This is a genomic window from Kitasatospora sp. NA04385, from assembly GCF_013364235.1.
Classification (GTDB): domain Bacteria; phylum Actinomycetota; class Actinomycetes; order Streptomycetales; family Streptomycetaceae; genus Kitasatospora.
Genome location: NZ_CP054919.1, coordinates 1,836,177 through 2,062,437, shown reverse-complemented (window position 1 = coordinate 2,062,437; position 226,261 = coordinate 1,836,177). Strand labels below are relative to the sequence as shown.

Genomic DNA, 226,261 nt, shown 5'->3' with positions numbered 1-226,261 from the left:
GCAGGTCCGCGGTGCGGACCCGGCCGCCGGACGCCTCGGCGGTGTGCCCGCGCAGCTCGTCGGCGCTGCGCGGGACGGCGGCGAAGGCCCGCAGCGAGGCTTCCAGGGCGGCCTCGTCCAGGTCGGCGTCCCGGTGCCGGCCGCGCAGCTCGGTCAGCCACCGGCGGCGCCAGGCCGCCGCGAGGTGCCCGTAGTCGGCACCGGCCACCAGGTGCAGGGTGCCGCGCATCAGCGTCGACTTGACCACCGTGCCGTCCAGCAGCGCGGCCTCCAGCTCCCGGTGCCCGAAGCCGGGCAGCCGGGCCCACAGCGCCAGGTGCGGGGAGGGCGAGTACTGGGCCTGCAGGGCGGTCAGCCGGGCCACCGCGGCGGCGGCGGTCGGCCGCTCGGCGCGGTGCAGCAGCTGGCGGCCGAAGTAGGAGACGGTCAGCTCGCGGTCGGAGAGGGTGCGGACGGCGGGCATCGCCTGGCCTCCTGGGCGGTCGTGCGGGCGGGGGTGCGGGCGGGAGTGCGGGACGGCTCCCGGGCGGTTCGCGGGGCGGGCCGCGGGCGGTTCCCGGGCGGTTCGCGGGGTGGCCCAACCTAACAGCCCGTCAGGACGGCGGAGGGTCCGTGAAGGGTCGGCGCGGGGGGACCGGGAGGGGCGCGGAGGGGACTAGACTCGGTGGCGCGAACCCGGAAGCCGTGGTCCGAGCCCTGGTGGTGGCTCGGGCCGCACGTGTTTCAGCCCTCTCCCAGGACCCCGGAGGCCCCGCCTTGAGCGACCAGCCGTACGCGCACCTGCACGTCCACACCGAGTACTCGATGCTGGACGGCGCCGCCCGGCTGAAGCAGCTCTTCAAGGAGGTCGAGCGGCTCGGGCAGACCCACGTCGCGATGACCGACCACGGCAACATGTACGGCGCCGCCGAGTTCCACAAGCAGGCCACCGCGGCCGGCATCACCCCGGTGATCGGCATCGAGGCGTACGTCGCCCCGGACTCCCGGTCCAACACCAAGCGCGTCCTGTGGGGCCAGCCGCACCAGAAGAAGGACGACGTCTCGGCGTCCGGCGCGTACACCCACAAGACCATCTGGGCCCGGAACAAGGAGGGCCTGCACAACCTCTTCAAGCTGACCTCGCGCTCCTACGCGGAGGGCTGGCTGGTGAAGTGGCCCCGGATGGACAAGGAGATCATCGCCGAGCACGCGGCCGGCCTGATGGCCACCACCGGCTGCCCCTCCGGCGAGGTGCAGACCAGGCTGCGGCTGGGCCAGTTCGACGAGGCGGTCCGGTCGGCCGCCGAGTACCAGGAGATCTTCGGCAAGGAGAACTACTTCCTGGAGCTGATGGACCACGGCCTGGACATCGAGAAGCGGGTCCGCGACGGCCTGATCGAGATCAGCCGGAAGCTGAACATCCCGCCGGTGGTCACCAACGACTCGCACTACACCACCGAGGGCGACGCGGGCGCCCACGACCTGCTGCTGTGCGTGCAGACCGGCAAGAACCTCTCCGACCCGGACCGCTTCCGGTTCGACGGCACCGGCTACTACATCAAGTCGGCCGCCGAGATGTACGGCCTGGACTCCTCGGACATCTGGCAGGAGGGCTGCCGCAACAGCCAGCTGCTGGTCGCCCAGCGGGTCGACACCGAGGGCATGTTCACGTTCAAGAACCTGATGCCCCGCTTCCCGATCCCGGAGGGCTTCGAGTCCGAGGCGGACTTCTTCAAGTCCAAGGTCTGGGAGGGCATGGACTGGCGCTTCCCGAACGGCTACGACGAGGAGCACAAGAAGCTCGCCGAGTACGAGATGGACACCATCATCCAGATGGGGTTCCCGGCGTACTTCCTCGTGGTCGCCGACTTCATCATGTGGGCCAAGAGCCAGGGCATCGCGGTCGGCCCCGGCCGCGGTTCCGCGGCCGGCTCGCTGGTCGCCTACGCGATGGGCATCACCGACCTCGACCCGATCCCGCACGGCCTGATCTTCGAGCGCTTCCTCAACCCCGAGCGCATCTCCATGCCCGACGTCGACATCGACTTCGACGAGCGCCGGCGCGGCGACGTGATCCGCTACGTGACCGAGAAGTGGGGCGCCGACAAGGTCGCCATGATCGTCACGTACGGCACCATCAAGGCGAAGGCCGCCATCAAGGACTCCTCCCGGGTCCTGGGCTACCCGTACGCGATGGGCGACCGGATCACCAAGGCGATGCCGCCGGACGTGATGGGCAAGGGCATCCCGCTGTCCGGCATCACCGACTCCTCGCACCCCCGCTACGGCGAGGCGGGCGAGATCCGCGGCCTATACGAGAACGACCCCGACGTCCGCAAGGTGATCGACACCGCGCGCGGCATCGAGGGCCTGATCCGGCAGCCCGGCGTGCACGCGGCCGGCGTGATCATGTCCGCCGAGCCGCTGACCGACCACATCCCGGTCTGGACCCGGCACACCGACGGCGTCACCATCACCCAGTTCGACTACCCCACCTGCGAGGGCCTCGGGCTCCTCAAGATGGACTTCCTCGGACTGCGCAACCTGACGATCATGGACGACGCCGTCAAGGCGATCGAGAAGAACAAGGGCGTCAAGATCGAGCTGCTGGAACTGCCGCTCGACGACAAGCCCGCCTACGAACTGCTCGCCCGCGGCGACACGCTCGGCGTCTTCCAGCTCGACGGCGGCCCGATGCGCTCGCTGCTGCGCCTGATGAAGCCCGACAACTTCGAGGACATCTCCGCCGTCCTGGCGCTGTACCGACCCGGCCCGATGGGCGTCAACTCGCACACCAACTACGCGCTGCGCAAGAACGGCCAGCAGGAGATCACCCCGATCCACCCGGAGCTGGAGAAGCCCCTGGAGGAGATCCTCAAGCCGACCTACGGCCTGATCGTCTACCAGGAGCAGGTGCAGAAGGCCGCGCAGATCCTGGCCGGCTACTCGCTCGGCCAGGCCGACCTGCTGCGCCGCGCGATGGGCAAGAAGAAGAAGGAGATCCTGGAGGCCGAGTTCGTCCCGTTCCAGAAGGGCTGCCGGGAGCGCGGCTACTCGGACGCGGCGATCCAGGCGGTGTGGGACGTCCTCGTCCCGTTCTCCGGCTACGCCTTCAACAAGGCGCACACCGCCGGCTACGGGCTGGTCTCGTACTGGACGGCCTACCTGAAGGCCAACTACCCGGCCGAGTACATGTCGGCGCTGCTCACCTCGGTCAAGGACGACAAGGACAAGTCCGCGGTCTACCTCAACGAGTGCCGCAAGATGGGCATCCAGGTGCTCCCGCCGGACGTCAACGAGTCCGACGCCGACTTCACCCCGCACGGCAGCGAGACCGTCCGGTTCGGCCTGACCGCGATCCGCAACGTCGGCGGGCCGGTGGTGGAGTCGATGATCCGCACCCGCAAGGCCAAGGGGAAGTACGCCTCCTTCCCGGACTTCCTGGAGAAGGTCGAGTCGGTGGTGTGCAACAAGCGCACCGTCGAATCGCTGATCAAGGCCGGCTCCTTCGACTCGCTCGGGCACACCCGCAAGGGCCTGACCGCCCAGTTCGAGCCGATGATCGACAACGTGGTCGGCATCAAGCGCAAGGAGGCGGAGGGCCAGTTCGACCTGTTCGGCGGCGACTCGGTCTCCGACGAGCCGTCCTTCGGGCTGGACGTGGTGTTCTCCGAGGAGGAGTGGGACAAGTCCTTCCTGCTCACCCAGGAGCGCGAGATGCTCGGCCTCTACGTCTCCTCGCACCCGCTGAACGGCATCGAGCACGTCCTCGCCGACAAGGCGGACTGCGCGGTCGCCGACCTCGCCGAGCGGCCCGACGGCACCATCGTGACCATCGGCGGCATCATCTCCGGCCTCCAGCGCAAGATGACCAAGCAGGGCAACGCCTGGGCGATCGCCACCGTCGAGGACCTGGCCGGCTCGATCGACTGCATGTTCTTCCCCGCCAGCTACCAGCTGGTCTCCTCCCAACTGGTCGAGGACGCCGTGGTGTTCGTCCGCGGCAAGCTCGACAAGCGGGAGGACGTGCCGCGGCTGATGGGCATGGAGCTGTCGGTGCCCGACCTGAGCAACGTCGGGGCGCAGCTGCCGATCGTGATCACCGTGCCGGAGAACAAGCTCACCCCGCCGATCGTCACCCGGCTCGGCGAGGTGCTGGGCAGCCACCGGGGCAGCACCGAGGTGCACGTCCACCTGCGCGGCCGGACCAGGACGGTGGTGCTGCGCCTCGACCGGCACCGGGTGAAGTCCGACCCGGCGCTGTTCGGCGACCTCAAGCAGCTGCTCGGGCCGAGCTGCCTGGCCAGCTGACGGCCCGTCCGGCCCGTCCGGCTTCGCCTTGCGGGACGGCCCGGCCCCGGCGGAGTGTGGTCTCCGCCGGGGCCGGGCCGGTCGTTCCGGGCCGTCGGGTCAGCTCTCCTTGACCACCACGGTCTTGGCCGCCTTGTCGTGGAAGCACTGCTGGAGCGGCTTGTCCCACAGCTGGGACAGGACGTTGACCAGCATGAACAGCCCGCCCAGGTAGGGCACCAGGAACGGGCCGCCGTAGACGCCCGCCCTGGTCCACAGCTCGTTGTCGGTCGGGCGGCCGCCGTGCGCCGCGCTGACCACGCGCAGCCGCATGGCCTTCTTGCCCACGGTCTGGCCCTGCTGGGTCAGCAGCATGGCGCCCTCGTAGGCCACGAAGACCGCCGCGGCCAGCACGTAGTACAGGAAGTCGCCCATCGTGACGATGCCTATCACCACGAACGGCACCAGGAGGACCGCCGCGTCGATCAGGCGGGCCAGGAAGCGGTCCAGCGGCGCGGCCAGCACCCGGGTGCCCGGGGCGGGCTGGACGCCGGGCGGCGGGGTCGGGCCCAGCCAGGCGGGGAGCCCGCCCTGCGGGTACTGGCCGTGATCGTAGCCGGGAGGTGTGCTGCTGCTCATGCGTGCGACTCCAGCTCAAATGTGGGAAATCCTGGAGTCGTTGTACCGGTTCCGGGTGAATTCGGGAACGGCCGTCGGGTGATCGTTACTCAGCGCCAGCGGTAACGGTGCCGCAGCGAGTCCACCACCAGCTGGAACCGGGCCCGGTCCAGCGCGCAGGCCTCCCGGCGCATCCCGCCGTCGCGCACCCGGAACACCCGGTCCAGCGCCACCCAGGAGTCCCGGCCGCTGCGGTCCCACGGGCCGGCGCCCAGCGGCACCCAGTCCCGGTCGTCGTCGTGGCCCTTGCTGGACAGCATCACCGTCAGCAGCGAACCGCCCGCCTCCCGGGCCACCACCAGCACCGGCCGGTCCTTGCCCCGGCCGTCGTTCTCCTCGTACGGCACCCACGTCCAGACGATCTCGCCCGGGTCCGGGTCGCCGTCGTGGTCCGGCGCGTACTCGGTGCGCACCGGGCCGACGCCCTCGGCCCGGACCTCCACCGTGGCGTCCGGGCCGAACCGGCCCGGCTGCTCCTGCTGCTCGTTCAACTGATGCATGGCGGCAGGCTACCGACCGCCCCGGCCCGGCGGGAGGCCGGAGGGGAGATCGGGTGCGCGGAGCTCAGGCGGAGCGCAGTTCGGCCGGGACCGCCGCGTGCAGGGCCGCCGTGAAGGCCGCCACCGCCGGGTGGGCGGCGCCGCCCGAGCGGAACGCGGTGCGGGTGCGCCGGTACAGCGGCAGCCGGGTCAGCGTGACGCCCGGCGGGCACCGGTCGACGCCCAACTGCGGGACCAGCGCCACCCCCTGCCCCACCGCGACCAGGGCCAGCTGCGCCGCGAAGTCGTCCACCCGGTGGCGCACCCGCGGGCTGAACCCGGCGGACTGGCACACCCGCTGGACCATCGCGTGGCAGAGCGTGCCGACCGGGGAGGTGATCCACGGGCTGTCCCGGTGCCCGGCCAGGGGGCCGCCGGAGCGGGCCGCCAGGTACAGCGGCTCGGCGAACACCGGGCCGGTCAGCGCGATCCCGTCCTCCGGCTCGCCCGGCACCAGGTCGTACTCGTGCACCAGCGCCACGTCCAACTCGCCCGCGCGCAGCGCCCCGGCCACCGCCGCCGGGTCCACCTCGCTCACCATCGGCTCCAACTCCGGGTGCCGGGAGGCCAGTTCGGCCAGCGCAGCCGGTACCAGGGCGCGCACCGCGGACGGGTAGGCGCCGATCCGCAGCGGCCCGGCCGGCCCGGTCCGGGCGTGCGCCAGCTCGGCGTCCGCCCGCTCCAGCAGCTCCAGCACCGCCTCGGTGTGCCGCACCAGGTTCCGCCCCGCCGGGGTCAGCGCCACCCGCCGCCCGGTCCGCTCCAGCAGCGGCACCCCCGCCTCCCGCTCCAGCACCGACAGCTGCTGGGACACCGCCGAAGGGCTGAACGACAACGCCTCGGCGACCGCCGCGATCGTCCCCTGGTGGGCCAGTTCGCGCAGCAACCGCAGCCTTCGCACATCGAGCATCGGACCAGCTTACGAGAGGCATCGGAAACGTGAACTGGACCTGCACGGTCGCCGCCCGGCAGGCTTCCCGCATGGAACTCCACGGCATCCACGTCCCGCTGGTCACGCCCTTCACCGCCGACGGCGCCCTCGCCCTCGACGCCCTGGAACGGCTCGCCCGCGACAGCCTGGAGGCCGGTGCGGCCGGCCTGGTCGCGCTCGGCACCACCGGCGAGCCCGGCTCGCTCACCGACGCCGAACAGGACGCGGTGGTCGAGGTCTGCCGCCGGGCCGCCGACGCGTACGGCGCGGTGCTCACCGTCGGCGCCGGGCACGGCGGCACCGCCCGCACCGCCGCGGCGCTGGCCGCGCTGGACGGCCGGGCCGACGCCGCGCTGGTCGCCGTCCCCGCCTTCGTCCGCCCCGGCGAGGCCGGCGTCCTGGCCCACTTCCGGGCCCTCGCCGAGCACGCCCCGCTGCCGCTGGTGATCTACCACATCCCCTACCGCACCGGGCAGCCGCTGGGCGCCGCCGCCCTGCTGGACCTGCTCGCGCTGCCCGGCGTGGCCGGGGTCAAGTACGCGCCCGGCGGCATCGACGAGGAGACCGTCGCACTGCTGGCCGCCGGACCGCGCGGCGTCCTGGCCGGTGACGACCTGTTCCTCTCCCCGCTGCTCGCGCTCGGCGCCGACGGCGGCATCCCGGCCTCCGCGCACCTGGAGACCGCCCGCTTCGTCGCCCTGCACCGGGCCTGGCAGGACGGCGACGCCGCACTCGCCCGCAAGCTCGGCGCCGAACTCGTCGAGGTCTCCCGGGCCGCCTTCGCCGGCCCGAACCCGACCGCGCTCAAGGCGCTGCTGCACCGCGCCGGGCGCATCCCGACCCCCGCGGTGCGGCTGCCGCTGCTCGCGCACGCCTGAGCGGCGGCCGGTCGCACGCAGGATTTCCGGTGGGAAGGGGCCTGCGCAGGAGGGATTTCCGCCTCGGACGGCAAGCGTTCACGCTTTGGGACGACCCCACCGAAACCCGCTCTGACAAGGCATGATGGGCCGGGACAACCGGCACAACCGGTAGCAGGAGGAGAGACGGATGAGGATCGGCATCGTAGGTGCCACCGGTCAGGTCGGCGGCGTGGTCCGCGAGATCCTGGCGCAGCGCGCTGACTTGACCGGCGGACTGGGCCCGGTGGAGCAGCTGCGGCTGTTCGCCTCGGCCCGCTCGGCGGGGCGCGCCCTGCCCTGGAAGGACACCGAGGTCACCGTCGAGGACGCCGCCACGGCCGACTACAGCGGTCTGGACATCGTGATCTTCTCGGCGGGCGGCGCCACCTCCAAGGCGCTCGCCCCCAAGGTCGCCGCCGCCGGAGCCGTCGTCATCGACAACTCCTCCGCCTGGCGCCGCGACCCCGAGGTCCCGCTGGTCGTCGCCGAGGTCAACCCCGACGCGATCGCCGACCGCCCCAAGGGCATCATTGCCAACCCGAACTGCACCACCATGGCCGCGATGCCCGTGCTGCGCCCGCTGCACGAGGAGTCCGAGCTGGTCGCCCTGGTGGTCTCCACCTACCAGGCGGTCTCCGGCTCCGGCCTGGCCGGCGTCTCCGAACTGCACGAACAGGCCCGCAAGGTCGTCGACGGGGCCACCGCCCTCGTCCACGACGGCGCGGCCGTCGAGTACCCGGCGCCCGGCGTCTACCAGCGCCCGATCGCGTTCAACGTCGTCCCGCTCGCCGGGTCGATCGTCGACGACGGCAGCAACGAGACCGACGAGGAGCAGAAGCTCCGCCACGAGAGCCGCAAGATCCTCGGCATCCCCGAGCTGAAGGTCTCCGGCACCTGCGTGCGCGTCCCGGTCTTCACCGGCCACTCGCTCCAGGTCAACGCCCGCTTCGCCCGCCCGCTCGCCCCCGAGCGCGCCGTCGAGCTGCTGACCGGCGCCCCCGGCGTGGTGCTGACCGACATCCCGACCCCGCTGCAGGCCGCCGGTCAGGACCCGAGCTACGTCGGCCGGATCCGCGCCGACGAGACCGTCGAGCACGGCCTGTCGCTGTTCCTGTCCAACGACAACCTGCGCAAGGGCGCGGCGCTCAACGCCGTGCAGATCGCCGAGCTGGTCGCGGACGAGCTGCGCGGCTGACCCGCGCGCCGACGGGCCCCGGGCGGACCGCCCGGGGCCCGTCGTGCTGCTGCGGGGCCGATGCGCGGGCGCTAGCCGTTGTCGCGCAGCGCGCCGATCGAGTCGACGTACTTGATCAGCAGCCGGGCGAACTCCAGCCGCTCGCGCTCCGGCCAGTCCCGGGTGATCCGCTCGAAGGCGGAGCGCTGGTGCGCGCGGAAGCGGGCCAGCACCAGGTGGCCCTCGTCGGTGAGTTCGAGGATCGTGCGGCGGCCGTCCCGCTGCGAGGCGGCCCGGCGCAGGTAGCCGGCCGCGATGCAGTCGGAGACCATCCGGCTGGCCACCGACGGGTCCACGGCGAGCCGCTCGGCGACCACGCCCACGGTGACCTCCTGGCCGTCGTGCTCCGGGCCGTCCAGCACCACGTTGAGCACCAGCGTCCGGGTCATGTCCTTGCGGGACACCTGCTGCTCGACGCTCAGGGCCGCGGTCCGGCGCAGCCGGGAGAAGGCCGGGCCGACGTCGTCGAGCAGGCCGGACGGCTGCCGCGGGTCGTCGGTCGGGGTCTCCATGCCGCACATCCTAGGGGAGCCGGGCGGCGCCGCCCGGGGGCGCTCACTGGCCCGGGTGCGCGCCCGCTCCGTCGACCTCCACCGGCAGCGGCGGCGACAGCGCGGACGTCGTCCACTTGTCGCCCGGCGCGTACCACTGGTACGTCCCCGACGTCCGGGCCGGCACGCTCAGCGCCAGCGTGCCGGTGGCGTCCGCGGTGGTGGCGGCCAGGGTGGTCCAGGTGTCGCCGCCGGCCGGGCGGAACTGCAGGTAGGCGACGGCGCCCTGCTGCGGGATCTCGCTGTTGTCGTCCCAGTCGGCCCGCTGCAGCCGGGCCCGGACGGTGACCGCCCCGCCGGCGGCCGCGCGGGCGGGGGCGGCGGCCAGGTCGAGCCGGGCGGTGCGCTTGAGGGAGAAGCCCGCGGCGTTCTTCGAGAGGTAGCGGTCGCCGTCGTTGGCCCGGATCCGCAGGTCGACGAACCAGCTGCCGGCCTGGTCGTCGAAGAGCGCCCGGGCGGTGGCCGCGACGGTCGCCTCGCCGCGGCAGCGGGCCGTCGTCCCGTCCGGGCCGAGCGGCGTGCAGACCATCCGGCCGACCTTCAGCGCGGCGTAGTTGGGCCCCCACAGGCCGACCGGGTCGACCGAGCGGATGCCCGAGTCGTCGCGCGCGGTCACCTCGACCGTCACCGTGCGCGTCTCGGCCGCGCCCAGCTCGACCGTCCGGCCGCCGTCCACCGAGACGGACAGCAGCTCGGTGTCCCCGCTGGAGGACTCCGGGGCGGTCGCGGGCACCAGCACCACGGCGAGCGCGCCGACCGCCGCCACCGCACCCGCCACCACCGCTCTTCTCCGCACGGTGACCCAGTATCCAGGGTCGGACGCCCGGAGCGCGGCGCGGTTCGGCGGGCGAACGGCGGGTAAAGGTGTGCCCAACGGTCGCCGGGCCGCCGGGCGGAGCCCCACCGCCCGGGCCGGGCCGAGGAGGAGGTGCCGGAGATGGACCGCTGCGTCGTCCTGGTCGATGCGGGCTACCTGCTGGGCGCGGCCGCCAGCCTGCTCGCCGGGGAGCCCGGCCGCTCCCGGATCACCGTCGACCACCAGGTGCTGATCGGCGCGCTGCGCGAGCGCGCCGAGGCCGAGACCGGCCTGCCGCTGCTGCGGATCTACTGGTTCGACGCGGCCGTCGACCGCCGCCCCGCCCCCGAGCACCGAAGACTGCGGGTGCTGCCCCGGGTCACCGTCCGGCTGGGCGCGCTCACCCGGGCCGAGGGCCGCTGGGTGCAGAAGGGCGTGGACGCGGCGATGCACGCCGAACTCAGCGAACTCGCCCGCAACCACGCCTGCGCCGACGTGGTGCTGGTCACCGGCGACGGGGACCTGCTGCCCGGCGTCGCCTCCGCCAAGGAGCACGGCGTCGCCGTCCACCTGTGGGCGCTGCAGGCCGCCGACGGCGACTTCAACCAGTCCGAGGAACTGGTCGGCGAGGCCGACGAGCGCCGGGTGCTCGACCGGCAGTGGATCGAACGCTGGGCCCGCCCGAAGGAGGCCCACCCCGAACCCGCCCCCGCCCCGCGGGCGCTGCCGCCCGTCGCGCTGCCCCCGGTCGCGGTGCTGCCCGCCCCCGGGCTGCCCGCCGCGCCCGCCCGCCCCCGTCCCGTCCCGCTGGTGCCCGCGCCCGCGGCCGCCGCCGCCGCCCGCAGCGCCCCGCTGCGGGTCATCCCCACCCCAGGACCTGGCCGGCCGCGCCGCCACCGGCCCGCCCGCCGCCGCCCCCCCCCGTCACCGCCGGTCCGGTGCTGCGCTGGTCCTCCGACCGCGGCTGGGTCGACCGCGCCGACACCGCCACCGCCGCCGACGCCCTGCCCACCCTGGACCGGCTCACCACCTCCGCCCAGCGCTGGGCCGACCGCGAGGAGGACATCACCAGCGTCGGCGGCGACCCGCAGGAGGTCGGCCAGGTCTTCGCCCGCCGCTGGCTCGACCGCCTCGCCGCCGCCGAGCACCCCGAGCTGCTGTGGACCGACCACCCGCGCATCCCGCACCGCCTGGACGGCGAACTGCTCCGCTACGCCGCCCGGTTCGGTCTGCTCGCGCACAAGGAGGACCAGATCGACGAACAGGACAGGTACGCGATCCGCGAGGGCTTCTGGAAGGAACTCGCGGCCCGCGTCCCCGACGCCCGGCAGCCCCCGGAGGCACTGCGGGACAGCTGACGCCCCGGCCGACTCCCGTACCCCGCGTGTCCGGAACGCCCTTTACGGCGCGTAGAGTCTTCCGTCGTGAGCAAGGCACCGCAGAGCTGCTGCACGGTCAGCGGCCTGGTCAAGACCTACCGGACCGGCGGCAGCGAGGTCAGGGCCAACGACGGCATCGACCTCGCCGTCCACCGCGGCGAGGTCTTCGGCCTGCTCGGCCCCAACGGCGCCGGCAAGTCCACCCTGGTGCGCCAGCTCACCGGCCTGCTCCGCCCCGACGCCGGGTCCGTCGACCTGCTCGGCCACGACGTCGTCCGGCACCCCGAACGGGCCGCCCGGCTGCTCGGCTACCTCGGCCAGGAGTCCACCGCGCTCGACGAGCTCACCGTCGCGCTGGCCGCCGAGACCACCGGACGGCTGCGCGGCCTCTCCCGGGCCGCCGCCCGCGCCCAGACCGCCGACGTCGTCACCGAACTCGGCCTCGAAGCGCTCGCCCACCGCCCGCTCGCCAAGCTCTCCGGCGGGCAGCGCCGGCTCGCCTGCTTCGCCGCCGTCCTGGTCGGCGAGCGCCCGCTGCTGGTCCTGGACGAGCCGACCACCGGCATGGACCCGGTCGCCCGCCGCGCCGTCTGGAGCGCCGTCGACCGCCGCCGCGCCGAGCACGGCACCACCGTGCTGCTGGTCACCCACAACGTCATCGAGGCCGAGACCGTCCTCGACCGGGTCGCCGTGATCGACGCCGGCAAGGTCATCGCCTGCGACACCCCCGGCGGCCTGAAGGCCCTGGTCGACGGCCACGTCCGGCTCGACCTGGTCTGGCGCACCGACGCCCCGCTCGCCGTCCCCGCCGTGGCCGCGCTCGCCGACCGCGCCGAACGCACCGGGCGCCGCTGGACCCTGCGCACCACCCCCGACGAGGCCCGCGAACTGGTCGCCGCCGTCACCACCGGCCCCGCCCTCGCCGCGCTCGACGACTTCACCCTCGCCACCCCCACCCTGGAGGACGCCTACCTCCGCCTCGGCGGCCGCACCGGAGGACTCGCCCGATGACCCTGCTGGACGCCCCCGCCGTCGCCACCGCGCCCGCGCCGCTCGCCCCCGCCGCCCGGCTGCTGCCCGCGCTGGCCGCGGTCTACCGCGCCCAGCTGGCCCGGGCCAAGGTCTCCCGCATCCCGCTGCTGTTCGTCGCCACCTTCCAGTCCGTCGGCATCCTGGTCATGATGCGCGGCGTCGTCGACCCCGGCGACAACCCCTCCGCGCACGCCGTGGTGGCCGGCTCCGCCGTCCTGGTCGTCGCCTTCGTCGCGCTCAACCTGCTCGCCCAGTACTTCGGCAGGCTGCGCGCCACCGGCGGCCTCGACCACTACGCGACCCTGCCCGTGCCGCCCGCCTCGGTGGTGCTCGGCACCGCCGCCGCGTACGCCTCCTTCACCGTGCCGGGCGTCTTCGTCACCGCGGGCATCGGCAGCTGGATGTTCGAACTGCCGGTCGCCCGGATGTGGATCCTGCTCGCCGTCATCCCGCTCTCCGGCGCCGCCCTGGCCGGGCTCGGCGCCGCGCTCGGGCTGCTCGCCCCCCGCCAGGAACTCGCCACCCTGGCCGGCCAGCTCGGGATGTCCGCCGCCCTGCTGCTGGGCGTGCTGCCCGCCTCCCGGCTCCCCGAGCCGGTCCAGTGGCTGCGCGACCTGCTCCCCTCCAGCTACGGCGTCGACGCCTTCGCGCTCACCTTCGCCCCGCACCCCGACTGGGCCCGGATCACGCTCGACCTCGGCGTCTGCGCCGCCGTCGGCCTGGTCTCGCTCACCCTCGCCACCTGGGCCTACCGGCGCGCCGCGCGGTGACCCCGGCGGGTTCGTGCCGGAGCCGTTGCCCGGCAGAGATCGACAGCCTTCCGGTCGTCCGTGAAACGATGGGACCGTGACCGTACCGAACACACCTGCGGGCAGCACGCCCGGGCCGGACCCCTACCCGCCGGTCTTCCCGCCGCCGCAGCCGCCCGCCCGCGCCCAGCGGCCGCCGCTCGGCCCCGAACTGCGGATCGGAGCGGTCATCACCGGCGCCGGGGTGGTCCTCGGCGCCGTCCTCGGGCTGCTCTGGCTCTGGCTCGCGCCGCGGGTCGGCTACGCCGTCCAGGACAACCACATCCTGTACCGGGACCCGGAGGGCGAGGAGCTGATCGGCTCGGTCGGCGTCTTCTCGCTGCTCGGCCTCGGCTTCGGGCTGCTCACCTCGCTGGGCGCCTTCCTGTGGACCAGGGCCCGCAGCGGCGGCATCGCCGTCGCCGTCGGCCTGGCCGCGGGCGGCCTGCTCGGCTCGGTCATCGCCTGGCAGCTCGGCATCCACCTGGGCGCCACCAGCGACCTGCGGGCCCACGCGCGCGCCGTCGGCGACGGCGGCACCTTCGACGGCCCGCTCGAACTCACCGCGAAGGGGGCGCTGATGGTCTGGCCGATGACGGCCATGATCGTGCTGCTGTTCCTCTCCGCGACCTTCGGCAAGCGCGAGCCCGACCGGCCCCCGTACTGGGCCACCCCGGGGCCGGTGCAGGCGCCGGGGCAGGAGCCGGGGCAGCAGGGGCCGTCGCTGCAGAAGCCGGTCTCCCCGGAGCCGGAGCAGCAGGGGCAGCAGCAGCCGGGGCAGCAGGAGCCGGAGCCGGTGCAGCTCCGCAAGCCGGTGCAGGAGCCCCCGGCCGCCGAGTAGCGCGCCGCGCCGCCGCCCTCAGTCCTTGGCGATGGGCGCCGTGAGCGCGGCCGTGAGGCGGACCAGGTCGGCCGGGGCGAGTTCGACCTCGGTGCCGCGCTTGCCGGCCGAGACGAAGACGGTCGGGTGGTCGAGGGCACCGGAGTCGACGACGGTGCGCAGCTTCCGGCGCTGGCCGAGCGGGGAGATGCCGCCGACCACGTAGCCGGTGGAGCGCTCGGCGGCGGCCGGGTCGGCCATCACGGCGCGCTTGGTGCCGAGCGCGGCGGCGAGCGCCTTCAGGTCGAGCCGGCCGGAGACCGGGACGACGGCGACGGCGAGCGCGCCGTCGGCCTCGGCGAGCAGCGTCTTGAAGACCCGGCCGGGGGAGACGCCCATCGCCTCGGCGGCCTCGGTGCCGTAGGAGGCGGCGGCCGGGTCGTGGGCGTACTCGTGCAGGGTGAACGGGACGCCGGCGGTGTCCAGCGCGACGGTGGCGGGGGTGCCGCCGGCGGTCTTCTTCCTGGCCAAGGGGGTGGTCCTCCGTGCTCCCGGGGCGCGGCCCCCGGTGCGGTTGTCGGGCGCGGTCCTCAGTTGGGGCTGAACGCCTGGCGGGTGAGGTCGACGGCGGGCAGCGAGGGCAGTTTCGCGAGGACCGCGCTCTCGTGGCGGAGCAGGGCCAGCTCGCGGGTGAGCCGCTGCGCGGTGTCGGGGCAGGCGAGGAGCTCCTGCTTGACCTTGGTGGGCAGCGAGGTGGCGGCGGCGACCAGGTAGGAGAGCACCTGCGGGTCGTCGGGGAGCTCGGGCTCGCCGCTGATCGAGGCCTCGCGGGCCCCGGCCAGGCGCTTCTGGTAGGTGCGGAAGGCGCGCTCGACGCCCGCGGCCAGCGCGCCGGAGCCCTCGCCGGACTCCTCGGGCAGCACGGAGACCTCGCCGACCAGGTAGGGGCCGGTGGCGTCCAGGGCGCGCAGCCGGAACCGGGTGGTGCCGGTGACGAGCAGTTCGTAGCGGCCCTCGGGCTGGTCCCGGACGGAGGCGATGTCGGCGACGCAGCCGACCGGGTAGAGCGCCTCCAGCGGGTCGCCGCCGGGCGTCCCGATGCCGTCCAACGGGCCTGCCGGTTCGTCGAGTTCGCGGACGGGCGCGGTCTCCCGGCCGTCCTTGACGGCGACCACGCCGAAGCGGCGCGGCTCGTCCTCGGGCAGCTTCTGCAGGTCGGCGACCAGGTGGCGGTAGCGCTCCTCGAAGACGTGCAGGGGCATCACCAGGCCCGGGTACAGGACCGTGTTGAGCGGGAAGAGCGGGAGCCGATCAGTCACGGCGGACAGCGTAGTTGGCCGCGGGCCGCCGCCGCGCCGCGGTCGTCCGCCGCCGGGGGCGTCAGCCGCGCTGGAGCAGCCTGGTGACGCCCGCCACGGTGGTGGTGGCGAGCACCCAGCCGGTCAGCACCAGGGCGGTGGCGACCCACTGGCCGGGGCGGTCCGGGTTCCAGCCGTTCTGGCCCAGGTCGACCAGCGGGAGGACCTTGCCGGCCGCGTACAGGGCCGGGTTCCAGAGCACCTTCTCGTCGGCCTTGACCGGCGCGGGCTCGTGCGCGGCGAAGTACGCGGTGCCCAGCGCCCAGGCCAGCACCAGCCAGGCGGCGGCCCGGCCGGGGCGGTAGCCGTAGCCGATGGCGGCGTCCTGGAGGTGGCCCCAGATCCGGCCGGGCAGCGGCAGGGTGCGTCGGCGGCGGCGCTGCTTGGCGTACAGGACGGTGCGGGCGTCCTCGTCGGCGCCGTCGCGGCGCAGGGCGGCGGCGAGCTGCTCGTACGCCTCGGGGCGGAACTCCGGGCCGGAGTCGACCCAGGCGATCCGGCGCTCCAGCGGGAAGGGGCGGGCGGGGCGCAGCGACTCGTAGGTGAAGCCGGTGAGCGAGACGTGGTGCGCGGTGGGCCAGGCGGAGGGGGCGTCGACCAGGTTGCCGATCCGGGCCCGGTTGAGGCTGACGGCGCCGGTGGGCGGGGTGTCGCAGGTGAAGCGCAGTTCGGGGGTCTGGATCCGGCTGAGCGCCAGTTCCTCGTCCTCACCGAGGTGGAACTCGGCGGCGGTGATCAGGACGGCGTTGTCGAACCGGCCGTCGGAGAGCCGGATCCTGCCCCAGGAGCGGAAGGGGGTGTGGGTGGTGGCCGCGTAGGCGCCGGTGAAGGTGGACTCGCCGTAGCCGGAGCCGTAGACGCTGCGCGAGCCGGTCCAGTTGGCGTCCTCGGAGCCGGACAGGTACAGGGTGTGGCCGACGGTCATCCGGGCCGCGTTGACCGCGTTCGGGTTGTGGGCGCCGACGGCCCGCAGCGTGCCGCCGCGCAGCGAGAGCCGCCCGCCGATCCGGGCCGAGCGCAGGCTGAGCTCGCCGAGCAGGTCGAGGCGTTCGGCCTCGCAGTCCTGGTTGATCGCGATCCCGTCGGCGGAGACCGCCCGCCCGTACGCGTCGGGGCCGACGGCGGACTGGTTGAGCAGCAGGTCGGTGCCGATCCGGGCGTCGGTGAGCCGGATGCCGTCGGGTATGCCGCAGCGGGCCAGGTGGACGTCGCCCTCGCTGGCCAGCCGGGAGGCCTCCAGCCGGGGCAGGGCGCAGGAGACGATCCGCAGGGTGCCGGCGGTGGCCTCGGAGAGCAGCAGCTTGCGTTCGAAGCGGCAGAGCTGGAACTCGACGTAGCAGCCGATCCGGCCGCCGGCCAGGGTGAACTCGCCGGTGATCCGGGCGCCGGTGAGCTTGAGCGCGGTGACCTTGCCGGGCGCGGCCTCGGGGCCGTGCAGCAGCAGCCGGGCGATCACCTCGGCCCGGACGGTGCGCTCCGGGCCCCAGTCCTCGGCGGTGAACGGGTCGTCCGGGCCGTGCCCCCCGTCCCCCTCGGGGCGGACGGCGTGCCCGGCGGGGGCGGGGAGCAGCAGCTCGACGGGGCCGTCCCCGGCCCGCAGGTCGTACACCTCGCCGTGCCGGAAGGCGTCCCACAGGCCGCGCTCGGTGTCGGTCCAGTCGTCCGGTGCCTGCTCCACCGCGCCCCCCGATGATCTTGGCTTCGTCCCACCTTTCGTATCACGGACTGAAATGCCGGGCTGTGGGTTTTCGCCACTCCTTACACTTGGCCCTGTGATCTCTCGAATCGACCTCCGCGGCTCCTCCACGGACCCGCGAGACGTGCTGCCCCGTGCCGAGTTCGACGTCGAAGCCGCCCTGGAGAAGGTCCGGCCGATCGCGGAGGACGTCCGCCATCGCGGGGTCGCGGCGCTGATCGAGATCACCGAGCGCTTCGACGGCGTCCGGCTGGAGTCCACCCGCGTCCCGGCCGGGCAGATCGCCGAGGCCCTGGAGCAGCTGGACCCGAAGGTCCGCGCCGCGCTGGAGGAGTCGATCCGCCGGGCCCGCGCCGTCCACTCCGACCAGCGCCGGGTCGGCCGCACCACGCAGGTGGTGCCCGGCGGCACCGTCACCCAGCGCTGGGTGCCGGTCGACCGGGTCGGCCTGTACGTGCCCGGCGGCCTCGCGGTCTACCCGTCCTCCGTGGTGATGAACGTGGTGCCCGCCCAGGAGGCCGGGGTGGCCGGCATCGCCGTCACCTCGCCCCCGCAGAAGGCCTTCGGCGGCCGGGTCCACCCGACCATCCTGGCCGCCTGCGCGCTGCTCGGCGTCGACGAGGTGTACGCGGTCGGCGGCGCCCAGGCGGTGGCGATGTTCGCGCTCGGCACCGAGGAGTGCGCGCCGGTCAACCTGGTCACCGGCCCCGGCAACATCTACGTCGCCGCCGCCAAGCGCCTGTTCGCGGGCCGGATCGGCATCGACTCGGAGGCCGGTCCGACCGAGATCATGGTCCTCGCCGACGACACCGCGGACGCCGCGGAGGTCGCCGCCGACCTGATCAGCCAGGCCGAGCACGGCCCGACCTCCGGCTCGGTGCTGGTCACCGCCTCGCCCCTGCTGGCCGACGCGGTGGAGGCCGAGCTCAAGACCCAGGTCGCCCGGACCAAGCACTCCGAGCGGGTGGCCGAGGCGCTCGGCGGCCCGCAGTCCGGCATCATCCTGGTCGACGACCTGGAGCAGGGCCTCGCGGTGGTCAACGCCTACGCCGCCGAGCACCTGGAGATCCAGACCGCCGACCCGCACGCCGTCTCCGAGCGGGTCCGCAACGCGGGCGCGATCTTCCTGGGCCGCTTCACCCCGGTCTCGCTGGGCGACTACGCGGCCGGCTCCAACCACGTGCTGCCCACCGGCGGCTGCGCCTGCCACTCCTCCGGCCTGTCCGTGCAGACCTTCCTGCGCGGCGTCCAGGTCGTCGAGTACGACCGCGAGGCGCTGGCCGGCATCGCCGCGCACGTGGTCAACCTGTCCGAGGCCGAGGACCTGCCCGGTCACGGCGACGCCGTCAAGGCCCGTTTCATCGGAGATGAACAGAATTGGCACAGCGACTGGACGGTACCCGGCGCGTGACGAAGATCGACGACCTCCCCGTCCGCGACGAGCTGCGCGGCCAGTCCCCGTACGGCGCACCGCAGTTGGACGTGCCCGTCCAGCTCAACACCAACGAGAACCCGTACCCGCTGCCCGAGCCGCTGGTGGCCCGGATCGCCGAGCGGGTCGCCGAGGCCGCCCGCCACCTCAACCGCTACCCGGACCGGGACGCGGTCGAGCTGCGCACCGGCCTGGCGGCGTACCTGAGCGACACCACCGGCTTCGCCGTCGCCAAGGAGCAGGTGTGGGCCGCCAACGGCTCCAACGAGGTGCTCCAGCAACTGCTGCAGACCTTCGGCGGGCCCGGCCGCACCGCGATCGGCTTCGAGCCCTCGTACTCGATGCACGCCCTGATCGCCCGCGGCACCGGCACCGGCTGGGTCTCCGGCCCGCGCAACGCCGACTTCACCATCGACCTGGACGCGGCCCGCACGGCGATCGCCGAGATCCGCCCCGACGTGGTGTTCGTCTGCTCGCCCAACAACCCGACCGGCACCGCCGTCGCGGCCGAGACCGTGCTCGCCCTGTACGAGGCCGCCCAGGCCGCCGGGCCCAGCATGGTGGTGGTCGACGAGGCGTACGTCGAGTTCTCGCACCGCGCCTCGCTGCTGCCGCTGCTGGAGGGCCGCCCGAACCTGGTGGTCAGCCGCACCATGTCCAAGGCCTTCGGCGCGGCCGGACTGCGGCTGGGCTACCTCGCCGCCGACCCGGCCGTGGTCGACGCGGTGCAGCTGGTCCGGCTGCCCTACCACCTGTCGGCCGTCACCCAGGCCACCGCGCTGGCCTGCCTGGAGCACACCGACACCCTGCTCGGCTACGTCGACCGGCTCAAGTCCGAGCGCGACCGGGTGGTCACCGCCCTGCGCGGGCTGGGCCTCGACGTCACCGACTCCGACGCCAACTTCATCCAGTTCGGCCGCTTCGCCGACACCCACGCGGTGTGGCAGGCGATCCTCGACCAGGGCGTGCTGATCCGCGACAACGGCGTTCCCGGCTGGCTGCGCGTCACCGCCGGCACCCCCGCCGAGAACGACGCGTTCCTGAGCGCCGTCTCGCTTGCAACCAAGGAGCTGTAACCCGCATGTCCCGCATCGGCCGCGTCGAACGCACCACCAAGGAGACCTCCGTCCTGGTCGAGATCGACCTCGACGGAACCGGCAAGACGGACGTCTCCACCGGCGTCGGGTTCTACGACCACATGCTCGACCAGCTCGGCCGCCACGGCCTCTTCGACCTCACCGTCAAGACCGAGGGCGACCTGCACATCGACACCCACCACACCATCGAGGACACCGCCCTCGCGCTCGGCGCCGCCTTCAAGCAGGCGCTCGGCGACAAGGTCGGCATCTACCGGTTCGGCAACTGCACCGTCCCGCTGGACGAGTCGCTGGCCCAGGTCACCGTCGACCTCTCCGGCCGCCCGTACCTGGTGCACACCGAGCCCGAGAACATGGCCCCGATGATCGGCTCGTACGACACCACGATGACCCGGCACATCCTGGAGTCCTTCGTCGCGCAGGCCCAGATCGCCCTGCACGTGCACGTGCCGTACGGCCGCAACGCCCACCACATCGTCGAGTGCCAGTTCAAGGCGCTCGCCCGGGCGCTGCGCTACGCCTCCGAGCGCGACCCGCGCGCCGAGGGCATCCTGCCGTCCACCAAGGGCGCGCTCTGATGGCGACGGTCCTGATCTTCCTCGGGATCTTCTTCGCGACCGGCGTCTGGTCGTTCTGGAAGCAGGAGAAGCCCAAGAGCGTCGTCCTCGTCCTCGGCTTCGCCTCGGTCATGTGCCTGGCCGCCGGCATCCTGCGCTTCTAGGAGACCCCACCGATGTCCAAGAACGTCGTGGTGCTGGACTACGGCTCCGGCAACCTGCGCTCCGCCCAGCGCGCCGTCGAGCGCACCGGCGCCACCGTCACCGTCACCTCGGACTTCCAGCAGGCGCTGGACGCCGACGGGCTGCTGGTGCCCGGCGTCGGCGCCTTCGAGGCCTGCATGCGCGGCCTGAAGGCCGTCCGCGGCGAGCAGGTCATCGGGCGCCGGCTGGCCGGCGGCCGCCCGGTGCTCGGCATCTGCGTCGGCATGCAGATCCTGTTCGAGAAGGGCGTCGAGCACGGCGTCGAGACCGCCGGGTGCGACGAGTGGCCCGGCACCGTCGAGCCGCTGGACGCCCCGATCGTCCCGCACATGGGCTGGAACACCGTGGACGCCCCCGAGGGCACCCGGATGTTCGCCGGGATGGACCCCGACACCCGGTTCTACTTCGTGCACTCCTACGGCGTGCGGCACTGGGTGCTGGAGACCCACTCCGAGAAGATCCGCGCCCCCAAGGTGATCTGGGCCACCCACGGGCAGCCCTTCGTCGCCGCCGTGGAGAACGGCCCGCTGTGGGCCACCCAGTTCCACCCCGAGAAGTCCGGCGACGCCGGCGCCGCCCTGCTGGCCAACTGGGTCGACACCCTCTGACGTCCCTCCGAAGACTGAGAGTCCTTCAGAACATGACCAACCGCCTCGAACTGCTGCCCGCCGTCGACGTCCGCGACGGCCAGGCGGTCCGCCTGGTCAAGGGCGCCTCCGGCACCGAGACCTCCTTCGGCGAGCCGCTCGCCGCCGCCCTCGCCTGGCAGAACGCCGGCGCCGAGTGGCTGCACCTGGTCGACCTCGACGCCGCCTTCGGCACCGGCAGCAACCGCGAGCTGCTCCGCGAGGTCACCGGCCGCCTCGACATCAAGGTCGAGCTGTCCGGCGGCATCCGCGACGACGAGTCGCTCGCCGCCGCGCTGGCCACCGGCTGCACCCGGGTCAACCTCGGCACCGCCGCCCTGGAGGCCCCCGAGTGGGTCGCCAAGGTCATCGCCGAGCACGGCGACAAGATCGCCGTGGGCCTCGACGTGGTCGGCACCACCCTGCGCGGCCGCGGCTGGACCCGCGACGGCGGCCAGCTCTACGACGTGCTGGCCCGCCTCGACTCCGAGGGCTGCGCCCGCTACGTGGTCACCGACGTCAACCGCGACGGCACCCTGACCGGCCCCAACCTCCAGCTGCTGCGCGAGGTCTGCGCCGCCACCGACAAGCCCGTCGTCGCCTCCGGCGGCGTGTCGTCCCTCGACGACCTGCGTGCCATCGCCACCCTGGTGCCGGAGGGCGTCGAGGGCTCGATCGTGGGGAAGGCGCTCTACGAGCAGAAGTTCACCCTTGAGGAAGCCCTGGAGGCTGTGTCCCGATGACCGACGAAACCCCGGCCACCACCACCGCCCGCCCGTCCGGACGTTCCCCCTACGCGGACCAGTACGGATTCTCCCGGGCGGTGGTGGCCGGGGACTTCGTCCTGGTCGCGGGCTGCACCGCCTACGACGACGTCGACGCCGTCGTCGAGGGCGACCCGTACGAGCAGGCGCTGGCCGCCTTCCGGACGGCCCTCGACGCGCTCGACGGCTACGGACTCACCGCCGCCGACGTGGTCCGCACCCGGATGTACCTCACCCACGTCCGGGACTGCGACGAGGTCGGCCGCGCGCACAAGGAGATCTTCGACGCGGTCCGCCCGGTCACCACCATGGTGGTCGTCCAGGGCCTGACCGACTCCCGGATGATGGTCGAGGTCGAGGTCGAGGCCCACCGGCCCGGCCTGGCCCGTACTTTGGAAGGCACCCCGCAGTGACACTCGCAGTACGCGTCATCCCCTGCCTGGACGTGGACGCCGGACGCGTCGTCAAGGGCGTCAACTTCCAGAACCTGCGCGACGCCGGGGACCCGGTCGAGCTCGCCAAGCTCTACGACGCCCAGGGCGCCGACGAGCTGACCTTCCTCGACATCACCGCCTCCTCCGGCTCCCGGGAGACCACCTACGACGTGGTCCGCCGCACCGCCGAGCAGGTCTTCATCCCGCTCACCGTGGGCGGCGGCGTCCGCGCCGTCGAGGACGTCGACAAGCTGCTGCGGGCCGGCGCCGACAAGGTCGGCGTCAACACCGCGGCGATCGCCCGCCCGGAGCTCGTCCGCGAGATCGCGCAGCGCTTCGGCCGCCAGGTCCTCGTCCTGTCGGTCGACGCCCGGCGCTGCCCCGAGGGCACCGAGACCGCCTCCGGCTTCGAGGTCACCACCCACGGCGGCCGCCGCGGCACCGGCCTCGACGCGATCGAGTGGGCGGTGCGCGCCGCCGAACTCGGCGCCGGCGAGATCCTGCTCAACTCGATGGACGCCGACGGTACCAAGGACGGCTACGACCTGGAGATGATCCGGGCCGCCCGCAAGGCCGTCTCCATCCCGGTCATCGCCTCCGGCGGCGCCGGCAAGCTCGCCGACTTCGCCCCCGCGGTCGACGCCGGGGCCGACGCCGTCCTCGCCGCCAGCGTCTTCCACTTCGGCGACCTGACCATCGGCCAGGTCAAGGACGAACTCCGGGCCACCGGGCACCCCGTCCGCTGACGGGCTCCCGCCCGACCCCGCCGGTGCGGCCCCGCCGCTACCGGCGGGGCTCCGGCTCCAGCAGCGCGAACTGCGCGCCGAACGGGTCCGCCAGCACCGCGATCCGGCCCACCGACGGCACCCGCTCCGGCGGCACCACCACGCTCCCGCCCAGCCGCCGCACCTCGTCGGTCGCCAGCAGCGCGTCCGCCACCGCGAAGTGCACCAGCCAGCCCACGTCCACCCGCGGGTGCACCCCCGCGACCCCGCCGAACTCCTCCCCGCCGTCCGCCGGACGCAGCACCGTGTACTCCGTCCCCGGCAGCTGCGAGTCCCGGCTCCGCCAGTCGAACAGGCCCCGGTAGAACCGCAGCGCCCCCGGCGCGTCCGAGGTGCGCAGCTCGGCCCAGCACAGCGCGCCCGGGCCGCCCACCGCCTCCAGCCCCGCCGTCCCGCCCGCCTGCCACACCGCGAACCGGCCGCCCGCCGGATCGGTCAGCTGCGCGAACCGGCCCTGCCCCGGCACCTCGGTGGGCCCGACCCGGACGGTGCCGCCCGAGCGCCCCGCCGCCGCCGCGACGCCCGCCGCGTCCGCCGCGCCGAAGTACACCGTCCAGGCGGGCAGCGCCTCCGTCTCCGTCAGCGGGCCGACCCCCGCCACCGTCCGGCCCGCGCGGCGGAACAGGCCGTAGCCGTTCGGACCGGACGGGTCCAGCTCCCAGCCGAACAGCGAGCCGTAGAACAGCCCGGACTCGGCGAGGTCCGGACTGCCCAGGCCGATCCAGTTCGGCGAACCGGGGCGGAAGTCGCTGCTCACCATGCTCGTGCGCTCCTGGGTGCGGGGGAGGGGGTGCGGGTACGGGTGCGGGGGAGGGGCCTGTCGGCCAGGCTGGCACATCCACCGGCCGCACCGGCCGGACCGACGCGCCGTCAGGCCCCCGGCAGCGGCAGCACGTGCGTCAGCGTCTCCACCGCCTCCGGCACGCCCTCCGCCGCCACCGCGGCCCGCGCGCCGCGCCCGTACAGGAACAGCACCAGCTCGCCCGGCTCCCCGTGCACCGTCACCACCGGCGCGCCCCGCCGCCGCACCAGCGCCTCCCGGCCGTCCGGGTGCACCAGCCGCAACGAGACCGGCGCCTTCGCGTCACCGAACCGCGCCACCGCGGGCACCCGCCGCCACAGCGCCTCCGCCAGCTCCGCCCCCACCGGCTCCGGCTCGAACGGCACCGCCCGCCGGACGTCCTCCGCGTGCACGAAGAACTCCACCAGGTTCGCCGCCCCGTCCACCCCCGGCAGGTTGAACGGCGACCACGCCGGCGGCCCCGACCGGAACGACTTCACCAGCCCCTCGTACCCCCGCGCCGCCACCTTCCCCTGCACCCGCTCCGTCCACCCCGCCAGCGCCCCCACCCTGATCCCCGCCGCCGCGTCCGGCCGCCCCTCCCGCACCACCAGGTGCGCCGCCAGGTCCCGCGTCACCCACCCCTCGCACAACGTCGGCCCCTCCGGCCCCGCCGCCGCCAACAACCGACTCAACCGGGCCCGTTCACCCTGCACAAGACTCACCATGCGCCCAGCGTACGGGGTCAGCGCAGCGGGCCGGTCAGCTTGCGGTCGCGCTGCTGGTTGCTGACGGTCACGGTGCAGCTGGCGTCGCGGTAACCCTGTTGGTAGTACTTCGTCAGCGGGACGATCGGGCTGTTGTTGTACAGGTCCAGGCCGCCCTGCTGCTTCTGCACCCCCCGGAGCGAAGGGGCGCAGAGCTCCAGCAGGGCCTTGTTGATCGAACGGTCGTCGGCCAGGCCGTCGGGCATCACGACGTTGGCTGTGGTCTCGGCGTCGTGCGGCTGGTCGCACGGGACGACGGTGCTGTCCTTCACCTCGCTCATCCACGGCATCAGCAGGCAGGTGCCCGGCGGGTAGAACGGGTACGGGTACGTCTTCGACGGGCTGGGGCTCGGGGTCGGGCTGGGGGAGGGGCTCGGCGGGGGCGGCGCGGCGGCCGGCCGCTTCGGCTCGGGCCACAGCAGCACCGCCGCCACGACGGCGAGCGCGGCCACCAGGCCCGCCAGGAATGCCTTCTGTCGTCCACTCATGCCAACCCCCTTGATCCAAGAACATTCTGATGGCACAACAGCTGCCACGTCAGTCCTTTTCGGACATTCGTTTGCTCATCCTTTGCATGCTGATCAGTAGGATGACCGGCCTGTCAGAGGGATGTCAGCGGGAAACAGGAGAAGGGCAACTGTCATGGGGGACAGCGGGTTTCGAGTCGAGCCCAGTGCGCTCGACCGGTACTCGTCGCTGCTGGCCGAGCAGGCCGAGCAGTTGGGCCGGATCGCGGAGGCGACTGCCGCGATCACCATCTCGTCGGACGCGTTCGGGCACCTGCCGAACGCCCAGCACCTGGCGTCCGCGTACCAGGAGCACGCCGTCGCCAGCCGGGAGAACGTCGGGCTGATCGGCAGTGCGGTGGACGGCAGTTCGCAGGGGCTGGCGGGGGTGTCGCGGAACTACACCGACCACGAGGACCACGTGGTCGGCACCATGGGGGGCGGTAGGTGATGGCCAACACCACGAGGAGCGGTTCGCGCGGCGGCGGCAGCGGCGGTTCGCGGAGCGGGGGTTCGGCGGGCAGGCCGACGGTGAGCGACCCGCGGGAGGCCCTCGCCCGGCCGCGGCAGCCGGAGCCGGCCCCGGCGCCCCGGCCGGACCGGGGGGCAGCGGTCCGGCGCCGACGGTGGGCGCCCGGAGGAGATCCGGCCGGGCGCGAACCGGCCGGGGCCGGGCCGCAGCCGGCCGCCGGGCAGCAGGCGCCGCACCCGGCTCCGGAGCCGCAGCCGGCCCGGTCGGGGGCCGAGCAGCAGCCGGCGGAGGACGGGGGCGACGCGGCGGCGGAGCCGGAGGGCGCGGACCGGACGACGTGGTTCGGCGGGATGCTCGGCGGGGCGCGGGAGGCGGCGCAGAACGCCGCCACCAACGCGGCCGGGAACTTCGGGGGCCGGGCCGGCGACTGGGCCGCGGACCGGGTGTTCGGGTCCGCCGAGGAGCCGGCCCCGCTGCTCGCGGGGGTGGTCGGGAGCGCGCAGGAGGGCCTGCGGCCGACGACGGCGGACCAGCCGGACGGGCTGGACGGGCTGGACGACGGGGTCACCGCCCGGCCGGGATCGGGCGCGGAGGGGTGGAGCACCCTGCCCGCGTACGTGCAGCCGGGGTCGGGCGGCCTCCCGGGGGCGGTGACCGGCGGCCGGGGCGCCCAGCCCGGGTACGTGCCGTCGGGGGTCGGTCCGGCTGCGGACGCGGGGAGCGAGGCGTACGCGTGGGCCCGGGCGCAGGTCCGGGAGCAGATGCAGCAGTTGGAGGAGGCGCAGCACAAGTCGCGGGGCGGCCTGAGCGGGGCGCTCGACGACCTGGTGGTGCAGGCACTGGAGGCGTCCGGGCTGCTGGACATGCTGGAGAAGGTCACCGGCAAGCTGGACGAGCTGAACGGCGCCACGATGGAGTGGCAGGCCCAGGCGAGCGCGGTGCGCGCGGTGGCGGCCGAGCTGCGCTCGGGCGTGGTGCCGGTCGCGGAGAGCTGGTCGGGGTCGGCGAGCGACGCGTTCGGCGGTCACATGGGCGAGGTCGCGGACGCGCTCGACCAGACCGCCGAGGAGATGATGCAGACCGCGCGGATCATCAACTCGGCGGCGCAGGAGTGCGCGACGGCCGAGGGCATGGTGATCGACATCATCACCGAGGCGATCGAGTCGCTGATCGTGTCGCTGGCCGCGGAGGCGGTGCTCTCGGTGGTCACCTTCGGCGCGGCCGCGCTGGTCGGCGCGCTGATCGACGAGGCGGAGATCGGTGTCTTCGTGGCCCGGGTGGCCCGGGTGTCCACCAAGCTGGCGAAGGCGCTGGAGGAACTGCTCAAGGCCCTGCAGGAGATGGGCCGGGCGGTGAAGGCGACCCGGAAGCTCGGCGACATCGCCAAGGTGATGGAGCGGATGAAGAAGGTCGAGAGCTCCTTCAACAAGCTCCGGGAGCTGGGGGAGGGCGAGAGCCGGATCGCCGATCTCGCCAACAAGGCCGTCCAGAAGGGCGTCGAGAAGGGCACCCAGAAGGCCGAGTCCTGGTCCCAGGGCCAGGTCGAGGACTGGATGGGCATGGACGGGGGCGACCGGGACGGCGTCCAGGTCGGCGACGGCACGCTCAAGGGCAACCTCAAGGCGGCCGGGCAGACGGCGGTCGGGGTGGCCAAGGACGCCTGGCACAGCGACGCCAACCAGGACGCGATCAAGGGGGAGTTCCTGAACGACGTCGGCCCGGACCAGGAGCCGGCCCCCTACCGGGTGGACCGCTCGCGGATCCAGACCGCGTTCGGCTGAGCCGCGCCGCGCCGCCGGTCCCCACCCCCGGGTGGGGACCGGCCGGCGGGCGGTCAGCGGCCCCCGGCCACCAGGCGGAAGGCGTCGAGGTCCTCGTCGCTGTCGAAGGCCAGCGCGATCCAGGAGCCGTCCGCGAACAGCAGGTCCTGCCGCCGGGCCCAGACGTCGTTCGGGGTGTCCGGGCGCAGCCACCAGCTGCCGGCGGGCAGTTCGATCAGCGGGGTGGTCCGGTACTCGGAGAGGGACTGGCCCGAGGTCCAGCGGCTGAGGACCAGCAGCCGGCGGTCGGTGACCAGCATGGTGAACAGGGCGTGGTCGGCCTTGAGCTTCTCGCCGGCGGTGGTGCGCACGGCCCGCCACAGCAGCCAGGCGGTGGAGCCCTCGGGGCCGTGCCAGGACCCGCCGTGCAGCGGGCGGCGGACCGCCCGGTAGGCACGCCGGGTCAGCGAGAGGCCGTAGGGGCGGCGCCCGTAACGGCTCGGTCCGAAGACCTCGACCACCCAGCGCGGCAGGAAGTACAGCCACAGGCCGCGCCAGATCGATCTGAAGAAGTTCATCGTCCAGACGAGAGGGGCGAAACCGGCCGCGCGAACGGTGTCGCGGTCCCACCAGAGCGGCAGTAGACGGTCCAGTTCCACCGCCCACGTGCCGATCATCGGCTCGCCCGGATAAAGGTACTGACCTGCGGTTCTCTGGAGCTGGTAATTCCCGTACGCGACCGCCGGAAGCGGTTGTCGGTGATATGCGCTCATTCGACCGTTCCCCCCATTTCCCCGTGCACTTCGGATTTCGGCGGGGATCAAACTACCGGGTGGGAGAAGTGATTTCGACCGGGTTCCGGGAGACGGTCCGGCGGCCCGGTCGGGCCTGCGAGAATGGGGCCATGTCGATCACTCCCGCCGCCCCCGGCAGCACCGCACTGGACCCGGCGGTCGCCGCCCGACTCAAGCGCACCCCGGACGGCCTGCTGCCCGCCGTCGCCCAGCAGTACGACACCGGCGAGGTGCTGATGCTCGGCTGGATGGACGACGAGGCGCTGCACCGCACCCTGACCACCGGCCGCTGCACGTACTGGAGCCGCAGCCGGGCCGAGTACTGGGTGAAGGGCGACACCTCGGGCCACGTCCAGCACGTCAAGCAGGTCGCCCTGGACTGCGACGGGGACACCCTGCTGGTCAAGGTCGACCAGGTCGGCGCCGCCTGCCACACCGGCGACCGGACCTGCTTCGACGCCGACGTGCTGCCGCTCGCCCAGTAGCCTGTCCCCCGATCGTCACTCCGCCCGTCCGCTCCTCTCATCCGATCGGTGCCCCATGGAACTTGAGGCTTTCCGCACGCTCGCCGCTGACACCCGGGTCATTCCCGTCACCCGCCGGCTCCTGGCGGACGGCCTCACCCCGATCGGCGTGTACCGCAGCCTCGCCGCCGAACGGCCCGGCACCTTCCTGCTGGAGTCCGCCGAGCAGGGGCGCAGCTGGGCCAGGTACTCGTTCGTCGGGGTGCGCTCCGGCGCGGTCCTGACCGTCGGCGAGGACGGCGGCGCCCGCTGGCTCGGCGAGCCGCCCGTGGGCATCCCCACCAGCGGCGACCCGCTGGAGGTGCTGCGCGCCACCCTCACCGCCCTGCACACCCCCCGGCACCCGGACGACGGCCTCCCGCCGCTCACCGGCGGCCTGGTCGGCTACCTCGGCTACGACATGGTGCGCCGGCTGGAGAAGCTCCCGAACCTCACCCCGGACGACCTGCGGCTCCCCGAGCTGACCCTGCTGCTCGCCACCGACCTGGCCGTCCTCGACCACGCCGACGGCACCGTGCTGCTGATCGCCAACGCGGTCAACCACAACGACCTGGCCACCGGCGTCGACGAGGCGCACGCGGACGCCGTCGCCCGGCTCGACGCGATGGAGGCCGACCTGCGCCGCCCCGTCGACCCCGGGCTGGCCACGTACACCCCGACCGCGGTCGACGCGCGCTCGCCGTTCGGCGGCGAGCCGTACCGCAAGGCCGTCGAGGTGGTGAAGGAGCGGATCCGGGCCGGCGAGGCCTTCCAGGTCGTCCCCTCGCAGCGCTTCGAGGCGCCCTGCGCGGCCTCCGCGCTCGACGTCTACCGCGTCCTGCGCACCACCAACCCCAGCCCCTACATGTACCTGTTCCGCTTCCCCGGCCCGGACGGCGGCGCGGAGGGCGGCTTCGACGTGGTCGGCTCCAGCCCCGAGGCGCTGGTCAAGGTGGCCGGCGGCGAGGCCATGCTGCACCCCATCGCCGGCACCCGGCACCGCGGCGCCACCCCGCACGAGGACGCCGAGCTGGCCGCCGAGCTGCTCGCCGACCCCAAGGAGCGGGCCGAGCACCTGATGCTGGTCGACCTCGGCCGCAACGACCTCGGCCGGGTCTGCGCGCCCGGCTCGGTCGAGGTGGTGGAGTTCATGACCATCGAGCGCTACAGCCACGTCATGCACATCGTCTCCACCGTCACCGGCGAGGTCGCCGAGGGCCGCAGCGCGCTCGACGTGCTCACCGCCTGCTTCCCGGCCGGCACCCTCTCCGGCGCGCCCAAGCCGCGCGCCATGCAGATCATCGAGGAGCTCGAACCCACCCGCCGCGGCCTGTACGGCGGCTGCGTCGGGTACCTGGACTTCGCGGGCGACTCCGACACCGCCATCGCCATCCGCACCGCGGTCATCCGCGACCGCACGGCGTACGTCCAGGCCGGTGCGGGCGTGGTGGCCGACTCCGACCCGCACGCGGAGGACACCGAGTGCCGCAACAAGGCGGCCGCGGTCCTCCGCGCGGTCGCCGCCGCGAACACGCTGCGCTGAGGCCCCGGGGCCGGTCCGGTCGGCCTTGCAACGGCCGAGCAGCTCCAGCCGTTCGGCGCTGGGGGTGCCGGGGTCGGCGCGGTAGACGACGAGGAGCTGCCGGGCGTCGGGGCGCAGCAGCTTCTCGTAGCGCAGGTCCAGCGCGCCGACGACCGGGTGCCGGAACCGGGTGCGGCCGACGGTGCGGCGGCGGACCTCCCGCCGGGCCCACAGGGTGCGGAAGCGCTCGCTGGCGGCGGTGAGTTCGTCGATGGTCTCCAGGAGCCCGGGGTCGGTGTCGTCGAGGGCGAGGGCGGCGCGCAGCCCGGAGACGGCCTTGGCGGTCATGTCGTCCCACTGCGGGTACAGGCGGCGCATCCCCGGTTCGAGGAAGGCGGCGCGCAGCGGGTCGGCGCCGACGGCGAAGAACGGGCAGAGGGCGGTGGCGAGGCGGTTCGCGGCCACGACGCGCCCCGAGGCGGCCTGGGCGTAGGCGGGCGTGGCCGGCCAGCTGTCCAGCAGCGCCTGCAGGTCCGCGTCCGGCGGGGCGGCCCCGGGGCGGCGGCGGGCGGCGGGCGCGGCGGGGCGGGCCAGCCGGTGCAGGTAGGCCGCGGCCTCCCCGTCCAGCCGCAGCGCGGCGGCCAGGCCGTGCAGGACCTGGTCGGAGGGGTGGCGGTTGCGGCCCTGCTCCAGGCGCAGGTAGTACTCCGGGCTGATGCCCGCGAGCTGGGCGACCTCCTCGCGGCGCAGGCCGGCGACCCGGCGCCGTTCCCCCGGCGGCAGCCCGACCCGCTCCGGGGTGAGCCGGGCGCGCCGGGAGCGCAGGAAGTCGCCGAGGGTGTCCGGCATCGGGTTCATGCCCCGACGCTAGCGGGCCACCAGGCCGAGCCGCAGGAGGCTTTCGGCGGTGGCGACCACGGCGTCCTCGTTGCCGCGCGGGGCCCAGCCGAGCTCGGTGCGCGCCTTGCTGTTGTCGGCCCGCCGCACCACGCCCAGCTGCGGCGCCAGCTCCCGCAGCCCCGGGTTGACGACGGCCAGCGCGCGGAGCAGCCAGGCCGGCGCGGTGCGGGTGGGGGCACCGGCCGCGGCGTCGCCGAGGCGGGCGCGCAGGACGGCCGCGATCCGGTGGAAGGAGACGGGTTCGCCGGCCAGGGCGAGGTAGCGCTGCCCGGCCGCCCCGGGCGCGGTCATCGCCCGGACGTGCAGGTCGGCCACGTCGCGCACGTCCACGGTGTTGGTCCAGACGGGCGGCGCGGCCCGCAGGGCGCCGCCGAGCATCGCGTGGACGATCCGGATCGAGCTGGAGTAGTCCGGCCCCAGGACCGGTCCGAAGATCCCGACCGGGTTGACCACCGTCAGCTCCGGGCCCCGCCCCTCGGCGGCGAACTCCCACGCGGCCCGCTCGGCGAGGGTCTTGGACTTGACGTAGGGGGTGACGCCCGGCCCGTCGAGGTCCGTCCAGTCGGCCTCCGTGAAGACCCGCCCCCGGGCCGGGTGGCCGTACCCGACGGCGCCGAACGACGAGGTGAGCACCACCCGGCGCACCCCGGCGTCCCGCGCCGCCCGCAGCACCCGCAGCGCGCCGTCCCGCGCGGGGACGATCAGGTCGTCCTCGTGCCGGGGGGCGGCGGCGGGGAACGGCGAGGCCAGGTGCAGGACGTAGTCGGCGCCGACCGCGGCCGCGGCCCAGCCCTCGTCCCGGGTCAGGTCCGCCTCGACGTACGAGAGCGCCGTCGGACCGGGGACCCCGGCCACCGCGAGCATGGACTCGACGTCGCCGCGCCGGGCCGCGGACCGGACCGTGGTGGTCACCGAGTGGCCCGAGGCCAGCAGCCGGGCGACGGTGTGCGCGCCGAGGAAACCGGTTCCACCGGTGACGAGTACGTGTGCCATGCCCCCACCCTCGCCCCCGGGCGCCGCCGGTGCCAGGCCCCGCCGACCCTGGTACCCGCAGGGACAGGCGGCGCGGCCGCCGGGGCGTCCGGAGGGGTGGTGCCGGTGCCGGGGGTGAGGTCGGGGACACTGGGGGAGTGAGTGAGACGTCTGCTTCGCCTTCCGGTGCTCCCCCCGCTTCGAGATCCCGCGGCACGTTGGGGCTGATGCTGCTGCTGACCGCGGTCGGGGCCGCGCTGGTGCTGACCGCGGCGGGCCGGACCTGGGTGCAGGGGGTGGCGCTCGGGATGGGCGGCAGCCGGGTCCCGGTGAGCGCCAGCGGGAGCAGGCTGACCGCGCTGCCGACCGGCACGGCGCTGGTGGCGATGGCGGCGGCCCTCGCGGTGTTCGCGGTGCGCGGCCGGACGCGGGTGCTGGTGGGGGCGCTGACGGTGCTGGCGGGGGCGGGGGCCGTCGCGGGCGCGGTGATCGGGTACACCGACACCGCGGGCCTGCACGCCGTCGCGGCGGGGCAGCTCGCGCTGAGCAGCGGCCGGGCCGCGGAGGTCAGCCGGACGGCCTGGCCGTGGGTGGCGCTGGCGGGCGGGGTGCTGCTGGCGGCGGCGGGTGCGCTGACGGCGCGCTTCGGCAGCGGCTGGCCGGCCATGGGCTCGCGGTACGAGGCGCCGACCCGGAAGGCCCCGGCGCGGGCGGACAGCCCGTCCGACCTGTGGAAGGCGCTGGACCGGGGCGAGGACCCGACCGGCTGAGTGTGCGCGGGACCACGGCCGCCCCGGCTTGGGGCTGCCGTGTTCGGCCCGGCACAATGGGAGGCGTCAACCCGTCGAGCGCCGCCCAGGACCGCCCGACCGGGCCCCGGAGAAACAAGGAGCACCAACAAGATGGCTGCAGCAGCGCACGGCCACACCCCCGCCGCGTGGACCGGCGTGGTCATTGCTTTCGTCGGCTTCTGCGTGTCCGGCGTGGCGATGATCATTCCGAACGTCGTGCTGGTCATCGCGGGCCTCGCCGTGGTTCTGATCGGCGGCGTGGTCGGCAAGGCCATGTCGATGGCGGGCATGGGCAAGCAGCCCAGCAAGAACTTCGCCCCGGCCACCACCGAGGAGCGCACCGCGGTCGCCGCGGGCTGACCCCGGCGCGCGACGCGCCGAACCGGACGGCGGGCCGCCGCGGCCCGCCGTCCGGCGTTTTCCGGGCCGGGGCCGCCCGGCGGAGCCCCGCGGGCGTCTCGGGCCGGGCGGCCCGCCCGGGCGGGGCACAATCGTCCCCGTGAACGCTCCCGCCGCCCGCCGCCGGCCGTCCCGTCCCCCGCCGGCGGGGGGTCGGCGGCGCGCCGGCTGCTGCGCCCGCTGGCCGCGCTGACCGCGGTGGCGCTGCCGACGGCCTTCGTCGCCCTGGTGGACCCGAACGAGCCCGGCCACTACCCGGCCTGCCCGGTGCTGCGGGCGACCGGCTGGTGGTGCCCGGGGTGCGGCGGGCTGCGCTGCGTGCACGCGCTGGCCAGGGGGGACGTGCTCACGGCGGCGCACGACAACCTGCTGGTGGTGGTGCTGGCGCTGGGCCTGGCGGTGCTCTGGCTGGGCTGGGCGGCGGGGGCGGTGCGCGGCCGGCCGGTCCGGCGGCCGCGGCTGACGGCCGGGCGGACGCGGGTGCTGCTCCTGGTGGTGCTGCTGTTCGCGGTGGTGCGGAACCTGCCGGTCGGTGTCGGGCTGGCCCCGCCGGGGGTGTGAACGGGGCGCACGGGCGGCTCGCCGGGCGGTCCGCTGGGCGAGACGCGCGCCGGTGGATGCGGAGTGCGCCCCCCTCGCCCGATACCATCGAACTGCCGGGGTCGCGCTCGACGCTCCCGGCCTCACCACCGAAACACGATGGGGGCGCACGCGTGACTGTGCTCGACGAGATCATCGACGGGGTCCGGCAGGACCTCGCCGAGCGACAGGCCCGGGTCTCCCTGGACGAGCTCAAGCAGCTCGCCGCCAAGGCGCCCGAGGCGAAGGACGGCGTGGCCGCGCTGCGCGGCGACGGCGTCCGGGTGATCTGCGAGGTCAAGCGCTCCAGCCCCTCCAAGGGCGCGCTGGCGGCGATCGCCGACCCGGCCGCGCTGGCGGTCGACTACGCGGCCGGCGGCGCCGCCGCGATCAGCGTGCTCACCGAGCAGCGCCGCTTCGGCGGCTCGCTGGCCGACCTGGACGCGGTGCGCGCGGCCGTGCCCACCCCGGTCCTGCGCAAGGACTTCATCGTCACCGCCTACCAGCTGTGGGAGGCCCGCGCGCACGGCGCGGACCTGGCGCTGCTGATCGTCGCCGCGCTGGAGCAGCCGGCCCTGGTCTCGCTGATCGAGCGGGCCGAGTCGATCGGCCTGACCCCGCTGGTCGAGGTGCACGACGAGGAGGAGATCGCCCGCGCGGTGGACGCCGGCGCGCGGATCATCGGCGTCAACGCCCGCAACCTGAAGACCCTCGAGGTCGACCGGAACACCTTCGGCAACGTCGCGGACGCCATCCCGGCGCACATCGTGAAGGTCGCCGAGTCCGGGGTGCGCGGCCCGCACGACCTGATCACCTACGCCAACCAGGGCGCCGACGCGGTGCTGGTCGGCGAGTCCCTGGTCACCGGCCGGGACCCGAAGGCCGCGGTCGCCGACCTGGTCGCCGCCGGGGCGCACCCGGCGCTGCGCAACAACGGGCGGGGCTGACCTCCGCCGTGTCGATCGCCTCCCGTCTCGCCCCCGGCTGCCGCCCGCGCGGCTGCCGCGCGCCCGCGCGCCGGGCGCTGGGGCGGCGGGTGCGCTACGTGATCGGCTGCGAGCCCGGACAGGTCCCCGGACGCCGATGGCGCGGCCCCCGCGGCTAGTTCCTCCGCCAGGAGGACCAGGGTCCCCGACCGGGGGCCCGGCACCCGCCGCAGGGTCCACTTCCACGCCGTCAATCCTTCACCCGAGGACGGATCATGTCCGAGCACTACCTTCCGGGCGCCCAGGTGCCCGACGCACGCGGTTACTTCGGCGCCTACGGCGGCCGCTTCATCCCGGAGGCGCTGGTCGCCGCCGTGGAGCAGGTCGCCGAGGAGTACGAGAAGGCCAAGAACGACCCGGCGTTCGCCGCCGAGCTGGACGCCCTGCTCAAGGACTACACCGGTCGGCCGAGCCCGCTGACCGACGTCCGCCGCTTCTCCGCCGAGGCGGGCGGGGCGCGCATCCTGCTCAAGCGCGAGGACCTCAACCACACCGGCTCGCACAAGATCAACAACGTGCTGGGCCAGGCGCTGCTGACCCGCCGGATGGGCAAGACCCGGATCATCGCCGAGACCGGCGCCGGCCAGCACGGCGTGGCCACCGCCACCGCCTGCGCACTGTTCGGCTTCGACTGCACCATCTACATGGGCGAGGTCGACACCCGGCGCCAGGCGCTGAACGTCGCCCGGATGCGGATGCTGGGCGCCGAGGTGATCCCGGTGACCTCCGGCAGCCGCACCCTGAAGGACGCCATCAACGAGGCGTTCCGCGACTGGGTCGCCAACGTGGACTCCACCCACTACCTGTTCGGCACGGTGGCCGGACCGCACCCGTTCCCGATGATGGTGCGCGACTTCCACCGCGTCATCGGCGTCGAGGCCCGGCAGCAGGTGCTGGACCGCACCGGGAGGCTCCCGGACGCGGTGGTGGCCTGCGTCGGCGGCGGCTCCAACGCGATGGGCATCTTCCACGAGTTCATCCCGGACGCGGACGTCCGGCTGGTCGGCTGCGAGGCGGCCGGCGAGGGCGCCGAGACCCCCAAGCACGCCGCCACCCTGACCAAGGGCGACCCGGGTGTGCTGCACGGCTCGCGCACCTACGTGCTCCAGGACGAGGACGGGCAGACCATCGAGTCGCACTCGATCTCGGCCGGCCTGGACTACCCGGGCGTCGGCCCGGAGCACGCCTGGCTGAAGGACACCGGACGGGCCGAGTACCGCCCGGTGACCGACGCGCAGGCGATGGAGGCGCTGCGGCTGCTGTCCCGCACCGAGGGCATCATCCCGGCCATCGAGTCCGCGCACGCCCTGGCCGGCGCGCTCGAACTCGGCCGCGAGCTCGGCCCGGAGGCGACGATCCTGGTCTCGCTCTCCGGCCGCGGCGACAAGGACATGCACACCGCTGCCGAGTACTTCGGCCTCTACGACGCCGAAGGGACCAACTGACCATGGCCGACAGCAAGCTCACCACCGCGCTGGCCGCCGCGAAGGCCGAGGGCCGGGCGGCCCTGATCGGCTACCTGCCGGCCGGCTTCCCGACCGTGGACGGCGGCACCGCCGCGATCAAGGCGCTGATCGAGGGCGGCTGCGACGCCGTCGAGGTCGGCCTGCCGCACTCGGACCCGGTGCTGGACGGCGCGGTCATCCAGACCGCCGACGACATCGCGCTGCGCGGCGGCGTGAAGATCAAGGACGTGCTGGGCACCGTCGCCGAGGTCGCCGCGGCCCACCCGGCCGTGCCGGTCCTGGTGATGACGTACTGGAACCCGGTGGACCGCTACGGCGCGGCCCGGTTCGCGGCCGACCTGGCGGCGGCCGGCGGCGCGGGCTGCATCCTGCCGGACCTGCCGGTGGAGGAGTCCGAGGAGTGGCGCAAGGCCGCCGCCGAGCACGGTCTGGACACCGTGTTCGTGGTCGCCCCGTCCTCCACCGGCCCGCGGCTGGCCGAGGTCACCGCGGCCGGCTCCGGCTTCGTGTACGCGGCCGCCGTGATGGGTGTCACCGGCACCCGGGCGGCCGTCGGCAACCTGGCCGAGGACCTGGTGGCCCGCACCCGCGCCACCACCGCGCTGCCGGTCTGCGTCGGCCTGGGCGTCTCCAACGCCGACCAGGCCGCCGAGGTCGCCGCCTTCGCGGACGGCGTGATCGTCGGCTCGGCATTCGTCCAGCGCCTGCTGGACGCCGAGCGCACCGAGGACGGCGTGGCCGCGGTCCGCGCGCTCGCGGGCGAGCTGGCCGAGGGCGTCCGCCGCAGGTAGCGGCACCGGTTCGAGGGCCGTCCGGGGAGCAACTTCCGCTCCCCGGGCGGCCCTTCGCGTCGGCGGGGGAGGGCGCCGAGCGGGCCCGGAGCGGAGGGCCTACTCCGGCAGGGTGAAAAACCGGCGGGCGCGGGTGCTCCCCGGCGGGGCGGCGCCGTTGAACCCTCCGGCGGGTCGTCGGCGAAAGGGCATCCGGATGGCACGGGTTCACCGGGCGGTGCTGCTGCGGGCGCTGGCGGCCGGTCTGGCGCTGGCCGCCGCGCTGGTCGGAAGCGGCGGTGTGGAACGGGAGTTGGCCCGCCGGGGGGCCGAGCGGGCGGTGCTGTGCCAGCAGCCGGACGCGGGCTGCGAGGCACCGGGACGATGATCCGGAAAATCGGACGTATGACCGTTTAGGGTCACTCATACGGCTTAACTCGTGAATGTGGAGGAACCACCCGCCATCCCCTACGGTTCATCAGCAGGAAACGGTGGAGCGCGTCCGAGGGGGAACTGATGGCCAGTCAGCAGGCCGACCGGGGCCGGGTGAGCGGGGTCCGCCGGGCGGTGGACGGCGCGGCGGCCGAGTGGTTCGGGCTGGCGGTGCGGCTGGGCCTGGCGGTGGTGTGGGGCTGGGCGGGCCTGGCCAAGGTCTCCGACCCGGCGGAGGCGGCGCAGGCGGTGCGGGCCTACGAGATCCTGCCCGAGTCGCTGGTGAAGCCGGTCGGCTGGGGCCTGCCGTTCCTGGAGCTGGCGCTGGCGCTGCTGCTGGTGCTCGGCCTCGGGACCAGGATCGTCGCGATCGTCTCGGCCGCGCTGCTGCTGGTGTTCATCGCCGGCATCTCCTCCGCGTGGGCGCGCGGCATCTCGATCGACTGCGGCTGCTTCGGCGGCGGCGGCGCGGTGGACGAGTCGCAGACCGAGTACCTGCAGGAGATCCTGCGCGACTCCGGGTTCCTGCTGCTGTCGGCGTGGCTGGTCTACCGCCCCCGCACCAGGCTCTCGCTGGACGCCTGGCTGGCCGCCTGACCCCGCCGCGCCCCCGCACCCGGCCCGATCCGCCCTTCCGCGGACCCCGACGACCCCGACCCCTGGACTGGCAAGAGCACCCCATGAGCGAGAAGAACCGAGAAGGCAAGCGCAACGCCCGGGACAAGATGATGGAGGCCCGGGCCGCCGAGGAGGCCAAGGCGCGGCGGACCAAGAAGCTGGCGGTCGGCGGCGTGGTGGTCGCGGTGATCGCCGCCGCCGTGGTGATCGGCGTGGTGGTGCAGAACCAGCGCTCCAAGCCGGAGACGCCCACCGCCGCCCCGGCCGGCACCGTCGGCGACAAGAACCTGGTCGTCCCGGTCGGCTCGGCCGACGCCCCGTCCACGCTGACGGTCTACGAGGACCCGCGCTGCCCGGCCTGCGGCAGCTTCGAGCGGAGCTTCTCGCCGACCGTCGACCAGCTGGAGGACGCCGGCAAGATCGTCGTCCACTACCACCTCGTCTCGTTCATCGACCGCTCGCTGGGCGGCAACGGCTCCAAGTACGGCGCCAACGCGCTGGGCTGCGCGCAGGACGCCGGGCACTTCCGCGACTACCACGACGTGCTCTACCGCAACCAGCCGGAGGAGACCGAGGACTCCTTCGGCAGCAAGCAGACCCTGATCGACCTGGCCAAGCAGGTCCCGGGCCTGGACACCCCGGAGTTCCGGGCCTGCGTCAACGACAACACGTTCGGCGGCTGGGTCTCCGCGGTGCAGCAGGACTTCGACAAGTCCAGCTTCAAGTCCACCCCGACGGTGCTGCTGAACGGCGAGGCGGTCTACCCGAAGAAGGGCGACGAGCAGATCAGCCCGGAGAACCTGGTCAAGTGGGTCGACGCGGCCAACCAGGGCAAGCAGCTCGGCACCCCCGGCTCGCACGGACAGAGCCCGGCGCCCAGCTCGACCGCCGGTGAGTCCGACAACCCGCCCTCGCCCTGACCGGCGGCCGCCGCGTGACGCTACCGTGACCCGCTCCGGTGCCGGTGTGACCGGTGGGACACGGTAGCGTCGAGAGTGCCATGGATCTCGCATACATTCCGAGCCCGTCGCGGGGCGTCCTCAACCTGGGGCCCGTCCCGCTGCGCGCCTACGCCTTTTGCATCATCATCGGTGTCGTCGTGGCCGTGTGGCTCGGCAGCAGGCGCTGGGTCGCCCGCGGCGGCGGCCGGCACACGGTCGGTGACATCGCGGTCTGGGCGGTGCCGTTCGGCCTGGTCGGCGGTCGGCTCTACCACGTCATCACCGACAACCAGCTGTACTTCGGCGAGGGCAAGCACCCGATCGACGCGCTGAAGATCTGGGAGGGCGGCCTCGGCATCTGGGGCGCCATCGCCCTCGGCGCGGTCGGCGCCTGGATCGGCGCCCGCCGCCGCGGCGTCCCGCTGCCCGCCTACGCCGACGCGATCGCCCCCGGCATCGTGCTCGCCCAGGCCTGCGGCCGCTGGGGCAACTGGTTCAACCAGGAGCTGTACGGCCGGCCGACCACCCTGCCCTGGGGCCTGAAGATCGACAAGACGCTGGCGGACGGCACCGTCGTCCAGGGCGTCTACCACCCGACCTTCCTGTACGAGTCGATCTGGTGCGTGCTGGTCGCGGTCCTGGTGATCTGGGCCGACAGGCGCTTCACCCTCGGCCACGGCCGGGCGTTCTGGCTGTACGTGGCGGCCTACACCTTCGGCCGGTTCTGGACCGAGTGGCTGCGGATCGACGAGGCGCACCGCTTCTTCGGCCTGCGCCTGAACGACTGGACCGCGATCCTGGTCTTCCTCGGCGCGATCGCCGCCTTCGTGCTCTCCGCCAGGCTCCGCCCGGGCCGCGAGGACCCGGACTCGATCGACCCGCAGGCCACCGAGGAGCGCGCCGCGGCCGCCGCCGCGGCGGCCGAGGCCGAGCAGCCGCAGGGCGACGCCCCGGCCGTGGCGGACTCCGGCGCCGCGGCGGACTCCGGGCAAGCCGGGGCCCGGGCGAGCGCCGAGGGCTCCGAGAAGCCCTCCTGAGCCGAACCGCCCGACCCCCGTTGGGGCCGCCACCGCCGAGACCGGCGGAGGCGGCCCCAACTGCCTTTGGACAGGCTTACTTTGCTGGAAAGCAGCAGGTCAAAACGGGTACGTTCGAGGGGCGCCAGCAAGCCCGGCCGACGCGCGGCCCGGGGGGATCCGCCGTGCCCGGAAGGGGAGCCGCCAGCATGAGCACCGTCACCGCAGAGCCGCAGACCGAGGGGCCGCAGCCCCGGATACCCGACGCCGACCACCACCGGGACGTCAACGGCGGCTGGCTGCGCCCGGCCGTGTTCGGCGCGATGGACGGCCTGGTGTCGAACTTCGCGCTGATGACCGGCGTGGTCGGCGGCGCCGCCGCCCCGAGCACCGTGGTGCTCACCGGCCTGGCCGGCCTGGCGGCCGGCGCGTGCTCCATGGCGGCCGGCGAGTACACCTCGGTGGCCTCCCAACGCGAGCTGGTGGAAGCCGAGTTGGAGGCCGAGCGGATCGAGCTGCGGCGCAACCCGCAGGGCGAGCTGGCCGAGCTGGCCCAGCTGTACGTGGCCAAGGGCGTCGACCCGGAGCTGGCCCACGAGGTGGCCCGGCAGCTGTCCGCCGACCCGGAGACCACGTTGGCCGTGCACGCCCGGGAGGAGCTCGGCGTCGACCCGGACGACCTGCCCTCGCCGCTGGTCGCCGCCCTCTCCTCGTTCGGCTGCTTCGCGCTCGGCGCGCTGCTGCCGGTGCTGCCCTACCTGCTGGGCGCGGCCTCGCTGTGGCCGGCCGCCCTGCTGGCGGTGCTCGGCCTGTTCGGCTGCGGCGCGGTGGTGGCCCGGGTGACGGCCCGCAGCTGGTGGTTCTCCGGCCTGCGGCAGCTGGTGCTGGGCGGGGCCGCGGCGGGGGTCACCTACCTGCTGGGACGGCTGATCGGCGGGGCCGTCGGCTGACGCCGGCCGACCCGCCGACGCACCGGTCGATCGACCCGCCGATCGACCGGCACCCGAACGGCCTTGTACGAAAATCCAGACCTCTGTATAGTTATGCCATGGAACGCGTGATGTTCCGCACATGGGCCTGAGCCTGCGCCTTGCCCTAGTCTCGACATCCGGCTGTCGACCCCCGGAATCAAAAGCGGGGGCGGCGTCGACTTCGAAGAATCCCAGGTGGGGCTCCTGAGGCGCGTGTGGCGAGGGCGTTTCGCCCCTGTTTCGCGCCCTTCGGCACAGGGCACACTGGAGGGAACGCGCGACGCTGCGCCTTCCCCCCATCCGCCCCCTGACCTGGGGATCAGTCCGGGATGTGGACGCAGGAATCCACTTCCCGGTACAGGCGGCATCATGTAACCTGCACCGACAAATCGCATCAGGGCCAACGTCGTCCCTTTGCATGAAGCAACTGTTTACGACGACGGGAGAGCCGATGCTGTCTGCATCCATGCACTCCGGCCACGAGGACGCCAAGGCCACCGGCCCCTACGCCCTCGTTCCGGACGCGCGTCCCCAGGCCCAGGGTCTCTACGACCCGCGCAACGAGCACGACGCCTGCGGCGTCGGCTTCGTGGCCACGCTGACCGGCATCGCCGACCACAAGATCGTCGAGCAGGCGCTGACCGTCCTGCGCAACCTGGAGCACCGCGGCGCCACCGGCGCCGAGCCGGACTCCGGTGACGGCGCGGGCATCCTGACCCAGGTCCCGGACGCGTTCCTGCGCGCGAACGTGGCCTTCGAGCTCCCCGCCGCCGGCTCCTACGCCGTCGGCATCGCCTTCCTCCCGGACAGCGACGAGGAGGCCGCCGCCGCGGCCACCCGGATCGAGGTCATCGCGGCCGAGGAGGGCCTGACCGTCCTCGGCTGGCGCGACGTCCCGGTCACCCCCGACCTGCTGGGCGCCACCGCCCGCGGCGTCATGCCGCGCTTCCGCCAGCTCTTCGTGACGCACGGCGAGCGCACCGGCATCGCGCTGGACCGGGTCTCCTTCGTGCTGCGCAAGCGCGCCGAGCGGGAGGCCGGGGTGTACTTCCCCTCCCTCTCCTCGCGCACCCTGGTCTACAAGGGCATGCTGACCACCGGCCAGCTGGAGCCCTTCTTCCCCGACCTGTCGGACCGGCTCTACGCCTCCGCGATCGGCCTGGTGCACTCGCGCTTCTCCACCAACACCTTCCCGAGCTGGCCGCTCGCCCACCCGTACCGCTTCGTCGCGCACAACGGCGAGATCAACACGGTCAAGGGCAACCGCAACTGGATGACCGCCCGGGAGTCCCAGCTCGCCACCGACCTGATCCCCGGCGACCTGGACCGGATCTTCCCGATCTGCACCCCGGACCACTCCGACTCGGCGTCCTTCGACGAGGTCCTGGAGCTGCTGCACCTCGGCGGCCGCTCGCTGCCGCACTCGGTGCTGATGATGATCCCGGAGGCGTGGGAGAACCACGCCACCATGGACCCGGCCCGCCGCGCGTTCTACCAGTACCACTCCAACCTGATGGAGCCCTGGGACGGCCCGGCCTGCGTCACCTTCACCGACGGCACCCAGATCGGCGCGGTCCTGGACCGCAACGGCCTGCGCCCGGCCCGGTACTGGATCACCGAGGACGGCCTGGTCGTGCTCTCCTCCGAGGTCGGCGTGCTCGACATCGACCAGGAGAAGGTCGCCAAGAAGGGCCGCCTGCAGCCCGGCCGGATGTTCCTGATCGACACCGCCGAGCACCGCATCGTCGAGGACGAGGAGATCAAGGCCGCCCTCGCCGCCGAGCACCCCTACGAGGAGTGGGTCGCCGCCGGGCAGATCCAGCTCGCCAAGCTCCCCGAGCGCGAGCACATCGCCCACACCCACGCCTCCGTCACCCGCCGCCAGCAGACCTTCGGCTACACCGAGGAGGAGCTGCGGGTCATCCTCGCGCCGATGGCCAAGACCGGCGGCGAGGCGCTCGGCTCGATGGGCACCGACTCGCCGATCGCCGCGCTCAGCGAGAAGCCGCGCCTGCTGTTCGACTACTTCACCCAGCTGTTCGCCCAGGTCACCAACCCGCCGCTGGACGCGATCCGCGAAGAGCTGGTCACCTCGCTGCACAGCAACCTCGGCCCCGAGGGCAACCTGCTGGACGCCTCCCCGGCGCACTGCCGCTCGGTCGGCATCACCTTCCCGGTGATCGACAACGACGAGCTGGCCAAGCTGGTCCACGTCAACGCGGACGGCGACCAGCCCGGCCTGAAGGCCGTCACGCTCTCCGGCCTGTACAAGGTCGCGGCCGGCGGCCAGGGCCTGGCGGCCCGCCTCGCCGAGATCGCCGCCGAGGCCGACGCCGCGATCGCCGACGGCGCCCGCATCGTCGTCCTCTCCGACCGGCACTCGGACGCCGAGCACGCGCCGATCCCGTCGCTGCTGCTCACCTCGGCGATCCACCACCACCTGATCCGCACCAAGCAGCGCACCCAGGTGTCGCTGCTGGTCGAGGCCGGCGACGTCCGCGAGGTGCACCACGTCGCGCTGCTGGTCGGCTACGGCGCCGGCGCGGTCAACCCGTACCTGGCCATGGAGTCGGTCGAGGACCTGGTCGCCCAGGGCGTGTTCGTCCAGAACATCGAGCCCGAGAAGGCGATCAAGAACCTGATCAAGGCGCTCGGCAAGGGCGTCCTGAAGGTGATGTCCAAGATGGGCATCTCCACCGTCGCCTCCTACCGCGGCGCGCAGGTCTTCGAGGCCATCGGCCTCTCCCAGGAGCTGGTGGACGCCTACTTCGCGGGCACCACCACCAAGCTCGGCGGCATCGGCCTGGAGCAGATCGCCAAGGAGACCGCCGCCCGCCACGCCAAGGCGTACCCGGCCTCCGGCATCTCCGCCGCGCACCGCGCGCTGGAGATCGGCGGCGAGTACCAGTGGCGCCGCGAGGGCGAGCCGCACCTGTTCGACCCGGAGACGGTCTTCCGCCTCCAGCACTCGACCCGCACCAAGCGCTACGACATCTTCAAGCAGTACACGGACCGGGTGAACTCCCAGTCCGAGCGCCTGATGACGCTGCGCGGCCTGTTCCGGCTGGACGGCCTCGGCCGGGCCCCGATCTCCGTCGACGAGGTCGAGCCGGTCTCCGAGATCGTCAAGCGGTTCTCCACCGGCGCGATGTCCTACGGCTCCATCTCGATGGAGGCGCACGAGACCCTCGCCATCGCGATGAACCGGCTCGGCGGCAAGTCCAACACCGGCGAGGGCGGCGAGGACCCGGAGCGCCTGTACGACCCGGCGCGCCGCTCGGCGATCAAGCAGGTCGCCTCCGGCCGCTTCGGCGTCACCTCCGAGTACCTGGTCAACGCCGACGACATCCAGATCAAGATGGCCCAGGGCGCCAAGCCCGGCGAGGGCGGCCAGCTGCCCGGCCACAAGGTCTACCCGTGGGTGGCCAGGACCCGGCACTCGACCCCGGGCGTCGGCCTGATCTCCCCGCCGCCGCACCACGACATCTACTCCATCGAGGACCTGGCTCAGCTGATCCACGACCTCAAGAACGCCAACCCGGACGCCCGCATCCACGTGAAGCTGGTCTCCGAGGTCGGCGTGGGCACCGTCGCGGCCGGCGTCTCCAAGGCGCACGCCGACGTGGTGCTGATCTCCGGCCACGACGGCGGCACCGGCGCCTCCCCGCTGACCTCGCTCAAGCACGCGGGCGGCCCCTGGGAGCTCGGCCTCGCCGAGACCCAGCAGACCCTGCTGCTCAACGGCCTGCGCGACCGCATCGTGGTGCAGACCGACGGCCAGCTCAAGACCGGCCGCGACGTGGTCATCGCCGCCCTGCTGGGCGCCGAGGAGTTCGGCTTCGCGACCGCCCCGCTGGTGGTCTCCGGCTGCATCATGATGCGGGTGTGCCACCTGGACACCTGCCCGGTCGGCGTCGCCACCCAGAACCCGGTGCTGCGCGACCGGTTCTCCGGCAAGCCCGAGTTCGTGGTCAACTTCTTCGAGTTCATCGCCGAGGAGGTCCGCGAGATCCTCGCCGAGCTCGGCTTCCGCTCGATCGAGGAGGCCGTCGGCCACGCCGAGCACATCAACGCCCAGGCCGCCATCGACCACTGGAAGGCCGCCGGGCTCGACCTGGCCCCGCTGTTCCACGTCCCGGCGCTGCCCGAAGGCGCGGCCCTGCACAACACCACGGGCCAGGACCACGCGCTCGACAAGGCCCTCGACAACCAGCTCATCGAGCTGGCCGAGGACGCCCTGGAGCGCGGCGAGGCCGTCCGCATCCAGCTGCCGATCCGCAACGTCAACCGCACCGTCGGCACCATGCTCGGCCACCGGGTCACCAAGAAGTACCGCGGCGAGGGCCTGCCCGAGGGCACCATCGACGTCACCTTCACCGGCTCGGCCGGCCAGTCCTTCGGCGCCTTCGTGCCCAAGGGCGTGACGCTGCGCCTGGAGGGCGACGCCAACGACTACGTCGGCAAGGGCCTGTCCGGCGGCGTGCTCGTGGTCCGTCCCGCCCGGGACGCCGCCGCGATCGGCGCCGACGCGCAGAACCACGTCATCGCCGGCAACACCATCGGCTACGGCGCCACCTCCGGCCGCGTCCACCTGCGCGGCAAGGCCGGCGAGCGCTTCGCGGTCCGCAACTCCGGCGCTACCCTGGTGGTCGAGGGCGTGGGCGACCACGGCCTGGAGTACATGACCGGCGGCCGGGTGCTCATCCTCGGCGAGACCGGCCGCAACCTGGCGGCGGGCATGTCGGGCGGCATCGCCTACGTGCTCGACCTGCGTCCGGCCAACGTCAACAGCGGCATGGTGGGCATCGAGGCCCCCAGCGCCGCCGACCGCGACTGGCTGCGCGAGACCGTCCAGCAGCACTACGAGGAGACCGGCTCCACCGTCGCCGCCGAGCTCCTGGCCGACTGGGGCAGCGGGGTCTCCCGCTTCTCCAAGATCATGCCCACCGACTACAAGGCTGTGCTCGCCGCCAAGGACGCCGCTGAGCGCGATGGCCTCTCCGAGGTGGAGACCACTCGCAAGATGATGGAGGCGGCAAATGGCTGACCCCAAGGGCTTCCTGACCACGCCCAAGCAGCTGGCGGAGCGCCGCCCGGTGGACGTCCGGCTCCGTGACTGGAACGAGGTCTACGTCGAGCGCAGCCTCCTCCCGATCATCACCAAGCAGGCCGGCCGCTGCATGGACTGCGGCATCCCGTTCTGCCACAACGGCTGCCCGCTCGGGAACCTCATCCCCGAGTGGAACGACCTCGCCTACCGGGACGACTGGTCCGGCGCGATCGAGCGGCTGCACGCCACCAACAACTTCCCGGAGTTCACCGGCCGCCTGTGCCCGGCTCCGTGCGAGTCGGCGTGCGTGCTGGGCATCAACCAGGACGCGGTGACCATCAAGAACGTCGAGGTCACCATCATCGACAAGGCCTGGGACCGCGGCGGGGTCACCCCGCAGGTGCCCGAGCGCCTGTCCGGCAAGACCGTCGCCGTGATCGGCTCCGGCCCGGCCGGCCTGGCCGCCGCCCAGCAGCTCACCCGGGCCGGCCACACCGTGGTGGTGTACGAGCGCGCCGACCGGATCGGCGGCCTGCTGCGCTACGGCATCCCCGAGTTCAAGATGGAGAAGCGCCACATCAACCGCCGCATCGAGCAGATGCGCGCGGAGGGCACCCGCTTCCGCACCGGCGTCGAGGCCGGCGTCGACATCAGCGGCCAGGACCTGCGCTCGCGCTTCGACGCGGTCGTCATCGCGGCCGGTGCCACCACCGCCCGCGACCTGCCCGTCCCCGGCCGGGAGCTGAACGGCGTCCACCAGGCGATGGAGTACCTGCCGCTGGCCAACAAGGTCCAGGAGGGCGACTACGTCGACTCCCCGATCTCGGCCAAGGGCAAGCACGTGGTCGTCATCGGCGGCGGCGACACCGGCGCGGACTGCGTCGGCACCGCGCACCGCCAGGGCGCCCTCTCGGTCACCCAGCTGGAGATCATGCCGCGGCCGTCCGAGGACCGCCCGGCGGGCCAGCCCTGGCCGACCATGCCGATGACCTACAAGGTCACCTCGGCCCACGAGGAGGGCGGCGAGCGGATCTACTCCGTCTCCACCACCCACTTCGCCGGTGACGAGGACGGCAACGTCCAGGAACTGCACCTGGTCGAGGTCGAGTTCAAGGCCGGCAAGTTCGAGCCCGTCCCCGGCAGCGAGAAGGTCATCCCGGCCCAGCTGGTCACCCTCGCGATGGGCTTCACCGGCACCGACGTCAAGAACGGCCTCGTGGAGCAGCTCGGCGTCGACCTCGACGCCCGCGGCAACGTCGGCCGGGACGGCAAGTTCGGCACCAACGTCGACGGGGTGTACGTTTGCGGTGACGCCGGTCGCGGCCAGTCCCTGATCGTCTGGGCGATCGCGGAGGGCCGTTCGGCCGCCTCGGCGGTCGACAGGTACCTGGGCGGCAAGACCCCGCTCCCCGCCCCGATCAAGCCGACCGACCGCTCGCTGGTGGTCTGACCGACCGCCGCCCCGAGAACGCCCACGCCCCCCGCGAGGGGGGTACGGCCGACAAACACCGACCCGCCAGAGCCGCCGGGACCCGGTCATCACGACGCCTGCCCACTCCCCGACCAGGTAAGGGCAGGCGTCGTTGTCCGTTTCCGGGGGGCATGCACTACCAGGGGCTCGGGGAACGGCGGGGCCGTGCTGCTGCGTGGTCTTCGACCGAACCGGAAGCCGATGCGCGCCACGGCAGTGCACCGTCAGCAGACCGGGCCTCGCCGTTCCCCGAGCCCCTGACGGGGCTTCAGGCCGTCGGGACCTTGTCGAGGAAGCCGACCACGGTGGCGATCCGGCCGTCCGGGGTCGCGGTCAGCACGTCGAAGCCGATCACCAGGGGCTCCGTGGCGCCCGCCGGGGCCAGCTCCCAGGTGAAGCGGGCCACGTCGTGGTGGGCGTCGACCGGGCCGAGGGTGAAGACCAGGCCGGCGAACTGGGCCTGGACGGCGGCCAGGGTGGCGTCGAACTGCTCGTGGCCGCGGGCCTCGACCAGCGGGTCGGTGTAGCTGCCGTCGGCGGCCCAGGTCTCCTCGACCAGCTTGCGGCGGGCGGCCGGGTCGGTCTCGTTCCAGGCGGCGAGGTAGCGCTCGGCGAGGTTCTGCAGGTCCATGGGGGGCTCCTTCTGAGCGGTGGTTTCCCTTGCGGGACAAGAAGTTACGGAGATCGGGAGCCCGGGGAATCAGTCGCGGATAGGTAGGGTCGACCCATGCTGTACGGACGGGGGACGGAACGGGCGGCGGTCGACCGGCTGCTCGCGGAGGCCGACGGCGGGCGGGCCGGGGCGCTGGTGCTGCGCGGCGAGCCGGGCATCGGCAAGAGCGCGCTGCTGGAGGCGGCGGCCGGTGCGGCCGCCGGGTGGCGGGTGCTGCGGGCCGCCGGGGTGGAGTCGGAGGCCCGGCTGCCGTACGCGGTGCTCAGCCAGCTGCTGGCCCCCGTGCTGGAGCGGACCGGCGGCCTGCCCGGGCCGCAACGCGCCGCGCTGGAACGGACGCTGGGGCTGGCGGACGGCCCGCCGGGCGACCGGCTGCTGGTCGGCCTGGCGCTGCTGACCATGCTCGGCGACCTCGCCGAGCGGCAGCCGGTGCTGGTCCTGCTGGACGACGAGCAGTGGGCCGACCCGGAGTCCGCCGCGGCGCTGCGGCTCGCCGCCCGCCGGCTGGGCGCGGAGCGCGTCGCGCTGCTGCTGGCCACCCGGGAGGACGGGCCGGACCCCACCGGGCTGCCCGACCTGCGGGTGGCGCCGCTCGCCGACCCCGACGCGGCCGCCCTGCTGGCCCACCTCGTCCCCGAACTCGCCGACCCCGCCCGGGTGCTGGCCGCCGCCCGGGGCAACCCGCTGGCCCTGCGCGAACTCCCGCAGGGCGACGGCGCCGGCGCCCTGCCGCCCGACGGGCGGCTGCGGCTCGCCTACCACGGCCAGGTCAGCCGGCTGCCCGGCCGCACCCAGCGCTGGCTGCTGCTGGCCGCGCTGGAGGAGACCGGCGGGACGGAGGTGCTGCTGCGGGCCGCCGCGGAGAGCGGACTCGACGTCGCGGACCTGGCCCCCGCCGAGGCCCAGGGCCTGGTGCGGGTCGACCTGGCCGCGGGCCGGACGCGGTTCCGGCACCCGCTGCTGCGCTCCGCCCTGGTCGACCGGGCGCCGCTCGCGGACCGGCTGGCCGCGCACCGGGCGCTGGCCGCCGCGTACGGGCCCGGCGAGCCGCTGCGGCGCGCCTGGCACCGGGCGCTGGCCGCCACCGGGCCGGACGCGGAGGCCGCCGCCGACCTCGCGGCGGCCGCCGCCACCGTCGCCGCCCGCGGCGGCCACCAGGGCGCCTGCGCCGCGTACGAGCGGGCCGCCCGGCTCAGCCCCGACCCCGTGCTCGCCCGCCGCTGGACGGTGGCGGCGGTGGAGGCCGCGCTGGAGGCGGGCGAGGTGGAGCGGGCCGAGCGGCTGGCCCGCGCCGCCGACCGCCCCGACGCCGACCCGGTCACCCGGGCGCACCTGCTGTTCGCCCGCGGGGTGGCCGAGTTCTGGCGCGGCGAGAACCGCTCCGCGCACCGGCGGCTGACCGACGCCGCCGCCCTGGTCGCGCGCGAGCACCCCGGCCCGGCCGCCCGCGTCCTGGTGCAGGCCGTGCACGTCGCCTGGTACGACGAACTCCCGGCCGTGCGGCGGGCCCTGGCGGCGCTGGCCGCGCTCCCGCTGCCGGACGGCGACCCGCTCGGCCCGGTCGTCCGCTACCTGGCCGCCGCACTGGGCGGTGCGGACGGCCCGGACGGCGTGGACGGCGTGAACGGCCCGGACGGCGTGAACGGTTCCTCGCTGCTCGAGGCGGAGCGGGCGGCCCGGGCGGCCGGCGCGGCCGTGCCCGTCGACCTGGTGCTGCCCTGCGGGGCCGGGCTGGTGCCGGGCCACGACGCCGAGGTGCTGGACCTCTCCCGCCGCCTGGTCCGCGAGGCCCGCGAGAGCGGCGCCTTCGGGACGCTGCCCACCCTGCTGTTCTTCCTCGCCGAGGCCGAACTCTTCGACGGCCGGCCCGCGTCGGCCGCCGACCACGCCGCCGAGGCGCTGCGGCTGGCCCGGGACAGCGGGCAGCCGCTGTGGACCGGCCAGCTGCACGGCTTCCTGGCCCACCTGGCGGCCGTCCGCGGCGAGGCCGGGCCCTGCCGGGAGCAGGCCGCCGCGGCCTTCGCCCGGGGCGGCGCCGGCATCCCCTGGGCCCGCTGGGCGCTCGGCCTGCTCGACCTCGGCGCGGGCCGGGCCGAGGACGCCCACGGGCAGTTGGCCGCGCTCACCGGCGGCGCGCACGGCTACCAGGTCTCCGCGGTCCGCGCGGTGCCCGACCTGGTGGAGGCCGCGGTCCGGCTGCGCCGCGGCGAGGAGTGCGCCGAGCCGCTGGCCCGCTTCGAGCGGTGGGCGCGGCGCTCCGGCCGGCCCTGGGCCCGCGCCCTGGTGGACCGCTGCCACGCGCTGCTCGCCCCCGACGAGCTCGCCGGGGACCTCTACCTGCGGGCGCTGGCCCGGCACGCCGAACAGCCCCGCCCCTGGGAGCAGGCCCGCACCGAGCTGCTGTACGGCGAGTGGCTGCGCCGGGTCCGCCGCCGGGCCGAGGCCAGGGGGCCGCTGCGCTCCGCCGAGCTGGAGCTGCGCCGACTGGGCGCCGAGCCCTGGGCCGAGCGGGCCCGGCTGGAGCTGGCCGCCACCGGCGCGCCCGCCGCCGCCGGCCCGGCCCGGACGGTGGCCGGGCTGACCCCGCAGGAGTCGCAGATCGTCCGGCTGGCCGCGCAGGGCCTGTCCAACCGGGACATCGCCGCGCAGCTGTTCCTGAGCGCCCGCACCGTCGGGCACCACCTGTACAAGGCCTACCCGAAGCTCGGGGTGAGCTCCCGGACCGACCTCGCGGAGGTCCTGCCCGCGCTGTCCTGAGCGGAGTCGAAACCCGCGGCAGTACAACGGATTGGCCAAATGCCGGAAGGACCTCGCGGAGTGTCGCCGCCCAGTGGCAGACTGCTTCCCACGAGGTCCACTTGGCGTTCCCGGGCGGAGGATTTGCATGACGGGCCTGCAGACGGGCAGCGGTGCGACCGCGCGTCGCATCCAGTTGGGCGCCCAGCTGCGGCGCCTGCGCGAGGCCCGCGGCGTGACCCGGGAGGACGCCGGCTACTCGATCCGGGCCTCGGAGTCGAAGATCAGCCGGATGGAGCTCGGCCGGGTCGGCTTCAAGCAGCGCGACGTGGCGGACCTGCTGACGCTCTACGGCGTCGACGACGAGGAGTCCCGCACCGCCCTGCTCGGCCTGGTCGGCGGCACCAACGCCCCGTCCTGGTGGCACGGTTACGGGGACGTCGTGCCCGGCTGGTTCCAGACGTACCTCAACCTGGAGGACGCGGCCAACCTGGTCCGCAGCTACGAGGTGCAGTTCGTCCCCGGCCTGCTGCAGACCCCCGAGTACGTGCACGCGGTGATGCGGGCCGGCAGCCCCGCCGCGTCCGACGAGGAGATCGGGCGCCGGGCCGCGGTCCGGCTGCGCCGCCAGCAGCGCTTCCTCGCCGAGGGGGCGACGGCCCGGCTGGAGCTGATCGTCGACGAGACGGCGCTGCGCCGCCCGTGCGGCGGGCCGGAGGTGATGCGGGCCCAGCTGCGCCGGCTGTCGGAGCTGTCGCTGCGCCCGACCATCAGCCTGCGGGTGCTGCCGCTGGGGATGGGCGCGCTGGCCGCCGACAGCGGGGCGTTCAGCGTGCTGTGCTTCCCCGAGCCGGACTTGGCGGACGTGGTCTACGTCGAGCAGTTCACCACCGCGCTGTACCTGGACAAACCGGCCGAGGTGGCCGAGTACGCGACGGCGCTGGAGCGGGTGTCGGCGGCGGCGCTGGGCGAGGAGGAGACCAGGGGACTTCTCGCGGAGATCCTCCGGGGCACCTGACACCCAATTAAGATGATGATCCGTCAGTAGGTGTACGCCAGCGCCGAAGGGGATCGGATGTCCTTGATCGCGGAACTCGCCCAGCAGTACATCGACGGCAGGTGGCGGCCCGGCACCGGCTCCTGGGACATCGTGGACCTGGACCCCTTCAGCGGGGAGAAGCTCGCCTCGTTCACGGTCGCCACCGCCGAGGAGATCGACCAGGCCTACCGCGCCGCCGAACGCGCCCAGCCCGCCTGGGCGGCCACCAGCCCGTACGAGCGCCGCCTGGTCTTCGAACGGGCGCTGCGGGTGGTCGAGGAGCGCGAGGCGGAGATCCTCCAGGTGATGACCGCCGAGCTCGGCGGCACCCTGATGAAGTCCGCCTTCGAACTCTCGCTGGTCAAGGACATGCTGCGGGAGGCCGGTTCGCTGGCGCTGCGCGCCGAGGGGCGGATCCTGCCCTCGCCGGTGCCCGGCAAGGAGAACCGCCTCTACCGGCTGCCGGTCGGCGTGGTCGGCGTGATCAGCCCGTTCAACGCCCCGGTCTTCCTCTCGCTCAAGGCCGTCGCCCCGGCGCTCGCCCTCGGCAACGCGGTCGTCCTCAAGCCGCACCAGGACGCCCCGGTGGCCGGCGGCACCCTGATCGCCAAGGTCTTCGAGGAGGCCGGGCTGCCGGCCGGCCTGCTGAACGTCGTCCTCACCGACATCGCCGAGATCGGCGACGCGTTCATCGAGCACCCCGTGCCCAAGGTGATCGCCTTCACCGGCTCCGACGCGGTCGGGCGGCACGTCGCCGCCGTCGCCGCCGGCCAGCTCAAGCGCACCGTCCTCGAACTCGGCGGCAACAGCGCGCTGGTGGTGCTCGACGACGCCGACCTCGACTACGCGGTGGACGCCGCCGTCGCCAGCCGCTTCGTCCACCAGGGCCAGATCTGCATGGCCGCCAACCGGATCCTGGTCGACCGGGCGCTGTTCGCCGAGTTCAGCGAGAAGTTCACCGCCAAGGTCGCCGCGCTGTCGGTCGGCGACCCCGGCGACCCCGCCACCCAGCTCGGCCCGCTCATCAACTCCAACCAGGCCGAGGCGATCACCGCCGAGGTCGACCGCGCGGTGGCGGCCGGGGCCCGTGCCCTGCTGCACGGTTCGACCGTCGGCACCCTGGTCCGCCCGACCGTCCTCACCGACATCCCCGCCGGGGACCCGATCCTGCGCCGCGAGGTGTTCGGCCCGGTCGCGCTGCTGATCCCCTTCGACGGTGAGGACGAGGCCGTCCGGATCGCCAACGACACGCCCTTCGGCCTGTCCGGCGCGGTGCACACCGCGAACACCGAGCGCGGCGTGCGCTTCGCGCAGCGGATCGACACCGGCATGATCCACGTCAACGACGGGACGATCGCGGACGAGCCGATCGTGCCGTTCGGCGGCGAGAAGGGCTCCGGCGTCGGGCGGTTGAACGGCGACACCAGCGTGGACGCGTTCACCACGGTGAAGTGGATATCGATCCAGCACGGGCGCTCGCGCTTCCCGTTCTGAGCCGCGGGGGAGGGGGCCGGACGCCCCGGCGTCCGGCCCCCTCCCCCGCGTCCGCTCAGGGCCGGGCCGGCTGCGGCAGTTGCGGCAGGCCGTCGGCGAGGCCGAGCACGACCCGGGTGCCGAGCGGGCGGGCGAGCCGGAACTCGACCGGGGCGGCGCCCCGGCTCGCCGGGCACGCCTCGCCGGGGGCGGTCCGGCGCGGGGTGGTGTGCCCGATCAGGACGACCACCAGGTCGGTCTCGTAGACGCTGCCGGGGTCGACCGCGGCGCAGCCGGAGGGGACGTACCCGGTGAGCAGCAGGCCGTCGGGGGAGACCGCGGACAGGGACGCGGGGGTGCCGTCGGCGCTCCACGGGCCGGCCTCGGTGGGCCCGGGACGGGGGAGGGACCGGCCGGCCTGCGGGAGGACGGCGGGGTAGCGGAACGGTTCGGCGTAGCCCGCGACGGTGAACTCCCAGACCGGGACGGTGGCCGGGCCCCGGCTGGTGGCGACCTCGCGGGTGCCGGGGCGGACGGCGGTGACGGTGAGCGCGGGGCACGCCCCGGCGCAGCCGGGGGCGCCGCCCGGGATCGCGTCGAAGGCGGCCCGGGCGGAGCGCTGCGGGAGGGTGAGGGCGGAGCCGTCGGCGAACCGGACCTCGGTGAGCCCGGAGACGGAGACCGGCAGGGCGGCCTCCAGGTCGAACCGGTGGCCGTCGTAGGCGGCCTTGTCGGCGCCGCTGTGGAAGGCGTCGGAGGGCAGCCACTCGGTGGTGTCCTCGACCGGGTAGTAGCCGTGCTCCCACGCCTGCCGGAGGTCGGAGCCGGGCCAGGCCGCGGCCACCTCCGCCGCCCGCTCGGCGGCCGCGCCGCTCGCGGGCCGCGGCTCCGGCCCGGCCGGGACGGTCGTGGCGGGCGCGGCCTTGCCGTCGCCGCCGCCGACCGGGTGGCTCGCGCACCCGGTGAGCAGCAGGGCCGCCGCCGCGCCCGCCGCCAGTGCTGTCCGTACGCGCATCTTCCGTCGTCCCCCCGGGCGTGTGGTCCCGGCGCCGACGGCCGGACGGGGCTTGGACGGGGCCGGGCGGCGGCCGGTTCCCGGTGCGGCGCGGGCCGCCCGGGGAGCGGTCCCCGGGCGGCCCGGACGGTTCGACGGAGCGTCGGGTGCTAGAAGACCGGGACGCCGGCCCGGACCAGGCGCCAGCTGCCGTTGGCGCCGCCGGAGAAGTCGGCCGGGTCGATGACGCCCTTGGCCTTCACCCAGGCGATCATCGTGTTGCGGATCTCGTCGGAGTTCGCCCACACCTGCTGGGCGGCGGCGACGTGCGGGAAGTTGCCGCCGCCGGCGGCGCGGTAGTTGTTGACGGCGAGGACGAACGTCGCCGCCGGGTCGACCGCCGCGCCCTGGTGCGACAGGTTGACGATCCGGCTGCCGACCGGCTGTGCGATGTCGATGTCGTAGGACAGGCCGTAGATCGAGTCGTAGTTGTAGTCGGGGGTGTTGTCGGCCTGGTTGGTCAGGGTGGCCGGGTCGATCGGGGCGCCGGGGGCGACCTGGGCGTAGTACTTGGCGGAGTACTCCAGGTAGTCCTTGAGCTGGGCGCCGGTCAGGATCCGGGCCTCCAGGGTGTTCTCGTAGATGTACAGCCCGGCCGCGTCGCGCAGCTTGACCTCGCCGGCCGGGATGACCGCGGTGCGGTTGAACGGCGCGGCCTGGGCGAGCACCGGCAGCGCGGCGTACTGGCCGCCGGCCAGCGCCTCGCGCACCGCGTCGGCCTGGACCCGGCCGATCAGGTCGATGATCGGGGTGTCCTTGAACCGGGACTCGGCGATGGAGAGGGTCTCCTTGCAGGTGCCGATGACCTGGTTGACGTAGGCGACGACCTTCTGGTGCTGGTCCTTGACCAGCTTGACGATCTTCGGGTCCTCGGCGACGGTGTTGGAGTTCAGCAGCCGGGCGCTGACGCCGGTGACGCTCCACCGGCCGCGGGCGAACTCGACCTCGAAGTCGAAGCAGGTCAGCCGCTCGCCCCAGAGCGCGGGCTCGGAGAGCACGACGTTCTTGCCGGTCTTCTCGTTGACCACGATCCGCTGCGGGACCTCCTTGTGGGCGTGGCCGACCAGGATCGCGTCGATGCCGGGCACGGTCGCGGCGGTCTCGGCGCCCGCGTTCTCCGAGTAGGGCAGCTGGTCGCCCCAGGAGGAGCCGCCGTCCACGCCGGTGTGCGCGGTGAGCACGACCACGTCGGCGCCGGCCGCGCGCACCTTGGGGACCCACTTGGCGGCGATCTCCGGGATGCCCGGGAAGGCCAGCTTGCCCTGCACGTTGCCCTTGTCCCAGATGGCGATGCCGGGGTTGGTCAGGCCGAGGATGCCGACCCGGAGCGGGCGGCCGTGGCCGAGGTGCAGCTCGCGGATGACGTACGGCGGGAAGGCCGGCTTCTCGCTCTTGGCGTCGACCGCGTTGGCGCCCAGCAGCGGGAAGTGCAGCTGGTCCTGGTAGGCGCGCAGCAGCGGGATGCCGTAGTTGAACTCGTGGTTGCCGAGCGCGGCGGCGTCGTAGCCGATGGCGTTCATCGCGCTGGCCATCGGGTGGCGCGGGGCCTTCTTGCCGGTGATCGGCTCGATCCGGGCGAAGTAGTAGGAGAGCTGGGTGCCCTGGATGGTGTCGCCGGCGTCGATCAGCAGGGTGCGGCCGCGGCCCTTCTCCCGGCGGACCTGCTCGACCAGGGTGGAGATCTTGGCCAGGCCGACGTCGTTGTGGGCGGCGTCGTCGTACTCGGAGTCGGTGAAGTACTCCCAGTTGAGGACGTGGCCGTGCAGGTCGGTGGTGCCCATCACGGTGAAGGCGGCCTTGAACGGGGTGGGCCCCTTGCCGCGGGCGTCGTCCCGGTCGTGGTCCGCGGCGGCGGCGGGGGCGGCCGCGAGGCCGCCGGCCAGGGCGGCGCCGGCCGCGGTGGCGGCGGAGCGGGTGACGAAGTCACGGCGGTTCAGGGGCATCGAGGACTCCAAGTCGGGCGGTACGGGCGGTCAGCGGGCGTCCGGGCCGGGGCAGGTGACACCCCGCCACCCGTGGTGACGCGCGTAGAAAACGCGTCTGGCAGTCTGCCGCTTTCCGGCCGCCGGGGCCAGACCCTCCGGCCATCCAACAGGTGAGACGTGGGTGACCTCCGCGTGACGCGGCCCGCCCGGCCGCACGCGCGTGCGTCAATCCGGGCCCCGGGCGCTCACCCCGCGCGCCACCCGCCGCGCGCTGCGGGCCCGTTCACCAAATCTTTCGCCAACTGCCATGGGAGGACTGGCCGGAACAGCGCTGTTACGACCCGGTAATGCCTAGGCTCTGCTGTATGCGCCGAGCAAAAATCGTTTGTACTCTCGGGCCTGCCGCCGACTCGTACGACCAGATCAAGGCCCTGGTCGACGCGGGCATGGACATCGCCCGACTGAACCTCAGCCACGGCTCCCACGCGGAGCACGAGGATCGTTACCACCGGGTCCGCAAGGCCTCGGACGAGTCGGGCCGCAGCGTCGGTGTGCTCGCCGACCTCCAGGGCCCGAAGATCCGGCTGGGCACCTTCGCCGACGGGCCCGTCCTGCTGGAACGCGGGGACGAGTTCACCATCACCGTCGACGACGTCCCCGGGGACCGCGAGATCTGCGGCACCACGTACAAGGGCCTGGCCGCGGACGTCTCGCGCGGCGAGCGGATCCTGGTCGACGACGGCCGGGTCTGCCTGGAGGTCACCCACGTCGAGGGCCCCCGGGTGCACTGCATCGTCATCGAGGGCGGCCTGGTCTCCGACCACAAGGGCCTCAATCTCCCCGGCGTCGCCGTCTCGGTGCCCGCGCTCTCCGACAAGGACGTCGAGGACCTGCGCTGGGCCCTGCGGACCGGGGCCGACATCATCGCGCTGTCGTTCGTGCGCAGCGGGCGGGACGTCGAGGAGGTGCACCGGATCATGGCCGAGGAGGGCCGCCGGATCCCGGTCATCGCCAAGATCGAGAAGCCGCAGGCGGTGGAGAACCTGGAGTCCATCGTGGACGCCTTCGACGGCATCATGGTCGCCCGCGGCGACCTGGGCGTCGAACTCCCGCTGGAGCAGGTGCCGATCGTCCAGAAGCGCGCCGTCAAGCTGGCCAAGCGCAACGCCAAGCCGGTCATCGTCGCCACCCAGATGCTGGACTCGATGATCAACGCCTCCCGGCCGACCCGCGCCGAGGCCTCCGACGTCGCCAACGCGGTGCTGGACGGCACCGACGCGGTGATGCTCTCCGGCGAGACCTCGGTCGGCAAGTACCCGGTCGAGACGGTCAAGACGATGGCCCGGATCGTGGCGGCCGCCGAGGAGGACGTCCTCGCCGCCGGCCTGCCCGCGCTCACCGCCAGCAGCAAGCCCCGCACCCAGGGCGGCGCGGTCGCCCGGGCCGCCGCCGAGATCGGCGACTTCCTGGACGCCAAGTACCTGATCGCGTTCACCCAGAGCGGCGACACCGCCCGCCGGCTGACCCGCTACCGCTCGCCGATCCCGGTGCTGGCGTTCACCTACGAGCCCGCCGTGCGCAGCCAGTTGGCGCTGACCTGGGGCGTGGAGACCTTCCTCGGCCCGTTCGTCACCACCACCGACGAACTGGTCGCCCAGGTCGACTCCGCGCTGCTGAGCCTGGGCCGCTGCAAGCCCGGCGACGTCGTGATCATCACCGCCGGCTCCCCGCCCGGCCTGGCCGGCTCCACCAACCTGGTGCGCGTCCACCACGTCGGCGAGCTGGACAACTGACGCCCGCGCCGCGCGGCCCCGGCCCGGAACGGGCCCCGGCCGCGCGGCCGTCCGACGGCCTGTCAGGCCCGCCGCTCCGCGCCCTGACGGGTTGTCGGTAGCATGCCCCGGGTGGGGTTCCGGGGGTCGGGGCCGCACCCGGGGACCAGGGGGAAGACGCAGTTTGATACGCCGCCGCCGCACCGCCGTGCTCTGCGCCGCGGCCGTCCTCACCGCGGGCTGCACCCCCTTCGGCGCGGACACCCTGCGGGCGGTGGAGTCCGGCCCGGCCGAACCGCCCGCCCGCACCGTCGCGGTCGACCGGACCGCCTGGTGGGGCAGCAGCTCCTACCGGCTCACCGAGGTGACCACCACCCGGCAGCCGGACGGCCGCACCGCGGTCGAACTCGTCCTCGGCGTCGTCGTCGAGTCACCGGTGCCGGTCGCCGCCGCACCGCCCAGGGCCACCCTGGAGTCCGACGGCGTCGCCGTCAGCGGCGCGCTGGAGATGACCCCGCCGCCCTACGGCCGGGCCTCGCTGACCGCCACCGTGCAGGACGTCGGCACCCCCGGGCAGCCGCTCGACCCCGACCGCCTCGCTCTGGTGCTCACCGCCCCCGGCGCGGCCCGCGCGGTGCTCCCGATCGGCACCCGGTCCGGCCAGGACCCCACCGACCTGCGCCCCGTCCCGCTGCGCGCCTCCACCCAGACCGTGCACACCGGCCGCTACCGGCTCACCCTGGCCGCCGCCCGGCTGCGCGCGGACTGCACCGGCGACACCGGCCCCGCGGCCACCGTCGTGCTCGGCACCGTCCCGGTCGTCCCGCGCCCGCTGCGCGCCCTGAAGCCCGGTCAGCACACCGCGCAGATCCTGTTCGAGGCCCCGCCCGGCACCACCGGCGACAGCCTGCTGCTGCACCTGACCCTGCCCGACGGACGGCGGATCGCCCCCAGCCTGCCGATCGGGGCCACCCCCTACCCCGACCCGAGCGGCCGGGTGAACCTGGCGGCCTGGTTCGACTTCTACGGCGACACCGCCGGTACGTACACCCTGGAGGCGGCGGACCGCGAGGACCCGGAGGACCCGGAGGTGCTCACGCTGGTCGCCGGGTGAGACCGGCCCCCGCCGGGCGCGGAACGCAGAACGGTTCCGAGGCCGGGTGGCCTCGGAACCGGAGCGGAGCACGTGCCCCGAGTGGGATTCGAACCCACACCGGACGGTGTTTGAGACCGTTGCCTCTGCCGATTGGGCTATCGGGGCCCAGCGGATCGGAGGCCGGACCCCCCACCCGTGGTGAACCAAACATACCGTGTCTGGGTAGGCTCATGCATGCAGCACCCCGCCGGACCGAGGAGCCCCGTGAGCACCGCCGACGAGCAGGCCCAGCCGCTTGACACCGACCCGCCCCAGATCACCCGAATCGTCATCGCCGAGGACGAGGCACTGATCCGCCTCGACCTCAAGGAGATGCTGGAGGAGGAGGGCTACACCGTCGTCGGTGAGGCCGGAGACGGCGAGACGGCGGTCAGGCTGGTCGAGGAGCTCAAGCCCGACCTCGCCATCCTGGACGTGAAGATGCCCGTCCTGGACGGCCTCTCGGCCGCCGAGCGGATCCACGAGCAGCACCTCGCCCCGGTGCTGATGCTCACCGCGTTCTCCCAGCGCGAGCTGGTCGACCGGGCCCGGGACGCCGGCGCGATGGCGTACATCGTCAAGCCGTTCAGCAAGAGCGACCTGGTGCCGGCGATCGAGATGGCGGTCTCCCGCTACACCGAGATGCGCACCCTGGAGCAGGAGATCGCGGACCTCTCGCAGCGGCTGGAGACCCGCAAGCTGGTCGACCGCGCCAAGAGCGTGCTGCAGACCAAGTTCGGCCTGAACGAGCCCGCCGCGTTCCGCTGGATCCAGAAGACCTCGATGGACCGCCGGATGACCATGGCCGCGGTCGCCGAGGCCGTGATCGAGGAGGGCGCCGCCCAGGACCGCAAGAAGGCCGAGGCCGCCGAGGGCTGAGCCCCGCCCCCGCCGCGCGTGCCGGTGCCCCCGTCCTCGGCCGAGGACGGGGGCACCGGCACGCGCGCGGTCAGTCCTCGCCGAGGTACTGGCGGCGCACCGACTCGTCGTGCAGCAGCTCCGTGCCGGTGCCCGACAGGGTGATCCGGCCGGTGGTCATCACGTACGCCCGGTCCGAGAGCGAGAGGGCGGCCTGCGCGTTCTGCTCCACCAGCAGGATGGTGGTGCCCGCGGCCTTCAGCTCCACGATGGTCGCCATGATCTTCTGCATCATCAGCGGCGACAGGCCCATCGACGGCTCGTCCAGCATCAGCAGCTTGGGCCGGGACATCAGCGCCCGCCCCATCGCCAGCATCTGCTGCTCGCCGCCGGAGAGGGTGCCCGCGGCCTGCTTGCGGCGCTCGGCCAGGATCGGGAAGAGCGTGCAGGCCCGCTCCACGTCCTCGGCGATGCCCGCCGCGTCCCGGCGCAGGAACGCGCCGAGCAGCAGGTTCTCCTCGATGGTCATCCGGGGGAAGATGTGCCGGCCCTCGGGGGAGTGCGCCAGGCCGAGCGCGACGATCCGGTGCGCGGGCACGGTGTCGATCGCCGCGCCCCGGAACAGGACCTTGCCCGAGGTCGGCCGCAGCAGCCCGGACAGGGTGCGCAGGGTGGTGGTCTTGCCGGCGCCGTTGGTGCCGATCAGGGTGGTGACCTCGCCCTCCGCGACCGTGAACGAGATGCCCTTGACGGCCTCGATCTTGCCGTAGGCGACACGGAGGTCCTCGACCTCCAGCAGAGCGGTCACTGGCCGTCCTCCTGAGCTGCGGTGGTTCCTTCGAGCGGGGCGCCCAGGTACGCGGCGACCACCCGCTCGTCGTTCTGGACGGTCTCCCGGTCGCCCTCGACGATCTTCCGGCCCTGCACCAGCACCGCGGTGCGGTCGCACAGGTTGAAGATGAACTTCATGTCGTGCTCGATCACCAGCACCGCGATCCCCAGGTCCCGGATCGCGAACACCAGCTCCTCGGCGGCCCGGGTCTCCTGCGGGTTCATGCCCGCCGTCGGCTCGTCCAGCAGCAGCAGGCCCGGCTCGGACGCCAGCGCCCGGGCGATCTCCAGCTTCCGCTGCTCGCCGTACGGCAGGTTGCGGGCCAGGTGGTCGGCCTTCGCGCCGAGGCCGCAGAACTCCAGCAGCTCCCGGGCCCGCTCCCGGCTCTCCGCCTCGGCCCGCCGGTAGCGCGGGCCGCGCAGGATCGCCGAGAACAGCCCCTCCTCGGTGCGGGTGTGCCGCCCCACCAGGACGTTCTCCAGCGCCGTCATGTTGGCGAACAGCCGGATGTTCTGGAAGGTGCGGGCGATGCCCGCCTGGGTCACCAGGTGCGGCTTCGGCGGCAGCACCGTGCCCTTGTACGTCACGGTGCCCTCGGTCGGGACGTACAGCCCGGTCAGGCAGTTGAAGAAGGTCGTCTTCCCGGCGCCGTTCGGGCCGATCAGGCCGACGATCTCGCCCTGGCGGACCGTCAGGTCGACGTCGTTCACGGCGGTCAGGCCGCCGAAGCGCATCACCACGCCGGAGGCCTCCAGCACGGGGGCGGCGGGCGGTCCGGACGCCGGGACGGCGGCGGGGGCGGTGTCGGTGGTCACGGCGCTCACGCCCCCGTCTTGGTCGGTACGTCGTCGATCGGGGCGGCCTGCGCGGGCAGCTGCGCCTCGTGGAACTCCAACTGCTGCCGGCGGCCCGCGATCAGGCCCTCCGGGCGGAAGCGCATCAGCAGGACCAGCGCCGTGCCGAACGCCAGCAGCTGGTACTGCTGCAGGAACTCCAGCTTCGCCGGGATCAGGAACAGCAGCGCCGCGCCCACCAGCGGGCCGCTGATGGTGCCCATGCCGCCGAGGATCACCGCGGCCAGCAGGAACGCCGAGTTGGGCGGCGTCGGCCCGCTGAACAGGTACTGGTCGGGCGAGATCGCGCCGGACACGTGCGCCTGCACCGCACCGGCCAGGCCCGCCAGGGTCGCGCCCAGCGCGAAGGCGATCAGCTTCACCCGGAAGCCGTTGATGCCCATCGCCTCGGCCGCCGTCTCGTCCTCCCGGATCGCCACCCAGGCCCGGCCGATCCGGGAGTTGGCCACCCGTCCGAACACCGTCACCACGATCGCGGTGGCCACCAGCATCAGCAGCAGGTAGTTGCCGTTCTTGCCCAGGTGCAGCAGCCCGAAGTCGTGCGCCTCGCCGAAGTCGAAGCCGAACAGGCTGACGTCCGGGATCGCCGCGATGCCGTTCGGGCCGTTGGTCAGGCTCGGGCCCGACGTGCCGTCCAGGTTGTTCATCGCGATCCGGAAGATCTCACCGAAGCCCAGCGTCACGATCGCCAGGTAGTCGCCGCGCAGCCGCAGCGTCGGGGCGCCGATCACCACGCCGAACACCAGCGCCGCCAGCGCGCCGATCAGCACCGCCACCGGGAACGGCAGGTGCAGGTCCCGGAAGACCGAGAACCTCGACCCCGACACCAGCGCGGCCGCGTAGGCGCCCACGCCCAGGAAGGCCACGTAGCCGAGGTCCAGCAGGCCCGCCAGGCCGACCACCACGTTCAGGCCGAGCGCGACCGTCGCGAAGATCAGGATGTTGGTGCCGATCAGCACGTACGTCTCGCTGCTCTGGGTGAACGGGAACGCGCCCGCCGCGGCGAACGCCGCGCCCGTGGTCACCGCCCGGTGCCGGGAGGTCAGTTCGCGCAGCCGGCCCACCGCGCCGGACGCCAGCAGCGCCGCGGTGCCGAAGGCGGTCAGCAGCAGGAAGCCGATGAACAGCTCCCCGTACTCGGTGGAGACGCCGAACTCGACCACGCCCAGGCCCACCGCGAACACCGCGGTCACCACCAGGATCTCCGCCCAGCCGGGCAGCGCCCGGGCGGCGGGCAGCGGGCGCTCGATCCGGCCGATCCGCAGCCAGCCGTCCAGCAGCCGCCACAGCCGCAGCAGCGCGATGGCCGCGGGCAGGGCGACGAAGAACCACAGGTTCTCGGTGAAGACCGGCCGGATGCCGGGCGGCACCGCGTGCAGCGCCCAGCCCTGGCCGAAGCCGACCCGCAGCACCACGGAGACCACCAGGGCCGCGTACAGGCCCCAGTGCAGCTCGGGGTGGCGGACGGTGCGCCGGCGGTCCAGCGGCAGGCCGAGCGCGCCGACGACGGCGAGCAGCGAGCCGACCGCGGCCAGCCAGCCGCCCGGGTCCAGGTTGACCAGGCCGTCCAGCTCGACGGCGATGGCGCCCGCCGAGTACCAGCACACCGCGAGGGTGCCGAGCGCGGCGAACAGCACGCCGTTGGCGCTGCCCGACGGGTTCAGCCAGCGCAGGCCCCGCAGTCCGTGCCGGGCCAGCGCCAGCAGCGCGGTCAGCACGCCGCCGACCAGCGCCAGCCACTGCAGGCCGGCCGGGGAGGCGTAGTACGTCAGGTCGCCGGGGAAGTCCGCCGTCCAGGTCCAGGACATCGCCGAGGAGGCGGCGGCCAGCACCCCGCCGGCCACCACCGCGCCGAGCGCGGGGAGGGCGGGCAGCGGCAGGACCCGGGTGGTCTCGTGGGTGGTCTCGTTCATCGTCCTCACACCCGATCCGCGACGCGCTCGCCGAGCAGGCCCTGCGGCCGCACCAGCAGGACCACGATCAGCAGCACGAACGCCCACACGTTGGCCCAGGCGCCGCCGCCGAGCTGGTGCATGCCCGGGACGTCCTGCACGTACGCGGTGGCCATCGACTCGGCCACGCCGAGCACCAGGCCGCCCAGCATCGCGCCGTAGATGTTGCCGATGCCGCCCAGCACGGCGGCGGTGAACGCCTTCAGGCCGGCCAGGAAGCCCATCGCGAAGTCGACCTGGCCGTAGCGCAGCCCGTGCGCGACCGCCGCGACGGCCGCGAAGCCCGCGCCCAGCGCGAACGCGACCACGATGATCCGGTCGGTGTCGATGCCCATCAGCTTGGCGGTGTCCGGGTCCTGCGCGGTGGCCTGCATGGCCCGGCCGGTGCGGGTCAGCCGCACGAAGGCGGCCAGCACCAGCATGCACAGCGGCGCCGCCACCAGCAGGAACAGGTCGTTGCGCTGGAGGTGGAAGGAGCCCAGGCCGATCGGGTCGCCGGCGAACTGCGGGAAGGACAGCGCCTTCTTGCCGTTCGGGTAGAACGCCCACACCACCTGCTGCAGCGCGATCGACAGGCCGATCGCGGTGATCAGCGGCGCCAGCCGGGGCGCGGTGCGCAGGGGCCGGTAGGCGAACCGCTCGGCGGCGGTGGCGGTGAGCACGGAGGCGATCACACCGCCGAGGATCATGACCGGCAGGGCCAGCCAGAGGGAGGTGCCGTGCGGCAGCGCCGCGTAGGCGGTCAGCGCGCCGAAGCCGCCGATCATGAAGATCTCGCCGTGGGCGAAGTTGATGAGCTGGACGATGCCGTAGACCATCGTGTAGCCGATGGCGATCAGGCCGTACATCAGGCCGAGCATCAGTCCGTTGGCCAGGTTTTGCGGCAGTTCGTGCACCGCGGGCCTCCGTGGATAGGGGGGTACGAGGAGGCGGAGGGCACTCGTGGTGCCCTCCGCCGACACGGCTGTCTCTTGCGGGGGGTGGTGCGGTGCGGATCAGCCGCTGTAGGTACCGCTCTTGACCTTCTTCCACGCGCCGTCCTGGACGCTGTACACGGTCAGCTGCTTGTTGGTGGTGTCGCCGTACTCGTCGAAGGCGACCGGGCCGGTGACGCCGGTGAACTTCACCTTGCCGAGCTCGCCCAGCACCTTGGTGCGCAGGTCGGACGGCACCTTGCCGCCGTTGTGCTCGACCGCGGCCTTGACCGCCTCGATGATCGACCAGGCGGCGTCGTACGAGTAGCCGCCGTACGCCGCGTACGGGTCCTTGTAGCTGGCCGCGGCGTAGTTGGCGACGAACTCCTTGGCGGTGTCCAGCTCCTCGACCGGGACGCCGACCGAGGTGGCCAGGTCGCCCTCGCCGTTGCCGTTGGCGAGCTTGATGAACTCCGGGTCGTAGATGCCGTCGCCGCCGAACAGCGGGACCTTCGCGCCGCCCTTCTTCAGCTGGTCGCTGAGCGGGCCGGCGTCCGGGTACTCGCCGCCGTAGTAGACCGCGTCGGCGCCGGCGCCCGCGACCTTGGTGGCGATGGCGGAGAAGTCCTTGTCGCCCGGGTTGATGTGGTCGGTGCCGACCACGGTGCCGCCGAGCTTCTTGAACTCGTCCGCGAAGATGGCGGCCAGGCCCGCGCCGTAGGTCTTCTTGTCGTCGACGACGTAGACCTTGGTCTTCTTGGCGTCGTTGTACAGGTACTGGGCGGCGAACTTGCCCTGCACCACGTCGGTGGTGGCGGTGCGGAAGTACGACTGGTACTGGCGGACGAACTTGCCGCTGCCCCAGTCCGGGCCCAGCGACAGGTCGGGGCTGGTGTTGGCCGGCGAGACCTGGGCCAGCTTGGCGTCGTCGAAGACCTTCTGCATGGTCAGCGAGACGCTGGAGTTGAGCGGGCCGACCACGCCGACGACGCCCTTGCTGTCGACCAGCGCGGTGGCGTTCTGCTTGCCGGTGGTCGGGTTGGCCTGGTCGTCCTTGGCGTCGATGGAGAACGTCACGCCGGGGACGTAGTTCTTCTCGTTGGCCTGCTTGGTCGCCAGCTCCACCGAGTTCCGGATGCCCAGGCCCAGCGCCGACAGGCTGCCGCTGATCGGCGCGTCGACGCCGATCACCACCTTGACGGCGGACTTGCCGTCGCCGCTCGCGTTGTCCGCGCCGGAGTCGGACTTGCCGCCGCGCGAACCGCAGGCGGACAGGGTGAGCGCCGCGGTCACTGCAATGGTCACGGCGAGAAGTGAGCTCTTTCGCACGACGAGGGTCTCCTTCTGGATCTGGAGGACACGCGCACAGGGCTGGCGGTGCCGGATCGCGACGGCCCAGCCCGAAAACCGGACGGAGCGGTAACTGGGCGTGACTCTAGACCGCCGCTGCCGACTCGGGCAGAGGGGCGGGGGAGGCTGTGATTCTCTTGTTATGACCACGGCGGATGTTGATCTCACATCATGGTCGAAAACCCCAGGTGGAGGCCGGAATTCCGGGCTCCGTCCCGATGAGCGGATGCTCCCCTTCCTCAACTCCCTGGTCACGACCAGGATCTCCGATTATCGGACGGGTTTGTCCGGCGTCGGAGGGGTGGTCGCGAGCGTCCGATAATCGGTGCCGCCGCAGGCCGTGTGCAGCGCCGACGAGAGACTCGGGGCGGAGGGGCCGTCCAGGAGCGGGCTCACCGTCTCCATTGCGCGCGTGTTACGCAGCGTTACATCCAGAAGCGGCAGGGGCGTGTCCGTCGGCATCGCCGAACAGTCCGTCACCCGCAGCCCCAACCGCAGCGACACCGCCCCGCCGGGCGGCACCGTCCGCGGCAGCCAGCCCGACACCAGCACGGTCAGGCCCCGCAGGCCCTGCCGCACCCCCAGCACCTCCACCGGACCGGGCCCGGTGTTGTGCACCGCCAGCTCCAGCGCGAAGGACTCCTGCCGGGCCGGGACCGGGCCGACGTACTCGAACCGGGTGGACTGCGAGGGGAAGGGCAGCACCTGCCGCTGCGGCGGGGGCGAGTTCGCCGCCTGCTCAGGGTAGTTCGCCACCTGCCGGGCCGTCAGCACCGCCGCCCCCAGGAGCAAGAAACTTGCCAGCAGCCACCTCTGACGAGCGGTCAGGAGCCGCGGCGGGCCGTCCGGAGCCGGCCCGGGGCGCAGCACCAGCGGCGCCCAGGCGCCCTCGCCCGGCTCGACCGGGCCGACCGACCCGCAGACCCCCCGCGGCGGTTGCGGTGATTCGCGCTCTGCGGACATGGCGGCGCCCCCTCGTCCAGCCGAGACTGCCCCTGACGGGGAACGGCCAAACCACGAGGGGGCGCGGAGGAGGAGCGTGCGCCTGGAAACGTGCGCCTAGAGGTCGCGCAGCATGCAGGTCAGCCGGCAGGAGGTGATCCGGCGGCCGGTGTCGTCCGTCACCGCGATCTCGTACGTCGCCGCGGTGCGCCCCTTGAACACCGCCGTCGCCACGCCCGTCACCAGGCCCGAGGTCGCCGAGCGGTGGTGCGTCGCGTTCAGGTCCACGCCCACCGCGTAGCGGCCCGGCCCGGCGTGCAGCATCGCGCCGATCGAGCCCAGCGTCTCGGCCAGCGCCGCCGACGCCCCGCCGTGCAGCAGCCCGTACGGCTGCTGGTTGCCCTCCACCGGCATCGTCCCGACCACCCGGTCCGGCGAGGCCTCGACGATGGTGATGCCCAGCTTCTCGCCCAGGTGCCCGCCGGAGAAGGTCTCCTGGCTCACCCCCAGCTTGGCGAAGTGGTCCAGCACGTCCTGGGGCACTTTCAGTACGGGCGACGCGTCGGTCATGGTGCTCCCTGCTTCCGGGTTCGCTTCGTTGCGCGTCGATCGTACGACTGTCTACCGGGCGGTAGGGGAGGTCCTCCGCGCCGCACCGGGGATGTCCTGGTCACGCCCTAGGATCGGGGAGGCAGTGCAACCGGCAGGACGGGATCGGGACGTGGCGACACAGGGTGCGGGTAAGAGTGCGGCCGGACGGCCCCGGCTGATGCTGCTGGACGGGCATTCGATGGCCTACCGGGCCTTCTTCGCCCTGCCGGTGGAGAACTTCTCCACCGCCACCGGCCAGCACACCAACGCCGTCTACGGCTTCGCCTCGATGCTGGCCAACACCGTGCGGGACGAGCGGCCCACCCACCTCGCGGTGGCCTTCGACCTGTCCCGGCAGACCTTCCGGGCCGTCGAGTTCCCCGAGTACAAGGCCAACCGCTCCGCCACGCCGGACGAGTTCCGCAGCCAGATCCCGCTGATCGGCGAACTGCTCGACGCCATGCGGGTGCCCCGGATCACCGCCGAGGGCTTCGAGGCCGACGACGTGATCGCCACCCTGGCCACCGCCGCCGCGGCCGCGGGCTTCGAGGTGCTGATCGTCACCGGCGACCGGGACTCCCTGCAGCTCGTCACCGAGGACGTCACCGTCCTGTACCCCACCAAGGGCGTCTCGGAGTTGACGCGCTACACCCCGGAGAAGGTCGCCGAGAAGTACGGCGTCCGCCCCGACCAGTACCCGGACCTCGCGGCCCTGCGCGGCGACCCGTCCGACAACCTGCCCGGCATCCCCGGCGTCGGCGAGAAGACCGCCGCCAAGTGGGTCAACCAGTACGGCTCCTTCGCCGAACTGGTCGAGCACGCCGACGAGGTCAAGGGCAAGATCGGCGAGAAGCTCCGCGAGCACCTCGACTCCGTCAAGCGCAACCGCTTCCTCACCGAGCTGGTGCGGGACGTCGAACTCCCGCTCGGCGTCCCCGACCTGGAGCGCGCCCCGTTCGACAAGGACGAGGTCGCCCGGCTGATGGAGGCGCTGGAGTTCCGCAACCCCAACTTCCGCGACCGGGTGGCCGGCATCGACCCGGCCGGCGCCGAGTCCGCCGCCGTCGAGGTCCCGGCCGGCCCCGCCGTCGACGGCGACCTGCTCACCGGGCCCGGCGCGCTCGCCGCCTGGCTGGAGCAGCACACCGGCGAGGACGCCCGCACCGCGCTCGCCGCCGACTACACCTGGGCCCTGGGCACCGGCAAGGTCGACCAGATCGCCCTGGCCACCGGCACCGCCGCCGCCTGGTTCGACCCCGCCGCGCTCGCCGAGGACGACGACCGCGCCCTCACCGCCTGGCTCGCCGACCCCAAGCGCCCCAAGGCGCTGCACATCGCCAAGCAGGTGATGCGGGCCTTCGCCGAGCAGGGCTGGCAGTTCGCCGGCGTCACCGCCGACACCGCGCTCGCCGCCTACCTGGAGAAGCCCGGCCGCCGCGCCTTCACCCTCGACGTCCTCGCCGAGGAGTACCTGGGCCGCTCGCTCGCCCCCGCCGCCCAGACCGAGACCGGCCAGCTCAGCTTCGACTCCGACGAGCCCGACCCGACGGCCGGCGCCCAGGCCCTGATGACCCGGGCCCGCGCCGTCCACGACCTCGCCGTCCTGTTCGACACCCGGCTCGCCGAGGTCGGCGCGGTCGAGCTGTTCCACGACATGGAACTGCCGATCGCCGAGCTCCTCGCCCGGATGGAGCGCCACGGCATCGCCGCCGACCGCGAGTGGCTCCGCGGCCTGGAGTCCCAGTTCGCCGCCGAGATCCAGCGCTGCGTCGAGGAGGCGCACGCCGCCGCCGGCCGCGAGTTCAACCTCGGCTCGCCCAAGCAGCTCCAGGAGGTCCTGTTCGGCGACCTCGGCCTGCCGAAGACCAAGAAGATCAAGACCGGGTACACCACCGACGCCGACGCGCTCACCTGGCTCGCCACCCAGACCACCAACGAGCTCCCGGTCATCCTGCTCCGCCACCGGGACCAGGCCAAGCTGCGCACCACCGTCGAGGGCCTGCTCAAGACCGTCTCCCCGCAGGGCCGGATCCACACCACCTTCAACCAGATGGTCGCCGCCACCGGCCGCCTCTCCTCCCAGGACCCGAACCTGCAGAACATCCCGGTCCGCACCGAGGAGGGCCGCGCCATCCGCCGCGCCTTCGTGGTCGGCGAGGGCTACGAGACGCTGCTCACCGCCGACTACTCGCAGATCGAACTGCGCATCATGGCCCACCTCTCCGGGGACGAGGCCCTGATCGAGGCCTTCACCACCGGCGAGGACCTGCACACCACCGTCGCCTCCCAGGTCTTCTCGGTCGCCCCCGGCGACGTCGACGCCGAGATGCGCCGCAAGATCAAGGCCATGTCGTACGGCCTCGCCTACGGCCTGTCCGCGTACGGCCTCTCCCAGCAGCTCGGCATCAAGCCCGCCGAGGCCCAGGGCCTGATGGACACCTACTTCGAGCGCTTCGGCGGCGTCCGCGACTACCTGCACGACGTGGTCGAGGAGGCCCGCGCCGTCGGCTACACCGAGACGCTGCTCGGCCGCCGCCGCTACCTGCCCGACCTCACCAGCGACAACCGGCAGCGCCGCGAGATGGCCGAGCGGATGGCCCTCAACGCCCCCATCCAGGGCTCCGCCGCCGACATCGTCAAGATCGCCATGCTCCGGGTCGACGAGGCCCTGCGCGCGGCCGGCCTCACCACCCGGATGCTGCTCCAGGTGCACGACGAGATCGTCCTGGAGGTCGCCCCCGGCGAGCGCGAGCAGGTCGAGGCGCTCGTCCGCGAGCAGATGGCCGGTGCGTACCCGCTGCGCGCCCCGCTGGACGTCTCGGTCGGCGCCGGCCCGAACTGGGAGACCGCCGCGCACTAATCACGTTGCGGGCGTCCGGCCGGTCCGCCGAGACTGGCCGGATGCCCGCCACCACCACCTTCGCCGACAAGCCCACCCTGGTGGGCGAGAAGGTCCTGCTGCGGCCCGTGCGGCCGGAAGAGGACCTCCCCATGCTCCGCGCCGTGATCGACGACCCGGACGTGCTCCGCTACACCTCTGACGCCCACACCCCCGCACCCCCGGTCTGGGACGAGGCGAGGGAGCGCCGCGTCGTCGACTGGTACACCACCCGCAACGAGCAGACCGACCGCCTCGACCTGATCGTGGTCGACCGCGCCACCGGCCGCGGCGTCGGCGAGATCGTCCTCAACGAGTGGGACGAACCCAACCGCGCCTGCAACCTCCGGATCGCCCTCGGCCCCGACGGCCGCGACCGCGGCCTCGGCACCGAGGCCGTCCGCCTGCTCACCGACCACGCGATCCGCGCCCTCGGCCTCAACCGGGTCTCGCTCTCCGTCTACGCCTTCAACGGCCGGGGGCGACGGGCCTACCAGAAGGCCGGGTTCCGGGTCGAGGGGGTGCGGCGGCAGGTGCTGCGGTACGGCGACGAGTGGATCGACGACATCGACATGGCGGTCCTGGCGGAGGACTGGGCCTGACCGCACCGCCCCCGTGGGCCGCCACTATGCTTCGCGCACCGAACGACCGGTGCGAACGCAGAGGTGGGACCGTGAAGGCGTGGCAGGGGAAGGGCCGTCGGGCCGGGATCGTGGCGGCGGTGGCCGCCGCGGCGGTCGGCGGGGCGGTGTGGGCGGCGGTGCCGGGTTCCGGCCCGCGCCCGGACCCGGCGCCGCAGGCCGTCCCGGCGGCCCCGGTGGCGAGCACCGCGCCCAGCGCCACACTCAGCGCCGCGCCCGGCGCCACACTCAGCGCCGTGCCCGGCGACACCGCGACGCCCCCGCCCGCACCGTCCCCGGCACCCTCGCTGTCGCCGTCGGCCGCACCCTCGCCGAGCGCCGACCGGGTGCCCGGCCCGACGTCGAAGCCGACCGCCGGGAAGCCGAAGGCGTCGAGGACGCCGATCACCGAGGTCGTCCCCGGCACGCACTGCAACTGCGACGACACCCCGCCGAGCCGGAACCCGGACTGCCACCACGACGCCCAGGGCCGGTTGATGGCGTGCGGGCCGATCCTCACGGGGATCCCGCTGCCCGGCCCGGCCGCGGGGCTCCCCTCGCAGCCCACCTCGCCGTTCCCGGCCCACCCCTGACCGGCCGTCACCTGCGCGGGTTGGCCCGGCGGGTGGCCTCCGCCGTGGTGGGGTCCTCGGGCCAGGGGTGGCGGGGGTAGCGGCCGCGGAGGTCGGCGCGGACGGCGGGGTAGCCGGTGCGCCAGAACGAGGCGAGGTCGCCGGTGACGGCGGCCGGGCGGCCCGCGGGGGAGAGCAGGTGGACGGTGAGCGGGACGCGCCCGCCGGCCAGCGCCGGGGCGGCGGCCCAGCCGAACAGCTCCTGGAGCTTCACCGCCAGTACCGGCCGCTCGGGGTCGCTCGCGTAGTCGACCCGGATCCGGCTGCCGGTGGGCACGGTGATCCGCTCCGGGGCGAGTTCGTCGAGCCGTCCGGCCTGGCCGCTCGCCCAGGGCAGCAGGCGGGTCAGCGCGGCGGCGGTGTCGATCCGCTCCAGGTCGGCCCGGCGCCGGGCCCGGGAGAGCTCGGGCTCCAGCCACTGCTCGGCGGCGGCCAGCAGCGCGGCGTCCGCGACGTCCGGCCACGGCTCGCCGATCGCCCGGTGCAGGAAGGCGAGCCGTTCGCGCAGGCCGCTCGCGGCGGGCGGCCAGCGCAGCAGTACGGAGACGCCCTCCCGTTCCAGGCCCTCCAGCAGCGCGGCCCGCAGCAGCGCCGGGTCGGGCGCCGTGAGCGGGACGGCGGCCAGTTCGATCGCCCCCAGCGACTCCACCCGCCGGGCGGCCACCTCCCGCTGCCGCACCGACCAGTGCACCTCCTCGCGGGCCGCCAGCAGCGGCGCGGCCGCCCGCCGGGCGGTCGCCTCGTCCACCGCGACCGCCCGCAGCACCCGGGCGGAGGGCGACCCGGCGGGCCGGTCGGCCACCGCGACGGCCANCCAGCCGCCGGCCGGCAGCCGCGTCCCGGGCGGCAGCTGCGCGGCCGTCCCGGAGGCCATCAGGTACGCCCCCTCCCCGCCCTCCCGGGCCCGCGCCACCCGCTCCGGGTACGCCAGCCCGACCACCAGCCCGGCCGCGACGGCGTCCGACGGCCCGGAGGCCGCGCCGGACACGGCACCGGCCGCAGCGGCCTCCCGGCCGGAGCGCGCGCCACCGGCGGCCCGCCGTTCCGCCGCGCGGTCGCCGCCGTGCGGTCCGGCGGTCGCGCCCGTTCCGCCCGATGCGTCCGTTCCGCCCGGTGTGCCCGTCCCGGTCGTCGTGCCCGTCCCGCCCGCCGTGCCCGTTCCGCCCGGTGTGGTCCGCCGTCGGGTCGTGCCGTCGCGGTCCATCCCGGTCGTCGGGTCCGTCCCGCCCGCCGTGCCCGGCTGGCCGGTCGTGCCGTCGCGGTCCGTCCGGGTCGTCGTGCCCGTCCCGCCCGTCGTGCCCGTCCCGCCCGCCGTGCCCGGCTGGCCGGTGGTGCCGTCGTGGTCCGTCCGGGTCGTCGTGCCCGTCCCGCCCGCCGTGCCCGGCTGGCCGGTGGTGCCGTCGTGGTCCGTCCCGGTCGTCGTGCCCGGCCCGCCCGCCGTGCCCGCCGTGCCGTCGTGGTCCGGGCCGTCCGTCGGGTCCGTGTCGCCGCCCGGGCCGGTCAGGGCGCGTTCGAGGCGGCGGGTCTCCTCCTGCCAGCGGCGGGCGTACGGGTCGGCGGGGGAGCGGCGGACGGTGCGGTGGATCTCGGCCAGGTCGTCGCCGAGGGCGCGCGGGGGCTCCTCGGAGAGCAGGGCGACGAGTTCGGCGGCGCGGCGCGGGCCGACGGCGGGGCGCCGTCGAGCAGGGCGCGGGCGAGGCGGGGTGCAGGCCGGTGCGGGCGATGGCGCGGCCGCGGTCGGTGGGGCGGCCGTCGGGGCCGACGGCGGCGAGGGCGCGCAGGACCTCGCGGGCGTCGGCCATCGCGCCGGCCGGCGGCGGGTCGGGCAGGGTGAGGCCGGTGGCGTCGGGGTCGCCCCAGCAGGCGGCCTGGAGGGCGAAGGAGGTGAGGTCGGCGAGGGCGATCTCGGGGGTGGGGAAGCGGGCCGCGCGGGCGTCCTCGGCCTCCGACCAGCAGCGGTAGACGGTGCCGGGGGCCTCGCGTCCGGCCCGGCCGGCCCGCTGCCGGGCGGCGGCCAGCGAGGTGCGGACGGTGACCAGGGCGGACAGGCCGCGGGCGTGGTCGGTGCGCGGCTCCCTGGTCAGCCCGGAGTCGACCACGACCCGCACGCCCGGCACGGTCAGCGAGGACTCGGCGACCGAGGTGGCCAGCACCACCCGCCGCCCCCCGCCGGGGCCCAGCGCCGCGTCCTGCACGGCCTGCGGGGCCCGCCCGTGCAGTTGCAGCACCTCGACGCCGTCCAAGACGCCGTCCAACTGCCCGGCCACCCGGGCGATCTCGCCGACGCCGGGCAGGAAGCACAGCACGTCCCCCGCCCGCTCGGCGAGCGCCCGGCGCACCGTCGCCGCGACGTGCGACAGCAGCGCCGGGTCGACCCTGGTGCCGTGCGCGGGCCGGACGGCGGACGGCGGCGGGGCCCAGACCGTCTGCACCGGGTGCGTGACGCCCTCGGCGGCCACCACGGGCGCCCCGCCCAGCAGTTCGGCCCAGGCGTCGGTGTCGGCGGTCGCGGAGGCCAGCAGCAGGCGCAGTTCGGGGCGCAGCGCGGCCCGGACGTCCAGCAGGAAGGCCAGCGCGGTGTCGGCGTCCAGGTGCCGTTCGTGGCACTCGTCGAGCACCACCGCGTCCACGCCCGGCAGTTCGGGGTCGCGCTGGAGGCGCTGCAGCAGGACGCCGGTGGTGACCACCTCGACCCGGGTGCCGGGCCCGGCCCGCCGCTCGCCGCGCACGGTGAACCCGACCCGGGCGCCGACCGGTTCCTCCAGCAGCCAGGCCATCCGCCGGGCCGCCGCCCGCACCGCGAGCCGGCGCGGTTCGGCCACCAGCACCCGGCGCGGCTCGCCCCCGAGCAGGCCGGCCAGCGCGAGCGGCACCAGGGTGGTCTTGCCGGTGCCGGGCGGCGCGGACAGCACCGCCGTGCCGTGCCCGTCCAGGGCGGCGGCCAGGGCGGGGAGCGCCGCGCCGACGGGCAGGTCGAGCCCCCCGGTCCGCACCGCGCTCAGCCGTTCCGGCGGGCGACGAAGATCGCCGTGCCGGGGATGTGCTCGCCGCGCAGCGGGCTCCAGCCGCCCCACTCCTGCTCCAGCCCCTCCGGCCACTCCGGCTCCACCAGGTCGAGCAGGGTGAACCCGGCCGCGACCAGCTCCCGCACCCGGTCGCCGACGGTGCGGTGGTGCTCGACGTAGGTGGCGACGCCCTCCTCGTCCTGCTCGACGTACGGGGTGCGGTCGAAGTACGAGGAGCTGGCGGTCAGGCCCTCCACCCCGGGCTCGTCCGGGAACGCCCAGCGGATCGGGTGGGTCACCGAGAACACCCAGCGCCCGCCGGGCCGCAGCACCCGGTGCACCTCGCGCATCAGCCGCCCGGTGTCGGCGCTGAACGGCACCGCGCCGTACGCCGAGCAGGCGTGGTCGAAGGAGCCGTCGGCGAACGGCAGCACCGCCGCGTCCGCCTGCACCACGGCGACGGGCTCCAGGCCGCGGCCCAGGTCGATCCGGCGGGAGTGCTGCAACTGCCGGTAGGAGATGTCGAGGGCGACCGGGCGGGCGCCCTGCGCGGCCAGCCAGCGCGAGCACTGCGCGGCGCCGGAGCCGATCTCCAGCACGTCCGCGCCCTTCAGCCCGGCCGGGTCGCCGAGCAGCCGGGCCTCGGCCTCGTCGACGCCCTCCGGGCACCAGGTGAACCGGTCGTCGCCGAGGAACTCCCCGTGCTCGTCCTGGTAGTCGTCGGCGTTCCGGTCCCACCAGTGCCGGCTGGCCCGGCTCGACTCCTGCTCGCCGGCCTCCCGGCGCAGCGCCTCGTCGCCGTCCTCCTCCTCGTCCGGCTGCCCGGGGGAGGAGGGGACGTCGTACCCGGCCGGGTCGTAGTCGAAGGGCTCGGCGTCGCCGGGGGTGGAGTGGGTCATGGAATCCGTCACCTGGTGCATCGGGGAGGACCCGGCGGGCGCCGGGTCGGGCGGGCCCCTGGCGCAAGCCGGGGCGGGACGTCAAGTAGGCTATGGGCTTGCGGAAGCGCTGCTGCTGCGGAGCCGGGCCCGTACGGGGACCGGGTCGGGCCGTGGCATCCGGGGTAGGGCCCGTGCTCCAGCCGCCGTCAGGCGCGCCACCGGAGGATATGGCCTGATCCGTCCCGGCCTCCACCGTCTCGTCGGCTTCGACGTTGACCGTGCCTGGGTGTCCCCGTATGCTACAAGTTGCGCTGCGGGCCTGCGCGCCTCGGACGGAGCAGGTCGCGCTCGCATCTGTCGAAGACCCCACGGTCGTCAGACGGACACCGGGACCCTGTCGTTTGCGGGAGTCCTTCCGGTGGGCCGTTCTCTGGCCTGCACGGCTTTCGGTGGGAGCGATCAGGGCCCTCCGCGTGGCATTACCTACGACTTCATGTCCGTACCGGAGCCCTTTTCCTAATGACGAGCCCCACCGACACCTCTGTCAGCACCACCCCGCAGGTCGCGGTCAACGACATCGGCGACGCGGACGCGTTCCTCGCCGCGATCGACGAGACCATCAAGTACTTCAACGATGGCGACATCGTCGAGGGCATCATCGTGAAGGTCGACCGTGACGAGGTGCTCCTCGACATCGGTTACAAGACCGAGGGTGTCATCCCCTCCCGCGAGCTCTCGATCAAGCACGACGTTGACCCGCACGAGGTCGTCAAGGTCGGCGACGAGATCGAGGCCCTGGTTCTCCAGAAGGAGGACAAGGAGGGTCGCCTCATCCTGTCCAAGAAGCGTGCGCAGTACGAGCGCGCCTGGGGCACGATCGAGAAGATCAAGGAAGAGGACGGCATCGTCACCGGTACCGTCATCGAGGTCGTCAAGGGTGGTCTCATCCTCGACATCGGCCTCCGCGGCTTCCTCCCGGCCTCGCTGGTCGAGATGCGTCGCGTCCGCGACCTCCAGCCCTACGTGGGCAAGGAGCTCGAGGCGAAGATCATCGAGCTGGACAAGAACCGCAACAACGTGGTCCTGTCCCGCCGCGCCTGGCTGGAGCAGACCCAGAGCGAGGTCCGCCAGACCTTCCTCACCACCCTGCAGAAGGGCCAGGTGCGCTCCGGCGTCGTCTCCTCGATCGTCAACTTCGGTGCGTTCGTCGACCTCGGCGGCGTCGACGGTCTGGTGCACGTCTCCGAGCTGTCCTGGAAGCACATCGACCACCCGAACGAGGTCGTCGAGGTCGGCCAGGAGGTCACCGTCGAGGTTCTCGACGTGGACATGGACCGCGAGCGCGTCTCCCTGTCGCTGAAGGCGACCCAGGAGGACCCGTGGCAGCAGTTCGCCCGGACCCACCAGATCTCGCAGGTCGTCCCGGGTAAGGTCACCAAGCTGGTTCCGTTCGGTGCGTTCGTCCGCGTGGACGAGGGCATCGAGGGCCTGGTCCACATCTCCGAGCTGGCCGAGCGCCACGTCGAGATCCCGGAGCAGGTCGTCCAGGTCGGCGACGAGATCTTCGTCAAGGTCATCGACATCGACCTCGAGCGCCGCCGCATCAGCCTCTCGCTGAAGCAGGCCAACGAGTCCCTCGGTGCCGACCCGGCGTCGGTCGAGTTCGACCCGACCCTGTACGGCATGGCCGCGTCCTACGACGACCAGGGCAACTACATCTACCCGGAGGGCTTCGACCCCGAGGCGAACGACTGGCTGCCCGGCTTCGAGAAGCAGCGCGAGGAGTGGGAGCGGCAGTACGCCGAGGCCCAGGCCCGCTTCGAGCAGCACCAGGCCCAGGTCATCAAGTCCCGCGAGGCCGACGCGGCTGCCGCCGCCGAGGCCGGCGAGGAGGCCCCGGTCTCCGGTGGCGGCTCGTACTCCTCCAGCAGCGACGAGGGCTCCGGCGCGCTCGCCTCGGACGAGGCCCTGGCCGCGCTCCGCGAGAAGCTGGCCGGCGGCCAGAGCTGAAGCACTGCGCTTCGGCGGCTGCCTAGCTGACTGAACAGCGACCCCCCGTCCCAGGGTTTCCCTGGAGCGGGGGGTCGCTGCTTTCTGCCCGCCCACCCACGGGTGGGTGCACAGGGCGTGGTGCTTAAGTGGCGTTTATGTGAAGGGAATTGTGAGATGAGGCTCATCGTCCGGCTATAGGACGAAAGCGTACTCACCCATACATTGAGGGGACTTGTCCGAAAGGCTCCCCGCATGCGCAGCTCCCGCTCCACCGCAGCAGAGGTCCAGGTCTCCCAGGTTCCCGGTCGTTTGGCCGCTCTGGGGCGAGTGTGTTTCCGGCACCGTCGTTGGGTGCTGGCGTTCTGGGCGCTGGTGCTCGCGGTGGGGGTGGTGATCGGCGGGCGGGTGTTCGAGGGCTCGGTGGCCGGGACCGGCAACGGCGGGTCGGAGTCGGCGCGCGGGACGGCCGTCGTGCAGGCGGCGGACCCGGTGCAGGGCACCGTGACCGCGGTCGTGGACGGACCGGCCGTCGGGGCCGCGGACGTGAAGGCGGCCGTCGAGCGGGCGAGCGCGGAGGTGGCGCAACTGCCGGGCGTGGTCTCGGTGGCGGACACCTACTCGACCGGCGGGCAGCTGACCGCGAGCGACGGCAAGGCGTCGCTGGTGAGCGTGCGGATGGCGGACGGGTCGACGGCGAAGCAGCTGGCGGCGGTCACCGACCGGCTGGCGGGGATCGACGCGGACGGTGCGCACACCGTGGTCGGCGGCGACCTGGTGCTCCAGCAGGAGGTCAAGGACCAGACCGCCAAGGACACCCGTTTCGGCGAGATCGTCACGCTGCCGTTGACGCTGGTCGTGATGGTGCTGGTGTTCGGCGGGCTGGCCGCGGCGGGCCTGCCGGGCATCGGGGCGATCGCCTCGGTGGGCGGCGCGCTGCTGGCGATGTTCGGGTTCAGCAAGCTGATGGACATCGACACCTCGGTGCTGCCGATCGCGACCGTGCTGGGCCTGGGCCTGTCGATCGACTACGCGCTGCTGATGGTGAACCGGTTCCGGGAGGAGCGCGGCCACGGCGCCGACATCGCGCAGGCGGTGGAGCGGACGGCGGCCACGGCCGGCCGGACGGTGGCGTTCTCGGGCCTGACGGTGGCGGTCGCGCTGAGCGGGCTGTTCGTGTTCACCAGCCCGGTGTTCCGGGCGGTCGCGGCGGCGGGCGTGAGCGTGGTGGTGATCGCGGTCGCGGCGGCGCTGACGCTGGTCCCGGCGCTGCTGGGCTTCATGGGGTCGAAGATCAAGGCGCCGACCGCGCCCGTCCCGGACGAGGGCTTCTTCTCGCGGACGGTGCGCCGGGTGCAGCGCCGGGCGGTCCCGGTGATGCTGGCCTGCGTGGCGCTGCTGCTGGCGGCGGGCGCGCCGTTCCTGGGCTCGCACTTCCGCAACTCGGGCGCCGACGTGCTGCCCGAGAGCTTCTCGTCCCGGCAGGTCGCCGAGAGCGTCGAGGCGCGCTTCCCGGACCAGGCCCCGGCGGCCGTCCAGGTGGTCGTCGAGGGCTCGCGGCAGCAGGCGCAGCAGTACGCGGACCAGGTCGTCCCGGCGCTGCCGGGCGTGGCGGGCGTCCGGGCGGTGACGTCGGTCTCGGACGGCGTGCAGACCGTGGACGTGCTGGTCAAGGGCGACCCGCAGGGCGCGGAGGCCAAGCGGGTGGTCGGCGAGCTGCGCGCCGAGCGCGGCGGGCTGGACACCCACGTGACGGGCGACGCGGCCTCGCTGGTGGACTTCCAGCACGAGATCGGCTCGCGCGGCCCGTGGGCGCTGGGCCTGGTCGCGGCCGGGACGCTGGTGCTGCTGTTCATGATGACCGGCTCGGTGGTGCTGCCGGTCAAGGCGCTGCTGATGAACGTGCTGTCGCTGGGCGCGTCGCTGGGCGCGCTGACCCTGGTCTTCCAGCACGGGTACTTCAGCTCGCTGCTCGGGTTCACGCCGACCGGCGGCCTGGAGACGGTGATCCCGGTGCTGGTGTTCGCCTTCGCGTTCGGGCTGTCGATGGACTACGAGGTCTTCCTGCTCTCCCGGATCAAGGAACTGCACGACCAGGGCCACGACTGCGCCAAGTCGGTGGAGCTGGGCCTCCAGCGCAGCGGCCGGATCATCACCTCGGCCGGGCTGCTGATGGTGATCGTGTTCGCCGGGTTCGCCGCCGGGCAGATGCTCATGGTCAAGCAGATGGGCATCGCGCTGGCCGTGGCCGTCGCCGTGGACGCCACCCTGGTCCGCACCCTGCTGGTGCCCGCCACCATGACGCTGTTCGGCCGCCTCAACTGGTGGGCGCCCGCCCCGCTGCGCCGCCTGCACCGGGTCATCGGCCTGGACGAGCACGTCGAACTGCCGCCGCTGCGTCCCGTGGTGCTGCCCGCGCCACGCCTGGCGAAGCGCCCCGGCCTGGTGGGCGCGCCGTAGGCCCGGTCGTACGCTGGGCCGCATGCGACTGACGAAGTACGGCCACGCCTGCGTCCGGATCGAGCACGCCGAAGGGGCGGTGCTGATCGACCCCGGGATGTTCACCGGCCCGGTGGCGCTGGCGGGCGTGAACGCCCTGCTGATCACCCACGAGCACGCCGACCACTTCACCGAGGGGCAGGTCCGGGCCGCCGTCGAGGCCAACCCGGGCCTGCGGGTGTACACCAACTCCTCGGTGGCCCGGCAGCTGGAGGGCATCGGCGCGAAGGTGACGGTGGTCGGCGACGGCGACGCGTTCGACCTGGACGGGCTGCCGGTGACGGTGCACGGCGAGTGGCACGCGGAGATCCACCCCGACATCCCGCGCATCCCCAACGTCGGCTTCCTGCTCGGCGGCCGGGCCTTCCACCCGGGCGACGCGCTGACCGTCCCGCCGGACACCGTCGACACCCTGCTGCTGCCGCTCGGCGCGCCCTGGCTGCGGGCCGGCGAGCTGGTCGACTACCTGCGCGACGCCCGGCCCCGGCAGGCGGTGGCGATCCACGAGGCCACGCTCAGCGAGGCCGGGCAGGCGGTCCACGGGCGGCTGCTCGGCCCGCAGGGCCCCGGCACCGGCGGCGTGGAGTACCGGACGCTGACGGCCGGGGAGTCCCTCGACCTGGTCTGACCCGGCCGCCCGCACCGGGCCGGGGGCGGGCCGGTAGCCTGGCGGCATGCTGAGGATCGGACTGACCGGCGGGATCGGCGCGGGCAAGAGCGAGGTCTCCCGCCGACTGGCCGCGCACGGCGCGGTGATCGTCGACTCGGACGTGATCGCCCGCGAGGTGGTCGCCCCCGGGACGCCCGGACTGGCCGCCGTGGCCGCCGAGTTCGGCCCCGGGGTGCTGCTCCCGGACGGCACGCTGGACCGCCCCGCGCTCGGCCGGGTGGTCTTCGCCGACCCGGCCCGGCTGGCGAAGCTGAACGCCGTCGTGCACCCGCTGGTGCGGGCCCGCTCCGCCGAACTGGAGGCCGCGGCGGGCCCGGACGCGGTCGTGGTGCACGACGTCCCGCTGCTCGCCGAGAACGGCCTCGCCCCGCTGTACGACCTGGTCGTGGTGATCGACGTGCCGGACGCGGAGCGGCTGCGCCGCCTGGTCGACCTGCGCGGCATGGCCGAGGACGAGGCGCGCTCCCGGATGGCCGCCCAGGCCGGCCGCGCGGAGCGGCTGGCGATCGCCGACCTGGTCCTCGACAACAGCGGGGACCTGGCGCAGCTGGCCGCCCGCGTCGACGAGCTGTGGCGGGAGCTGGAGCGGCGCCGGGGCTGACGGCGGGTCAGGACGCCGGGTCAGGACGCCGGATCAGGACGCCGGGTCGGAGCGGCGGGTCAGGGCAGCAGGTTGAACACCGTGTCGCTGTACTTCGTGCTGCTGCTGCCGGTGCCGGGCTGGGCGCGCAGGTAGGTGTTCTTGCCCTGGTAGTCCTTCAGGTCGGACGGGACGGAGACCTCGACCGAGAAGGCGCCGTCGGCGTCGGACTTGGTGTCCCGCAAGTCCCGGTGCTGGTACTCCAGGCCGTCGGTCTTGACCACGAAGGAGACCCGGACCACGGTGTCGGGCGGGAACCCCTGCCCGGTGAGCACCGTCCGCGTCCCGCCGCGCCCGGTGTCCGGCGAGGCCAGCAGCACCCGGACGGCACTCGTCGCCGGGCCGGTCGGCGCCCCGCTGGGCAGCGCGTCGACGGCCGGTGCGGTGGCCGAGGGGGCGGTCGAGCGGGCGGCTCCCGGTGCGGTCGCCGTGACGGTCACCGTCGCGGTGACGGTCGCGGTCGGTCGCGGTCCGCCGTCGGGGGCGGCCTGCGACTGGGTGAGGTAGCCGCCCGCGAACCCGGCCCCCAGGGTGGCGACGCCCACCAGGGCGGTCACCACGGCGCTCCAGCCCTGGAGGTCGAGCCGGCGGGGCGGGGGCGGCGCGCCCGGGACGGGCGGCGGCGAGGTCGGGTACGGCGGCGTTCCGTCGGGTGAGGTCGGCGCGGTCAAAGAGATCCCCCGTGATGATCGGCGAAGTCCTGGTTACCACAGCGCGGCGGTTCGTGTCCTGGTCGGTTCGTCCCCGCACCGATCCGGCGCGCAAACGTGCCCGCCCGCCCCCCGGCGCGCCGCACCCGGGCACCGCGGTACGGCCGCCCGGGTGCGGCGCCCGGGTGCGGGGCTCCGGCCGGGGCGCGATGGTGGACGGGGGAGCGCGCGGGCCCGGCCGGGCCCGGTGCGGGTCGCGACGGGAAGCCGGTGGTGATGAGTCCCGGGAGAAGAGCGGCCGCGCTGCCCTGCGGGCGGCGCGCGAAGTGGGTGGTGCTCGGCCTGTGGCTGCTGGTGCTGCTGGTGGCCGCGCCGCTGGCGGGCAAGCTGAACGGCGCCGAGGACAACCAGGCGTCCAGCTGGCTGCCCGCGAACGCCGAGTCGACCCGGGTGCTGGACGCCCAGCTGCGCTTCCAGCCGGTGCAGACCGCCGACGCGGTGGTGGTGTACCAGCGCGAGAGCGGCATCACCGTCGAGGACCGGGCCAAGGCGGCGGGCGACGCCCGGCAGTTCGCCGACGCCCCGCACGTCACCGCGCCGATCGTCGGCCCGACCGAGTCCGGGGACGGCAGGGCGCTGCAGACCGTGGTGCCGGTGGTCACCGGCGACAGCGGGTGGAACGACCTCGGCCCGGCCGTCGACAGCCTGCGGGCCACCGCCGCGTCCGGCGCGCAGCCCGGCCTGGCCACCCACGTCACCGGCCCGGCCGGGATCGGCGCCGACCAGTCCAAGGCCTTCGAGGGCATCGACGGCACCCTGCTGTACGCCACCGTCACGGTGGTGGTCGTCCTGCTGCTGCTCACCTACCGCAGCCCGGTGCTGTGGCTGCTGCCGCTGCTGTCTGCGGGCGCGGCGCTGACGGTGGCCGAGGGCGCGGTGTACCTGTTCGCCGCGCACGCCGGGCTGACCGTCAACGCGCAGAGCGCGGGCATCCTGATCGTGCTGGTGCTCGGCGCGGGCACCGACTACGCGCTGCTGCTGACCGCCCGCTACCGGGAGGAGCTGCGCCGCCACCGGGACCGGCACGAGGCGATGGCCGCCGCCCTGCACCGGGCCGGTCCGGCGATCCTGGCGAGCTCGGCGACGGTCGTCGCGTCGATGCTGTGCCTGATGGTCGCCGAGATGAACTCCACCAGCGGCCTGGGCCCGGTGTGCGCGATCGGCGTGGTGGTGGCGCTGGTGGCGATGCTGACGCTGCTGCCCGCGCTGCTGGTGGCGTGCGGGCGCTGGGTGTTCTGGCCGGTGCGCCCGGAGTACGGCACGCCCGAGCCGACCGCCACCGGCCGGTGGGCGCACGTCGGCGGCTGGATCGCGGGCCGGCCGCGCAAGGTCTGGGTGGGCACCGCGCTGGCGCTGGCCGCCTGCACGGCCGGCCTGGTGTCGCTGAACGCGAACGGGCTGAGCGCCGCGGGCACCTTCACCGGCAAGCCCGACTCCGTCACCGGCCAGCAGGTGCTGGCCGCGCACTTCCCCGGCGGCACGGGCGCCCCGCTGTCGGTGATCAGCGCCGCCGCCCCGCTGGACGCCGTCCGGCAGGCCGCCGCGGGCACGCCCGGCATCGCCGGGATCGGGCCGCCGGTGACGGCCGGCGGCGAGGCGTACTTCCCGGCCGTCCTGGCCGACCCGCCGGACTCCGCGGCCGCCAAGGCGACCGTCGACCGCGTCCGGGCGGCCGTGCACGCGGTGCCGGACGCCGACGCGCAGGTCGGCGGCTCCACCGCGGTGGTGCTGGACGCCGGGCGGGCCGCCGCGCACGACAACCGGGTCGTCATCCCGCTGGTGCTGGCGGTGGTGCTGCTGATCCTGGCCGCGCTGCTGCGGGCGGTGGTCGCGCCGCTGGTGCTGATCGCCACCGTGGTGCTGTCGTACGCGGCCGCGCTCGGCATCAGCGCGTTCTTCTTCGCGCACGTCTTCCACTTCGAGGGCCAGGACCAGGCGTTCCCGCTGTTCGTGTTCGTGTTCCTGGTGGCCCTCGGCATCGACTACAACATCTTCCTGATGACCAGGGTGCGCGAGGAGTCCGGCCGCCTCGGCACCCGGCGCGGCGCGGTGGCCGGCCTGGCCGCCACCGGCGGCGTGATCACCTCCGCGGGCCTGATCCTGGCCGCCACCTTCGCCGTCCTCGGCACCCTCCCCGTGGTCGGCTTCGCCGAGATCGGCTTCGCGGTCGCCCTCGGCGTCCTCCTCGACACCCTGGTCGTCCGCTCGGTCCTGGTCGCCGCCCTCACCGCCGACCTCGACCACCGCATGTGGTGGCCCACCCGCCTCACCCGCCGACCGCCCCACCCCCCGACCATCCCGCCGGACGAGGCCGTCCCCTGACCGGGCGGGTGCGCGGCCCGGCTCGGGGTCTCGAGGGGCTCGGGGGTGCGAGGGGCTCAGGGGCCGGTGGCGATCGGGAGGGCGGTTTCCGGGCGGCCCCAGTCGGACCAGGAGCCGTCGTAGACGGCGGGGGCGGGGTGGCCGGTGAGGTGGGCGGCGAAGGCGAGGACGCAGGCGGTGACGCCGGAGCCGCAGGAGGTGATCAGGCGGGGGCGGCCGCCGGTGGCGGCGGTGAGGCGCTCGTGCAGGGCCGGTCGGGGGAGGTAGCGGCCGTCGGGGGTGAGCAGGTCGGTGAAGGGGAGGCTGGTGGAGCCGGGGAGGTGGCCGCGGCGCAGGTGGGGGCGGGGTTCGGGGGCGGCGCCGGTGAAGCGCTCGTGGGCGCGGGCGTCCAGCACGGCGGTGTCCGGGTCGGTGAGGGCGGCGGCCACGGCGTCCCGGTCGGCGAACAGGCCCGGGCGCGGCCGGGCGGTGAAGTCACCGGCGGGGCAGGGGAGTCGGGGCCCGGTGTCGACGGGGTGCCCGGCGGCCCGCCAGGCCGGCAGCCCGCCGTCCAGGACGGCGGCCCGGTCGAGGCCGACGGCGCGCAGCATCCACCAGGCGCGGGGGGCGGAGTACACGCCCGCGCCGTCGTACACCACCACCGTGGAGCCGTCGTCGACGCCCAGGGCGCGCAGTTCGCGCTGGAGGTCGGCGGCGGAGGGCATGGTGTGCGGCAGCGCGGAGGCGTGGTCGGACAGCGCGCCGTCCAGGTCGAACGCGCGCGCCCCGGGGATCCGGGCGTCCGGGTGCCGGTGCGCGCCGACGCCCGCGTCCAGGACCACCAGGCCGGGGCGGCCCAGCCGGGCAGCCAGCCACCCGGCGTCGACCAGCGGCGGGACGGCGGGCGGCGGGGCGGCGGCCGGGGAGGCGGCGGACGGCGGTGCGGTCATGGCGGGTGCTCCCTCTCGGCGGTGCGGCGAGCCCGGGATCGCACCGCCGCGGCGGTCGCGGGGCCCGTCAGGGCTTGCGGGCGACGCCGGCCCAGATGGCGACCTCGTGGTCGGTGTCCTGCGGGGCCTGGTCGGGGCGCCAGAGCGGGGCGGTGACCAGGCCGGGCTCCAGCAGTTCGAGGCCGTCGAAGAAGCGCAGCACCTGCTCGCGGCTGCGCATGCTGAGCTGTGCGGTCGCCGACCGGTAGACGGCGGGGCCCTTGGCCGCCTCCTGCGGAGGGGCGAAGTCGCCGGTGGCGTGCGAGAGCGCCAGGTAGCTGCCGGAGGGCAGCGCGTCGACCAGGGTGCGGACGATCGCGTACGGGTCGGCGTCGTCGTCGATGAAGTGCAGGATCGCGAACAGCTGGAGGGCGACCGGCCGTTCGAGGTCGAGCAGCTCGCGGACGGCCGGGTCGGCGAGGATCGCCCCGGGCTCGCGCAGGTCGGCCTGCAGGACGCTGACGGTGCCGGGGCGGGCGCCGGAGAGCAGGGCCCGGCCGTGCACCAGCACGATCGGGTCGTTGTCGAGGTAGGCGACCTTCGCGGACGGGTCGACGGCCTGGGCGATCTCGTGGGTGTTCCCGGCCGAGGGGATGCCGGTGCCGATGTCGAGGAACTGGCGCACGCCCTGCTCGGCGAGGGTGCGCACGGCCCGCTGCAGGAACGCCCGGTTGGCCCGGGCGCTGATCCGCACCAGCGGGCTGAGCGCGAGGACCTGCTCGGCGGCGGCCCGGTCGGCGGGGAAGTTGTCCTTGCCGCCGAGGTAGTAGTCGTACATCCGGGCCGGGTGCGGCACCTCGGGGCGCAGTTCGGCGGAGGGCGGCGTGGCGGTCGGCGTGCTCTGGTCGCCGGACATCCAGTCGAGCGAGATTTCCTGATGGTCGGTCATGTCCGGCTCCCCGTCGGTGGAACGCGCTTTCGGGGGCAGCATAGACGGCCCGCCGGGCGGTGCGGCGGCGGGCCGGGAAAGAAGTGGATCACTCCTCGGCGTCCGGGCCGGGCCCGGGTTCGGGGCCGGTGTCCGGGTCCCGGGTGAGCAGGTAGCGGGCGCCGGGCCCGGCGGCGCCGGCCCGGTCGGCGGCGTTGTAGAGGCCGCAGCGGGTCAGGGAGAGGCAGCCGCAGCCGATGCAGCCGGTCAACTTGGCGCGCATCAGCTGGAGTTCGTCGATCTGCCGGTCGATCCGGTGCTGCCAGGCGGCGGCCACGGCGTCCCACTGGCGGGTGCTGGGGGCGCGGTCCTCGGGGAGCCGGGAGAGCGCGGCGCGGGCCTCGTCGAGGCTGAGCCCGACCTGCTGGGCGGCCCGGACGAAGGCGATCCGGCGCAGCGCGGAGCGCGGGTAGCGGCGCTGGTTCCCGGCGGTGCGGGTGGAGTGGATCAGCCCGAGGCTCTCGTAGTAGCGCAGCGCGGAGGCGGCCAGGCCGCTGCGCTCGGCGAGTTGGCCGATGGTGAGGACGTCGTGCCGGGAGGGGGCCATCGCCCGAGGGTACGGGGCGCGGCCGCTTGACTTCAAGCGAGCTTGAAGTTGGAGGCTGTTCCCCATGACGAGCGAAGCGACCCGCACCGCGGCGGGGTACCCCGACCTGCCGCGCCTGATCTCCCTGATGGTCGGCGACGAGAAGCACTCCCCGGCCGCCCACTCCACCCTGGACGCCCTGTGGGTGCTGTACGACCGGGTGCTGGACGTGCACCCGGGCAACGTCGACGCGCAGGACCGCGACCGGTTCCTGCTCTCCAAGGGTCACGGCCCGATGGCGTACTACGCGGTGCTGGCCGCCAAGGGCTTCTTCCCGGTGGAGCTGCTGCCCAGCTTCGGCGCCTACGACTCGCCGCTGGGGCACCACCCGGACCGGGTGCTGGTGCCCGGCGCGGAGATCGGCTCCGGCTCGCTGGGCCACGGCCTGCCGCTGGCGGTGGGCACCGCGCTGGGCCTGCGGGCGCAGGGGCTGGAGCGCCCGGCAGTGTGGACGCTGATCGGGGACGCCGAGTTCGACGAGGGCTCCAACCACGAGGCGGTGGCCTTCGCCGGGGCGGTCGGCCTGGAGCGGCTGAACGTCGTCGTGATCGACAACTCCTCGGCCACCCACGGCTGGAGCGGCGGCATCGCGGCCCGCTTCGCCGGCGAGGGCTGGTCGACGGCCACCGTCGACGGCCGCGACCACGAGCAGCTGTACCGGGCGTTCACCGCCCCGCACCCGGGCCGCCCGCACGCGGTGGTGGCCCGCACCGAACCCAAGAACAGCTGAGGACAGGGGAGAAGAGACCGTGCGGAACACCCTGCGGGACGCCCACGAGGCGACCATGCGCGAGCAGTTCGCCGCCACCGTCACCGAGTTGCTGGAGCGCGACCCGCGCACCGCGCTGGTGCTCGCCGACATCGGGGTCGCGCAGTTCCCCGAAGCGGCCCGCGCCCACCCCGACCGGGTGGTCAACGTCGGCATCCGCGAGCAGCTGCTGATCGGCGTCGCGGGCGGCCTGGCGCTGACCGGGATGCGCCCGATCGCCCACACCTTCGCCAGCTTCCTGATCGAACGGCCCTTCGAGCAGGTCAAGTTGGACCTGGTGCACCAGGACGTCGGGGCCGTCCTGGTGTCCGCCGCGGGCTCCTACGACTGGCCGGCCGGCGGCCGCACCCACATGTCCCCGGGGGACGTCGCCCTGCTCGACACCCTGCCCGACTGGCACGTGCACGTCCCCGGCCACCCCGCCGAGGCCGACCTGCTGCTGCGCCACGCGGTCGCCGCCGGCGACACCCGGCAGTACGTCCGGCTCTCCGCGCACCAGAACGCCGAGCCCCGGCCCGTCGCGCCGGGCCGGTTCCTGGCCGTGCGGCAGGGCTCCGGGGCCGCCGGCGTGGTGCTGGCGGTCGGCCCGATGCTGGACGCGGTGCTGGCGGCCACCGAGACGCTGGACGTGACGGTGCTGTACGCGGCCACCGTCCGCCCGTTCGACGGGGCCGGCCTGCGCGCCGCGCTGGGCGAGCGGGCCGACGTGGTGCTGGTGGAGCCCTACCTGGCGGGCACCTCGGAGCGCGCGGCGCACCACGCGCTGGCCGAACTGCCGCACCGCGTCCTGTCCCTGGGAGTGCCGCTGGCCGAGCACCGGCACTACGGCTCGGTCCCCGAGCACCTGGCCGCCTACGGCCTGGACGCCGCCGGGCTGCACGCCCGGATCGCCGAGTACCTCTGGTAGGGCCGCGCCGGGCGGTGCGCACCACCGCCCGCTCAGGCGGTGCGCACCACCGCCACCGCGTCCGGGCCGAGCAGCACCGCGCCGCCCGGCCCGGCCGCCACCTCGCCGAACGAGGCCGCCACCTCGCCGAACGGGGCCTCCAGCGGGACGGGCAGCGGCCCGCCGTCGCCGCCGAGCCGCACCAGCACCCGGTAGCGGCCCCGGTGCACCGCCAGCCAGCCCGCCGCCGCGTCGTGGCGCACCCGCACCGCCGCCAGGTCGCCGTCCGCCAGCTCCGGGGCGGCCCGCCGCAGCCGGATCAACTCCCGGTACCAGGACAGCAGTTCGGCGTGCGGGGCGCGCTGCGGCTCGGACCAGTCCAGGGTCGAGGCGGCCACCGTCTCCGGGCTCTGCGGGTCCGGGACATCCTCGGCCCGCCAGCCGTGCCCGGCGAACTCCCGCCGCCGCCCCTGCCGGACGGCCTCGGCCAGCTGCGGGTCGGTGTGGTCGGTGAAGTACTGCCAGGGCGTGCCCGCGCCCCACTCCTCGCCCATGAACAGCATCGGCGTGAACGGCGAGGTCAGCACCAGCGCCGCCGCCGCGGCCAGCCGCCCCGGCGGCAGCGACGCGGCGAGCCGGTCGCCGGTGGCCCGGTTGCCGACCTGGTCGTGGGTCTGCGCGTAGCCCAGCAGCCGGTGCCCGCGCTCCGGCGGGAACGGCCGGCCGTGCGAGCGCTCCCGGAACGAGGACCAGCTCCCGTCGTGGAAGAAGCCCCCGGTGAGGGTCTTGGCGAGCGCCGCGTACGGGTCGGCGGCGAAGTCCGCGTAGTAGCCCTGCGACTCGCCGGTCAGCAGGCAGTGCAGCGCGTGGTGGAAGTCGTCGCTCCACTGCGCGTCCAGGCCCTGGCCGCCCGCCTCCCGGGCGGCGGTGGTGCGCGGGTCGTTCAGGTCCGACTCGCCGACCAGGAACAGCGGGCGCCCGGTCGCCGCCGCCAGCTTCCCCACCTCGGCGGAGAGCTCCTCCAGGAAGTGCCGGGCCCGGGTGTCCACCAGGGCGTGCACCGCGTCCAGCCGCAGCCCGTCGATCCGGTAGTCCCGCAGCCAGGCCAGCGCGCTGCCGACCAGGAACGCCCGCACCTCGTCCGAGCCCGGCGCGTCCAGGTTGACCGCCGAACCCCACGGCGTCTGGTGCCGGTCGGTGAAGTACGGGCCGTACTGCGGCAGGTAGTTGCCCGAGGGGCCGAGGTGGTTGTGCACCACGTCCAGTATCACGCCGAGCCCGCGCCGGTGCGCCGCGTCCACGAACCGCTTCAGCCCGTCCGGCCCGCCGTACGGCTCGTGCACCGCCCACAGGTCCACCCCGTCGTACCCCCAGCCGGAGCGGCCCGGGAACGCGCACACCGGCATCAGCTCGACGAAGTCCACGCCCAGGTCGACCAGGTGGTCGAGCCTCTCGGCGGCCGCGTCGAACGTGCCCCCGGGGGTGAAGGTGCCCACGTGCAGCTCGTACACCACCGACCCGGGCAGCGGGCGCCCCCGCCAGGCCGTCTCCGACCAGGCGAACGCGCCGTGGTCCACCGGCCGGCTCAGCCCGTCCGGGCCGAACGGCTGCCGGGCCGAGCGCGGGTCCGGCAGCGCCCGGCCCCCGTTCAGCCGGAACCCGTAGTCGCCCTCCGGCGCCTCGCCGCACCACCAGCCCGGCCGGTCCGGATCGCGCTCCAGCAGGTACGGGACCGCCCCGACCTCGACCTCGACCACCTTGGCGTCCGGCGCCCACACCCCGTACCGCATCACGACCCCTCCGAGAGCAGTGCCACCGGCGACTGCCGGAACAGATACGACAGTTCGACCGGGCCGCCGGTGAAGCGGCGCTCCGTCAGCAGGTCCGTCCAGCGGCCCGGCGGCAGCTCCAGCACCGTCTCCCGCCAGCCGCCCGCCCGGTGCAGCCCGTACGGCAGCCTGGTCGCCGCGCCCAGCACCCGCTCGCCGCGCCCGAACGCCACCAGGTGCTCGGCGGCCGGGCCGTCCGCCGCCAGCGGCCGGTACGAGCCCAGCGCGCCCGAGCGGCGCAGGTGCAGCGCCGTGGTGGTCAGGTGCAGCTTCTCCCGGGCCAGGTCGCCCGGCCGCGGCTCCGGCGAGTCGGTCAGCCGCACCGCCAGCGCCCCCAGGTCCACCGGCGCCCGGTTGTCCGGGTCGACCAGCGTGTACAGCGGCTCCTCGCCGCCCTGGAACACGTCCGGCACGCCCGGCACCAGCAGGTGCAGCAGCGCCGCCGACAGCGAGTTCACCCGGGCGAACGGCGCGATCAGCCCGGCGAACCCGGCGATCCGCGGACACAGCCCCGGATTGGCCAGCGCCCCCCGCACGTACTGCGCCAGCCAGCCCTCGAACCCCGCGTCCGGCTCCTTCCACGAGGTGCGCCGCTTCGCCTCCCGCACCGACTTCAGCACCACCCCCAGCAGCCGCTCCCCGGACAGCGGCCACCCCGCCAGCAGCGTCTGCCACAGCAGCCACGCCGTCGAGCGGTCCGCGCACGGCCCCGCCGCCAGCGTCCACGCCGCGCACTCCGCCGCCCACACCTCCGGCAGCTCCGCCAGCACCGCCAGCCGCGCCCGGGCGTCCGCGCTGCGCTTGGTGTCGTGGGTGGACAGCGCCGTCATCGCCGCCGGCCACAGCCGCTCCTGCCCGGCGCACCAGTGGTGGAACTCCTCCACCGACACGCCCGGGCGCTCCGGCAGGCCGCCCACCTCGTTCAGCGACAGCAGCGCGTTGAACCGGTAGAACGCGGTGTCCTCCACGCCCTTGGCCGCCACCGCCGACGCCGTCTGCCCGAACCGGTGGCAGAACTCGTCCTTCGCCGCCGACCGGCCCAGCCCGCCCAGCGCCAGCGCCCGCACCAGCAGCTCGGTGTCCGAGGCGTCCGCCGGGGCCGCCAGCGCCGCCCGGGCCTCCGGCGGGGCCTCCTCGCCCGGCACCACGTACGGCCGGTACACCGGGTAGCCGGTCAGCACCTGCTCCAGCGCCCGGCGCACCGCCAGCGGCGAGTGGTCCGCCAGCTCCGGGCCCTCCGCGCAGATCCGCCCCACCAGGCGCACCAGCCGCTCGGTCTCCGCCGACAGCGCCCCGCCCGGCGCGACCATCCCGGCCCGTCCCGCCCGGCCCGCGCCCGCCGGGTCGACCGCCTCGCCCACGTCCCGCCGGTAGGCCGCGAACAGCTTCTCCGCGCCCCGCCGGTCGGTCAGCACCCCGTCGATCCGGCGCAGCGCGTCGTACCCCGTCGTCCCCGCGCACGGCCAGTCCGCGGGCAGCGCCTCGTCCCCGGTCAGGATCTTCTCCACCACCGTGTACGCCCCGCCGGTCGCCTCCGCGAGCCGCCGCAGGTACCCGCGCGGATCGGCCAGCCCGTCCGGGTGGTCGATCCGGAAGCCCGCCAGCACGCCCTCCCGGTGCAGCCGCAGCAGCACCCCGTGCGTCGCCTCGAACACCTCCGGGACCTCCACCCGGACGGCGATCAGGTCGTTCACGGTGAAGAAGCGCCGGTAGTTGAGCTGCTCGTCGGCCAGCTGCCACCAGCACAGCCGGTACCACTGCCGCTCCAGCAGCTCCGCCAGCGGCAGGCCCTCCGTGCCGGGCCGCAGCGGGAACTCGTGCTCGTGGTAGCGCAGCACCCCGCCGTCCACCACCAGCTGCTCCAGCACCGCGCCCAGCCGGTCGCCCAGCAGCGGCAGCAGCAGCCGGCCCCGGTCCGGCGCGTCCACCGGGCCCGGCTGGGCCGCCCAGTCGATGTCGAACCAGGCCGCGAACGGGTCGTCCGGGCCGTTCTTCAGCACCTCCCACAGCGGGCCGTTCAGCCGCTCCGGCACCGGCAGCGCCATGTGGTTCGGCACCACGTCCGCGATCAGCGCCAGCCCGTGGGCCGCCGCCTCCGCGGCCAGCTCGCGCAGCGCCCCCTCGCCGCCCAGCTGCTCGCTGATCCGGCTGTGGTCGAGGGTGTCGTAGCCGTGCGTGGAGCCGGCCACCGCCTCCAGCAGCGGCGACAGGTGCAGGTGCGACACGCCGAGCGCCGCCAGGTACGGCACCGCCCGGCGGGCGTCGTGCAGGGTGAACTCCGGCTGCAGCTGGAGCCGGTAACTGGCCGTCGGGATGCCGGCAGTCTCGGGGCGTGCGGCGGCTGACGTCATACCCGCATGCCTACCCTGGCCGCCCCGGCCCTACCGCCCGCACTGCGCCGAACGGGCGCGGGGGCGGGCCGGGGGGCGGACCGCGGGGCGCTCAGACCGGATCGGGCGCCGCCACCCCCTCGCCCGCCAGCGCCCGGGCCGCCGCCAGCTCCGCGGCCTCCCCGGTCAGCGCCGCCGCCACCATCGCGTACGCGTCCGGCCCCACCGGCACCCGCACCGGGCCCGCCGGCGCCGCCACGGCCCGCAGCACCAGCTCCGCGAACGCCTCCGGCCGGTTCAGCCCGACGTCCCCCGCCATGCCGCGCAGCGCCCGGTGCATCGGCTCCAGCGTCGGCCCGTACTCCGGCAGCTTCGCCGCCGTCTCGGCCAGCGAGTTCCCGTACGCGGTGGCGAAACCGCCCGGCTCGACCACCGTCACCCGCACCCCGAACGGCGCGGCCTCCGCGGCCAGCGTCAGGCTCATCCCCTCCAGCGCGAACTTCCCCGCCACGTACGCCCCCAGGCCGGGGAAGCCCATCCGCCCGCCCACCGAGGAGACGTTCACCACGTGGCCGCCGCCCTGCTCCCGCATCAGCGGCAGCACCAGCCGCGCCAGCCGCCAGGGCGCCACCGCCAGCACCTCCAGCTGCTCGCGCAGCTCCGCGTCCGAGACCTCCTCCACCGCCCCGAACAGGCCCACCGCGGCGTTGTTCACCAGCACGTCCACCCCGCCCAGGCGCTCGCGGGCCAGCTCCACCGCCGCCGCGCAGTCCGCCGCGCTGCGCAGCTCCAGCCGGGCCGGCACCACCTGCCCGGGGAACTCCGCCGCCAGCGCGTCCAACGGCGAGGCCCCCCGGCTGGTCGCCACGATCCGGTCCCCGGCCACCGCCACCGCCCGCGCGAGCGCCAGCCCCAACCCCGACGAACACCCGGTCACCAACCACCGACGAGACACTTCGTACCCCCTCTGATCTGCGACGTCACGCTGCGGAGGGAATACCCGCATCAGGGGCCCGGGGAACTGTCGGCAGACGGGCATGCACCACCAGGGGCTCGCAGACTGGGCCTCGCCGTTCCCCGAGCCCCTGGCAGGGGCTCTCGCCGTTCCCCGAGCCCCTGGAGGGGGCTAGGCCGGGCGCTGGAGGACCATCAGGGCGCGGTCGGGCAGGCGGAGGGTGTCGCCGGCCTTGACCCGGGGGCCGGTGCCGCGCGGGGGCAGGACGGGGAGGGAGGTGTCGACGACGACCTGCCAGGCCTCGCCGTGGTCGGCCGGGACGGTGAAGGAGAGCGGCTCGAAGTGGGCGTTGAACATCAGCAGGAACGAGTCGTCGACGATCTTGCCGCCGCGGCGGTCGGGCTCGGAGATCGCGTTGCCGTTGAGGAAGACGGTCAGCGACTTCGCGTACGAGGTCGACCAGTCCTTCTTGGTCATCTCCTCGCCGGCGGGGGTGAACCAGGCGATGTCGGTGAGGTCGTCGTGGGTGCCGGAGACCGGGCGGCCGTGGAAGAAGCGGCGGCGGCGGAAGACCGGGTGGTCGCGGCGCAGCCAGATCATCGCCTGGGTGAACTCCAGCAGAGAGGCGTCCGCGCCCGCCCAGTCCACCCAGGTGAGCTCGGAGTCCTGGCAGTAGGCGTTGTTGTTGCCGCGCTGGGTGCGCCCGGCCTCGTCGCCGTGGCAGAGCATCGGGACGCCCTGGGAGAGCATCAGGGTCGCGATGAAGTTGCGCTGCTGGCGCTCCCGCAGCTCCAGCACGGCCGGGTCGGTGGTCGGACCCTCGGCGCCGCAGTTCCAGGAGCGGTTGTGCGACTCGCCGTCCCGGTTGTCCTCGTGGTTGTCCTCGTTGTGCTTGTCGTTGTAGGAGACCAGGTCGCGCAGGGTGAAGCCGTCGTGGCAGGTGACGAAGTTGATCGAGGCGATCGGGCGGCGGCCGTCGTCCTGGTACAGGTCGGAGGAGCCGGTCAGCCGGGAGCCGAACTCGGCCAGGGTGGCCGGCTCGCCGCGCCAGAAGTCGCGGACGGTGTCCCGGTACTTGCCGTTCCACTCGGTCCACAGCGGCGGGAAGTTGCCGACCTGGTAGCCGCCCTCGCCCAGGTCCCACGGCTCGGCGATCAGCTTGGCCTGGGAGACCACCGGGTCCTGCTGGACCAGGTCGAAGAACGAGGAGAGCCGGTCGACCTCGTGGAACTGCCGGGCCAGCGTCGCCGCCAGGTCGAAGCGGAAGCCGTCCACGTGCATCTCGGTGACCCAGTAGCGCAGCGAGTCCATGATCATCTGGAGCACGTGCGGGCTGCGCATCAGCAGCGAGTTGCCGGTGCCGGTGGTGTCCTCGTAGAAGCGCTGGTCCTTGGCGAGCCGGTAGTACGAGGCGTTGTCCAGGCCGCGGAAGGAGAGCGTCGGACCCAGGTGGTTGCCCTCCGCGGTGTGGTTGTAGACCACGTCGAGGATCACCTCGATGCCGGCCGCGTGCAGCGCCTTCACCATCGACTTGAACTCCTGCACCTGCTGGCCGCGGTCGCCGGTGGAGGAGTACGAGGAGTGCGGGGCGAAGAAGCCGACGCTGTTGTAGCCCCAGTAGTTCGCCAGCCCCAGGTCCCGCAGCCGGTGGTCGCGGACGAACTGGTGCACCGGCATCAGCTCGATCGCGGTCACCCCCAGCTTCGCCAGGTGCTCGATCACCGCCGGGTGCGCCAGGCCCGCGTACGTGCCGCGGATCTCCTCCGGGATGCCCGGGTGCAGCCTGGTCAGGCCCTTCACGTGCGCCTCGTAGAGCACGGTGCGGTGGTAGTCGGTGCGCGGCGGCCGGTCGGTGCCCCAGTCGAAGTACGGGTTGATCACCACCGAGTGCATGGTGTGCGGCGCCGAGTCCAGGTCGTTGCGGCGCTCGGGCGCGCCGAAGTGGTAGCCGTACACCGACTCGTCCCAGTCGATGTGCCCGCTCATCGCCTTCGCGTACGGGTCCAGCAGCAGCTTCGAGGCGTTGTGCCGCTGCCCCAGGCCCGGCTGGTACGGGCCGTGCACCCGGAAGCCGTAGCGCTGGCCCGGCTGCACGCCGGGCAGGTAGGCGTGCCGGACGAAGGCGTCGGTCTCGCGCAGCTCGACCACCGTCTCGGTGCCGTCCTCGGCGAGCAGACAGAGCTCGATCCGGTGCGCGCTCTCGGAGAACACGGCGAAGTTGGTGCCCGCGCCGTCGTAGGTGGCGCCGAGCGGGTAGGGCTGCCCCGGCCAGACCTGCATGTGTCCTCGACTCCCTCGTGCCTGACGCGAAGTGGCGCTCCCCCGGGGGTTTCCCGGTGGAGCGCCCGGCCATGTGCGGGGCGGCAACCACGTGACGCACGGCACACCCGCATACTCCCCGGCGGCGGCCCGAACTCCTCGCCCATCCGCGCGTGGTTCGCCCGAACGGGTGTCCCGGCGGCCCGGACCGTCGGCGCGGCGTGGCCGGCCGGTGACGGACCGTCGGGAGCCGATCCGCTTGCTGTCAAGAGGGCTGCGGCCCGGTGGCGGTGGGCGATACCCTTGATCGTCCGGACCGCGAGCCCCGGGCCCGCGCGGCGTGCGACCGGGGCCGCCGCGGTCGAGCGACACAGCGGACGCACCGTCACCCGCAGGGCGGCGGACGAGAGGTGAGGTAGCGGATGGGGTTCCCCGCCGGCGGCGACGGCACGGACCCGCGGGCCGGCAGCAGCGAGGCCCCCACGCTGATCGTCCGCGGCGGCCGCGGCCCGCTGCCCCCGCAGGGCGGCGGCCCGCTGGAGGGGATGCCGCCCGCCTGGGCCGCCGAGCAGTGGGACGACGCCTACCGCCGGGTCCGGCTGGCCGGCCGCGCCTACGTCTGGCTCAACCTGGTCGAGCAGCGCATGCGCGCCCTGGTCGACGAGGTGCTGCGCCCGGTCTACGCGCCCGCGCACGGCGAGGAGTGGGTCACCGCCGCCGCCGGGCCGGCCGGCGAGGAGTGGGTGCACCGGGCCGCCGCCGTCCGCGAGGTCTCCCGCCGCAAGGGCTACCTGCTGGACCCGCTGGACGACGACCCGCTGGTCTTCCTCACCCTGCCGCAGCTGCGCGAGCTGATGGTGCAGCACTGGCCGTGCTTCGAACCGCACCTGGTGGACCGCCGGGAGGTCGAGCTGGCCCTGGACGAGCTGGAGGTCGCCCGGCACGTGGTCTCCCGCAACCGGGCCCTGTCGCAGACCGTCCTCGACCAGACCGAGCGGGCCGCCGCCCGGCTGCTCGCCCTGCTGGACGGCGCGCACGGCGGCGTCCCCGCCGACGTGGTCGAGGAGCTGGTGGCCGGCCGCTACGCCGACGTGGTCGCGGTCCACCCCGACCGGGTCCGGCTCCAGCGCGACCTGCCGGTCGAGGACCTGCTCGACGGCGCCCGGCGGCTGGACGCGGTCGGCATCGGCCTGGGCATGCTCTGCCAGAACTACACCGGCAAGCGGCTGGTCCGGCTCGCCTCCGAGGGCTGCCGGGTGCGGCTGCTGTTCCTCAACCCGGCGAGCAGCGCGGTGCGCCGGCGCGAGCGCGAACTGGGCATCGGGCGCGGCGAGCTGGGGCGCGCCGTGGAGATGAACATCATGCACGTGCGGCGGGTGCGGGCCCGGCTGCGCGACCAGGGCAGCTTCGAGATCCGGGTGTTCGACGAACTGCCCCGGTTCACCGCGTACCTGGTCGAGGGCCAGCGCACCACCGGCGCCGGCGGGCGCCGCAGCTCCACCGACCTCGGCGTGGTCCAGCCCTACCTGCGCAAGGCCCGCGGCATCGAGTCGCCCGCGCTGGTGCTTCGCGGCGGCGCCGGGCAGGAGTCCGGCGGCACCGAACCCGGGCTGCTGGAGGTCTACCGCGAGGAGTTCGAGGGGCTGTGGGGCGACTCCCGGCCGGTGTCCTGACCGGCGTCCCGACCGGCGTCCCGACCGGAGTGGCCGCCCGTCCGGCGGGCAGGAGTGCCGTGGCGCTGTCACTGCGGCGCGCGATGATGGACGGACCTTGGCAGTGCTGACGGAAGGACACACCCCATGACCTGGTGGAAGGGGCCGCTCACCGGTTTCGACCTGGAGACCACCGGCACCGACCCGGAGGAGTCACGGATCGTCACCGCCGCCGTGGTCGACACCCTCGGCGGCGGCGTCCAGGGCGCCACCACCTGGCTGCTCGACCCGGGCGTGCCGATACCCGCCGAGGCCGCCGCCATCCACGGCATCACCGACGCCGAGGCCCGCGCGCACGGCCGCCCGGCCGCCGAGGCGGTCGAGGAGATCGCCCGCGCCCTGGTCGAGCGGCTCGCCGCCGGGCGGCCCGTGGTCGCCTTCAACGCCCCGTTCGACCTCTCCCTGCTGGACGCCGAACTGCGCCGGCACGGCCTGCCCGCGCTGGCCGACCGGCTCGGCGGCCCGGTCACCCCGGTGGTCGACGCGATGGTCGTCGACCGCGCGCTGGACAAGTACCGCAAGGGCTCGCGCACCCTGCAGCGGGTCTGCGAGGTCTACGGCGTCGAACTGCGCGACGCGCACGAGGCCGGCAGCGACGCGCTGGCCGCCGTCCGGGTCGCGGTCGCCCTCGGCCACCGGTACCCGGCGCAGGCCGGCGACCTGCCGCTGGAGGAACTGCACCGGCGGCAGGTCGACTGGCACCGGGCCTGGGCCGCCGACCTGCAGAGCTGGCTGCGCCGCAAGGACCCGGCGGCCGTGGTCGACCCGCGCTGGCCGCTCAAGGCCGCCTCCTAGCGTCCCGGCGGGCGCCCCGACGGTCCGTCAGGACTGCGGGAAGTCGAAGGTGTAGCCCTGGGCGACCATCCACGGCAGCAGCTGCTTCAGCGCCGCCACCGTCTGGCTGCGGTCGCCGCCGCCGTCGTGCATCAGCACCACCCCGCCCGGGCGCAGGTCGTGCTGCACGGTGGAGACGATCGCCTGCACGCCCGGGCGCGACCAGTCGCGCGGGTCGACCGACCAGCCCAGCGACTTCATCCCCAGGTCGGCACCGATCCGCTCGTTCTCCGCGGTGAAGTCGCCGCCCGGGGCGCGCCACCAGCTGATCTGCGCGCCGTTGCCGGCCGCCGCCTCGATGTCGGCCTTGGCGTCGCGGATCTCCGCGACCTGCTGCTCGTGCGACTGGGTGTGCATCGGCTGCGGGTGGTCCACGGTGTGGTCGCACAGCCGGTGGCCCTCGGCGAGGATGCGCTGCACCGCCGCCGGGCGGGTCCTGGCGTTGTCGCCGATCTCGCAGAACGTCGCCTTGGCGTGGTACTGCGCCAGCAGGTCCAGCACCTGGCCGGTGGCCGGGCCGGGGCCGTCGTCGAAGGTCAGCGCCACCGTCCGGCCGCCCGAGGCGGTGTGCCGCAGCACGTGCGGGGCCGGGGCGGGCGCGGTGGCGCCCGGCGAGGAGGCGGGCGCGCTCGGCGTGCCGCTCGCGGTGGGCTGCGAGGGGGCGGCGCTGCTCCGCGGCGCGGACGGCGAGGCGTACGGGGAGGCCGGGGCGGTGGTCGCGGACGGGGCCGGGGTGCGGGTCGGCGCGGCCGGGTCCGACGCCGCGTCCTCGCCCGGGGTCGGCCGCGCCGCCGCCGAGGAGCCCCGCCCGCCGGGCCGGTCGTGCTCGCGCCCGGCGACGCCGGGCGGGGCGCGGCGCCGCCCGCCGCGGAGGTGGCGCCCGGTGCGCCGCACGCCACCAGCAGGGCGGACGTGCCGAGCAGCGCGGAGGCGCCGAGCAGGAGGGAACGACGGGGGGCGGGTATGCGGGACTTCACCACGGGGCGACTCCTGACGTCGTACCGGCCGCCTTGCGGCGGGGCGTCCGGTACGACGCCGGGCACGAGCGGGGTGGTTCCGTCCGGAGGTGTGCCACGCCACAGGCGGGCGGCGGGGGCCGCGCCGCGGGGGCGGACACCGGACGGAAGCGGGCAGAACGGGAGTTGAACGGTCAGAACGCGAACCAGCGTACTGCCGTCGCCCCGTCACGCAGCGAGTCCACCCGGCGACGGAACTCGGCCGCGGCGGCCGGGTTCCCGGCCGCCTGCTGGGCGACCCACGCGGCGCTCGCGGTCTCCCGCGCCCCGCGCAGCACCGCGAAGCCGGGCCACTCGCGCACGTCCCAGCCGTAGGCGGCGTCGAACGCGGCGACCTCCTCGGCCGGTACGCCGTAGCGGTCCTGACTGAGCGCCAGCACCACCAGGTCGTGCTCGCGCAGGTCGGAGGCCATGTACTCCAGGTCGAGCAGCACCGGGCCGTCCGGGGTGACGTGCACGTTGCGCGGCAGCGCGTCGCCGTGGATCGGTCCGGGCGGCAGGACGGGCGACAGGCCGGCGATCTCGGTGACAAAGGTCTCTTTTCGGACACGGAGGAACGCCGTGTCGGCCGGGTCGACGTGCCCCTCGGCGGCGGCCAGCCAGCTGTCCACCGGCGCCAGCAGCTCGCGCCGCCCCAGCGGGACGGGGGCCGGGCCGAGCGCGTGCAACGCGCGCAGCAGCGGCGCCAGGTCGACCGGCCGGGCCGGGCGGACGGCCGGTGCCAGCCGGTGCCACCACGTCACCGGGTGCTCGCGCACCACCGCGACGGCGCCGTCGGCCGGGCGCACCACCGGCACGCCCGCGCCGTCCAGCCAGCCGGCCAGCGCGAGTTCGCGCTCCGCCCGGCCCGCTCCGCCCGGGGTGCGGCCCACCTTGGCCACCAGCCCCTCGGCGGGGAGGTCGAAGACGGCGTTCTGCCCCAGCGCGAGCAGCGCCGCCCCGGCCGGGTCGATCCCGGCCGGGGCGCAGGCTTCCTGGAGGAGGGCCAGCGCCCTCGGTTCGTCGAAGATCACCCGCCCATTGTCCGGGTGGTGCCCGGCGGGACGCGCGGACGGGGCCCGGGGAGCCGCCGCTCCCCGGGCCCCGCGACCCCGGCCCCTTAACCGGTGCGCTCCGGCGGGTTACCGGTGCGCTCCGGCGGGCAGCAGTTCGGCGCCGCCCGCGGCCGATTCCTCGACCGGGCCCTCGGCCCCGATCCGGGGCAGCCAGCCGAGCCAGCCGGGCAGGTACCAGTTCCGCTCGCCGAGCAGCGACATCACGGCGGGCAGCAGGACGGCGCGGATGACGGTGGCGTCGATCAGGACCGCGACGGCCAGGCCCACGCCCATCTGCTTCATGGACTGCATGGAGAGGGTGCCGAAGACCGCGAAGACGCCGACCATGATGACCGCGGCGCTGGTGACCACGCCGGCGGTGGTGCGGATGCCGTGGGCGACGGCGGCGGTGGTGCTCAGGCCGCGGTCCCGGGCCTCCTTGATCCGGGAGACCACGAAGACGTGGTAGTCCATCGAGAGGCCGAAGAGGATGACGAAGAGGAACAGCGGCACCCAGCTCTCGACCGCCCCGACGCCGGCGGTGCCGATCAGGGCGGCGCCGACGCCGTGCTGGAAGACCAGCGCGAGCACGCCGTAGGCCGCGCCGACGGAGAGCAGGTTGAGCAGCACCGCGGTCAGCGCCACCGTCAGCGAGCGGAAGGAGAGCAGCATCAGCAGGAAGGCGAAGGCGACCACGAAGCCGAAGACCGGCAGCAGCGAGTCGGACATCTGCCGGTTGAAGTCGACCGACCCGGCGGTGCTGCCGGTGACCGGGGCCTCGGTGCCGGGGACCTTGCCCACCGTGGCGGGCACGACCTCCTCGCGCAGGGCCTTCAGCGCGGCGGTCGAGGCGGCGTTGTTGCCGCTGCCGTAGAGCGGGATGTCGACCGTCGCGACGTTCTGCTCGGGGTGCAGGGTGACCTCGGTGGGGCCGTGCATCCTGCCGGTGGCCAGGGCGCGGGACTGCAACTCGGCGAGGGCGGCGGTCATCTCGGGGGAGGTGATGTCCCGGGCCTTGACCACCACGGTGGCGGGGGAGGGGCTGCCGGGGAAGGCGGCCTCGACCCGCTGCGAGGTGGCGACCAGGGCGTTGCCCTTCGGCAGCTGCTGCTGGAAGGTCAGGTTGGCGGTGCGCATGGTCAGCAGCGGGGCGGCGACGGCGAGCAGGACGGCGGTGGCGAGCACGGCGGCGGCCAGCGGGCGGCGCAGCACCGGGGTGAGCACCGCGTTCCAGAACCGGCTGCCGTCCCCGGCGTCGCGCCGCAGGCGGTGCAGGAACGGGACGCGGCCCTTCTCGACCCGGTCGCCCAGCATCGAGAGCAGCGCGGGCAGCACCGTCAGCGAGCCGAGCACCGCGGTGACCACGACCAGGATGGTGGCGAAGGCCATGGCCTGGAAGTCGGCGATGCCGGTGAGGAACATGCCGGCCATCGCGACCACCACGGTGATGCCGGAGACCAGGACGGCGCGGCCGCTGGTGGCGGCGGCGATCCGCAGCGCGGTGGCGTGGTCGCGGCCGGCGGCCCGCTCCTCGCGCTCGCGGCGCAGGTAGAACAGGCAGTAGTCGACGCCGACGGCGAGGCCGACCAGCAGCATCACGGAACTGGCGTCGTCGCTGGTGTGCAGCAGGCCGGAGGAGAGGGCGACCAGGCCGCCGGCGGCGACGAAGGCGGTGATCGCCAGGACCACCGGCAGCACGGCGGCGACCACGGCCCCGAAGGCCACCAGCAGGATGCCCAGGGCGAGCGGCACGGCCGTCCACTCGGCGCGGGCGAAGTCGTTCTTGAACTGGTCGCTGAACCACTTGCCGGAGCTGGCCTCGCCGTACTCCTCGATCACGAAGTCGGGGTGCCGGCCCTGCGCGCCGGCCACCGCGTCCATCACCGCGGGCACGTTGGCGACGGCGGCCTCGCTGTCCGCACCGTCGACGGTGAACCGCAGCAGCGCCGAGTGCCGGTCCGCGGAGACCGCGCCGGTGTCGTACGGGCTCAGCGGCTCGCTGGTGCGGCCGGTGCCCCGGACGGCGGCGGAGACCTGGTCGACGGCGGCCCGGAAGGCCGGGTCGTCGGCCGTCAGCGACGCGCTCTGCACCAGTACGGTCTCGCCGGCCGGGGACTTCAGGCCCGCGTCGTCCAGGATCCTGGCGGCCCGGGCGACCTGGCCGGGCATCGACTCGGCGTCGGTGACCTTGTCGGAGCCGTGCACGCCGCCGAGGTAGGAGACGAGGACGACGAACAGGAGCCACCCGAAGACCGCGGTCTTCCGGTGGCGGGCGCTCCAGGCGCCCATGGTGGCGGCGATTCCCTGCTTCACTGCTGGTTCCCCCAGGGGTGTCGGACGGTCGCGGACCGCCCCGGTCAGTGGGCCCCGGAAGCGGGTTCCGGCGGCACAACACACGCTAGGAAACGGCGCCTTGACGGACCATCCGGCTAGTCACCGGTTTCCCCCTGGCCCTGCCCCCAGGGGGAGCAGGGGGTTAACCCCACCCCCGGGGTCGGGGTCTCCTCCTCGGGGACGGGGCGGAGTCCACCCTGAGGGGGAGCGGTCTCCACCCGGAGCACGAGGTGCCGGGCCCTGCGGCCGGGTGACGATGGTGCGGGGGAGGCTCCGTGGCCACCCCTAGGGGGCAGACGCGAAACCCACTTGCCGGGCGGCAAGTAAGGTCCCGTAGGATGCTCGCTAGTCCTTACCTGCCGACCGGCTAGATCCTCCTGAGGGTCCGCCCGCCGGTCCCCGCCGTTGCCCGGTCCCCGTCCCCCGGCGGCGGTGAACCATGCCCAGGAGGCATTTCGAGCATGTTCCACCGACTTGGACACTTCGTCGTCAAGCGGGCCTGGTGGGTGATCATCGCCTGGGTCGTCGCGTCCTTCGCCCTGGTCTCCTTCGCCCCGAAGATGAGCGCCTCGACCGACGAGTCAGAGTTCCTGCCGAAGCACTACGAGGCGATCCGGGCCTCGGTGCTCCAGGAGGAGAAGTTCCCGGCCGAGTTCACCCCGGGCGCCATCCTGCTGTTCGAGCGCACCGACGGCGGCGCGCTGACCGACACCGACAAGGCCGACATGGCCAAGGTCAGCCAGGGCCTGGCCGACCGGCACATCAAGCTGGTCGAGCAGATCATCCCGCCGTCGGACAAGAGCACCTCGAAGGACGGGCACTACGCCATGTCGATGGTCTCCATCGACAAGACGAAGATGCAGACCGACGAGTACGGCGAGGCCGCCAAGGAGCTGCGTACCGAGGGCAAGAAGCTCGCCGAGGGCACCGCGCTCAAGTACCAGGTCGGCGGCCAGGCCGCGATGGCCCTGGACCAGAAGGAGTCCTCCAGCGCCACCGACGCGATCACCATGGTCGCCACCGTGGTCCTGATCGTGGTCATCGTCGGCGTCATCTTCCGCGGCGTGCTGGTCGGCTGGCTGCCGGTGCTGCTCTCGCTGCTCCCGATGATCGCCGCCTCCGGCCTGATCGCCTTCGTCACCAAGCTGTTCGACCTGAAGAGCTCGCCGATCGCCTCCGCGATCCAGATCGTGGTGATCCTCGGCGTCGGCACCGACTACTTCCTGTTCCTGATGTTCCGCTACCGCGAGCGGCTGCGCGCCGGTGACGACCGCAAGGCGGCCGTGGCCAACGGCGTCGCCCGGGTCGGCGAGGCGATCGCCTCGGCGGCCGGCGCGGTCACCGTCGCCTTCGCCGTGCTGCTGCTGTCCGAGCTGGGCATGTTCACCGCGCTCGGCCCGGCGCTGGCCATCTCGGTCATCGTCACCGCGCTGGCCTCGCTCACCCTGACCCCGGCGCTGCTCGCGGTCATCCCCGCCAAGGCCACCTTCTGGCCCGGCAAGAAGTGGATGCAGGAGCCCACGGGCGCCCGCTTCCACAAGCTCGGCAAGACCGTCGGCCGCCGTCCCGGCCTGGTCGCCGCCCTCTCCGGCGGCCTGCTGGTGGTCCTCTCGCTGGCCGGCCTCGGCTACCAGGGCACCTTCGACATGGCCAAGAGCATGATGCCGAAGGACAAGGAGTCCATGGTCGTCATGGACTCGCTCAGCACCGCCTTCTCGGCCGGTGCGGCCGACCCCACGCACGTCTTCCTGACCACCGCGAACAGCGGCGGCGGCAAGCTCGACGCGGCCGCGCTGGACGGCTTCGGCGCCAAGCTCGGCCAGGTGCCCGGCGTCTCCGGCGTCGGCGCCGAGCACAAGACCAGCGAGGACGGCACCACCGCCGACTTCGTGGTCACCCTGAAGGACGCCGCGGCCAGCAACGAGGCGATCGACACCGTCACCGGGCTGCGCTCCACCGCGCACGCCGCCGCCCCCGGCGGCACCGAGGCGCTGATCGGCGGCACCTCGTCGGTGTACAAGGACATCAACCTGGCGATGGCCCACGACTACAAGCTGGTCTTCCCGGTGGCGGGTCTGCTGATCCTGCTGATCCTGGGCCTCCAGCTGCGCAGCGTGGTCGCGCCCTGGTACCTGATGGCCTCGGTCGGCCTCGGCTTCGCGGCCACCCTGGGCGCCACCACGGTGGCCTTCCTCAAGGTCGGCTCGGAGTCCGGCCTGATGTTCATGCTGCCGATCTTCATCTACCTGTTCGTGGTGGCGATCGGCACCGACTACAACATCCTGATCATCGCCCGCCTGCGGGAGGAGGCCCGCGAGGGCCGCAGCCCGCGCAAGGCGGCCGAGGAGGCGCTGCGGCACGCCGGTCCGACCGTCGCGGCGGCCGGCTTCATCCTGGCGGCGTCCTTCGCCACCTTCATGCTGGCGGGCAACGTGCTCTTCGCCGAGCTGGGCTTCGCCCTGTCCATCGGCATCGCGCTGGCGGCCTTCGTGATGGCGATGTTCTTCACCCCGTCGATCACCGCGCTGCTCGGCAAGAAGGCCTGGTGGCCCGGTCACGGCGCGATGCCCGACCACGGCCCCGAGGCCGTCGGCGAGCGCGCGCCGGAGCCGGCCGGCCGGGCCTGACCCGGCGGGTGCGGTAGCCGACCCGGGGGGCATGCGGTCCGAGAGGACCGCATGCCCCCCGGGCGCGGCCGCGAAACACGGTGTGACCAGCGCAACCTTTGCCGCCATTGACGAGGGCCGACGTGCTATTGTCGAAGCAGTTGCAGTATTGGTTCCCATGAACGTGTGTGTGCGCCTGCTGGTTCCAACCGACAGGCGCATTTGTTTTGTCCGGTGTTTAGTCTCCGGATGGGGATCGCGGCTACGTGGGGCGCACGAGGTGTGCGTCCCAATGCCCCAGTGAAAGTGGAGACGGTTATGGCTACCGGCACCGTGAAGTGGTTCAACAGCGAAAAGGGCTACGGCTTCATCGAGCAGGACGGCGGCGGCGCTGACGTCTTCGCCCACTACTCGAACATCCAGTCCACCGGCTTCCGTGAGCTGATCGAGGGCCAGAAGGTCGAGTTCGACGTCACCCAGGGCCAGAAGGGCCCGCAGGCGGAGAACATCCGCACCATCTGAGTCCCGGCTCACGCCGACTCGTAGATGTCGCAGGCGAGGGCCCGTACCTCCACCAGGTACGGGCCCTCGTCCATGCCGCCCGACGGCCGGGGCGGCCCCGCGCAACCCCCTCCCGACGGCCGACCCACCCCAGCCCGCCGCGCCCCCGTGCGCGCGCCGGTTGACGGCCACGGAGAGTGGAACACGCATGCCCGAACAGTCCCGCCCGCGCACCGAGCAGTCCCGCACCGGACAGTCCCGCAGCGCCCGGCCCCGCACCGAACAGCCCCGCGGTGAGCAGCAGCCCCGCGAGCCCCGCGGCGAGCGCTCGCGCACCCGCTCCGGCGGCGGGCGGCCCCGCACCGGCGGCGCCGCGCCGCGCACCGAGCAGCCGCGCCGTCCGCGCCGCGCGCCCGCCGCGCCCGCGCCCGCCGAGGACTTCACGCCCGTGCAGGGCACCCCGTCCCGGCCGGCGGCGAGCTTCGCCGAGCTGGAGCTGTCCGCCGGGCTGCTGAAGGAGCTCGGCGCGCAGGGCGTCACCGAGCCGTTCCCGATCCAGGCCGCCACCCTGCCGGACGCGCTGGCCGGGCGCGACGTGCTCGGCCGCGGCCGCACCGGCTCCGGCAAGACGCTCGCCTTCGGCCTGCCGCTGCTGGTGCGCACCGCGGGCAAGCGGGCCTCCGCGCGGCGCCCGCTGGCGCTGGTGCTGGTGCCCACCCGCGAGCTGGCCCAGCAGGTCACCGAGGCGCTCGCCCCGTACGCCGGGGTGCTGAACCTGCGGATCACCACCGTGGTCGGTGGCATGTCGATCACCCGGCAGTCGAACCAGGTCCGGCGCGGCACCGAGGTGCTGGTGGCCACCCCCGGCCGGCTGGACGACCTGATCCAGCGCGGCGACGTGTTCCTGGACGACGTGGCGATCACCGTCCTCGACGAGGCCGACCAGATGGCCGACATGGGCTTCCTGCCGCAGGTCGTCAAGCTGCTGGAGCAGGTCGCCGAGGGCGGGCAGCGGATGCTGTTCTCCGCCACCCTGGACCGCAACGTGGACCGGCTGGTCAACCGCTTCCTCACCGACCCGGTCACCCACTCGGTGGACCCGTCGGCCGGGGCGGTCACCACCATGGACCACCACCTGCTCCAGCTGGAGCCCGCCGACAAGGCCGAGACCACCGCCCGGATCGCCGCCCGCGAGGGCCGGGTGATCATGTTCGTGCACACCAAGCACGGCGCGGACCGCCTCGCCAAGCAGCTGCGGGCCCACGGCGTGGTCGCCGCCGCGCTGCACGGCGGCAAGTCGCAGCCGCAGCGCAACCGGGTCCTCGACCAGTTCCGCGAGGGCGAGGTCACCGCGCTGATCGCCACCAACGTGGCCGCCCGCGGCATCCACATCGACGGCCTGGACCTGGTGGTCAACGTCGACCCGCCGATCGACCACAAGGACTACCTGCACCGCGGCGGGCGCACCGCCCGGGCCGGCGAGTCCGGCACCGTGGTCACCCTGGTGCTGCCCGAGCAGCGCCGCGAGGTCAACCGGCTGATGAGCATCGCCGGAATCCGGCCGACCGTCACCAAGGTCCGCCCCGAGGACGGCGAGCTCGGGCGCATCACCGGCGCCCGCACCCCGTCCGGCGTGGCCGTGGCCCTGCCGGTGCCGACGGCCGCCGGCGCCGCGGCGCCGGCCCCGCAGCAGCCGGCCGCCGGGTCCGCCGAGAACGGCGGCGGCCGTGGGCGCGGCCGCGGGCGCGGCGGGGCCAAGCCGGTGGACGGCGAGGCGCGCCGCCGCCCGGCGAAGCGGGCCGACGCGGGCCTGCCCAAGGACGTCGACATGAGCGGCAACCCGCGCCGCCCCCGGCCCAAGCAGCGCCCCGGCGGCGGGAGTTCGCAGATGGCGGCGGGCTTCATCGGGAAGTCCTCGGGCCGGGCGAAGCCGGGCTCCGGCTCGAAGACCGGCTCCAACTACGGAACCGGCCGCCAGCGCCGCAAGGCGGACTGACGGCCGGTGCCGGGTGCTGCGGGGGCTGGGCGCGGACGCGCTCAGCCCTTCGGCGTGGAGAGCGCCCGCACGGCCGCGACCAGCGGGGCCAGTTCGGGGCGCAGTTCGGCGCCGTCCAGCGCCTCGGCGAGGGCCCGGTCGTTGGTGGGCCGGGCCCGGGCCAGCAGCTCCAGGCCGGCCGGGGTGACGTTGGTGTAGATGCCGCGCCGGTCGGTGGGGCACAGGTAGCGGGCCAGCAGGCCGCGGTCCTCCAGCCGGGTGACCAGGCGGGTGGTGGCGCTCTGGCTGAGCACCACGGCGTCCGCGAGCTGGTTCATCCGGAAGTGGCCGCCGTCGCCGTCGTGCTGGTCGGAGAGCACGTCCAGGACGGAGAACTCGCGGACGCTGAGCTCGTGCCCGGCCTGCAGCGCGCGTTCGACGTGGGCCTCGATCCGGCCGTGCAGGGCGGTGAGGGCGCACCAGCCGTGCGCCAGGCCGGGGTCCGGGCGGGTCATGGCCGGGGGCTCCCTTCGTCGGTGTCCTGGGTCCTGTCGGGGACAAGCTTATTCGAGGAGCGCAAATTCCCGCGCCTGCAAGTATCCGGCGGCCGGGACGGGACGCGAGGGGAGTCGGCATGGAGCGCGGCGCACGGCTGGACGCGCAGGAGGCGGCGCTGGACGCGCTGCTGGCGGTGCTCGGGCTGGAGGTCCGGACCGAGCCGGACGAGCGGGTCGCGGCGCTGGCCGCCCGCGCCCCCGGGTACGAGCAGTACCACCGGATCGGGCACAAGCGGCAGGCCGCCTACCGGCACCTGGCCGCGGACCGGGCGGCGGCCCGCGCCCACTACGGGCCGGTGCTGGCGGCGCTGCTGACCGACGACGACCCCTCCTCGCCGCGCTGGCTGGCGCAGGTGCTGCTGGCCGCGGGCGGGCGCCGGCGGCTGCAGGAGGAGCTGGTCGCGGCGGTGGAGGACGGCGGCCCGCTGCGGCGGGCCTGCGCGGTCGGCGCCTGGCGCTGGGCGGACGCCCCGTACGGGGACCTGGCGGAGCGGTTCCGGGCGGCGGCGGGCGCCGCCGCCGACCCGTGGGTGCGCGAACGTCCGGCGGATTCGCCCGGTACCCCGGACGGGTGACGGCGTGTTAGCTTCTTTACCGTCACATGACCTTTCCATGACCGTTTCACGGGGTTGCGCCGGTCCGATTCCCGGGCCGGCGCAATGCCGCACCCCTCGGAAGGACAGGACCGTGCTGGACCGGGACAGGCAGAGAGCGGCGCCCTTCCTCCTCCCCGGCGAGCTCCTGCGGGCCGCCGCGCCGGTCTCGCTCGCCCCCGGCGTCCCGCACCCCCCGCTCGAACTGCTGCCGCCGCGCCGACCCGGCGAGCTGGAGCGGAAGCTCGCCCGCCCGGTCGGGGTGCTGCGCCGGGTCTACGCGGCCCTCAACCCGGTCTCGGCGGCCGCCGGGGCGGTCGGCGACCGGATGGCCGACGCGGTGCCCGACGCGGCCTGGCACGGCCGCGGCATGAACGGCGGCTGGACGTCCGCGGCCGGCTGGTTCGTGGCCCGCTGGCACGAGGACGGCGCGAAGGGCGACTGCCTGCTCGCCCTCACCGACCGGCGGCTGCTGCTGCTCGCCGACCGCGCCAAGCCCTGGCAGCTCGACCCCGCGTACGCCCCGCACCTGGAACTGCCCCGGCACGAGATCGCCGGGCTGCGCCGCAACCCCAGGGGCGTGCTCCAGCGCGGCCGGATCGACCTGCACTTCCCGGACGGCTCCTGGGCCGGGCTCACCACCCCGCTGCCCTCCACCGCGGACGAGATCGCCGCCGCGTTCTGACGCCCGCGCCGGGGCCCGCGCCGAGCGTTCCGGGGCCCGCGCCGAGCGTTCCGGGGACGGGCCGCGGGTGCTCAGGCGTGGAACGCCGCGCCGGTGTTCTTCCCCCGGGGCTGCTGCGCGGGCGGTACCGGCCGGGCCCCCGACTTCTCCACCGCCTCGGCGCGGGCGGCGTGGAACGCCTCGGCCGGGTCGCCCTGCTCCGCCCACACCCGGGCGCCGCACCAGGGGCCGATCAGCCGGAACTGCTCCAGTGCGGCCCCGTACAGCCCGGCCCGGCCGAGGTAGTGGGCCAGCAGGTGCCGCAGCCCCGGCAGGCGGGTGTCGGCGGGGTCGACCTCGGCCAGCGCCCCGGCCACGGCCTCCAGCCGGGCCTGCGCGGCGGGCCCGACCGGGAGCCCGGCGCCGCGCTCCTCCAGCTCGGACAGCGCGTGCAGGTAGAGGCCCGGGAGCGGGCTGTGCGGCGGGGCGCCGTCCGCGGCCTGCTCGGCGAAGCGCATCATCTGCCCGTTGGTGCCGTACCACTTGGCGCACCAGTACTGCATGCCCTGCCAGTGGCCCTCGTAGTGGTGCGGGGCGCGCGCCACCAGGCCCTCCCACAGCGGGCGGAAGCGCTCGGGGCCGAGCTGGGCGCCGCGCGCCGCCGTCACCATGACCACCCACGGCGCCGGGTTCCGCTCGTCCAGCAGCGCGGCCCGCCGGGCCGCCTCGATCGCGGCCGGCAGCAGCTCCCGGAACCGGGCCATCCGCTCCGGCGGCACCTCCTTGGCGTACCCGCCGCCCCGGATCTCCCAGGCGCGGTGCACCAGCAGGTCCGCCTCCAGGGCGGCCGCGTCGCAGCTGTCCGGGTCGGCCGCGCGCCAGGCCGTCAGCCAGGCGTCGTCCTCGCGCGCGACGGCGCGCAGCAGTTCGAAGCGCGACCAGTGCTCGTCCCAGTCGCCCGCGGCGGCCGCCAGGTGGTCGGCGGCGGCCCGCCAGTCGCCGCCCCAGAGGGTGTTCGCCAGCGCCTGGCGGGCCTCCGCCGTCCGGGCGGGCATCGGCGGCCCGGAGCGGCTCGGGTCGAGCGCCTCGCGGGGCGCCAGGCCGTACGCGGCGGCGTCGAACGAGGCCGGGACCCGGTAGCGGGCGGACGGCTTCGGGGCGGCGGGGGCGTTCTTCTTCTCCCGGGCGCCGCGTATCAGGATGATCACCAGGACGGCGACGAGCGGGGCGATGAGGTGTGTCACGGGGGGGAGATCATCCCGGCTCGAACCATCGATAGCAAGGAGATTCCCGACGGCCGGGGCAGGGTGGCTGACCAGCTGAAACGGGCGGCCGGCGCGGGGCTGCGGCGCTGTGGCCGGTCAGGCGCCGTGGCCGGTCAGGCGCTGTGGGCGGCCGGGGCGGTGGGGGCGAGGGCGGCTGCGGCGTGCCGGGCCAGGACCAGGCGGGCGAGTTCGGGGCAGGCGCCGAGGACGGGGGCGAGGTGGTCGGCGCGGTGGGCGGTCGCGGCGGCGGCGATCCGGTCCGGGAGGAGGCCGGGGGCCAGCAGGTAGGGCGCGACGGCGGTGTCGCGGACGGCGGGGACGGCGCGCAGCGCGGCCAGCGCGTCCTCGACGGTGGGCGGGGCCGCGGAGGCGTGGGCGGTGGTGACGGCGGCCCAGCCCGGGTGCGGCGCCACTCGGCGGCCACGGCGCGGGTGGTGGCGTTGGCGGCCGGGTCGGAGGAGCCGGCGGCGGCCAGCACCACGCCGGTGCGGGCCCGGACGGCCGGGTCGGCGACGTCCAGGCCGGTCTCGGCCAGTCGGCGGTCCAGGGCGTCCAGCAGCAGCGGGGAGGGGCCCAGGACGTCCGCGACCGGGATCGCCGAGCCGGCGGCGCGCAGGGCGGCCGGGATGTCGTGCTTGGCGTGGAAGGCGCGGTTCAGCAGCAGCGGCACGGCGATCGCGTCGGTCAGGCGCGGGGCGACCTGGGCGATCCGCGGGGCGCAGTGGTCCAGGTAGGCGGTGGTGACCGGGAGCCGGGGCGCCAGCGTGCGGACGGCGGCGGCCAGGGCCTCGACGGTCGCGGCGTGCCGCGGGTCGCGGGAGCCGTGCGCGAGCAGCAGCAGCGGAGGCGGGCCGGGCGTGCCGCGCGCGGGCACGGTCGCGGTGCCCGGCTGCGCGAGGTGCTCCGCCGCCGCGCGCGGTTCCTCGCGCCCCCGGCGGGGCGGGGAGAGGGGGTGCGGCAGGTCGCCGCGCTCCTGCCGACGGGCGGGGCGGGGCCGCGGCGGTTCCCCGCGCCCCTGGTGGGGCGCGGGGGTGGTGCCGGTCATGGTGCGGGGTGCCATGCGGTCAGCGGGAGTTGACGAGCAGGCCGCGGCTGCGCAGGACGCGGCGCTCCAGCGGGGAGAAGAACAGCAGGTCGATGGCGACGCCGACGAACAGGATCAGCAGGATGCCGAGCAGCACGCCGGACATGTTGGTGAACTCGCGCTGGTTCTCCAGGTAGCGGCCCAGGCCCAGGCCCAGGTCGGGGGAGGAGGCGATGAGTTCGGCGGCCATCAGCGAGCGCCAGGAGAACGCCCAGCCCTGCTTGAGGCCGGAGAGGTAGCCGGGGAGGGCGGCGGGCAGCAGGATGTGGCGGGCGCCGCGCAGGCCGCTCGCGCCGAGGGTCTGGCCGGCCCGCAGGTAGATCGGCGGCACCTGGTCGATGCCGCTGATCAGGCCGTTGGCGATGGACGGGACGGCGCCGAGCAGGATGACCGCGTACATCGCCGAGTTGGTGATGCCGAGCCAGATGATCGCGGCGGGCACCCAGGCCACCGAGGGCAGCGACTGGAGGCCGGACAGGACCGGGCCGATCGCGGCCCGCACCGGCTTGACCCGGGCGACCACCAGGCCGATCGGGGTGCCGATGGCGACGGACAGCACGAAGCCGGACAGGCCGCGCCACACGCTGGTCCAGATGATCGAGAACAGCGTTCCCGAGTACCAGAGCTCGGTGAGCGAGTGCCAGACGTCGGCGGGGCTGGGGAGCTTGTCGGGGGTGGTGAGTTCGAGGCTGTAGGCGAGCTGCCAGACGGCCAGCACCAGCACCACGCCGAGCAGCGGCGGCAGCGCCTTCTGGCGCAGCACGGTGGTGAGCGGGGTGCGCTGGGTCTGGACGGTCTCCAGGGCGTCGAGGCCGGCCTCGACGCTCGCGGAGTCGGCGGACTCGTCCTTGGCGAGGGGGACGGCGGCGGTGTCAGTGCTGGACATGGCGGCGGATCTCCCCACGCAGTTCTTCGGTGATCTCGATGGACAGGTCCGCGACCCCGGCCGACTCGATCCGGCGCGGCTGCGGCAGGTCGATCCGCCACTCCTTGGCGATCCGGCCCGGGCGGGAGGAGAGCAGCACGACGCGCTGGGCGAGGCGGACGGCCTCGCGGACGTTGTGGGTGACGAACAGGACGGCGAGCTGCTTCTCCGCCCAGATCCGGGTGATCTCGTCGTGCAGGACGTCGCGGGTGATGGCGTCGAGCGCGGCGAACGGCTCGTCCATCAGCAGCACCTGGGAGCCCTGGGCGAGCGAGCGGGCCAGCGCGACGCGCTGGCGCATGCCGCCGGACAGCTCGTGGACGCGCTTCTTGTAGGAGCCGCCCAGGCGGACGAGTTCGAGCAGCCGCTCGGCCTCGGGGCGGCGCTCCTCCTTGGGGACGCCGGCCAGCCGCAGGGCCAGTTCGATGTTCTTGCCGGCGGTGAGCCAGGGGAACAGCGCGTGGTCCTGGAACATCAGCGCGGGGCGGCCGCCGGGCACCTCGATGGTGCCGGAGGTCGGCTGGTCCAGGCCGGCCACCAGGTTGAGCAGGGTGGACTTGCCGCAGCCGGAGGCGCCGAGCAGGGTGACGAACTCGCCGGGCGCGACGGTCAGGTTGATGTCCTCCAGCACCGGTGCGGCGGTGCCGGGGCGGCCGAAGGTCTTGTGCACGTGCGAGATCCGGACGGCGGTGTCGCCGTCCGGGCGGCCCGCGCCGGGGGCGTCGGGCGAGGTGGTCAGTGCCGTGGTCACGGGCACCTCCTGCGGGTGTGGTTCCGGGCAGGGCGGGGATCGGTGTCCGGGGTCCGGCCCCGCGCCCGCCCGGTGAGTGGGCATCGGTTGGGCGGGCGCGGGGCGCGGACCTCGGGGCCTGGGAGGACTTACTTGGTGCCCAGACCGGCGTCTTCGACGGCGGGCTGGTTGTTCTCCTTCAGCACCTTGTTGAGCAGGGTCAGGTCGTAGATCCCGGCCAGGTTGGGCTTCTTGAGCAGCCCGGCGGTGACGGCGTGGTCGGCCTCGGACTGCAGGGTGTTCGCCAGCGGGTCGTCGATGAAGTCGATGTCCTGCCAGGCCGGGTCGAGGATCGAGGCGTCCAGCGCGTTGCCGGCGTCGGCCTTGATCTGGGCGTTGGCGACGTCCTTGGCCTGGGCCGAGTTGGCCTTGATCCAGGCGTTGGTCTTCACCGAGCCGCGCAGCACGGCCTCCACCACGTCCGGGTGCTCCTTGAGGAACTTCTGCGAGACGATCAGGTTGGTGATGACGAACTTCTTGTCCGGCCAGACGTCCTTCTCGTTGAGCAGGACCTTCGCGCCGAGGGTGACCAGCTTGGAGGCGGTCGGCTCGGGCACCCACGCGCCGTCGATGGAGCCGGACTTGTACGCGTCGGGGGTGACCTTGTTGTCGGTGCGCAGCACCTTCACGTCGCCGTCGCCGGTCTGGGCGTCGACCTTGTAGCCCTTCTCCGCGAGGAAGTTGAGCAGGGCGACGTCCTGGGTGTTGCCGAGCTGCGGGGTGGCGATCTTCTTGCCCTTGATGTCGTCCAGGGTCTTGATCTTGTCCGGGTTGACCACCAGCTTGACGCCGCCGGAGGCCGAACCGCTGATGATCTTCAGCGACTTGCCGCCGGACTGGGTGTAGCCGTTGATCGACGGGGAGGGGCCGATCCAGCCGATGTCGATCGAGCCCGCGTTCAGCGCCTCGATCTCGGCCGGGCCGGCGTTGAAGACCTGGGTCTTGATCTGGGTGCCGCCCAGCTCCTGCTGGATGATGCCCTGCTTGAGGCCGACCAGCGCGGTGCCGTGGGTGAGGTTGGCGAAGTAGCCGATCTTCACGGTGTCCGCGGAGAGCTTCGCGCCGCTCGCGGCGGGCTTGGCGGAGGCCTTGTCGTCGCTCTTGGAGCCGTACGAGCAGGCCGACAGCAGGCCGGCGGTGGTCAGCACGGCGACGGCGGCCACGGCGGCACGTCTGATCCGGCCCGCGCGGGGGCGTGCGGAGGTATGGGTGAGCTCGGTGCTCGGTGCCATGAGAGGTGTCCCGTTCGAAGAGAAGGAAAGTACGTGCGTGCCTGCGGTGCTTGCGGAGCCGGGCCGCCTCCGCCGTTCCTGCTGTGGGAAGGAACGGCGGCAGCGGGCCCGGTGACAGGGGCTCAGCGCCCCTGTCCGCCCCCACATCGCGTCAGGCCGCCCTGGCCGCTGCCGAGGACGCCGCTGCCGATGCGGCCGCCTTCCTTGTCCATGCCCGAGAACGCCTCGCTGGGCATCAGACCCAGTCCTCCTCTTGGGAAGCGTCGGTGGTGCTGACGGTGTCGAACGCCTCGCCCGCCATGCCGGCGGTGAGCGTGGTGCCGTCGGACGGGTCGATCAGGACGAACGAACCCGTGCGGCGGTTGTCGGTGTAGTCGTCGAGGGCCAGCGGCTCGGCGGTGCGCAGCACCACGTGGCCGATGTCGTTGACGTTCAGCCCCTCGGCGCCGGAGCGCCGTTCGAGGGTGTCGATGTCGATCCGGTAGCCGATCTCCTTGACCAGCGCGCGCACCGTGCGGGTGGTGTGCTTGAGCAGCACCTTCGCCCCGACGTGCAGCGGACGCTCGTTCAGGTGGCAGACCGTGGCCTCGACGTCCTTGGTGGGGACGGGCACCCGGCCGGCCGCGATCAGGTCGCCGCGGGAGATGTCGATGTCGTCCGCGAGGCGGACCGTCACCGACTGCGGGGCCCAGGCGATCTCGGTGGAGGTGCCGAGCGCGTCGATCGCCGCGACGGTGGAGGTGTGGCCCGAGGGCAGCACCGTCACCGCGTCGCCGACCCGCAGCACGCCGGAGGCCAGCTGGCCCGCGTAGCCGCGGTAGTCGTGGAACTCCTCGCTCTGCGGCCGGATCACGTACTGGACCGGGAAGCGGGCCGGCTCGGCGCTCGGGTCGGTGCCGACCGGCACCGTCTCCAGGTGCTCCAGCAGCGTCGGGCCGCCGTACCAGTCCATCGCGGCCGAGGGCTCGACCACGTTGTCGCCGGCCAGCGCCGAGATCGGCACCGCCACGACGTCCTTGACCCCGAGCGAGGCCGCGTACGCGGTGAACTCCTCGGCGATGGCCGCGAACACCGGCTCCGCGTAGTCGACCAGGTCCATCTTGTTGACGGCCAGCACCACGTGCGGGACGCGCAGCAGGGCGGCGACCGCGGCGTGCCGGCGGGTCTGCTCGACCACGCCGTTGCGGGCGTCGACCAGCACCACGGCCAGCTCGGCGGTGGACGCGCCGGTCACCATGTTGCGGGTGTACTGCACGTGCCCGGGGGTGTCGGCGAGGATGAACCGGCGCCGGGCGGTGGCGAAGTAGCGGTACGCCACGTCGATGGTGATGCCCTGCTCGCGCTCGGCGCGCAGGCCGTCGGTCAGCAGCGCCAGGTCGGGGGCCTCCTGGCCGCGTCGGCGGGAGGCGTGCTCGACGGCCTCCAGCTGGTCGGCCAGCACCGACTTGGAGTCGTGCAGCAGCCGGCCCACCAGGGTGGACTTACCGTCGTCGACGCTTCCGGCGGTGGCGAAGCGCAACAGCGAGGTGGCGGTGCCGGTCTGGGTCAGGCCGGCCTGGGTGGTGCTCATGCTTAGAAGTACCCCTCGCGCTTGCGGTCTTCCATGGCGGCCTCGGACATCTTGTCGTCGGCGCGCGTCGCCCCGCGCTCGGTGAGGCGGGAGGCGGCGATCTCGGTGATCACGGCCTCGATGGTGTCGGCGTCGGAGTCGACCGCGCCGGTGCAGGACATGTCGCCGACGGTGCGGTAGCGCACCAGGCGGGTCTCGACCCGCTCGCTCTCCTTCGGGCCGCCCCACTCGCCGGCGGTCAGCCACATGCCGTCGCGCTTGAACACCTCGCGGTGGTGGGCGTAGTAGATCTCCGGGAGCTCGATGCCCTCGCGCTCGATGTACTGCCACACGTCCAGCTCGGTCCAGTTGGAGAGCGGGAAGACCCGGACGTGCTCGCCGACCGCGTGCCGGCCGTTGTACAGCGACCACAGCTCGGGGCGCTGGCGGCGCGGGTCCCAGGCGCCGAACTCGTCGCGCAGCGAGAAGACGCGCTCCTTGGCGCGGGCCTTCTCCTCGTCGCGGCGGCCGCCGCCGAACACGGCGTCGAACTTGTTGGACTCGATGCCGTCCAGCAGCGGGACGGTCTGCAGCGGGTTGCGCAGCCCGTCCGGGCGCTCGCGCAGCACGCCGCGGTCGATGTAGTCCTGCACCGCGGCGACGTGCAGCCGCAGGTTGTGCTTGGCGACCGCGCGGTCCCGGTAGGCCAGCACCTCGGGGAAGTTGTGCCCGGTGTCCACGTGCAGCAGGGCGAAGGGCACCGGCGCGGGCGCGAACGCCTTCAGCGCCAGGTGCAGCATCACGATGGAGTCCTTGCCGCCGGAGAACAGGATCACCGGCCGCTCGAACTCGCCCGCGACCTCGCGGAAGATGTGCACCGACTCCGCTTCGAGGGCGTCCAGGTGGGACAGCGCGAAGGGCGTGTCCTCGGCCCGGAACAGGCGCTGGGTGGTGACGGTCATGCCAAGCCCCTCTCGGTCAGGAAGGCGTGCAGTTCCCCGGCGGACTCGGCCACCGAGCGGCCCTGCGTCTGGAGCCGCAGCTCCGGCTTCTCGGGGGCCTCGTACGGGTCGTCGACCCCGGTCAGCCCGGAGATCTCACCGGCCGCCTGCTTGGCGTACAGGCCCTTGACGTCCCGCTCGGAGCAGAGCTCGACCGGGGTGGCGACGTGGATCTCCAGGAACTCGGTGCCGTGGGCGGCGTGCCGCTCGCGCACCGCGGCGCGGGAGTCGGCGAACGGGGCGATCACCGGGGCGAGCACCTTGACGCCGTTGGCGGCCAGCTTCTCGGCGACGAAGCCGATCCGGGTGACGTTGGTGTGCCGGTCCTCGCGGGTGAAGCCGAGGCCCTTGGAGAGGAACTCGCGGATCTCGTCACCGTCCAGCACCTCGACCCGGTGGCCCTCGGCGCGCAGCCGTTCGGCCAGCGCGAACGCGAGGGTGGTCTTGCCCGCACTGGGCAGGCCGGTCAGCCACACGGTGGCGCCGCGCTCGCGGCCCGCGGCCAGAGTGTCGGCGGTGGTCACGGTGGTTACTCCTGAAGGTCGGTGACGGTGGTTCGGTGGGTGGCGCGGATCAGAGGTGGATGCCGCACTCGGTCTTGCCGGAGCCCGCCCAGCGGCCGGCCCGGCCCTCCTCGCCCTCGCCGGGCTTGGCGGTGCAGGACAGCGGCGAGCAGCCGATCGAGGTGTAGCCCTCCCACAGCAGCGGGTTCAGCAGCACCCCGTTGGCCTGGACGTACGCGTCCACGTCGGCCTGGGTCCAGCGGGCGATCGGGGCGATCTTCACCTTGCGGCGCTTCGGGTCCCAGGCCACCACGGGGGTGTTGGCGCGGGACGGCGACTCGTCGCGGCGCAGGCCGGTCGCCCAGGCGTCGTAGCCGCCCAGGCCGCGGTTCAGCGGCTCGACCTTGCGCAGCGAGCAGCACTGGTCCGGGTCGCGGTCGTGCAGGTTCGGCCCGTACCGGGCGTCCTGCTCGGCCACGGTGAGCTTCGGGGTCAGCGTGATCACGTTGACCGGCATGGTCGCGGCGACCGCGTCCCGGGTGCCGATGGTCTCCGGGAAGTGGTAGCCGGTGTCCAGGAAGACCACGTCCACGCCGGGCAGCGCGGTGGAGGCCAGGTGGGCGACCACCGCGTCCTCCATCGAGGACGTCACGCAGAACCGCTTGCCGAAGGTGTCGGCCGCCCAGCGCAGGACGTCCTGCGCGGTGGCCTCCTCCAGCTCGCGGCCCGCGGCGACGGCTATCGCCTCGTAGTCAGTCGCGGTCGTCATGTCCGTTACCCCCGTCGGTCGTTGACAGCAGTCCGAGGAACTTCAACTGGAAGCCCCGGCGGCACGCCCGGCATTCCCACGCGCCGTGGCCGCTCTCGGACGGGCGCAGGTCCTCGTCCCCGCAGTACGGGCAGTAGAAGGGCGCGGCACGTTCGCTCACGACAGCTGCTCCTCGGTGGCCCGGACCGTCCACTGGGCGAAGCGCTCGCCCTCCTGGCGGTCCGCCTGGTAGCGGGTCAGCACCCGCTCGACGTAGTCGGGCAGTTCGGCGCTGGTGACCTTCAGGCCGCGGACCTTGCGGCCGAAGCCGGCGTCCAGGCCGAGCGCGCCGCCCAGGTGCACCTGGAAGCCCTCGACCTGCTCGCCGTTCGCGTCGACGACCAGCTGGCCCTTGAGGCCGATGTCGGCGGTCTGGATGCGGGCGCAGGCGTTCGGGCAGCCGTTGATGTTGATGCTCAGCGGCTCGTCGAACTCCGGCAGGCGGCGCTCCAGTTCGTCGATCAGGGACTGGCCGCGGCCCTTGGTCTCGACGATCGCCAGCTTGCAGTACTCGATGCCGGTGCAGGCCATCGTGCCGCGGCGGAAGGTGGACGGGGTGACCCGCAGGTCCAGTGCCTCCAGGCCGGCCACCAGGGGGGCGACCTGCTCCTCGGCGACGTCGAGCACGATCATCTTCTGCTCGACGGTGGTGGCCAGTCGGCCCGAGCCGTGCTCGGCGGCCAGGTCGGCGATCTGGCCGAGCAGCTTGCCGTTGACCCGGCCGACCCGCGGGGCGAAGCCGACGTAGAAGTTGCCGTCCTTCTGCCGGTGCACGCCGACGTGGTCGCGCCAGCGGTTGCTGGGCTCCTGCGGCGCCGGGCCGTCGACCAGCGCGCGCTTCAGGTACTCGTCCTCCAGCACCCGGCGGAACTTCTCCGGGCCCCAGTCGGCGACCAGGAACTTCAACCGGGCGCGGTTGCGCAGGCGGCGGTAGCCGTAGTCGCGGAAGATCCCGATCACGCCGGCCCAGACGTCCGGGACCTCCTCCAGCGGCACCCAGGCGCCGAGCCGCACGCCCAGCTTCGGGTTGGTGGACAGGCCGCCGCCGACCCACAGGTCGAAGCCCGGGCCGTGCTCGGGGTGGACCACGCCGACGAAGGCGATGTCGTTGATCTCGTGCACCACGTCGAGCAGCGGCGAGCCGGAGATCGCCGTCTTGAACTTGCGCGGCAGGTTGGAGAACTCCTTGCTGCCGATGTAGCGGCGGTGGATCTCGTCGATCGCCCAGGAGCCGTCGATGATCTCGTCCTCGGCGATGCCCGCGACGGGGGAGCCGATCACCACGCGCGGGCAGTCGCCGCACGCCTCGGTGGTGGACAGGCCGACGGCCTCCAGCTTCTGCCAGATCGCCGGGACGTCCTCGATCCGCACCCAGTGGTACTGGACGTTCTGCCGGTCCGTCAGGTCGGCGGTGCCGCGGGCGTACTGCTCGGAGACCTCGCCGATCGCCTTCAGCTGGGCCACCGTCAGCTGGCCGCCGTCGATGCGCACCCGCATCATGAAGAACTCGTCCTCGAGCTCGTGCGGCTCCAGGACGGCGGTCTTGCCGCCCTCGATGCCCTGCTTGCGCTGGGTGTACAGGCCCCACCAGCGCATCCGGCCGCGCAGGTCGTTGGGGTCGATCCCGGCGAAGCCGGTGTGGGCGTAGATCGTCTCGATCCGCGTCCGCACGTTGAGACCGTCGTCGTCCTTCTTGAACTGCTCGTTGCCGTTGAGCGGCGTGAAGTGCCCCATGCCCCACTGGCCCTCGCCGCGGTGGCGGGTCACCTTGCGGGCGGCGGGGCGGGCCGCGGGGGCGGCGCCGTCCTGAGGCTCGACCGTTTCGGGAGTGCGGGCCATGGTGTCAGTCCTTTGAGCGGCTTGGCAGGTGCGAGGTGCTGGCGGTCCCCGGACGCGCTCCGCTCCCACCTGCGGCGTTCTACGCAGGCGGCGGGAGGGGTGACGCTGGCCGGGCGGGTCTTGCGCACATCCGCGACGGCGGGGATGGCGCCGGTGCGGTGCGGCGTACGGAGGGCTCAGGTCACCGGACAGATGGCGCTGGACACGCGAAGGAGGTCGACGTGGAGTCGGCCAACTAGGGTGGTTCCGGCGCTAGACATGGCAAGAGATTCGCACGGCGAGCGACTCGCGGTCCACTAACGTCCGAATCCTGGACTCCAGCGTTCCGCATGGTGGGACGAAGCCCGAACTGCCGCTGCTCCGGGCCCCGCCCGCCGCCGGTTCGGGCCGGTGGCGCACCGGCCGCGCGGCCCGGGCCGATACCGTAGGGGCGTGCAAGGAGCAGGCAGTACCCCCCACCCGGCCCAAGGACCCGGGCCGGCCGGCGATCGGGCCTCCCGCCGACGCGGCGGACGGCGCCGCGCCGCCAAGCGAACCACCTGGTACGGCACCCTGTGGGCGCTGGTGAAGGACACCACCAACACCTGCGTCGAGTACCGGGTCACCGGACTCGCGGCGGAGGCGGCCTTCTTCACCCTGCTGTCCATCCCGCCGCTGCTGCTCTGCCTGGCCGGCACCCTCGGCTACCTCGACGACATCCTCGGCGCCGGCACCATCGACAAGCTCAAGAACGACATCGTCTCAGCAGCTGGGACGGTGCTCTCACAGAGCTCCATCGACGAGATCGTCCAACCCCTGCTGCAGGACGTCTTCGACAGCGCCCGGCCCGACCTGATCTCGATCGGCTTCCTGCTCTCGCTCTGGTCCGGCTCCCGGGCGCTGTACATCTTCATCGACACCATCACCGTCATGTACGGCCTCGACGGCAAGCGCGGCCTGGTCAAGACCCGGCTGATGTCGCTGGGCCTCTACCTCGGCGCCCTGGTCATCGGCTCGCTGGTGCTGCCGCTGCTGGTCGCCGGGCCCGGCCTGCTGATCAACACCTTCCCGAGCTGGGCCGGGGCGATCACCGGGGTCTACTGGCCGGCCGCGATCATCCTGCTGGTGGTCTTCCTCACCACCCTCTACCACGTGGCCGTGCCGGTCTCCACGCCCTGGCGCGAGGACATCCCCGGCGCGCTGGTCGCCCTGCTGGTCCTGGTGGTGTGCAGCGTCGCCCTGCGGCTCTACCTGGTCAGCTCGGTCGAGGGCCACTCCGTCTACGGCTCGCTCGCCGCCCCCGTCGCCGTGCTGCTGTGGATCTTCGTGGTGGCGCTGGCCGTGCTCATCGGCGCCGCCATGAACGCCGCCATCGACCGCCGCTGGCCCACCGTCGAGACCGCCGACGCCCGGGCCGAGAACGAGCGGATCGCCGAGGACGCCGCCGTCCAGCGCGGCCGGGAGGCGGCCGCCCGCCGCGCCGTCGAACGCGCCGAACGGGCCCGCCAGTTCGGCCTGGCCGACGGCCACGACGAGGAGCTCTTCGACGAGGACGACGACCACCCCGTCCCCAGCGAGTACCCCGAGCGCTGGGCCGGCTTCCTGCCGCCCCGCGACGTCCGGCGCCGGATCGCCGGCCGGATCGGCACCGAGCGCCGCCGCCGCCCGGGCCGGTGAACCGCGCCCCGGGAAAACCGGTGGCGCGGCCGGCGGGCGGCCGCTAGCGTGGCGTCCGCCGATCGAGCGCACCCCGGGCGGGGTGCGCGAGGCGAGTCCGGAGAAGGAAGGAGGTGAGGGCCGTGAGGCCGGTTCACGCAGGTGTTTTCCCCCGCGTTCGGAAGTCCACCGAGTCCGTCACCCCCTGGCTCCCGGTCCGCCGTCTTCCGGCGTCGCCCACGCGCTGACGCCGACCGGCCGGGGCCGCCCGTTCCCCCGAAGGGTCCCCGTTGATCACCGTGCACGACCCCGTCACCGCTCCCGACCACCCCGTCACCGCTCCCGACCACCCCCGCACCGCTTCCGCGCACCCGCTCGCCGGGCTCGGCTGGACGGACGGGCGGGCCGCCGCGTTCGCCCCGCTCGCCGCGTCCGGGCTGCTCCCCGGGCGGATCGTCCGGATGGACCGCGGCAGCTGCGAGGTGCTGCTCGTCGACCCGGAGACGGGTGGGCCCGCCGTGCGGCGCGCCGCCACCCGCCCGGTCATGACGGCCGACACCGCGCACAACCCGTGCACCGGGGACTGGGTCGCCTACGACCCCGCCGCCCGGCCCGCACCCGCCCTCGCGACGGTGCTGCCCCGCACCACCGCGATCATCCGCAAAGGCGCCCACAAGCGCTCCGAAGGCCAGGTCCTGGCCGCCAACGTCGACACCGTACTGATCGCCGTCTCGCTCGCCGCGGAACCCGATCCCGGCCGGATCGAGCGCCTGCTCGCCCTCGCCTGGGAGTCCGGGGCCGAACCGCTGATCGTCCTGACCAAGTCCGACCTGGTCCACGACGGCGACTTCGTCCGGGCGGACGTGGAGTCGATCGCACCCGGTGTCACCGTCCTGACGGTCAGCGCCGGAACCGGCGCGGGGATGGACGCGCTGCGCGCCCGGGCCACCGGCTCCTGCGCCCTGATCGGCCAGTCCGGCGCCGGCAAGTCCACCCTCACCAACGCGCTCACCGGGACGGCCGCGATGACGGTCCAGCAGGTCCGCTCGGTGGACGAGAAGGGCCGCCACACCACCACCGTCCGCGAGCTCGTCCCGATCCCCGGCGGCGGCGCCGTCATCGACACCCCCGGCCTGCGCGGCGTCGGCCTCTTCGGCGGCGAGGGCATCGACCAGGCCTTCGCCGACATCAGCGCCATCGCCGCCGACTGCCGCTACGCCGACTGCTCCCACCGCACCGAGCCCCGCTGCGCGGTCCGCGCCGCCCTCGCCGACGGCACCCTCCCCGAGCGCCGCTGGGAGAGCTACCTCAAGCTCCAGCGCGAGAACGACTGGATCGCCGCCCGCACCGACGCCCGCCTGCGCGCCGAACGCGCCCGCCACCGCAAGAACCTCACGAAGGCGGCCCGCTCCCACCCCAGGCCCTGACCCCGCGCGCCGACGGCCCGGGCCCGCCCCTCGCGGGGTGCGGGCCCGGGCCGTCGCGTCACCGGCAGGGCGGTGCTCAGGCGAAGGGGAACCACCCGAAGGGGAACCAGCCGCCGCACTCGGCCGACTTGTCCGGGCGTACGGAGTTCTTGTTCATGCGCACTCCAGTTCATGGACGCGGTGAATGGTGTTCGCACGCTATCGACGCCGGAACGCCGCCACCAGAGGAACCCGCGCATCCGGTTCGGGAGAACCCGCCCCGATGCGGAACGGCCGGTTCGGCGCCCGCCACGGCGATGTCCGATTCCCGCCAGTCGGCGCCCCGGGGATCGCGCAGACTGGAAGGCGTGATCGACGACGAGACCAGGTACCGGGCCGTGGACAGCCGGGACGCCCGCTTCGACGGGGTGTTCTTCACGGCGGTGCGGACCACCGGCATCTACTGCCGTCCGAGCTGCCCGGCCACCACCCCCAAGCGCACCAACTGCACCTTCTACCCCACCGCGGCCGCCGCCCAGGGCGCCGGCTACCGGGCCTGCCGCCGCTGCCGGCCGGACTCCGTGCCCGGCTCGCCCGAGTGGAACCACCGCGCCGACCTGGTCGGCCGCGCCATGCGCCTGATCGGGGACGGCGTGGTCGACCGCGAGGGCGTCGCCGGCCTGGCCTCCCGGCTCGGCTACAGCTCCCGGCAGCTCCAGCGGCAGCTGACCGCCGAACTCGGCGCCGGCCCGCTCGCGCTGGCCCGCGCCCAGCGCGCCCAGACCGCCCGGCTGCTCCTGCAGACCACCGAACTGCCGGTCACCGACGTGGCGTTCGCGGCCGGCTTCGCCTCCGTCCGGCAGTTCAACGACACCATCCGCGAGGTGTACGACCGCACCCCGTCCGCGCTGCGCACCGAGCACGGCGGCCACCGCCGCAGCCCCGCCGGGGGCGGCACGCTCGCCCTGCGGCTGGCCTACCGGGGCGCCGCCGACACCGGCCACCTGCTCGACTTCCTCGCGCTGCGGGCCGTCCCCGGCGTCGAGGAGGTCGTCCCCGGCCCGCTCCCCGGCGTCCGCACCTACCGGCGCACGCTGGCCCTCCCGTACGGGCAGGGCCTGGCCGAGGTCGACGGGCTCGCCCCGGGCGACCGCCCCGACCGCGGCTGGCTGGACTGCCGGCTCACCCTCACCGACCTGCGCGACCTGACCACCGCCGTGCACCGGCTGCGCGCCCTGTTCGACCTGGACGCCGACCCGGACGCGGTGGACGCCCGCCTCGCCGCCGACCCGCTGCTCGCCCCGCTCGCCGCCGCCCGCCCCGGACTGCGCTCGCCCGGCCACGTCGACCCGCACGAACTCGCCGTCCGCGCCGTGCTCGGCCAGCAGGTCACCGTGGCCGCCGCCCGCACCCTGGCCGGCCGGCTCGCCGAGCGCTACGGCACCGCGCTGCCCGCCCCCGACGGCGGACTGCGCCTGCTGTTCCCCACCGCCGCCGCGCTGGCCGCCGCCGACCCGGAACACCTGGCGATGCCGCAGGCCCGGCGCCGCGCCCTGCTCGGCCTGTGCGCGGCGCTCGCCGACGGCACCGTCCGGCTCGACCCCGGCGTGGACCGCGAACAGGCCGCCGCCGAACTGCTCGCCCTGCCCGGCATCGGCCCGTGGACGGTCGGCTACCTGCGGATGCGCGCCCTCGCCGACCCGGACGTGTTCCTCCCCACCGACATCGGCGTCCGCGACGGCCTGCGCGCGCTCGGCGAGAGCGGCGAACCGCGGGCCGCCGCCGAACGCTCCGCCCGCTGGGCGCCCTGGCGCTCCTACGCCCTGCACCACCTGTGGTCGGCCGCCGCCGACCGGACCCGCGCCACCGGCAGCCCTGCCACCGGCAGCCCTGCCACCGGCCGCCCTGCCACCGGCACCCGCGCCACCGACACCCGCACGACCGTGAAGGACCAGCCGTGACCAGCACCGCACCGACCACCGCACCGACCACCGCGCCCACCACCGTGTTCACCACCATGGACAGCCCGCTCGGCACCCTGCTGCTCAGCGGCACCCTCGACGCCGACGGCGCCTTCGCGCTGAGCGCCGTCACCGCCCCCGGCCAGAAGGGCGCGCTCGCCGAACCCGCCGCCCACTGGCGGCCCGACGCCGACGCGCTCGCCCCCGCCGTCGAGCAGCTCACCGCGTACTTCGCCGGCGAGCGCACCGCCTTCGACCTGCCGCTCGCCCCCCTCGGCACGCCCTTCCGGCAGCAGATCTGGGACGCCCTCGACGACATCCCGTACGGCACCACCCTCACCTACGGCCAACTCGCCGATGCCGCAGGTCAGTCGCCCCAGGCGGTGCGCGCGGTCGGCGGCGCGGTCGGCGCCAACCCGCTGCTGATCGTCCGCCCCTGCCACCGGGTGCTGGGCGCCAACGGCAGCCTCACCGGCTTCGCCGCCGGCATCGACGCCAAGCGCTGGCTGCTCGCGCACGAGAGCGGCGACCGGCTGTTCTGACCCGGGAAGGGCCCCGGCGGGCCTCGGCGCGTCGGGCCTCAGCGCGTCGGGTCGGTGCCCGCCAGGGAGCGGGCGAGCAGGTCGAGGCCGGGCAGGGCGCGCATGACCGCCTCGCGGTCGACGGGGGACAGACCGGCCAGGGCGGCGGCGAGGCGGCGCTCGTGGGCGCTCTGCCAGTCGCGCAGCTGCTGGTGGCCGGCCTCGGTGAGGGCGATCCGGGCGGTGCGGCGGTCGCCCGGGTCGGGCTGGCGGTCGACCAGTCCGGCGTCCAGCAGCTTGGAGATCAGGCCGCTGACGGTGTTGGGGGCCAGCCGCTGACGGGCCGCCAGTTCGCCCACCCGCAGCGGGGAGGCGGCGAGGGTCTGGAGCAGTTCGACCTGGGCCATCGGCAGCGCCTCCCAGGGGAACTCGGAGCGGATCGAGCTCCGCAGCGCCCGGCGCAGCCGGGTGATCACGTCGGTGAGCTGCTGCGCCCCGGCGAGTGCGTCGGTGCCCGCGCCCTCGGCACCTGGCGGGTTCGGAACGGGCTGGGGCTGCGAAGACATGCCGGACAGCGTAGCGTCCGGCAACCGGCGGACCGCCGGGAGTCCACCCGTCGACCGGCCGAAACGCACGGCTGTCCGACCGGGGGAGCGGCGGCGCCGGGCGGCCGCCGGAGCCGCTCGCCCGGGATCGCCCGGGAAGATCGCTCGGGAGAGATTGTTCGGGGCCGGAACCACTCCTTGAGCGAGTATGTCGGAAGCAGATATGTTCGGCGCATGGCTGAACCCGTGGCCGCCTCCCGGCTGCTCGACACCCTGCAACTCGCCGAACGCCCCCGCCCCCGCGCCGTCGCCCGCTGGCCGCACGCGCACTGGCTGGCCGTCGGCACCGTCTGCCTGGGCGCGTTCCTCGGCCAGCTCACCGCCAGCGTCACCGCGCTGGTCTTCCCCGCCCTGGAAGCCCGCTTCGGCGCCTCCTTCGCCGCCGTCGAATGGGTCTCGCTGGCGTACCTGCTGGTGCTGGTCGCGCTGCTCGCCCCGGTCGGGCGGCTGTCCGACCTGGTCGGCCGCAAGACCGTGTACCTGGGCGGGTTCGCGGTCTTCGCGGCCGCCTCGCTCGGCGCCGGACTGGCCGGGAACCTGGGCGTGCTGGTCGCCTGCCGGGCGGTGCAGGCCGTCGGCGGCGCCATGATGCAGGCCAACAGCGTCGCCCTGGTCGCCCGCGGCGTCCCCGGGCGGGCGATGCGCCCCGCGCTCGGCGTGCAGGCCGCCGCCCAGGCGCTCGGCCTGGCGCTCGGCCCGACCCTCGGCGGCCTGCTGGTCGCCCACGCCTCCTGGCGCTGGGCGTTCTGGGTCAACGTGCCGATCGGCGTGCTCGGGATGCTGGCGGGCTGGTTCCTGCTGCCGCGCACCTTCCCCGACGGCCGCCGCCCGGCCCGGACGGCGCGGCCCGAGGGACGGTTCGACCTGGCCGGACTGCTGCTGCTGGCCGTGTCCTCCACCGCGCTGCTGCTCGCCCTGTCCGCCGCCTCCGGCCTGCCGCTGCCCGGTCGGGCGGTCGTCGCGCTGCTCGCCGCCGCCGCCGCGGGCACGCTCGCCCTGGTCCGGCAGGAACGCCGCGCCGACCGCCCGCTCGTCCCGCCCGGCCTGGTCAACACCCCCGGCATCCGGGCCGGGCTGCTGGTCGCGCTGATCGGCTACCTGCTGCTGTTCTGCCCGCTCGTGCTGGAACCCGCCGTCCTCGCCGGACGCGGCACCGCCGCCACCGCCGCGGGCGCCGCGATCACCGCCCTGCCCGCCGCGTTCGCCCTCGCCGCCACCGTCGGCGGCGCCCTGCTGCCCGCCGCTGGAGCGACGCCGCCCGCTGCCGCTGCGGCGCGCTCACCGCCGCCGCCGGACTGCTCGCCCTCGCCGCGCTGCCCGCCCCCGGCCCCTGGACGACCGCCGCGCCGCTGCTGCTCACCGGCTACGGCCTCGGACTGCTGCTGCCCGCCAACAACGCCCTGGTGATGCGGGCGATCCCCGCGCCGAGCTCGGCCGTCGGCGGCGGGCTGGTCAACATGGTGCGCAGCCTGGGCACCGCGCTCGGCACCGCGCTGCCGGTGCTGGCCGTCCACCGGGCCGGGGCGGCGGCGGGCGGCCGGATCGTCCCGCTGCTGCTCGCGGCGGTCGCCGTGCTGGCCGTCCGGCTCTGCCGGGACTGAGCGGGCCCGGTAGCGCCGAGGGTGAGCGGGCCCGACACCGCCGGAGGGCGCCGTCCCGGGTGCTCCGGGGCGGCGCCCTCCGGCGCGACGTGCGGGCGGGCGGGTGCCCGGCGGCTCAGGGAACGGGCTGGGCGCCGCGCTCGGCGAGCATGTCGGTCATCAGCTGGATCTCGGCGTGCTGCGCGTCGACCATGCCCTGGGCGAGCCGCTTCTCCGGGGCGTTCGTCCCCGCGTCCACGTACGCCTGGGCCATCTCGGCGCCCGCCCGGTGGTGCTTGATCATCAGCTGTAGGAAGAACACCTCGGCGTCCCGCCCGCTGAGCGAACGGAGCTTGTCCAGCTCGGTGTTGGTCGCCATGCCGGGCATCAGCGAGCCGTCGTGCGCCTCGTAGGTGTGCCCCATCCAGGCCATCGGCTTGGCGGTGGTGCTCTGCGACAGGCCCCACTGGTCGAGGAAGCCCATCAGCATGCCGCGCTGGTTGGCCTGCGTGTTGATGATGTCGAACGCGAAGCCGCGCACCGCCTCGTCCTGGGTGCGGTCCCGGACGATGAACGACATGTCGATGGCCTGCTGGTGGTGCGTGGCCATGTCGCGGGCGAACCCGGCGTCCGCCGAGTCGGTGGCCGGAGCGGCCGGGGCCGCCGAGGCGGCCGCCGAACTGCCGGACGCGGGCGTGCCGCCCGAGACCAGCGCCGGGACGCCGAGCCCGAGCGCGACCACGGCCGCCAGCGCGGCGGGCCACCAGAACGCCCGCCGACCGCGCCGGGCGGCCGGCTGCTCCGGCCCGTACCCGTCCTCGTGCTCCGCGGACTCCTGTTCCGCGGACTCCTGCTCCGGCCCGTCGCCGGCGGGGGCCGCGGTCACATCTGCCCCGAGCTGCAGCTGGCGCCCTGCTCCAGCGTCTGCGGGCCCTGCACGAACTTGGCGAAGAAGGTCTCCACCCGCGGGTCGCTGGCGGAGTCCACCACCAGCTGGTTGCTCCACGCGGTCAGCGTGATGGTGCCCTGCTCGTCCGGGTACGGGCTCATCAGGCTGTACGGGGTGGCCTTGACCTTGTCGCTGAGGGTCTTGATGTCCTCGGGGGTGGCCTTGCCGTTGTAGGTGACCCAGACCGCGCCGTGCTCCAGCGAGTGGACCGCGTTCTCGTTCTTGACCGGCTTGTCGTAGACGTTGCCCATGCAGGTCTGCCAGACCGGGTTGTGGTCGCCGCCGACCGGCGGGGTCTGCGGGTACTTCACGTCGGTCTGGACGTGGTTCTGGCTGAGCTTGCCGAAGGTCTGCAGGCCCGGGATGTCGGCCTTCGCGGCGTCGTCCTTGGCCTTCTGCGCCGCGTCGGCCGAGGCCTTGGCCGCCGCCGCCTTCTTGTCGCTCTTGTCCTTGGCGTCCAGCGCCAGCCAGGTGCCGCCGCCGATCATGGCGAGCACCAGGGCGGACGAGATGCCGATGGTGAGGATCTTGTTGCGGCGCTCGCGGCGCTGCTCGACGGCGCGCAGCTCGGCGATCCGGGCCCGGCGGTCGGCCTGCTGGGCGGACTTGCTGCCCGGCTTGGGCTGCTTGCCGGTGGGGTTGGACTGCTTCGAGGCGGAACCCATGGGTGTCTTCCTTGTCCCCGCCGCGACGAGCACGGCGGTCTGCGGTGTGGTGGGGGCAGCGGAGCCGACGACCTCCCCGCCGGGCGGGGCGCAGGTCGGCGGTGGGTTCCGCTCAGGACCGGTGAACCTGCAGGACGTGCAGGTCGGGCGCGTGGTGCGACCCCGTCGGGACAGCGCAGGCCGAGGCGGCGGGCGTCACCGGCGGGGCGACCAACTGCGGTCGGACGGCCGTGCCGGGCTGCGGGGGCGCGTTCGGCAGGTGCGACTCGGGGCCGCAGAAGGGGTGGCTGGAGCAGCCGTGGCCGGGCCCCGGGTCCGGGACCTCCGCGGCGCACAGGATGACGTCCGCGCCCGGGACGCCCGCGGCCGACGGCAGGTGGTGCGACAGGGGCGCCGTCCCCGCGGCCGTGCGTGCTACGGCCGTACCGGCGGTGGTTGCTGCGGTGGTCCCGCCGGTCGTCCGTGCGGACGGCCCGGCGGGGGCCTGGCCCGGACGCGCGGACGCGCCGTGCGACTCCTGGCCGGGGGCGGAAGCCGGGGAACTCAGCGTCCGGGCGCTCGCCGTGCACGGCAGCATCGCGAGCAGCGCGGCCAGCAGCAGGGACCACAGCACCGCCACCGGACGGAGCACCGCGAATGCGGGCCCCCCGGGGCGGGTACGAGATCCTGGCGCGGCCATGCGCACATATTAATCAGCCGATCGGGTGAAGCGGTGCCCCTCCTGGTCTCTCATTTTCCGGCCGAACGCCCTTCACCCCTGCCCCCGAAGACCCTGTTCGGGCTCGTCCGGACCGGGCCCGTCCGCCGGTGCACCACCTGTGGCCGGAACCCTTCCCGGACGTCCGCGCGATGTTCCGAATCCCGGACACCGTCCTCGTCCTTCGGAAGAATGACCTGACGTCCGGCCCCCTCACGGATCAGGAGCGGTCAGTTGAACGAGCAGGGCGCACCCAGGCAGCCCCGTCCCGACGACGCCTGGTGGCACACCGTCTACACGGGCCCGGCCGACACCCTGCCCGACACCCCCGCCGCCGACACCGGTGCCGGGACCGTCGACGACTGGTTCACCACCGCCGCCGGACTCATCGCCCCGCAGCGCCGACCCCCGCAGGACGCCCCCGCGCAGGTTCCGGCCCCGGCGCCCGTGAGGGAGGAGGACGCGCCGGTCGGGGAGGAGCCGCCGATCGAGCCCTCGCCGCGCAGCTGGGCCGAGGCGGCCTGGCCCGACCTCCAGCCGAACCTCTCGAAAGAACCGGCGGCGGAAGCGGTCGAAGAACCGGCCGAAGAACCGACTGCGGGGCCGGTCGGGGAGCCAACGCCGACGCTGACGGACCTTCCGGCCGCTGAACCGGAACCGGCGTCGGAACCCGAGCCCGCGCCCGCGCCCGCGCAGACGGTGGCGGGCCTTCCGGTGGCCGAACCGGAACCGGCGTCGGAGCCCGAGCCCGCGCCCGCGCCCGCGCAGACGGTGGCGGGCCTTCCGGTGGCCGAACCGGAACCGGCGTCGGAGCCCGAGCCCGAGCCCGCGCCCGCGCAGACGGTGGTGGACCGCCCGCAGCCCGAGCGGGCCGCGCCCTGGCGGGGGCGTCCGCAGGAGCCCGCCGTGCCGCACGTGGGGAGCGGCCCCCGACGTACGCGCCCGAGCCCACCGCACTGGCCGCCGCCGACCCGGCCGGGCTGGCCGCCGTGGTGCCCGACACCGCCATCGACGGCGCCCAGTTCGGGGGCACCACGCTGCGGGCGGTGTCCATCCGCGGCGACTCGGCCCGCTACCGGGGCGAGCCCCGCACCGACGCCCTGCTCACCGTCCGGTTCGGCGAGGGCGAGGAGGCGCTCGTCCTGACCGTGCTGGCCGCGCCCGCCCGCCGGGCCAACGCCCAGTGGGGGTCGGCCGCGGCCGCCGAGTCCGCTCGGCAGCTGGCCGCCGCGATCGGCCGCAGCCGGGCCGAACTCGCTGCCGACCTGCGGGCCGGGGCCCGCGACCGTCTGCGCTACGGCCTCCAGCGGATCGCCCTGCGTTCGGCGGCCCAGCTGCGCAGCGCCGCGGAGGAGGCGGCGCAGGAGGCCGCGCAGGACGGCGACGCGCCGTCCGACCTGCCGCCCGAGGAGACCGCCTCGCTGCACTGCCTGCTGATGTCCGCCGACCCGGCCGCGACCCACCGCGCCGCGTTCGGCACCGGCCCCGGCGGCCTCTACCTGCTGCGCTCGGGCCACTGGATCGACGCCTACGCGGCCCGGCTGCTCCACCACCCCGACGGGCAGCCCCCGCTGCCCCCGGCGTCGATGCCCGCGCCCCGGCCGTTCCGCTTCCGCCTCGTCCCGGCCACCTCCGGCGACATCCTGCTGCTCTGCACCCCGGGCCTGGCCACCCCGATCGCCGAGGAGCCCGCGGTCGCCCACTTCCTCTCCAGCCACTGGGCCCACCCGCACCCGCCCGGCACCGTCGACTTCCTCCGCCAGATCCAGGTCCGCGCCAAGGGCTACGCGGACGACCGCACCGCGGTGGCGGTCTGGACGGACTGAGCACCCAGGAGCCGGGCCCGGGGAACAGCGGGAGCCCCGCCGTTCTCACAGGCCCAGCAGGGCGTGCGCGGCGGAGGTCGCGTGGGCGAGGGCGCTTTCGCGGGTGGTGCCGGGCAGGCCGATGGCGAGGGGGACGGCGAGGCCGTCGAGGAGGGCGCGCAGCTGGGTGGCGCGGGCGGCGGTGGGGGTGGCCGGGGGGAGGACGGCGGTTTCGCGGCCCTCGTCGAGGAGGGCGGTCAGGTCGTCCTGCCAGGGGGCCTCGATCTCGTGCTGGCCCTGGCGGAGGTCCGCGGTGCCGGGGGAGCGGCTCCACACCTCGATCCACAGGATCCAGCGCGGGTCGCCGGGCCCCTCCGGCAGGTACAGCTCCAGGTAGCGGGCGAGCCGTTCGAGGACGGGTGCCTCGCGGCGGGCGAGTTCGCGGCCGCGCCGCTCGCCGAGCTGGGCCTCGCTCCAGCGGAGGGTCTCCAGCAGGAGCTGGTCCTTGCTGCCGAAGTAGTAGAGGAGGTGGCCGGCGCTCATGCCGAGCTGCTCGCCGAGGCCGGCCATGGTGAGCCGGGCCAGGCCGTGTTCGGCGATCGCGGTGCGGGCGGCGGCGTAGACCTCTTCGCGGGGGCGCGCCGGCCGACGGGTGCGGGGCTGCGCCATCCGTACTCCTCGGTGCGTCGACTGTTCGGGTCCAGTCTCCCGCACGGGGTGGGAGGGGGGTCACCAGCCGCCGTGTTCGCGGCTCTCGACGGTCTCCCGGCGGCCGTCGGCGCGCCCGGCGCGGTAGGCGCGGCGGAGCAGGGCGGTGGCCGGGCCGGGGTCGAGGCCGGGGGCGAGGCGGAGCAGTTCGGCGGCCAGGCCGTCCAGGGTGTCGCGCCCGGCGACAGGCTCGGTGGCGGGTTCGGGAACGGGTTCGGGGGTCATGCCCCCCATCACACCGCTCCCCGGCGGGGTTCGCCCGGCCGGGGAGCGGTGGCGGGAGGTCAGGCGCCGGGGCGGCGGCCGTACTGGGTGGACCAGCGCTCGCCGGGCAGCACGAGGTCGGCGGTCTCGACGGGGCGGCCGGTGGCCTGGTCGTAGTGGGTGCGGCGGATGGCCAGGGCGGGCGCCCCGGGGAGCAGCGCGAGGGTCTGGGCCTCGGCGCGGGTGAGGCCGCGGGCGGTGACGAGTTCGACGGGCTCGCCGACCTCGATGCCGATGACGGCCATCCGCGCGGCGACGCCGAGGCCGATGTACGGGCCGGCCTCGGGCAGCACGATCAGGTGCCGGCCGGTGACGGCCATCGGCTCCCAGGAGTCGGCGAGGTACCCGGGTTCGCCGTCGACCAGGTAGACGTACGTGGTGTGCATCAGCGGGGTGCCGGCCTCGACGCCGAGGCGCTCGGCGACGTCGGCCGTGGCGGCCTCGGTGGTGGACTGGCTGCGCAGCCCGGTGGTGACGCCCTGTTCGGCGAGGAAGGCGTTGTCCGGCCCGGGCGCCCCGTCCGCGGGCCGCCGCCGCACCAGGGTGCGGTGCGCCTCCTGCTCGCGGACGAAGTAGCCGCGCCCCTGCTGGGCGAGCACGACCCCCTCCTGCTCCAGCAGCCGGTACGCGGACTGTCCGACGCCGTGGGAGAAGCCGTACTGCTCCTGGAGGTCGGCCAGGGACGGGAGTCGGCTGCCGGGCGGGTACTCGCCCGCGGCGATCCGGTCCCGGATCTGCTCGGCCACCTGCAGGTAGGCGGAGGGCCCGCTGGTGGTCATGGATCGTCCTCCGAAGGTGTGCGGGTCCAATCGACTGGTGACACAGTATCCCTCGCGCCACTACTCTATGTGTAGATGCCTAGTCTACGTGTACCCCTGGGGGAGTGGTGCAGATCAGTACGCGTGCGGCCGACCTGTGGGCGGCGATCGAACGGGCGACGGGTGCGCGGGCGGACGTGCGGCTCACCGTCAGCAGCACCAGGATCAGCGTCCCCGCCCCGCCCGAGGACGCTCCGAGCTGGGGCGAACTGCTCAAGGCCCTGCGCACCGCCGACCGCTGGGGCTCGGTCACCGCCGACGGGCGCACGGACGTCTGGGCCCAGATCGACGAGGACGGGTGATCCCCGACCGCCGGCGGAGCGGGCGCCGCCCGCGCCGACGCCGCCGGGAAGGGCCGGGGGGTGCGCCGCGCCCGCGGCCGGCGGCGCGGAAAGTCGGCCGGAAAACGGCCTCCCCGGCCGGAAACCGCCGACCGGGGAGCAGTGTTCCCACCGGCCGCGACAGTACGTGCACTGTCGGGCCCGTACCCGGCGCGAACCCGCCGGGGCGGGGGCGTCAGGCGCGCGGCTGTTGCTGAAGGACAACCTGGCCTTCATTCACCGCGTTCTGGGAGATCTGGTTCGACCAGGCTGGGACCGGGCCGACAAGTGCTGGGCAATCGCCCGCAACCACATGCGTGACATTGTCGAGGCGTTGGCCGAACGCTACGGGTCGGTGAAGGTGACGATTGACTTTCGGACGACCGGCAAGTGCGACACCCGCTGCCGCGATGCAGAGCATGACGACTGCGACTGCCAGTGCCTTGGCGAAAACCCCGGTAGCGCCGCGTATTGGAGGGGCTGGACGGAGGTGGGCGAGACAGCACTGGTCGAAGTTGGCATCGCCCGGCGAACCTTCCTGGTCACCAGGCCCTGAACACCACAGCCCCGTCTCCTTCGGGAGGCGGGGCGGTTTTGTGCGTCCGGGTTACGGGCGAGCGGCTGCGACCGCGTCGGTGTACAGCTCGGTGGTGAGGTCGCTGTCGGCGATGCCGAGCCCGTGCAGCACGGCACGCACCACGACGAGTGCGGCCGGCAGTTCGGCCGCGTCCGCGGCGGACGTCTCGACCTCCAGCCAGGTGCCGTCGATCTCAGGCACCCGGACCAGCGTGGCGAGCACCTGGCGCCCATCGGCGGTGAGGTCGTAGTTCCGGCACCGCTTCTCGAAGGCGATCCGAGGCACGTACCCGAGACCGCGGAAGATCTCGTGAGCGGCGGCCGGGTCGGCCACCTTCGTCTCGAACTCCGGCTTCGACCCGGAATCCGCATCCACGCGGGCGCCCTTGTAGGTGAGCACGGTGCGGGTGGAGTCCGGTCCGTGCACCGTCCGGATGCGCAGCTCCCGATCGGCGTCCATCAGGCCGCCCGCCGGCTCGTCGTAGTAGGTGTCCTGGTAGACGTCGACCCGATCAGGTCCGCCGGTCTTCTCCAGTGCGGCGAGCACGCTCTCGGGGTCGCGCACGATCGCTTTCAGCTCGGCTTCGATGGCCACCTGGTCCTCCGTCAGATGATGCGGGTGCTGTCCTCGACCAGGGCATCAAACAGCCTGCGGAACCCCGCCCACAAGGGGCCTCCGGGGGTACGGACCAGCTTGTACGTCGCGGACTCGTGCCCCTCCCGGCCGACGTCGAACGCGCCGACGTACAGCACCGGGCCGAGCCTGATGACCCGCCAGACCGGCAGCGTCCGGTACCGGTACACCTCCACCCCGCCACCGGCGTCCGCCAGTTCGCGCAGCCGGGCCTCCGCGGTGCGGATGCCGCTGGACAGGGATTCGGTTGATTCGCCGATCTCGACGGCCCGCTGCCGGGCGGCCGGACTGTCCGGGTCGAGCAGCAGCACGCGCAGGCGCGGCGGGGCGTCGCCGTCGCGGTCGAGGTGGGGGCGCAGGAGGCTGTTGGAGAGGCCGAGGAGGCCGAGTCCGCGGACGGCCAGGACGTCGATCTCGCCGGTGGCCCGGGCGGCGTGCTGGATCTCGGCAGCCGCGGCGTCCTGGGCGCTGTAGACGCGGACGATCTCCGGCCATGCGGCGAGGTCGAACGCCACCGCGCTCGCCCGCTGACGGGCGGCGAGGCCGAGCACCTGGCGGGCGCTGTCCGGCATGGTCAGGCCCTCCGCGATCCGCTCGAACACGTCGAGCCTGTGGACCTCTCTGCGCCCGTTCATGATCTCGTTGACACGGGACTGCGTCATGCCGATGGCCATGGCGATGCGTCCCCGGCTGGCGCCGGTGTGGTGCTGCACCCAGCGCAGCAGGGCGCCCATCTGCCGGTCGATCAGAGCATGGCGGACGTCCGAGTGCCGCCAGGCCGCATCGGGCAGCGACAGGGGCATCAGGGCGGGCGGACTGCTCACGGTCAACCTCCGGCAGAGCTATCTCACGGTGAGATCACCGGCGTGATATCGCCCTGCGTGGGCATTCAGCCGATTCTGATGATGCGGCAGATCGGCGGCCAGACATGGCGCTCGGTGCCGCCTTCGTCCGCATGCGACAGGGGATCATCATGGCCGAGAAGACCAGGCAGGGCCGCAGGCCCCGCATCGAGTGGCCGGTCGGCGATGCCGCCGATGTTCCGCACCGGCCGTGCGGCCAGTGCGCGCGGTGCGTCTCCGGCACCGACCCCGCTCTCGAACCCGAGACGGGCGCCTGCATCGTGCAGATCCCGGGCGTCATGGGCGAACGCACCTACCCGACGGTGAAGGAAGCCGGACAGGCTCTGTGGGCCGTGCTCCGGACGTTGCCGCTGGGGTGGGACCAGGCCGAGGCGTACCGGGTGTTGCTGCACGACCCCGGGTTGTTGGCGGGGCACCTTGCACGGGGGCCGCAGCGGTTGGCGTTCGTGATGGACGGGCGCAGTCGCGAGGTTCGTCTCGCGTGTGCCGGATGAACGGCGTGGACCCGGTCGCGCGGGAGGTCTTCGAGCAGGCCGCCGTCGTTGCCGCGTTGCTGGACGGGGAAGTGCCGGTGGAGCAGCTCGACTGCGGGTGCTCCCGCATCCGGGTCGACCTGGCCGGCGCAGACCGGCTGGTCGAGGGCGAGATCGTGCAGCACCTGGCACGCGCCGCTACTCGGTTCGGCGGCCACAGCTCGTCCGGCATCGACGACCGCCGGGACCTGTGGGCGGAGTTCCACACCGCCACCTGCACCGGGCAGCCGACGTGACCGCCCGCCAGACGGTGCGGGCCGTCCACCGGATCGAGGAACTGCGGCGCGGTCCGGACGGCGCGCCACTGTGGGGCATCCGCCGGCCGGACGGCACCTGGGTGCAGTCGATGGGTGAGCCGCAGTGGTACATCAGCCGTGGGGTCGCTGAGCGCGATGCCGCCGGGCTCAACCGGCACTACGGGCTGGCGTGGCTACTCGCCCCCGTCGCGGAACAACTGCCACAGCGGCACCCCTGGCGCGTCGGCGACGACGAGGTAGGCACTCGGCGAGGGGGCTCGGGCTCCGGCGGAGGGTGGAGACGGGAGGGGAGACGGGACCCCCTCCCGCGGGCTGTCGAGGTCGGGTTGCACCGGGCGCCCCCAAGTGCACGACAACCCGACCTCGATGCGGATTCTTGATCGATTGGGAGAGGCTGGGAGGCGATCTCGGAAACCTACCTCCAGATCCCGCCGCCTTCCGCCAGGAGCTGCAAGGTCCGAAATGTCATTTCGGCAGGTCGGAGCGCTTGACCTGCCGAAACATTAGGCGCGCGGCTGCTGCTGGGTGATGCAGTGGATGCCGCCGCCGTTGGCGAAGATCTCGCGGGCGTCGACCAGTTCGACGGTGCGGCCGGGGTAGGCCTTCTCCAGGATCGCCTTGGCCTGCTCGTCGCGCGGGTCGTCGAAGGCGCACAGCACGACGGTGCCGTTGGCCACGTAGTGGTTGATGTAGGAGTAGTCGACCGGTTCGCCGTCCTCGTCGAACAGCACGGTGGGGGCCGGGAGTTCGATCACTTCGAGGGTGCGGCCGCGGGCGTCGGTGGCGGCGCGCAGCAGGTCGGCGAGCTCCTGGCAGACGGCGTGGTCCGGGTGGGCCGGGTCGGGCTGGGAGTGGACCACCACGGTGCCCGGGCGGACGAAGGCGGCGACGATGTCGATGTGGCCGCGGGTGCCGAACTCGTCGTAGTCGCGGGTCAGTCCGCGCGGCAGCCAGATCGCCTTGCTGGTGCCCAGGTGGGCGTGGAGCTCCGCCTCGACCTGCTCGCGGGTCCAGTCGGCGTTGCGGCCCTCGCCGAGCTGCACGGTGTCGGTGACCAGGACGGTGCCCTCGCCGTCGACGTGGATGCCGCCGCCCTCGTTGACCAGCCGGGAGGCGAAGCGCCGCACGCCGGTCAGCCCGGCGACGTGCTCGGCGATGTCCTGGTCCTTGTCCCAGCGGGCCCAGGACTGCGCGCCCCAGCCGTTGAACACCCAGTCGGCGGCGGCGAGTTCGCCGTCCTCGCCGATCAGGAAGGACGGGCCGATGTCGCGCATCCAGGCGTCGTTCAGCGGCCGTTCGACGATCTCCACCTCGGGGGCGAGGTAGCGGCGGGCGGCCTCGCCCTCGCCGGTGTTGACCACCAGGGTGACCGGCTCGTAGCGGACGACCGTGTTGGCGACCTCCGCCCAGGCGCGGCGGGCGGCGTCCAGCTGCTCGGCGCCGTCGAAGGTCGGGTTGGCGGTGGGGAAGGCCATCCAGGTGCGCTCGTGCGGGTGCCACTCGGCGGGCATCCGGAAGCCGAGCGCGGCGGGGGTGGGGGAGCTGCTCATGAGGGGGGAGTCCTAAGCGGGGGAAGGGAGTTCTGCGGTGGGTGCGGTCAGAGGAAGTAGAGGCGGCTGAGCGAGACCGAGTCGGCGGGCGCCGAGCGCAGCGGCTCGCCGTCCAGCGAGACCAGGCCGGTCGCGGAGACGTCGACCCGCCCGATCCGGCCGTTGCGCAGCATCGAGCGCGGGCCGATGCCGCGGGTGCCGCGCACGCCCACCCGCCGCCTGCGGGTGGGGAGTTGGTCGGCCGCGACGTCCAGGTAGGCGGAGTCGGCGGCGGCCTGGGCGACGAACGCCACCGAGAGGTCCGCGGCGGTGGCGCCGTGCGCGCCGAACTGCGGGCCCAGGACGAGCGGTTCGCAGCGGTCGGTGGAGGCGTTCGGGTCGCCGACCACGCCGTACGCGGGGAAGCCGGCCTTGAGGACCAGCTGCGGCTTGGCGCCGAAGTGGTCGGGGCGCCACAGCACGATGTCGGCCAGCTTGCCGACCTCCAGCGAGCCGATCTCGTGCGAGAGGCCGTGCGCGATCGCCGGGTTGATGGTCAGCTTGGCGACGTAGCGCAGCACCCGCTCGTTGTCGTCGCCGCCCTCGGCCGTTCCGTACGAGCCGGTGCCGTCCAGCGGGCCGAGCTCGGCCTTCATCTTCCCGGCCATCGCGAAGGTGCGGCGCACCGTCTCGCCGGCCCGGCCCATGCCCTGGGCGTCGGAGGAGGTGATGCCGATGACGCCCAGGTCGTGCAGCACGTCCTCGGCGCCCATCGTCCCGGCCCGGATCCGGTCCCGGGCCATCGCGGCGTCGCCGGGCAGGTCGGGCTTGAGGTCGTGGGCGGAGACGATCATGTCGTAGTGCTCGCCCAGCGCGTCCCGGCCGAACGGGAGGGTGGGGTTGGTGGAGGAGCCGATGACGTTCTCCACGCCCGCCATCTTCAGCACGTTCGGCACGTGGCCGCCGCCGCAGCCCTCGATGTGGAAGGCGTGGATGGTGCGGCCCTCCAGCACCGCGAGGGTGTCCTCCACCGACAGGCACTCGTTCAGCCCGTCGGTGTGCAGGGCGACCTGGACGTCGTACTCCTCGGCGACCCGCAGCGCGGTGTCCAGCGCCCGGGTGTGCGCGCCCATGTCCTCGTGCACCTTGAAGCCGGAGGCGCCGCCCTCGGCCAGCGCCTCCACCAGCGGGGCCGGGTCGGAGGACGAACCGCGGCCCAGGAAGCCGATGTTGACCGGCCAGGCGTCGAAGGCGTTGAAGGCGTGCCGCAGCGCCCACGGGGAGTTGACGCCGACGCCCCAGACCGGGCCGAACTCCTGGCCGATGATCGTGGTCACCCCGGAGGCGAGCGAGGCCTCCATGATCCGCGGGGAGAGCAGGTGCACGTGGGTGTCGACGGCGCCCGCGGTGGCGATCAGGCCCTCGCCGGAGACGATGGTGGTGCCGGTGCCGACCACCACCTCCACCCCGTCCAGGGTGTCCGGGTTGCCGGCTCGGCCGATCGCCGCGATCCGGCCCGCCCGGATGCCGATCGAGGTCTTCCGGACGCCCTGCACCGCGTCGATCACCAGCACGTTGGAGACCACCACGTCGCAGGTCTCCCGGACGGCGGCGGGCTTCAGGTGCAGGCCGTCCCGGGCGGTCTTGCCGAAGCCGGCCAGGAACTCGTCGCCCGGGGCCTGCGAGTCGGACTCGACCCGGACGATCAGCCCGGAGTCGCCGAGCCGGACCCGGTCGCCCGCGCGCGGGCCGTGCACCGAGATGTAGTCGTGCGGGGTGATGGCGCTCATGCGGGGTCCTTCCGGGCGGTCGAGGGGGCCGGGGCGGTCGGGGCGGGGGCCGGAGCGGCGGGGCGCCGGGCGGTCACTGCGCGGGCCCGGCGTCGTCGAAGGCGCTGTCGAAGGTGTCGTCGGTGTCGTCGAACTCGGTCAGGTAGCCGGTCGCCCGGGCCTTCGCCAGTGCCGCGTCCTTCGCGCCCGGCGCGTCCAGCGGGCCGTCCACCAGGCCCGCGAAGCCGATCGCCACCCGGGCCCCGCCGATCGGCACCAGGCCGACCTCGACGGTGGCGCCCGGGTCGAAGCGGACCGAGGAGCCGGCCGGCACCGCCAGGTGGGTGCCGTACGCGGCGGCCCGGTCGAAGGCCAGCCGCGGGTTCGACTCGAAGAAGTGGAAGTGCGAGGTCACCGAGATCGGCACCGCGGCGGTGTTGTGCACCGGCAGCAGCAGGGTCTCCTCCACCGGCTCGTACCCCGTCCCGGCGCCGGGCAGCGCCGCGCCCGGCGCGTCCGGGCCCAGCGAGCCCGCGCCGCGGAACGGGTCGGTGACCACCGCCAGCCGCGTCCCGTCCTCGAACACCGCCTCCACCTGCACCACGGTCACCACGTCCGCGACGCCCGGCAGCACGTCGTCGGCGCCCAGCACGCCGCGCCCGGCCTCGATCGCCTCGGCCAGCCGGCGGCCGTCGCGGGCCGCCTCGCAGACGGTGTCCGCGATCAGCGCGGTCGCCTCGGGGACGTTCAGCCGCAGGCCCCGCGCCCGCCGGGCGCGGGCCAGTTCGGCCGCGGTGAAGATCAGCAGCCGGTCCCGTTCAGTGGGGGTCAGTCGCACGGTGCCTCGCTCGGAGAGGGTCGCGGGGAGGGGGTCGGTACAGATGTTAGAACGCCGTTCAAACTTAGCACCGCCGACACTCCAGGCGGCAGGGGAGGTGAAATCGGGGGCCCGGGCCGCGAGGGGTTCGCCGCTCCCCGAGCCCCCGGCGGGGCTTCTGCTTCGCCTGAGGAGGGGTTTTCCGGTGGTGGAGTGGGCAAGAGGAGAGCGAGAAGCGGTTGGCCGCCCCGGTGGGGGAGTGGGGGCGCGCCCAGGAACTACGGCGGGGGCGTACGAGGTTGATGGACGGTCAGGCAAGGTTTCCGCGGCAGCGGTCGGCTTCGTGGCGGGAGGGGGCCGAGCACCAGGGGTCGGCGCACGGCGCGCCGGCGGCGTACCAGCCCGGGTGCGCGCTGCACCGCCGGCTGCACGCCGCGCTGGACGCGGCGGACCTGCCGGCGGTGGGGGCGATCCGCCGCAGGCTGCGGACGGCGCTCGACCACTGGGGCGTCCCCGAGGAGCTGGCCGACACCGCCGAGCTGCTCGCCTCCGAGCTGGTCACCAACGCCCTGGTGCACACCGGCCGGGGCGCGGTGTTCGACGCGGTGCTGACGGAGGAGTCCCGGCTGCGGGTCGAGGTGCAGGACGGCGCGGTGCAGGTGCCCAGCCGCCGGGCCGCCTCCGACACGGCGACCTCCGGGCGCGGGCTGTTCCTGGTGGAGGCGCTGGCGGACGACTGGGGCGTGCAGCTGCGGGCGGACGGGAAGACCACCTGGTTCGAGCTCTCCGCGGCCTGAGCCCGACCCGACCCGACCCGGGCCGGAGCCGAGAGCGGCCCGAGCCCGGCCCGAGAGCGGCCCGAGCCCGACCCGGGCGGGGAATTCCGGGGCCGAACGGGGGGCTCCGGCGCGTGAATATGCCAGTGGCGATCGTGTGCGATCCTTGCCGTTCGGCGCACCGGCATTGCCGCCTTGCCGAACATACGACAGGCTAGTGAGAATGTGTGCCAGTAGGCACACACCATCATCGCGGTCCGGCCGGCCCAGTAGGGGACACGGGGAAACCAGCGGCCGCCACGCAAGGCACCGGCAGGAGAAGCATGGCCACAGAGCCCGAGGCGCCTGGGCCCGCCCGCCGCACCCCGCCCGCCCAGGCCACCAGGAACGAGACCCCGGCCAACCCGCTGCGCACCGCCCTGGGCGCGCCCGGCGAACGGGCCGGCGAGCGGGCGGCCGGACGGACCGTCCCGCCGCCGTCCGGCCGCGGCCTGCCCACCCGCACCGGGGACTCCAGCCCCGAGTGGCTGGAACCCGCGATGGCCGCCAACGGCATCGGCTCGTTCGACTGGGACATCCGCCGCGACGTCCTGGTCGGCGACCAGCGCGCCTGCGCGATCCTCGGACTGACCGGCCAGGCCTTCGACCGCACCTCCGCCTCCTTCCTGGCCCTGCTGCACCCCGAGGACGCGCCCGTGGTGCGCCGCCGGGTCGAGCGCGCCGTCGCCGAACTCGGCCAGTGCGGCGCCTACTACCGCACCGTCTTCCCCAACGGCGAACTGCACGCCGTGCGCTTCCGCGGCCGGGTCCTCGCCGACGCGTTCGGCCGCCCGTCCCGGATGGTCGGCTTCGTCTGGGACGCCACCGTCGAGCTGCACAAGCGCGAGCGCGCCGACGAGCAGGCCCTGCTGCGCGAGGAGCGCTCCCGGTTCATCAAGGAGGCCGCCCGGGCGCTCTCCGAGGCGGTCACCGTCCGGGACGTCGCCCGGGTCTTCACCGAACTCCCGCTGCCCGGCCTCGGCCCCGACGGCCTCGCCCTGGCCTCGCTGGAAGCCGGCCGGATCGCCCTGCTCGGCTCCAGCGGCTACCGCAGCGCGCTCAGCGACCAGTTCGACCGCATCCCGCTCGCGCCCAGCCACCCCGCCGCCGAGGCGATCCGGCAGCGCGCCCCGATCTTCGTCTCCAGCCGCGAGGAGTACCGCGAGCGCTACCCCGACGCCTGGGACTGGGCCGAGGACAGCGGCCGCTCCTCCTGGGCGTTCCTCCCGCTGGTCGCCAGCGGCCGCCCCACCGGCATCTGCGTGGTCTCCTTCGACGACGCCCGCGAACTCGACGCCGACGAGCGCACCCTGCTCTCCACCCTCGGCGGGCTGGTCGCCCAGTCCCTCGCCCGGGCCCGCCTGCACGACGCCGAGCACGAGCTCGCCGCCGGCCTGCAGCGCGTCATGCTGCCCCGCACCGTCCCCGCCGTCCCCGGCGTCAGCACCGCCGTCCGCTACCTCGCGGCCGGCTCCGGCCTCCAGATCGGCGGCGACTGGTACGACGTCGTCCCGCTGCCCGGCGGGCACGTCGGCCTGGTCATCGGCGACGTCCAGGGCCACGACGTGCACGCCGCCGGCATCATGGGCCAGCTGAGGATCGCGCTGCGCGCCTACGCCGCCGAGGGCCACCCGCCCGCCGCGGTGATGGCCCGCGCCTCCCGCTTCCTCGCCGACCTCGACACCGACCACTTCGCGACCTGCACCTACGCCGAGGTCAACGTCGACTACGGCGTCGTCTACGCCGTCCGGGCCGGCCACCTCGACCCCGTGGTGCGCCGCGCCGACGGCACCGCGCACCCCGTCCCGGTCTCCGGCGGCCTGCCGCTGGGCGTCGACCCCGACGAGGAGTACCGGGTCACCCGGTTCAGCCTCGACCCCGGCGAGACGGTCGTGCTCTGCACCGACGGACTCGTCGAGGCCCGCGACATGGACCTCGACACCGGGTTCGCCCGGCTCTGCGCGACCGTCTCCGGCCACCTCCCCGGCATCGACGAGTCCCCCCGCGAACCGCTGGAGGAACTCGCCGACCGGATCGCCTCCCAGGCCGCCGACAGCAGCGAGCGCGAGGACGACATCGCGCTCCTGCTGCTGCGCTGGGACGGCCCGGCGGGCGGGCGCGCCGCGCAGCAGCTGCGCCGCCGGATCGGCCAGGCCGACCTGGCCCGGATCGCCGAACTGCGCGGCGAACTCCGGGACGCGCTGCGGCGCTGGGGCGTGCCGGAGCTGATCGACACCGCCGAACTGCTCTCCTCCGAACTCGTCACCAACGCGATCCGGCACACCGACCGGGACGCGATGTTCACCGCCCGCCTCTACCAGGAGCACGGCCGGGCCCGGCTGCGCGTCGAGGTCGAGGACGAGTCCGACCTCTGGCCCACCCGCCGCACCCCCGGCGAACAGGCGTCCTCCGGCCGCGGCCTGATGCTGGTCGAAGCGCTCGCCGACACCTGGGGCGTGGAGCCCCGGGGCACCGGCAAGCGGATGTGGTTCGAACTCAGCAGCTGACATCGGGGGCTCGGGGAACGGCGAGCCCGGGTCTGTCGGCGGTGCACTGCCGTTGCGCGCAGCTGCTTCGGGTTCCGTTCACTGCACGCAGCAGCACGGAGACTCCGACGGGCTCCGGCCGTCAGCAGCATCGACTCGCCGTTCCCCGAGCCCCTCGCAGGGCCAACGCCGCTTCAGCCGAACTGCTGCTCCAGGTCCTTGAGCTTCTGCTCCAGGGAGTCGAGCCGGGGCAGCGTGACGGTGTCCTCCTCCGGGGTCAGGTCGACCACGCTGCGGTGGGCGGCGGGGGTGGCGGGGAGGCCGGTGGGGGTCGCTATGGCGGGCTCCGTCGGGGCGGTGGGGGCGGTCGGGGCGGGGGCGGGTTCGAGCTGGCGGGCGGTGCGGTGGCGCCAGCCGGCACCGGGCTGGCGGCCGATCGCCCGGATCTCGGCGCGCTCCCGGCGGGAGGCCATCCGGCGGCGCTCGCGGTCCTCGGCGGCGGTCCGCTTGTCGTCGCGGACCTCCTCGACCGCCTCGTCCAGGGTGCGCACGCCCTCCAGCAGCATCAGCGACCAGGCGGCGTACGTCTCGCGCGGGGCGCGCATCCAGCGGACCACCCGGATCTGCGGGAGCGGGCGGGGGACGAGCCCCTGCTCGCGCAGCGCGGCGACCCGGGTCTGCTTCAGGGCGCGGTCGAAGAGCACCGCCGCCGAGAGCGACATCCCGGCGAAGAACTGCGGGGCGCCGTCGTGGCCCAGGCCGCGCGGGGCGTGCACCCAGTTGAACCAGGCGGACGCGGCGGCGAACAGCCACACCAGCAGGCGGGAGCCGAGCGCCGCGTCGCCGTGGCTGGCCTCGCGGACGGCCAGCACGGAGCAGAACATCGCCGCGCCGTCGAGCCCGAACGGGACGAGGTACTCCCAGCCGCCGGAGAGCCCGAGGTTCTGGACGCCGAAGCCGACCAGCCCGTGGAAGGAGAGCGCGGCGGCGACCGCGGCGCAGCAGAACAGCAGCAGGTAGGAGGCGCCGCCGTAGAGGGACTCGGTGCGCCGCCGCCGCTCCTCGGCGCGCTCCCAGGCCGAGTCCGAGCCGCTGCCGCCGGAGGCGGTGGCGGTGGCCGAGCCGGTGCGGCTGCGGGCGAAGGCCAGCAGGGCGATGACGGCCACCAGGGCGGCCGTACCGGCGACGGCCCAGCCCAGCGGTATGTCCGACAGTCTCATGACCTGATCCAGCCTCGCTTTCCGGTCGTGATGGCGGGGACCATCATGGCGGAGAAAATCGGCGATCACGGCGGGATCGGGGCCATTACCCCGTTAGGGGGGAATTCCGGGCGGGGGAATGAATTATCGTCAGACCGGCGGTGCTATTGGGCGCGCGGGCAGCTGACGCAGAGTTCGGTCGGCCGGACGGTGTAGTAGAGGCAGCAGCTGACCCTGGTCCGGGCCCGGGCGCCGTCCGTCCCGCGGAAGCCGGGCGTGCCGACGAACGGGGCCGCGGCGGCGTCGCCGGTCAGCAGCGCCTCCAGCGCGGCCACCGCCCGGGGCTCCTCGCCGAGCAGCCCGGCGACGTACCAGAGGCCGTCCACCACGTCGTCGGTGACCAGCGCCCACAGGGTGCGCGGGCCGCGGCGCACCGCGGGGCGGAAGGAGTCGAGCAGCGGCGCGAAGTGCTCGGCGAGCGCGGTGCGCAGGGCGGCGTCGAGCGCCGGGCGGTCCGGGACGACCAGGGCGTCGGGCCGGCCGGCCGCCGGGTCGTCGGGCAGGCAGTGGAAGCCCGCCGGGCGGGCGGTGAGCTCGCCGGTGGTGCGGTTGATCGACACCCGGGACGGCGGCAGCACCGGCACGCGGCGCTCCAGCAGCCAGGGCAGCGTGAAGGCCAGCGAGACCGGCCAGGCGTAGCGGTGCAGGCTGAACCCGGCGGTGACGTCCGGCCGGGTCGGGGCGCCGTACAGGTCGAGGCCGAGCCGCTCGTCGAAGGCGATCATCGCCTCCAGCGCGGACCGGTCGCCGGCCAGCGCGGCGGCGGTGGTCCAGCCGGAGCCGGTGCGCGGGGCGGCGTGGTGGATCCGCAGGTCCGGGAAGACCCGGCCGAGGCGCAGCCAGCTGTCCAGGCAGGGCGGTGCCTCGAGGGCGGCGGGCGGGACGGCGGAGGCCGTGGAGGGGGACTGCTCGACCTGGTAGGTGGTCACGCGGGCTCCCTGGGTGGCGCTCCCGGGGCGGGCCCGGGCACGGCGAGGTGGACCTGCCCGGACTGCTGCTCACCCCGGGCAGGTAAGGCTCACCTTAGCTGATGCCGTGCCGCAGGTCGTGACCGGTGCCGCCGTCCGGGGGACCGGGTTGCGCCGGGACCTGCGCCAGCCGTCGCGCCAGCCACACCGGCACCCCGCCGAGCGCCTGCACCAGCCGGGACGCCTCCGCCCGCAGCCGCTCCGCCTCCGCCGGCTCCGACACCTCCGCCAGCGAGGCCAGGGCCGGCGCCACCCCCACCGTGAAACCCAGTTCCTCGCGCAGCCGCAGCGAGGCCGCGAACCCCGCGTGCGCCCGCTCCCGGTCGCCCGCCGCCCGGGCCAGCCCCGCCAGGTGGCGCCAGGTCGAGGAGCGCAGCAGCTCGTCCCCGCGCTCCCGGGCCCCCTCGTGCGCCCGGGCGTACGCGCTGTGCGCCGCCACCGGGTCGTGCAGCAGGTTCTCCGCGACCAGCCCCCGCCGGAAGTCCAGCAGCGGACGGCCCGGCGCCTGCGGCGCCAGCAGCGCCGAGGTCCGTCCCAGTGCGGCCTGCGCCTCGTCCAGCCGGTCCCGCCGGCCCAGCACGCTCGCCACGTACGCCAGGAACCCCCGGGCGCAGGACGCCGCCGCGCGCGCCTCGATGCCGGCGACCGACGCCTCCGCCTGGCGCAGCGCGTCCTCCGCGCGCTCCCAGTGGTCCGCGGTGAACAGGCACTGCTCGATCAGGAGCTCCGCCCGCTGGAGCGCCGCGGTCGGGTCCCGTCCGGCCTGCGGGCGGAGCAGGTCCGCCGCCTCCTGCCAGCAGCCGCGCGACCTCAGCCGCCAGACGACGTCCGCCATGCCCCCCGGGGCAGTCCCGTGCACCGACAACGCCACCTCCTTGTGCGCGCCATGCAACGACCCGCCGGCCCAAGGGCCCGCGCCGTGGCGGCAATTCAACACGCGCGGGAGCTTGTGCACCAGATCACGAGCGCGAGGAAATCCGGAACGGCCCGATCCGGACGGTGGTCGCCGGGCGGGCGCGGCGGCGGCCCGCCGCCGCGGCCTCAGGAGGTCCAGCCGGTCTCCATCAGGGCCTCGGCGGCACCGTTCGACGGCTGCGGGATGCCCGCCGCGTCCAGCGTGAACAGCGCCACCAGCAGCTGTTCACCGCGCACCACGGTCTGCCGGGAGTAACCCGAGACGGTGAACATGGCGGCCGCGACGTCCTCGCTGTGGAGCGTTTCCAGCCACAGGCACTCCACCGCCTTCACGTCGGCGGGCTCCGTCCAGGTGTCCACCCGGGCCACCATCCGGCTGCCCAGCAGCGTGGTCGAGTCCCGCTCCTGCCCCGGCACCAGCTCCAGGTCGTAGAAGCCCAGCCACTGCAGGTACCGGGCCGCCGTCAGCACCGCGTCCTGCGGCGTGCGCACCGGCTGCGGACGGAACGGCGGGCGCAGCGCCCGGGCCCGGCCCGAACCGGCCGCCAGCGGGTCCGGCGCCGCGGCGGGCGCGGCCGGCGGGACGGCGGTGGTGTACGGGCGGGCGCTCTCCACCGGACGGGCCGCCCGCGCCTCGGTGCTCTGCAGGCGCGGCACCCGGTCCACCGGCAGCCGCACGGTCGCCCCGCAGTCGCAGGTGAACTCCGGCTGCGGCCACTGGTCGCTGCGCCCGCAGTGCGGACAGCGCATGCTCAGCCAGGAGTCCTCCCAGGACCGGAACCTGACCTGCACCGGCACCCCGCCGCGCAGCAGCGGCACCCGCAGCTGCGCCCCGCACGGGCACGGCAGGCTCGGCGGTTCGTACCGGTGCTCGGCCCGGCAGGCCGGGCAGCGCAGGTGGCTGGCCCCCGACGGCGAACCGGGGGAGAAGCCGGTCGGCACCCCGGCGTCGGCGGCGGTGTCAGCGGCGTCGGCGGCGTCCTCGGGCAGCGGCATGGCGGTCACCGTCCGTTCGGATCGGGTCGGATCTGATGCGAGGAGGATTCCCTCCATCCTGGCCGATCGGGGGCCCGGCCGGTGCGGAATGAGGGATTCCTCCAGCGGAGTTGAGGTGGCGGAAAGGTGAGCGAACGGTTGCGCGCCGGGGGCGCACGCGGTCGCACGGAACGCCGGGGACGGACGGACCCCCCGGTTCCGCCCCGACCGGAACTGATCTTCCGTCAACTCCGCTCCCTGCCGGGGCGATCACGTGGCGTAGGTTTCCGGCATGACGACTTTCGTACTGACGGCGGGCGCCTGGCTCGGCGCCTGGGCCTGGGACGACGTGGTGCCGCTGCTGGAGGCGGGCGGGCACCGGGCGGTGCCGATCACCCTGGCCGGCCTGGCCGAGCGCCGCGCCGAGAGCGCCGGCCTGGAGACCCACGTCCGGGACATCGTGGCGGCGGTCGAGGCGGTCGAGGCGGCCGGTGACGGGGACGGCGGGGGCACCGTCCTGGTCGGGCACAGTTACTCCGGCGTCCCCGTCGGCATCGCGGCCGCCCGGCTCGGCGACCGCCTGCGCCGCACCGTCTTCGTGGACGCCAACCTGCCCGTGCACGGGGAGCCCTTCGTCGCCTCGCTCCCCGACGGCGGAACGGTCGTCCGGAGGGCGATAGCCGCCCACGGCACCGACTGGCCGCCGCTGCCGCCCGCCGCCTTCGCCGCCCACGGCCTCGCCCCGGACCACACCGCCGACCTGCTCGCCCGCGCCGTCCCGCACCCCGGCGCCACCCTCACCGACGTGGTCGACCTCCCCCGCCCGCTCGCCTCGCTCACCGCCACCTACCTGCACTGCCGCCGCGACGGCTCGCAGCCCCGCCCCGACGCCGCCGCGCTGACGGACGGCGGCGCCTGGCAGTCGGCCGTGCTCGACTCCAGCCACTGGCCGATGCTCTCGGTGCCCGGCGAACTCGCCGCCCTGCTGCTGGCCGAAGCCGACCGCTGACCCCCGGCGGCGCCGCCGGGCGCCGGTCGTCGGCGGGCGTCAGCCGATGCCCCAGCGGGCCAGGTCCGCCGGGGTGTCCAGGTCGTCCGGGGTGCCCGTGCCGGTGCAGTCGACCAGGGCGACCGGACGGCTCGCCAGCAGGGCCCGGGCGCCCGCGTCGCCGGTCGCGGTGGTGCGCAGGAAGGGGAAGTGCGCGGCGCCGATCAGGACCGGGTGGGCCCGGCGTCCGGCGTAGGCGCAGGCGGCGAGGTCGGTGCGGGCGGCGTGCGCGGTGCGCAGCCGGCGCACCGCCTCCGCCGTCACGCCCGGGGTGTCCACCAGCAGGACGAGGACGGCGGTGGTCTCCGGCGGCAGCGCGGCCAGCCCGGCCAGCAGCGAGGAGGCCAGGCCGGTGCGCCAGTCGGGATTGTCGACCAGTCGACACTCCCCGGTCGCCGCCCGGGCCCGCACCTCCGCCGCCGCCGCGCCCAGCACCGCCACCGCCCCGTCGCAGCCGCCGTCCGCCGCCACCGCCAGCGCGTGCTCCAGCAGCGGGCGCCCCCGGTAGGGCAGCAGCGCCTTCGGCCGCCCGCCCAGCCGGGAACCGCCGCCCGCCGCCAGCACCAGGGCCGGAACCCGCAGTCCCGCGCCGCCCCTCGCGCCGCCCGCCGCGCCGCCCGTCGTGCCGCCCGTCGCGCCGTCGGCCGCGCCGCCCGTCATGCCACCCGTCATGCGGACAGTCTGCCGCCGCGCCCCGCCCCGCCGCCTTGGACGATCCGACAGGCCGGGCCCGCCGCCCGCCCGCCGCTCCCGGCCGTTCCGTCCCTGGACCGGGCCCCGGCCGCCCCCGTTCACTGGCCCCATGGCACCGCGCACCACAGACGCCCCCGCCCCGCTGGTCGACCGCCACGGCCGGGTCCACACCGACCTGCGGATCTCCCTCACCGACCGGTGCAACCTGCGCTGCACCTACTGCATGCCCGCCGAGGGGCTCGACTGGCTCCCGCGCGACCAGGCGCTCACCGACGACGAACTGCTGCGCCTGGCCCGGATCGCCGTCCACCGCCTCGGCATCCGCACCCTGCGCCTCACCGGCGGCGAACCGCTGCTGCGCCGCGGCCTGCCCGCGCTCGTCGCCCGGCTCGCCGCCCTCGGCGCGGAACTCTCGCTCACCACCAACGGCATCGGACTGGCCCGGTGCGCCGACGAGTTGGAGCGGGCCGGACTGCACCGGGTGAACGTCAGCCTGGACACCCTGCGCCCCGAGCGGTACGCGGCGCTCACCCGCCGCGACCGGCTGCCCGACGTGCTGGCCGGACTGGCCGCCGCCCGGGCCGCCGGGCTGGCGCCGGTGAAGGTCAACGCGGTGCCGGTGCGCGGCGTCAACGACGACGAACTCGTCGACCTGGTCGAGTTCGCGGTCGACGGCGGCTACCGGATGCGCTTCATCGAGTCGATGCCGCTGGACGCCCAGGGCGCCTGGGACCGGGCCGCGATGGTCACCGCGGACGAGATCCTCGCCGTCCTCGGCGCCCGCTGGCCGCTCCTCCCGGTCGGCCGGCACGGCAACGCGCCCGCCGAGGAGTGGCGGCTGGCCGGCACCGACCACGTGGTCGGCGTGATCGCCTCCGTCACCCGCCCGTTCTGCGGCGGCTGCGACCGCGTCCGGCTGACCGCCGACGGCCAGCTGCGCAACTGCCTCTTCGCCACCGCCGAGTCCGACCTGCGGGCGCTGCTGCGCGGCGGCGCCGACGACGAGCGGATCGAGCGGGCCTGGCGGGACTGCGTGGCCCGCAAGGGGCCCGGGCACCGGATCGGCGACGCCGACTTCGTCCGACCGGACCGGCCGATGTCCGCGATCGGCGGCTGAGCGGGCGGTCGCGCACCCGCGGCCCCGCCCGGGCCGCCGCCCCCGCCCCGGCCGGCGCCCGGGTTTTCCTTCGGCAAAGAAACCGACCCCTCCGCTCCCGCGTCGGTAGGTCTGCGTAGGGTGCCAGATCGGACCTCGGCACCGGACCGGCCGGGCCTGGAACGGGGGGTGGACACCATGACGGAGTCCTGGGACGGTACGGGCCTGCCGCCCGTGGCCGCGGCGCGGGTCGCCGAGGGGCGGGCCGGCGGCACCTGGTCGTCGGCGCTGTCGACGGGCGAGTTCGCCGCGATCAGGTCGGTCGGGTTCGAACCCGTCGGCCAGGTGATGGGGTCGGCGGTCTACCGGGTCGGCCGCAGCGGGCGCTACTGGGGCTACCACGCCTGCGGCTACCGGAGCGGGTGGTTCAACGGCGGGAACCGCGCCACCGTCGCCCTGTCGGGCCGGGGCGCGCCCTCCGCCCCCCTGGTGAAGGTGCTGGACGACGCGCGCCGCGCCGCCCTGGGCCGGATGACCGCCGAGTGCACGGCGCTCGGCGGTGACGGCGTGGTGGCGGCGCGGTTGACGATGACCCCGTTCCCGGCCGCGCCGCACTGCCTGGAGTTCCAGGTGATCGGCATCGCGGTGCGCGCCGCGGGCCGGGTGCGGCCCGGCCGCCCCTTCACCTCGCACCTGGACGGCCAGGGCTTCGCCAAGCTGATCACCGCCGGCTGGGTGCCGGTGGACCTGCTGGTCGGCATGTCGATCGGGGTGCGCCACGACGACTACCGGACCGGCCTGCAGCGCTTCTCCTGGTCCAACCAGGAGGTGGACGGCTGGACGGACCTGGTCCGGCAGGTCCGGGCCGACGCCCGCACCCAGCTGCACCGGCAGGTCGCGGAGCACGGCGGCGACGGCCTGGTCCTCTCCGGCAACGGCCTGCGCGTCTGGGAGGAGCACTGCATGGTCCAGGACAAGCAGACCGACCACATCACCGAGGCGACCATGGTCGGCACCGCCGTCGCCCGCTTCGCCACCGCGCCCGCCGCGCCGCGCACCCTCACGGTCATGCCGCTGAACGGCGACGGCGACCGGCTGCGCCGCCGCCTCGCCCGGGCGGCCCGCCGGTAGCGCCCACCACCGGCCGGCGGCGCCGGGCCGCCACCGGCCCGCCACCGGACCGCACGTCACATCCGCACCGTCACGGGGAGTCCGACCAGATGAGCACCTTCGATCCCGCCGCCCAGGGCGTACCGGCCGACGCGATGCGCCGCCTCGCCGAACTGCAGCCCGGCAAGCCCGGCTCGATCTTCACCAGCGACCTGTCGGTCAACGAGTTCCTGCTGGTCCGCGAGGCCGGGTTCCAGCCGATCGGCCTGGTCCTGGGCAGCTCGATCTACCACGTCGGCATCCAGCTCGGCCGCTGGGGCAAGAACCAGGAGCTGGAGACGCTCAGCCAGGCCATGTACCACGCGCGCGAACTCGCCATGACCCGGATGGAGGCCGAGGCCGCGACCCTGGGTGCGGACGGGATCGTCGGCGTCCGGCTGAGCGTGGAGGCGCGCGAATTCGGTTCGGACATCGCCGAGTTCATCGCCATCGGCACCGCCGTCAAGGCCGACCGCCCCGCGCCCGGCGGGGTCGGCTGGCGCAACAACAAGGGCCAGCCGTTCACCTCCGACCTCTCCGGCCAGGACTTCTGGACCCTCATCCGGGCCGGTTACGCGCCGCTCGGCATGACCATGGGCACCTGCGTCTACCACATCGCGCACCAGAAGATGAGCTCGGTCTTCTCCAACCTCGGCAAGAACGTGGAGATCGAGCCGTTCACCCAGGCCCTCTACGACGCCCGCGAACTGGCGATGGCCCGGATGCAGGCCGAGGCCGAGGCGCTGCAGGCCGAGGGCATCGTCGGGGTGCAGCTCAACGCGCACAACCACCGCTGGGGCGGCCACACCACGGAGTTCTTCGCGATCGGCACCGCGGTCCGCCCGCTGCGCGAGGACCACGAGATCGAACGGCCCACCATGGTGCTCAGCCTGGACGGCTAGGGCCGGACGGGCTCCAGGTCCTAGGCTGCACGCGTCGACCGACCGCACCGAGGAGTGACATGACCGACGACGGCCAGCTCGAACCGGCCGGGCCGGACGAGGGCTCGATCGACCTGCTGACGGCCGCCCTCCGCCGGGACGCCGCCGACCTGGAGACGTACGCCCAGGTGCTGGCCGGCGCGCTCGTGGACGCGCTGCCGGCCGACGCGGTGGCGGTCGAGCGCCGACGCAGCCTGGCCGACCGGGCGGCCGGCCGCCCGGGCCGGATCGAGCGGCTGGACGTCTCGACCGACGACCGGCGGCTCAGCCTGACCGTCACCCGGGGGCGCGCGACGGCCGAGGTGTGCCAGGTGGTGCGCGGCGTCGTGCTGTCGCGGCGGCCGGTGCCGCTCGACGAGTGGACCCGGGAGCTGGCCGCGGCCATCACCGACCGGGCCCGCTCCGACGCCCGCGCCCGGGCGGCTCTGGAACGGCTGCTGCTCGGCGGCTGAGCGGCAGGCTCCCCGGCGGGGGCGCCGCCGGACCGGACGGACGGAGGGGATGCGCTGTGACGGACCTCAGGCAGTACCTGCGCGGGCTGGCGGTCTTCGCCGGTGAACTGCCGGACTTCGACCCGGACGCGGCACCGGAGCGGCCCGAGACGCTGTTCGTCGACTGGCTGACCGCGGCCGTGGACGCGGGCGTCCGGGAGCCGCACGTGATGACGCTCTCGACCGTCGGCGCCGACGGTGCGCCCTCGGCGCGGGCGCTGCTGCTGAAGAACGTCGACCGCAACGGCTGGCAGTTCGCCGCCGGTGCCGCCAGCCCGAAGGGCCGCGACCTGGCCGCGAACCCGGTGGCGGCGCTCTCCTGCTACTGGCCGCAGCAGGCCCGGCAGGTCCGGATCACCGGCCGCGTGGTGCCCGAGCCGCCGGAGAGCAGCGCCGCCGACTTCCTGGCCCGCCCGTCGGGTTCGCGCGCCGAGGCGCTGGTCGGCCGGCAGAGCCACCCCCTCCACGACCTGCGGGAGCTCGAACGCGCCACCGAGCAGGCCCGGGACCGCATCGAGCGGGAGCCCGGCCTGGTCGTGCCCGAGTGGACGCTCTACACCCTCCGCGCCCGGCAGGTCGAGTTCTGGCAGGCCGACCGGCACCGCCGCCACACCCGGCTGCGCTACGAGCGCCGGGGCGAGGACTGGACGCGCGGACGGCTCTGGCCCTGACCCGGGCACGAACGGCCGGGCCCGGTCGGTATTTGCCCAGTTGGCGAGATGGGGTCATGCCCGTTCCCGCCCGGGCCGCACGGGAACCTCATTGACATGAGCACGTAGTCGTGTCCGGTGTCGGGCAGTCCGATTGGCGACAGCCGGAACGCCTTCCGGCGGGCGGCGCGGCAGGCGAAGCTGATGACCGCCGCCGGGGAAACCGGCCGGGCGGCAGACCGGAACGGGCGTCAACCGCGGGACGCCGGACCGGAACTCCCTTGCCCGCCGGTCACATCGAGGAGAAATCGCCATGCGCGCCCACCCGGTCAAGACCGCCGCGGTCACCGCACCCGTCTCCGGTGCCGCGGTCGTCGCAGGCGGAGACGGCCTCCGCCGGGGCTGAACCCCAGGCGGACCTCCTGCTCCACCCGCCCGTCGGCCACTGCCGACCTGGGCTCCTCCTCGCGCACCGACCGCTGTTCCTGCAGGACGGCCGTCCACCGGTGCACCGCCGAGCCGCCCCGCGCGGTCGGCACACCACCCCGCCTTCTCCAGAACCCGCCACGAGGGGAACTCTGCCATGCCTTCTTCCCGCCGCTCCAAGCTCACCAGCCTCGCCCTGGCCACCGCCATCGCCGCCTCCGGCGCGGTCGCCACCACCGCCCTCACGGTGGCCACCGCCACCATCGCCCAGGCCGCCTCGTCGGTCGGCGGCCAGATCACCCGCAGCGAGGTCCTCTCCCGGGCCAACGACTGGTACAACCGCAACATCCCGTACGACCAGACCGCCACCGCCACCGACGTCGGCGGCCGCTCCTACCGCAGCGACTGCTCCGGCTTCGTCTCGATGGCCTGGCACCTGGGTAGCAGCGAGAACACCGACAGCCTCGACGTCCGCTCGCTGACCAGCCGAGTCGCGCTGACCGACCTGCAGCCGGGCGACGCCCTCGACAACGACCCCGGGGACGGCTACATCCCCAGCACCGGCCACATCGTCCTGTTCGACCACTGGGTCAACAAGGCCGCCGGCACCTTCGCCTACATCGCCGAGGCCAACACCGCCGACGACATGCAGAAGGGCACCGGCACCGTCGGCAGCGGCACCTTCGCCAACTACTTCGGCCTCCGTTACAACAGGATCGTCGACGACGCGCCGTCGGGTCTGGCTCCGCAGAGCGGCCAGATCACCTCCGTGATGATCAACGGTGTGGGGCACGTGTTCCAGGTGACGTCGGACGGGAGGATCCGGATCGATGACGGGCACTACCCCAGTGGTGGGTGGGACGGGTGGAAGTCGCTGGACGGGAGTCTGGTGGCTTCGTTGACGGCGGCGGCGGAGGGTAGTCGGGTGCACCTGTTCGCGGTGATGCAGGACGGGACGCTGCGCGAGACGATCGGTGACTACAGCACGGGTTCCTGGGGCGGGTGGCACACCATTCCGGGGAGTCTGGTCGTCGACATGGACGCGGTGACCGTGGCGGGCAAGATCCGTCTGTACGCGGTGCTGCAGAACGGTGCGCCCCGTAGTGCGGACCTCGATCCGGTGACCGACACCTTCTCGACGGGTTGGTACGACCTGACGGGCGGCAATGTCAAGCAGTTGGTGGGTACGGCGGTGGGTGACACGGTTCGGTTGTTCGCGGTGACCAACGACGGTCTGCTGCACGAGAACGACGGCGACTACGCGGCGGGCGTCTGGAGCGGCTGGAACATTATTGACGGCAGCCAGGTCAAGAAGCTCGCGGCGGCCACCACCACGGGTGGCGCGGTGCACCTGTACGCCGTCACCAACGACGGGCTCCTGCACAGCACCGACGGCAACGCGATGGGCAGCTGGAACGGCTGGGCCAGCAGGTCGGGCAGCCTCGTCGACCAGCTCGACGCCCTGGGCAGCGGCCAGAACGTCTACCTCTACGCCCACACCACCGACGGCCTCACCCACAGCCAGGACGTCTACTACAGCAACTCCACCTGGGGCGGCTGGTACAACCTCTGACCCGGACCACCGGCCCGGGGGGTGACACACCTCTGCCTCCCCCGGGCCGCCCCGTTCCCGTCCGGGCTGTTCCTGCCTCCGCTCCAGGAGAATCCGTGAAGCGTCTCATCGCCCTGGCCTCGGCATGCCTGCTGGCCCCGGCCGTTCCCACCGCCGCTTCCGCGGCCACTGCCCCCGCACCGCACGTCGTCCGTGTCATGCCGCTCGGCGACTCCATCACCTGGGGCGTGGGCAGCGCCACCGGTGGCGGCTACCGTCAGCCGCTGGCCGATCTGATCGCCCAGCAGTCCGCCTACACCGTCGACTTCGTCGGCTCGATGCGCAACGGCCCGGGCAGCGACGCCGAGAACGAGGGGCACAGCGGCTACAGCATCGACCAGGTGCGGGCGAGCGTGGACCGCTGGCTCGCCATGGCCCGGCCCGACGTCGTCCTGCTCCACGTCGGAGCCAACGACCTCGACCACGGGAGCCAGGCCGGTGCTGCGGACCGCGCCACCGCACTGGTCGACCGGATCTTCGCCGACCGCCCCGGCATCACCGTCATCATGCAGGGCGTCGTCCCGACCTCGCCGGGGCTGAACAACCAACTGACCTCCGGCCAACTCGCCCAGTACAACGACCGGATGCGTCAACTCGCGCCGGTCGAACAGCAGCAGGGCAGGCACTTCACCTTCGTCGACGGCCCCGCCCTGGCGACCGCCGGCGCGTCCGTGCCCGAGATGGTGGACGGACTGCATCCCAACGACTCCGGCTACGCGCGGATGGCCCGCACCTTCTACGGGGCCCTCCAGGCGGACTACAGCAGCGGTTGGTTCAGCGGTGGCGCCCCGATCCCGCAGGGGCCCCTGCTGGCATCGGCGATGACCGGTCACACGGCCCACCTGTACCGGGTCACCGCCGACGGCCACATCGAGACCAACGACGGGAACTACGACGCCGGAGCCTGGAACGGCTGGCAACAGCTGCCCGGCAGCCTGGTGGTCTCGCTCTCCGCCACGGCCGTCGGCGACACCGTGCACCTCTACGCGGTCACCCAGGACGGCCTGCTGCACACCGCCGACAAGAACTACGCCACCGGTGCCTGGAGCGATTGGCGCTACCTGCCGGGCAGCCGGATCGAGAGCATCACCAGTGCGGCCACCGGTACCACCGTGCGCCTGTTCGCCGTGCTGCGGGAGAACGGCGTGCCCCGCACCGCCGACCAGGACTACGGCACCGGTGCCTGGACCGACTGGCACGACCTGGGCGGCAGTCAGGTATCCCAACTGGTCGCGGCCACCACTCGCAACACCGTGCACCTGTACGCGGTCACTCAGGACGGCCTGCTGCACACGGACGACGGTGACTACGGCGCCGGCAGTTGGACCGGCTGGCACGACCTGGGCGGCAGCCTGGTCACCTCGCTCGCTGCCGCCGGCACCAACGACACCGTCCACCTGTACGCCGGAACCCAGGACGGTCTCTTCCACAGCGCCGACGGCGACTACAGCACCGGCCGCTGGAACGGCTGGACCTCCCGGCCCGGCAGCCTGGTCGCCCACCTCGCCGCCTCCGCCGACCGCGACGCCGTTCACCTCTTCGCCTCGACCACCGACGGCCTCACCCACAGCCAGGATGCCGACTACGGCAGACCCGCCTGGGGCGGCTGGTACAACCTCTGACCCCGCGGCCGCGCCGCCCGCCCGCGTGGCCGACCACTCCCTCCTCACCCAAGGACCCAGCATGCCCGGCAAGATCCGTACCGGAAAGTCCGCACTCCTCGCCGCCACGGTGCTCGCGGCACTCGGCTGCTCCCTGGTGGTGACCGCACCGGCCCAGGCCGCCTCGGTCGCCACGTGGGACAAGGTCGCCCAGTGCGAGAGCGGCGGGAACTGGAGCATCAACACCAACAACGGCTACTACGGCGGACTGCAGTTCAAGCAGAGCACCTGGGAGGCGTACGGCGGAACGCAGTACGCGGCCCGCGCCGACCTGGCCACCAAGCAGCAGCAGATCCTGATAGCCGAGAAGGTCCTGCGCGCCGCAGGCCCGGGCCAGTGGAGCTGCGCGGGTGCCGGCGGGCTGACCAACGACGGGATCGACCCCTACCCCGCCCCGCCGTCGGGTCTGGCTCCGCAGAGCGGCCAGATCACCTCCGTGATGATCAACGGTGTGGGGCACGTGTTCCAGGTGACGTCGGACGGGAGGATCCGGATCGATGACGGGCACTACCCCAGTGGTGGGTGGGACGGGTGGAAGCCGTTGGACGGGAGTCTGGTGGCTTCGTTGACGGCGGCGGCGGAGGGTAGTCGGGTGCACCTGTTCGCGGTGATGCAGGACGGGACGCTGCGCGAGACGATCGGTGACTACAGCACGGGTTCCTGGGGCGGGTGGCACACCATTCCGGGGAGTCTGGTCGTCGACATGGACGCGGTGACCGTGGCGGGCAAGATCCGGCTGTACGCGGTGCTGCAGAACGGTGCGCCCCGTAGTGCGGACCTCGATCCGGTGACCGACGCCTTCTCGACGGGTTGGTACGACCTGACGGGTGGCAATGTCAAGCAGTTGGTGGGTACGGCGGTGGGTGACACGGTCCGGTTGTTCGCGGTGACCAACGACGGTCTGCTGCACGAGAACGACGGCGACTACGCGGCGGGCGTCTGGAGCGGCTGGAACATTATTGACGGCAGCCAGGTCAAGAAGCTCGCGGCGGCCACCACCACGGGTGGCACGGTGCACCTGTACGCCGCCACCAACGACGGGCTCCTGCACAGCACCGACGGCAACGCGATGGGCAGCTGGAACGGCTGGGCCAGCAGGTCGGGCAGCCTCGTCGACCAGCTCGACGCCCTGGGCAGCGGCCAGAACGTCTACCTCTACGCCCACACCACCGACGGCCTCACCCACAGCCAGGACGTCTACTACAGCAACTCCACCTGGGGCGGCTGGTACAACCTCTGACGGTGACGGTGCGAACCGTCCCGGAACGGTTCCGGCTCCACGATCGATCGGGTCCGATGCCATCGCGCTCGGGCCCGGTCGGTATTTGCCCGCTTTGTGAGGTGCGTCATGCCGCGTCCCGGTCGGCTTGACCGGGGGGAGCGAGGCTGGTCTCCTGGTGGGCCGTCAGAGTCGCCCAGTCGCAGAGGAACACCGTGCGATCCCGCCGTACCGCCGTCGTAGCCGTCCTGTTGCTCGGTCCGCTCGCCCTCGCCGGGTGCACCAGCGGGAAGAAGGGGAGCGGTGGCGCCGGCAACAGCCCGGGGGCGGTGTCCCAGGGGACGAACCCGCTGCAGAACCCGGACGGGACCAAACCCGGGCTGGCGCCGGTCAGCAGTGACGCGGACAAGAAGGCCGGGCGGGACCTGATCGCCAAGGTGAAGACCGCCGACCCCGGCCCGAAGACCGGCTACGACCGCGACCAGTTCGGGCCGGCGTGGACCGACAACGTGGACGGCGTGCCGCTGGGGCACAACAACTGCGGGACGCGGGACGACGTGCTGGCCCGGGACGGCAAGGGCGTCGAGCACAAGGACGGCTCCGCCTGCGTGGTCACCGGGATGACCATCTGGGACCCGTACACCGGCAAGACGGTGCAGTGGACCAAGCAGCAGGCGTCGAAGATCCAGATCGACCACGTGATGCCGCTGTCCTACGACTGGCAGCAGGGCGCCGCCCAGTGGGACAAGGGCAAGCGGGTGCAGATCGCCAACGACCCGCTGAACCTGATCCCCGCCGACGGTTCGCAGAACGCCTCGAAGGGCGACTCCGGCCCGGCGAGCTGGCTGCCGGCCAACACCGCGGTGCACTGCTCGTACGCGATCCGGTGGGCCCAGGTGTCGCTGAAGTACCAGCTGCCGGTGACGCCCGCCGACAAGAAGACCATGCTCTCGCTGTGCGGCGGCTGAGCCCGCGGCGGTAGGGACGCGGAAGGGCCCGGGGCCGTTCGGGATTCCCTGGGGGAGGGGAGTCCGAACGGCCCCGGGCGTTCTCGGGGGACGGGCGCCCGGGTCGGCGGCCCGCGCCCGGGTCAGCTGCCGGACTCGGGCGTCGCGGTCAGGTCGTACATGGTGGTGCTGCCGACGGTCTTGGCGGTGAAGGTGGACTCCACCCAGGAGGCGATCTCCGAGGAGTAGTTGGAGCCGCCCATGCTGCCGCCGCCCATGCCGCCGCCACCGATGAACCAGTGCACCTTGCCCTCCTCGACCAACTGCTTGAAGCCGTCCAGGGAGAGCGACGGGTCGCTGCCGTTGAAGCCGCCCAGCGCCATCACCGGCTCGCCGCTGGCGAGCTGGTAGCTGGCCTGGTTCTGCGAGCCGACCGCGGCCGCCACCCAGGTGTACTCGTCGGCGTCCTGCTTGAGCAGCTCGGCCACCTCGGAGGAGACCCGGGCGCCGTTCAGCAGGCCGCCCATGCCGCCGGCGCCCATACCGCCCATGCCGCCGAAGCCGCCGCGACCGGTCCGGCCGTCCTCGCCGGTGGTGCCGCCGGGGAAAGTGCCGGTGCCGGTCCCGCCGTTGCCGCCGGGGAAGCCGGGCATGCCGTTGGCGCCGCCGGTGCCCGTGCCGCCGGTGCCGGTACCGCCCGGGAAGTTGGGCATGTTCCCGGTGCCGGTCCCGCCGTTCCGGCCGCCGCCCGGGAAGCCCGGGAAGGTGCCCGTCCGGTTGCCGCCCGCCCGGCCGCCGCCCCCGCCGGGGAAGCCGCCGCGGCCGCCGAAGCCGCCGCTCTGGACGGCCGGGCCCGCGGTGACGATGGAGCCGCTGTGGCCGGTGGAGACGGTGTCGAGGGCGTACGCGGTGGGCCCGGCCAGGCCCGCGGCGAGGGCGGTGAGGCCCGCGACGGTGGCGATCCGGCGTCCGGCGGGCCCGGAGATCCGGCCGGAGAAGAGCAGGCCGAGCGCGGCGAGGATGCCGCCGACCAGCACGGCGTTGCCCAGCCACGGCACGAACTCGGCGCTGCGGCCCAGCAGTTGGCGCGCCCACCAGGCGGTGACCAGGACGGTCACGGCCAGCACCGCGGCGTACGGCAGGCGGTGGCGGACCTTCCACAGGCCGTCCGCGCCCATGCCGACCAGGGCGGCGACCGCCGGGACGAGGGCCACCGTGTAGTACTGGTGGAAGATGCCGGACATGAAGCTGAAGGTCAGCGCGGTGGAGAGCAGCCAGCCGCCCCAGACCAGGAAGGCGATCCGGGCCGAGTCGGTGCGCGGGTAGCGGCGGGTCGCCCACAGGCCGAGGACCAGCAGGATCAGCGCGGCGGGCATCAGCCAGGCGATCTGCCCGCCGATGTCGCCGTCGAACAGCCGGGTGATGCCGGTGGAACCCCACATGCCACCGCCGCCGCCACCGCCACCGCCCATCCGGCCGCCGCCCCCGCCGCCGACCGAGCCGGTCTCGTCGCCGGTGATCCGGCCGAAGCCGTTGTAGCCGAAGGTCAGCGAGAGGAAGGAGTTGTCCTGCGAGCCGCCGATGTACGGGCGGGCCGAGGCCGGCATCAGCTCGACGATCGCGACCCACCAGCCGCCGGCCAGCACCATCGCGACGGTGCCGTACAGCAGTTGCAGGAAGCGCCGGCGCAGGGTGGTCGGCGCGCAGACCAGGTACACCAGGGCGAACGCGGGCAGCACCAGGAAGGCCTGGAGCGTCTTGGCGAGGAAGGCCAGCCCGAGCATCGTGCCGACGAACACCAGCCAGCGGGTGGAGGCCGTCTCGGTGGCCCGGACGACGCCGTACGCGGCCAGCGTGAGCAGCAGCACCAGCGCCGCGTCCGGGTTGTTGAAGCGGAACATCAGCGCCGCGATCGGGGTCAGCGCCAGCGCGCCGCCGGCCACCAGGCCGCCGAGCGCGGAGAAGCGGCGGCGCACCGTCGCGTACACGGTGGCGACCGTGCCGACGCCCATCAGCACCTGCGGGGCCAGCACGCTGAACGAGCTGAGGCCGAGGATCCGGGCGGAGAGCGCCATCGGCCACAGGGCCAGCGGCGGCTTGTCGACGGTGATGAAGTTCGCCGAGTCCGAGGACCCGAAGAACATCGCCTTCCAGCTGACCGAGCCGGCCTGGACGGCGGCCGAGTAGAAGGAGTTCGCCCAGCCGGAGGCGGTCAGGTTCCAGAAGTACAGGACCGCCGTCGCCAGCAGCAGGCCGAGGAACGCCGGACGCACCCAGCGGGGGTCGTCCTCGCGCCCCCGCCAGGTGCGGGCGGGCAGCGTGCGCAGCCGGCCGGCCCAGGAGGACCGGCCCTCGGGGCCGACGGGCGGCAGTGCGACGGGCGGGAACAGCGTCTCAGCGGGCCGCTCGCGTTCGGCCCCGGCGGGCGGGAGCGGCGCGGCGGCGGGCCACTCGGTCGGCCCGGCGGCGGCGTCGGCCGCGACCGCCGGTGGCGGGTAGTTCGCGGCGTCGGGCCACGGCTCGCTGGTCGGAGGAACGGAACTGGACGTGGTCATGGGCCATACGCTCCGAGACCAGGCTGAGAGGTTGATGAGAGGGGGGTATGAGGCCGCTCTAATCTCCCGGCGAACGGGTGACGTGCGCCTCGGCGGAGGGGCCCGGCGGCGGTCCGGTCGGGAGGGGCTCCCGCCCTGACGCCCCGTCAGCCCGCGGCGGGCGAAAGGTCCGTGGCGGGTGAAAGGTCCGCGGCGGGCCGGGCCGGGTGTCCGGCCGGGTCCGGGGTGGGCGGGGCCAGCCGGGTGCCGAGCCAGGTCAGGGCGGGCGGGATCTCGCGGGTCCAGGTGTGGAAGTTGTGGCCGCCGCTGTCCAGGGTGATGGTGGACAGCCGGGTCGGGGCCTTGAAGGCGGCCACCATCTCCTGGGTGGGCCGGTAGTTCTCCTCGTTGCGGCTGGTGGCCAGCAGCAGCGAGACCGGCGGCGCGGGCCGGGTGCGCAGCCGCCACAGCAGGTCGTTGTCCTGCTTGACCTGCTCGCTGCCGCCGAACAGGTCGCCGGTGGTGGGGTCGTTGTGCACCTCGTAGTAGCCGGACAGCGCGATCGCCGCCCGGTACGAATCCGGCTTGCGCACCGCGAACTTGACGGCGCAGTAGCCGCCGGTCGAGTCGCCGATCACGGCCCGCGACTCGGGCCGGTCGTCGACCCGGTAGGAGGCCGCCATCGCCTTCGGCAGGTCCTCGGTGAAGAAGGTCTCCACCTGCGGCCCGCCCGGCACGTCCATGCATTCGGTGTCCCGGTTGCCGACCAGGGTGGGCCGCATCATCACCAGCACGGTGGGCGGCATCTCCCGGGCCTCGATGGCCTTCAGGGTGGACGCCGGGTACTGGAGCAGCGAGATCAGCTTCTCCGGCGTGCCCGGGTACCCGGACAGCGCCAGCAGCATCGGGAACCGGCTGTTCGCGTACGCGGGCTGGAAGTACTGCGGCGGCAGGTAGACGTACGCGGGCGTGCCGGTCAGCCCGGAGCCGCTGCCGCGGATCTCCACCCGCTGGATCACCCCGGAGCGGTCCTGGGCGGAGCCCTGCGCGGAGTACATCTTCTGCTCGCCGGTCACCGAGACGGCCCGGCCGCCCGGCTGGTGGTCGACCACGGTGCCCGGGCTGCCGTCCAGGCCGAGCAGGTCGCTCCAGGTCGAGTAGAAGCCGAAGTACGAGTTGGCGACCAGCCCCATCGCGGCCAGCACCGCGAGCTGCGTCCCGAAGAACGCCCCGAGCCGGCCGAGCCAGGCGCGCCAGCCCCGCCCGCCGAGCCGGGGCCACAGCCACATGGTGGCGGCGAACGCGGCGACGGCCACCAGGGCGGCGATGATCTGCAGCGGGAGTCCGGTCAGGCTGGGCACCCGATGATCGTAAGGTACGCCTTCACCGAACTCCCAGCCGGCTCCCAGCCGGTTCACGGTTTCGCCAAGGGGTGCCCAAGCGGGCCCCAACCCGCGCGTACGGCACGGCCCACGAGCCGCCCGACCGGGAGCCCGCCGTCCGGGTCGCCGCCGCGCCCTGCCGGGCTGCGACGGCGGCGGCCCGCCGCACCCGTGGGGAGGGTGCGGCGGGCCGCCGGTGCGCGGTGCGGCGTCAGCCCAGGCTGCTGGAGATGGTGTTCAGCAGCGTGGAGTTGTTGTCGTCGTTCTCCAGGGCGAAGGCGAACATGCCGCCCAGGCCCTTGTTCTTCGCGTACGCGGCGCGGGCCTGGATGGCCTTGGGGTCGTCGCCGGTCCAGAAGTTGGTGCCGTCGTAGACCCAGGTGCTCTCGGTCACCGGGTCCCAGTGGGTGTTCTGGGCGGTGAGGGTGAGCTCGCGCCAGCTGGCGAGGCCGGCCTCCTGGCTGCCCGGCTTGGCCGGGGTGGCGCCGGTGGCCTTCTGGTACAGGCCGTAGTTGTCACCGGCCTGGACGCCGGTCCAGCCGCGGAAGTAGAACGGGATGCCCAGGATGATCTTGTTGGACGGGAAGCCGCCCTTGATCCCGTACTCCGGCAGGCCGGTGGTGTACGCGGCCAGCGTGGTGTCCACGTTGTACTTGGCGGTGCCGGGGGCGATCGGCGTGGTCGGGTCGGCCGGGCTGTCGTGCAGCGGGTCCTGGAGGTTGGTCGGACCGGTGGCGTCCCACGAGCCGTGCATGTCGTACGTCATGATGTCGGCGTAGTCCAGGTACGAGCCGATCTTGTCGGTCTCGATGTACTGGATCTTGTCCTGGCCGGACGGCAGCGCCGCGGTGAGCAGGAACTTCTTGCCGACGCTGGCGCCGTACGAGTCGAGCTGGCTGCGGAACTCGGCGAGCAGCGCGGTGAAGTTCTGCTTGTCGGCCGCCGAGTAGTGGTTGCCGGTGTGGCCGCCGGCCGAGCCCGGGTACTCCCAGTCGATGTCGATGCCGTCGAAGATGCCCGCGCCGCTGGCCGCGCCGCCGGAGGCGTCACCCGCGACGTTGGTCGGCAGGTTGCCCTTCAGGAACATGTCGATGCAGGAGGAGACCAGCTTCTTGCGCGAGGCGTCGGTGGCCGCCGCGTCGGAGAAGTACTTGGAGTACGTCCAGCCGCCCAGCGAGAGGGTGATCCGCAGGTTCGGGTTCTTCGCCTTGAGCTGGCGCAGCTGGTTGAAGTTGCCCTTCAGCGGCTGCTGCCAGTCGTCGGTGGAGCCGTCGACCGAGATGGCGTTGGAGTAGTCCATCTGGTAGTCGGCGTACGCGTCGGCCGCGCCGTCGCCCGCGTTCGGGTTGTCCTCGTGGCTTGCGTCCGAGGCCTTGACCGCCTCGAAGCAGTTGAGGTTGGTCGGGTGGATGTTCTCGAACGCGTAGGAGATCACGTCCAGCTTGGCGGCCGCGCCCGAGGTGTCCACGTTCTTCGGGTAGTAGGCGGCGTCGTACACCGACCACTGGTCGAAGTACGCCGACTTGAGCGGCTTCGCGGCGGGCGCGGCGGTGGTGGAGGTGGTCACCGCGGCGGACTGCTGCGAGGCGTGCCCGGCCTTGTCGTACGCCTGCACGCTGAAGGTGTACGAGGTGTTCGGCAGCAGCGAGGAGACCGCGATGCTGGTACCCATCGAGGTGCCGACCAGCTGGCCCTTCGACCACACCTTGTAGCCGACGTAGTTGTCGGTGGAGTCGGTCGAGGCGCTCCACTTCAGCACCACCGCGTTCGAGGTGGTCCTGGTGACCGAGACCCCGCCCGGCACGGTGATCTTGCCGTCGCCCGCCGGGCCGTTGCCGGTGCCGGAGCTCGCGGACGGCGACGGGGAGGCCGAGGTCGAGGTGGACGGGCTGGGGGAGGCGGAGGTCGACGGGCTCGGCGAGGCCGAGGTGGAGGTCGACGGGCTCGGCGAGGCGCTCTGCGAGGCGCTGGCGGAGGCGGTCGGGGTGGTGGTGCTCGTCCCCGGGCCGGTCAGCACCAGGTCGTCCGCCTGGTAGGCGCCGGTGCCGTACCAGCCGTGGGTGAACACCGTCACCGAGGTGGTGGACGCGCCGGTGGTGAACGTGGTGCTCAGCTGGGTGTAGGTGGTGGCGCCCGGCGTCCAGGTGGACGCGTTCACGCCGGTGCCGGTGGCGCCCAGGTACACGTAGCTGCCCTTGAGGAAGCCCGAGAGCGTGTACTTGGTGTTCGGCTGGACGGTGACGACCTGCTGGCACTGGCCGGTGTCCGAGGCGGTGGCGTTGCCGTTCAGCGCGTACGACCCGCCGTGCACGGGGGTGCCGACCACCGAGCCGTTGGTGCAGGTCCAGCCGCTCAGCGAGCCGGCCTCGAAGTCGCCGTTGGCCAGCAGGTTGACGGTGGCGGCGGAAGCCGAGCCGAGGGAGAGCGCCAGGGCGGTGGAGCCGACGGTCATGGCGGCGGCCACCACGAGGGCGCCCGCGCGGCGCCGGGAGGGAGCCCGGCGCGAGGTCGACTCGGGTGCGGGCGTGGCCCGTTCAAGCATGGAGGAACCTCCGGAGAAGTGGGGTTGTCCGGTAGGTGCGGCGGCCGTGGGGACCAGGTGGGAGCCTGCGCGCTTGGGGTGAGCGCGTCACCTAGATTGGACTGGACCATTCACCCGGGTCAAGGATTTCGGCCCACGAACCGTCAGGAACCTTTCCGATCAGTCCCGGCGGGGGGCGCGGACCGGCGTGCGCCCCCGGCTCGCAGTTGCACATGACTTGCAATTGCGTGCATATAAGCGGAAGGATGGCCCAGCTCAAAGGCCCGCACCGCACCGTCACCACCCCGGAGGGAACCCCCATGGCAGCGCCCAGCCGTCTGCGCGACCGGCTCACCCGGGAGGAGTGGATCCGGCTCGCCGGGATGGGCGGGTTCGTCCTGCTCCTGCACGTGGTGGGGTGGGTGACCCTGCTCGCGGTGATCGCGCCGAAGCACTACGACGTGGGCGGGCAGGTGTTCGGGGCCGGGATGGGGCTGACCGCGTACACCCTGGGCATGCGGCACGCCTTCGACGCGGACCACATCGCGGCCATCGACAACACCACCCGCAAGCTGATGGGGCAGGGCAAGCGCCCGCTCTCGGTGGGCTTCTGGTTCTCGCTGGGCCACTCGTCGATCGTGTTCGGCCTGTGCGCGCTGCTGGCGTTCGGCATCAGGGCGCTCGCCGGGCAGGTGGAGTCGGACGACTCGACGCTGCACGACGTCACCGGCCTGATCGGCGTCAGCGTCTCCGGGACGTTCCTGGTGCTGATCGGCCTGATCAACCTGGGCGCGTTCAACGGCATCCTGAAGGTGTTCCGGCGGATGCGCCAGGGCGACTTCGACGAGGCCGAGCTGGAGCGGCAGCTGGACCGGCGCGGCTTCCTGAACCGGATCCTGGGCCGGGTCACCCGGGCGGTGACCAAGCCGTGGCACATGTACCCGGTGGGGCTGCTGTTCGGGCTGGGCTTCGACACCGCGACGGAGGTCTCGCTGCTGGTGCTGGCGGGCGGCGCGGCCGCGTTCTCGCTGCCCTGGTACGCGCTGCTGGTGCTGCCGGTCCTGTTCGCGGCCGGCATGAGCCTGCTGGACACCATCGACGGCTCGTTCATGAACTTCGCCTACGAGTGGGCGTTCTCCAAGCCGGTCCGGAAGATCTACTACAACCTGACGGTGACCGGCCTGTCGGTGATCGTGGCGCTGGTGATCGGCGTGATCGAGCTGGTCCAACTGGCCTCGGAGAAGCTGGACATCACCGGCGGCCCGATCGGCTGGATCGGCGCGCTGGACCTGAACCTGGTGGGCTACGTGATCGTCGGCCTGTTCGTGGTGACCTGGGCCGGGGCGCTGGCGTTCTGGAAGTTCGGCCGGGTCGAGCAGAAGTGGGGCGCGGCGCTGAGCAAGCAGGCGTAGCAGCCGGACGGCGGTCAGGAGGGGGCGTCCCGGACGGGGCGCCCCTGTCCGCGTGTCCGGAACCGTCCGCGTGTCGGGAACTGTTCACGTCGGCACCCTTGTCGCGTCAACTTCTACGCGCGTATCTTCGGGACTCGGATCTACGCGAGTAGTCCGCCGGGGTCCGTTCGAGCGTCCGAACCGATCCCGGCGAACGGCCTTCTGACGAACCCTCACCACCACCCGGGGAGCCCGCGCGGCCCCGGGCCACGGCCTTGCCACGAAGGAGCCCCGCAACGGTGCCCAGCCCCACTCCCGCCCGCCGCTCCCGCCGCACCCTGCTGCGCGTCGCCTCGACGGCCGCGGTCGCCGCGTCCCTGCTGGCCGTCCCGCTGCCGGGCGCGTTCGCCGCGCCGTCCACCGGCGCGGTGATCGCCGAGGTGTACGGCGGCGGCGGCAACTCCGGCGCGACGCTGAAGAACGACTTCATCGAGCTGGGCAACCCGTCCGGTGCGGCCTTCGGCCTGTCCGGCTACAGCGTGCAGTACCTGCCGGGCAGCCCGAGCGGCTCCAGCCAGTGGGGCGTCACCGCGCTGAGCGGGTCGGTCGCCCCCGGCGGGCGCTACCTGGTCGCCGAGGGCGCGGGCGCGGGCGGCACCGCCGACCTGCCGGCCGCCGACGCGAGCGGCAACCTGGCGCTGTCCGCCACCTCCGGCACCGTCGCGCTGGTCAACGGCACCGCCGCGCTGACCTGCAAGACCGCCGCCGACTGCGCGGCCGACCCGCGGATCGTCGACCTGGTCGGCTTCGGCACCGCCGTGGTCCGCGAGGGCAGCCCGGCGGCCGGGGCGTCCAACACCGCCTCGGTGGCGCGCGGCGCCGCGCTCGCCGACACCGACGACAACGCCAAGGACCTCGCGGCCGGCGACCCGACGCCGACCAACTCCAGGGGCGAGACCACCGGCGGCACCACCACCCCGCCGACCACCCCGCCCGGCACCCCCGGCGACCTGCGCATCCACGACATCCAGGGCACCACCCGGGTCTCGCCGAAGAACGGCCAGACCGTCACCAACGTCCCCGGCGTGGTCACCGGCGTGCGCGGGTACGGCACCAAGGGCTTCTGGATCCAGGACCCGAACCCGGACGCCGACCCGGCCACCAGCGAGGGCGTGTTCGTCTACACCGGCTCCGCCAACCCGACCGTCAAGGCCGGCGACTCGGTGCTGGTCACCGGCAAGGTCAGCGAGTACTACCCGAACAGCTCGGGCGGCTCGCAGTCGGTCACCGAGCTGACCGGCCCGACCACCGCCGTGCTCTCCTCCGGCAACCCGGTGCCCGCGCCCGTCGTGCTGAACGCCGCGAACATACCGGCCGCCTACGCCCCCGACGCGGGCGGCGGCTCGATCGACGCGCTGCTGCTGGACCCGGCCAAGTACGCCCTCGACCTCTACGAGTCGCTGGAGGGCATGAACGTCCAGGTCGCCGACGTGCCGGTGGTGCAGGCCACCGACAAGTACAACGAGCTGTGGGTGGACGCCCTCGCCACCGACCCGCGCACCGCCCGCGGCGGCGTGGTCTACCTCGGCTACGACAAGCCCAACAACGGCCGGATCATGGTCCAGTCGCTGCCGCCGCTGACCGAGCAGCCCTTCCCGGTCGCCAACGTGGGCGACCGGTTGACCGGCGCCACCGCCGGCCCGCTCGACTACAACCAGTTCGGCGGCTACACCATCGCCGCCAACACCCTCGGCACGGTCAAGGACAACGGGCTGAAGCCCGAGGTCGCCCAGCAGGGCAAGAAGAACGAACTGACCATCGGCACCTACAACGTCGAGAACCTCGACCCGAGCGACGGCCCGGAGAAGTTCGCCCAGCTCGCCAAGGGCGTCGTCACCAACCTGGGCTCGCCCGACATCGTCGCCCTGGAAGAGATCCAGGACGACAACGGCGCCGTCAACGACGGCACGGTGGGCGCCGCCACCACGGTCAGGACCTTCATCGACGCGATCAAGGCGGCCGGCGGCCCCGCCTACGACTGGCGCTCGATCGACCCGGTCGACGGCCAGGACGGCGGCGAGCCCGGCGGCAACATCCGCCAGGTGTTCCTGTTCAACCCGGCCCGGGTCTCCTTCACCGACATCCCCGGCGGCACCTCCACCACCGCCGTCGACGTCACCGGCAAGAAGAACAAGACCCGCCTCACCGCCTCGCCCGGCCGGATCGACCCCGGCAACGAGGCCTGGACCGCCAGCCGCAAACCGCTGGTCGGCCAGTTCGAGTTCCGCGGCAAGCCGGTCTTCGTGATCGCCAACCACTTCAACAGCAAGGGCGGCGACCAGGGCATCGACAGCCGCTTCCAGGCCCCCACCCGCTCCTCCGAGGTGCAGCGGGTCAAGCAGGCCACCGTCGAGCAGGCCTTCGTCGCCAAGCTGCTCAAGGCCGACCCGAAGGCCCGGATCGTCTCGCTCGGCGACTTCAACGACTACCAGTTCTCGCCCGCGCTCCAGACCCTGACCAAGGACGGCGTGCTGCGCGACCTGGTCGGCGAACTGCCCGCGAACGAGCGCTACTCCTACGTCTACCAGGGCAACTCGCAGGTGCTCGACCACATCCTGGTCAGCCCCGCGCTGAAGCCCAAGAAGACCCACTACGACGTGGTGCACATCAACAGCGAGTTCGCCGCCCAGGCCTCCGACCACGACCCGCAGGTGGTCCGGATCAAGCCCTGACGCCGTCCCGCACCAGGCAGCCCCCGCCCGGCCCGGCGGGGGCTGCCGCCTCTTCTCCGGGGCACCCGGAAGTTACCCGTGGGTTGACCGGAAGGCGTGCAGGCCGGAGGATCGGGGCACCCCCGAGCCAGGTCTGGAAGGACGCGCCCGCATGGCCTACGACGCCGACGTCATCGTGATCGGAGCGGGCCTCGCCGGCCTGGCCGCCACCGCCGAACTCGCCGACGCCGGACGGAAGGTGCTGCTGCTCGACCAGGAGCCCGCCGGGTCGCTCGGCGGGCAGGCGCACTGGTCGTTCGGCGGCCTGTTCCTGGTCGACTCGCCGGAGCAGCGCCGGATGCGGATCAAGGACTCCCGCGAACTCGCCTGGCAGGACTGGCTCGGCACCGCCGGGTTCGACCGCGCGGAGGACGCCTGGCCGCGCCGCTGGGCCGAGGCGTACGTCGACTTCGCGGCCGGCGAGAAGCGCTCCTGGCTGCACGGGCAGGGCGTGCGGCTGTTCCCGGTGGTCGGCTGGGCCGAGCGCGGCGGGCTGCTGGCCTCCGGGCCCGGCAACTCGGTGCCGCGCTTCCACATCACCTGGGGCACCGGCCCCGGCCTCGTCGAGCCCTTCGCCCGCCGGGTCCGCGAGGCCGTGCGGGCCGGACGGGTCGAACTGCGCTTCCGGCACCGGGTCACCGGCCTCGCCGCCAGCGCCGGGGCGCTGGACACCGTCAGCGGCGAGGTGCTCGCCCCGTCCGCCGTGCAGCGCGGCGAGGCCAGCTCCCGCGAGGTCGCCGGGCACTTCGAACTGCGCGCCCAGGCCGTGATCGTGGCCTCCGGCGGCATCGGCGGCAACCACGACAAGGTCCGCGCCGCCTGGCCCGAGCGGCTCGGCACCCCGCCCGCCAAGCTGCTCTCCGGCGTCCCCGCGCACGTCGACGGCCTGATGCTGGACGTCGCGGGCGAGGCCGGCGGCCACCTGATCAACGGCGACCGGATGTGGCACTACACCGAGGGCATCGAGAACTGGAACCCGATCTGGGCCAAGCACGGCATCCGGATCCTGCCCGGCCCGTCCTCGCTCTGGCTCGACGCCACCGGAAAGCGCCTTCCCGTTCCGCTGTTCCCCGGCTTCGACACCCTCGGCACCCTCGAACACATCATGCGCACCGGCCACCAGCACACCTGGTTCGTGCTCACCCAGAAGATCATCGAGAAGGAGTTCGCGCTCTCCGGCTCCGAGCAGAACCCCGACCTCACCGGCCGCTCGATCCGCCAGGTGCTCGGCCGCGCGCTGCCCGGCGCCACCGGCCCGGTCGAGGCGTTCAAGCAGCACGGGCCGGACTTCGTGGTCGCCGACACCCTGGAGGAACTGGTGCGCGGCATGAACGAGCGGCAGGGCGACGCCCCCGCCATCGACGGCGCCGAACTGCGCCGCGAGATCGAGGCCCGCGACCGCGAGATCGCCAACCCGTTCAGCAAGGACCTCCAGGTCACCGCCGTTCACGGCGCCCGCCGCTACCTCGGCGACAAGCTGATCCGCACCGCGAGCCCGCACCGGCTGCTCGACCCCAAGGCCGGCCCGCTGATCGCCGTCCGGCTCAACATCCTCACCCGCAAGTCCCTCGGCGGCCTCCAGACCGACCTCGACTCGCGGGTCCTGCGCGCCGACGGCAGCGTCCTGGACGGCCTCTACGCGGCCGGCGAGGCGGCCGGCTTCGGCGGCGGCGGCGTCCACGGCTACCGCTCCCTGGAGGGCACCTTCCTCGGCGGCTGCCTCTTCTCCGGCCGCGCCGCCGGCCGGGCGGCGGCGAAGGCCACCGCCTGACCCGCGGCGGGCCCGCCGGGGCGCGGGCGGCTCAGCGGCCGGTGGTGCCGTCGAGCTGCTCGCGCAGGATGTCGGCGTGACCGGCGTGCCGGGCGGTCTCGCCGGTCATGTGGGCCAGCACCCAGCGCAGCGAACGGGGCTCCGGGCCCACCGGGGTGGCGGTCGGGGCGTCCGGGCCGGCGGCGGCGCGGACGATCGCGTCGCTGTCCGCGCAGGCCTCCCGGTAGTCGGCCAGCACCCGGTCGGCCGGGACGTCCGCCGGGACGGCCATGCCGAAGTCGACGTCCTCGTACTCGGCCAGGCCCGCCACGTGGTGGCCGAACCAGTAGCGCTCGGCCGCCGTCAGGTGCCGCACCAGCCCCAGCAGGTTCGTCCCGGTCGGCACCAGGACGCGGCGCAGCTCCTCCTCGCCCAGCCCCTCGGTCTTCTTCCGCACGGACTCCCGGGCGAAGCCCAGGAAGGCGAGCGCGGTGTCGAGCTCGCCCCCGTCGGCGAACGGGACGGGACGGCGCTGGCTCTCGATCTTCGTCATCCCGCGAACCTAGCCCGCCGCCGGGCGGGCGGCACGCGATTTCCGGACCGCCCCCGGCCTCCCCCAAGATGGGGGCGTGAACGCAGGAGCCGCGGTGGCGGAGTTGGACGGGCGGCCGGTGACGGCGGCGCAGTTGCAGGTGCTGGCGCTGACGAACTACGGGCACTTCACCACGATGCTGGTGGAGGACGGCCGGGTGCGCGGGCTCGACCTGCACCTGGAGCGGCTGGAGCGGGACTGCGCGGCGCTGTTCGGGGTGGTCCCGGACCGGGCGCGGGTGCGGGAGTTCGCCCGCCGGGCGGTGCCCGCGGCGGGGACGGCGGCGGTGCGGGTGACGCTGTTCGACCCGGCGATCGACCTGGGCAGCATCGGCGGGAAGGCCGAACCGCGGGTGCTGGTGACGGCCCGTCCGGTGGGCAGCGGGGTGCCGGGGCCGATCCGGGTGCGGACGGCGCGCTTCGAGCGGGAGCTGCCGGAGGTGAAGAGCGTGGCGCTGTTCGGGGCGCTGCGCCAGCGCCGGCTGGCCCAGCAGGCCGGGTACGACGACGTGCTGTTCGTGGACCGGGACGGCGGCGTCACCGAGGGCGTGACGTGGAACGTCGGCTTCCTGCGCGGCGGCGAGCCGCTGTGGCCGCGCGGGGCGTACCTGGCGGGGACGGCGATGGCGCTGCTGCGGGCGGAGTGCGGGGGCGCCGAGGAGCGGGTGGGGCCGGAACTGGCGGGCGTGGAGGCGGTGTTCGCGACCAACGCGGCGGTCGGCGTGCGCCCGGTGGCGGCGGTGGACGGGCGGCCGTTCGACACCGCAGGGGTGGCCCGGCTGCGCGCGGCGTACCTGGCGGTGCCGGGGGAGCGGCTGTAGCGGGGCTGCGGCTTTGCCATCACATGGTCGGATCATGTGCTGCGCCAGACCGGGACGATGACGCTCGTTCACCGACCATCAGGGCGCAGGCCACCGGCCGCTGACAGTCTCCCGCGCATGGATATCCCGAACATGGGCGTGCCCGCCGAACTCGCCGCACGCATGAGCATGGCGGAGCAGCACGAGTACCTGCGCAGCAAGTTGTCCCGCCGCACCCTGCTGCGCTCCGGCGCGGTCACGGTCGGCGCGCTGGCCGTCGGCGGGGCGCTGGGCTCCGGCACGGCGTTCGCCGACCAGCCGGTGAAGCCCGGTTCCACCACCGCCGGGGTGAACGGTTCGCTGGTCGCCCCGACCGGCCGCCACCTGCAGTTCGGCGCCGACGCCGGCACCCAGATGCGGGTGTCCTGGCAGGTGCCGGCGGCGGTGCGGAAGCCGTTCCTGCGCTTCGGCCGCCACCCCTGGGAGCTCAGCAACAAGATCGAGGCCGAGGTGCGCGCGCTGCACACCCCGGCCCTGGTCGACGGCGGCGTCCCGGTCGACCAGTACTACCTGCACGTGGAGCTGAACCACCTGCAGCCGGGCACCACCTACTACTACGGCGTCGGCCACGAGGGCTTCGACCCGGCCTCGCAGCAGTCGATCTCCACCCTGAAGACCTTCACCACCGCGCCGTCCCGCGACGGCCGCCGGGGCCGGCCGTTCGAGCCGTTCACCTTCACCGCCTTCGGCGACCAGGGCGTCTCCGCGCACGCGGCCGGCAACGACAACGTGATCCTGGCGCAGAACCCGGTCTTCCACCTGCACGCGGGCGACATCTGCTACGCCGACCCGATGGGCCAGGGCCTGGACAGCGACCGCTCCGCGTTCAACGCGCTGACCTGGGACGCCTTCCTGGCGCAGACCGAGCCGGTGTCCGCGAGGATCCCGTGGATGGTCTCCTACGGCAACCACGACATGGAGGCCTGGTACTCGCACAACGGCTACGGCGGCGACGACGCCCGCTTCACCCTGCCGACCAACGGCCCGGACCCGCGCCGGGCCCCCGGCGTCTACTCCTTCACCTACGGCAACGTCGGCGTGATCTCGCTGGACGCCAACGACGTCTCGTACGAGATCCCGGTCAACTTCGGCTACACCAACGGGCAGCAGACCCGGTGGCTGGAGCGGAAGCTGCGCGAGCTGCGGGCGGACGAGACGGTCGACTTCGTGGTGGTCTTCTTCCACCACTGCGCCTTCTCCACCACCCACCAGCACGCCTCCGAGGGCGGGGTCCGGGAGGCCTGGGTGCCGCTGTTCGAGAAGTACCGGGTGGACCTGGTCGTCAACGGCCACAACCACGTCTACGAGCGCACCGACGCGATCCTCGGCGACAAGGTCTCCAAGGCGGTGCCGAGCGGCGGGACGGTCGACCCGGTCAAGGACGGCGTGGTCTACGTGACCGCGGGCGCGGCCGGCCGCAGCCTGTACTCCTTCGACGCCCCCGACAGCTACGAGGGCCACGAGAACCACCAGGACGAGGTGGTCACGTACCACTTCGAGAAGGGCGCGGTGAAGGTCCCCGAGACGGTGCACTGGTCGCGGGTCCGCTACACCGGCTACTCCTTCGTCAAGGTGGACGTCACCCCGGCGCACCGCGGCGCGAACACCACCATGAAGGTGACCGCGCTGGCCGAGGACGGCAGCCGGATCGACCACTACTCGATCGTCCGCCGCGCGGGCCGCGGCGAGCACGGCCACTGACGGCGGGTCGGCGCTCGCCCCGGACCAGGTGCTGCCTGGCCCGGGGCGAGCGCCGTCTAGGGTGGGGCGGTGAGCACCGCCCGTTCGATCCTGTTGTTCGCCCTGGCCGCCGTCCTGGAGATCGGCGGCTGCTGGCTGGTCTGGCAGTCCGTCCGGGAGTCCCGCCCGTGGTGGCTGGCCGGGCTCGGGGTGGTGGCGCTGGGCCTGTACGGCTTCACCGCGGCCCGCCAGCCGGACGCGGACTTCGGCCGGGTGCTGGCCGCGTACGGCGGAGTGTTCGTGGCGGGCTCACTGCTGTGGGGCGTGCTGCTGGACGGCTTCCGGCCCACCCGCTGGGACGTGCTGGGGGTGCTGATCTGCCTGGCCGGCGTCGGCGTGATCATGTACGGGCCGCGCCGGTAGGGGTGTCAGGACGCGATCCAGCGCCAGCCGTTCTTGTCCACGCAGACGATGACCCGGCCGGAGGCGTCGGTGCCCGACACCCCGTGGTCGGAGGGGCGGCAGAACTGGCCCGCCTTATAGCAGTTGCCCGCGTTGGACAGCGGGTGGCAGGCCGCCGCCTGCTGGGTGTGCGCCGGGGTCGGGGTCGGCGCGGGCGGCTTGCTGGTGGTGCGGGCCGCGGTGGGGGTGGACGCCGCCTTGGGAGTGGACGCCGCCTTGGGGGTGGCGGCGGCGGGCGCGGGCGCCTCGGTGGTCGCCGCGACGGTCGGTTCGGGCGTCGGCGTCGGCGACGGGGTGGGCGACGGGGTCGGCGTCGGGCTGGAGGTCGGGGACGGGGACGGCGACGGGGTCGGGCTCGCGACGGGTGCGCTGCTGCGGGTGGCGGCCGGGGAGGGCGGCGCCGCCTGGTCGGTCGGTTCGCAGGCGGTGGCGAACAGGGCGGCGGCCAGCAGCGCGCCGGCGGCGGAGGCCCGGCGCAGGCGGAGGGAGAGGGACAAGACGGCTCATCTCGGAGGGGAGGCTCGGGACGGGTCGCCATCCTTCCGAGTGTGTGCGACCGGTGGAGTTCGAGTGACGGGTTCGTTACCGATCGGCAATCGGAACGCCGCGCAGCACCCCTTCGGCACAGGCCCGGACGTGCCGGCCCGGGCGCTCAGCCGCGCGCGGGTCGCCCGCTCGGTCTCGGCGTCGTACCGCCCGACGGCCGCGCGGGCGGCCGGGTCGTCGAAGCCGCGGAGGAAGTCGGCGAGGTAGCGGCGCAGGTGGTCCTCCGCGCCGAGCTCCTCCTCCACGTCCTCCGGTACGGCCTCGGCTCCGGGTTCGGTTCCGGGCTCGGCTCCGGCGAACAGGCGCAGGGCGAGCGGCAGGTGGGCGGGGGTCATCGCTCCGACGGCGGCGGCCCCGAGCTCGTCGAACGCGTAGCCGAGCGGCCCGCGTTCGCGCAGCAGCCGGGCCCGGGCGGCGAGCAGCGGTTCGACCGCCTCGGCGGGGCGGAGCGCGGTGAGCACCGTGATCAGGCACCGGAGGAGGAGTTCGTCGTCGGTCTCCAGCCCGGCGATCAGCCGGCGGACGGTGGCGGCGCCGCCGAAGCCCGGCCGGGAGAGGGCCTTCGCCGCGAGTGCCTCGCCCCAGACGACGCCGTTCAACTCCTCGCCGCGGCGGGTCTGCTGACACTCCTCGATCAGCGCGGCCCGCTCGGCGGCCCGGGGCGGGAAGGAGCGGATCCGGCTGAGGTGCCTCGACGCGGCGTCACCGGCGTCCAGCAGCCGCAGGTGGAACCCGAGGGCGGCCCGGTGTGCGCGGCGACCCGGGCGGCCAGTTCCTCCGCCTGCGCCGGCGCGGGTTCGGGCACCCAGGCGGAGGGCCTGCCCTGCCAGTCGAACCGGTCCCGGTCCAGTCGGCCGTCGAGCTGGCGGCGGGCGAAGGCGCGGACGCGGGAGATGCGCATGCCGCGCATTGTCGGCGAGGGGGTGCCCGGGGCGCCAACGTCCCTGGTGGAAAAGCTCGGTGCGGGTCCGAACGGAAGTGCTATGTTCGCCGGGTTTCCCGCGGAGGAGGATCATGCAGGACTACCTGGCCGGTGTCGGCCGGAGGATCGCGGTACGGGCCGTGGCGGGGGTGTGCGCCGTGGCGGGCGGGCTGTTCTGGCACTCGGTGCAGGAGTCGGGCCACCACGGGAGCGGCAAGCGGGCCGAGGACGGCGGGCCCGCCGTGTGCGCCCCGATCGGGACGGACTGGCCGGCCGGCTACCCGGCGATGTGCGCCGCGCTGAACCGCCCCGACCTGCCGGAGCTGCTCGGCGTCCCGGGCGAGCACGCCGTGGCCGCCGGGGTCGGCTCCTACTCCCGGTGGGACGCCGGGGCGGCGCAGGTGCAGGTCGGCCGGGTGACGGTCGCGGTGTCCGACCGCCCCGCCGTCCCGTACGACCTGCTGCTGGACGACACCGGGGTGAGCGTCCGGGAGGTGGCGCCCGTGGCCGGGCGGCCCGCGGTCGCCTACGCGGAGCCGACGCTGTGGCTGACCGTCAACCTCGGCTCCGGCGGCTCGGGTTCGCCGGCGGCCGCCGGGTCCGGCGGGAGCGACCCGGGCGGCTCGACGTACCACCTCGTGGTGGCCCGGAACGCGGACGGCAGCGGCGGCTCCCTCGAACTGTCCCTGTGGCGGGACGACGACGGCTACCTGGACAGCGCCCTGCTGCCCGGGCTGGCCGAGAAGCTGATGGCCGGCCTGGACGGCTGGAACGCGCCCCCGCTCCCGGCCGAGCCGGGACAGCCGACCCGCCCGCCCCGGCCGTCCCCGTCCCCGAGCTCGTTCCGCCCCTTCTCGGGCGACCGCTGAGCCGCGGGGCCGCTGAGCCGCGGGGCCGCTGAGCCGCCGTCCGGGCCGCCGGGCCGCTGAGCCGCGCGGCCGCCGGGCCGCCGCCGCTACTGGCGGTAGGTGGCCAGGAAGCGCCCGATCCGGTTGATCGCGGTCTCCAGCTCGTCGGCGCGCGGGAGGGTGACGAAGCGGAAGTGGTCGGGGCGGGGCCAGTTGAAGCCGGTGCCCTGGACGATGTGGATCTTCTCGCGGAGCAGCAGGTCCAGCACGAAGCGCTCGTCGTCGACGATCCGGTGCACGGCCGGGTCGAGCTTGGCGAAGGCGTACAGCGCGCCGCGCGGTTTGACGCAGGAGACGCCGGGGATCTCGTTCAGCGCCCGCCAGGTGACGTCGCGCTGCTCGGTGAGCCGGCCGTTGGGCAGCACCAGGTCGTCGATGGACTGCCGGCCGCCGAGCGCGGCCTGCACGGCGTACTGGGCGGGCACGTTGGGGCACAGCCGCATCGCGGCCAGCATGGTCAGGCCCTCCAGGTAGTCCTTGGCGTGCTCCTTGGGGCCGGAGACCGCCAGCCAGCCGCTGCGGAAGCCGGCCACCCGGTACGCCTTGGACAGGCCGTTGAAGGTGAGGGTGACCACGTCGTCGGCGAGCGCGGCCATGCAGTGGTGCTCGGTGCCGTCGTAGAGGATCTTGTCGTAGATCTCGTCGGCGAAGACCAGCAGGTGGTGGCGGCGGGCCAGGTCGAGGATGCCCTCCAGCAGCTCCTTGGGGTAGACCGCGCCGGTCGGGTTGTTCGGGTTGATCACCACGATCGCCTTGGTGCGGTGGGTGATCTTGGCGGCGATGTCCTCCAGGTCCGGGTACCAGTCAGACTCCTCGTCGCACAGGTAGTGCACCGCCTTGCCGCCGGCGAAGCGCACCACGGCCGTCCACAGCGGGAAGTCCGGCGCCGGGACGAGCACCTCGTCGCCGTCGTCCACCAGCGCCTGGACGGCCATCTGGATCAGCTCGGAGGCGCCGTTGCCCAGGTACACGTCGTCCACGCCGACGCCCGCCACGCCGCGCTGCTGGTAGTACTGCACGACGGCGCGGCGGGCGGGGAGGATGCCGCGCGAGTCGGAGTAGCCGTGCGCGTTGGGCAGGTTGCGGATGATGTCCTGGAGGATCTCCTCCGGCGCCTCGAAGCCGAACGGGGCCGGGTTGCCGGTGTTCAGCCGCAGCACGCTGTGGCCGGCCTCCTCCAGGGCGTTGGCGGTGTCGACGACCGGGCCACGGATCTCGTAGCACACGTCCTTCAGCTTGCTGGACTGGCGAAACTCCATCAGCGGCCTCCCGACCCGTCACCGAGCCCCTGCGGCCGGCTTGCTTCGTTCTACCAAGTAAGGACTTGGAAAGTCCAACCTATTGGCTATGCTGACGGCATGCCACGCCGAAGCTACGACCAGTACTGCGCCGTCGCCCGCGCCCTGGACGCGGTGGGGGAGCGCTGGAGCCTCCTGATCGTCCGTGAACTCCTCGGCGGACCGCGCCGCTACACCGACCTGCACGCCGACCTGCCCGGCGTCTCCACCGACATCCTCGCCACCCGCCTCAAGCAACTGGAGGGCGAGGGCCTGGTGGAGCGCCGCCGCCTGGAGCGCCCCGCCAACGCCACCGTCTACGAACTCACCCCCCGCGGCGCCGAACTGCGCCCGGTGGTCGAGGCGCTCGCCCACTGGGGCGGCCCCGACCTGGGCGAGCCGCGCCCCACCGACGCCGTCCGCGAGCACTGGTACACCGCCGCCCGCCCCTGACCCCCCGGGCCCGGCTCAGCCGGTGCCGCGCAGGTGGTTCCCCTCCGTATGGGCGATGGCAACTCTTCGGTCGCTCATGGTAGTTGGCGAAGAGGTGCCCCGCCGGGCGGGGCGCGTGCGCGGGGCGGTAGGTTTCCGGCGTGGACGAAACGGATCTGGCCGGTGCCCGGGACGGCTTCCGGGCCGGTGCGGCGGGTGCGGCCATCGGGGTCGGCATCGCGCTGGTGGCCTGGGGGCTGTCGGCGGTCATCGGCGACGGGGCCTTCCCGGCGTACCTGCTCGGGCCGCTGCTGATGCCCGCGGTGAGCTTCGTCGGGCCGCTGTGGCGCGAGCGCCCCGGGCACCGGCGGCCCGCCACCCTGGTCGCGCTGGCGGCGTGCCTGCCGCTCATGGTGGTCGCGACCCTGATCGAGGACGGGCAGGAGGACCCCGACGGCGGGCCGACCGTCTGGTGGGGGCCGGTCTACCTGGCGATGCTGCTGCTCTCCGCCACCCTCTACGGCGCGCTCGCCGGCCCGCCCGGCGCCGAACCCGGCCGCAGCTGGCTGCGCTTCACCGGCCGCGGCCGCCGCTACCACCTCGTGGTGTACGGCGGCCTGGCCGCCGCGCTCGCCCTGGCGGTCGGGATCGACGCGGTCGCCGGCTGAAACGCTGCACCAACGCTGCGAGTGGCGCCCCCGCAGCGTTGGGACGACCGTGGCAGGGTGACGGCTCAAGCATGCGGCGGAGAACTGGTGGCCCGGGTCGCCCGGGGCGAACCGGACGCCTTCGAGACGTTCTACCGGCAACTCCTCGGCCCGGTCGGGGCGGTGGTGCGGCGGGTGCTGCGCGACCGGGCGCAGAGCGAGGAGGTCGTCCAGGAGGTGTTCCTGGAGCTGTGGCGCACCGCCGACCGCTACCGCCCCGAACGCGGCAGCGTGCACGCCTGGGCGCTGACCGCCGCCCACCACCGCGCCGTCGACCGGGTCCGCGCCGCGCGGGCCGGGGCCGAGCGCGAACGGGTGGCCGCGCTGCGCGAGTACCGGCCCGCGTACGACACCGTCGCCGCCGAGGCCGAGCGCCGCATCGAGGACCGCGCCGTCCGCGCCGCCCTCGCCGCCCTCACCCCCGCCCAGCGCGAGGCGCTCGCCCTCGCCTACTGGGGCGGCTGCACCCAGACCCGGATCGCCGCCCTGCTGGACGCGCCGCTGGGCACGGTGAAGAGCCGGGTGCGGGACGGCCTGCGCCGGATGCGGGTGGAGCTGGGCTGACGGACGGCCGCCCCCGCAGCGCGGGCGGAGCCCGTCAGCCGCGGCGGCGGCCCGCCGGTCCGGTTCGTCACCCCGGCCCGTCGGTCCGGCCCGTCAGTCCGGCCTGCGGGCCGGCCACCAGACCCGGCCGCCGAGGTCGTGGACCAGGGCCGGGACGAGCACGGAGCGCACCAGCAGGGTGTCGAGCAGGACGCCGAAGGCCACGATGAAGGCGATCTGCGCCAGGAAGGCCAGCGGGATGACGCCCAGCGCGGCGAAGGTCGCGGCCAGGACCACGCCCGCGGAGGTGATCACGCCGCCGGTCGCGGTCAGGCCGCGCAGCACGCCCGCCCGGGTGCCGAGCGCCGCGGTCTCCTCGCGGACCCGGGTCATCAGGAAGATGTTGTAGTCCACGCCCAGCGCGACCAGGAACACGAACCCGTACAGCGGCACCGACGGCTCGGTCGCCGAGAACCCGAACACGTGCGGGAACACCAGCGCCGAGACCCCCAGCGTGGCCAGGTAGGAGAGCGCGACCGTCGCCGCCAGCAGCACCGGCGCCAGCACCGAGCGCAGCAGCAGGACCAGCACCGCCAGGATGCACAGCAGCACCACCGGCATGATCAGCGTCCGGTCGTGCCGGGCGGTGGCCCGGGTGTCGGCCTGCTGCGCCGAGTAGCCGCCGACCAGCGCGTCGGCCCCGTCCACGGCGTGCACGGCGGTGCGCAGCCGGGCGACGGCGGCGAGCGCGGCGTCGCTGTCGGCCGGGTCGGTGAGCGTGGCGTCCAGCCGGACCAGGCCGTCCGCGACGACCGGCGGCGCGGTGGGCGCGCCCCCGGTGTACGGGCGGACGGCGGCGACGCCGGGCACCGGTGCGGCGGCGGCCGTCACCGCGTCGGCGCGGTCCGCGCGGGCGATGATCACCGCCGGGTTGCCGGAGCCGCCGGGGAAGTGCGCGGACAGCAGGCGCTGCGCGGCGACCGAGGGCTGGGCCGTGGTGAACAGCTCGGACTGCGGCACGCCCCGGGCGTCCAGCAGCGGGGAGCAGGCCGCGAGCGCCGCCAGCACCGCGACCGAGCCCACCCACAGCACCCGCGGCCGACGGCCCACCAGCTCGGCGACCCGCTGCCAGACCCGGTGCGAGCCGCCGGTGCCGTCGGCCTTGGGCCGGGCCGGCCAGAACGCGGCCCGGCCGCACAGCGCCAGCACCGCCGGCAGGAAGGTCAGCGCGGACAGCACGGCGCAGGCGATGCCGATCGCGCCGACCGGGCCGAGCGCCCGGTTGTTGGTCAGGTCGGAGAGCAGCAGCACCAGCAGGCCCAGGCCCACGGTCAGGCCGGAGGCGGCGACCGGCTCCACCGAGCGGCGCAGCGCGGTGCGGGCGGCGGCGTACCGGTCCAGCCCGGCGGCGAGCTCCTCGCGGAAGCGGGCGGACAGCAGCAGCCCGTAGTCGGTGGCCGCGCCGATCACCAGGATCGACAGCAGCCCCTGCACCTGCCCGTCCACCCGGACCACGCCGTGCTGCGCCAGCGCGTACACGATCGCGCAGGCCGTGGCGAGGGCGAACACCGCGCCCAGGATCACCAGCAGCGGCAGCAGCACCGCCCGGTACACCAGCAGCAGGATCAGCAGCACCACGCCGAGCGCCACCCCGAGCAGCAGGCCGTCGATGCCCGCGAACGCCCCCGACAGGTCGGCCAGCACCGCCGCCGGACCGGCCACCCCGGCGGTGGCGCCGGGCACCCGGTCGGCCAGGTCGCGGATCGCCCGGACGGACTCCTTGGTGTCCGGCCCGAGGTCGGCGCGCAGCTGCACCACCGCCTCCAGCGCCCGCCCGTCCTCGGACGGCAGCAGCGGCGAGGCCTGCCCGGTGGTGCCGGGCACCTGCGCGGCCGCGGCCAGCGCCTTCCCGGCCTCGGCCCGCAGCGCGTCGTCGACCTGCCCGGAGCCGGACTCCCAGACCAGCACCACCGGCAGCGTCGACTCGGTGCGGAACTCCTCCTCCAGCCGGGTGACCCGGGTCGACTCGGCGCTGCGCGGCAGGAACGCCGCGCCGTCGTTGGTCGACACCTCGCCCAGCCGCCCGGCGAACGGCCCGAGCGCGCCGCCGAGCGCCAGCCAGACCAGCAGCAGGACGAGCGGCAGCAGGAAGCGCAGCCGCCGCCCGGGCGCGGGGCCGGGGGCGGGCGCGGGGGAGGTGGACGGGGCGGATGGCGCGGGCGTCGGCATGGCCGGAGGATATCTCAATCATTGAGAGATCTCTCGGACGACGCGGACACCCGCACCTGATCAGGCACGGACGCCCGCACCGGATCAGGCGTCGAAGGCCGTCGCCCTGGACCGCTCCTCCCAGGCCAGCACGTCCTCCCGGACCTGCTCCAGGTGCCCCAGCACGCCGTCCACCGCGTCCTCGCCCAGCACCAGCCGCAGCGGCGGCCGCTCCGCCTCCAGCGCGGCCAGGATCAGCGCCGCAGCCTTGTCCGGGTCGCCGGGCTGCGCGCCGTCCCCGCCCGCCACGGCCGCCCGGGTCGCGGCCACCGCCGCGTACCGGCCGCCGTCCGCGCTCACCCCGGCCCGGGAGGCCGCGAACAGCGAGGTCCGGAACGCGCCCGGCTCCACGACGAGCACCCTGACGCCGTACTCGCGCACCTCGTCCGCGAGCGCCTCGGACATCCCCTCCAGCGCGAACTTCGTCGCGCTGTACGCCCCGAAGCCCGCGAAGGACAGCTGCCCGCCCACGCTGCTCATCTGCACGACCGCGCCCGCACGCCGCTCCCGCATGTGCGGCAGCACCGCCCGCACCAGCGCCGCCGGCCCGAAGACGTGCACGTCGAACAGGGCGCGCAGCTCCTCGTCCGTGGTCTCCTCGACCGCGCCGACGTGGGTGCGGCCCGCGTTGTTCACCAGCACGTCGATCCGCCCGTGCCGGGCGACCACCCGCTCCACCGCCGCCCCGACCGCCGCGGTGTCCGTGACGTCCAGGCCCAGCGCCTCCACCTGGTCCGGGTGCGCGGCCACCAGGTCGTCCAAGGACTCCGGGCGCCGCGCCGCACCCACCACCACGTCACCCGCGGCCACCGCCGCCAGCGTCAGCGCCCGTCCGAAACCGCTGCCCGCACCCGTCACCAGCCACACCCTGTTCACGGCAACTCCCTTTTCGCCCGCCGTACTTCCGAACGGACACCAGCCTGCCGCCGAACCCCGTTGCCGGTCCAAGACCCGCGGTGATAACCAATCGGCATGGCCCTGGACGTCCACACCCGCGACCTGCGCTACTTCCTCGCCGTGGCCGAGGAGTTGCACTTCACCCGCGCCGCCGAACGGCTGCACGTCTCCCAGCCCGCGCTCAGCAGACAGGTCCGGGCCCTCGAACAGCGGCTGGGCACCGAGCTGTTCCGCCGCGACCGGCACCGCGTCACCCTCACCGCCGCCGGCCACACCCTGCTCCCGCACGCCCGCGAGGTCCTCGACGGATGGACCCGCGGCGCGGACGCCCTGGCCGCCGCCAAGGCCGAACAGCGCAGCACCCTCACCGTCGGCATGAGCACCAGCCCCGCCCGCGGCGGACTGCTCCCCGCCGTCCGCTCCCGCCTCGGCGCCACCCATCCGCAGGTCACCACCCGGCTGCGCCAGGTCAGTTGGGACGACCCCACCGCGGGCCTGGCCGACGGCAGCACCGACGTCGCCTTCGTCTGGCTGCCGCTGCCCGACCCGCACCGCTACGACTGGACGGTCGTCGCCGAGGAACCCCGCCGGATCGCCCTCCCCGCCGCCCACCCGCTCGCCGCCCGCCCCGCGGTCGACTTCGCCGACCTGCTCGACGAACCCTTCCTCGCCCTCCCCCCGGACGCCGGCCCGCTGCGCGACCACTGGCTGGCCCTGGACGCCCGGGCCGGCCGCCCGCCCCGGATCGGCGCCGAGGTCGCCGGGGTCGAGGAGACCTACGAGGCCCTGATCGCCGGCCTCGGCGTCTGCCTGGTCGCCGACGGCAACGCCCCCCTCATCGCCCACGCCGGCGTCACCACCCGCCCCGTCACCGGCATCGGCCCCAGCCACTACGCCCTCGCCTGGCGCCGCGAGGACGCCCGCCACCCCCTCGTCCGCGCCTACGCGGAAGCCTGCCGCGCGACGGTGGGCGGGTAGGCCGGACCCCGGCGGACGGTCCTGCCCCCGGCGGACGGTCCTGCCCCCGGCGGACGGTCCGGCTACCCCGCCCGCGCTCCCGGGACGGCGGCGGGGCACCGGGGAACAGGCCGTAGGCTGACGCGGTGCCAGAAGAGCTGCCCGAAGTGACGGCGAGCACCGGGGAGGTCGCCCGGCGGCTCGGCGTGTCGCCGACCACCGTCCGCTCCTGGGAGCGCCGCTACGGCATCGGCCCGGCAGAACGGGCCGAGGGGCGGCACCGGCGCTGGACGGTGCGGGACGTGGCCGTGCTGGAGGCGATGTGCCGGCTCACCGCGCGCGGCACGCCGCCCGCCGAAGCCGCCCGGCTCGCCCCCGCGCTGGCCGGGCGGCCCGCCGAACCGGCCGCCGTCGAGGCCCCGGCCGGGCAGGTGCGGCCCGAGGTGCGCGGGCTGGCCCGGGCCGCCCGGCGGCTGGACGCGCCCGAGGTGGCCCGCCTGCTGCACGCCAGCGTCGGACGGCTGGGCGCCGTCGCCGCCTGGACGGACGTGATGACGCCCGCGCTGCGCGCCGCCGGACGCAGCTGGGCCGCCGGGGGCGGCGAACACCACGTCGAGGTCGAGCACCTGCTGTCCTGGCACGTCTCCAGCGCGCTGCGCCGGATCGCCGAACCCCCGGCGGCCGCGGCCGGACCGCCCGTGCTGCTGGCCGCGATGCCCGGCGAGCAGCACACCCTGCCGCTGGAGGCGGTGGCCGCCGCGCTCTCCGAACGCGGCCTGCCGTTCCGGATCTTCGGCGCCGCGCTGCCCGTCGAGGCGCTCGCCGCCGCCGTCCGGCGCACCGGCCCCGCCGCCGTCCTGCTCTGGTCGCAGACCCGCGCCACCGCCGACCCGGCCCCCGCCCGCGCCGTCGCCGCCACCGCCTGGGGCACCCGCGGCGCCCGGGTCCGTCCCGCCCTGCTCGCCGCGGGCCCGGGCTGGCAGCGGGCCACCCGCCCGCCCGGCGCCCTGCTCCCCCGGGACCTGCCGGGTGCGCTCGACCTGCTGGCGCGGGCGCTAGGGTCGTGACCGGTCCGGCGGGTGACCGGGCAGGCGGGCGGACGGGTGCGGTGGTGGAGGAGCGGGCGGTGGCGCAGCGGGAGTTCGGGCGCTTGTTGCAGGGGCTGGCCTCCGAGATGAACCTGCTGGGGCACGACTTCGCGGCGGCCTCGGGGCTGCACGCCACCGACGTCCAGGCGCTGCTGGCGGTGCTGCGGGCGGCCGACCCGCCCGGGATCACGCCCGGCGGGCTGCGGGCCGAACTCGGGCTGACCTCCGGCGCGGTGACCGCGGTGCTGGACCGGCTGGAGCGGGCCGGCCACGTCCACCGGACCAGGGACGAGGCGGACCGGCGCCAGGTGCACGTCCACTACCACCCGGACGCGGCCCGGATCGCCGGCGAGTGGTTCGCCCCCGTCGCCGAGTGCACCGACCGGGTGCGGGCCGAGTTCGCGCCGGAGCAGGTCGCCACCGTGGTCCGCTTCCTCACCCGGATGACCGAGGAACTGGCCGAACTGCGGCTGGCCAGACGGGCCGAGTAGCCGCCGGACCGGGCGGCCGGCGGCGGGCCCCGGACGGGTTCCCGGACAGGCCCCGGGCGGGTTCCCGGACGGGCCCCGGAACCGTCCCGCCGGACACGCCCGATTCGGGCGCCATCGCGGGTTCTCGAACCTTTTGCCCGGTATGGTCGGCGGGCGTCCGAACGTCCGGCAGCCCCCTGGGAGCACCCGCCATGCCGCAGCCCCAACCGGTCCTCGCCACGCTGACCGGGGCCGCCGTGTTCCTGGTGCTCGGGATCGAGGACGGCGGCGAGCAGACCGTCCGCGACCTGCTGCCCGACCTCGGCGGCCTGGCCCGCAGCGTCGGCACCCGGGCCCCGCGCGAGGAGGTCAGCCTGGTGCTCGGCATCGGCTCCGACGCCTGGGACCGCCTGTTCGCCGGCCCCCGCCCGGCCGACCTGCACCCCTTCGTCGAACTCGCCGGCCCCCGGCACCTCGCCCCCGCCACCCCCGGCGACCTGCTGCTGCACATCCGCGCCGAACGCATGGACCTCTGCTTCGAACTGGCCACCCTGACCAGCCGCCGGCTCGGCGACCGGGTCACCGTGCTCGACGAGACGCACGGCTTCCGGTACTTCGACTGCCGCGACCTGATCGGCTTCGTCGACGGCACCGAGAACCCCACCGGACGGGACGCCGCCGAGGCCGTCCTGATCGGCGGCGAGGACCCGGCGTTCGCCGGCGGCAGCTACGTGATCGTGCAGAAGTACCTGCACGACATGGCGGGTTGGAACGCGATCGGCACCGAGCACCAGGAACGCGTGATCGGTCGCACCAAGCTCGACAACGTCGAACTCGACGACGCCGCCAAGCCCGCCGACTCGCACGTCGCGCTGAACACCGTCACCGGCCCGGACGGCGAGGACCGCGACATCTGGCGGCTGAACATGCCGTTCGGCTCCTTCGCCGAGGGCGGCGAGTGCGGCACCTACTTCATCGGGTACGCCCGCGACCCCGGGGTCACCGAGGAGATGCTGCGCAACATGTTCCTCGGCCGCGGCCCCGCCGCGCACGACCGGCTGCTGGACTTCTCCACCGCCGTCACCGGCACCTTCTTCCACGTCCCCAGCGCGGACTTCCTGGACGACCCGCCACCCGCCCCCGGCGCGCCCGCCCCGGCCGCCGAAGCCGTGCCCGTCCCGGCGGTCCGGGACGGCAGCCTCCACATCGGCAGCCTGAAAAGGAGCACCGCACCGTGAACAACCTGCACCGCGACCTGGCGCCCGTCTCCGCCGCCGCCTGGGCCGAGATCGAGGAGGAGGCCCGGCGCACCTTCCGCCTGCACGTCGCCGGCCGCCGGGTGGTCGACCTGGCCGGCCCCGACGGCCCCGGACTCGCCGCCGTCGGCACCGGGCACCTCGCCGACATCGCCGCCCCCGCCAACGGCATCCGGGCCCGCGCCCGGGAGTCCCTCCAGGTCGTCGAGCTCCGCGTCCCCTTCACCGTCACCCGGGCCGCCGTCGACGACGTCGAGCGCGGCTCCAAGGACTCCGACTGGGACCCGGTCAAGGACGCCGCCCGCACCATCGCCCTCGCCGAGGACCGCGCCGTCTTCGACGGCTACCAGGCCGCGGGCATCACCGGCATCCGCGACGGCTCCTCCAACCACCCCGTCGCCCTCCCCGCCGACGTCCGCGAGTACCCCAACGCCGTCAGCCGCGCCCTCACCGCGCTGCGCCTGGCCGGTGTCGGCGGCCCCTACTCGCTGCTGCTCGGCGCCGACACCTTCACCGCCGTCAACGAGACCTCCGACCACGGCTACCCCGTCCACAACCCCCTCGCCCGCCTCCTCGACGGCGAGATCATCTGGGCCCCCGCCGTCGAGGGCGCCGTCCTGCTCTCCGCCCGCGGCGGCGACTTCGAACTCCACCTCGGCGAGGACCTCTCCATCGGCTACCTCTCCCACGACGACACCACCGTCCACCTCTACCTCCAGGAATCCCTCACCTTCCAGCTCCACACCCCGGAGGCGGCCGTCACCCTCACCTCCGCCTGACCCGGCCGCCCGCACCCCCGCCCACCCCGCCCCGCTCCGGCCCGCCCGGCCGGGGCGGGTGGGTTTTTCCGGGCCAACTGTGGCTACTGGAAGGGGAGTTGGGAGAGCCGGGGGCGGAATCCGGACAATGCCGGGGGAAGCCTTCCGGGGCGGGGCGCGGGGCCGCACGATGTGAGGACTCGTGCGGGGATTCCGGTGAGGGGAGCGCGCCGTGCCCGGTTCCGATGTTTCCAGGTGTCCTTTCCCCGATCCGGCCGAACCCGGCCGGGAGCCCGCCCGCGTCCCGTCGATGATCGTCAACGGCCCGGCGGCCCTGGACGTGGTACCCCACCCGAAGGAGGCCCGCACATGAACGCTCCGCAGCCCGAACCCCATCCGTCCTTCCACGGCTGTCCCGTGCTCGACCCGACGGCGAGCGCACCGCACGCCGAGGCCGCCGCGCTGCGGGAGCGGGGCCCCGCCGCGCTGGTCGAACTGCCGGGAGGCGTGCGGGCCTGGTCGGTGACCCGGCACGCGGTCATCCAGGCGCTGACCACCGATCCGCGGGTCTCCCGCGACTACCGCCGGCACTGGCCGGGGGCGGCGCAGGTGCCGGAGGGCTGGGTGCTGGGGTCGGTCGCGTTCCAGGACAGCTTCTTCAACCAGTACGGGGCCGAGCACCGCGCCGCGCGGGGCCGGATCGCGCCGACCTTCCTGCCGCGCCGGGCGGAGCGGATGCGCCCGCAGGTGCAGGAGACCGCCGACCGGCTGGTGGACGAACTCGGCGCGCTCGCCCCCGGGGAGCGCGCCGACCTGCGGGAGGCCCTGGCGCGGCCGCTGACGATGACGGTGATCTGCGACCTGTTCGGTGTCCCGGAGAAGATGCGCGAGACGCTGGGCGAGCTGGTCGACACGGTGCTGGACTCCTCCCTCGACGAGACCGCGGCGCTGGCCGCGCAGACCGAACTCTACGGACGCCTGGGCGAGTTGGTGGAGTACAAGCGGGCCCGTCCGGCGTCCGACCTGACCAGCGACCTGCTGCTGTCCGACCGTCCCGGCGAACAGCCGCTGACCGAGCACCAGTTGCTCGGCACGCTGCTGACGATGATCGCCGCCGGGTTCGAGACCGCCGTCAACCTGATCACCAGCGCGGCCCTCGAACTGCTCACCCACCCCGAGGAGTCGGCCCGGCTGCGGGCGGGCGCGATCGGCTGGGCGGACGTGATCGAGGAGACGCTGCGGCTGGACGGCCCGGTCATGCACCTCCCGCTGCGGTACGCGGTCGAGGACATCGACCTCGGCGAGGGCGTGCTGATCCGCGCGGGCGATCCGATCATCATCGGGTTCGCCGCCGCCGGACGCGACCCGGAGCGCCACCCCGACCGCCCGGACGCGTTCGACCCCTCCCGTCCCGACAAGGGCCACCTGGCGTTCGGCCACGGCCCGCACTTCTGCCTGGGCGCGCCGCTCGCCCGGCTGGAGGCCGAGATCGCGCTGCGCACGCTGTTCGAGCGGCTGCCCGACCTCGCGCTGGCCGAGCCCGGCCGGGAGCCCGCACGGCTGCCCTCGATGATCGTCAGCGGTCCGGCGGCGCTGGAGGTGGTGCCCCGCCCGGCGGCCTGAGCACCCCGCCCGGCGGCCTGAGCACCCGGCCCGGCGGCCGCCCGAACGCACCGGTCACGCCTCGGTAGGGTGGGCGGTCGGGAACGACCCAGGAGGCGGTGTGCGGCAGTACCGGGCGATGGTGGCGGTGGGCGACTCGTTCACGGAGGGGATGTGCGACGACGTCCTGCCCGACGGGCACTTCCGCGGGTGGGCGGACCGGGTCGCGGCCGCACTGGCCGCCGAGGCCGGGTCGGCCGGCTTCCGGTACGCCAACCTGGCGGTGCGCGGGAAGCTGATCGGCCAGATCCGCGCCGAGCAGGTCGGCCCGGCCGCCGCCACCGACGCCGACCTGGTGACGCTGGCGGGCGGCCTGAACGACGTGCTGCGCCCGGGCTGCGACGTCGCGCAGGTCGAGCGGCTGCTCGGCGAGTGCGTCCGCGGCCTGCTCGCCGAGGGCCGCACCGTGGTGCTGTTCACCTCCACCGACCCGACCCGCCGGATGGCCGGAAGCCGCCGGCTGCTACCCGCGATCCTGCGGATGAAGGCGTACGTGGAGGGCCTGGTGCGCGAGCACCCGGGCCAGGTGGTGCTGGTCGACCTGTTCTCGGCGCCGGTGTTCGACGACCGCCGGCTCTGGGCGGAGGACCGGCTGCACCTGTCCCCGGAGGGCCACCGCCGGGTCGCGCTGGCGGTGCTGGAGGCGCTCGGCCGCCCGGCGGACCGGGACTGGCGGGCGCCGCTGGCCGAGCCGGACACCCGCACCCGCGGCCGGAAGGCGCGCGAGGACGTCCGCTGGCTGGGCACCCACGTCGGCCCGTGGATCGGCCGCCGACTGCGCGGGCGCTCCTCCGGGGACGGCCGCCCGGCCAAGCGCCCGGACCTGCTGCCGTACGGGGGCTGAGCGGGGCCGGGCGGGCCCGCGCCTAGGTGAGCCGCAGGGTGAGGCCGACCGTGCCCGTCCGGCCGCGGCGCAGCCGGCTGCCGAGCAGGGTGAGCCGCCCGACCAGCCCGTACTTGCGGGCGAGCAGCCGCCGGTAGCGCTCGGTGGTCTCGGCGTCGGCGATCTCGGCGCGCGCGGGCAGCGCCTCGCCGCGCGGGTTGCCGCGCACGTCGCACGGGCCGACCAGGACGTCGGCGCGCCGCCGGATCCGCTTGACCTTCCAGGAGTGCGCGGTGGTCCACGCCCCGAGCGCGTCGCCGTCCCGGACCACCCAGACGGGGGTGGGCACGCCGGTGCCGTCCTTCTTGTAACTGGTGATCAGCAGGTACTTGCCGGCGGCGAGCCGGTCCAGCGCGGTGTCGGCCATTGGGGGAGTGTACGGCGCCGACCGGCCGTCAGGCCGCCGGCACGGCGTCCTGGTCCGGGTCGGCGCGCGGTTCGGCGCGCGGTCCGCCGGGCTCCCCGGCGACCGGCCGGGCCGCGGGCGGCGGCGTCACGGTGGCCCGCCACAGCAGGGCCGCCGACCAGCAGGAGGCGGCCAGCAGCAGCCCGTTGCGGAGCAGGATGACCCCGGTCGGCCACCACCCGCCGGCCTGCATCGAGTCGAAGAACAGCGGGTAGTCGACGGTGGTCACGCCGACCGCGGGCAGCAGCAGGAACGCCACCGGCCGCTGCGTGGTGCCCTCCACGGTCAGGCAGACCGCCACCAGGCCGATCAGCCACACCAGGTACTGCGGGGAGATCACCCGGCTGGTGACGGTGAACAGCAGCACCGCGCTCAGCGCCGCGTCGTACGGGGTGGCGGCCGTCCAGCGCCGGGCCCGCACCCGCCACAGCAGCAGCCAGCCGAACGCGGCGGCGGTCAGCAGCAGCGACAGCTGCGAGAGGCGGTGCACGTACCGGCCGAGGAACTCGAACGAGCCGTAGTGCTGCTCGACCCGGCCGGACCAGCCGAACTGCCGGGCCAGCTGGAGGACGCTGCCGCCCAGCGACTCGATCTCCACGCCCCGGCCGCGCTGGGCGTGCAGGAAGTCGAAGGTGTGGTCGAAGAACGCGGCGAACACCAGCAGCAGGGCGAGCGCCGACACGGCGGCGGCCGTCCAGGCCTGGCGGGTGGTGCGGCCGCGCGGGGTGCCCAGGACGGTCAGCGCCGGCCACACCTTCACCAGCGCGCCGATCCCGGCCAGCGCCCCGCCCAGCCGGGGCCGGGCCGGGAACAGCAGCAGCGCGCCGACCGCGAGCGCGGTGGCCGCCAGGTCGTAGCGGCCGTAGGGCAGGCCGAGCAGCAGCGGCAGGGCCAGCGCCCAGGCCCAGGCGCCCCACACCGAGCGCCCCGGGCCCCGGCCGGCCGCCAGCAGCGCGACCTGCACGGCGGCGTCGGCCAGCAGCATCAGCAGCACGAACGCCTGGAGGTAGGACAGCAGCGGCAGCGCGCCCGGCGCGAGCATCGGCAGCGCCGCGCCGGGCGGGTACTGCCAGGTGACGTCGTCGACCGGGAAGGTGCCGGTGCGCAGGACCCGGTACCAGCCCCGGTACAGCTGGTGCACCTCGACGGCGGGCTCGGCCCGGCCGGAGCGGATCAGACCGACCATCAGCACCCGGCTGGCGACCCAGTACGCGGCGAGGGCGAGCACCTCGCGGGGCCAGGTGGCGGGGCGGGTCCAGCGGACCGGCCGGTCGGGAGCCCGGACGGCCGGGGCGGGGGCCTGGGCCACCATGTCCTCCAGTGCGCTCTGATGCCGTCCCGGGGGCGGGCTCGAAAAGGTCGTCCGTCTCTCATATCAGACAAATCGGGCAGGCTCCGGGTCGCTCGGCGCGTGTCCCCGGACGTCCCCGGGACGCGCCACGCCCCGGGCGGCCACCCGGTCCACCGGACTCCCGTCGGTCGGACCTGCCAGAATGCTCGGGCGACACCGCGCAACCGTCATGAAGGGGTGACCGGCACCGTGACCATGCCCGTCGAACGCAAGATCGCCGAAGAACTCGGCGTCCGCGAGAACCAGGTGCAGGCCGCCGTCGGCCTGCTCGACGGCGGAGCGACCGTGCCCTTCATCGCCCGGTACCGCAAGGAGGCCACCGGCGCCCTCGACGACACCCAGCTGCGCACCCTGGAGGAGCGGCTGCGGTACCTGCGCGAGCTGGAGGAGCGCCGCACCGCCGTCCTGGAGTCCATCGAGGCCCAGGGGAAGCTGGACGACGCGCTGCGCGCCCAGGTCCTCGCCGCCGACTCCAAGGCCCGGCTGGAGGACATCTACCTCCCGTACAAGCCCAAGCGGCGCACCAAGGCGCAGATCGCCCGCGAGGCCGGCCTCGAACCGCTCGCCGACACCCTGCTCGCCGACCCGGGCCAGGACCCGTCCGCCCTCGCCGCCCGGTACGTCAACGAGCAGGTCGCCGACGCGCCCGCCGCGCTGGAGGGCGCCCGCGCCATCCTGGTCGAGCGCTTCGGCGAGGACGCCGACCTGGTCGGCTCGCTGCGCGAGCGGATGTGGACGCGCGGCCGGCTGGTCGCGAAGGTCCGCGACGGCAAGGAGCAGGACGGCGCCAAGTTCGCCGACTACTTCGACTTCGCCGAGCCGTACACCAAGCTGCCCTCGCACCGCATCCTGGCCATGCTGCGCGGCGAGAAGGAGGAGGTCCTCGACCTCGACCTCTCCCCGTACGACGGCGAGCAGGAGGCCGACCTGCCCGGCGCGAGCGACTACGAGCAGCGGATCGCCGCCCGCTTCGGCATCGCCGACCGCGGCCGCCCCGCCGACAAGTGGCTCACCGACACCGTCCGCTGGGCCTGGCGCACCCGCGTCCTGGTCCGGCTCGGCATCGACCTGCGCACCCGGCTGCGGGCCGAGGCCGAGGACGAGGCGGTGCGGGTCTTCGCCGCCAACCTGCGCGACCTGCTGCTCGCCGCCCCCGCCGGGACGCGCGCCACCATGGGCCTCGACCCGGGCTTCCGCACCGGCGTCAAGGTCGCCGTGGTCGACGCCACCGGCAAGGTCGTCGCGCACGAGACGATCTACCCGCACCAGCCCGCCAACAAGTGGGACGCCGCGCTCGCCACCCTGGCCCGGCTCGCCGCCCGGCACCGGGTCGACCTGGTCGCGATCGGCAACGGCACCGCCTCCCGGGAGACCGACCGGCTCGCCGCCGACCTGATCAAGCGCCACCCCGAGCTCGGCCTGACCAAGGTGATGGTCAGCGAGGCCGGCGCCTCCGTCTACTCCGCCTCCGCGTTCGCCGCCCAGGAGCTCCCCGGGCTGGACGTGTCGATCCGCGGCGCCGTCTCCATCGCCCGCCGCCTCCAGGACCCGCTGGCCGAACTCGTCAAGATCGACCCCAAGTCGATCGGCGTCGGCCAGTACCAGCACGACCTGAGCGAGCTCAAGCTCTCCCGCTCGCTGGACGCCGTGGTCGAGGACTGCGTCAACGCCGTCGGCGTCGACGTCAACACCGCCTCCGCGCCGCTGCTCACCCGGGTCTCCGGCATCACCGGCACCCTCGCCGACAACATCGTCGCCCACCGGGACGCCAACGGGCCGTTCCGCACCCGCAAGGCGCTCAAGGACGTCGCCCGGCTCGGCCCCAAGGCGTTCGAGCAGTGCGCGGGCTTCCTGCGCATCCCCGACGGCGACGACCCGCTGGACGCCTCGGCCGTCCACCCCGAGGCGTACCCGGTGGTCCGCCGCATCCTCGCCGCCACCGGCGGGCAGCTGCGCGAACTCATCGGCAACGGCCCGGCGCTGCGCGCGCTGCGGCCCGGCGACTTCGCCGACGCCACCTTCGGCGTGCCGACCGTCACCGACATCCTCGGCGAGCTCGACAAGCCCGGCCGGGACCCGCGCCCCGCCTTCCAGACCGCCACCTTCAAGGACGGCGTGGAGAAGATCTCCGACCTGGAGGTCGGCATGGTCCTGGAGGGCGTGGTCACCAACGTCGCCGCGTTCGGCGCCTTCGTCGACATCGGCGTCCACCAGGACGGCCTGGTGCACGTCTCCGCGCTGTCCAGGAACTTCGTCAAGGACCCGCGCGAGGTGGTCAAGCCCGGCGACATCGTCCGCGCCAAGGTCACCGCCGTCGACGTCCAGCGCAAGCGGATCGGCCTGACGCTGCGCCTCGACGACGAGACCGCCCCCGGCTCCGGCCCCGGCGCCGGTGGTGGCAACCGCCGCGAGCAGACCCCCCGCCGGGACTCCCGGCCCCCGCGCCAGGACCGCCGCCCGAACAGCGCCCCGCCCGCACCCGCCAACTCCGCGATGGCCGACGCCCTCCGCCGCGCCGGCCTCGGCAAGTAGCGCGCCCGGCGCGCCGGTCGGGCCCCGCGGGGTGGGGCCCGACCGCCGTCAGGCGGTGCGGGACTCGACGGCGAGCGCGACGAGCTCCGGCCACCAGGGCTCGCGGTACTGGGAGAGCAGGCGCTGGGCCTCCTCCGGGGCGACCGGGCGCACCTCTACCACCTGCTCGCCGTCGTCCGGGTTGGTGGGCTCGGAGTCGACCAGGACGTCCGCCCAGCCCCAGAGCCAGGCCTTGACCGGGTGCGGCTGCCAGGGGCGGTACGGCACCGCCCCGTCGCTGACGGCCAGGTGGTGGCCGATCCAGGTCGGCGGGCCGAGCAGCCGGGCGCCGGCCTCCTCGCGCAACTCGCGCTCCAGGCAGGACTCGACGCTCTCGGCGGCCTCCCGGGTGCCGCCCGGCAGGAACCAGTGGCCGCGGACGTCCCGGCACAGGACGACCCGGCCCTCGGCGAAGCCGACCAGGTGGATGTTGGTGACCAGCTCGTCGGGTGGCAGGTCGGCGGTGAACTGGGCGTCGATGCCGCCCCACTCCCAGCGCTGCGGCGCGTGCAGGGCCGGGTACCTGGCCGCCAGTTCGGTGCTGTCGCTTGTTCTGCGTGTGGTGTCCGTCATCGATCGATCGTAGTCCTGGACGCACCCGAACGGACCCGGATGGTCAACGAAGCGAACGAAACGTCACCCTCTCGTGGCGGTCCGTCAACCCGGCACGCCGGTGGTTCACCTGACGGGGTGTAGCGCGGCGGTGTCGTTCGTGGACGCCGTTCGTGAGCGTCGTTCGGCGGTGTCGTTCGCGGGCGCCACCCGTCGGCGTCACTCGGGGGCACTCGGGGGCGACGACCACCGCCCGGGCGGCGTCCCGGACCTCGGGCCCGGCGTGCTCGCGCAGCGCGGCCAGCCGGGCGGTGGCCCGTTCGGCGTCCGCCGCCAGCAGGTGCCCGAACCCGTCGTGCGCCCGGGCCGGCAGCAGTCGGGCGGCGACGAGTTCCGCGTGCCGTCCGCGCACCAGTGCCTCGCGCAGCTCCCGCCGGACGGCGTACGGCGCCCGCAGGTAGGCGTCCGGCACCGCCCGGCCCAACTCCGGTACGGTGCGCAGCGCGTCGATCGCCCGGCCGCGCACCACCCGGTCCGGGTCGGTCGGCCGGCCGCCGAGCAGGTCGGCCCGGCCGGTGAGCACCGCGCCGAACGCCGCCGGCCGCCGCCCGTACCGGCCGGGCTCGGCCAACTCGCCGGTCAGCGCGCGGGCCCCGGCGGGCGCGGCGGCGTCGGGGTTCGGCACGGGGCCCATGCTCGCCGCGCGGACGGCGGACGGCGGTCCGGCGGGGACCGTTCTGCTACCGAACGCGGACCGTTCCGTTGCCGGTCTGTCGTGGGGATCGGCTAGAGTCCGGCACGAAGTATGAAAGAGGGATGAGAACGGTATTAGGGGGAAACCCAGCACTGCCCGCGTGTCGGGCCGGGTGACCGCAGCGGCACCCGCCGCGGCGACGGCCGGAGCCGCCGCCCCGGCCGACACGTCCGAGCTGCCGGAGGAACGCCTCCGCACCGATCGCATCCCGTCCGGGCCCCGGAACCACCGGGCCGGACACCACCCGGACCCGGAGACACCGTGCCGGGACGTTCCCCAGGGGGAGAAGAACCAGATGTTCAAGACCGGACGCGTGCTCCTCGCCGCCACCTCCGTCGCCCTGCTCGCGCTGACCGCGACCGCCTGCAACGACAACGACTCCGACGGCGGCCTGGCCGGGTCGGGCAACAAGAGCGCCGAGGCCGGCAGCACCGGCTCGGGCGCGGACAAGTCCGGCGCGCTGGGCGGCGCCGTGGACGCGGTCTCGCTGCTCAAGTCGGTGAGCGACAAGACCGCCGCCGCGAAGTCCGCCAAGGTCGAGGTCACCAACGAGATGGGCACCTCCACCACCAGCATGAAGGGCGCCCTCTCCTGGGAGAACGGCCTCCAGGGCGAGATGAGCGGCGGCATCGGCGGCGGCGCGATGGGCGAGTCCCTGGCCAAGGCCGGCAGCGACGGCAAGATGAGCGCCCGCTACCTCAGCGACGCGATGTACATCAACATGGGCGACGCGATGGCCGGCCAGCTCGGCGGCGCGCACTGGATCAAGTACGGCTACGCGGACCTCACCAAGCTGATGGGCCCGGCCGGCGACAGCCTCAAGAACCAGATCCAGAACGCCGACCCGATCTCCTCGGTGCGCGCCCTGATCGCCTCCGGCCAGATCACCAAGGCCGGCACCGACAAGGTCAACGGCACCGAGGCCACCAAGTACACCGGCGACCTCAGCGCGACCGACATCACCGCGGCCACCACCAAGGGCCTGACCCAGGACCAGATCGACGCCCTGGAGAAGCAGTTCAGCGCCGCCGGGATCAGCACCGAGCACATCGAGATCTGGATCAGCAAGGACAACCTGCTGCTGAAGAAGATCGAGCAGTTCGACAGCAAGGCCGGCAAGGTCACCTCGACCGCCGTCTACTCCGACTACGGCACCGCGATCAAGGTCAGCGCCCCGCCGGCGAGCGACACCGTCGACTTCGCCGAGCTGATGGCCGCGGGCTCGGACTCCGGTTCCTGACCCGCCGTCGTCCCCGGTACCACCCCACCACCGCCCACCGGGCCGGAGCCGCCGCGGCTCCGGCCCGGTGGCCGTTCCCGCGGGGGTGGAGACGAACCGGCCCGGCCGATCGCGCTTACTGACTGTGGGGGAGCGCGACGGCCGGGCCGTGTGGGGGTTGGTTCTCAACAGCCGCCCCGGAAGGCGGATTTCGAACTCCTTGCGCGGAGCGGCAGGACCGTTTCCGTGCACTCAAAATGCCCGGCCCGCCGAGGCCCGTCAAGCGTTCCCGGCCCACTTGAGCTGCCCTTAAGGCTCCCTTCGCCGACACCACTGGTGCCGGGCCCCTGCCGGGGGCGGCGGGCGGCGGGCGGGTCAGACGCCGACCACGGCGGTGCCGGCGGCCTCGAACGCGGCGAGCTCCTCGGCCGGGGCGGCGCCGTCGGTGACCAGGGTGTGCAGGCTCCCGGCCGGGGCGACCCGGGCGAAGGCGGTGCGGCCGAGCTTGCCGCCGTCGGCGGCCACGACCGTGCGGCGGGCGGCGGCCATCGCGGCCTGCTTCACGGTCGCGTCGTCGAGGTCGTACGCGGTCAGCCCGTCGGCGGCGCTCAGGGCGCAGCAGCCGAGCACGGCGGTGTCGAAGCGCAGCGCGTTGATCGAGGCGAGGGCGAGCGGCCCGGTCAGCGCGCCCTCGGCGGCGCGCGGGCGGCCGCCGGGGACGAGCAGGGTGGCCGGCCCGGGGGCGTCGCCGAAGACGTGCACGGCGGGCAGCGACAGCGGCATCACGGTGACCGGGCGCTCGCGCAGCAGCCGGGCGACCTCCAGGCAGGTGGTGCCGCTGTCGAGCAGGACGCTCTCGCCGTCGGCGATGAGCGCGCTGACCCCGGCGGCGATCCGGCGCTTGGCGTCCACGGCCTCGCGGGCGCGCAGCGCGAACGGCGGCTCCTCGCCGCGCAGCAGCAGGGTGCGGGCGCCGCCGCGGAAGCGCTCCAGGGCGCCCTGGGCAGCGAGGGTGTCGAGGTCGCGGCGGACGGTCATCTCGGAGGCGCCGGTGAGGTGGGCGAGTTCGAGGACGGTGGCGCTGCCCGCGTCGCGGACGGTCTGGGCGATCAGGGTGTGGCGCTCCGCGGTGTTCATACCGGAAGTGAACCGCAGCTCGAAGCGAACAGGCAAGCTGTTCGATAGCGTGGTTTCGCACATCGAAAATGTTCGTTATGGTCGACGGCATGGATCGCTCGCTCCGGGCCGCCCGGGTGGCGACCTATGTCTACTTCGTCCTGTGCGGCACCCTGACGGGCGTCTGGGTCGTGCACATCCCCGCCGTCGAGGCCCGGGTCGGCATCGGCCACGCCGCCCTCGGCGGACTGCTCGTCCTGCTCGGCCTCGGCGCCTTCGGCGGCATGCGGGCCGCGGGCGGCCTCACCGACCGGCTCGGCGCCCGCACCGTCGTCCCCGCCTCCGGCGCGCTGTGCGCCGCCTGCCTGGTGCTGCCCGGTCTCGCCCCGGACCCCTGGACGCTGGCGGGCGCGCTGCTGCTCTTCGGCTTCGCCAACGGCTGCCTGGACGTGAGCATGAACGCCCACGCCGTGCAGGTGGAGCGGGCCTACGGACGGCCCGTCATGTCCGGCTTCCACGCCACCTTCTCGGTCGGCGGCGTGATCGCCGCCCTCGCCGCCGCGGCGGCCACCGCCGCCGGGGCCGGACCGGCGGCCACCCTCGCCGTCCTCGGCGCGCTCGGCCTCGCCACCGCGCTGCTCACCGCCCGCGCCCTGCTGCCCGGCGCCGCGACCGCCGCCGCCGCCGATGCTGCCGATGCCGATGCCGATGCCGGGAACGCCGCGGCGCCCGCGGCCGTCGACCGCGGCACGGTCCGCCGACAGATCCGGATCTTCGCCGTGCTGGCCCTGCTAGTCATGCTCGCCGAGGGCGCCGCCAACGACTGGAGCGCCCTGCACCTCAAGGACGTGCTCGGCACCCCCGCGTCCACCGCCGCCTTCGCCTACGGCACCTACGCCGCCGCCATGACCACCGGCCGCCTGCTCGCCGACCGGATCGTCACCCGGTACGGCTCCACCGCCGTCCTGCGGTACGGCGCGCTCACCGCCGCCGTCGGCATCACGCTCGCCGCGCTCACCCCCTGGGTGTGGGCCGCCTTCCTCGGCTGGGCGCTGTTCGGCCTCGGCCTGTCCGGCTGCGTCCCGCAACTGCTCAGCGCCGCCGGGCACGCGGACCCCGCCGCCGCGGGCGCCAACGTCTCCCGGGTCGCCGGACTCGGCTACCTCGGGATGCTCGCCGGGCCCGCCGTGATCGGCTGGCTCACCCACCTCACCGCGCTCAACCACGCCTTCCTGCTGCTCACCCTGCTGTGCGCCGTCACCGCCGCCACCGCCGGTGTGCTGCGCGGCACCACCACCCCGGGTGCCCCCGCCGCCGCCGACCCGGCCGACTCCGGCGCCCTGGTGCGCGGCCCCCACTGACCGCCTGTGCGGCCCGGGCCGGGGCCGCACAGGCCGCCCGCGGCCGGGCGCTCCCCGCGGAGGTGCCCGGCCCCGGCCGGACGGCCTCGGCATCGGGCCCGGCCTCGGGCCCGGACCCGGCATCCGCCTCGGACCCCGCGGCCGCGCGGAACGCCGGGTAGCCGGGCAGCGCGGGCACCTCCCACCCCGCGGCGAGTTCGGCGAGCAGTAGCCGCACGGTCGCGGTGAAGGCCGGGTACCCCGCCAGGTCGAGCGCGCTCGTCCAGCGGTGCCGCAGCACCTGGCGCCGGGTGGGCACCGGCCGGCGGGTGCGGTGCATCGGCCCGTCCCCGGGCAGCGCGCGGCGCAGCAGGTGCACGGTCGAGTCGACCGTCCAGACCACCGCCGCCCGGGCCATCCCGTCCTCCCAGAGCGCGTCGTCGGCCAGGTCCGGGTACGGCGCCACCACCTCGGACCGGTAGGACTCCTCGATCCGCCGGGCCAGACCGGCCGGCAGCCGGTAGACGCACCAGCAGCTGGAGAACGGCATCCGGCAGTAGGCGGCGGTCAGGAAGACCGACTGGTAGCCGGCCGCCTCGAAGTCGATCAGCCGCAGGCCCTCCCCGGTGATCAGGTTGTTGTCGGGGCAGGTGTCCCCGGGGGAGAAACCGGGGTAGCGCTCGCCCCCGGCGGTGCCGACCGCGGCCAACTCGTCGGCCAGCCCCGGCGGGGCGGTCAGCCCGCACTCGGTGAGCAGCTCCAGGAAGGCGCCGATGTTCCGCCGCTGCCACGGCTCGTCCTCCCAGCTCGGCAGGCCCTGGTCGTGGCGCTGCCAGAGGGCCGCGAACTCGGCGCGCCGCGGCACCGAACGGGCCGCCAGCCGGCCCAGGCCCCCGGCCCACTCCAGCAGGCCGCGCTCGGCGGCCTTCGGGTCGGTGCCCAGCAGCAGGTCCGCCAGGGTGGGCGCGTCCCCCAGGTCCGCCATCACCAGCAGCCGACGCCCGGGGTCCGCGGCGAGCAGCTCCGGCCCGGCCAGGCCGAACGAGAGCCCGGCCGTCTCGCCGGTGTACGCGCGCCGCGCCTCGGGGCCGTCGGCGAACGCCTTGACGATCACGCTGCCGCCGGTGGCCGTCCGGCAGCGCAGCACGGTGCTCCGCGCGCTGCCGCCGAGGTCGACGGGGTCCCGCAGGGGCCGGCCCAGCAACGCGCCCGCGGCGCGCACGATCTCGTCCATCCCGGCATCCTGCCACCCGCCCCGGCCGGGCCCGCCGGTGTTGCCCGGGCCCGGAGCGGGCCGGTCCGGAACCCGTCCGGGCCGGGGGGAGAACCTCGGTTGAGCGGGTACCTCCCGGAGCCCGAACGGCTGCCGACGGCGGCGGGTCAGTGCAGGATGCCGGGTCAGTGCGGGATGGCGTCGATGATCTCGGCGGCCCCGGCGCGCTTGAGGGTGAGGGCCACGGAGGTGCCGAGGTCCTCGGGGGAGAGCGCTCCGGCCCACTCGTGGGCCTTGAGGACGCGCTTGCCGTCCGGGGTGAAGACCTGGCCGCGCAGGGAGAGGGTGCCGTCGGCCTCGGCCTCGGCGTACCCGGCGATGGGGGAGTTGCAGTGGCCCTGCAGGACGTGCAGGAACATCCGCTCGGCGGCGGCCTCGCGCCAGGTGCCGTGGTGGCCGAGGCCGGAGACGGTGTCGATGGTGCGGGTGTCGTCCTCGCGGCACTGCAGGGCGAGGATGCCGGCGCCGATCGGGGGGCACATCGCGTCGACGTCGAGGACCTCGCTGATCCGGTCGGTGGCGCCGATGCGCTCCAGGCCGGAGACGGCCAGCAGCAGGGCGTCGGCCTCGCCCGCGGCGAGCTTGGCGAGGCGGCCGTTGGCGTTGCCGCGGATCGGCACGGTCTCCAGGTGCGGGTGGGAGACGGCGAGTTGGGCGATCCGGCGGACGGAGGAGGTGCCGATCCGGGTGCCGGGCGGGAGCTGGTCGAGGGTCAGGCCGCCGGGGTGGACCAGGGCGTCGCGGATGTCGTCGCGCCGCAGGTGGGCGGCGAAGGTGGTGCCGGCCGGCAGCGGGCGGTCGGCGGGGACGTCCTTGAGGCAGTGCACCGCGAGGTCGGCCGCACCGTCGAGGAGCGCCTGGTCGACCTCCTTGGTGAAGGCGCCCTTCCCGCCGAGCGCGGCCAGGTCGCCCGGCCAGCGGTCGCCGGAGGTGGTGACGGGCACGACCTCGGTCCGGATGCCCGGATGGAGCGCGGCCAGTTCGGCGCGGACGCGTTCCACCTGGGCGAGCGCCATGGGCGAGGAGCGGGAGACGATGCGGACCAACTCGGCTGAGGGCATGTCGAGATGATAGGTCGTCATACGCGTCGGCCCGCGCCGGGGCCGGGCGGACACCCGGGGGGAATTCGGATTGCGGTCCGGCCGCGAACGCCCGTACGGTCGCGAGAGCACGCCGACTGCGGCACTGCGGCACGGCGGCACGGTGGTACGGCGGCACTGCGCCATGAGCGCAGTGCGAGCGCGAGGAGGGGGCGGCCGGGTGGCCGAGGTCGTCGAGTTGCTGTCCTACCCCGTCAAGGGGTGCGCCGGAACGCCGCTGCACAGCGCGGTGCTCACTCCCGCGGGCCTCGCGCACGACCGCAGCTTCATGGTCACCAGCGAGGAGGGCGTCTTCCGCACCCAGCGCCGTGACCCGCTGCTGGCCTCGATCCGCCCGGAGGTCAGCGCGGACGGAGCGAAGCTCGTCCTGTACGGCCCGGGCGCGGCGCCGGTCGCGATCGAGGTCGACACCGCCGGCCCTCCCAGGGACGTGGACCTGTTCGGGGCGCCGTTCAGGGGCATCGACCAGGGCGACGAGGTGGCCGCCTGGCTGTCCGAAGTGCTCCGCGCCCCGAGCCGACTGGTGCGGGTGCCGGCCGACCACGACCGGGTGACCGACGGCCGGACGCCCGGCACCTCCGGCTACGCCGACAGCCGCGCCGTCCACCTGCTCTCCCGGGCCACGCTGGACCGGCTGAACGAGCGGCTGCGCGAGTCCGGCGCCGCCCCCGTCCCGATGGAGCGGTTCCGCCCGAACATCGTGGTCGACGGCTGGGACGCCCCCCACACCGAGGACCGCGCCCACCGGATCGGCATCGCCGGCACCGAACTCGGCTACGCCAAGCTCGCGATCCGCTGCGCCGTCGTCATGGTCGACCAGCGGACCGGCGCCAGGGCGGGCCCCGAGCCGCTGCGCACCCTGGCCACCTACCGCCGGGCCGCCGGGGGCGGCGTCGCCTTCGGCGCGAAGTACGCCGTGCTGCGCCCCGGCGGACTGTCGGTGGGCGACGAGGTGCGCGTCACGTCCTGGGGCGGGTCGGAGCTCTGAACCCGGACGGGACGCGCGGCGCGGGCAGGGCGACGGCGGCCCCGCGGGGCGGTCAGACGCGGACCAGGCCCTTGCCGGCGGCGGACGCGGCGTCCAGGGCCTGCGAGTGGTACTCGGCGGCCAGGCCGCGCAGGCTCTCCATCGCCGGGTTGACGGCGGCCAGGGTCAGCTCGCGGCGGACGGTGGTGAGGTCGGCGCCCCAGACGTCGCGCAGGATGCGCTCGACGTACGGGGTGGAGTGGTCCCAGCCCTCGCGCGGGGTGCCGGGGGCGAAGCCGCCGCCGAGCGAGGTGACCAGGACGACCGGCTTGCCCTTGAGGAGCTCGGCGGTCGGGCCGGCGCCCGCGATGACCAGGTCGACCCAGGTCTTGAAGTGCTGGGAGACGCCCCAGTTGTAGAGCGGGACGGCGATGATCGCGGCGTCGGCGGCGCGCAGCTCCTCGGCGAGGGCGGCGCCGAGGGCGGCGGCCTCCTGCTGCTCGGGGGTGCGCTGGTCCTCGGGGGTGAAGGCGGCCAGCGTGGCGGTGGCCCAGACGTCGCCGGGCAGCGGGTCGGTGCCGAGGTTGCGGCGGGTGACGGTGCCCTCGGGGTGGGCGGCGGTCCACTCGGCCTCGGCGGCGTTGGCGAGCTCGGCGCTGGTGGAGGCGCCGGGCATGATGCTGGCGTCCAGGCGGAACAGGTTCATGACGGTCTCCTCGGTTCGCGCCCCGCCGGGGAACGGCGGGCGCGGGCGGGCACGGCGGGGCGGAGGTGCGGGCCGGGGAGGCGCCGCACTCGACGTAAGCGGACTTTACCCCGTTTCTGCTGCCGGGTAAATTGTGACCATGGACAGCCCCCTGGTCCCCTTCGGCGCACCCCCCGCCGAGCGCGCGGACGCCGCCCGCAACCGCGAAGTCCTGCTCTGCACCGCCCGCGCGATGATCGCCGAGCTCGGGGCGGACCACGTCACCATGGACGGCCTCGCCGAACGCGCCGGGCTGGGCAAGGGCACCGTGTTCCGCCGCTTCGGCACCCGGGCCGGGATCTTCCGCGCCCTGCTCGACGCCGAGGAGCAGCGCTTCCAGTGCCAGGTGCTGTCCGGCCCGCCCCCGCTCGGGCCCGGCGGCGACCCGGTCGACCGGCTGATCGCCTACGGCCGCGCCCGCACCCGCTTCCTGCTGGAGCGCCACGAGATCGCCCGCGCCGCGTTCGAGCGCAAGGGCCCCGTCCCGCCCGCGGTCGGCCCGAACTTCTCCCGCCCGCACATCCGGATGCTGCTGGGCCAGGCCGCCCTGGGCCTCCCCGACCCGGACACCCTCTCGCTGCAGCTCGCCAGCGCCCTGGAGGGCCCCGCGCTGCTCTTCCTGGTCGCCGACCAGCCCCCCGGGGGCCGGGCCGCCGGGTGCGGCGACAACGACCTGGGCGCCCTGCTCGGGGACGGCTGGCAGACCCTGGTCGAACGGATCGCCCGCCGCTGAGCGGGCCGCCCGGGCGGCTCCGCGTGTTCCGGCCCGGCAGCTTCGCGGGTTCCTGCTCGGCGGCTCCGCGCGTTCCGGCCCGGCGGTTCCGGTCCGGCGGCTCCGCGGGTTCCCGCCCGGGCGGCTCAGCCGCGGGTCAGCCAGACCATCTTGCGGCCGGTCTCGGCGGGGGCGGTCGGGGCCTCCTCGTCGATCCGGTCCAGCAGGTAGCCGAGCTTGCGGGGGACGGCGGCGCTCGCGGCGTTCGACTCGTCGCAGTGGATCTCGACGCGGGTGATCCCGGGCAGGGCCAGCGCCGCGCCGGTCAGGGCGCGGGCGGCGGCGGTGGCCAGGCCCCGGCCGGTGTGCTCGTGGTGCACCCAGTAGCCGATCTCCAGCGCACCGGGGCCGATCCGGCTGTGCAGGCCGAAGGCGCCGACCATCGCGGCCGGGTCCGCGTCCAGGCCCAGCAGGTACAGGAAGTCGGTGCCCTCCTCCCAGGCCTCCACGCCGCGCGCCGCGATCTGCTCGCTCTCCGCGAGCGTCGGCACGTGCTGCGCCCAGGGCATCCACGGGCGCAGGTGGGCGAGGTTGGCGATCACCGCGGCGTTCAGCGCGGCGGCGTCCGCCGACCCGCGGCGGCGCAGGTGCACGCCGCCGCCGACGGGCAGCAGTTCGGGCGGGCGGCCCGCGGTGACCGCTCGCACAGCGTGGTCGGGCGCGTCGGAGGAGTGACTCATGGACGGGAGTATGCGCCACGCCCGCCCGCTCCCACCAGCGGATATCCGGGACGCCGCCCCGGTCCGGCACCCCGCCGGCGCCCCGCTCGCCCCGGTCAGAGCCGGACCATCACCTCGTCCAGCGGCTTGCGCACCAGGTCGGGCACCCGGGCGTCCTCGGCGGGGTAGCCGACCGGGATGACGTACGCGGCGCGCTCCTCCGGCGGGCGGTCGCAGACCTCGTTCAGGAAGCGCATCGGGCTGGGCGTGTGGGTCAGCGTGGCCAGGCCCGCCTGGTGCAGCGCGGAGAGCAGGAAACCCACCGCGATGCCCACCGACTCCTTGGTGTAGTAGGGGCGCGGCGAGTGCGGGCCCTTGTGCACCTCGAACACCACGATCACCGCGGGCGCGTCCTCCAGGAACGGCTTGCGCCAGTCGGTGCCGATCGGGGCCAGCGCCGCCAGCCACTCCGCGGACGCCCGGTGGTCGTAGAACTCCCGCTCCTCCGCCTCGGCGGCCTCCCGCAGCCGCCGCTTGCGCTCCGGATCGGTGACCACCACGAACCGCCACGGCTGCACGTGCGCGCCGCTCGGCGCGGTCGCCGCCGTCCGCACCGCCCACTCCAGCACCCCCTCGGGCAGCGGGCGGGTCGAGTAGTCGCGCACGGTGCGGCGCCGGGCCATCACCTGGTGGAAGTCCCGGCAGCGGTCCGCCGCCTCGTGGGCGGGGACGCTCATCGGGTGGTGCGGCGTCGTCGGGTGGGATGGCGCCGTCGGGCGGGACGGAACCGGAGCGGGTGCACTGTCAGCCATGCGCGCCACCCCAGCACGCCGGGCGCCCCGGCGGAAGGGGCCGGGGCGCGGTCGGCGATTACCGGCAAGTCCCGGGCCCTCAGGCTTCGGTGACCTGCCCGTCCGCGACCACCAGGCGCCGGTTCACCTGCACGGTGTCCAGCATCCGCCGGTCGTGGGTCACCAGCAGCAGGGTGCCGGTGTACGAGGCCAGCGCCGACTCCAACTGCTCGATCGCCGGCAGGTCCAGGTGGTTGGTCGGCTCGTCCAGCACCAGCAGGTTCACCCCGCGGGCCTGGAGCAGCGCCAGCGCCGCCCTGGTCCGCTCGCCCGGGGAGAGCGTCCCGGCCGGACGCAGCACGTGCACCGACTTCAGGCCGAACTTGGCCAGCAGGGTGCGCACGTCCTCCGGGTTCAGCTCCGGCACGGCGGCCGAGAACGCCGCCAGCAGCGGCTGCTGCGCGTCCGTGCCGAACAGGTGCCCGCGGGCCTGCTCCACCTCGCCGATCAGCACGCCCGAACCCAGCGACGCCGAGCCCGAGTCCAGCTCCAGCCGGCCCAGCAGCGCCGCCAGCAGCGTCGACTTGCCCGCGCCGTTCGCCCCGGTGATCGCCACCCGGTCCGCCCAGTCGACCTGGAGGTCCACCGGGCCGAACGCGAACTCCCCGCGCTTCACCGCGGCCTGCCGCAGCGTGGCCACCACCGAGCCGGAGCGCGGCGCGGCGGCGATCTCCATCCGCAGCTCCCACTCCTTGCGGGGCTCCTCCACCACGTCGAGGCGCTCGATCATCCGCTGGGTCTGCCGGGCCTTCGCGGCCTGCTTCTCGGTCGACTCGGCGCGCTGCGCCCGGGCCTTCTTGTCGTTGTCGCCGCCCTTGCGCCGGGCGTTGCGGACGCCGTGCTCCATCCAGTTGCGCTGCATCTGGGCGCGCGCCTCCAGACCGGACTTGGTGTCCGCGTACTCCTCGTACTGCTCGCGGGCGTGCCGCCGGGAGATCGCCCGCTCCTCCAGGTACGCGTCGTAGCCGCCGCCGTACAGGTTCACCTGCTGCTGGTGCAGGTCGAGTTCGAGGACGCGGGTGACGGTGCGGGCCAGGAACTCGCGGTCGTGGCTGATCAGCACGGTGCCCGCGCGCAGGCCCTTCACGAACGACTCCAGCCGCTCCAGGCCGTCCAGGTCCAGGTCGTTGGTGGGCTCGTCCAGCAGGAACACGTCGTAGCGCGACAGCAGCAGCGAGGCCAGGCCCGCGCGGGCCGCCTGGCCGCCGGACAGCGCCGTCATCGGCAGGTCCAGCGAGACCTTCAGGCCCAGCGAGTCGGCGACCTCCTCGGCCCGCTCCTCCAGGTCCGCGCCGCCCAGCTCCAGCCAGCGGTCCAGGTTCGCCGCGTAGGCGTCGTCCGCGCCCGGGCGGCCCTCCACCAGGCCCTCGGTGGCCTCGTCCAGGGCGGCCTGTGCGGCCGCGACACCGGTGCGGCGGGCCAGGAAGTCGCGCACCGACTCGCCCTCCCGGCGCTCCGGCTCCTGCGGCAGGTGCCCGACGTTCGCCGTCGGCGGGCTCAGCCGGAGGCTGCCGCCCTCCGGGGCGTCCAGCCCGGCCAGCAGCCGCAGCAGGGTCGACTTCCCGGCGCCGTTCACCCCCACCAGGCCGATCACGTCCCCCGGGGCGACGACCAGGTCCAACCCGGAGAACAGCGTGCGCTCACCGTGGCCGGCGGCGAGGTCCTTGACGACGAGAGTGGCAGTCATGATGGGTCGATTCTAGGCGGCGGCCCGGGCACCCCGGCCCGGCGGCCCGGCCCGGCGGACGGGCGGCCCGCTACCGGCCCCAGCCCCCGGCGTTGGAGTACGACTCGTAGCTGTGCGCCGTCGCGCGCGGCCACTCCCCGCCGGCCAGCCGCCGGTACGCCCGGTCCGGGACGTACAGCAGCGGCTCGGCCCAGACGAACTCCTCGGCGTACGGCGCGAAGCGGCGCGGATCGGCCAGCACCGCCCGGTACGCGGCGCGGCCGTCGGCGACCACCGCCGCCCGGGCGTACCGGAAGGCGTCGCCGCCCAGCCCCTCGCCCAGCTCGCGGCGGTCCAGCCGGTACAGCGCGGTGGACAGCCGCTCGGCGAACCCGGCCAGCGCCGCGACCGGGCCGGCCGACAGGCGCTCCTCCAGCGCGGCGGCCAGGCGCTCCGCGTCCGGGTCCGCCCCGGGCGGGCGGCACTCCTCCAGCAGCTGCCAGAACCCGTCCTCGTCCACGGCGCCCAGTGTGCCGGGGGCCACCGACAGCGGGCCGGGGAGCCGGGACCTAATTCCGTTGCGCGCCGCGCGCGGGGCTGCGTACCCTCGGAGGCGTTGCATCCCCGCACGTCTGGAGAAGGCCGTTGCTCGTCTGAGGTCATGAGACACCGCGCCACGCCACACCCGTGTCCTTTCCGGGTCCGTTGAGCGTGCGGGCGCGAGTGCGACCTCGGCAGGGCAGCGATCCACGGCTCCCGTGCGGGTTCTCCGTTTCCAGCGGCGTTCCCCGCGACGGCCCTCCGCGCTCCCGCGTCCCCGGTGTCTCCCGTGTTGCTCCCCATCCACGCGCGGCAACCTCCAGGAGGCCCACATGGCGCAACCCACCACCTCGATCCTCTGCACCGACCTCGGCTTCGAGTGGCCCGACGGCCGCTCCGTGCTGAGCGGTTTCCACCTCGCCGTCGGCCCCGGCCGCACCGGGCTGGTCGGCCTCAACGGCGCCGGCAAGTCCACGCTGCTGCGGCTGATCGCCGGAGAGCTCGCCCCCGCCGCCGGCACCGTCCGCGTCGCGGGCGAACTCGCCTACCTGCCACAGGACCTGACGGTCGCCGCCGACCAGCGGGTGGACGAGACGCTCGGCATCCGGGCCCGGCGCGAGGCCCTGCACGCCATCGAGTCCGGAGACGTGGACGAGCGCCACTTCACCGCCGTCGGCGACGACTGGGACGTCGAGGAGCGCGCCCGCGCCACCCTCGACCGCCTCGGCCTCACCGGTCTCGACCTCGACCGCACCACCGGCGAGCTCTCCGGCGGCCAGGCCGTCCTGCTGCACCTCGCCGCCCTGCTGCTGCGCCGTCCCGACGTGCTGCTGCTCGACGAGCCCACCAACAACCTGGACGTCCAGGCCCGGGCCCGGCTGTACGACGCGGTGGCCGCCTTCCCCGGCGTGCTGCTGCTGGTCAGCCACGACCGCGAACTGCTGGAGCGGGTCGACCAGATCGCCGACCTGCGGGACGGCGGAGTCACCTGGTACGGCGGCAACTTCAGCGCCTACCGGGAGGCCCTGGAGACCGAGCAGGAGGCCGCCGAACGCGTCGTCCGCAACGCCGAGGCCGACGTCAAGCGCCAGAAGCGGGACTTGGTCGAGGCCACCCAGCGGCTCGCCAAGTCCGCCGCCTACGGCAAGCAGCGCTCGGTGCGCCGCAACGACCCCAAGGCGCTGGCCGACAAGCTCCAGGGCAAGGGCGAGGAGACCGCCGGCCGCCTGCGCGGCATGCACACCGAACGCCTCAACGAGGCCAAGGAGCGGCTGGCCATCGCCGAGGAGGCCGTCCGCGACGACGCCGAGATCCGGATCGACCTGCCCCGCACCGCCGTCCCCGCCGGGCGCACCGTCCTCGCCCTGGAGGGCGTCCGCCTCGCGCACGGCGGCCGCGGCCGGATCGACCTGGAGGTGCGCGGCCCCGAGCGGATCGCGCTGACCGGCCGCAACGGCTCCGGCAAGAGCACGCTGCTGCGCACCATCGCCGGTGAACTCGCCCCCGCCGAGGGCATGGTCACCACCCCGGTGCAACTGCGCCACCTCCCACAGCAGTTGGACGTCCTGGACGACACCGAAACGGTCTTCCGGAACGTCAAGGCGCACGCCCCCGCCGCCACCGACAACGAGATCCGGGCCCGGCTGGCCCGCTTCCTGTTCCGCGGTGCCCGCGCCGACCAGCCGGCCGGCACCCTCTCCGGCGGCGAGCGCTTCCGCGCGACGCTGGCCGCCCTCCTGCTCGCCGACCCGCCCCCGCAGCTCCTGCTGCTCGACGAACCCACCAACAACCTCGACCTGTCCAGCGTCCGCCAGCTCACCCAGGCCCTCGCCGGGTACCGCGGCACCCTGATCGTCGCCAGCCACGACCTCCCCTTCCTCCGCGAGATCGGCATCACCCGCCGACTGGAATGGAACGGAGACGACCTGCACCCGGCCGACCTGCACTGACCACCCGCACTGACCACCCGCACTGACCGGCCCCGCCCGGCCCGCCGTCCCGGCCGTGCGTCCCGCTGTCCGCCCCGGTGCCCATGCCGGTGCCCATGCCGGTGTCCATTCCGGTGTCCGCCCAGTGGGACGCGCGGGCCCCGCAGGGGGCCGGGAGGGCAGGATCGGGGGAGTCCTGTTGTCGTTCCCCGCTGGAGTGTGCGCCGTGGCGCTGGTCGAGATCCCCGGTTCGAAGTCGGTGACGGCGCGTGCGCTGTTCCTGGCCGCGGCGGCGGACGGGGTGACGACGCTGGCGCGGCCGCTGGTGTCGGACGACACCGAGGGTTTCGCCGAGGGGCTGCTCGCGCTCGGGTACCGGGTGGAGCGCGAGGCCCGGGAGTGGCGGATCACCGGGCGCCCGCAGGGGCCGGGGGCCGACGGCGCCGCGGTGTTCTGCCGGGACGGCGCCACCACGGCGCGCTTCCTGCCGACGCTGGCCGCCGCCGGGCACGGCACCTTCCACTTCGACGCGTCCGAGCAGATGCGCCGCCGCCCGCTCGGCCCGCTCACCACCGCGCTGCGCGACCTCGGCGTCGACCTGGAGCACCACGGCGCCGAGGGCCACCACCCGCTGAGCGTCCGCGCGGCGGGCGTCGAGGGCGGCGAGGTGACGCTCGACGCCGGGCTGTCCTCGCAGTACCTGACGGCGCTGCTGCTGCTCGGCCCGCTCACCCGCACCGGCCTGCGGATCCACGTCACCGACCTGGTCTCCGCGCCGTACGTCGAGATCACCCTGGCGATGATGCGCAGCTTCGGCGTCGAGGTGGCCCGCGAGGGGAACGTGTTCGACGTCCCGGCGGGCGGCTACACCGCCGCCGCGTACCCGATCGAGCCGGACGCCTCCACCGCCTCGTACTTCTTCGCCGCCGCCGCGCTGACCGGCCGCGAGGTGACCGTCCCCGGTCTGGGCCGCGGCGCGCTGCAGGGCGACCTGAAGTTCGTCGAGGTGCTGGAGCGGCTCGGCGCGAAGGTCGAGATCGGGGCCGACGCCACCACCGTCACCGGCGGCACGCTCACCGGCGGCACCGTCAACATGCGCGACATCTCCGACACCATGCCGACGCTGGCCGCCATCGCCCCGTTCGCCTCCGGCCCGATCCGGATCGAGGACGTCTACAACACCCGGATCAAGGAGTGCGACCGGCTCGACGCCTGCGCGGAGAACCTGCGCCGCCAGGGCGTCGACGTCGCCACCGGCCGGGACTGGATCGAGATCCGCCCCGGCACGCCGAAGCCGGTCGAGATCGAGACCCGCGGCGACCACCGGATCGTGATGTCCTTCGCGGTGGCCGGGCTGCGCACCCCGGGCACGACCTTCGACGACCCGGGCTGCGTCCGCAAGACCTTCCCCGGCTTCCACGACGCGTTCGCCGCCTGGGCGGCCCGGCCGGAGAGCTGAGCCGCCCGGGCGGCGAACCGGGGTGGTGCGCGGTGGGGGTCAGTCCTTCACCGCGCCGCCCAGGCCCGACACCATGTGCCGCTGGACCAGCACGAAGAAGACCAGCACCGGCACCGTCATCAGGGTCGAGGCGGCCATGATGCCGCCCCAGTCGTTCTCGTCCGGCTTGAAGAACACCATCAGCGCGGCCGGCAGCGTCTGGTGGTCGGTGTCCAGGATCAGCGTCTTCGCGAACACGAAGTCGTTCCACGCCGTGATGAACGAGAACACGCTGGTCGCCGCCAGGCCGGGGGCCACCAGCGGGAACAGGATCCGCCACAGGATGGTGAACCGGCTCGCCCCGTCGATCCGGGCCGCCTCCTCCAGCGACTCCGGCACCGCGGCGACGAACCCGCGCAGCATCCACACCGCGAACGGCAGCGAGAACGCCAGGTTCACCAGCATCAGCGAGCCCAGCGAGGACAGGCCGAAGCCCGGCGCCACCGAGCCGATGTCCCGGACCAGGAAGAACAGCGGGATGGTCAGCGCCTCCACCGGCACCATCTGCGCCACCAGGAACATGATCAGGATCGTGGTCCTGAACCTGAACTTGAACCGGGACAGCGCCACCGCCGCCAGGAAGGCGATCGCGGCCGACACCACCACCACGACCACCGCCACCGCGAGGCTGTTCAGGAAGTACCGGCCGAAGCCGGACACCCCCAGCGCGTTGCGGAAGTTCTCCAGCGTCGGCGCGAACGTCCACGGCCGCGGGTGCGCCGAGGTGATCTCGCCCTTCGGCTTCAGCGCCGACAGCACCATCCAGTACAGCGGGAACACCGTCAGCAGGGCCAGCACCACGGCGGCGGTGTTCGCCCCCTGCCGCAGCACCCGGTTGTCACGGCGCTTGGCCGAGAACGGCTTCGCCGCGGACGGCTTCGTCATGGACGGCTTCGCCGAAAGGGACTTGCCGGTCACAGTTCCTCCCCGGAGCGGCGCAGGCTGCGGATGTAGACGGCGGTGACGCCCAGCAGGATCAGCGTCATCAGGACGCCGATCGCCGCGCCGAGGCTGTAGTTCTCGGCGACGAACGCCTTCTGGTAGGCGTAGACGTTGAGGACCAGGTTCTGGCCGGCGATGCCGCCGCCCCCGGTCATCACGTAGATCTGGGTGAAGACCTTGAAGTCCCAGATGATCGACTGGATCACCACGATCACCAGCAGCGGCCGCAGCATCGGCAGCATGATCTTCCGGAAGACCGTGACCGTCCCGGCGCCGTCCAGCCGGGCGGCCTCCAGCACGGAGTCCGGGATCGCCTGGATGCCCGCGTACAGGGTGATCATCACGAACGGGAAGCTGTGCCAGACCACGACCACGGCGACCATCGCGAACGCCGACCACTTGTCGTACATCCAGTTGTGGCCCTGGGTGCCGAGGACCTCGTTGACCAGGCCGGAGTTGGTGTCCAGCAGGAACATCCACACCGTGGAGCCGGTCATCGCCGGCGCCGCCCAGGCGCCCAGCGCGCCGAACATCAGCATCAGCCGCGGCCACCGGCCGACCCGGGTCAGCAGCACCGCGCAGGTCGCGCCGACCGCCAGGGTGGCCAGCACGCAGAACGCGGCGAACGCCAGGGTCTGGCCGAGCACCGTCCAGAACTGGGCGTCGCCCAGTACGTCGGTGTAGTTCGACAGTCCGACGAACTCGGTCGGCACTCCGCCCGACGCCTGCGGCTGCCCGAACTTCAGCACCGACAGCAGGCCCAGCTGGTACAGCGGGTAGCCGAACAGCGGGATCAGCACCAGGGCGGCCGGCAGCAGCAGCCACAGCGGGACGGGGATCCGGGACAGCGGCCCGGTACGGCGGCGGCCCGGTGCGGGGGCGCCGCCCGCCGGGCGGACCGGGGAGGAGTCCCCGTGGTCCGCCCGGGCGGTGACGGTCGTGGCAGGCATCGACAACTTCCGCTTCTTCTACGGCTTCTTCTACGGCCCGTGACGTTCGGCCGGTGACGTCCGGTCGGTGACGGGCCCGGGACTACTTGCCGCTGAACGAGGCGTTCATCGCGGCGGCGGCCTCCTTGGTGGCACCGGCCACGTCGGACTTGCCGGTGATGACCTTCTGCAGCATCGTCGGCACCACGTTCTGGGCGTCGATCTTGGCCCAGGCGGCGTCCTTCGGGACGAACTTGGTGCCGGCCTCGATGGTGTCCGTGAACGGCTTCAGCCACGGCTGCTTCTGCACCACCTCGGCGCGCGCCGAGGACAGCGTCGGCAGGTTGCCCATCGCGTCGAACAGCGCCAGCTGGTTCTTCTTCGACGCCAGCTCCTTGATGAAGTCGGACGCCAGGCTGCGGTGCTGGGTCGACTTCATCACGCCCAGGTCGTTGCCGCCGGAGAACGCCGGGGCGATCTTCCCGGCCGCGGTGCCCGGCAGCGGCACGATCGCGTACTTGCCGGCCGCCGCGCCCGCCTCCACCGCGCTGCGCGAGGAGTTCGGCAGGATCGCCATGCCGGCCTTGCCCGCCGCGAACGACTCCACGGTCTTGCCGCCGGTCAGGTCGGCGCACTGCTGCGCCGGGCAGATCGCGTCCGTGAACAGGTCGGTGTACGCCTTCACGCCCGCCTGCGACGCCGCCGAGTCGATCGCCGAGGTGTACGCCGAGCCGCCCTGCGCCGCCAGGTCGCCGCCGTTGGCCCACACGAACGGCAGCGCGCCGAAGGTGTACTTGCCGCCGACCGCGATGCCCAGCATGTCGCCGTGCGCGGCCCGGACCTTCTCCGCCGCCGACTTCAGCTCGTCGTACGTGGTCGGCGCCTGCAGGCCCAGCTCGGTGAACACGTCGGTGCGGTAGTACAGCGCCCGCACGCCCAGCCACCAGGGCAGGCCGTACGTCTTGCCGTCGACCACCGCGGTGTCCTTCAGGTCCTGCGGCAGGTCCTTGCCCTCGTCCCAGCCCGCCAGGTCGGAGGTGATGTCGGCCAGGCCGCCCGAGGCGGTGTAGCCGAACAGGTCGGTGTTGCCGAACTCCACCACGTCCGGGGCCGAGGACGGGTCGTTGAACGCGCCCTTCATCTTCTCCGCGCGCGGACCGGCGTCGGTCGGGATGTACGAGACCTCGACCTCGACGCCCGCGTGCTTCGCCTTGAAGTCGGCGACGGCCTGCGCCACCACCTGCTCCTTCGGCGCCCGGTTCGCCTCGTCGTACAGCCACACCTTCACGGTGCCGGTCTGCTTGTCCGCGGAGGTGGTGTTCTTCGCGGTGCCCGGCGCACAGGCCGTGGCCACGGTGCCGGCCAGCACGGCAAGGGCGGCACCACGGGCCAGCTTCTTCATGCTCAACGTCATCTCCTCGCCGCAGCGGGACGCACCTGCGCACCCCGGGACGAACCGGGACATGCAGTGGGGGATCGGTGTGAGCGGGACGTTAGAAACTCGCCGGGCACGGCGACAAGAGCAGACCGCGAAAGTTCTGCACTGCAAAACGATGTGCTGCGGAACTGGCACCGGGGCGGTGCGCGCCGTAGCGTCACACCCCATGACCAGCACCGCCGCCGAGAGCCGACCCGCCGAGGGCCGACCGGAACGCAACCAGTCCGCGTCGCTGCGCCGCGCCCTCGCGGTGCTCGAACACGTCCGGGACCACGCGGCGGCCGGCACCGACCTCAGCCTCACCGCGCTCGCCGACGGCCTGGAGATGTCCAAGTCCACCGTGCTGCGGCTGGCCGCCCCCCTGGTCGACGCCCAACTCCTCGCCCGCGACCGCGACACCGGCCACTTCCGGCTCGGCCCCGGCGCCCTCCAGCTCGGCCAGGCCTACCTCGCCACCCTCGACCTGCGCACCGCCGCCTCCGAGGAGGCCCACCAGCTGATGCGCGAGGTCGGCGGCACCGTCCACCTGTGCGTCCCCGACACCCCGTACGTGGTCTACGTCGACAAGGTCGAGAACGAGACCGCCGTCCGGATGGCCTCCCGGATCGGCAGCCGCGCCCCCATGTACTGCACCGCCGTCGGCAAGGCCATGCTCGCCTGGCTCCCCGAGGACGCCTTCGCCACCGTCGTCGCCGACGGCCTCCCCGCCATCACCACCCGCACCCTCACCTCGGCCGCCGCGCTGCGCGCCGACCTCACCCGCATCCGCACCCGCGGCTACGCCGTCGACGACCGCGAGAACGAGCCCGAGGTCCGCTGCATCGCCGCGCCCGTCTTCGACCACAACAACACCGTCATCGGCGCCATCTCCACCTCCGCCCTCACCTCCCGCATCACCGCCGCCCGCGCCCGCGAACTCGGCCCCGTCGTCGCCGCCACCGCCGCCCGGGTCTCCCGCCGGATGGGCTCCACCCGCTGACGCCTCCCGCTGACGGCTCCGCCCCGCTCACCGGCGGGTGGACGGGGCGGGCGTGCGAACCCTCAGACGGTCTTGGCGGCGTCGGCCACCGGGGTGCGGCGGAGTCGGGTGCCCAGGCGGTCGAGGCCGATGACCAGGGCGCCGAGGACGGCGAACTCGGCGACGAGTTCGACCATCTGGAGGCCGACCCAGGCGTAGCCCTTCTCGGTGGGGTCGAGGAAGAAGTAGGGGTAGCGGACCGGGAAGTCCGGGAAGAGGACGGCGCGGGTCTCGGTCAGGACCGCGTACCCGAGCGGGTAGGAGAGCCAGCGCGGCAGGTCGCGCCAGCGCGAGGCGTTGCGGGGGGAGAGCAGCAGCCACTCGACCAGGACCAGCACCGGGGTGGTGTAGTGCAGGAAGAAGCTCGACCAGTGCTGGAGCCGCTCGGGCCCGGAGAACAGGCCCGGGATCGGGTTCTCGCCGTGGTTGAGCAGGACGTGCGCGACGATGCCGGTGATCGTGATGTACAGGACGGCGGCGCCGCGCAGGCGGGGCGCCGGGGCGTCGGCGGTGTCGCGCTTGGCCATCCAGTAGAGCGCGGCGAGGAAGTAGCCGAGCACGACCACGTTGCTCTGGATGGTGAAGTACACCAGCGAGCTGTTGCTGAGGAAGATCCCCAGGAACGCGGACAGGACGATGGCGCTGCGCCACCAGGCGGCGGGACGGGCCCAGAGAGTCATGCGGTCACCGGACGTTCGTTTCGGTGGTGCCCCCCGTGGGCACGACAGATCGCCGCACTCTACCCGTCGGTTCGGCGGTCGGAAAAGATCACCGGTCGGGGGTGGTGCGCACCGGGCGGCGGCTCAGAAGGACAGCTGCGCGGGCGTGTGGGTGTGGCCCTCGATGCCGGTCGCGGCACGCCCGATCAACTGCTGGGCGAGGTCGTTGCAGGCGCGGGCGGCCGCGAGTTCCTCGCCGATCGCGGTGTCGGCGTCGTCGCCCGGGTTGCGCCGGGCCATGCCGGTGCCGCGGGCGCCGGGGGCGCTGAAGCCGCTGAGCGAAGCGGTGCAGGTGGTGCGGGACTCGTCCTCGTCGAAGGTCAGGTCGACGACCCAGTGGTTCTGCATGGCGGTTCACCTTCCGGGCGCGCACCGGCGCACGGGCGGCCGGTGCGCCTGGCTCCCTTCCAGCCTCCGCCGGTGCCGGCCGGGCGTCAACGGGGCGGGGCCCCGGTCGGCGGGTCCGGGTCGGGTGCGGGCACGGGTTCGGCGCCGGGTCCGGGTCTGGGTGCGGCGCGGGTGCGGCGCGGGTCTGGGTTCGGGCGCGGGTTCAGGAGGAGAAGTGCAGTTCGGGGTCGGTGACCGGCCCCGCGCCGAGCAGCCGGGCGTCCTCGCGGTAGCCGCTGGGGGTGCGCCAGGGGGCCCGGTCGCCCTGGCGGGGCAGCAGGTCGGCGGCCCGGCGCAGGTAGCCGGCGGCGAAGTCCAGCAGCGGCCGCAGCGGCATCCCGGGGTCGGCGACCTCGGGACGGCAGATCCGGTGGCCGTGCCGGTCCATGTGCGCCAGCAGCCGGCCGAAGTGGGCGCACAGCAGGTCGACCTTGAGCGTCCAGGAGGCGTTGGGGTAGCCGATCGCGTACACGAAGTTGGGCACGCCCGAGAGCATCACGCCCTTGTAGGCGACCGTCCCGGCGGGCCGCACCGCCACCCCGTCCACCCGCAGCGGGATGCCGCCGAAGGGCCGCACCTCCAGGCCGGTCGCGGTGACCACCACGTCCGCGGCCAGCTCCCGCCCGGAGGCCAGCCGCACCCCGTGCTCGGTGAAGCGCTCGATCCGGTCGGTGACCACGGACGCCCGGCCGGAGCCGATCGCGCCGAACAGGTCGCCGTCGGGGACGGCGCACAGCCGCTGGTCCCACGGGTCGTACGGCGGACGGAAGTGCTCGTCGACGGGGTAACCGGGCGGCAGGCGGCGGACGTTCGCCCGGCGGATGATCCGCCGGGCGGCCCCCGGGTGGCGGCGGCAGAACGCCCAGACGGCGTGCTGCTTGGCGATGTTGCGGCGCCGGGCCAGGGCGTGGCCGCGCCGCTCGCCCAGCACCCGGCGCAGCAGCACCGCGACGGCGTCCCGGCGCGGCACCGGCATCACGTACGTGGGGGTGCGCTGCAGCATCGTCACGTGCGCGGCCCGCTCGGCCAGCGCCGGGACGAGCGTGACGGCGGTGGCGCCGCTGCCGACCACCAGCACCCGCCGGCCCCCGTGGTCGAGGTCGGCGGGCCAGTGCTGGGGGTGGACGACGGGGCCGGCGAAGCGGTCCAGACCGGCGAAGTGCGGGGTGTGGCCGCGGTCGTAGCGGAAGTACCCGGCGGCGCAGAACAGCCAGCCGCAGGTCAGCACGGTCCGCTCGCCGGTGCCGGTGTGCTCGACCTCGACCGTCCAGCGGGCCCGCTCGGTCGACCAGGACGCGCCGACCACCCGCCGCCGGTAGCGGATGTGCCGCTCCAGGCCGTGCTCGCGGACGGTCTCCCGCAGGTAGTCGAGGATCTGCGGGCCGCGGGCGATCGACTCCCGGTGGCGCCACGGCTTGAACGCGTAGCCGAAGGTGTACAGGTCGGAGTCGGAGCGCACCCCCGGGTAGCGGAACAGGTCCCAGGTGCCGCCGCAGCCGTCCCGGGCCTCCAGGATCGCGAAGCTCCGGCCCGGGTGCTCCACCGCGAGGTGCCGACCCGCGCCGATGCCGGAGATCCCGGCGCCGACGACCAGCACGTCCAGGTGCTCGGCGCCGTCGGACGCTGCGCTGGCGGACACGCTGGCGGACACGGGGCGGCTCCCTGGACGGCGGACGGACGGAACACCTCCATGATCGCCAACCCCCCGGGTCACGGCCCAGGTCGGAAGGACACAACACCCGGCCCGACCGGGTGTCGACTTCGTGCAGTCGCCGCCATCGTCCGCCCTGTCCGCCGGGTCGGGGCCTGTACGGAGCCTGTACGGGGCCCTGGTGCGGGGACCTGGCACGGGGCGTGCTCGGGACGCGCTCAGGGCGTGCTCGCGACGTGTCCAGGACGACGCGCTCAGGGCGTGCGAAAGCCGCGGAAGACCACGTCGGCGCGGCGGACGAAGCCGAGCCGCTCGTACAGTGCGAGCGCGCCGGTGTTGGTGGCGGCGACGTGCAGGAACGGGCGCTCGCCGCGCGCGGTGATCCGGGCGGCCAACTCGCCGACCAGGTACCCGGCCAGGCCCCGGCCGCGGGCCTCGGGGGCGGTGCACACGGCGGAGACCTCGGTGAAACCCGGCGGGTGCAGGCGTTCGCCGGCCATCGCCAGCAGCGCGCCGTCACCGTCGCGGACACCCAGGTAGGTGCCCAGCTCGCGGGTGCGCGGCCGGAACGGGCCCGGACGGGTGCGCTCCACCAGTTCCAGCATCGCGGGCACGTCGGCGGCCCCCAGCTCGACCACCCGCAGCCCCGCGGGCGCGGCCGGACGGACCTGCTCCGCCTGCTCCGCCTGCACCAACTGGTGCCCGACCAGGATGAACTCGGGCTTCCAGTGGAAGGGCGGCAGCGCCGGGCAGTTGAACAGGTCCGCGAACTCCCCGGCCCCCAACAGCCCGACCAGGTCGTCCCAGGCCCCGGGCCCCGGCGCGGCACCCACACTGCTGAAGCTCGCCACCTCCGGGTCGTACCGCACCGCTTCCCCGTGCCGCCGCGCCAGGTGCGCGTGCGCCCCGCCCAGCGAGGCCCCCACGGGGTCGTCGAGCACGGTGGTGTCGAGTTCGGATTCGAGGTCACGCATGGGCTCGGGTCCCTCCGGGTCGATCGGTCCACCCCATGATCGCGCACTGTCCCGCGACAGCATCCATGTCGCGACATCCGTGCCGTGACATCCGTGCCGTGACATCCGTGCAGTGGCATCGGTGTTGCGGCATTCGTGCCGCGACATCGATGTCGCCTCATCCATGCCGCTGCATTCGTGCTGCGACATCAGTGTCGTGGCATTCGTGTTGCGACACTCATGTCACCGCATCCGTGTCACCGCATCCGTGTTGCGACATCCGTGCCGCGTCATTCGTGTCGCGCCACCCACGCCACGACACCCGACCCGACGGAAACGCAAAGGCCGCCCCGCCAACCCGCCACCACCCGCGCCCCACCACCCGCGCCCCACCTGCCGTGTCCGTCCTTCCGCCGTCGCCCCGCCGCCGCAGCTCCCGGGCCCGGCCGCGCCGGGCTCTTGTTACTGGCGAGTCACGTCCTTATCATCGCCACTGTGACAGCTTCACTGTCAAACCTGGGAGGCGGTCGACGATGACCCCCGCAACACCCTCCGCCGGCCCCCTCGCGGGGGTTCGGGTGCTGGAACTCGCGGGCATCGGGCCCGGGCCGTTCGCCGCCATGCTGCTCGCGGACCTGGGGGCGGACGTGGTGCGGGTGGACCGGCCCGGCGGGCAGGTGCTCGGGCCCGATCCGGGGCGGGACCTGACCAACCGGAACAAGCGCTCGGTGCTGATCGACCTGAAGGCACCGGAGGGCGCCGCCGCGGTGCGGGACCTCGCGGCCCGGGCCGACCTGCTGATCGAGGGCTGGCGTCCCGGCGTCGCCGAGCGCCTCGGCGTCGGCCCGGACGACTGCCTGGCCCACAACCCCGCGCTGGTGTACGGCCGGATGACCGGCTGGGGCCAGGACGGTCCGCTCGCCGAACGCGCCGGGCACGACGTCACCTACCTGGCGACGTCCGGGCTGCTGGGGCTGATCGGTCCGGCCGACGGGCCGCCGGCGATCCCGGCGAACCTGCTCGGCGACTACGCGGGCGGCTCGCTCTACCTGGTGGTCGGCCTGCTCGCCGCGCTGCACCACGCCCGCGCCACCGGCACCGGCCAGGTGGTCGACGCCGCGATCGTGGACGGCGCCGCGCACCTGTCCACCATGCTGTGGGGCCTGCTGGACGCCGGACTCTGGCAGGACCGGCGCGGCGCCAACCTGCTGGACGGTGGCGCCCCCTGGTACGGCACCTACCGGACCTCGGACGACCGCTGGATGGCGGTGGGCCCGCTGGAGCCGCGCTTCTACGCCGAGTTCGCCCGCCTGCTGGAACTGGACGCGGACGCCTCCGACCAGTACGACCTGGCCCGCTGGCCCGAACTGCGGGCCGTCCTGGCCGCCCGCTTCGCCACCCGCACCCAGGCCGAGTGGACCGAACTGTTCGCCGGGCACGACGCCTGCGTGGCCCCCGTCCTGACGCTGCGCCAGGCCGCCGCGCACCCGCACCTGGCCGCCCGCGGCAGCTACACCGAGCGGGACGGCACGCTCCAGCCCGGCACCGCCCCGCGCTTCTCCGCCACCCCGGGCGCGCTGCGCACCCCGCCCGCCCGGCCGGGTGAGCACACCGCCGAGGTGGCCCGCGACTGGGCCGTCCCCGCCCTCGACTCCCGCACCCCGCAAGCCCCCGACCCGGACACCCCCGCCCCGGACACCCCCGCCCCGCACCAACCCGCCCCGTAAGGCGCTCACCCCGTGAAGCACCCACCCCGTGAAGCGCTCACCCCGTAAGGCACCCGCCCCGCACACTCCCACCCCGCACACTTCCTGAAGGGATCCGCCCGTGCAGCGCGAGCTCTACGCCGAGGAGCACGAGGACTTCCGTGCCACCGTCCAGGCCTTCCTGGCCCGGGAGGTCGTCCCGCACCACGCCCGCTGGGAGCGGCAGGGCGTGGTCGACCGCTCCGCCTGGCTGGCCGCCGGGAAGGCCGGGCTGCTCGGCCTGGCCGTGGAGGAGCGCTACGGCGGCGGTGGCAGCCCGGACTTCCGGTTCGCCGCCGTGCTGGCCGAGGAGTTCGTCCGGGCGGGGGCCAGCGGGCTGGCCGTCGGCCTGCACAACGACATCGTCGGCCCGTACCTGACCGGTCTGGCGACCGAGGAGCAGAAGCAGCGCTGGCTGCCCGGGTTCTGCTCGGGCGAACTGATCGGCGCCATCGCGATGACCGAGCCCGACACCGGCTCCGACCTGCAGGCGATCCGCACCACCGCGGTCGACGCGGGCGACCACTACCTGCTCAACGGTGCCAAGACCTTCATCTCCAACGGAATCCTCGCCGACCTGGTCGTGGTGGTCGCCAGGACCACCGCCGAGGGCGGCGCGCACGGCCTGAGCCTGCTGGTGGTCGAGCGCGGCACGCCGGGCTTCGAGCGCGGCCGCAACCTCGACAAGATCGGTCAGAAGGCCCAGGACACCGCCGAGCTGTTCTTCCACGACGTGCGCGTCCCGAAGGCCAACCTGCTCGGCGAGGAGCACCAGGGCTTCCTGCACCTGATGCGCAACCTGGCCCAGGAGCGGCTGGCCATCGCGGTCGCCGCGATCGCCGCCGCGGAGTTCGTCCTCGCGGAGACCATCGCGTACGTCAAGCAGCGCACCGCGTTCGGCCGGCCGCTGGCCAAGCTGCAGCATGTCCGGTTCGAGATCGCCGAGCTGGCCACCGAGTGTGCCGTCACCCGCACCTTCGTGGACCGCTGCGTGCTGGAGCACAACCGGTACGCGCTGACCCCGGTGGACGCCTCGATGGCCAAGTGGTGGGCCACCGAACTGCAGAAGCGGACCGCCGACCGCTGCCTGCAACTGCACGGCGGATCGGGATACATGAGTGACAGCGCGGTCGCCCGGGCGTTCACCGACGGGCGCGTCCAGACCATCTACGGCGGCACCACGGAGATCATGAAGGAGATCGTCGGCCGTTCCCTGCTCTCCTGAAGCCCGACCCCCCGCCCGACCCCCTGCCCGACCCCCTGCCCGAACCCCCCCCGCCCGAAGCCCGCCCGAAGCCCGCCCGAACCCTCCGTCCGAAAGGCACCCGAACCCGTGACCACCGAAGCGTACGTCTACGACGCGATCCGCACCCCGCGCGGGCGCGGCAAGCAGAACGGCTCCCTGCACGGCACCAAGCCGATCGACCTGGTGGTCGGCCTGATCTACGAACTGCGGCGCCGCTTCCCGTCGTTGGATCCGGCGGCGATCGACGACATCGTGCTCGGCGTGGTCAGCCCGATCGGCGACCAGGGCTCCGACATCGCCCGGGTCGCGGCGATCGCGGCGGGGCTGCCCGACACCGTCGCGGGCGTGCAGGAGAACCGCTTCTGCGCGTCCGGCCTGGAGGCCGTCAACCTGGCCGCGGCGAAGGTCCGTTCGGGCTGGGAGGACCTGATCCTGGCGGGCGGCGTCGAGTCGATGTCCCGGGTGAAGATGGGCTCCGACGGCGGCGCCTGGTTCGCCGACCCGATGACCGCGTACGAGACCGGCTTCGTCCCGCAGGGCATCGGCGCCGACCTGATCGCCACCGTCGAGGGCCTGACCCGCACCGACGTGGACGCGTTCGCCGCCGAGTCGCAGGCCCGCGCCGCGAAGGCCCAGGCGGACGGGCTGTTCGACCGCTCGGTGGTGCCGGTGCTGGATCGCAACGGGTTGGTGGTGCTCGGCCGCGACGAGTTCATCCGCCCCGGCACCACCGTGGAGACGCTGGCCGGGCTCAAGCCGTCCTTCGCCGACATCGGCGAGCTCGGCGGCTTCGACGCCGTCGCGCTGCAGAAGTACCACTGGGTGGAGTCCATCGACCACGTCCACCACGCGGGCAACTCCTCCGGCATCGTGGACGGCGCCGCCCTGGTCGCGATCGGCTCGCGCGAGATCGGCGAGCGCTACGGCCTCACCCCGCGGGCCCGGATCGTCTCCGCCGCGGTCTCCGGCTCCGAGCCCACCATCATGCTCACCGGCCCCGCCCCCGCCACCCGCAAGGCGCTCGCCAAGGCCGGGCTGAGCGCCGCCGACATCGACCTGGTCGAGATCAACGAGGCGTTCGCCGCCGTCGCCCTGCGCTTCATGCGCGAACTCGGCTTCCGCCACGACCAGGTGAACGTCAACGGCGGCGCCATCGCGCTGGGCCACCCGCTCGGCGCGACCGGCGCCATGCTGATCGGCACCCTGATCGACGAGCTGGAACGCCGCGACCTGCGCTACGGCCTGGCCACCCTGTGCGTCGGCGGCGGCATGGGCATCGCCACCGTCATCGAGCGCGTCACCGCCTGACTACCCGTCAACTCACGTACACACCCAAGGACTTCACAGACATGACCGACGTGAGCAGCCCCATCCGCTGGGAGCAGGACCAGGACGGCGTGGTCACCCTCGTCCTCGACGACCCCGCCCAGTCCGCCAACACCATGAACGCCGCGTTCACCGACGCCCTCGAATCGACGGTCGAACGGCTGGCCTCCACCGAGGAGTTGACCGGCGTCATCGTCACCTCCGCG

Annotated in this window: 199 protein-coding genes, 1 tRNA gene and 5 pseudogenes (2 of these 205 only partly in view); 107 read left to right on the top strand and 98 right to left on the bottom strand. The window is 74.3% G+C overall.

What is annotated here, in order from left to right:
- A protein-coding gene (locus HUT16_RS08960) for a winged helix DNA-binding domain-containing protein (RefSeq protein ID WP_176187146.1) crosses the window boundary here: on the bottom strand, positions 1–463 show its start. It extends 629 nt beyond the left edge of the window; 463 of the gene's 1,092 nt are visible here — the first part of the coding sequence; the start codon lies at positions 461–463; its stop codon lies off the left edge, out of view.
- A gap of 293 nt (positions 464–756) precedes the next feature.
- Here HUT16_RS08960 and dnaE point away from each other — a divergent pair, with 293 nt between their 5' ends.
- A complete protein-coding gene (gene dnaE, locus HUT16_RS08955) occupies positions 757–4,290 on the top strand; it encodes a DNA polymerase III subunit alpha (protein ID WP_176187144.1) in 3,534 nt (1,177 codons plus the stop codon).
- 99 nt (positions 4,291–4,389) lie between these two features.
- Here the strand turns inward: dnaE and HUT16_RS08950 are convergent, their stop codons facing one another.
- The 3 genes from HUT16_RS08950 to HUT16_RS08940 form a co-directional block, all read right to left on the bottom strand.
- On the bottom strand, positions 4,390–4,908 hold the full coding sequence (locus HUT16_RS08950; protein ID WP_176187142.1) for an RDD family protein: 519 nt from the start codon (positions 4,906–4,908) through the stop codon (positions 4,390–4,392).
- Positions 4,909–4,997: 89 nt separating this feature from the next.
- Positions 4,998–5,447 carry a type II toxin-antitoxin system PemK/MazF family toxin gene (locus HUT16_RS08945; RefSeq protein WP_176187140.1) on the bottom strand — a complete coding sequence of 150 codons (450 nt, stop codon included), beginning with the start codon at positions 5,445–5,447 and terminating at the stop codon, positions 4,998–5,000.
- A gap of 64 nt (positions 5,448–5,511) precedes the next feature.
- Positions 5,512–6,396: a LysR family transcriptional regulator gene (locus HUT16_RS08940; protein WP_176187138.1), complete on the bottom strand. Its 885-nt coding sequence runs from the start codon at positions 6,394–6,396 to the stop codon at positions 5,512–5,514.
- A gap of 71 nt (positions 6,397–6,467) precedes the next feature.
- Between HUT16_RS08940 and HUT16_RS08935 the strand changes: the two genes are divergently transcribed.
- Complete coding sequence (locus tag HUT16_RS08935; protein WP_176187136.1) at positions 6,468–7,295, top strand: dihydrodipicolinate synthase family protein; 828 nt, start codon at positions 6,468–6,470, stop codon at positions 7,293–7,295.
- Between the two features lie 169 nt (positions 7,296–7,464).
- Positions 7,465–8,511 (top strand): aspartate-semialdehyde dehydrogenase, encoded by a 1,047-nt coding sequence (locus tag HUT16_RS08930; protein WP_176187134.1) that lies wholly within the window; start codon positions 7,465–7,467, stop codon positions 8,509–8,511.
- A 71-nt stretch (positions 8,512–8,582) separates the two neighbouring features.
- Here HUT16_RS08930 and HUT16_RS08925 read toward each other — a convergent pair whose 3' ends face one another.
- Positions 8,583–9,062, bottom strand: a complete 480-nt coding sequence (locus tag HUT16_RS08925) for a MarR family winged helix-turn-helix transcriptional regulator (protein WP_217712043.1) — start codon at positions 9,060–9,062, stop codon at positions 8,583–8,585.
- Positions 9,063–9,105: 43 nt separating this feature from the next.
- A complete protein-coding gene (locus tag HUT16_RS08920; protein WP_176187130.1) occupies positions 9,106–9,897 on the bottom strand; it encodes a hypothetical protein in 792 nt (263 codons plus the stop codon).
- A gap of 141 nt (positions 9,898–10,038) precedes the next feature.
- Here HUT16_RS08920 and HUT16_RS08915 point away from each other — a divergent pair.
- From HUT16_RS08915 to HUT16_RS08900, 4 genes and pseudogenes are all read left to right on the top strand, one after another.
- A pseudogene (locus HUT16_RS08915) lies at positions 10,039–11,255 on the top strand (NYN domain-containing protein).
- A gap of 105 nt (positions 11,256–11,360) precedes the next feature.
- Complete coding sequence (locus HUT16_RS08910) at positions 11,361–12,287, top strand: ABC transporter ATP-binding protein (protein ID WP_254898271.1); 927 nt, start codon at positions 11,361–11,363, stop codon at positions 12,285–12,287.
- Positions 12,284–13,078: an ABC transporter permease gene (locus tag HUT16_RS08905; RefSeq protein WP_176187126.1), complete on the top strand. Its 795-nt coding sequence runs from the start codon at positions 12,284–12,286 to the stop codon at positions 13,076–13,078. The genes HUT16_RS08910 and HUT16_RS08905 overlap by 4 nt, the downstream gene beginning before the upstream one ends.
- 76 nt (positions 13,079–13,154) lie before the next feature.
- Complete coding sequence (locus HUT16_RS08900) at positions 13,155–13,937, top strand: hypothetical protein (RefSeq protein WP_176187124.1); 783 nt, start codon at positions 13,155–13,157, stop codon at positions 13,935–13,937.
- Between the two features lie 18 nt (positions 13,938–13,955).
- Here the strand turns inward: HUT16_RS08900 and ybaK are convergent, their stop codons facing one another.
- The 3 genes from ybaK to HUT16_RS08885 form a co-directional block, all read right to left on the bottom strand.
- On the bottom strand, positions 13,956–14,447 hold the full coding sequence (gene ybaK, locus HUT16_RS08895) for a Cys-tRNA(Pro) deacylase (protein ID WP_176187122.1): 492 nt from the start codon (positions 14,445–14,447) through the stop codon (positions 13,956–13,958).
- A gap of 59 nt (positions 14,448–14,506) precedes the next feature.
- On the bottom strand, positions 14,507–15,235 hold the full coding sequence (locus HUT16_RS08890; RefSeq protein ID WP_176187120.1) for an LON peptidase substrate-binding domain-containing protein: 729 nt from the start codon (positions 15,233–15,235) through the stop codon (positions 14,507–14,509).
- Positions 15,236–15,296: 61 nt separating this feature from the next.
- Positions 15,297–16,952 carry an oxidoreductase gene (locus HUT16_RS08885; protein WP_176187118.1) on the bottom strand — a complete coding sequence of 552 codons (1,656 nt, stop codon included), beginning with the start codon at positions 16,950–16,952 and terminating at the stop codon, positions 15,297–15,299.
- Between the two features lie 94 nt (positions 16,953–17,046).
- On the opposite strand from HUT16_RS08885, the gene hisD reads away from it, so the two are divergent.
- Genes hisD through hisF form a run of 8 tightly spaced genes read left to right on the top strand, consistent with a single transcriptional unit; the run spans position 17,047 to position 22,830 of the window.
- A complete protein-coding gene (gene hisD, locus HUT16_RS08880) occupies positions 17,047–18,381 on the top strand; it encodes a histidinol dehydrogenase (RefSeq protein ID WP_176187116.1) in 1,335 nt (444 codons plus the stop codon).
- Positions 18,378–19,478, top strand: a complete 1,101-nt coding sequence (locus HUT16_RS08875; RefSeq protein ID WP_176187114.1) for a histidinol-phosphate transaminase — start codon at positions 18,378–18,380, stop codon at positions 19,476–19,478. The genes hisD and HUT16_RS08875 overlap by 4 nt, the downstream gene beginning before the upstream one ends.
- A gap of 5 nt (positions 19,479–19,483) precedes the next feature.
- Positions 19,484–20,077 (top strand): imidazoleglycerol-phosphate dehydratase HisB, encoded by a 594-nt coding sequence (gene hisB, locus HUT16_RS08870; protein ID WP_176187112.1) that lies wholly within the window; start codon positions 19,484–19,486, stop codon positions 20,075–20,077.
- A complete protein-coding gene (locus tag HUT16_RS08865; protein ID WP_176187110.1) occupies positions 20,077–20,220 on the top strand; it encodes a hypothetical protein in 144 nt (47 codons plus the stop codon). Before hisB ends, HUT16_RS08865 begins: the two co-directional genes overlap by 1 nt.
- Positions 20,221–20,232: 12 nt before the next feature.
- The gene (hisH, locus tag HUT16_RS08860) at positions 20,233–20,868 is read left to right on the top strand and encodes an imidazole glycerol phosphate synthase subunit HisH (RefSeq protein WP_176187108.1); all 636 of its coding nucleotides are present in this window, start codon (positions 20,233–20,235) and stop codon (positions 20,866–20,868) included.
- 32 nt (positions 20,869–20,900) lie between these two features.
- On the top strand, positions 20,901–21,629 hold the full coding sequence (gene priA / locus HUT16_RS08855; RefSeq protein WP_176187106.1) for a bifunctional 1-(5-phosphoribosyl)-5-((5-phosphoribosylamino)methylideneamino)imidazole-4-carboxamide isomerase/phosphoribosylanthranilate isomerase PriA: 729 nt from the start codon (positions 20,901–20,903) through the stop codon (positions 21,627–21,629).
- Positions 21,626–22,063, top strand: coding sequence for a RidA family protein (locus HUT16_RS08850; protein ID WP_176187104.1), 438 nt, complete (start codon positions 21,626–21,628; stop codon positions 22,061–22,063). Before priA ends, HUT16_RS08850 begins: the two co-directional genes overlap by 4 nt.
- Positions 22,060–22,830: an imidazole glycerol phosphate synthase subunit HisF gene (hisF, locus tag HUT16_RS08845; RefSeq protein WP_176187102.1), complete on the top strand. Its 771-nt coding sequence runs from the start codon at positions 22,060–22,062 to the stop codon at positions 22,828–22,830. Before HUT16_RS08850 ends, hisF begins: the two co-directional genes overlap by 4 nt.
- A gap of 37 nt (positions 22,831–22,867) precedes the next feature.
- On the opposite strand, the gene HUT16_RS08840 is transcribed toward hisF, so the two are convergent.
- From HUT16_RS08840 to HUT16_RS08830, 3 genes are all read right to left on the bottom strand, one after another.
- Positions 22,868–23,629 carry a VOC family protein gene (locus HUT16_RS08840; RefSeq protein ID WP_176187100.1) on the bottom strand — a complete coding sequence of 254 codons (762 nt, stop codon included), beginning with the start codon at positions 23,627–23,629 and terminating at the stop codon, positions 22,868–22,870.
- 110 nt (positions 23,630–23,739) lie between these two features.
- Entirely contained in the window at positions 23,740–24,378 is a 639-nt protein-coding gene (locus HUT16_RS08835) for a TIGR03085 family metal-binding protein (protein WP_176187098.1), read from the bottom strand.
- A 17-nt stretch (positions 24,379–24,395) separates the two neighbouring features.
- On the bottom strand, positions 24,396–24,905 hold the full coding sequence (locus HUT16_RS08830; protein ID WP_176187096.1) for a septum formation family protein: 510 nt from the start codon (positions 24,903–24,905) through the stop codon (positions 24,396–24,398).
- A 154-nt stretch (positions 24,906–25,059) separates the two neighbouring features.
- Here HUT16_RS08830 and HUT16_RS08825 point away from each other — a divergent pair, with 154 nt between their 5' ends.
- Both HUT16_RS08825 and HUT16_RS08820 read left to right on the top strand, forming a co-directional pair.
- On the top strand, positions 25,060–25,374 hold the full coding sequence (locus tag HUT16_RS08825) for a hypothetical protein (protein WP_176187094.1): 315 nt from the start codon (positions 25,060–25,062) through the stop codon (positions 25,372–25,374).
- An 80-nt stretch (positions 25,375–25,454) separates the two neighbouring features.
- Positions 25,455–27,176 (top strand): WXG100 family type VII secretion target, encoded by a 1,722-nt coding sequence (locus tag HUT16_RS08820; protein ID WP_176187092.1) that lies wholly within the window; start codon positions 25,455–25,457, stop codon positions 27,174–27,176.
- 53 nt (positions 27,177–27,229) lie between these two features.
- Here HUT16_RS08820 and HUT16_RS08815 read toward each other — a convergent pair whose 3' ends face one another.
- A complete protein-coding gene (locus HUT16_RS08815) occupies positions 27,230–27,733 on the bottom strand; it encodes a hypothetical protein (protein WP_176187090.1) in 504 nt (167 codons plus the stop codon).
- A gap of 326 nt (positions 27,734–28,059) precedes the next feature.
- Here HUT16_RS08815 and hisI point away from each other — a divergent pair, with 326 nt between their 5' ends.
- Positions 28,060–28,434: a phosphoribosyl-AMP cyclohydrolase gene (gene hisI / locus HUT16_RS08810; RefSeq protein WP_176187088.1), complete on the top strand. Its 375-nt coding sequence runs from the start codon at positions 28,060–28,062 to the stop codon at positions 28,432–28,434.
- 55 nt (positions 28,435–28,489) lie between these two features.
- A complete protein-coding gene (locus HUT16_RS08805) occupies positions 28,490–29,995 on the top strand; it encodes an anthranilate synthase component I (RefSeq protein ID WP_176187086.1) in 1,506 nt (501 codons plus the stop codon).
- A 48-nt stretch (positions 29,996–30,043) separates the two neighbouring features.
- On the opposite strand, the pseudogene HUT16_RS08800 reads toward HUT16_RS08805, so the two are convergent.
- Both HUT16_RS08800 and HUT16_RS08795 read right to left on the bottom strand, forming a co-directional pair.
- Positions 30,044–30,823 (bottom strand): annotated as a pseudogene (locus tag HUT16_RS08800) (helix-turn-helix domain-containing protein); the annotation flags it as partial.
- A gap of 18 nt (positions 30,824–30,841) precedes the next feature.
- The gene (locus tag HUT16_RS08795; RefSeq protein ID WP_176187084.1) at positions 30,842–31,867 is read right to left on the bottom strand and encodes an aldehyde reductase; all 1,026 of its coding nucleotides are present in this window, start codon (positions 31,865–31,867) and stop codon (positions 30,842–30,844) included.
- Positions 31,868–32,073: 206 nt separating this feature from the next.
- Here HUT16_RS08795 and HUT16_RS08790 point away from each other — a divergent pair, with 206 nt between their 5' ends.
- From HUT16_RS08790 to HUT16_RS08730, 13 genes are all read left to right on the top strand, one after another.
- On the top strand, positions 32,074–32,616 hold the full coding sequence (locus HUT16_RS08790; protein WP_176187082.1) for a TIGR02234 family membrane protein: 543 nt from the start codon (positions 32,074–32,076) through the stop codon (positions 32,614–32,616).
- A gap of 132 nt (positions 32,617–32,748) precedes the next feature.
- Entirely contained in the window at positions 32,749–32,997 is a 249-nt protein-coding gene (locus HUT16_RS08785; RefSeq protein WP_176187080.1) for an HGxxPAAW family protein, read from the top strand.
- 237 nt (positions 32,998–33,234) lie between these two features.
- A complete protein-coding gene (locus tag HUT16_RS08780; protein ID WP_254897719.1) occupies positions 33,235–33,597 on the top strand; it encodes a DUF2752 domain-containing protein in 363 nt (120 codons plus the stop codon).
- 152 nt (positions 33,598–33,749) lie between these two features.
- Positions 33,750–34,562 carry an indole-3-glycerol phosphate synthase TrpC gene (gene trpC, locus HUT16_RS08775; protein WP_176187078.1) on the top strand — a complete coding sequence of 271 codons (813 nt, stop codon included), beginning with the start codon at positions 33,750–33,752 and terminating at the stop codon, positions 34,560–34,562.
- Positions 34,563–34,813: 251 nt separating this feature from the next.
- Entirely contained in the window at positions 34,814–36,046 is a 1,233-nt protein-coding gene (gene trpB / locus HUT16_RS08770) for a tryptophan synthase subunit beta (protein ID WP_176192572.1), read from the top strand.
- A gap of 2 nt (positions 36,047–36,048) precedes the next feature.
- The gene (gene trpA / locus HUT16_RS08765; protein ID WP_176187076.1) at positions 36,049–36,858 is read left to right on the top strand and encodes a tryptophan synthase subunit alpha; all 810 of its coding nucleotides are present in this window, start codon (positions 36,049–36,051) and stop codon (positions 36,856–36,858) included.
- Positions 36,859–37,054: 196 nt separating this feature from the next.
- Entirely contained in the window at positions 37,055–37,225 is a 171-nt protein-coding gene (locus HUT16_RS08760; protein ID WP_176187074.1) for a hypothetical protein, read from the top strand.
- Between the two features lie 128 nt (positions 37,226–37,353).
- A complete protein-coding gene (locus tag HUT16_RS08755; RefSeq protein ID WP_176187072.1) occupies positions 37,354–37,866 on the top strand; it encodes a MauE/DoxX family redox-associated membrane protein in 513 nt (170 codons plus the stop codon).
- 83 nt (positions 37,867–37,949) lie between these two features.
- Positions 37,950–38,807: a thioredoxin domain-containing protein gene (locus HUT16_RS08750; protein WP_176187070.1), complete on the top strand. Its 858-nt coding sequence runs from the start codon at positions 37,950–37,952 to the stop codon at positions 38,805–38,807.
- Between the two features lie 80 nt (positions 38,808–38,887).
- Positions 38,888–39,865 (top strand): prolipoprotein diacylglyceryl transferase, encoded by a 978-nt coding sequence (gene lgt / locus HUT16_RS08745; RefSeq protein WP_176187068.1) that lies wholly within the window; start codon positions 38,888–38,890, stop codon positions 39,863–39,865.
- A 188-nt stretch (positions 39,866–40,053) separates the two neighbouring features.
- Entirely contained in the window at positions 40,054–40,794 is a 741-nt protein-coding gene (locus HUT16_RS08740) for a VIT1/CCC1 transporter family protein (RefSeq protein ID WP_176187066.1), read from the top strand.
- A gap of 472 nt (positions 40,795–41,266) precedes the next feature.
- On the top strand, positions 41,267–45,862 hold the full coding sequence (gene gltB, locus HUT16_RS08735) for a glutamate synthase large subunit (RefSeq protein ID WP_254897718.1): 4,596 nt from the start codon (positions 41,267–41,269) through the stop codon (positions 45,860–45,862).
- Positions 45,855–47,315 (top strand): glutamate synthase subunit beta, encoded by a 1,461-nt coding sequence (locus HUT16_RS08730; RefSeq protein WP_176187064.1) that lies wholly within the window; start codon positions 45,855–45,857, stop codon positions 47,313–47,315. The genes gltB and HUT16_RS08730 overlap by 8 nt, the downstream gene beginning before the upstream one ends.
- A gap of 289 nt (positions 47,316–47,604) precedes the next feature.
- Here the strand turns inward: HUT16_RS08730 and HUT16_RS08725 are convergent, their stop codons facing one another.
- Positions 47,605–47,967, bottom strand: coding sequence for a nuclear transport factor 2 family protein (locus HUT16_RS08725; protein WP_176187062.1), 363 nt, complete (start codon positions 47,965–47,967; stop codon positions 47,605–47,607).
- A 96-nt stretch (positions 47,968–48,063) separates the two neighbouring features.
- On the opposite strand from HUT16_RS08725, the gene HUT16_RS39175 reads away from it, so the two are divergent.
- The 3 genes from HUT16_RS39175 to HUT16_RS08710 all read left to right on the top strand — a co-directional run bounded on the left by HUT16_RS39175 (position 48,064) and on the right by HUT16_RS08710 (position 53,278).
- Positions 48,064–50,766: a LuxR family transcriptional regulator gene (locus HUT16_RS39175; RefSeq protein WP_176187060.1), complete on the top strand. Its 2,703-nt coding sequence runs from the start codon at positions 48,064–48,066 to the stop codon at positions 50,764–50,766.
- A gap of 127 nt (positions 50,767–50,893) precedes the next feature.
- Entirely contained in the window at positions 50,894–51,763 is an 870-nt protein-coding gene (locus HUT16_RS08715; RefSeq protein WP_176187058.1) for a helix-turn-helix transcriptional regulator, read from the top strand.
- A gap of 57 nt (positions 51,764–51,820) precedes the next feature.
- Positions 51,821–53,278: an aldehyde dehydrogenase family protein gene (locus tag HUT16_RS08710; RefSeq protein WP_176187057.1), complete on the top strand. Its 1,458-nt coding sequence runs from the start codon at positions 51,821–51,823 to the stop codon at positions 53,276–53,278.
- A 55-nt stretch (positions 53,279–53,333) separates the two neighbouring features.
- On the opposite strand, the gene HUT16_RS08705 is transcribed toward HUT16_RS08710, so the two are convergent.
- Together HUT16_RS08705 and HUT16_RS08700 are read right to left on the bottom strand one after the other, a co-directional pair.
- Positions 53,334–54,272 carry a hypothetical protein gene (locus HUT16_RS08705; RefSeq protein ID WP_176187055.1) on the bottom strand — a complete coding sequence of 313 codons (939 nt, stop codon included), beginning with the start codon at positions 54,270–54,272 and terminating at the stop codon, positions 53,334–53,336.
- 149 nt (positions 54,273–54,421) lie between these two features.
- Positions 54,422–56,254 (bottom strand): bifunctional UDP-sugar hydrolase/5'-nucleotidase, encoded by a 1,833-nt coding sequence (locus HUT16_RS08700; protein WP_176187054.1) that lies wholly within the window; start codon positions 56,252–56,254, stop codon positions 54,422–54,424.
- Between the two features lie 347 nt (positions 56,255–56,601).
- Between HUT16_RS08700 and pyk the strand changes: the two genes are divergently transcribed.
- Positions 56,602–58,029, top strand: a complete 1,428-nt coding sequence (gene pyk / locus HUT16_RS08695) for a pyruvate kinase (RefSeq protein WP_176187052.1) — start codon at positions 56,602–56,604, stop codon at positions 58,027–58,029.
- A 163-nt stretch (positions 58,030–58,192) separates the two neighbouring features.
- On the top strand, positions 58,193–59,122 hold the full coding sequence (locus tag HUT16_RS08690) for a hypothetical protein (protein WP_176187050.1): 930 nt from the start codon (positions 58,193–58,195) through the stop codon (positions 59,120–59,122).
- Positions 59,123–59,195: 73 nt separating this feature from the next.
- Here the strand turns inward: HUT16_RS08690 and HUT16_RS08685 are convergent.
- Positions 59,196–59,269 (bottom strand) — tRNA-Leu (locus HUT16_RS08685).
- A 99-nt stretch (positions 59,270–59,368) separates the two neighbouring features.
- Here HUT16_RS08685 and HUT16_RS08680 point away from each other — a divergent pair.
- Positions 59,369–60,022 (top strand): ANTAR domain-containing response regulator, encoded by a 654-nt coding sequence (locus HUT16_RS08680; protein WP_176187048.1) that lies wholly within the window; start codon positions 59,369–59,371, stop codon positions 60,020–60,022.
- Positions 60,023–60,092: 70 nt separating this feature from the next.
- On the opposite strand, the gene HUT16_RS08675 is transcribed toward HUT16_RS08680, so the two are convergent.
- The 7 genes from HUT16_RS08675 to HUT16_RS08645 all read right to left on the bottom strand — a co-directional run bounded on the left by HUT16_RS08675 (position 60,093) and on the right by HUT16_RS08645 (position 67,415).
- Positions 60,093–60,809: an ABC transporter ATP-binding protein gene (locus HUT16_RS08675; protein WP_176187046.1), complete on the bottom strand. Its 717-nt coding sequence runs from the start codon at positions 60,807–60,809 to the stop codon at positions 60,093–60,095.
- Entirely contained in the window at positions 60,806–61,567 is a 762-nt protein-coding gene (locus tag HUT16_RS08670) for an ABC transporter ATP-binding protein (RefSeq protein WP_254898270.1), read from the bottom strand. The genes HUT16_RS08675 and HUT16_RS08670 overlap by 4 nt, the downstream gene beginning before the upstream one ends.
- An 86-nt stretch (positions 61,568–61,653) precedes the next feature.
- Positions 61,654–63,600: a branched-chain amino acid ABC transporter permease gene (locus HUT16_RS08665; RefSeq protein ID WP_176187044.1), complete on the bottom strand. Its 1,947-nt coding sequence runs from the start codon at positions 63,598–63,600 to the stop codon at positions 61,654–61,656.
- Between the two features lie 5 nt (positions 63,601–63,605).
- The gene (locus tag HUT16_RS08660) at positions 63,606–64,535 is read right to left on the bottom strand and encodes a branched-chain amino acid ABC transporter permease (RefSeq protein WP_176187043.1); all 930 of its coding nucleotides are present in this window, start codon (positions 64,533–64,535) and stop codon (positions 63,606–63,608) included.
- Positions 64,536–64,634: 99 nt separating this feature from the next.
- On the bottom strand, positions 64,635–65,882 hold the full coding sequence (locus HUT16_RS08655) for a branched-chain amino acid ABC transporter substrate-binding protein (RefSeq protein ID WP_176187041.1): 1,248 nt from the start codon (positions 65,880–65,882) through the stop codon (positions 64,635–64,637).
- Positions 65,883–66,173: 291 nt separating this feature from the next.
- On the bottom strand, positions 66,174–66,866 hold the full coding sequence (locus HUT16_RS08650) for a hypothetical protein (RefSeq protein ID WP_176187039.1): 693 nt from the start codon (positions 66,864–66,866) through the stop codon (positions 66,174–66,176).
- A gap of 96 nt (positions 66,867–66,962) precedes the next feature.
- Complete coding sequence (locus tag HUT16_RS08645; protein WP_176187037.1) at positions 66,963–67,415, bottom strand: PaaI family thioesterase; 453 nt, start codon at positions 67,413–67,415, stop codon at positions 66,963–66,965.
- Between the two features lie 151 nt (positions 67,416–67,566).
- Between HUT16_RS08645 and polA the strand changes: the two genes are divergently transcribed.
- The 3 genes from polA to HUT16_RS08630 all read left to right on the top strand — a co-directional run bounded on the left by polA (position 67,567) and on the right by HUT16_RS08630 (position 71,527).
- The gene (gene polA, locus HUT16_RS08640) at positions 67,567–70,296 is read left to right on the top strand and encodes a DNA polymerase I (RefSeq protein WP_176187035.1); all 2,730 of its coding nucleotides are present in this window, start codon (positions 67,567–67,569) and stop codon (positions 70,294–70,296) included.
- A gap of 41 nt (positions 70,297–70,337) precedes the next feature.
- Positions 70,338–70,916: a GNAT family N-acetyltransferase gene (locus tag HUT16_RS08635; protein WP_176187033.1), complete on the top strand. Its 579-nt coding sequence runs from the start codon at positions 70,338–70,340 to the stop codon at positions 70,914–70,916.
- Positions 70,917–70,987: 71 nt separating this feature from the next.
- Entirely contained in the window at positions 70,988–71,527 is a 540-nt protein-coding gene (locus HUT16_RS08630; protein ID WP_176187032.1) for a hypothetical protein, read from the top strand.
- A gap of 7 nt (positions 71,528–71,534) precedes the next feature.
- Here HUT16_RS08630 and HUT16_RS08625 read toward each other — a convergent pair.
- Positions 71,535–74,559: pseudogene (locus HUT16_RS08625) on the bottom strand (ATP-dependent RNA helicase).
- 5 nt (positions 74,560–74,564) lie between these two features.
- The gene (locus tag HUT16_RS08620) at positions 74,565–75,470 is read right to left on the bottom strand and encodes a class I SAM-dependent methyltransferase (protein WP_254897716.1); all 906 of its coding nucleotides are present in this window, start codon (positions 75,468–75,470) and stop codon (positions 74,565–74,567) included.
- A gap of 501 nt (positions 75,471–75,971) precedes the next feature.
- On the opposite strand from HUT16_RS08620, the gene rpsA reads away from it, so the two are divergent.
- The 4 genes from rpsA (at position 75,972) to coaE (ending at position 81,211) form a co-directional block, all read left to right on the top strand.
- A complete protein-coding gene (gene rpsA / locus HUT16_RS08615) occupies positions 75,972–77,462 on the top strand; it encodes a 30S ribosomal protein S1 (protein WP_030460063.1) in 1,491 nt (496 codons plus the stop codon).
- 333 nt (positions 77,463–77,795) lie between these two features.
- Positions 77,796–79,901 carry an MMPL family transporter gene (locus HUT16_RS08610; RefSeq protein ID WP_176187030.1) on the top strand — a complete coding sequence of 702 codons (2,106 nt, stop codon included), beginning with the start codon at positions 77,796–77,798 and terminating at the stop codon, positions 79,899–79,901.
- A 22-nt stretch (positions 79,902–79,923) separates the two neighbouring features.
- A complete protein-coding gene (locus HUT16_RS08605) occupies positions 79,924–80,568 on the top strand; it encodes an MBL fold metallo-hydrolase (RefSeq protein WP_176187028.1) in 645 nt (214 codons plus the stop codon).
- 46 nt (positions 80,569–80,614) lie between these two features.
- Positions 80,615–81,211 carry a dephospho-CoA kinase gene (gene coaE, locus HUT16_RS08600; RefSeq protein ID WP_176187026.1) on the top strand — a complete coding sequence of 199 codons (597 nt, stop codon included), beginning with the start codon at positions 80,615–80,617 and terminating at the stop codon, positions 81,209–81,211.
- Positions 81,212–81,270: 59 nt separating this feature from the next.
- Here coaE and HUT16_RS08595 read toward each other — a convergent pair whose 3' ends face one another.
- On the bottom strand, positions 81,271–81,921 hold the full coding sequence (locus HUT16_RS08595; protein ID WP_176187024.1) for a hypothetical protein: 651 nt from the start codon (positions 81,919–81,921) through the stop codon (positions 81,271–81,273).
- A gap of 255 nt (positions 81,922–82,176) precedes the next feature.
- Here HUT16_RS08595 and HUT16_RS08590 point away from each other — a divergent pair, with 255 nt between their 5' ends.
- Positions 82,177–84,282 (top strand): MMPL family transporter, encoded by a 2,106-nt coding sequence (locus HUT16_RS08590; RefSeq protein ID WP_176187022.1) that lies wholly within the window; start codon positions 82,177–82,179, stop codon positions 84,280–84,282.
- Between the two features lie 56 nt (positions 84,283–84,338).
- Here HUT16_RS08590 and HUT16_RS08585 read toward each other — a convergent pair whose 3' ends face one another.
- The 3 genes from HUT16_RS08585 to soxR all read right to left on the bottom strand — a co-directional run bounded on the left by HUT16_RS08585 (position 84,339) and on the right by soxR (position 86,725).
- Positions 84,339–85,211 (bottom strand): sulfurtransferase, encoded by an 873-nt coding sequence (locus HUT16_RS08585; protein WP_176187020.1) that lies wholly within the window; start codon positions 85,209–85,211, stop codon positions 84,339–84,341.
- A 67-nt stretch (positions 85,212–85,278) separates the two neighbouring features.
- Positions 85,279–86,139 (bottom strand): SAM-dependent methyltransferase, encoded by an 861-nt coding sequence (locus HUT16_RS08580; protein ID WP_176187018.1) that lies wholly within the window; start codon positions 86,137–86,139, stop codon positions 85,279–85,281.
- Between the two features lie 88 nt (positions 86,140–86,227).
- A complete protein-coding gene (gene soxR / locus HUT16_RS08575; RefSeq protein ID WP_176187016.1) occupies positions 86,228–86,725 on the bottom strand; it encodes a redox-sensitive transcriptional activator SoxR in 498 nt (165 codons plus the stop codon).
- A 64-nt stretch (positions 86,726–86,789) separates the two neighbouring features.
- Here soxR and HUT16_RS08570 point away from each other — a divergent pair, with 64 nt between their 5' ends.
- Together HUT16_RS08570 and HUT16_RS08565 are read left to right on the top strand one after the other, a co-directional pair.
- A complete protein-coding gene (locus HUT16_RS08570) occupies positions 86,790–87,494 on the top strand; it encodes a transketolase (RefSeq protein WP_176187014.1) in 705 nt (234 codons plus the stop codon).
- 55 nt (positions 87,495–87,549) lie between these two features.
- Positions 87,550–88,440, top strand: coding sequence for a transketolase family protein (locus HUT16_RS08565; protein ID WP_176192568.1), 891 nt, complete (start codon positions 87,550–87,552; stop codon positions 88,438–88,440).
- A gap of 32 nt (positions 88,441–88,472) precedes the next feature.
- Here the strand turns inward: HUT16_RS08565 and treZ are convergent, their stop codons facing one another.
- The 4 genes from treZ to glgX form a co-directional block, all read right to left on the bottom strand.
- The gene (gene treZ / locus HUT16_RS08560; protein ID WP_176187012.1) at positions 88,473–90,209 is read right to left on the bottom strand and encodes a malto-oligosyltrehalose trehalohydrolase; all 1,737 of its coding nucleotides are present in this window, start codon (positions 90,207–90,209) and stop codon (positions 88,473–88,475) included.
- Complete coding sequence (gene treY, locus HUT16_RS08555; protein ID WP_176187010.1) at positions 90,209–92,599, bottom strand: malto-oligosyltrehalose synthase; 2,391 nt, start codon at positions 92,597–92,599, stop codon at positions 90,209–90,211. Before treY ends, treZ begins: the two co-directional genes overlap by 1 nt.
- A gap of 91 nt (positions 92,600–92,690) precedes the next feature.
- Positions 92,691–93,584 carry an SDR family oxidoreductase gene (locus tag HUT16_RS08550; RefSeq protein WP_303392073.1) on the bottom strand — a complete coding sequence of 298 codons (894 nt, stop codon included), beginning with the start codon at positions 93,582–93,584 and terminating at the stop codon, positions 92,691–92,693.
- Positions 93,585–93,704: 120 nt separating this feature from the next.
- Complete coding sequence (glgX, locus tag HUT16_RS08545) at positions 93,705–95,813, bottom strand: glycogen debranching protein GlgX (protein WP_176187006.1); 2,109 nt, start codon at positions 95,811–95,813, stop codon at positions 93,705–93,707.
- Positions 95,814–96,337: 524 nt separating this feature from the next.
- On the opposite strand from glgX, the gene HUT16_RS08540 reads away from it, so the two are divergent.
- Positions 96,338–97,465 carry an SAV2148 family HEPN domain-containing protein gene (locus HUT16_RS08540; protein WP_254898269.1) on the top strand — a complete coding sequence of 376 codons (1,128 nt, stop codon included), beginning with the start codon at positions 96,338–96,340 and terminating at the stop codon, positions 97,463–97,465.
- Positions 97,466–97,591: 126 nt separating this feature from the next.
- On the top strand, positions 97,592–98,299 hold the full coding sequence (locus tag HUT16_RS08535; RefSeq protein ID WP_176187002.1) for an exonuclease domain-containing protein: 708 nt from the start codon (positions 97,592–97,594) through the stop codon (positions 98,297–98,299).
- 27 nt (positions 98,300–98,326) lie between these two features.
- Here HUT16_RS08535 and HUT16_RS08530 read toward each other — a convergent pair whose 3' ends face one another.
- From HUT16_RS08530 to HUT16_RS08520, 3 genes are all read right to left on the bottom strand, one after another.
- A complete protein-coding gene (locus HUT16_RS08530) occupies positions 98,327–99,232 on the bottom strand; it encodes a polysaccharide deacetylase family protein (protein WP_176187000.1) in 906 nt (301 codons plus the stop codon).
- A 256-nt stretch (positions 99,233–99,488) separates the two neighbouring features.
- Positions 99,489–100,367, bottom strand: coding sequence for an aminoglycoside phosphotransferase family protein (locus HUT16_RS08525; RefSeq protein WP_176186998.1), 879 nt, complete (start codon positions 100,365–100,367; stop codon positions 99,489–99,491).
- A 108-nt stretch (positions 100,368–100,475) separates the two neighbouring features.
- On the bottom strand, positions 100,476–102,677 hold the full coding sequence (locus HUT16_RS08520; RefSeq protein ID WP_254898268.1) for an MMPL family transporter: 2,202 nt from the start codon (positions 102,675–102,677) through the stop codon (positions 100,476–100,478).
- A gap of 506 nt (positions 102,678–103,183) precedes the next feature.
- On the opposite strand from HUT16_RS08520, the gene HUT16_RS08515 reads away from it, so the two are divergent.
- The 3 genes from HUT16_RS08515 to HUT16_RS08505 all read left to right on the top strand — a co-directional run bounded on the left by HUT16_RS08515 (position 103,184) and on the right by HUT16_RS08505 (position 107,825).
- Positions 103,184–105,349 (top strand): MMPL family transporter, encoded by a 2,166-nt coding sequence (locus HUT16_RS08515; protein WP_176186994.1) that lies wholly within the window; start codon positions 103,184–103,186, stop codon positions 105,347–105,349.
- 297 nt (positions 105,350–105,646) lie between these two features.
- On the top strand, positions 105,647–105,850 hold the full coding sequence (locus tag HUT16_RS08510) for a cold-shock protein (protein ID WP_176186992.1): 204 nt from the start codon (positions 105,647–105,649) through the stop codon (positions 105,848–105,850).
- A gap of 187 nt (positions 105,851–106,037) precedes the next feature.
- Positions 106,038–107,825 (top strand): DEAD/DEAH box helicase, encoded by a 1,788-nt coding sequence (locus HUT16_RS08505; protein WP_176186990.1) that lies wholly within the window; start codon positions 106,038–106,040, stop codon positions 107,823–107,825.
- Between the two features lie 41 nt (positions 107,826–107,866).
- Here HUT16_RS08505 and HUT16_RS08500 read toward each other — a convergent pair whose 3' ends face one another.
- Complete coding sequence (locus HUT16_RS08500) at positions 107,867–108,319, bottom strand: MarR family winged helix-turn-helix transcriptional regulator (RefSeq protein ID WP_176186988.1); 453 nt, start codon at positions 108,317–108,319, stop codon at positions 107,867–107,869.
- A 119-nt stretch (positions 108,320–108,438) separates the two neighbouring features.
- Here HUT16_RS08500 and HUT16_RS08495 point away from each other — a divergent pair, with 119 nt between their 5' ends.
- Both HUT16_RS08495 and HUT16_RS08490 read left to right on the top strand, forming a co-directional pair.
- Positions 108,439–108,936: a hypothetical protein gene (locus HUT16_RS08495; RefSeq protein ID WP_176186986.1), complete on the top strand. Its 498-nt coding sequence runs from the start codon at positions 108,439–108,441 to the stop codon at positions 108,934–108,936.
- Positions 108,937–109,048: 112 nt separating this feature from the next.
- Positions 109,049–109,639: a hypothetical protein gene (locus HUT16_RS08490; RefSeq protein WP_176186984.1), complete on the top strand. Its 591-nt coding sequence runs from the start codon at positions 109,049–109,051 to the stop codon at positions 109,637–109,639.
- Positions 109,640–109,710: 71 nt separating this feature from the next.
- Here HUT16_RS08490 and HUT16_RS08485 read toward each other — a convergent pair whose 3' ends face one another.
- The 12 genes and pseudogenes from HUT16_RS08485 to HUT16_RS39695 form a co-directional block, all read right to left on the bottom strand.
- Positions 109,711–110,862 carry a DUF4034 domain-containing protein gene (locus HUT16_RS08485; RefSeq protein WP_254897714.1) on the bottom strand — a complete coding sequence of 384 codons (1,152 nt, stop codon included), beginning with the start codon at positions 110,860–110,862 and terminating at the stop codon, positions 109,711–109,713.
- 134 nt (positions 110,863–110,996) lie between these two features.
- Positions 110,997–111,757: pseudogene (locus tag HUT16_RS08480) on the bottom strand (sirohydrochlorin chelatase).
- A gap of 190 nt (positions 111,758–111,947) precedes the next feature.
- Positions 111,948–112,853, bottom strand: coding sequence for an ABC transporter permease (locus HUT16_RS08475; RefSeq protein WP_176186982.1), 906 nt, complete (start codon positions 112,851–112,853; stop codon positions 111,948–111,950).
- A complete protein-coding gene (locus HUT16_RS08470; protein ID WP_254898267.1) occupies positions 112,840–113,631 on the bottom strand; it encodes an ABC transporter ATP-binding protein in 792 nt (263 codons plus the stop codon). Before HUT16_RS08470 ends, HUT16_RS08475 begins: the two co-directional genes overlap by 14 nt.
- A gap of 140 nt (positions 113,632–113,771) precedes the next feature.
- Complete coding sequence (locus HUT16_RS08465) at positions 113,772–114,845, bottom strand: aliphatic sulfonate ABC transporter substrate-binding protein (protein WP_254897713.1); 1,074 nt, start codon at positions 114,843–114,845, stop codon at positions 113,772–113,774.
- A 304-nt stretch (positions 114,846–115,149) separates the two neighbouring features.
- Positions 115,150–116,484: a sulfate adenylyltransferase subunit 1 gene (locus tag HUT16_RS08460; protein ID WP_176186976.1), complete on the bottom strand. Its 1,335-nt coding sequence runs from the start codon at positions 116,482–116,484 to the stop codon at positions 115,150–115,152.
- Between the two features lie 2 nt (positions 116,485–116,486).
- Positions 116,487–117,425 (bottom strand): sulfate adenylyltransferase subunit CysD, encoded by a 939-nt coding sequence (cysD, locus tag HUT16_RS08455; protein WP_176186974.1) that lies wholly within the window; start codon positions 117,423–117,425, stop codon positions 116,487–116,489.
- A complete protein-coding gene (gene cysC / locus HUT16_RS08450) occupies positions 117,422–117,988 on the bottom strand; it encodes an adenylyl-sulfate kinase (protein WP_176186972.1) in 567 nt (188 codons plus the stop codon). Before cysC ends, cysD begins: the two co-directional genes overlap by 4 nt.
- Before the next feature lie 49 nt (positions 117,989–118,037).
- Positions 118,038–118,736: a phosphoadenylyl-sulfate reductase gene (locus tag HUT16_RS08445; RefSeq protein ID WP_176186970.1), complete on the bottom strand. Its 699-nt coding sequence runs from the start codon at positions 118,734–118,736 to the stop codon at positions 118,038–118,040.
- Positions 118,720–118,896, bottom strand: coding sequence for a hypothetical protein (locus tag HUT16_RS08440; protein ID WP_176186968.1), 177 nt, complete (start codon positions 118,894–118,896; stop codon positions 118,720–118,722). Before HUT16_RS08440 ends, HUT16_RS08445 begins: the two co-directional genes overlap by 17 nt.
- Positions 118,893–120,509: a nitrite/sulfite reductase gene (locus HUT16_RS08435; RefSeq protein ID WP_254898266.1), complete on the bottom strand. Its 1,617-nt coding sequence runs from the start codon at positions 120,507–120,509 to the stop codon at positions 118,893–118,895. Before HUT16_RS08435 ends, HUT16_RS08440 begins: the two co-directional genes overlap by 4 nt.
- Before the next feature lie 281 nt (positions 120,510–120,790).
- A complete protein-coding gene (locus HUT16_RS39695) occupies positions 120,791–120,874 on the bottom strand; it encodes a putative leader peptide (protein WP_318264789.1) in 84 nt (27 codons plus the stop codon).
- Positions 120,875–121,178: 304 nt separating this feature from the next.
- Here HUT16_RS39695 and HUT16_RS08430 point away from each other — a divergent pair, with 304 nt between their 5' ends.
- From HUT16_RS08430 to HUT16_RS08415, 4 genes are all read left to right on the top strand, one after another.
- The gene (locus HUT16_RS08430; RefSeq protein WP_368662676.1) at positions 121,179–122,270 is read left to right on the top strand and encodes a YihY/virulence factor BrkB family protein; all 1,092 of its coding nucleotides are present in this window, start codon (positions 121,179–121,181) and stop codon (positions 122,268–122,270) included.
- Positions 122,271–122,548: 278 nt separating this feature from the next.
- Positions 122,549–123,676 carry a ribosome small subunit-dependent GTPase A gene (gene rsgA, locus HUT16_RS08425; RefSeq protein WP_176192565.1) on the top strand — a complete coding sequence of 376 codons (1,128 nt, stop codon included), beginning with the start codon at positions 122,549–122,551 and terminating at the stop codon, positions 123,674–123,676.
- Positions 123,677–123,972: 296 nt separating this feature from the next.
- Positions 123,973–125,616: a DNA-3-methyladenine glycosylase 2 family protein gene (locus HUT16_RS08420; protein ID WP_303392072.1), complete on the top strand. Its 1,644-nt coding sequence runs from the start codon at positions 123,973–123,975 to the stop codon at positions 125,614–125,616.
- Positions 125,617–125,672: 56 nt separating this feature from the next.
- Entirely contained in the window at positions 125,673–126,158 is a 486-nt protein-coding gene (locus tag HUT16_RS08415) for a methylated-DNA--[protein]-cysteine S-methyltransferase (RefSeq protein WP_176192564.1), read from the top strand.
- 38 nt (positions 126,159–126,196) lie between these two features.
- Here HUT16_RS08415 and HUT16_RS08410 read toward each other — a convergent pair whose 3' ends face one another.
- A complete protein-coding gene (locus HUT16_RS08410) occupies positions 126,197–126,703 on the bottom strand; it encodes a MarR family winged helix-turn-helix transcriptional regulator (protein ID WP_176186962.1) in 507 nt (168 codons plus the stop codon).
- Between the two features lie 213 nt (positions 126,704–126,916).
- Here HUT16_RS08410 and HUT16_RS08405 point away from each other — a divergent pair, with 213 nt between their 5' ends.
- Together HUT16_RS08405 and HUT16_RS08400 are read left to right on the top strand one after the other, a co-directional pair.
- Positions 126,917–128,149, top strand: a complete 1,233-nt coding sequence (locus HUT16_RS08405) for an MFS transporter (protein ID WP_176186960.1) — start codon at positions 126,917–126,919, stop codon at positions 128,147–128,149.
- Positions 128,149–128,343, top strand: a complete 195-nt coding sequence (locus tag HUT16_RS08400; protein ID WP_176186958.1) for a hypothetical protein — start codon at positions 128,149–128,151, stop codon at positions 128,341–128,343. The genes HUT16_RS08405 and HUT16_RS08400 overlap by 1 nt, the downstream gene beginning before the upstream one ends.
- Before the next feature lie 115 nt (positions 128,344–128,458).
- On the opposite strand, the gene HUT16_RS08395 is transcribed toward HUT16_RS08400, so the two are convergent.
- The 3 genes from HUT16_RS08395 to HUT16_RS08385 form a co-directional block, all read right to left on the bottom strand.
- The gene (locus tag HUT16_RS08395; RefSeq protein ID WP_254898265.1) at positions 128,459–129,064 is read right to left on the bottom strand and encodes a DUF305 domain-containing protein; all 606 of its coding nucleotides are present in this window, start codon (positions 129,062–129,064) and stop codon (positions 128,459–128,461) included.
- A gap of 140 nt (positions 129,065–129,204) precedes the next feature.
- Entirely contained in the window at positions 129,205–129,936 is a 732-nt protein-coding gene (locus HUT16_RS08390) for a DUF3105 domain-containing protein (protein ID WP_176186955.1), read from the bottom strand.
- Between the two features lie 112 nt (positions 129,937–130,048).
- Entirely contained in the window at positions 130,049–130,555 is a 507-nt protein-coding gene (locus HUT16_RS08385) for a hypothetical protein (protein WP_217712042.1), read from the bottom strand.
- 1,067 nt (positions 130,556–131,622) lie between these two features.
- Here HUT16_RS08385 and HUT16_RS08380 point away from each other — a divergent pair.
- On the top strand, positions 131,623–132,459 hold the full coding sequence (locus tag HUT16_RS08380) for a protein phosphatase 2C domain-containing protein (RefSeq protein WP_254897712.1): 837 nt from the start codon (positions 131,623–131,625) through the stop codon (positions 132,457–132,459).
- Positions 132,460–132,504: 45 nt separating this feature from the next.
- Here HUT16_RS08380 and HUT16_RS08375 read toward each other — a convergent pair whose 3' ends face one another.
- Genes HUT16_RS08375 through HUT16_RS08365 form a run of 3 tightly spaced genes read right to left on the bottom strand, consistent with a single transcriptional unit; the run spans position 132,505 to position 134,189 of the window.
- Complete coding sequence (locus tag HUT16_RS08375; RefSeq protein ID WP_176186951.1) at positions 132,505–133,107, bottom strand: TetR/AcrR family transcriptional regulator; 603 nt, start codon at positions 133,105–133,107, stop codon at positions 132,505–132,507.
- 60 nt (positions 133,108–133,167) lie between these two features.
- Positions 133,168–133,371, bottom strand: coding sequence for a hypothetical protein (locus tag HUT16_RS08370; protein ID WP_176186949.1), 204 nt, complete (start codon positions 133,369–133,371; stop codon positions 133,168–133,170).
- 59 nt (positions 133,372–133,430) lie between these two features.
- Positions 133,431–134,189, bottom strand: coding sequence for a GntR family transcriptional regulator (locus HUT16_RS08365; protein WP_176186947.1), 759 nt, complete (start codon positions 134,187–134,189; stop codon positions 133,431–133,433).
- 104 nt (positions 134,190–134,293) lie between these two features.
- Here HUT16_RS08365 and HUT16_RS08360 point away from each other — a divergent pair, with 104 nt between their 5' ends.
- Positions 134,294–134,530: a hypothetical protein gene (locus HUT16_RS08360; RefSeq protein ID WP_176186946.1), complete on the top strand. Its 237-nt coding sequence runs from the start codon at positions 134,294–134,296 to the stop codon at positions 134,528–134,530.
- 229 nt (positions 134,531–134,759) lie between these two features.
- On the top strand, positions 134,760–135,104 hold the full coding sequence (locus tag HUT16_RS08355) for a hypothetical protein (protein ID WP_176186944.1): 345 nt from the start codon (positions 134,760–134,762) through the stop codon (positions 135,102–135,104).
- A gap of 51 nt (positions 135,105–135,155) precedes the next feature.
- On the opposite strand, the gene cyaB is transcribed toward HUT16_RS08355, so the two are convergent.
- Both cyaB and HUT16_RS08345 read right to left on the bottom strand, forming a co-directional pair.
- Entirely contained in the window at positions 135,156–135,719 is a 564-nt protein-coding gene (cyaB, locus tag HUT16_RS08350) for a class IV adenylate cyclase (RefSeq protein ID WP_176186942.1), read from the bottom strand.
- 11 nt (positions 135,720–135,730) lie between these two features.
- A complete protein-coding gene (locus HUT16_RS08345) occupies positions 135,731–136,582 on the bottom strand; it encodes a helix-turn-helix transcriptional regulator (protein WP_254897711.1) in 852 nt (283 codons plus the stop codon).
- A gap of 149 nt (positions 136,583–136,731) precedes the next feature.
- Between HUT16_RS08345 and HUT16_RS08340 the strand changes: the two genes are divergently transcribed.
- Together HUT16_RS08340 and HUT16_RS08335 are read left to right on the top strand one after the other, a co-directional pair.
- Entirely contained in the window at positions 136,732–137,115 is a 384-nt protein-coding gene (locus tag HUT16_RS08340; protein WP_176186940.1) for a hypothetical protein, read from the top strand.
- A complete protein-coding gene (locus HUT16_RS08335) occupies positions 137,112–137,390 on the top strand; it encodes a hypothetical protein (protein ID WP_176186938.1) in 279 nt (92 codons plus the stop codon). Before HUT16_RS08340 ends, HUT16_RS08335 begins: the two co-directional genes overlap by 4 nt.
- A 524-nt stretch (positions 137,391–137,914) precedes the next feature.
- On the opposite strand, the gene HUT16_RS08330 is transcribed toward HUT16_RS08335, so the two are convergent.
- The 3 genes from HUT16_RS08330 to ureA all read right to left on the bottom strand — a co-directional run bounded on the left by HUT16_RS08330 (position 137,915) and on the right by ureA (position 141,547).
- Positions 137,915–138,961, bottom strand: coding sequence for an agmatine/peptidylarginine deiminase (locus tag HUT16_RS08330; RefSeq protein ID WP_176186936.1), 1,047 nt, complete (start codon positions 138,959–138,961; stop codon positions 137,915–137,917).
- A gap of 47 nt (positions 138,962–139,008) precedes the next feature.
- Positions 139,009–140,730, bottom strand: coding sequence for an urease subunit alpha (locus tag HUT16_RS08325; RefSeq protein WP_176186934.1), 1,722 nt, complete (start codon positions 140,728–140,730; stop codon positions 139,009–139,011).
- Between the two features lie 73 nt (positions 140,731–140,803).
- Entirely contained in the window at positions 140,804–141,547 is a 744-nt protein-coding gene (ureA, locus tag HUT16_RS08320) for an urease subunit gamma (RefSeq protein ID WP_176186932.1), read from the bottom strand.
- A gap of 281 nt (positions 141,548–141,828) precedes the next feature.
- Between ureA and HUT16_RS08315 the strand changes: the two genes are divergently transcribed.
- Both HUT16_RS08315 and HUT16_RS08310 read left to right on the top strand, forming a co-directional pair.
- Entirely contained in the window at positions 141,829–142,323 is a 495-nt protein-coding gene (locus HUT16_RS08315; protein WP_176186931.1) for an ATP-binding protein, read from the top strand.
- Between the two features lie 302 nt (positions 142,324–142,625).
- Positions 142,626–144,848, top strand: a complete 2,223-nt coding sequence (locus HUT16_RS08310; RefSeq protein WP_176186929.1) for a SpoIIE family protein phosphatase — start codon at positions 142,626–142,628, stop codon at positions 144,846–144,848.
- Between the two features lie 173 nt (positions 144,849–145,021).
- On the opposite strand, the gene HUT16_RS08305 is transcribed toward HUT16_RS08310, so the two are convergent.
- The 4 genes from HUT16_RS08305 to HUT16_RS08290 all read right to left on the bottom strand — a co-directional run bounded on the left by HUT16_RS08305 (position 145,022) and on the right by HUT16_RS08290 (position 148,965).
- Positions 145,022–146,047 carry a DUF2637 domain-containing protein gene (locus tag HUT16_RS08305; RefSeq protein ID WP_176186927.1) on the bottom strand — a complete coding sequence of 342 codons (1,026 nt, stop codon included), beginning with the start codon at positions 146,045–146,047 and terminating at the stop codon, positions 145,022–145,024.
- Positions 146,048–146,190: 143 nt separating this feature from the next.
- Positions 146,191–147,015 carry a (2Fe-2S)-binding protein gene (locus tag HUT16_RS08300; RefSeq protein WP_176186925.1) on the bottom strand — a complete coding sequence of 275 codons (825 nt, stop codon included), beginning with the start codon at positions 147,013–147,015 and terminating at the stop codon, positions 146,191–146,193.
- Between the two features lie 94 nt (positions 147,016–147,109).
- Positions 147,110–147,889: a hypothetical protein gene (locus HUT16_RS08295; RefSeq protein ID WP_176186923.1), complete on the bottom strand. Its 780-nt coding sequence runs from the start codon at positions 147,887–147,889 to the stop codon at positions 147,110–147,112.
- A gap of 206 nt (positions 147,890–148,095) precedes the next feature.
- Positions 148,096–148,965 (bottom strand): hypothetical protein, encoded by an 870-nt coding sequence (locus HUT16_RS08290; RefSeq protein ID WP_254897710.1) that lies wholly within the window; start codon positions 148,963–148,965, stop codon positions 148,096–148,098.
- Positions 148,966–149,236: 271 nt separating this feature from the next.
- On the opposite strand from HUT16_RS08290, the gene HUT16_RS08285 reads away from it, so the two are divergent.
- On the top strand, positions 149,237–149,953 hold the full coding sequence (locus tag HUT16_RS08285; protein ID WP_176186921.1) for an alpha/beta fold hydrolase: 717 nt from the start codon (positions 149,237–149,239) through the stop codon (positions 149,951–149,953).
- Positions 149,954–149,992: 39 nt separating this feature from the next.
- Here HUT16_RS08285 and HUT16_RS08280 read toward each other — a convergent pair whose 3' ends face one another.
- Positions 149,993–150,664 carry an NTP transferase domain-containing protein gene (locus HUT16_RS08280; RefSeq protein WP_254897709.1) on the bottom strand — a complete coding sequence of 224 codons (672 nt, stop codon included), beginning with the start codon at positions 150,662–150,664 and terminating at the stop codon, positions 149,993–149,995.
- A gap of 130 nt (positions 150,665–150,794) precedes the next feature.
- Here HUT16_RS08280 and moaA point away from each other — a divergent pair, with 130 nt between their 5' ends.
- The 9 genes and pseudogenes from moaA (at position 150,795) to HUT16_RS08235 (ending at position 160,898) form a co-directional block, all read left to right on the top strand.
- Positions 150,795–151,802, top strand: a complete 1,008-nt coding sequence (moaA, locus tag HUT16_RS08275) for a GTP 3',8-cyclase MoaA (protein ID WP_176186919.1) — start codon at positions 150,795–150,797, stop codon at positions 151,800–151,802.
- A gap of 168 nt (positions 151,803–151,970) precedes the next feature.
- Entirely contained in the window at positions 151,971–152,912 is a 942-nt protein-coding gene (locus HUT16_RS08270; protein WP_176186918.1) for a heavy metal-binding domain-containing protein, read from the top strand.
- Between the two features lie 89 nt (positions 152,913–153,001).
- Positions 153,002–153,832, top strand: coding sequence for a heavy metal-binding domain-containing protein (locus HUT16_RS08265; RefSeq protein WP_217712041.1), 831 nt, complete (start codon positions 153,002–153,004; stop codon positions 153,830–153,832).
- Positions 153,833–153,891: 59 nt separating this feature from the next.
- A complete protein-coding gene (locus tag HUT16_RS08260; RefSeq protein WP_176186916.1) occupies positions 153,892–154,323 on the top strand; it encodes a hypothetical protein in 432 nt (143 codons plus the stop codon).
- 56 nt (positions 154,324–154,379) lie between these two features.
- On the top strand, positions 154,380–155,033 hold the full coding sequence (locus tag HUT16_RS08255; protein ID WP_176186914.1) for a pyridoxal 5'-phosphate synthase: 654 nt from the start codon (positions 154,380–154,382) through the stop codon (positions 155,031–155,033).
- A gap of 562 nt (positions 155,034–155,595) precedes the next feature.
- Positions 155,596–157,011, top strand: a complete 1,416-nt coding sequence (locus HUT16_RS08250) for a hypothetical protein (RefSeq protein WP_176186912.1) — start codon at positions 155,596–155,598, stop codon at positions 157,009–157,011.
- Positions 157,012–157,106: 95 nt separating this feature from the next.
- Positions 157,107–158,672, top strand: a complete 1,566-nt coding sequence (locus HUT16_RS39170) for a GDSL-type esterase/lipase family protein (protein ID WP_176186910.1) — start codon at positions 157,107–157,109, stop codon at positions 158,670–158,672.
- Between the two features lie 151 nt (positions 158,673–158,823).
- A pseudogene (locus HUT16_RS38030) lies at positions 158,824–159,096 on the top strand (transglycosylase family protein); the annotation flags it as partial.
- A 1,049-nt stretch (positions 159,097–160,145) separates the two neighbouring features.
- Positions 160,146–160,898, top strand: coding sequence for an HNH endonuclease family protein (locus HUT16_RS08235; protein WP_176186908.1), 753 nt, complete (start codon positions 160,146–160,148; stop codon positions 160,896–160,898).
- 122 nt (positions 160,899–161,020) lie between these two features.
- Here the strand turns inward: HUT16_RS08235 and HUT16_RS08230 are convergent, their stop codons facing one another.
- The 3 genes from HUT16_RS08230 to HUT16_RS08220 all read right to left on the bottom strand — a co-directional run bounded on the left by HUT16_RS08230 (position 161,021) and on the right by HUT16_RS08220 (position 167,335).
- The gene (locus HUT16_RS08230; RefSeq protein WP_254897708.1) at positions 161,021–163,432 is read right to left on the bottom strand and encodes a glycosyltransferase family 39 protein; all 2,412 of its coding nucleotides are present in this window, start codon (positions 163,430–163,432) and stop codon (positions 161,021–161,023) included.
- A 146-nt stretch (positions 163,433–163,578) separates the two neighbouring features.
- Positions 163,579–164,772, bottom strand: a complete 1,194-nt coding sequence (locus HUT16_RS08225; protein ID WP_254897707.1) for an esterase family protein — start codon at positions 164,770–164,772, stop codon at positions 163,579–163,581.
- Between the two features lie 232 nt (positions 164,773–165,004).
- Positions 165,005–167,335, bottom strand: a complete 2,331-nt coding sequence (locus HUT16_RS08220) for a glycosyl hydrolase family 18 protein (RefSeq protein WP_254897706.1) — start codon at positions 167,333–167,335, stop codon at positions 165,005–165,007.
- A 299-nt stretch (positions 167,336–167,634) separates the two neighbouring features.
- On the opposite strand from HUT16_RS08220, the gene HUT16_RS08215 reads away from it, so the two are divergent.
- The 3 genes from HUT16_RS08215 to HUT16_RS08205 all read left to right on the top strand — a co-directional run bounded on the left by HUT16_RS08215 (position 167,635) and on the right by HUT16_RS08205 (position 173,247).
- Positions 167,635–168,726 (top strand): HoxN/HupN/NixA family nickel/cobalt transporter, encoded by a 1,092-nt coding sequence (locus tag HUT16_RS08215; protein ID WP_176186906.1) that lies wholly within the window; start codon positions 167,635–167,637, stop codon positions 168,724–168,726.
- A 278-nt stretch (positions 168,727–169,004) separates the two neighbouring features.
- Positions 169,005–171,437, top strand: coding sequence for an endonuclease/exonuclease/phosphatase family protein (locus HUT16_RS08210; protein WP_254897705.1), 2,433 nt, complete (start codon positions 169,005–169,007; stop codon positions 171,435–171,437).
- Positions 171,438–171,588: 151 nt separating this feature from the next.
- Positions 171,589–173,247 carry an FAD-binding dehydrogenase gene (locus HUT16_RS08205; RefSeq protein ID WP_176186904.1) on the top strand — a complete coding sequence of 553 codons (1,659 nt, stop codon included), beginning with the start codon at positions 171,589–171,591 and terminating at the stop codon, positions 173,245–173,247.
- A gap of 31 nt (positions 173,248–173,278) precedes the next feature.
- Here HUT16_RS08205 and HUT16_RS08200 read toward each other — a convergent pair whose 3' ends face one another.
- On the bottom strand, positions 173,279–173,779 hold the full coding sequence (locus HUT16_RS08200; RefSeq protein WP_176186902.1) for a DinB family protein: 501 nt from the start codon (positions 173,777–173,779) through the stop codon (positions 173,279–173,281).
- A 94-nt stretch (positions 173,780–173,873) separates the two neighbouring features.
- Here HUT16_RS08200 and HUT16_RS08195 point away from each other — a divergent pair, with 94 nt between their 5' ends.
- From HUT16_RS08195 to HUT16_RS08185, 3 genes are all read left to right on the top strand, one after another.
- Positions 173,874–174,638, top strand: coding sequence for an aminotransferase class IV (locus tag HUT16_RS08195; protein WP_176192555.1), 765 nt, complete (start codon positions 173,874–173,876; stop codon positions 174,636–174,638).
- Positions 174,639–174,755: 117 nt separating this feature from the next.
- Complete coding sequence (locus tag HUT16_RS08190) at positions 174,756–176,378, top strand: metallophosphoesterase family protein (protein ID WP_176186900.1); 1,623 nt, start codon at positions 174,756–174,758, stop codon at positions 176,376–176,378.
- A gap of 69 nt (positions 176,379–176,447) precedes the next feature.
- Positions 176,448–176,780 carry a YnfA family protein gene (locus HUT16_RS08185; protein WP_176186898.1) on the top strand — a complete coding sequence of 111 codons (333 nt, stop codon included), beginning with the start codon at positions 176,448–176,450 and terminating at the stop codon, positions 176,778–176,780.
- A gap of 5 nt (positions 176,781–176,785) precedes the next feature.
- Here the strand turns inward: HUT16_RS08185 and HUT16_RS08180 are convergent, their stop codons facing one another.
- Genes HUT16_RS08180 through HUT16_RS08170 form a run of 3 tightly spaced genes read right to left on the bottom strand, consistent with a single transcriptional unit; the run spans position 176,786 to position 178,266 of the window.
- Complete coding sequence (locus HUT16_RS08180) at positions 176,786–177,316, bottom strand: hypothetical protein (protein ID WP_176186896.1); 531 nt, start codon at positions 177,314–177,316, stop codon at positions 176,786–176,788.
- Between the two features lie 6 nt (positions 177,317–177,322).
- The gene (locus HUT16_RS08175) at positions 177,323–177,964 is read right to left on the bottom strand and encodes a hypothetical protein (protein ID WP_176186894.1); all 642 of its coding nucleotides are present in this window, start codon (positions 177,962–177,964) and stop codon (positions 177,323–177,325) included.
- A 35-nt stretch (positions 177,965–177,999) separates the two neighbouring features.
- Positions 178,000–178,266: a hypothetical protein gene (locus HUT16_RS08170; protein WP_176186892.1), complete on the bottom strand. Its 267-nt coding sequence runs from the start codon at positions 178,264–178,266 to the stop codon at positions 178,000–178,002.
- A 113-nt stretch (positions 178,267–178,379) separates the two neighbouring features.
- On the opposite strand from HUT16_RS08170, the gene HUT16_RS08165 reads away from it, so the two are divergent.
- Positions 178,380–179,156, top strand: coding sequence for a DUF6215 domain-containing protein (locus HUT16_RS08165; protein ID WP_176186890.1), 777 nt, complete (start codon positions 178,380–178,382; stop codon positions 179,154–179,156).
- An 86-nt stretch (positions 179,157–179,242) separates the two neighbouring features.
- On the opposite strand, the gene HUT16_RS08160 is transcribed toward HUT16_RS08165, so the two are convergent.
- Positions 179,243–180,454, bottom strand: a complete 1,212-nt coding sequence (locus HUT16_RS08160) for a pyridoxal phosphate-dependent aminotransferase (RefSeq protein WP_176186888.1) — start codon at positions 180,452–180,454, stop codon at positions 179,243–179,245.
- A gap of 99 nt (positions 180,455–180,553) precedes the next feature.
- Between HUT16_RS08160 and HUT16_RS08155 the strand changes: the two genes are divergently transcribed.
- From HUT16_RS08155 to HUT16_RS08145, 3 genes are all read left to right on the top strand, one after another.
- Positions 180,554–180,925: a helix-turn-helix domain-containing protein gene (locus HUT16_RS08155; RefSeq protein ID WP_176186886.1), complete on the top strand. Its 372-nt coding sequence runs from the start codon at positions 180,554–180,556 to the stop codon at positions 180,923–180,925.
- Between the two features lie 140 nt (positions 180,926–181,065).
- Positions 181,066–181,572, top strand: coding sequence for a hypothetical protein (locus HUT16_RS08150; RefSeq protein ID WP_176186884.1), 507 nt, complete (start codon positions 181,066–181,068; stop codon positions 181,570–181,572).
- A gap of 57 nt (positions 181,573–181,629) precedes the next feature.
- On the top strand, positions 181,630–182,175 hold the full coding sequence (locus tag HUT16_RS08145; protein ID WP_176186882.1) for a sigma-70 family RNA polymerase sigma factor: 546 nt from the start codon (positions 181,630–181,632) through the stop codon (positions 182,173–182,175).
- A 93-nt stretch (positions 182,176–182,268) separates the two neighbouring features.
- Here the strand turns inward: HUT16_RS08145 and HUT16_RS08140 are convergent, their stop codons facing one another.
- The gene (locus HUT16_RS08140; protein ID WP_176186880.1) at positions 182,269–184,383 is read right to left on the bottom strand and encodes an MMPL family transporter; all 2,115 of its coding nucleotides are present in this window, start codon (positions 184,381–184,383) and stop codon (positions 182,269–182,271) included.
- A gap of 84 nt (positions 184,384–184,467) precedes the next feature.
- Positions 184,468–185,298 carry an oxidoreductase gene (locus HUT16_RS08135; protein ID WP_176186878.1) on the bottom strand — a complete coding sequence of 277 codons (831 nt, stop codon included), beginning with the start codon at positions 185,296–185,298 and terminating at the stop codon, positions 184,468–184,470.
- Between the two features lie 96 nt (positions 185,299–185,394).
- Here HUT16_RS08135 and HUT16_RS08130 point away from each other — a divergent pair, with 96 nt between their 5' ends.
- From HUT16_RS08130 to HUT16_RS08100, 7 genes are all read left to right on the top strand, one after another.
- Entirely contained in the window at positions 185,395–186,297 is a 903-nt protein-coding gene (locus HUT16_RS08130; RefSeq protein WP_176186876.1) for a LysR family transcriptional regulator, read from the top strand.
- Positions 186,298–186,422: 125 nt separating this feature from the next.
- On the top strand, positions 186,423–187,343 hold the full coding sequence (locus tag HUT16_RS08125) for a MerR family transcriptional regulator (protein ID WP_176186875.1): 921 nt from the start codon (positions 186,423–186,425) through the stop codon (positions 187,341–187,343).
- 59 nt (positions 187,344–187,402) lie between these two features.
- Positions 187,403–187,855, top strand: a complete 453-nt coding sequence (locus HUT16_RS08120; protein ID WP_254897704.1) for a MarR family winged helix-turn-helix transcriptional regulator — start codon at positions 187,403–187,405, stop codon at positions 187,853–187,855.
- Between the two features lie 191 nt (positions 187,856–188,046).
- Positions 188,047–189,072, top strand: coding sequence for a Dyp-type peroxidase (locus HUT16_RS08115; RefSeq protein WP_176186871.1), 1,026 nt, complete (start codon positions 188,047–188,049; stop codon positions 189,070–189,072).
- The gene (locus HUT16_RS08110; RefSeq protein WP_176186869.1) at positions 189,069–189,869 is read left to right on the top strand and encodes a family 1 encapsulin nanocompartment shell protein; all 801 of its coding nucleotides are present in this window, start codon (positions 189,069–189,071) and stop codon (positions 189,867–189,869) included. Before HUT16_RS08115 ends, HUT16_RS08110 begins: the two co-directional genes overlap by 4 nt.
- Before the next feature lie 348 nt (positions 189,870–190,217).
- Entirely contained in the window at positions 190,218–191,471 is a 1,254-nt protein-coding gene (locus tag HUT16_RS08105; protein WP_176186867.1) for a cytochrome P450, read from the top strand.
- A 100-nt stretch (positions 191,472–191,571) separates the two neighbouring features.
- On the top strand, positions 191,572–192,354 hold the full coding sequence (locus tag HUT16_RS08100; RefSeq protein WP_176186865.1) for an SGNH/GDSL hydrolase family protein: 783 nt from the start codon (positions 191,572–191,574) through the stop codon (positions 192,352–192,354).
- A gap of 22 nt (positions 192,355–192,376) precedes the next feature.
- Here HUT16_RS08100 and HUT16_RS08095 read toward each other — a convergent pair whose 3' ends face one another.
- Both HUT16_RS08095 and HUT16_RS08090 read right to left on the bottom strand, forming a co-directional pair.
- Positions 192,377–192,760: a PPOX class F420-dependent oxidoreductase gene (locus tag HUT16_RS08095; protein ID WP_176186863.1), complete on the bottom strand. Its 384-nt coding sequence runs from the start codon at positions 192,758–192,760 to the stop codon at positions 192,377–192,379.
- A gap of 28 nt (positions 192,761–192,788) precedes the next feature.
- A complete protein-coding gene (locus tag HUT16_RS08090; protein WP_176186861.1) occupies positions 192,789–194,111 on the bottom strand; it encodes a glycosyltransferase family 87 protein in 1,323 nt (440 codons plus the stop codon).
- 234 nt (positions 194,112–194,345) lie between these two features.
- Between HUT16_RS08090 and HUT16_RS08085 the strand changes: the two genes are divergently transcribed.
- Positions 194,346–196,682, top strand: coding sequence for a Tex family protein (locus HUT16_RS08085; RefSeq protein WP_217712168.1), 2,337 nt, complete (start codon positions 194,346–194,348; stop codon positions 196,680–196,682).
- A 48-nt stretch (positions 196,683–196,730) separates the two neighbouring features.
- Here the strand turns inward: HUT16_RS08085 and HUT16_RS08080 are convergent, their stop codons facing one another.
- Positions 196,731–197,294, bottom strand: coding sequence for an NUDIX domain-containing protein (locus HUT16_RS08080; protein ID WP_176186859.1), 564 nt, complete (start codon positions 197,292–197,294; stop codon positions 196,731–196,733).
- A 43-nt stretch (positions 197,295–197,337) separates the two neighbouring features.
- Complete coding sequence (locus HUT16_RS08075) at positions 197,338–197,958, bottom strand: hypothetical protein (protein ID WP_176186857.1); 621 nt, start codon at positions 197,956–197,958, stop codon at positions 197,338–197,340.
- Positions 197,959–198,322: 364 nt separating this feature from the next.
- On the opposite strand from HUT16_RS08075, the gene HUT16_RS08070 reads away from it, so the two are divergent.
- Positions 198,323–199,267 (top strand): hypothetical protein, encoded by a 945-nt coding sequence (locus tag HUT16_RS08070; RefSeq protein ID WP_176186855.1) that lies wholly within the window; start codon positions 198,323–198,325, stop codon positions 199,265–199,267.
- Positions 199,268–199,621: 354 nt separating this feature from the next.
- Here the strand turns inward: HUT16_RS08070 and HUT16_RS08065 are convergent, their stop codons facing one another.
- A complete protein-coding gene (locus HUT16_RS08065) occupies positions 199,622–200,383 on the bottom strand; it encodes a DeoR/GlpR family DNA-binding transcription regulator (RefSeq protein WP_176186853.1) in 762 nt (253 codons plus the stop codon).
- An 89-nt stretch (positions 200,384–200,472) separates the two neighbouring features.
- On the opposite strand from HUT16_RS08065, the gene HUT16_RS08060 reads away from it, so the two are divergent.
- Positions 200,473–201,723, top strand: coding sequence for an MFS transporter (locus HUT16_RS08060; protein ID WP_254897703.1), 1,251 nt, complete (start codon positions 200,473–200,475; stop codon positions 201,721–201,723).
- On the opposite strand, the gene HUT16_RS08055 is transcribed toward HUT16_RS08060, so the two are convergent.
- Complete coding sequence (locus HUT16_RS08055; protein WP_254897702.1) at positions 201,620–202,936, bottom strand: hypothetical protein; 1,317 nt, start codon at positions 202,934–202,936, stop codon at positions 201,620–201,622. The genes HUT16_RS08060 and HUT16_RS08055 overlap by 104 nt on opposite strands.
- 164 nt (positions 202,937–203,100) lie before the next feature.
- Complete coding sequence (gene hemC / locus HUT16_RS08050) at positions 203,101–204,036, bottom strand: hydroxymethylbilane synthase (RefSeq protein WP_176186849.1); 936 nt, start codon at positions 204,034–204,036, stop codon at positions 203,101–203,103.
- Positions 204,037–204,235: 199 nt separating this feature from the next.
- Here hemC and HUT16_RS08045 point away from each other — a divergent pair, with 199 nt between their 5' ends.
- Positions 204,236–205,063 carry an MOSC domain-containing protein gene (locus tag HUT16_RS08045; RefSeq protein WP_254897701.1) on the top strand — a complete coding sequence of 276 codons (828 nt, stop codon included), beginning with the start codon at positions 204,236–204,238 and terminating at the stop codon, positions 205,061–205,063.
- 52 nt (positions 205,064–205,115) lie between these two features.
- On the opposite strand, the gene HUT16_RS08040 is transcribed toward HUT16_RS08045, so the two are convergent.
- Positions 205,116–205,748: an FMN-dependent NADH-azoreductase gene (locus HUT16_RS08040; protein WP_176186845.1), complete on the bottom strand. Its 633-nt coding sequence runs from the start codon at positions 205,746–205,748 to the stop codon at positions 205,116–205,118.
- Positions 205,749–205,887: 139 nt separating this feature from the next.
- On the opposite strand from HUT16_RS08040, the gene HUT16_RS08035 reads away from it, so the two are divergent.
- On the top strand, positions 205,888–206,520 hold the full coding sequence (locus tag HUT16_RS08035; RefSeq protein WP_176186843.1) for a TetR/AcrR family transcriptional regulator: 633 nt from the start codon (positions 205,888–205,890) through the stop codon (positions 206,518–206,520).
- A 125-nt stretch (positions 206,521–206,645) separates the two neighbouring features.
- Here HUT16_RS08035 and HUT16_RS08030 read toward each other — a convergent pair whose 3' ends face one another.
- The 4 genes from HUT16_RS08030 to HUT16_RS08015 all read right to left on the bottom strand — a co-directional run bounded on the left by HUT16_RS08030 (position 206,646) and on the right by HUT16_RS08015 (position 210,255).
- The gene (locus HUT16_RS08030) at positions 206,646–207,239 is read right to left on the bottom strand and encodes a GNAT family N-acetyltransferase (protein WP_176186841.1); all 594 of its coding nucleotides are present in this window, start codon (positions 207,237–207,239) and stop codon (positions 206,646–206,648) included.
- A gap of 95 nt (positions 207,240–207,334) precedes the next feature.
- Positions 207,335–207,955 carry a nitroreductase family protein gene (locus HUT16_RS08025; protein WP_254897700.1) on the bottom strand — a complete coding sequence of 207 codons (621 nt, stop codon included), beginning with the start codon at positions 207,953–207,955 and terminating at the stop codon, positions 207,335–207,337.
- A gap of 154 nt (positions 207,956–208,109) precedes the next feature.
- Entirely contained in the window at positions 208,110–209,756 is a 1,647-nt protein-coding gene (locus HUT16_RS08020; protein ID WP_176186837.1) for an ABC-F family ATP-binding cassette domain-containing protein, read from the bottom strand.
- Positions 209,757–209,826: 70 nt separating this feature from the next.
- On the bottom strand, positions 209,827–210,255 hold the full coding sequence (locus HUT16_RS08015) for a DUF4240 domain-containing protein (protein ID WP_176186835.1): 429 nt from the start codon (positions 210,253–210,255) through the stop codon (positions 209,827–209,829).
- A 352-nt stretch (positions 210,256–210,607) separates the two neighbouring features.
- Between HUT16_RS08015 and HUT16_RS08010 the strand changes: the two genes are divergently transcribed.
- Positions 210,608–212,224, top strand: coding sequence for an ABC-F family ATP-binding cassette domain-containing protein (locus HUT16_RS08010; RefSeq protein ID WP_176186833.1), 1,617 nt, complete (start codon positions 210,608–210,610; stop codon positions 212,222–212,224).
- A gap of 205 nt (positions 212,225–212,429) precedes the next feature.
- The gene (gene aroA / locus HUT16_RS08005; protein WP_176186831.1) at positions 212,430–213,662 is read left to right on the top strand and encodes a 3-phosphoshikimate 1-carboxyvinyltransferase; all 1,233 of its coding nucleotides are present in this window, start codon (positions 212,430–212,432) and stop codon (positions 213,660–213,662) included.
- Positions 213,663–213,701: 39 nt separating this feature from the next.
- On the opposite strand, the gene HUT16_RS08000 is transcribed toward aroA, so the two are convergent.
- The 3 genes from HUT16_RS08000 to HUT16_RS07990 all read right to left on the bottom strand — a co-directional run bounded on the left by HUT16_RS08000 (position 213,702) and on the right by HUT16_RS07990 (position 216,974).
- A complete protein-coding gene (locus HUT16_RS08000; RefSeq protein ID WP_254897699.1) occupies positions 213,702–214,586 on the bottom strand; it encodes a carbohydrate ABC transporter permease in 885 nt (294 codons plus the stop codon).
- Positions 214,587–214,615: 29 nt separating this feature from the next.
- Entirely contained in the window at positions 214,616–215,593 is a 978-nt protein-coding gene (locus HUT16_RS07995) for a carbohydrate ABC transporter permease (protein ID WP_176186829.1), read from the bottom strand.
- 82 nt (positions 215,594–215,675) lie between these two features.
- The gene (locus HUT16_RS07990; RefSeq protein ID WP_176192552.1) at positions 215,676–216,974 is read right to left on the bottom strand and encodes a sugar ABC transporter substrate-binding protein; all 1,299 of its coding nucleotides are present in this window, start codon (positions 216,972–216,974) and stop codon (positions 215,676–215,678) included.
- Between the two features lie 202 nt (positions 216,975–217,176).
- On the opposite strand from HUT16_RS07990, the gene HUT16_RS07985 reads away from it, so the two are divergent.
- Positions 217,177–217,989: an IclR family transcriptional regulator gene (locus HUT16_RS07985; protein WP_176186827.1), complete on the top strand. Its 813-nt coding sequence runs from the start codon at positions 217,177–217,179 to the stop codon at positions 217,987–217,989.
- Positions 217,990–218,051: 62 nt separating this feature from the next.
- Here HUT16_RS07985 and HUT16_RS07980 read toward each other — a convergent pair whose 3' ends face one another.
- From HUT16_RS07980 to HUT16_RS07965, 4 genes are all read right to left on the bottom strand, one after another.
- A complete protein-coding gene (locus tag HUT16_RS07980; protein WP_176186825.1) occupies positions 218,052–218,708 on the bottom strand; it encodes a Pr6Pr family membrane protein in 657 nt (218 codons plus the stop codon).
- A gap of 123 nt (positions 218,709–218,831) precedes the next feature.
- Complete coding sequence (locus HUT16_RS07975) at positions 218,832–219,095, bottom strand: DUF1876 domain-containing protein (protein WP_176186823.1); 264 nt, start codon at positions 219,093–219,095, stop codon at positions 218,832–218,834.
- 202 nt (positions 219,096–219,297) lie between these two features.
- Complete coding sequence (locus HUT16_RS07970; protein ID WP_254897698.1) at positions 219,298–220,785, bottom strand: NAD(P)/FAD-dependent oxidoreductase; 1,488 nt, start codon at positions 220,783–220,785, stop codon at positions 219,298–219,300.
- Positions 220,786–221,039: 254 nt separating this feature from the next.
- A complete protein-coding gene (locus tag HUT16_RS07965) occupies positions 221,040–221,759 on the bottom strand; it encodes a GNAT family N-acetyltransferase (protein WP_176186821.1) in 720 nt (239 codons plus the stop codon).
- Between the two features lie 512 nt (positions 221,760–222,271).
- On the opposite strand from HUT16_RS07965, the gene HUT16_RS07960 reads away from it, so the two are divergent.
- The 4 genes from HUT16_RS07960 to HUT16_RS07945 form a co-directional block, all read left to right on the top strand.
- The gene (locus HUT16_RS07960) at positions 222,272–223,465 is read left to right on the top strand and encodes a CaiB/BaiF CoA-transferase family protein (protein WP_176186819.1); all 1,194 of its coding nucleotides are present in this window, start codon (positions 222,272–222,274) and stop codon (positions 223,463–223,465) included.
- Positions 223,466–223,565: 100 nt separating this feature from the next.
- Positions 223,566–224,708: an acyl-CoA dehydrogenase family protein gene (locus HUT16_RS07955; RefSeq protein WP_176186817.1), complete on the top strand. Its 1,143-nt coding sequence runs from the start codon at positions 223,566–223,568 to the stop codon at positions 224,706–224,708.
- Positions 224,709–224,816: 108 nt separating this feature from the next.
- Complete coding sequence (locus tag HUT16_RS07950; RefSeq protein ID WP_176186815.1) at positions 224,817–226,037, top strand: acetyl-CoA C-acetyltransferase; 1,221 nt, start codon at positions 224,817–224,819, stop codon at positions 226,035–226,037.
- A gap of 41 nt (positions 226,038–226,078) precedes the next feature.
- Positions 226,079–226,261, top strand: the beginning of a protein-coding gene (locus HUT16_RS07945; RefSeq protein ID WP_176186813.1) for a 3-hydroxyacyl-CoA dehydrogenase NAD-binding domain-containing protein. It continues 1,980 nt past the right edge of the window; the window shows 183 of its 2,163 coding nt (coding positions 1–183); its start codon is at positions 226,079–226,081; the stop codon falls past the right edge of the window.

What these genes read in the sequence shown, in the direction of transcription:
- HUT16_RS08030 (WP_176186841.1), bottom strand. Translation starts at nt 207,239, where the DNA reads ATGAGTCACTCCTCCGACGCGCCCGACCACGCTGTGCGAGCGGTCACC.
- HUT16_RS07980 (WP_176186825.1), bottom strand. Translation starts at nt 218,708, where the DNA reads ATGACTCTCTGGGCCCGTCCCGCCGCCTGGTGGCGCAGCGCCATCGTC.
- HUT16_RS08070 (WP_176186855.1), top strand. Translation starts at nt 198,323, where the DNA reads ATGTTCAAGACCGGACGCGTGCTCCTCGCCGCCACCTCCGTCGCCCTG.
- HUT16_RS08665 (WP_176187044.1), bottom strand. Translation starts at nt 63,600, where the DNA reads ATGAACGAGACCACCCACGAGACCACCCGGGTCCTGCCGCTGCCCGCC.
- pyk (WP_176187052.1), top strand. Translation starts at nt 56,602, where the DNA reads ATGCGCCGAGCAAAAATCGTTTGTACTCTCGGGCCTGCCGCCGACTCG.
- HUT16_RS08710 (WP_176187057.1), top strand. Translation starts at nt 51,821, where the DNA reads ATGTCCTTGATCGCGGAACTCGCCCAGCAGTACATCGACGGCAGGTGG.
- HUT16_RS08295 (WP_176186923.1), bottom strand. Translation starts at nt 147,889, where the DNA reads ATGGCGGACGTCGTCTGGCGGCTGAGGTCGCGCGGCTGCTGGCAGGAG.
- HUT16_RS08420 (WP_303392072.1), top strand. Translation starts at nt 123,973, where the DNA reads ATGTCCGATTCCCGCCAGTCGGCGCCCCGGGGATCGCGCAGACTGGAA.
- HUT16_RS08090 (WP_176186861.1), bottom strand. Translation starts at nt 194,111, where the DNA reads ATGGTGGCCCAGGCCCCCGCCCCGGCCGTCCGGGCTCCCGACCGGCCG.
- HUT16_RS08040 (WP_176186845.1), bottom strand. Translation starts at nt 205,748, where the DNA reads ATGAACCTGTTCCGCCTGGACGCCAGCATCATGCCCGGCGCCTCCACC.
- HUT16_RS08730 (WP_176187064.1), top strand. Translation starts at nt 45,855, where the DNA reads ATGGCTGACCCCAAGGGCTTCCTGACCACGCCCAAGCAGCTGGCGGAG.
- moaA (WP_176186919.1), top strand. Translation starts at nt 150,795, where the DNA reads ATGGCACCGCGCACCACAGACGCCCCCGCCCCGCTGGTCGACCGCCAC.
- HUT16_RS08410 (WP_176186962.1), bottom strand. Translation starts at nt 126,703, where the DNA reads ATGTCTTCGCAGCCCCAGCCCGTTCCGAACCCGCCAGGTGCCGAGGGC.
- HUT16_RS08000 (WP_254897699.1), bottom strand. Translation starts at nt 214,586, where the DNA reads ATGACGAAGCCGTCCGCGGCGAAGCCGTTCTCGGCCAAGCGCCGTGAC.
- HUT16_RS08850 (WP_176187104.1), top strand. Translation starts at nt 21,626, where the DNA reads ATGACCGACGAAACCCCGGCCACCACCACCGCCCGCCCGTCCGGACGT.
- HUT16_RS08520 (WP_254898268.1), bottom strand. Translation starts at nt 102,677, where the DNA reads ATGGGCGCCTGGAGCGCCCGCCACCGGAAGACCGCGGTCTTCGGGTGG.
- HUT16_RS08950 (WP_176187142.1), bottom strand. Translation starts at nt 4,908, where the DNA reads ATGAGCAGCAGCACACCTCCCGGCTACGATCACGGCCAGTACCCGCAG.
- HUT16_RS08265 (WP_217712041.1), top strand. Translation starts at nt 153,002, where the DNA reads ATGAGCACCTTCGATCCCGCCGCCCAGGGCGTACCGGCCGACGCGATG.
- HUT16_RS08495 (WP_176186986.1), top strand. Translation starts at nt 108,439, where the DNA reads ATGGAGCGCGGCGCACGGCTGGACGCGCAGGAGGCGGCGCTGGACGCG.
- HUT16_RS08340 (WP_176186940.1), top strand. Translation starts at nt 136,732, where the DNA reads ATGGCCGAGAAGACCAGGCAGGGCCGCAGGCCCCGCATCGAGTGGCCG.
- HUT16_RS39695 (WP_318264789.1), bottom strand. Translation starts at nt 120,874, where the DNA reads ATGTCTAGCGCCGGAACCACCCTAGTTGGCCGACTCCACGTCGACCTC.
- HUT16_RS08375 (WP_176186951.1), bottom strand. Translation starts at nt 133,107, where the DNA reads ATGGCGCAGCCCCGCACCCGTCGGCCGGCGCGCCCCCGCGAAGAGGTC.
- HUT16_RS08160 (WP_176186888.1), bottom strand. Translation starts at nt 180,454, where the DNA reads ATGGAGTTTCGCCAGTCCAGCAAGCTGAAGGACGTGTGCTACGAGATC.
- HUT16_RS08415 (WP_176192564.1), top strand. Translation starts at nt 125,673, where the DNA reads ATGGACAGCCCGCTCGGCACCCTGCTGCTCAGCGGCACCCTCGACGCC.
- hisH (WP_176187108.1), top strand. Translation starts at nt 20,233, where the DNA reads ATGTCCAAGAACGTCGTGGTGCTGGACTACGGCTCCGGCAACCTGCGC.
- HUT16_RS08170 (WP_176186892.1), bottom strand. Translation starts at nt 178,266, where the DNA reads ATGCGCATCTCCCGCGTCCGCGCCTTCGCCCGCCGCCAGCTCGACGGC.
- HUT16_RS08390 (WP_176186955.1), bottom strand. Translation starts at nt 129,936, where the DNA reads ATGGGTTCCGCCTCGAAGCAGTCCAACCCCACCGGCAAGCAGCCCAAG.
- HUT16_RS08700 (WP_176187054.1), bottom strand. Translation starts at nt 56,254, where the DNA reads ATGCCCCTGAACCGCCGTGACTTCGTCACCCGCTCCGCCGCCACCGCG.
- HUT16_RS08155 (WP_176186886.1), top strand. Translation starts at nt 180,554, where the DNA reads ATGCCACGCCGAAGCTACGACCAGTACTGCGCCGTCGCCCGCGCCCTG.
- lgt (WP_176187068.1), top strand. Translation starts at nt 38,888, where the DNA reads ATGGATCTCGCATACATTCCGAGCCCGTCGCGGGGCGTCCTCAACCTG.
- HUT16_RS08475 (WP_176186982.1), bottom strand. Translation starts at nt 112,853, where the DNA reads ATGTCCAGCACTGACACCGCCGCCGTCCCCCTCGCCAAGGACGAGTCC.
- HUT16_RS08830 (WP_176187096.1), bottom strand. Translation starts at nt 24,905, where the DNA reads ATGAGTGGACGACAGAAGGCATTCCTGGCGGGCCTGGTGGCCGCGCTC.
- HUT16_RS07990 (WP_176192552.1), bottom strand. Translation starts at nt 216,974, where the DNA reads ATGAAGAAGCTGGCCCGTGGTGCCGCCCTTGCCGTGCTGGCCGGCACC.
- treZ (WP_176187012.1), bottom strand. Translation starts at nt 90,209, where the DNA reads ATGCGGTACGGGGTGTGGGCGCCGGACGCCAAGGTGGTCGAGGTCGAG.
- HUT16_RS07995 (WP_176186829.1), bottom strand. Translation starts at nt 215,593, where the DNA reads ATGCCTGCCACGACCGTCACCGCCCGGGCGGACCACGGGGACTCCTCC.
- HUT16_RS07985 (WP_176186827.1), top strand. Translation starts at nt 217,177, where the DNA reads ATGACCAGCACCGCCGCCGAGAGCCGACCCGCCGAGGGCCGACCGGAA.
- HUT16_RS08460 (WP_176186976.1), bottom strand. Translation starts at nt 116,484, where the DNA reads ATGAGCACCACCCAGGCCGGCCTGACCCAGACCGGCACCGCCACCTCG.
- HUT16_RS08740 (WP_176187066.1), top strand. Translation starts at nt 40,054, where the DNA reads ATGAGCACCGTCACCGCAGAGCCGCAGACCGAGGGGCCGCAGCCCCGG.
- HUT16_RS08650 (WP_176187039.1), bottom strand. Translation starts at nt 66,866, where the DNA reads ATGTCCGCAGAGCGCGAATCACCGCAACCGCCGCGGGGGGTCTGCGGG.
- HUT16_RS08370 (WP_176186949.1), bottom strand. Translation starts at nt 133,371, where the DNA reads ATGACCCCCGAACCCGTTCCCGAACCCGCCACCGAGCCTGTCGCCGGG.
- HUT16_RS08760 (WP_176187074.1), top strand. Translation starts at nt 37,055, where the DNA reads ATGGCACGGGTTCACCGGGCGGTGCTGCTGCGGGCGCTGGCGGCCGGT.
- HUT16_RS08285 (WP_176186921.1), top strand. Translation starts at nt 149,237, where the DNA reads ATGACGACTTTCGTACTGACGGCGGGCGCCTGGCTCGGCGCCTGGGCC.
- HUT16_RS08535 (WP_176187002.1), top strand. Translation starts at nt 97,592, where the DNA reads ATGACCTGGTGGAAGGGGCCGCTCACCGGTTTCGACCTGGAGACCACC.
- HUT16_RS08335 (WP_176186938.1), top strand. Translation starts at nt 137,112, where the DNA reads ATGAACGGCGTGGACCCGGTCGCGCGGGAGGTCTTCGAGCAGGCCGCC.
- HUT16_RS08280 (WP_254897709.1), bottom strand. Translation starts at nt 150,664, where the DNA reads ATGACGGGTGGCATGACGGGCGGCGCGGCCGACGGCGCGACGGGCGGC.
- HUT16_RS08570 (WP_176187014.1), top strand. Translation starts at nt 86,790, where the DNA reads ATGACGAGCGAAGCGACCCGCACCGCGGCGGGGTACCCCGACCTGCCG.
- HUT16_RS08635 (WP_176187033.1), top strand. Translation starts at nt 70,338, where the DNA reads ATGCCCGCCACCACCACCTTCGCCGACAAGCCCACCCTGGTGGGCGAG.
- HUT16_RS08205 (WP_176186904.1), top strand. Translation starts at nt 171,589, where the DNA reads ATGGCCTACGACGCCGACGTCATCGTGATCGGAGCGGGCCTCGCCGGC.
- HUT16_RS08585 (WP_176187020.1), bottom strand. Translation starts at nt 85,211, where the DNA reads ATGACCGCACCGCCGTCCGCCGCCTCCCCGGCCGCCGCCCCGCCGCCC.
- HUT16_RS08835 (WP_176187098.1), bottom strand. Translation starts at nt 24,378, where the DNA reads ATGGTGAGTCTTGTGCAGGGTGAACGGGCCCGGTTGAGTCGGTTGTTG.
- HUT16_RS08060 (WP_254897703.1), top strand. Translation starts at nt 200,473, where the DNA reads ATGGATCGCTCGCTCCGGGCCGCCCGGGTGGCGACCTATGTCTACTTC.
- HUT16_RS08905 (WP_176187126.1), top strand. Translation starts at nt 12,284, where the DNA reads ATGACCCTGCTGGACGCCCCCGCCGTCGCCACCGCGCCCGCGCCGCTC.
- treY (WP_176187010.1), bottom strand. Translation starts at nt 92,599, where the DNA reads ATGACGTCAGCCGCCGCACGCCCCGAGACTGCCGGCATCCCGACGGCC.
- HUT16_RS08790 (WP_176187082.1), top strand. Translation starts at nt 32,074, where the DNA reads ATGCTGCTGCTGACCGCGGTCGGGGCCGCGCTGGTGCTGACCGCGGCG.
- HUT16_RS08305 (WP_176186927.1), bottom strand. Translation starts at nt 146,047, where the DNA reads ATGAGACTGTCGGACATACCGCTGGGCTGGGCCGTCGCCGGTACGGCC.
- HUT16_RS08165 (WP_176186890.1), top strand. Translation starts at nt 178,380, where the DNA reads ATGCAGGACTACCTGGCCGGTGTCGGCCGGAGGATCGCGGTACGGGCC.
- HUT16_RS08750 (WP_176187070.1), top strand. Translation starts at nt 37,950, where the DNA reads ATGAGCGAGAAGAACCGAGAAGGCAAGCGCAACGCCCGGGACAAGATG.
- HUT16_RS08515 (WP_176186994.1), top strand. Translation starts at nt 103,184, where the DNA reads ATGTTCCACCGACTTGGACACTTCGTCGTCAAGCGGGCCTGGTGGGTG.
- HUT16_RS07965 (WP_176186821.1), bottom strand. Translation starts at nt 221,759, where the DNA reads ATGCGTGACCTCGAATCCGAACTCGACACCACCGTGCTCGACGACCCC.
- HUT16_RS08055 (WP_254897702.1), bottom strand. Translation starts at nt 202,936, where the DNA reads ATGGACGAGATCGTGCGCGCCGCGGGCGCGTTGCTGGGCCGGCCCCTG.
- HUT16_RS08065 (WP_176186853.1), bottom strand. Translation starts at nt 200,383, where the DNA reads ATGAACACCGCGGAGCGCCACACCCTGATCGCCCAGACCGTCCGCGAC.
- HUT16_RS08865 (WP_176187110.1), top strand. Translation starts at nt 20,077, where the DNA reads ATGGCGACGGTCCTGATCTTCCTCGGGATCTTCTTCGCGACCGGCGTC.
- HUT16_RS08260 (WP_176186916.1), top strand. Translation starts at nt 153,892, where the DNA reads ATGACCGACGACGGCCAGCTCGAACCGGCCGGGCCGGACGAGGGCTCG.
- HUT16_RS08925 (WP_217712043.1), bottom strand. Translation starts at nt 9,062, where the DNA reads ATGGAGACCCCGACCGACGACCCGCGGCAGCCGTCCGGCCTGCTCGAC.
- HUT16_RS08940 (WP_176187138.1), bottom strand. Translation starts at nt 6,396, where the DNA reads ATGCTCGATGTGCGAAGGCTGCGGTTGCTGCGCGAACTGGCCCACCAG.
- hisB (WP_176187112.1), top strand. Translation starts at nt 19,484, where the DNA reads ATGTCCCGCATCGGCCGCGTCGAACGCACCACCAAGGAGACCTCCGTC.
- HUT16_RS08035 (WP_176186843.1), top strand. Translation starts at nt 205,888, where the DNA reads ATGGACAGCCCCCTGGTCCCCTTCGGCGCACCCCCCGCCGAGCGCGCG.
- soxR (WP_176187016.1), bottom strand. Translation starts at nt 86,725, where the DNA reads ATGGCCCCCTCCCGGCACGACGTCCTCACCATCGGCCAACTCGCCGAG.
- HUT16_RS08220 (WP_254897706.1), bottom strand. Translation starts at nt 167,335, where the DNA reads ATGCTTGAACGGGCCACGCCCGCACCCGAGTCGACCTCGCGCCGGGCT.
- HUT16_RS08250 (WP_176186912.1), top strand. Translation starts at nt 155,596, where the DNA reads ATGCCTTCTTCCCGCCGCTCCAAGCTCACCAGCCTCGCCCTGGCCACC.
- priA (WP_176187106.1), top strand. Translation starts at nt 20,901, where the DNA reads ATGACCAACCGCCTCGAACTGCTGCCCGCCGTCGACGTCCGCGACGGC.
- HUT16_RS08605 (WP_176187028.1), top strand. Translation starts at nt 79,924, where the DNA reads ATGCGACTGACGAAGTACGGCCACGCCTGCGTCCGGATCGAGCACGCC.
- gltB (WP_254897718.1), top strand. Translation starts at nt 41,267, where the DNA reads ATGCTGTCTGCATCCATGCACTCCGGCCACGAGGACGCCAAGGCCACC.
- HUT16_RS08115 (WP_176186871.1), top strand. Translation starts at nt 188,047, where the DNA reads ATGCCGCAGCCCCAACCGGTCCTCGCCACGCTGACCGGGGCCGCCGTG.
- HUT16_RS08215 (WP_176186906.1), top strand. Translation starts at nt 167,635, where the DNA reads ATGGCAGCGCCCAGCCGTCTGCGCGACCGGCTCACCCGGGAGGAGTGG.
- HUT16_RS08105 (WP_176186867.1), top strand. Translation starts at nt 190,218, where the DNA reads ATGAACGCTCCGCAGCCCGAACCCCATCCGTCCTTCCACGGCTGTCCC.
- HUT16_RS08670 (WP_254898270.1), bottom strand. Translation starts at nt 61,567, where the DNA reads ATGCGCTTCGGCGGCCTGACCGCCGTGAACGACGTCGACCTGACGGTC.
- HUT16_RS08510 (WP_176186992.1), top strand. Translation starts at nt 105,647, where the DNA reads ATGGCTACCGGCACCGTGAAGTGGTTCAACAGCGAAAAGGGCTACGGC.
- HUT16_RS08935 (WP_176187136.1), top strand. Translation starts at nt 6,468, where the DNA reads ATGGAACTCCACGGCATCCACGTCCCGCTGGTCACGCCCTTCACCGCC.
- HUT16_RS08755 (WP_176187072.1), top strand. Translation starts at nt 37,354, where the DNA reads ATGGCCAGTCAGCAGGCCGACCGGGGCCGGGTGAGCGGGGTCCGCCGG.
- HUT16_RS08330 (WP_176186936.1), bottom strand. Translation starts at nt 138,961, where the DNA reads ATGAGCAGCTCCCCCACCCCCGCCGCGCTCGGCTTCCGGATGCCCGCC.
- HUT16_RS08365 (WP_176186947.1), bottom strand. Translation starts at nt 134,189, where the DNA reads ATGACCACCAGCGGGCCCTCCGCCTACCTGCAGGTGGCCGAGCAGATC.
- HUT16_RS08580 (WP_176187018.1), bottom strand. Translation starts at nt 86,139, where the DNA reads ATGACCGACCATCAGGAAATCTCGCTCGACTGGATGTCCGGCGACCAG.
- HUT16_RS08190 (WP_176186900.1), top strand. Translation starts at nt 174,756, where the DNA reads ATGGATATCCCGAACATGGGCGTGCCCGCCGAACTCGCCGCACGCATG.
- HUT16_RS08825 (WP_176187094.1), top strand. Translation starts at nt 25,060, where the DNA reads ATGGGGGACAGCGGGTTTCGAGTCGAGCCCAGTGCGCTCGACCGGTAC.
- HUT16_RS08590 (WP_176187022.1), top strand. Translation starts at nt 82,177, where the DNA reads ATGAGTCCCGGGAGAAGAGCGGCCGCGCTGCCCTGCGGGCGGCGCGCG.
- HUT16_RS08435 (WP_254898266.1), bottom strand. Translation starts at nt 120,509, where the DNA reads ATGGGGCACTTCACGCCGCTCAACGGCAACGAGCAGTTCAAGAAGGAC.
- HUT16_RS08010 (WP_176186833.1), top strand. Translation starts at nt 210,608, where the DNA reads ATGGCGCAACCCACCACCTCGATCCTCTGCACCGACCTCGGCTTCGAG.
- HUT16_RS08130 (WP_176186876.1), top strand. Translation starts at nt 185,395, where the DNA reads ATGGCCCTGGACGTCCACACCCGCGACCTGCGCTACTTCCTCGCCGTG.
- HUT16_RS08565 (WP_176192568.1), top strand. Translation starts at nt 87,550, where the DNA reads ATGCGCGAGCAGTTCGCCGCCACCGTCACCGAGTTGCTGGAGCGCGAC.
- hemC (WP_176186849.1), bottom strand. Translation starts at nt 204,036, where the DNA reads ATGCCCTCAGCCGAGTTGGTCCGCATCGTCTCCCGCTCCTCGCCCATG.
- HUT16_RS08930 (WP_176187134.1), top strand. Translation starts at nt 7,465, where the DNA reads ATGAGGATCGGCATCGTAGGTGCCACCGGTCAGGTCGGCGGCGTGGTC.
- HUT16_RS08785 (WP_176187080.1), top strand. Translation starts at nt 32,749, where the DNA reads ATGGCTGCAGCAGCGCACGGCCACACCCCCGCCGCGTGGACCGGCGTG.
- HUT16_RS08840 (WP_176187100.1), bottom strand. Translation starts at nt 23,629, where the DNA reads ATGGTGAGCAGCGACTTCCGCCCCGGTTCGCCGAACTGGATCGGCCTG.
- HUT16_RS08200 (WP_176186902.1), bottom strand. Translation starts at nt 173,779, where the DNA reads ATGACGAAGATCGAGAGCCAGCGCCGTCCCGTCCCGTTCGCCGACGGG.
- HUT16_RS08085 (WP_217712168.1), top strand. Translation starts at nt 194,346, where the DNA reads ATGCCCGTCGAACGCAAGATCGCCGAAGAACTCGGCGTCCGCGAGAAC.
- HUT16_RS08645 (WP_176187037.1), bottom strand. Translation starts at nt 67,415, where the DNA reads ATGACCGACGCGTCGCCCGTACTGAAAGTGCCCCAGGACGTGCTGGAC.
- HUT16_RS08805 (WP_176187086.1), top strand. Translation starts at nt 28,490, where the DNA reads ATGGAACTTGAGGCTTTCCGCACGCTCGCCGCTGACACCCGGGTCATT.
- HUT16_RS08140 (WP_176186880.1), bottom strand. Translation starts at nt 184,383, where the DNA reads ATGCCGACGCCCGCGCCATCCGCCCCGTCCACCTCCCCCGCGCCCGCC.
- HUT16_RS08310 (WP_176186929.1), top strand. Translation starts at nt 142,626, where the DNA reads ATGGCCACAGAGCCCGAGGCGCCTGGGCCCGCCCGCCGCACCCCGCCC.
- HUT16_RS07975 (WP_176186823.1), bottom strand. Translation starts at nt 219,095, where the DNA reads ATGCAGAACCACTGGGTCGTCGACCTGACCTTCGACGAGGACGAGTCC.
- HUT16_RS08290 (WP_254897710.1), bottom strand. Translation starts at nt 148,965, where the DNA reads ATGCCGCTGCCCGAGGACGCCGCCGACGCCGCTGACACCGCCGCCGAC.
- hisI (WP_176187088.1), top strand. Translation starts at nt 28,060, where the DNA reads ATGTCGATCACTCCCGCCGCCCCCGGCAGCACCGCACTGGACCCGGCG.
- HUT16_RS08315 (WP_176186931.1), top strand. Translation starts at nt 141,829, where the DNA reads ATGGACGGTCAGGCAAGGTTTCCGCGGCAGCGGTCGGCTTCGTGGCGG.
- HUT16_RS08540 (WP_254898269.1), top strand. Translation starts at nt 96,338, where the DNA reads ATGCCGCCCGCCTGGGCCGCCGAGCAGTGGGACGACGCCTACCGCCGG.
- HUT16_RS08080 (WP_176186859.1), bottom strand. Translation starts at nt 197,294, where the DNA reads ATGACGGACACCACACGCAGAACAAGCGACAGCACCGAACTGGCGGCC.
- HUT16_RS07960 (WP_176186819.1), top strand. Translation starts at nt 222,272, where the DNA reads ATGACCCCCGCAACACCCTCCGCCGGCCCCCTCGCGGGGGTTCGGGTG.
- HUT16_RS08945 (WP_176187140.1), bottom strand. Translation starts at nt 5,447, where the DNA reads ATGCATCAGTTGAACGAGCAGCAGGAGCAGCCGGGCCGGTTCGGCCCG.
- glgX (WP_176187006.1), bottom strand. Translation starts at nt 95,813, where the DNA reads ATGCAGGTCTGGCCGGGGCAGCCCTACCCGCTCGGCGCCACCTACGAC.
- HUT16_RS08095 (WP_176186863.1), bottom strand. Translation starts at nt 192,760, where the DNA reads ATGGCCGACACCGCGCTGGACCGGCTCGCCGCCGGCAAGTACCTGCTG.
- coaE (WP_176187026.1), top strand. Translation starts at nt 80,615, where the DNA reads ATGCTGAGGATCGGACTGACCGGCGGGATCGGCGCGGGCAAGAGCGAG.
- HUT16_RS08795 (WP_176187084.1), bottom strand. Translation starts at nt 31,867, where the DNA reads ATGGCACACGTACTCGTCACCGGTGGAACCGGTTTCCTCGGCGCGCAC.
- cysD (WP_176186974.1), bottom strand. Translation starts at nt 117,425, where the DNA reads ATGACCGTCACCACCCAGCGCCTGTTCCGGGCCGAGGACACGCCCTTC.
- HUT16_RS08020 (WP_176186837.1), bottom strand. Translation starts at nt 209,756, where the DNA reads ATGACTGCCACTCTCGTCGTCAAGGACCTCGCCGCCGGCCACGGTGAG.
- HUT16_RS08405 (WP_176186960.1), top strand. Translation starts at nt 126,917, where the DNA reads ATGGCTGAACCCGTGGCCGCCTCCCGGCTGCTCGACACCCTGCAACTC.
- HUT16_RS08715 (WP_176187058.1), top strand. Translation starts at nt 50,894, where the DNA reads ATGACGGGCCTGCAGACGGGCAGCGGTGCGACCGCGCGTCGCATCCAG.
- HUT16_RS08400 (WP_176186958.1), top strand. Translation starts at nt 128,149, where the DNA reads ATGCGGGCGATCCCCGCGCCGAGCTCGGCCGTCGGCGGCGGGCTGGTC.
- HUT16_RS08325 (WP_176186934.1), bottom strand. Translation starts at nt 140,730, where the DNA reads ATGAGCGCCATCACCCCGCACGACTACATCTCGGTGCACGGCCCGCGC.
- HUT16_RS08500 (WP_176186988.1), bottom strand. Translation starts at nt 108,319, where the DNA reads ATGACCCGCCCGGACCCCGGCCTGGCGCACGGCTGGTGCGCCCTCACC.
- HUT16_RS08725 (WP_176187062.1), bottom strand. Translation starts at nt 47,967, where the DNA reads ATGGACCTGCAGAACCTCGCCGAGCGCTACCTCGCCGCCTGGAACGAG.
- HUT16_RS08705 (WP_176187055.1), bottom strand. Translation starts at nt 54,272, where the DNA reads ATGCGCGTACGGACAGCACTGGCGGCGGGCGCGGCGGCGGCCCTGCTG.
- rpsA (WP_030460063.1), top strand. Translation starts at nt 75,972, where the DNA reads ATGACGAGCCCCACCGACACCTCTGTCAGCACCACCCCGCAGGTCGCG.
- HUT16_RS08025 (WP_254897700.1), bottom strand. Translation starts at nt 207,955, where the DNA reads ATGAGCGTCCCCGCCCACGAGGCGGCGGACCGCTGCCGGGACTTCCAC.
- HUT16_RS08815 (WP_176187090.1), bottom strand. Translation starts at nt 27,733, where the DNA reads ATGAACTTCTTCAGATCGATCTGGCGCGGCCTGTGGCTGTACTTCCTG.
- HUT16_RS08445 (WP_176186970.1), bottom strand. Translation starts at nt 118,736, where the DNA reads ATGACGACCGCGACTGACTACGAGGCGATAGCCGTCGCCGCGGGCCGC.
- HUT16_RS08620 (WP_254897716.1), bottom strand. Translation starts at nt 75,470, where the DNA reads ATGACCCACTCCACCCCCGGCGACGCCGAGCCCTTCGACTACGACCCG.
- HUT16_RS08550 (WP_303392073.1), bottom strand. Translation starts at nt 93,584, where the DNA reads ATGCGGGTATTCCCTCCGCAGCGTGACGTCGCAGATCAGAGGGGGTAC.
- HUT16_RS08230 (WP_254897708.1), bottom strand. Translation starts at nt 163,432, where the DNA reads ATGACCACGTCCAGTTCCGTTCCTCCGACCAGCGAGCCGTGGCCCGAC.
- HUT16_RS08505 (WP_176186990.1), top strand. Translation starts at nt 106,038, where the DNA reads ATGCCCGAACAGTCCCGCCCGCGCACCGAGCAGTCCCGCACCGGACAG.
- trpA (WP_176187076.1), top strand. Translation starts at nt 36,049, where the DNA reads ATGGCCGACAGCAAGCTCACCACCGCGCTGGCCGCCGCGAAGGCCGAG.
- HUT16_RS39175 (WP_176187060.1), top strand. Translation starts at nt 48,064, where the DNA reads ATGCTGTACGGACGGGGGACGGAACGGGCGGCGGTCGACCGGCTGCTC.